Raw genomic sequence first — 226,888 nt, 5'->3', positions numbered from 1 at the left:
GGATGGAGGGACAGTTGGCGGGCCGGGCCACGGGCTGGATGTCCGAGGGCCGGTTGCTCTCGTTGCCCGCGGCGGCGACGATCACCGTCCCGCGCTCGAGCGCGCGCTTGGCCAGTTCCTCGTAGGTCTGCGGGAAGAGCTCGCCCGTCTGGACCGGCCAGCCGAGCGACATGGAGATCACCCGTGCGCCACGGGCGACGGCCCAGGCCATGCCCGCGAGGATCTGGCCGTCGGTGCCGAAGCCCGCGTTGTCGAGCACCTTCGCCGCGAGGATCCGGGCCTCGGGGGCCACGCCGTAGCGGGGGCCCTGCTGGGGGTTGGCCGGGCCGGCGGCGGTGCCGATGCAGTGCGTGCCGTGGCCATTGCCGTCCTCGACGGTCTCACCGGGGATGAAGGAGGCCTTCGCCTCGATGCGGCCTGCGAAGTCCGGGTGGTCGGTGTCCACACCGGTGTCGAGGACGGCGATCTTGACATCGCGTCCGGTCAGGCTCGACAGGTGGGCCCGGATGGCCTGCAGGCCCCAGGTCTGCTTCTGCTCGTCCCAGCCCGGGCCATGGGCAGCGGCGATCTCGGCCCTGGTGTGGCGGGCGACCACGTCCTCGTCGCTGCGGAAGGCCGGGAAGAACTCGGTCGGCGCCTGCGTCGGGGCGGTGATCGGGAACGCGCGCACCAGGCGCTCCGGCTCCGCCGCGATGATCGAGGGCTCCGCCTCGGCAGCGGTCACCAGCGCGTGGCGTTGCTCGGGCCGTACCTCGACGACGGCGGCGCCGAGGTCCTCGAAGAGTACCGAGACGTCAGGGCGCTCGAGGAGCTCGGCGACGTTCCCGGGCTCGGATCCCCGGACACGTTCGACGGACGCTATGCCGACGGAGGAACGCAGCGCGTTCAGCCCGCTCTCCTGATTGTTCGGGTCGAGCAGGACCACATACCGGCCGGTGTACTCGCTGCCGTGGCCCGGGACGTGGCCATTGGGGCGATCGGGCTGCCCGCCGAAGGCGTTCCTGTCCATGGGGTCGTTCGCCATTGAATTCCCGCTTTCTGTGTGCTTCCCCCCCCGTACGAGGACGCACGCCGATCGACAGCGCGGCAAGCGCCGAGGATGGTGGGCGTGATGCGGTGGTGGATCGACGTGTAACGCCGTGACCTGCAAGGACGTCCCTCACCGAGGCCTCGGCGTAACCCCCTCGAATACGGTCGCATCGGACATGGTGGTACGCAACAGAACTAAATGGGCCCATCGATGGCCGTGGGAGGCTCGTCGGGCGGGGGTCTGGACTCGCCACCGGAAGGAGCTCGTCATGCCCGGCTGGAACGCGCACGACATCCCCGACCAGAGCGGCCGCGTCGCCGTCGTCACCGGGGCCAACAGTGGGCTCGGGTACGTCACGGCGCGGGAGCTGGCGAGGAAGGGTGCCCGGGTGGTGCTCGCGTGCCGGAGTGAGGCGCGGGGTGCGGCGGCCGTCGAGCGGCTGGGCTCCGAAGTGCGGCAGGCGCAGGTCGAGTTGAGGCTGTTGGACCTCGGAGACCTCGGCTCCGTACGGGACTTCGCCGCGACGTTCCCGTACGAACGTCTCGACCTGCTCGTGAACAACGCCGGGGTGATGGCGTTGCCGTACGGCACGACGGTGGACGGCTTCGAGACGCAGTTCGGCGTCAACCACCTCGGGCACTTCGCGCTCACCGGTCTGCTGCTGCCCGCGCTGCTCGGGACGCCGGGCGCGCGGGTGGTGACCGTGTCCAGTCCGATGCACGCGGTGGCCAACATCGACATCGGTGAGCTGAACAGTGAGCGGCGGTACCGGCGTTGGATCGCCTACGCCCGGTCCAAGACCGCCAACCTGCTCTTCACACACGAGCTCGCACGCAGGCTGGCGGCCCGGGGCTCGGGGGTGGTGGCCGCCGCGGCGCACCCCGGGTACGCGGCCACCAACCTGCAGACGGCGGGGCCGCGCATGTCGGGTCGCCGGGTCGGTGAGTGGTTCATGCGGGTCGGCAACCGCGTCTTCGCCCAGTCCGCCGAGGCCGGCGCCCTGCCCATCCTGTACGCCGCCACCGCCCCCGGCGTCCGTCCCGACTCCTTCACCGGCCCGTCCTTCGCCGGCTGGCGCGGCTCACCCGCCCCGTCCTGGCGGGCACCGTGGACGATCGACGACCGGGCGGGCGAGCGCCTTTGGGAGGAGTCGGAGCGGCTGACCGGGGTGACGTACGACCTGCTCAAGGCGTGAGCGGCGGGTGTGCGCTCAGGCCGTCGCCCCGCTGTCCACCACCAGGTCGGTGCCCACCACCGACGTGGCGTCGTCCGAGGCCAGGTAGAGCACCGCCGCGGCCACCTCCTGCGTGGTCGAGATACGGCCGAGGGGCAGGGTGGCCCGGGCGCGTTCGGCGCGGTCCGCGTCCTGCTCGCCCGGGCGCAGGGACATCGGTGTGTCCACGGCGCCGGGGCTGACGGCGTTGATGCGGATGCCGTCGCCGATGTGGTCGAGGGCGGCGCCCCTGGTGAGGACGGAGACGGCGGCCTTGGTGGCGGCGTAGGCGGCGGCGCCGGGGTGGCGGGCGTGGACGCCGAAGGTGGAGGCGATGTTGACGATCGCTCCGCCGGCCGGCTGGGTGCGCATCTGCCGGATCTCGGCCTGGAGGGCCAGGAAGACGCCCGTGACGTTGATGGCGAGCTGGGTGTGCCAGTCCTCCTCGGGGAGGTCGGCCAGCGGCGCGCCGCCGCGGAAGACGCCCGCGTTGTTCACGGCCACGTCCAAGGAGCCGAAGTGGTCGACCGTCGCGTCCACGGCCGCCTGGACGTCGGCCGCCGCGGAGACGTCCGCCGTGACCGCCAGAGCCTTCCCTCCGGCCGCCTCGATCAGCGTCACCGTCTCGTCCAGCGCGTTCCGCCTGCGGCCGGCCACGACGACGTTCGCGCCCTCGGCGGCGAGCGCGAGCGCGATGGTCCGGCCGATGCCGGAGCCGGCGCCGGTGACGAGGGCGGTCCTGGCGGTGAAGCGGGTGCGTGTGGTGGCGGTGGTCATGATCTCCCCTTTTCTTGACCGATCGGTTCATTATGAAGGCCTGAAAAAAGCCCCTCGAAACGAAGGGCGGCGTTTCAGTCGAGCAGCGCCAATGCCTGTTCCGCCGCGTCCCGCACCCGTGCCGGGTCCGGCGACGCCTTGCCCACGACCCGGAGGCCCTGCAGCAGCACCAGCAGCATGCGGGCGAGGGTGAGCGGGTCGCGGTCGGCGGGCAGTTCGCCCTGGGCCTGGGCGCGGACCAGTGCCGAGTGCAGCACGGTCTCCAGCTGGTCCCAGTTGCGCTCCACCTGCCGTGCGGCGGCCGGGTCGTGCGGGGCGAGTTCCGCCGCCGTGTTGGTGACCAGGCAGCCGTTGAGGCGCAGTCGGTCGTCGGCGGCCTCGGTCGCGTACCGCCGGACGACGGATCGTACGGCCGGCAGCGCGGGCCCCGGCTGGGACAGCTCCCGCACGATCGGCGGGAGCCCGGCCCGGTCGTAGCGCTCCAGCGCCTTCAGGTACAGCTCGTGCTTGCTGCCGAAGGTCGCATAGAGGCTCGCGCGTCCGATGCCGAGGTGCTCGACGAGGTCGGACATCGACGTCGCCTCGTAGCCGCGCCGCCAGAACAGCTCAAGGGCTGCCTGGAGCGCGGCCTCGGGATCGAACTCCTTGGTCCTGGCCACGCGGGCCAGCCTAGGTTCGATCAGAACGATCGGTCAAGAAAGTTCGGTGCTACGACGCCCGTACCTCGTACGTCGCGATCCGCACCGCCTCATCGTCCAGGCACTGCCCGGTCTCCAGGTCGAACCGCTGCTTCAGCAGCGGCGAGGCCACGAACGGGCGGCCCTGGTGCGTGCCGGTCAGGCCGCGGGAGAGGACCGCCGCCCCGCTGAACGGGTCGCGGTTGTCGATGGCGTACAGCTGTCCGGCGCGGTCGCGGAACAGGGCCACCTGGTCGCCGTTCGGCAGCAGGGCCGCCACACCGCGGCCGGGGAGCAGCCGGGTCAGATCGCAGACCGTCAACCAGTCCTCGTCCAGGCGTACTTGGACCTTCAGGTCGGTTGTCTCGGGTGCCAGGGTCATCGCTGGGCGCTTCCTTCCAGGGGACGGTGGCCGATGGTCAGCAGCGGCAGGTCGGGCTTGATCTGGTCGCGCTCGGGGACGAAGCCGACGACCGGGTCGGGCGTGTCGGGGGCGTTGATGAAGGAGACGAAGCGGGCCAGCTTCTCGGGGTCGTTGATGGTCTCCGCCCACTCGTCGCGGTAGTTCGCGACATGGGCCGCCATCAGCGACTCCAGCTCCTCGCAGATGCCGAGGGAGTCCTCGACGACCACGTCGCGCACGTGGTCCAGGCCGCCGGGGATCCGCTCCAGCCAGGTCGACGTGCGCTCCAGGCGGTCCGCCGTACGGATGTAGAACATCAGGAAGCGGTCGATCAGGCGGATCAGCTCGGCGTCGGACAGGTCCTGCGCGAGCAGGTCCGCGTGGCGCGGGGTCGCGCCGCCGTTGCCGCCTACGTACAAGTTCCAGCCGTTGGCGGTGGCGATGACGCCGAAGTCCTTCGACTGGGCCTCCGCGCACTCGCGCTGGCAGCCGGACACCGCCGACTTCAGCTTGTGCGGGGAGCGCAGGCCGCGGTAGCGCAGCTCCAGGTCGATCGCCATGCGGACGGAGTCCTGCACGCCGTAGCGGCACCAGGTGGAGCCCACACAGGACTTCACCGTGCGCAGCGCCTTGCCGTAGGCGTGCCCGGACTCGAAGCCCGCGTCCACCAACCGGGCCCAGATCAGCGGCAGTTGCTCGACGCGCGCACCGAAGAGGTCGATGCGCTGTCCACCCGTGATCTTCGTGTAGAGGCCGAAGTCGCGGGCGACCTCGCCGATCACGATGAGCTTCTCGGGGGTGATCTCGCCGCCGGGGATGCGCGGCACGATCGAGTACGAGCCGTTCTTCTGGATGTTGGCGAGGAAGTGGTCGTTGGAGTCCTGCAGGGCCGCCTGCTCACCGTCCAGGACGTAGCCGCTCGCGCCGATCGTCGGGGCGAGGGAGGCGATGATCGAGCCGACCGCCGGCTTGCAGATCTCGCAGCCGTCGGTGCCGCGGGCGTTCTCCCGGCCGTAGCGGTCGAGCAGGTCCTGGTAGGTGTTGATGCGCAGGGCGAGGACAATCTCGTACAGCTCCTCGCGGGTCTGCGAGAAGCAGCCGCACAGGCCCTTGTCGACCTCGACGCCGGACGCCTCCAGCTCGGCGTTGACCAGCTGGCCGAGCACCTTGACGCAGCTGCCGCAGGTCGTACCGGCCTTGGTGCACTTCTTCACCTCGGGCACGGTGGTGCACTGATGGTCGGTGACCGCGCCGCGGATCGTGCCCTTGGTGACGTTGTTGCAGGAGCAGATGATCGCGTCGTCCGGCAGCGCGGTCGGGCCGAGCTGGGCCGACTCCCCGGCGCCGGCGGGCAGCACCAGCGACTCGGGCGAGACCGGCGGGACCGAGCCGGTGAAGGCCTTCAGCGTGCCGTACGCCTCCGCGTCGCCGACCAGGATGCCGCCGAGCAGCGTGCCGTCGCGGCCGATGACCAGCTTCTTGTACAGGCCCGCACGGGAGTCGGAGTAGACGACGTCCAGGCAGTCCTCGGTGGTGCCGTGCGCGTCACCGAAGGACGCCACGTCCACGCCGAGCAGCTTCAGCTTGGTGGACAGGTCGGCGCCGGTGAAGGCGGCCTCCTCGTCGGCGGCGATGGTCGCCGCGGCCGTCTCGGCCTGCTCGTAACCGGGGGCCACCAGGCCGTACACCCGGCCGTCCGCCGCAAGCGCGCACTCGCCGATCGCGAACACGTGCGGGTCGGAGACCGTACGGCACTGCTCGTCGACCGTGATGCCGCCGCGCTCGCCGACCGTCAGGCCGCAGTCGCGGGCCAGCTGGTCGCGGGGGCGGACACCGGCGGAGAAGATCACCATGTCGGTGGCGAGCTCGGAACCGTCGGACAGCTTCATACCGGTGACGACACCGTCGGCGTCCGTCACGATCTCCTGCGTGCCCACACCGGTGTGGACCGTCAGGCCCATGTTCTCGATGGTGCGCAGCAGCGCGGCGCCGCCGCCCTCGTCGACCTGCACCGGCATCAGCCGCGGCGCGAACTCCACGATGTGCGACTCGACGCCCAGGCCCTTCAGAGCACCCGCGGCTTCCAGGCCGAGCAGACCACCGCCGACCACGGCACCGGTCGTGGCCTTCGTCTTCGCGTACTCCTCGATCGCGAGCAGGTCCTCGATCGTGCGGTAGACGAAACAGCCGGTGGCGTCCTTGTTCGGGACCGGCGGCACGAAGGGGTACGAGCCGGTGGCGAGGACGAGGGTGTCGTAGTCGAAGACCTCGCCGGACTTGGCGGTGACCTTCTTCGCCTCGCGGTCGACGGAGACCGCCGGGTCACCGATGTACAACTCGATGCCGTGGTCCTTGATGAACTCCATGTCGGTCATCGACAGGTCCTCGGGCGTCTTGCCCGAGAAGTACGAGGTGAGCGCCACGCGGTCGTACGCGGGACGCGGCTCCTCACAGAGCACGACCACGCGGTGCGTGGCGGTCAGGCCGCGCGCGGCGAGCGCTTCGAGGAAGCGCTGGCCGACCATGCCATGGCCGACGAGCACGATCGTGGGGGTGTCCGCGGACATCAGGAGCCTCCATCGTTGGTGAGCAGGTGGAGCAGAGGGCCGTCGTCGGGGAGCGGCTCTGCTCCCTCCCAGGCGCGGGCGAGCGCGCCGACGGTGCCGAGTTCGCCGACGAGAACCCCGCCGACCAGGCGGTCGTCGCGGACGACGACCTTGCGGTACGTGCCGCGGGTGGCGTCGGCGAGCTGCACGACGTCGTCGCCGGGCCGGGCCTCCGTCTCGCCGAACGCGGCGAGGTCGAAGGAGCCGAGGGGCGATTCCGGCCCGGTGAGGGTGAGCCGGGTCAGGGAACGGGTGCCGGTGTAGCGGGCGCCCGTGTTCCCGGCCAGCAGCTCGGCCAGCGCATCGGCCTGTTCGAGCGCCGGAGCGGCCAGCCCGTACACCGTGCCGTCGTGCTGGGCGCAGTCGCCGATGGCCCGGATGTGCGGGTCGGACGTACGGAGCTCGTCGTCGACGACGATCCCCTTGCCCACGTCCAGCCCCGCCGCCTGCGCGAGGCCCGCACGCGGGTGGACCCCGCAGGCCAGGACGACGAGGTCGGCGTCGAGCGCGTATCCGTCGGCCATCTCCACCGAGCGGACCGCGCCGCCGACGCAGCGCACGTCGCGTACCCGGCACTCGGTGTGGATCTCGACGCCGAGATCGGTGAGGTGACGCTTGACCAGTTTCGAGGCGGCCGGGTCGAGCTGGCGCTCCATCAGCCGCTCGGACTGCTGGGCGAGCACGACCTGCGCGCCGCGCAGCGCGAGCGCGCGGGCCGCGGAGACCCCGAGGAGCCCGCCGCCGATCACGACGGCCCGCACACCCGGCCGGACCGCCTTGGACAGGCCCAGGCAGTCGTCCATCGTCCGGAAGGCGTGGACGCCCTCCGGCAGCACATGGTCCGGGGTGAACAGGCCGCGCAGCGGCGGGAGCACCGGGTTGGAGCCGGTGGCCAGGACGAGGGTGTCGTATGCGATCTCCGTGCCGTCCGCGAGATGTACGGCTCGCATCTCGCGGTCGATGCCGGTGACCCGGCCACGCGTCAGCTCCGCGGGCGCCGGGAGGGCGATCACATCGGGGCTGTAGCGGCCGGCCAGCACCTCGGCGAGCAGCACCCGGTTGTACGGGCGGTGCTCCTCGTCGCCGACGAGCGTCACGGGCACGCCGAGCTCGCCGAGCCGCCGGGCGAGTCGTACGCCCGCGAGGCCGGCGCCGATCACCACCACACGCGTATTCGAGGTCATGCCTAGGAGCGTGCGGGGTGGGTGTTACCCGACCGCATCACATCTGTTTCCCGCGAGGAACGCTGCCCTCAGCAGGGGCCGGGAGTCGGTGTGAGGGTTCGGAGGGGGCAGCGGGGGCGGGCTGTGAGGTCGGTCCCGGACGGGCGGGGTGGGGCGGCCCGACCTCGGGGTTCCGTGCAGCGGCCATCGTCTACGACCGGGGTGACGGGCGGTGATCTCTTTTCTCGGCGTGACCTGCGCGACTCGGTACGAGCTGTGCCTCGCCGTACCTTCAGCGGCTGCCCGTGAGGTGCGCGAAGACGACGACATTGCCCTGATACCCGGTCGTCCGTGAGTACCCGCCGCCGCAGGTGATCACCCGCAGCTCGGGGCGCGGAGCCGGGCCGTACACCTTCTCGTCGGGGAAGGCCTTCGCGTCGTACACCTCGACGGCGTCGACCGAGAAGAGCGCCGTCCCGCCGTCCCGTCGGTCCACCTCGATCGTGCTGCCCTTCTTCAGGGCGCCGAGGCGGTAGAAGACGGCGGGCCCGTCGGCGTTGTCGACATGCCCGGCGACGATCGCGGTGCCCGACTCACCGGGCGTGGTGCCCGCCTCGTACCAGCCGGCGAGGTTCTTCCGCTCGGCGGGCGGGACGTCGAGGCTGCCCGTCTTCGTCAGGCCCAGGCCCATGAGGGGCGCGTCGACGCGGATCGAGGGGATGCGGATGCGGTCGGGAGGGGAGGGCGGGAGCGCGGGGGTGAGGGAGCGGGGGGAGTGGGGAGTGCGCGGGGGGTGAGGAGAGCTCGGGGCGGCGGGCGAACCGCTCGGCTTTCCGGCCCGGCCCGCCTGCGCGGCCGACGGCTGCGGTGGGGCGTGGGTCTCGGCGCCGTTGCTCAGCAGCCAGGCGCCGGAGCAGAGGGCGAGGACGGTGACGGCGGCTATGACGGCGTTGCCGACGCCGCGGTGACTGCGCACGGGAGCCTCCTGGGACTCTCCTCGGCCGCCCGGTCCCCCTCCGGGCCGCGAGGGGCGTCGGACCCGGAGGGGGAGGGGACGTGCGGTACCGGTGGACGGACAGCGGAGGGTGTCCGTCAGATCCCGTCGCCTCTCGCCCGGCGATGCAGGAGCCAGGTACCGCCCGCGGCGGCGACGGCGAGAGCCGCCACGCCGGCCGCGGTCTGCACGGGGTCACCGCCGCCAAGAGCGCCGCCGACCCCCGTCTTCACACTTCCTCTCGGATGCACCTGTTCGCGCGGGGCGGTCAGCGTGACCACTAGGTCCCCGCTCACCCGCCGACCGCCCTCGGCGCAGGTCGCGACGATCTCGTACGTCCCCGGCTGCGCGCTCGGCGGCACCCGGAACCGCCCGGTCGCGTCCTGCTCGTCGCCGGCCGGCGCCAGCGTGAAATCGCCGGCGCCCACGGCGCTCGCGTCGCCCGCCGCCGTACCGCCGTCCTTGCAGGCGGCCGTGTGCACCGTCACGTCCCCGCCCGGCACGACCGAGGACGGGGACACCTCCAGGTCACCACCACCGTCGCCGCCGTACGCGGGCGTGACGACGAGTCCGGCGGCGCCGACGGCCAGCGCGGTCCCGGTCAGCAGACGGGCGGTACGTCGCATCGATGCTCCTCCGCACTCGACGGGCCACGGCCCGCGACACCCCCATGTGCCGCCGCCTCGGTCGTGCCCCTGCCCTTCCGAGGTAAGGGGCAGAGGGGCCGGGGCGCTTCCTGAGAGAGCGTCAAAAATGGGGTGAACGGGTGGCAGGAAGGCGGGGCGGGGTCGCTGATGCGGTGGTGTTTCAGCAGGTCATGGCCGGGTGCGCGGCATGGTGTGGAGGAGAACCCGATGGGCGGAGGGGCAGGGGTGTGAACGGGTGACCGTCAGGGTGAGCCTCAAGCCGCGGGTCGCAGCCTCCCCGCATTCTCAGGTGGCGTGGAGGACCCGGAAGCGGTCGGGTTGTGCCGGATCCCGATCCACGACTTGGATCGGCGCGCCGGCCCATTGCCACACGCTGATGCCGGGGGTGCGGGAGAACCGGATCTGCCCGCGGGTTCCTTCGACGGCAACGTGCGGCCAGGATGCGGCGATGCGCGCCCGGTCCGAGCCGTGGGAACGCAGCATGTCGGCGAGGATCGCGACCGTGTCGTAGCCCTCGAACGCGACGAACGAGGGCACTTCGGGCAGCCGCTCAAGGAGGGCCTTCTCGACTCGTTCACCGAGGGGGCTGAGACGCTCGGGCAGGTAGCGCAGGAACGGGACCGCGGCACTGTCGTCGCCCAGCGACGCCGACCATTCGGCGAACTCCGGTTGCCCGGCCGGAGCACCGATCATGATCTCGGCGAGGCGCTGGTCGTGGCGGACGGACCTGACGATCGACACGGCCGGCTCCGGGAAGCCGACCAGCAGAAGGAGGGCTGTCGCACGGCTGTCGGCGAGTGCGTCGCACACGGCCGTGGGGGCGAGTGCGCGCGCATCGAGTTCGATGACGGTGCCGCCGCGTGGAGCGAGGCGGTCCCGAAGGATGCGGACCCCTGACGCCCAGTACACGCTCGGTTCGGTTGCGACGGCGATTCGCGTGTGGCCCGCGCCGAGGAGGAAGTCCGCGTAGAGCTGCCAGCCATGCGACTGCGGCGGGGAAAGGCGCGCGACCCATTCCGTCGGCTCCTCGGTGAGCGCGTCGAGAACCGCCGACGAGCACAGGAACGGCACGCCGAGCGCGTCGGCCCTGGTGGTGGCGGCGCGAGCGACCACGCTGTGATACTCCCCGGCCAAGGCGGCCACGCCCAGGCGAGCCAGTTCGTCCACGGCCGCCGTGGCCCTCTGTGGATCGGCGGCAGTGTCCCGGACCACCACCTCGAGCGGCCTTCCGCCGATCCCGCCGCCGTCATTGACTTCGCCGACGGCCAGTTCGAGGCCGGCGAGCAGGTGCCGGCCGGCCTGGACCCAGCCGGGACGGGTCAGCGGAGCGAGAACACCGATCCGGATGGCTGATCTGTCCGTCATCGCCCGCCGCCTCCACACTCCGCCAGCACTTCGCCCACAGCCCGCCGCCCCACCGCCGCCAGCACCGGATTCGTCCCGTTCCCGCAGGTGTCGCCGTAGTAGTGCTCCGCCATCAAGCCGAAGCACAGCGCCCACCCCCGCCCCCGCGCCCACGTCGCATCGTCTACGTCGGCCGCCGCGCGGAACACCTCGCGGGTCTCGGCGTCGAAGACCGTCCATGCCGCGATGGTGTCGGCGGCCGGGTCCCCGACTCCGAGGCCGCCGAAGTCGATGACGGCGGTGAGGCGGCCGGAGGAGGTCAGCAGGTTGCCGGGGAGGAGGTCGCCGTGGAGCCAGACGGGGGCCGCGTCCCACTGGGGGAGGCGGAGAGTGTCCTCCCAGGTCGCTGTCGCCGCCGTGGCGTCCAGCGTTCCGGCGGTGCTCAGGTCCTGGATCGCGGTGCGGAGGTACGCGTCGTGCTTGCGCACCGGGTCGCCGCGCCAGGACGGCGGACCGCCTACCGCGTCCACCTTCCGCAGCGCCGCCACGAAGCGGCCCAACTCCTCGGCGGCGTCCCGTAGTTCGGTGAGCGGCGCTTCGTAGGCGTTCTCGCCCTCCAGCCAGTGGTACACGCCCCAGGGGAGTTCATAGCCGACGGCCGGTTCGCCCTTCGCGATCGGTGTCGGGACGGTGAGGGGGAGGTGCGGGGCCAGGCGCGGCAGCCAGCGGTGTTCCTTGTCGATCTGGCGGGCCCCGCCGGGGACCCGCGGCAGCCGTACGACCATGTCGGCGCCCAGCCGGTACATGGCGTTGTCCGTGCCGGCGGAGGCGACTCGGGTCACCGGCAGCTCGGCCCACTGCGGGAACTGCTCCGCGACCAGCCGGGCGACCAGCGTCTCGTCGATGTCCAGTTCGTCGGCGTGCATCTTGCGTGTCTTCGTGGGCGACGGCATACGGCTCCGTGGTGGCTCGGGGCGGGCGGTTGCGTGGCCGCACGGTCAGGCGGGGCGGGCAGCCGGCTCGGACAGGAGGCGCGGAGCGTATCCGGACCCGTACTGCCGCTGCCACCGCTTTTACGCCCCGAGGCCCCACCCCCGCAGGGCAGTTCAGTCAGCCGCCGGCAAAGTACAGCTCTTCCATCGTGAGCGTGGCGAACTCGGTGTGCTGCACGCGGAAAGCCGTGGTCCGGAGCTGCTCCCAGCACCAGGGGTCGGCCTCGCCCAGGGCCAGCGCGGCGAAGCCGGCCCATTCGACGTCGGCGGGGTCCTCCTCGTCCAGGCCGAGGTCTTTGAGCGTCCGGGCGGGGATGCCGAGGGCGGAGGCGATGGCGTCCGGGTCGCCGGTCACCTCGAACGGCACGTCACCGGGCCAGCCGGAGGCGTGGAACATGGCCCCGTCCGGCAGCCAGACGATGTCCTCGGTGTGGTCCGCCCCGCCGTGGAAGTGAACGCGGCCGACGATACGGGCGTCCGGGTAGCGCTCGCGCAGCCTGCCGGCCTCGGTCAGGAGCGGGGTGTCGTTGCCGTTGTCGGCCAGGGCCGGGTCACTGAAACCGAGGGCGTGCCCCCATGCGGCGGCCTGGACGATGTCCAGGTCGGTCCGGGTTTCCGGGTACGGCACGTCCAGGGCCGACCGGGACCCGATCTCTTCCAGGACCTCCTCCACGGTTCCGAACGACGCGGCGAACTCCGCGGCCCGAGCGGGGTCGTTGGCGGGCAGTGCGCGAGCTTCCACGCCGAACGGTGGGAGGAGGACGGTGATGTTGCAGTGGCCCAGGGAACCACGCACCATGCGGTCGGGCGGGAGGGTCCAGAAACTGTCGCCGGTCATGCGGGTCACCGTAGCCAGCCGGGATCGGCCCCGGCGGGCTTGGCCGATAAACGCTCAGGTGGCTTGAGCCGTCCGCGCGGCAGTCTCACAGCTACCGCACAGGTGAGCGCTTGCTGTGGCCTGTGAGGTGCGTAGCGTCGGCCGTGATCTGTGTGGCTTTTTCTTGCCATCCTTGCTTCGCACTCTTGTGCGACCCATTCGCGCTCCGCCTACAGTGACCCCGCGCCCGGCGGAGCGGAGCCGACCACTCTGCGGACCGCCGGTGAAGCGCGCGATCCACAGTGGGGGAACGGGGGGTCCAGTGCGTCCCATCGGCGCGGCGTCGGCATGAGGAATGAGCGGCGCCCAGTTCTGATTCCGTGACTGCGGTCCCGTCGACGGAAGTTCACCAGTGCGTGTCCTGAAGGGCGCGCCTTCACGTTCGGCCCGTCATGACGCATATCGCCGTACGGGCACTCTCTCCGTTCTCCCGACCCACCGGATCGGAAATGTACGCGCTCGCGCCATAACCCCCGAAAAAGGAGAGCTGTTGAGATTCCGCAGACGAGTGCGAGCGCCGCTCGCCGTGCTGGCGTCCGGAGTTGTGCTTGCGGGACTGGTGCCGGCCGTGGCCTGGGCCGATGAGCCGGCACCCGCGAGCAGTACGGCCGAGGCGCAGCCGAAAGCCGCCCCCGACGCCGTCCCGCCGGCCAGGCGTGCCGCGGTCCTGGGCAAGGAGTGGCGGGAGTCGGGTGACCTGGCGTGGACCACGTCGGGTGACGCGGAGGGCTTCCACCTCCTCACCGCGCACAAGAAGGACGGCTACACCTGGCGCAGTACGGCGACGCTGTCCGAGCCGGGTCTGGAAGCGGACGCCTGGATAGGCAACGTGTGTGTGACCGGCTCGGGCAAGCGGGCCGTCGTGGTCTACGCGCCGCGTACGTTCACCAACAAGCCGCAGCTGATGGCCCGGGGCGCCTTCACCGCGATCGTCGACCTGACGTCGGGCCGGGTGACGAAGCTGAAACTCAAGGCGTCGCTGTCGTACTACAACCCGGGCTGCGGCACGGGGGAGACGGCCGTCCTGACCCAGTCCGGCGGCGAGGACCTGCCCGGCGAAACACGTCGACGGGCAAGCTGGGCAAGCCGGTTGAGCTGAAGGGGCAGATCACCTCGGCCGTCCCGGTCGCGGGCGGCTCCATCGCCGCGGCCTCCGGCGCCGAAGTCGTCCGCATCGACTCCGCGGGCGCCCGCAAGGCCGTCGTCCGCACCGACGGCGTGCCCTACCGGCTCACCCCGGACAGCGCGGGCGGGCTCGCCTTCCTGGACAAGCGCGGCGCGACCACCAAGGTCAAGCACGTCACCGCCGCCGCGGTGACCCGCCCGAGCGCGCGGACGACCCGCGCGGCCGTGCTGGCCCAGGGCCCCGCGACCGAGACGGGACTGACCCGCAGCGCCGGGACCGTGTACGTGACCGGCAGGACGGCGCCGGTGGCGAAGCGGCTCCCCGCCGAGGTGCGCAGGCTCGCGGGCACCGCCAAGGACGTGACCGTCTCCACCCGGGGTGAGGCCGTCCTGAGCCACACCACCTGGGCCGACGGCAAGGGCACGCTCCTGCTGCCGGGCGAGGCCACCTCGGCCCGTCCCGTAAAGCTGTCCATGACGGTCCGGGGCTCCGGGCACAGGGTCTCCTTCACCGTGGACCCCACGCGGCGCGTCTCGCCGTACGCGGCCCAGGGCCGGGACCTGTCACCGGGGATATCCTCCGGCTCCGGCAAGAAGACCTCCGCGAATAAGACCTCCGCGAACGAGATCTCCGGGAACAAAGCCAGGTCCGCTCGCGCCGGCGGCGACCCCAGCAACCCCGTGGAAGAGGAGCGCACCTGCTCCGTACCGCGCAACGACCCGCGCAACCAGGCGATGCAGCCCAAGCCCCGCCAGGTGGAGTGGGCCGTGAACATGGCGGTCAAGGGCCTGCTGAACACCCACATCTCGCGGCCGGCGAACTGGAAGAACCTCGGCATGCCCGCCTACCAGCCGCAGACGCTCTTCCTGAACCCGGCGCTGAACGGCGGCGGCCGTGCCATCGCGCAGGTCATGCTCGGCGTGACCACACAGGAATCCAACATGTGGCAGGCCGCCCGATCGGCGGTGCCCGGCGTCACCGCCAACCCGCTGATCGGCAACTACTACGGCATCGACCTCTACGACGCCGATACCGGCAACGACTGGGACGTCAACTTCGCCGAGGCGGACTGCGGTTACGGCATCACGCAGATCACGGACCACATGCGGATGGCCGGCCGGGAGGACGGACACGGCGGCGAGGCCTGGCCGTACCAGAAGCAGCGCGCCGCGGCCCTCGACTACACCGCGAACATCGCGGCGGGTCTGCAGACCCTCATCGCCAAGTGGAACGAGACCCGCGCCGCGGGCCTGATCGCCAACCACGGCGCCAACGGCCGGCCCGAGAACTGGTACTTCGCCCTGTGGGCCTACAACTCCGGCTTCCACCCCAAGAGCGGGTCCGAGCCCTGGGGCCTGGGCTGGTTCAACAACCCGGCGAACCCGGAGTGGGACGCGGGACGGCTGCCGTTCATGGAGAACGCCGCCGGCGACGACGACGCGAGCGCCGCGGCCCGCCCGCAGAACTGGCCCTACCAGGAGAAGGTCCTCGGCTTCGCCGCACACCCGCCGTCCTTCCTGGAGTCCCCGGGCGTGATGGTCCCCGCCTTCCGCCAGTCCACCTGGAACGGCACCAACGAGGGCGTGGGCGTCAAGGGCAGCGCGAAGTACAACCGGTCCCGCGTCAAGGCGCCCGAGGGCGCGTTCTGCGACTCCTCCAACTCCTGCACCCCCGGCCGGATCTCCGACGGGGCCTCCAACGACACCACGACCAGCGGGCCCTGTGGCCGGTCGGACTTCAAGTGCTGGTGGAACAAGCCGGTGACCTGGAAGAGCGACTGCGTCGACACCTGCGGCTTCGAGTTCATCCGCTTCGGCGAGAGCACGCCGGAGGAGGCCGACGGCACCGCCTACCCGCCGACCTGCTCCAGGAACGGCCTGCCGGGCAGTGCCCTCATCGTCGACGACGTCCCCGCCGGAACCCCGGTGGTCCGGCCGAACTGCTCCAACTCCTGGACCAACTCGGGCAGTTTCTCCTTCAACTTCGCCAACAACGCGGTCGAGACCGTCTACCCGGCCAAGGTCGACCTCCACCAGCTGGGCGCGGGCTTCGGCGGCCACTTCTACTTCGGCCACACCCGGCAGAACGACGCCAAGGGCCAGCGGCTGAAGATCACCGGCACCTGGAAGCTGAACCGGGAACTCGACAAGGACGCCCGGGTCTGGGTCCACCTCCCCGACCACGGCGCGCACACCAAGTTCGCCAGGTACGAGGTCAAGACCCGCAACGGCTGGCGCAGCAAGACCCTGTCCCAGCCCGGCGACAGCAACCGCTGGGTGAAGCTCGGCATCTTCCGTACCAAGGGCATCGTGCCCGAGGTCAGGCTCAGCACCCTCACCAAGGACGGCACCGGGGACGAGGACATCGCCTTCGACGCGGTGGCCTTCGAGCCCGGCGACTGGGACTTCGTGCCCGACATCATCATCCCGGAGGCCGACCCCGACGCCCCGGACCCGGAGTTCAAGGACACGGACCGGCAGAAGCAGCCGAACCCCGACGGTGTGATCGGCGTGTCGAGGAAGAACGAGCACTGCTACGACACGGACCGCGAGGGCGTGCGCCAGTGCATCTCGCGCGACTACGACATCAAGAAGTACGGCGCCGACGCCTGGAAGCAGCCGCGCAGCAGAGCCGCGGACGCCGACGCCCCCTTGGTGCCCTGGTGCGACGACCCGACGGTCTCCGGCTACACCATCACGCGCCGTGAGGGCTGCCACAAGCTGGCCGTCCTGATCAGGTGGACGGTCGACAACAAGACGGTGGGCACGGCCACCTTCATGGTCCGCGAGGAGTTCCTGCTGGAGAACAAGAAGGAGTGGCGGGAGCGGCTGTTCATGAGCCCGCTGTCCATCGACGCGGCGCTGGGCACCGTCTCCCTGGAGTACTGGGACGCGATCTGCACGCCCGACTGCGACGAAGGGTACGTCGGCACCTGGAACGGCCTGACCACCTGGGCCCCCATCACGGACAAGCACTGGGCGTCGGCCACCAAGAAGTTCACCTGGACCACGCCGACGGCCGGCACGTCCCGGGACTTCGACCGCGGAACGTTCCTCAGCTTCAAGGCCAGCTCTCCGGAGGCGACCGGCGCGGTCCAGGCCGTCAAGCCGGAGTGGACCTTCTGGGACCAGGTCACGTGTGACAACTCCGTCGCCGTGAACAACTCGACCGGCTGTGTGCTCGGCAAGCACATACCGACGTTCGAGACCAACACCAAGCGGTATCCGGCCGCGGCCGCCTACTACTGGGTGCTGCGCGAGAAACTGGCCGACCATCCGGGCAGCAAGAAGCACGGCAAGCCGATGCACCGCCTGATGGACAAGGACCAGCAGAAGCACAACCGCGACACGATCTGCAACAAGACCGGCACCGGCAAATGGACGGCCCACCCGGACGCCACCCCGGACACCCAGGGCGTGCAGTGCGACGAGTTCCCCTTCGCGGCCACCCGGGAGAGCGGAGGCGTCCCCACGCCGGTCGTCAACGGAGGCATCTGCGTCCAGCTGTACGCCGAGAAGCAGGACGACGGCACCTGGCGGCTCTTCGACGACGAGCGGTACGACCCGCCCACGTGGAAGGAGATCTGCGGGCGGGCCTCGATGCCGGGCAAACAGAACGGCGACGCGGGCCGCGGACCCGGCCTGTCGGGCTTCTACACCAAGGCACGGGTGCTGGACGGGGAGGAGTTCTACATCGAGGTACCGGGCTACGAGGGCTGCAACACGGAGGACGTGTGCGTGGTGCGCCCCTGATGTGACAGCGCCTGTGACATCACTTGCGACATGGCCTGTGACATCACCGGCGTGACAGGGGGGACCGGCACGACCGCCGGTCCCCCCTCTTCCACGTCAGCGCCAGACCAGTTGCCAGGTGTCGTCGTCCTCATGGACGTACTCGGCGCGGATCTCCTCGCCCGTCGCGGTCACCACAGGGCGTCCGGTCTCCAGGGACTCGACCGTCTCCTCGAACATCGCCGCCACGCTCTTCCAGCGCACCACGCCCCACAGCTCCAGGTCCTGGTCGATCTCCAGGACCGCTCCTTCGGTCGGCCCCTCCCGGTGGTCGACGACGAGCTGTGTCCCCACGATCGTCCTGCCCAGCGGCACCCACCGGACATGCGCCGTGGCACCGACGACGAACTCCTCGTTCTCGTCCTCCAGGCTCCAGGCCACCTCCTGCTCCATGTCCCGCTGCCCGAGCCTCATCCCCTCCGCGTCCAGCGGATAGTGCCCCCCGGGCAGCAGCCCTCCCGGCCCGCCGGGCCGCGCCCAGGTGGACACCCCGTTGTGCCGGGAGAGCCAGAGCCGCAGCTCCGGATGGAGATCGAACCGGTTCTCGGCGATCTCGCCGATCTGCGCCGGGGTCGCGGGCGGGTTGAGGACGCGCAGTTCGTCCGGCGCGTTGGCCTCCAGCCACCGGTCGAGGCGGTCGAGTACATCGTCGAAGGGCACGGTTCGTCCTCACGTGTGGATGCGGAACGTCTGGATGGTGTCTCTTCAGAACCCCTTCCTACCGGACCCCGGTGACAAGAGCATGGCGATCGGCCACACCTGTTTCCGCCCTCAGCCGACGCCGACCGCACTCCAGACGGCCGCCACCGCGCCGTACTCCGCGCTGCCGGACCCGTACAGGTCCTTCGCCGCGTTCAGCGTCGCCGTACGGGCGCCCGCGTAGTTCGTCGAGGACGTCATGTAGACCGTCAGCGCGCGGTACCAGATCTTGCCGAGCTTGTCCCGGCCGATCCCGGTAACCGAAGAGCCGTTGCAGGTGGGCGAGTTGTAGCTGACACCGTTCACCGTCTTCGCGCCGCTGCCCTCGGCGAGGAGGTAGGCGAAGTGGTTGGCGACGCCGGACGAGTAGTGGACGTCGAGCGTCCCGGTCGTGGCGCTCCAGCAGTCGGCCGAGTCGCCGTCCTTCGACGGCTTGTCCATGTAGCGCAGGGCTTCCCGCCCGAAGCCCGACCGGACGATCTTCTCGCCGATCAAATAGTCGCCCGGGTCCGAGGCGTTGCCCGCGTGGAACTCCACCAGCGTGCCGAAGATGTCCGAGGTCGCCTCGTTCAGGCCGCCGGACTCGCCCGAGTACGTCAGTGCCGCGGTCTTCGAGGTCACGCCGTGCGTCATCTCGTGGCCGGCCACGTCCAGCGACACCAGCGGCCCGAGCTGGGTGCCGTCACCGTCGCCGTACGTCATGCAGAAGCAACTGTCGTCCCAGAAGGCGTTGTTGTACTTGTTCCCGTAGTGAACGCGGTTGAAGGAGCCCTTGCCGTCGCCGCCGATGCCCTTGCGGCCGTGGACGTCCTCGTAGTAGTCCCACGTCATGTCCGTGCCGTACTGGGCGTCCACCGCGGCCGTCGAGCGGTCGGCCGTCGTACCCGTGCCCCAGTGGTTGTCGGCGTCCGTGAAGACCGTCGCCGGGGCGCGGTTGAGGCACACGGTCAGGAGGCACAGGTCCGTCTTGTTCGCGGCGTCACCGGTGTACGTGCCGCCGCGCGTCGGGTCCTTCAACTGGTACGTCGATCCGGACGCCGTCGTCTCCAACGGCACCGTGCCGCCGTACAGCGACTTCCCGTCGCCCGACGCCGTCTCGATGCTGTCCCACGCGTCGATCTGCGCGCCGGTGCGGGCGTCCGTCAGCACCGTGCGGGCGACCGGGTTGCCGAGGGAGTCCTGGGCGACGGCATTGGTCCGCCAGGCCAGCCTCGGGGCGCCGTGCAGGGCGTCGACGACCAGCTCGGGCTTGGCCGTCAGCCGCTTCAGCGTCTCGCCGAGGTTGACGGCACGCAGCGCGTTCGCCGCGAGGTCGGCTGCCTTCGGCGCGGAGACCTCCGGTGTGATGCCCGACAGGGAGATCGCGCCCTTGGTGGCGCGGGAGGCGCCGCGGTACGTGCCGTCCTTGGCCAGGTGGACGACGAAGTCACCGCCGAGGACGGGGAGTTGGCGGTACGTCCGGTCGTAGCGGACGTGCTGCGAGCCGTCGGCGTCGATGACGACGTCCCGTACGGACGTGTCCTGCGCGGCGGTCAGCCCCAGGGCCGCGGCACGCTCCAGCAGGACCGACGCCGCGTTCTCGAGCGCGCTCGCCCTGGTCGGCCTGTCGTCCGCGCCGGCGGCGGGGGAGAGCGCGGTGGCCAGCAGGGCCGTGGCGGCGGCGGCCACCCCGGCGGTGGTGAGACGGGAACCTCGGACATACAGCCGTATCCGACTCATCGGTCTCCTTGAACTGGGCGGTAACTGAAGATGACCCAGATTCAAGGGGGCGTGCACATGCCATGACCAGGGTGAATCCGTGGAGGTGTGTGAGGGGAGAGAATCGTTTCCGTGACCCTCTCTCCTCGACTCCCGTTCTTCGTCTACGGCACCCTGCGCCCCGGCGAGCCCAACCACGACCACTTCCTGCGCGGACGCACGCTCGTGGAGGAACCGGCGCGCCTGGTCGGGGCGGCGCTGTACGACGGTCCGGGCTATCCGTACGCCGTCGAGGAACCGGACGGAAGCGGCACGGTGTACGGCGACCTGGTCACCGCGCGCCCCGAGGAGTATCCGGCGCTGCTCGGCGCCCTCGACCGCCTGGAGGAGTACGCCCCGGACGACCCGCGCAACCTCTACGACCGCATCGCCCGCCAGGTGATCCGCGACTCCGACGGAACGGCCGTACAGGCCTGGGTGTACGTCGCCGCCCCGTCCGTCGCCGCTCGCCTGCGCGCGCACGGCAAGCTCATCGAGGGCGGCGACTGGGCGACCCGGCCGCGCGGCTGAGTCACGCAGTCACGCGCCCCGCTTGCCCGACCGGACGCGGACGGCTACGGCTTCACCGCCTCCACCCGCACCGCGCACGCCTTGAACTCCGGCATCCGCGACGTCGGGTCCAGCGCCGGGTTGGTCAGGGTGTTGGCGCGGCCCTCGCCCGGCCAGTGGAACGGCATGAAGACGGTGTCGGGGCGGATGCCGGTCGTGATGCGGGCGGGGGCCACCGCCCTGCCCCGGCGCGAGACCACGGCCACCGGGTCGCCCTCGGCCGCCCCGAGCCGCGCCGCCAGCCGGGGGTGCAGTTCCACGAACGGGCCCGGCGCGGCGGCGTTCAGCTCGTCGACGCGGCGGGTCTGGGCGCCGGACTGGTACTGCGCCACGACCCGCCCGGTCGTCAGCAGCACCGGGTACTCGTCGTCGGGTTCCTCGGCGATCGAGCGGTGCGAGACGGGGGCGAAACGGGCTTTGCCGTCCGGAGTCGCGAACCGGTCGAGGAAGAGGCGGGGCGTGCCGGGGTGCACACCGGCGGCCAGGTCGTCGCCCTGCCCCGGGTCGTCGTCGCCGGGCGCGTCCAGCGAGGCATCCTCGGAGTCCTCCGTGGCGTCCGAATCATCCGAATCGTCCGAGGCGGTCGAGCCGTCAACGGCCGCCGGGCACGGCCAGAACACCCCGTTCTCCTCGATCAGCCGCCGGTACGTGATCCCGGAGTAGTCGGCGGGGCCGCCCGCGCTCGCCCGGCGCAGCTCCTCGAAGACCTCCTCGGGGTCGGTCGGGAACTTCTTCTCCATCCCCGGTTCCGCCCCCAGCCGAGCGGCCAGCTCGTGCATGACCTCCAGGTCGCTGCGGATCCCCTCCGGAGGAGTGATCGCGCGCCGCCGCAGCAGCACCCGGCCCTCCAGGTTGGTCGTGGTCCCCGTCTCCTCCGCCCACTGCGTGACCGGCAGGACGACATCCGCGAGCGCTGCCGTCTCCGACAGCACGACATCGCAGACGGCCAGGAAGTCGAGGGACTTGATGCGCTCCTCGATGTGTGCCGCGCGCGGCGCCGACACCACCGGGTTGGACGCCATCAGCAACAGTGCCCGGATGTCCGTACCGAGCGCGTCCAGCAGCTCGTAGGCGCTGCGCCCCGGCCCGGGCAGACTGTCCGGGTCCACGCCCCACACCTCGGCCACGTGCCGCCGCGCCGCCGGGTCGTCCAGCTTGCGGTAGCCGGGCAACTGGTCGGCCTTCTGGCCGTGTTCGCGCCCGCCCTGCCCGTTGCCCTGCCCGGTCAGACAGCCGTACCCGGACAGCGGCCGGCCCGCCCGTCCCGTCGCCAGGCACAGGTTGATCCACGCGCCGACCGTGTCCGTGCCCTTGGACTGCTGCTCGGGTCCGCGTGCCGTCAGCACCATCGCGTGCTCAGGCTCGCAGAACAGCCGTACGGCTTCCCGCAGTTGCGGAACGGACACCCCCGTGATCCGCTCCACGTACTCCGGCCAGTGCGCCATCGCGGCGGCCCGGGCGTCCTCCCAGCCGACCGTGCGCTCCTGGACGTACTCCTCGTCCACCCGCCCCTCGGCGACGACCAGGTGCAGCAGGCCGAGGGCCAGCGCGAGGTCGGTGCCCGGCCGGGGCATCAGGTGCAGGTCGGCCTGCTCGGCGGTCTTGGTGCGGCGCGGGTCGATGACGATGAGTGTGCCGCCGTTCTCCTTCAACTCGGTGAAGAAGCGCAGCGACGGCGGCATCGTCTCCGCCAGGTTCGAGCCGACGAGGATCACGCAGCCCGTCCTCGGGATGTCCTCCAGCGGGAACGGCAGCCCTCGGTCGAGCCCGAACGCCTTCATCCCGGCCGCGGCCGCCGACGACATGCAGAAGCGGCCGTTGTAGTCGATCTGCGAGGTGCCGAGCACGATCCGCGCGAACTTGCCCAGGCTGTACGCCTTCTCGTTCGTCAGACCGCCTCCGCCGAAGACCCCGCACGCGTCCGGGCCATGTTCCGTACGCGTGCGGTTCAGGCCCTCGGCGATGCGGTCCAGCGCCTCGTCCCAGGTGGCGGGCACGAGCCTGCCACCGGAGCGCACCAACGGGGAGGTCAGGCGGACCCGGGACGAGAGCACCGCCGGTGCCGTACGGCCCTTGCTGCACAGGGCTCCCCGGTTCACCGGGAAGTCCGGGCGCTCGACCACCGCGACACCCCCGTCCTGCAAGGGCGTGAGGTTCATTCCGCACTGCAGGGCGCAGTACGGGCAGTGCGTGGGCGTCGCGGAGTTCGGCATACCGTCCAGCGTGAGTCGAGCGTGTTACGTCCGGGACGGATCCCTGTTACACGGCCGGGACGGTGACCTCCCCGTCGCCTGGCGGCCGCGGTGAGGCTCCGCCGGGAGCGCGGCCCCTGGGGTGCTTCAGCGGCCGCCGGCCAGTGCGCGAGCCACCCCCGGTTCCCTCGGCCCGAGGAACCGCGGATCCGGTTCGAAGACGGCGTCCAGGGCCGCCTTGCCCGCCGCGAGCACCTCCCGGGTGCCGCCGTAGTACCACGTGGCGTCGTGCCTCTCGTCGACCCCCACGCCGTACGACGCCACCCCCGCCTCCTCGCACAGCGCGACCGCGCGCCGGATGTGGAAGCCCTGGCTGATGAGCACCGCCTCGTCGACGCCGAAGATCTTCTTGGCGCGGACGCAGGAGTCCCAGGTGTCGAAGCCGGCGTAGTCGCTGACGATGCGCGAGTCGGGCACGCCGTGCCGGGTCAGATACGTGCGCATGGCGTCCGGCTCGTCGTAGTCCTCCCGGCTGTTGTCACCGGTGACGAGGACGACCTTGATCCGGCCCGCGCGGTAGAGCTCGGCCGCCGCGTCGAGCCGGTGCGCGAGGTACGGGGACGGCTCCCCCGCCCACAGCCCGGCACCGAAGACGACGGCGACGTCGGTGCGCGGCACGTCGGCCGTGGTCCGCAGCCGGTCGCCGGTCACGACGTGCATCCAGGTGGCCGGAAGCAGCGCCAGCACGCACCCGAGCACGACGGCCTGCACCAGCCGCCGCTGCCCGGTGCGGGTGCGCGGCAGTCGTGGTCGGCGCAGCTCGGGTCGGCGCATCGGAACGGTCCCCTCCCGGTCGGCTCACGGCCTGTTCTCGACACTCAGGGACGTTCTGTAGGCCTCCGCGGTTCGCCGCCCGCCATGTGACCAGCTTCACTCCGCCTGCCGAACCCGCAGGTCAAGCCACCTCACACAGCCTGGGAGTCCCGCGGTGAACCCGGTGTAAACACCCGTTATTCACGCGCAACGGGGAGGCAACGTCCCGCCCTCACCATCGATCCATGACGGCGTCGAACCCTCCTCGCGACGAGTCCACGACCCTCCCCGGCCCGGGGGCCCACCTCGACAGTACGGCGCACATCATGAACCGGATCAGCAGCCAGCTCGCCAGCCAGCTCAGCCTCGTCTCGCTCGACGGCAGGCGCCGCCCCGAACCGCCCGCGCTCGTCGTCGTGGCCCACGGCAGCCGCGACCCGCGCGCCCTGAGCACCGTGAGCGCGCTCCTCGACAAGGTCCGTGAGCTGCGCCCCACCCTGCCGGTCCGCCTCGGCCACATCGAGCTGAACGACCCCCTGCTCCCGGACACCCTCGCCGCCCTCGGCGACCGCGAGGCGATCCTCGTCCCGCTCCTCCTCAGCCGCGGCTACCACATCAAGCGGGACATCCCCGAGATGGCCGCCGAGTCAGGGGTACGCGCCCGCGTGGCCGGCGCGCTCGGCCCTCACCCCCTGCTGGTGGAGGCCTTGTACGCCCGCCTGGTCGAGGCCGGCTGGCGCACCGGGATGGACGACGCCACGCGCCGCGCGAGCGCGGTGGTCCTGGCGGCGGCGGGCTCCCGCGACCCGGAGTCCAAGGTCGACACCGGCCGTACGGCCCAGCTCCTCGCCGACCGCCTGGGCGTGCCGGTGGTCCCGGCCTATGCGACGACGGCGGCCCCGACGGTCCCGGACGCCCTCCGCGCCCTGGCGGCCAGGGGCCGCACGAGAGTGGCGATCGCCTCCTACTTCACGGCCCCGGGCCGCTTCGCGACGGAGTGCGCGGAGGCTGCCCCGTGGCTGGCGTCGGCCCCCCTCGGCACCCACCCCGCGATGGCGAAGCTGCTCCTCCACCGCTACGACCAGACCCTGGCGACCCCGGCCACCACGGCACCCGAACTGGCATCGGCTTAGCGCGCCGGGCGCCGAGCCCCCGCTCCCCGGCCTGGTCCGGACGGCGTAACGACGGCGAGTCCCGGTCCGTCGGCCGACTTACGTTCGTAAGGAGGCCGAGGGAGGCATGACATGCCCGATCATCCGAATGCCGCCGTTTTCCACCGCGTCATGACCGCCTTCTCGGCGGGGGACATGGACGCCCTGGCCGAGGTCTTCCATCCGGACGTGGTGTGGCACATCGGCGGCAGGAACCTCCTGGCGGGCGACCACCGGGGGCGCGACGACACGTTCGCCCTGTTCGGCCGCGAGTTCCAGCTGACGGGCGGTACCTACCGCCCCGAGCTGCACGACGTCCTCGCCGACGACGACCACACGATCGCCCTGCTCCACGTCACGGCGACACGCGAGGGCAGACGGCTCGATCTGGACTACGCCCTGGTCCTCCACATCGACGCCGGCCGGATCACCGAGGGCTGGATGGTGACGACCGATCCGGTGGCGTACGACGAGTTCTGGGCATAGGCGAATCGGCTCACCTCCATTTGTCAGACCCTGCCCTTACTGTCGAGGCATGGAAGGAACCGCGGCACACCCCTACGAAAACCACATCCCACCCCCTGGCTACGACCCCACGTCAGTGGAACGCTGGGCACCGGAGCCGGACAAGCGCCCAGGCCGCACCGCCTTCCAACGCGACCGCGCCCGCGTCCTGCACTCCGCGGCCCTGCGCCGCCTGGCCGGCAAGACCCAGGTGGTGACGCCCGGCACCCACAGCCAGGCCTGGGACCCCAGCCCCCGCACCCGTCTCACCCACTCCCTGGAGTGCGCCCAGGTCGGCCGGGAGCTGGGCGCGGCCCTCGGCTGCGACCCCGATCTGGTCGAAGCCGCCTGCCTCTCCCACGACCTCGGCCATCCCCCCTTCGGCCACAACGGCGAAGTCGCGCTGAACGAATTCGCCGAGGACTGCGGCGGCTTCGAGGGCAACGCCCAGTCCCTGAGGCTCCTCACCCGCATCGAACCCAAACGGTTCACCCCGGAGGGCTCCGTCGGCCTCAACCTCACCCGAGCCGCCCTCGACGCCGCCACCAAGTACCCCTGGCCCCGCGGCGCCCACCCCACCGACCCGGCCTCCCCGAAGTTCGGTGTCTACGAGGACGACCGCCCCGTCTTCGACTGGGTCCGCAAGGACGCCCCCGGCGCCCGCACCACCTTCGAGGCCCAGGTCATGGACTGGTCCGACGACGTGGCGTACTCGGTGCACGACGTCGAGGACGGCCTGCACGCCGGCCATATCGACCCCAACCTCCTGCACGCCGAGCCCGAACGCCAGGCGGTCTTCGCGGTGGCCGTCGGACGGTACGTCCCGCAGGAAACCGACCCCGCCGAACTCGCCGCCGCCCTCGACCGGCTCCAGGAAGAACCGTGGTGGCCGCACGGCTATGACGGCTCGGCCGTCGCCCAGGCCCGCCTCAAGGACGCCACCAGCCAGCTCATCGGCCGGTTCTGCCTGGCCGCCGAGAGCGCCACGCGCGCGGCGTACGGCGCCGGGCGGCTCACCCGCTACGGCGCCGAGCTCGTCGTACCGCACGAGACCCGTCTGGAGTGCGCGGTGCTCAAGGCGGTCGCCGACCGGTACGTCATGCAGCGCGCCGAGCAGGAGCGGCTCCGTGCCGACCAGCGGATCGTGGTCGCCGAACTCGCCGAGGCGCTCACGGCCCGGGCGCCCGACGGGCTGGACCCCCAGTTCCGGGCCCTGTTCGACGCGGCTCCCGACGACCGCGCCCGCAAGCGCGTGATCGTCGACCAGATCGCGTCCCTGACGGACGCGTCGGCACGCGCACTGCACGCACGGCTCACCCAGAGGGCGTAGAGAGCACCCTTCCCGAGGGCGTCACGGACGCGGCCGGTGAGACACCAGAGGCGAACGGGCACTCGAAAGTGACCCTGCGTGGCCTGATCGGGTCACCCCCTCTTCCCGCATCACGCTGCGTGCGGGACGCTCGCATGTGGCGGCACCCTTACGAGGAGGCATCAAGTGGTCGACGCGGATCAGACATTCGTCATCGTCGGAGGAGGACTCGCCGGCGCGAAGGCGGCCGAGACGCTCCGCGCGGAGGGCTTCACCGGGCGGGTGATACTGATCTGCGACGAGCGCGACCACCCGTACGAGCGCCCGCCCCTCTCCAAGGGCTATCTCCTCGGCAAGGAGGAGCGCGACAGCGTCTTCGTGCACGAGCCCGCCTGGTACGCGCGCAACGACATCGAGCTGCACCTCGGTCAGACCGTCGACGCCGTCGATCGAGGGGCGAAGACGGTGCGGTTCGGCGAGGACGGCACGCTCGTCCACTACGACAAGCTCCTGCTGGCCACCGGCGCCGAGCCCCGCCGCCTGGACATCCCCGGCACGGACCTGGCCGGCGTCCACCACCTGCGCCGCCTCGCGCACGCCGAGCGCCTCAAGGGTGTGCTGGCCTCGCTCGGCCGTGACAACGGGCACATCGTGATCGCCGGTGCCGGCTGGATCGGCCTGGAGGTCGCGGCGGCGGCCCGCGAGTACGGCGCGGAGGTCACCGTCGTCGAGCACAACCCGACCCCGCTGCACCGCGTCCTCGGCCCCGAGCTCGGGGCGCTCTTCGCCGAGCTGCACCGCGAGCACGGGGTGCGCTTCCACTTCGGCAGGCGGCTGACGGAGATCGTCGGCCAGGACGGCATGGTGCTGGCGGCCCGGACGGACGACGGTGAGGAGCACCCGGCGCACGACGTCCTCGCGGCGATCGGAGCGGCGCCGCGGGTCGCTCTCGCGGAGGCGGCCGGGCTGGAGATCGCCGACCGTACGTACGGCGGCGGCGTCGTGGTCGACGAGCACCTGCGCACCTCCGACCCCGACATCTACGCCGCCGGCGACGTGGCCTCCTTCCCGCACGCCCTCTTCGACACCCGGGTGCGCGTCGAGCACTGGGCCAACGCGCTGAACGGCGGCCCGGCCGCGGCGCGGGCGATGCTGGGGCAGGACGTGACCTACGACCGGGTGCCCTATTTCTTCTCCGACCAGTACGACTTGGGGATGGAGTACAGCGGGTGGGCGCCGCCGGGGACGTACGACGAAGTGGTGATCCGCGGGGACGCCGGGAAGCGGGAGTTCATCGCGTTCTGGGTGAAGGAGAACGTGGTGCTCGCCGGGATGAACGTAAATGTGTGGGACGTCACAGAGCCGATCCAGCAGCTGATTCGTGCCAGGACGCGGGTGAACACGGAGGCGCTGGCGGACCCGCACGTCGCTCTTGAGGGCCTGATCGCCTAGTCCCCAGATGTGTCAGTCCGCCCCCGTAGAATTCACGCGTGGCAGGACGGATCAATGACGAGGACGTGAAGGCGGTTCGGGACGCGGTCCCGATCGACGCCGTGGTGTCCGAGTACCTCCAGCTGCGCGGCGCGGGCGGGGGCAACCTCAAGGGCCTGTGCCCGTTCCATGACGAGAAGTCGCCGTCCTTCCAGGTCAGCCCGAGCAAGGGGCTCTTCCACTGCTTCGGCTGCCAGGAGGGCGGCGACACCATCACGTTCGTGATGAAGGTCGACCACCTCTCCTTCTCGGAGGCGGTCGAGCGGCTCGCCGCCCAGGCCGGCATCACCCTGCGCTACGAGGAGGGCGGGTACAACCCCTCCCACCAGCGCGGCGAACGCATCCGCCTGGTCGAGGCCCACAAGATCGCCGCCGAGTGGTACGCCGAGCAGCTGGCGACCAGCCCGGAGGCGGACACCGGCCGCATCTTCCTCGCCGAGCGCGGCTTCGACCAGGCCGCCGCGGTCCACTTCGGCGTCGGCTACAGCCCCCAGGGCTGGGACCACCTCACCCGCTATCTGCGCGGCAAGGGCTTCAGCGACAAGGAACTGATCCTCTCCGGGCTTGCCCAGGAGGGGCGCCGCGGCCCCATCGACCGCTTCCGGGGCCGGCTCATGTGGCCCATCCGGGACATCGCCGGGGACGTCGTCGGCTTCGGCGCCCGCAAGCTGTACGAGGCGGACAACGGCCCGAAGTACCTGAACACGCCCGACACGACGATCTACAAGAAGTCCCAGGTCCTCTATGGCATCGACCTGGCGAAGCAGCACATCGCCAAGACCAGCCGAGCCGTCGTCGTCGAGGGCTACACCGACGTCATGGCCTGCCACCTCGCCGGCGTCACCACCGCCATCGCCACCTGCGGTACGGCCTTCGGCGGCGACCACATCAAGATCCTCCGCCGGCTGCTGATGGACAACGGCTCGGCCCGCGTCATCTTCACCTTCGACGGCGACGCTGCCGGCCAGAAGGCGGCCCTGCGCGCCTTCGAGGACGACCAGAAGTTCGCGGCGGAGACCTACATCGCGATCGCGCCGGACGGCATGGACCCCTGCGAGCTGCGCCTCGCCAAGGGCGACGAGGCGGTCGCCGACCTCGTCGAACCGCGCACCCCGCTCTTCGAGTTCGCCCTGCGCCAGATCGTCGTCCGCTACGACCTCGACACCCCGGCGGGCCGCGCGGCGGCGCTGGACGAGGCGGCGCCGATCGTCGCCCGCATCAAGAACAGCGGCGCCCAGCACGAGGTGGCCGTCCAGCTCGCGGGCATGCTCGGCATCCTGGACACGCAGTTCGTGGTCAAGCGGGTGGCGCAGCTGGCGCGTTGGTCGCGGGAGCGGGGCGGCCGGGGCCAGGCGCCGACCGCCCGGGGCCCGCAACAGCACTACGACGCGGCCCCCGCGTCCCGGCCGTCGGGCCCGGCCCTGACCCTGCGCAACCCGGTGTACGCCACCGAACGCGAGCTGCTGAAACTCGCCCTCCAGCGGCCCGAGTTGGTCTCCCCGGCGTTCGACGCGTACGGCGTCGACGAGTTCACCGCCGCGCCCTACGCCGCCGTACGCCAGGCGATCATGGACGCGGGCGGCGCCGAGTACGGCATCCAGGACCCGCAGGAGTACCTGGTCCGCGTCCGTGACGCGGCCCCCGACGACCAGGTCCGCGCGATGGTCACGGAACTGGCGGTCGAGGCGATCATGCGCAAGACCGTCGACGAGAACTACGCCGGCGAACAACTCGTCACCGTCCGCCGCCGCGCCGTGGAACGCCGCATCCGCGACATCCAGAGCCAGCTGACCCGTCTGGGCGCGGGCGGCGATCCGGCCCAACTGGCCGCCGTGCAGAACGAACTGTGGGTGCTCCAGCGGTACGACCAGGCGCTACGCGTCCAGGGCGCCGCCGCCCTCTGACCGCCCCGCGAAGGTCGGCGTCACCGCCCGGATCAGCCGGTCCACGAAGGCCTGCTCGTCGTCGGCGTACTGCGGGTACTCGACGACGAAGTGGTTCCACTCGACGTACTGCAGCAGCTCCACGACGTTGTCGAGGGTGACGTACCGCTGTTGGGGGTAGGGCCACTCGCCCGAGAGCCGGAAGACCTCGTGCAGCAGCTCGTAGGGCAGGGGGTGCCGCTCGGCGAGCAGAACCGCGTCGTACAGGTCCTTGCCCTGCGCATAGGCGTCGTTGATCAGCCACATCATCTTCCAGGCCAGCGACAGCGCGGGCGTGGCCGCCTGCACGATCGCACCGCCGGGCAGCTCCACGAGCTCGGGCGGCTCGGGCAGCTTCTCGTTGAAGACGAAGTCGAGCTGGACGTGCCCGTCGGGCAGTCCGGGCGCGCTCCACGGCAGCACCATGCGGCGGCCGGGCACCCGCTCATAGGTCCAGATGTCCTCCACGACAGCGCCCTTCGCCGAGACGCGGACGTCGTCCCCGGACGCCTCCTGCGCGGCGTGCGCGATCCCGTCGAGCATCCGGGCGGTGCGCTCGTCGTCCATCTTCCAGGTGTGCGGTACGACCACGAAGTCCAGGTCGCCGGGCTCGCGGGCGGCCTCGCCGAACCAGGTGGCCATCAGCACGCTGCCGCGCAGCACCAGGGCGTCGACCCACTCCGACCGCGCGATCGCGGCGACGACCAGGTCCAGCGCCCGGCGCCGGGCCACCCGCCAGGCATCCGTGCGAGCGGGGTCGCTGAAGGCCGGGTCGGTCGCGCGGTAGGCGTTCTGGTGCTGCTTCATGGCCGGGTCGAAGACCAGCCGCTGGGTGACGTCCGCGCCGGGCACCGTGCGCAGGGTGAGGGGCAGCTCACGGTCCCGCCGGGCGGCGTCGTCCAACTCCTCCCGGGGCATGTCACGCCACAGGTTCCAGTTCCGCCAGGACCCGCTCATCCCCGTACCCCCTCCGTCAGGTCGTCGTCGATCCACCCGTCGTCCACGGACAGATCGCTGTCGTACAGCACGAACTCCCGCTCCACGTCCACCACTTCGAGCCCCGCCAGCTCGGCCAGCAGCGCATCGAGCGCGTGTCCGGCGCCCTCGGCGTCCACCCCGCGGCACCGCTGGGTCACGAACCGCTCGTGCCGGCCGGCGCCGACGACCCGCCGCGCGTTCCACGACAGATGCGCGCCGTGCGGCACCACCCGGGCGGCCAGGGCGCCGAGGTCCGTGTCCGCGGGCAGCCGCAGCTTCACATGGTGCTCGAAGTACTGCCCGCCGCCGCACGGCCCGGCCGGCACCTCCGGCGCCCAGGGCGCCGACTCGGTCTTGACCCGTACCGGGGCGAAACCGTCCGCCCGCAGCCGCGCCGCGACCTCCTCGGCACCGGCCGTCGCCGCGGCCCGGGAGGGGGAACCGGTCAGGGTGAGCATCGGCTGCGACGGCATCCGGCCGCGGGCCAGTTCGATACAGGTGAGCTTCAGACCCGCGGTGGCCGCCCAGCGGCGCAGCCGCTCGGACTCGGCCGCGCTGTCGCAGCGGACCGTCACATGGGTTTCGTACAAGGATCCGGACACTGCGGAATCGTGCCAGACCAGCCCGGCGACGGCACCCGGGTTTCCCGGGCGGCGGTAACCACGCGGTCACGGACCGGACTCAAAAAGTCACCGCACGCCCCTCGTGGCGGCGATGTGTCGTACTCCACACTGGGTTCCGGTGCCTGAGTCCTCGGAGCGCGGCCGATCCGTTCCCAACGGGTCCCACACCCCCGCGGTTCCGCTCATCGCGTACGGGACGGACAGCGGCGAGGCCGCCGACTCCGCCCTCGAAGCAGCGCTGCCGTATGCCTCGGCAGCGATCATCCTGGAGGTCGCCCCCGTGCAGACCCAGACCCTCAGCCAGACCGACAGCACTACGGCCGGCACGGCTGCGGACGCCGACGTTCTTGTCGCGGTGCCGCCGCAGAGCCGTGTCGCGCACCACCCCGAGGCGGAACCGGAGGCGCCGGCCGAGTCGGCGGAACCGCCCGCCGAGGCGCTGGACGGCGCCGACGCCACCGAGCCGGTGGAAGCACCGCTGCCGCCGCGCGCCCGCGCCGACACCAGCGGGCCGTCCTCGGACCTCTTCCGCCAGTACCTGCGGGAGATCGGCCGCATCCCCCTCCTCACCGCGGCCGAGGAGGTCGAACTCGCCCGCCGCGTGGAGGCCGGCCTGTTCGCCGAGGAGAAGCTGAGCAACACCCCCGACCTGGACAGCCAGCTCGCCCTCGACCTGGACCGCCTGGTCGTCATGGGCCGTATGGCCAAGCGACGCCTGATCGAGGCGAACCTGCGCCTCGTCGTCTCGGTCGCGAAACGCTACGTCGGCCGCGGCCTGACCATGCTCGACCTGGTCCAGGAGGGAAATCTCGGACTCATCAGGGCAGTCGAGAAGTTCGACTACGCCCGCGGCTACAAGTTCTCGACGTACGCCACCTGGTGGATCCGCCAGGCCATGTCCCGCGCCCTCGCCGACCAGGCCCGCACCATCCGGGTGCCGGTCCACGTCGTCGAGCTGATCAACCGGGTCGTCCGCGTCCAGCGCCGCATGCTGCAGGAACGCGGCTACGAACCCACGCCGGAAGAGGTCGCCGCCCACCTCGACCTCCCACCCGAGCGCGTCAGCGAGGTCCTGCGCCTGGCCCAGGAACCGGTGTCGCTGCACGCCCCGGTGGGCGAGGAGGACGACGTGGCGCTCGGCGACCTCATCGAGGACGGCGACGCGACATCTCCGGTCGAGTCGGCGGCGTTCCTGCTCCTGCGGGAACACCTGGAAGCGGTCCTGTCGACCCTGGGGGAGCGGGAGCGGAAGGTCGTCCAACTGAGGTACGGCCTGGCGGACGGCCGCCCCCGCACGCTGGAGGAGATAGGCCGCATCTTCGGCGTTACGCGGGAGCGCATCCGCCAGATCGAGTCGAAGACCCTCAACAAGCTGCGGGACCATGCCTTTGCGGATCAGCTGAGGGGTTATCTGGACTGACGCCGGCTGCGGGCGGTGGGGGCTGGTCGCGCCCACGCGGCGGAGCCGCAAATCGATACAGCCCCGCGCCCCCAAAAGGGGCGTCAGCTGCACGTACCCAAGGGGCGCGGGGAACTGCGCGACCGGCCCCCACCGGCCCCCACCGGCCCGCAGCCGCCCCACGACACCACATGGCACCCTCGAACGCGCTCAGTCCACCTCAGCCACCGCCTGAGCGAACTGCGCCTTGTACAACCGCGCATACGCCCCGTCGGCCGCCAGCAGTTCACCGTGCGCGCCCTGTTCCACGATCGACCCGTTCTCCATGACGAGGATCGTGTCCGCGTCCCGGATCGTCGACAGCCGGTGCGCGATGACGAACGACGTACGCCCGTGCGCCAGTTTCGCCATCGCCTTCTGGATCAGCACCTCGGTGCGGGTGTCGACCGACGACGTCGCCTCGTCCAGCACCAGAATCACCGGGTCGGACAGGAACGCCCGCGCGATGGTGATGAGCTGCTTCTCACCGGCGCTGACCCCGGAGCCCTCGTCGTCGATCACCGTGTCGTACCCGTCGGGGAGCGTACGGATGAAGCGATCCGCGTGCGCCGCCCGCGCCGCCTCCTCGATCTCCCCCCGGGTGACGTCCCTGGCCGCCCCGTACGCGATGTTCTCCGCGATCGTGCCGCCGAACAGCCAGGTGTCCTGCAGCACCATCCCGATCCCGGCCCGCAGTTCGTCCCGGGACATCCGGGCGATGTCGACGCCGTCGAGGGTGATACGCCCGGACGAGACGTCGTAGAACCGCATCAGCAGGTTCACGAGCGTCGTCTTGCCCGCGCCCGTCGGCCCGACGATCGCGACCGTGTGCCCGGGCTCCACCGTCAGCGACAGGTCCTCGATCAGCGGCTTCTCCGGGTCGTACCGGAAGGACACCCCCTCCAGCGCCACCCGCCCCCGCAACTCCTCCGGCCGGACACCCGGCACCGGATCGGCCTCCTGCTCGTCCGCGTCCAGCAGTTCGAAGACCCGCTCCGCCGAGGCGACACCCGACTGCACGAGGTTCGCCATCGACGCGACCTGCGTCAGCGGCATCGAGAACTGCCGCGAGTACTGGATGAAGGCCTGCACGTCACCGATGGACAAGGAACCGGACGCGACCCGCAGACCGCCGACGACCGCCACCAGCACATAGTTGATGTTCGACACGAACAGCATCAGCGGCTGCATGATCCCGCTGTTGAACTGCGCCTTGAACCCGGCCTCGTACAGCGCCTCGTTCTGCTCGGCGAACTGCTGCGCCGACTCCTCCTGCCGCCCGAACACCTTCACCAGGTTGTGCCCGGTGTACATCTCCTCGACGTGCGCGTTGAGCTTGCCGGTCGAGCGCCACTGCTGCACGAAGTGCGGCTGCGACCGCTTGCCCACTCGCGTGGCGACGAAGAAGGACAGCGGCACGGTCACCAGCGCGACCAGCGCCAGCAGCCACGACACCCAGAACATCATCACCAGCACACCGATGATGGTGAGCACCGAGTTGATGAGCTGACCCATCGACTGCTGGAGCGTCTGCCCGATGTTGTCGATGTCGTTCGTCGCCCGGGACAGCACCTCACCGCGCTGGCGCTTGTCGAAGTACGACAGCGGCAGCCGCGAAAGCTTCGCCTGCACGTCCTCGCGCATCCGGAACATGGTCCGGTTCACGGCCCGGTTCACCAGCCGCGTCGCCACCGCCATCAGCAGACCGGCGACGAGGAACACGGCGAGCGCGAGCAGCAGGACGTTCCCCACGGCGCCGAAGTCGATGCCCTGGCCCGGTGTGAAGTCGGTGCTGCGGAGCATGTCGGCGATCTCGCTGTCGCCGCGCTCCCGCATGCCCGCGAGGATCTGCTCCTTGCTCATCCCGGCGTCGAACTGCCGCCCGACGATGCCCGCGAAGACCAGGTCGGTCGCCTCACCGAGGATCTTCGGTCCGGCCACCGACAGGCCCACGCTCACGACCACGCAGAACAGCAGCGCGTAGATGGTGAGCCGCTCGGGCTTGAACCGGGTGACGAGCCGCCTGCCCGACCCCTTGAAGTCCAGCGAGCGCTGGTCCGGGCCGCCGCCGGCCATCATCCGCCCCATCGGCCCGGCCATCAGGCAGCCTCCGCTTCCGTCAGCTGGGAGAGCACGATCTCCCGGTACGTCTCGTTGTCCGCCATCAGCTCGTGGTGCCGGCCCGTGCCGACGACCCGTCCCTCGTCGAGCACGACGATCCGGTCGGCGTCCCGGATGGTCGCCACACGCTGGGCGACGATGACGACGGTCGCTTCGGCGGTCTCCCGGGCCAGCGCCGCACGCAGCGCGGCGTCCGTCGCGTAGTCGAGGGCGGAGAAGGAGTCGTCGAAGAGATAGATCTCCGGGCGCTGGACCAGGGTGCGAGCGATCGCGAGTCGCTGCCGCTGACCACCGGAGACATTGGTCCCGCCCTGTGCGATGGGCGCGCCGAGCCCGCCCTCCAGCCGCTCCACGAACTCCTTGGCCTGCGCCACCTCCAGCGCGTGCCACAGCTCCTCGTCCGTCGCGTCCGGATTGCCGTAGCGGAGGTTGGTCGCCACCGTCCCCGCGAACAGATACGGCTTCTGCGGCACCAGCCCGACCGTCTTCGCCAGCAGCCGGGGGTCGATGGCCGCCACGTCCTCCCCGTCCACCAGCACCCGGCCGTCGGTCGCGTCGAACAGCCGGGGCACGAGCCCCAGCAGGGTCGACTTGCCGCTGCCGGTCGACCCGATCACGGCGGTCACCTCACCGGGCCTGGCCACCAGGTCGATCGACTTCAGCACCGGCTCCTCGGCACCCGGGTAGCGGAAGCCCGCGCCCCGGATCTCCAGATGGCCGTGCCGGCGCAGCTCCCGCACCGGCGCCTTCGGCGGTACCACACTCGACTCCGTCTCCAGGACCTCCTGGATGCGCTCGGCGCACACCTCGGCGCGCGGCACCATCATGAACATGAAGGTGGCCATCATCACGGACATCACGATCTGCATCAGATAGGCGAGGAACGCGGTCAGGTCACCGATCTGCATCCCGCCGCTGTCGATCCGATGGGCCCCGAACCACACCACCGCGATCGACGACAGGTTCACCACCGTCATGACGATCGGGAACATCAGCGCGAGCAGGTTGCCGGTGCCCATCGCCATGTCGGTGAGCTCGGCGTTGGCCTTCTTGAAGCGGTGCTGCTCGTACTCGTCGCGCACGAAGGCGCGGATGACGCGGTTGCCGGTGATCTGCTCGCGCAGCACCCGGTTCACCGTGTCGAGGCGCTCCTGCATGGTCCGGAACAGCGGCCGCAGCCGCCGTACGATCAAGGTCACGCTGATGCCCAGCACCGGTACGACCGCGACCAGCACCCCGGACAGCGGCACATCCAGACCGAGGGCCAGCACGATGCCGCCCACGCACATGATGGGCGCCGACACCATCAGCGTGAACGTCATCAGGGCCAGCATCTGCACCTGCTGCACGTCATTCGTCGTACGCGTGATCAGCGAGGGCGCCCCGAAGTGCCCGACCTCCCGTGCCGAGAAGGACTGCACCCGGTCGAAGACGGCCGCCCGGATGTCCCGGCCCACCGCAGCGGCGGTCCGTGCGCCGTAGTACACGGCCCCGATGTTGCACACGACCTGCGCCAGCGAGATGCCGATCATCAGGGCGCCGTAGCCGAGGATGTAGCCGGTGTCGCCGTTGACGACGCCGGTGTCGATGATGTCCGCGTTCAGCGTGGGCAGGTAGAGGGTGGCGCAGGTCTGCAGGAACTGCAGCAGCACCAGCCAGCCGATGGGCTTTCGGTAGGGCCTGAGGTAGGTCCGCAGGAGTCGTATGAGCACGCTGCTTCTCTCGGAGTCGGCGGAGTCGTCGATGGGGGCGGTTGGTTGCCCCTGGCCCCTATCGTCGAACACTCCACCCGCGTTACCTCAACCGATTAAGCCGTCAGCGGGGCTCCGTACGGCCTTATGGGTACGGCTCCTACCGGTCTCTTACCTTCCGCTACGACCGGACGCCCTCCGACGGCTACGACCGGAACCCCTCTGACCCCTACGGCCGGAACGCCCCGGGATGCGTCTGCTCCCGCACCGACACGAACTGCTGCCGCACCGCCTGCCCCACGGCCAGTTCCTCGCCGGGCTCCAGGACCTGCGCGGCCGCGCCCTGCCAGACCGGCGGGGTGCGCGGGTCGAGTGTGCCCTGCGACACACCGAGCGCCCAGGCTGCCTGGCGGGCGGCGCCGATCGCCGCGTAGTCCGCGGGCTGCGGCACGATGACCTGCGTCCCGAACAGCGCGGGCGCCGCCGCCTGCACGGCGGGCAGTTCGGCGGCCGCCCCGAGCAGGAAGACCCGCCGCACCTCCACACCCCGGCCGCGCAGCACGTCCAGCGCGTCCGCGAGCCCGCACAGCATCCCCTCGAAGGCGGCCCGCGCCAGATGCTCCGGCTTCATCGACTCCCGCCTCAGGCCCGCCAGCGTCCCGGCGGTGTGCGGCAGGTTCGGCGTCCGCTCGCCCTCCAGATAAGGCAGGAGTACGAGGCCGTGGGCCCCCGGCGTCGACTTCATCGCCAGGTCGGACAGGCTCTCCAGGTCGGGCATGCCGAGGAGTTCGGCGGTGCCGCGCAGGGTGCGTACGGCGTTGAGGGTGGTGACGACCGGCAGGTGCATGCCGGTCGCGTCGGCCAGGGAGGTGATCATCCCGCTGCTGTCGACGAGCGCCTCGGGGTGGACGGCCATCACGGACCCGGAGGCGCCGAGCGACACGACGGCGTCCCCGAGCCCGATGCCGAGCCCGAACGCGGCGGCCATGGTCTCGCCGGTCCCAGCGGAGATGAGCAGCCCTTCCGGGGTCGTACCGGCCGCCTCCGCCGGCCCGATCACCTCGGGCAGCATGGCCCGGTGGCCGAGCGCCAGCTCGACGAGATCGCTGCGGTAGGCGCCGGTGGCCGCCGACCAGTAGCCGGTGCCGGAGGCCCCGCCCCGGTCAGTGGTCCTGCGCACGGGCCGGCCGAGCAGCTGCCACACCAGCCAGTCGTGCGCCTGCATGAGGACGGCGGCACGCAGCGCGTTCTCCGGCTCGGTCTTGGCGAGCCAGCGCAGCTTGGTCACCGGCTGCGCGGCCTGCGGCACACACCCCACGGCCTGCGCCCACGCCTCGCGTCCGCCCAGCGCGTCGATCAGGTCGGCCGCCGCGACCTGCGCGCGCTTGTCGCCGCCGACCATCGCGGGGCGCACCGTGTTGCCCTGGGCGTCCAGCGGGACCACCGCGTTCTGCTGCGCCGACACGCCGATGGCCTGCACGCCTTCGAGCAGCCCGCCGCCGGCCGCCTCACCGAGGGAGAGCAGCCAGGCCTGCGGATCGACGTCGGAGGGGCGTGCGCCGCCGCCGTCCGGCGATTCCACCGGGTGCGGGGCATACCCCTGCCTGAGCACGGCGCCTGTGTCCGTGTCGCAGACGACGATGCGAGTGAAATCGGGCGAACTGTCCAGCCCGGCGACTATCCCCATGGCCCAATTGTGCCGTGGCGCTGCGCTGGCTTGGGCCATGGGCGCCTACTCATCGTGGGGTGCCTGTCGGTCGGCGGGTGCGGGTTGTGTGTGGCTGAGCGCGCCCCCGCGGCGGAGCCGCATATTGATACAGCCCCGCGCCCCTAAGGGCGTCGCAGTGGCGCGACGCCCCAAAGGGTCCCCTCACGATCCAAGATCTACGTATTGCTGGTTCCCCAGTCGTCCTCCGCGCCGCCGTTGTGGGCGCTGCGTTCTCGTAGGGAGCGGACCCGGTCGGCCACCGAGGCGGGGACTCGGTCGCTGACCTTCTCGCTGACCGTGTGGTAGGCCTTGCCCGCGAAGTGGCGGCCCTGTTGTGCGGCCGACTCCGCGGTGTTGCGGACGGCGGGGTTCTGGGAGATCTCCCGAGCTGTCTTCTTCAGCTGCTCGTAGCGTTCGCGTCCGGCGCGTGTCCCGAGGACGTAACCGACGGCGAGTCCGATCACGAACGTGACCCGGTAGCGCATGGCGGCCACCCTTCCCTTGCGTAGGTCCCTGGTGCGGCGTCGGCGCCGGGGGGAACCGATTGGCGGAGCACCCCCCTGCTTGCGCTAATGTATGTGTCGCAGCGAGCGCACGCCCCCTGGCGAATACCCAGGTAGGTACGTTCGATGCAACGAGGCATTCCTCCGTAGCTCAATTGGCAGAGCAGCCGGCTGTTAACCGGCAGGTTACTGGTTCGAGTCCAGTCGGGGGAGCTCGGTCCTCCGTAGCTCAATTGGCAGAGCAGCCGGCTGTTAACCGGCAGGTTACTGGTTCGAGTCCAGTCGGGGGAGCATGCTGAACGAGGACCCCGTAGGGGTCCTTTTTCATGTCGGGGTCCCTGTGACGGGAACCGTGCAGGTCGTGGGGGAGTCCTTCAGGGCATGCGAAGTCGACCATACGAAGCAGGAGATCGTATGAGCGGCTATGCTGCGGCAGACGGCGCGCACACTTGTACGCGACACGCCGCTATGGGGCGGTAGCTCAGCCGGTTAGAGCAGCGGACTCATAATCCGTCGGCCGTGGGTTCGAGTCCCACCCGCCCCACCCATCACCATCGGTGCAGAACCGTTTCGACCGGTGGAGAACCGGATCAGGCGCTGCTGAGCCGTGTGCCGATGGTGAAGGACAGCGGGGCGCCGGTATCGAGCGTCGTCCGGAACGGGAAGAAGCCGAGCCGTCTGCGGGTCAGGGTGGCACGCAGGTCCACGGCGCCCGTGACGGCGGTCTCCCGGGGGGTACGGGCGACCAGCGCGAGCCGTTGCGAGCCACGGACCTCGTCCGTCGACGTCGGGGTGAACTCCCAGGTGCAGGTCGGCTCCTGCAGCCCGTACCCCTCCACGAACACCTCGGTGCGCCTGCCGGTCGTGGACACCTCGATCGATGCCTCGAAGAGAAGCCTGGCGCCGAGCGTGAAGGACAGGGGCCGCTCGACCGGCTGGGCGGCTCGCTGGGGGGTCAGCGACCAGACGATGGGAGGCTCCGCTTCGGCACCGTCGTCGCGGCGGAGCTGCACGGTCAGCCAGGCCTGGCCGAAGCGGGCGTCCTCGCTCGGGGTGAAGGTGGCTCCCAGGTGCACCAGGTGGAAGCTCCACTCCCGGTCGCCGAGCAGGGTGCGCAGTGCCGCATCGTCACCGGCCAGGTCCTCGGTGATCGGCTGGACGACAGGGAGGCCGAGCGAGACCGCGCCGCGTACCGGGTCCGGTCGCTCGCCGCCCCGGGTGACCCGGTCGTCCGGCTGGAGCACCGTGGCCACCTCGGTCAGCTCCGGTACCTCGATCTCCATGCGCACTCCTCAACGCCAGTCGCCGATGTAGTAGAAGGCTCCCCAGTCCCGGTACTGCGGATGGCCGGCCCTGGTCCGCCGCTGCGCCTCGGTGAACGCGTCCAGCCTCGAGCTGCCCTGGCGCAGTTCCCCGTAGAGCGTGGTGAAGAAGTCCCGGGACGTGAGGGTTTCCACCGGCCACAGCGTGCCGACGAGCGCGGACGCGCCGCGCAGCAGCAGGCTGGCCGGGATGCCCCGCAGGTTGTCGGCCGCGTCGAACCGGCCGAGCGCGGTCTCGCAGGCGGACAGGGTAACCAGGTCCAGCCCGCTCAGATCGAGGCGGAGCAGTTCGTGCGCGCTGACCCGCTCGTCGGCGACGTACAGGCTCTGGAAGGCCGGCGCTGTGACGTTGTGCATGCCATGAGTGGCGATGTGGAACAGCCGAGTCGAGCCCAGCGCGGCCAACACCGCCTCCTCGGTGGCGCGTTCGTCGAGCAGCGCGGTGGTGCGGAAGCACTCGGCGACGGCGGTGGCCTCCTCGACGGCTTCCGGCAGAGGCGGCAGCGGCCCGTCGGTGAATCCGAGGCCGACCGAGGTGAGGGTGCGCGCGCCGTCGTGGGTCTTCGTCGCCCGCTCGAGCAGGGCGATGGTGGGGAGATAGGTGACGGTCCAGGTGTCGGCGAGCGGTTTGCCGTCCAGATGGAGCAGGTGCAGGGGAGCGTGGTGCAGTGCGCCGTGCGGAACGATGACCAGGTGACGCTTGCCGAGCGCGTACGCCTTCCGCAGCTCGTCCGTGACCGGACCGAACAGGGCCGGCAGACCCTGGTCCAGCTCCTCCTCGCCCCAGCGCGTGACGGGACGCACCGGCCCCGGCTCGGCGAGCACCGCGCGGCGCAGCTGGAAGGTGGCGGCGCCCAGGACGTCGTGGACCCTGACTCGGCCGTCGATGGTGATCTGGGTCCGCAGGCCCGCATGTTCGGCGTCGAGCAGCGGCTGAGTCACCACGGTCAGCCGGTCGTTCGTGGCGACCAGTGACAGCAGCGACCGGCCCCCGTCCTCGTCGTGGGACAGATAGGTGTACAGAAGTACGGTGTCGGCCGGCAGCAGATCGAGCACCGTGTCCATGCTCAGCGGCAGGGGCGTCTGCTCGCCCGTGAGCAGGCGCTGCACATGGGCGTCGAAGGTGCGCTCGAGGTTTTCGCGCTGTCGGGCGGGGCTCAGGTTTCCGGCGTCCAGTTGCTCGGTGTAGGGAGTCGACAGAGTGACCGCGTCGAGGGTCAGGTCACGCTCGGGCTCGTCGCCGATCTGGCCGATCAGCGCGAGCAGGTGCTGAGACGACTCGTCGGCCCGGGCGTCGAACCGAACGTCCGCGTGCAGGGCGTCGACGAACCGCGCGCCCTTGGCCAGTTGCAGACACGCGAACAAGGCGGCCACGTCATCCCGGTCTCGGACCGCGCCGATCACCCGTGCCCAGATCGTCTGCAGCACCTCGGTCGCGGCCGCCCCGATGAGGTTCTCGGCCCGGACCGCAAGCGGGCCGAGGGTATTCACGGTCACGGTGGCGAGGCCGACCCCCCTCGCCTCCGCGACGGCTTTGGCGATGAGGGTGAGCGACTCCATCGCGGCGTCCGGCGCCGGCAGTGCGAGGTACTCGGCGCAGGCGGCGCCCTGGGTACGGATCGCGTGCTCCCAGTCGCCGCGCTCGTGGGCGCGGTAGGAAGCCACGGTGCACCAGGCCGCGGTGAGGGTCGCCAGCGCGTCGTGGTGGCCGGCGAGGTCGTCGGAGAAGACGCGCCGGGTCGTCCTCAGGCCGGCCAGCCAGGCCAGCTCGTCCTCCGGGTCGGTGGCCAGCGCTACGCCTCGAACCGAGAGGGTCAGGAGGGCGACGGCGGCGCGGGCTTGCGGCCAACTCCGGATCTTCGCGCGTTCCAGCAGTGCGACGGCGGCGTCCCCCGGGTCGGTGCCGGGGTCGGGGTCGTGGCCGTCGAGGTCGGATGGCTCGAACGGGTGGGACAACAGATCGTGCTGCACGAGCAGTACCTTCATGCGATCCCGCTCGGGCAGTGCGCGGACGAAACCCTCGGCGTCGGCGAATATCCGCAAGGCCCGCGCCCGATCGGTGGCCCCCAGAAGGTGCCCGGCGCTGATGAGCACGCTGGTCGCGGGGCCGCCGCCGACCTGCGCGGCGATCTCGTCGATCGAGCGGGACAGCAGCCGGTCCACCGTGGTCGGGTCCGGCCGTACACCGGCCGCCAGCTGGGCGACCAGGGCTTGCGCCATCAAGTGCGGGTAGGCCTCGGCGTCGACACTGGTGACCGCGCGGTCGGCCAGCTGGGCCAGGTGCCCTTGGGGCGGCTCGTGCCCCAGCGCGGTGCGGATCTTGTGGAGGTTCAACATCATGCTCAGGGCAAAGCCCTGCTGGGCGCCCTCGGCCACCGCCAGCGCACGGCGGAGGTACTCTTCGCCCGCCCGGAGCATGTCGGTGGTGTCGGGTATCTCCTCGCTGACCTCGTCCGGCACCTCGACCGGGTCGAGAACGTATTCCCCGCGGCGTTCCATCCAGCGGCGGAACTCGCCCGCGATGATCGCTTCATCGCTGCCGATGTACAGGTCGACATGCGGGTCGAGGTGGAGCGCGGCCAGCGCGATGAGCACGTCGGCGGGGTTACCGGGTTCCTCCTCGCCGTCCGCCGCGTACGCGCACAGCACCCGTTCTCCGGCGTCCCGTGCGCTGTGCAGCACCCTGCCGTCCGGCACCATGATCAGCACCTGGCGGGCGACTCCGATCCAGCTGAACCGGGCCATCGTCACGATCGCCCGGCCCTCGTCGCTGTTGGGCAGCCGCTCCGCCGCGGCCAGCACGAGCAACTGCAGGCGTTGCGCCCGCTGCCACTGCCCGTCGTCGTGCAGCCTCCCTACGCCTTCTTCGACCAGCGCTCTGGCGTAGGGGAGGGACAAGGCGCCGACCATACCGACGGAGCGTGCGTACTCCAGCGCGTCCGGCATGCTGATCGACGCGTCCACCGCGTTGAACAGCGTCTCGAACGGGCCCGCCCTGAGGGGGTAGGCGGCCGGCCTCTCATAGAGGTGGTGAAAGACGGAACCGAGCCGCTCCAGCCCGCGTTCTATGCGGTCACGGTCCTCGTCGCTCTCCGCGCCCGGGATCTGACCGTCCTTCACCGCGGTGATCATCTGCAGGGCGGCGAAGGAGAGCAGCGTGGGATGCGGTTCGACCAGTTCCACCAGGTTCTCCGGAGCGGCGTCGGCCAGCTCGCGCACCACGTCGAGGCTTTCGTCGAGGTGCTCCAGCAGCGGCACGACCAGCGACTCCCGGTCCCTCGCGAAGCGGGGCGTGACGTCGTCGACGGCGACCGGTGACTCCTCCATGGCCTCCAGCAGCCCGAGCACCTGCTCGACGGCAGGCTGCAGCACCGCGCGCAGCCGGGCCCGCGACTTCTGCGCCTGCTCGGTTCGGCCGACGCCCTCCAGCAACTCGGCCTCCAGCCGCAGGGCGATCCGCAACCGCCGTTCCAGCCACGGATGGTCGTGGCCCGCGACGTGCTCACGGAGCCGGTCCACCAGTGGGGGCACCTGCTCGGCAGCCACCGGATCACCGCTGGACTCGAGGACGAGCGTGACGGTGTTGAAGAGGGCGACTCCCACCCACAGGGCCACATCCGGGTCGGGGTGCGAGGCGAAATCCTCGACGACCGTCCGGTAAGCGGCCTCGGCTTCCTCGGGACGGCCCAGGGCGCGCAGCGCCGCGGCCCGGTTGTAGCCGAGGTAGGCGACGGTCTTGGCGAGTGCGGGGATGCCTGTGCAGAGATCCAGTGTTTCCTCGATGCGCGTCAGGCCGCGTTCGGCGTCCTCGGTGGCGAACTGCACGGCACCGGAGGCCCATGCGTGGATCCGCTCGGCCAGTTCCTCGGTCGCGTCGACTCCGGTGTGCCGCAGGCGCACCAGCAGGGTGCCGTCCAGGTTCGCCTGACACGCGGAACGGCCGGGGTCGTCGGCGGGCAGGTGGTCGAGGGCCCGTTGACCGGCCTCGACAGCGGCGTCCAGGTCGGCGAGGTCACCCGTGCCTTCGAACCGGCTGCGCAGCGCGAGTCCGAGGCTGGACCAGGCCATGACATGGCTGGGGTGCCCGACGGGCGCCAGGTCGACGGCCCGCCGCAGATGTGCCATCGCCGCCTGGAGGTCTTCCGGTGCACGGCGGTGTACGTAGCGGATGTGGTGGGCGGCACCGAGGTTGAACACAGCAGTGGCGGCGTCGGGATCGTCCGCCGGGAACGTGTCGACCGCCTGCCGCCCGATCTCGATGGCGGCGTCGAGATCGGCCGGTTCGCCGGTGTGCTCGAAGCGGTTGCGCAGCGCGGTGGAGAGGTTGGCCGGCACACCGGCGCGGTCCTCGTCGGCGACCCCGAGCGCGAGTGCCTCACGGCCGGCGGCGACAGAGAGGTCCAGCGCATGGAGATCACGGCTGGACTGGTAGCTCATGAACGCGAGAGCGGCGACGCCGCTCAACAGGCCCGGTCGTTCGGGTGACCCGGCGGGCGTCGCCTCGGCAGCCTGCCTGAGCGAGTCGACCGCCGTATCGATGTCCGCGCGGTCACCGGTCGTATGGAACCGCAGATAAAGGTTCTCGGCATGCTGGGCGAGCCAGTGGCCACGGGACGGGTCGTCCGGCGCCTGCTCGTCGACGATCCGCCCGCTCACCCGGCTCAGCAGATCGAGGTCCGCCGACAGGTCCCCGGACCAGGGAAGGCGGGGCTTGAGGTCCGCAGCGAGTGCCTGCAGCCACAGGAGGAGCTGCGGGTCCCCGTCGTCCGCCGGCGGGCGTGCGGAGACCACCTGATGGAGGGCTTCGACGGCGGCGTCCAGGTCACCGGGCTCCTGGCCGTGGTCGAACCTGGTCAGCAGCATCACCGCCAGGGACGAGCGGTAGACGGGCAGGTTCGGGTGGTCGGTGTCCGCGACGGCTGCGACCGCCTTCGCGGCCGCGTCGACGGCCGCGTCCAGGTCGTCGACGGACAAGGTGCACGCGAACGCGATGCGCAGGACCTGGCTCAGCGCCATCAGACGGTGCGGCAGGGCGGGATCGTCGTCGGCGGTGGCGGCCACGATGTGCCGCCACCCCGCCACGGCAGTCGCGGCGGCGTCCGGCTCCGGTTCCTCGGAGACGGCCGTCAGGAGGCGTTGAGCAGCTTCGACATCGTGCTCGGTGAGGTCTCCGGACCGGCCGAGAAATGCTCGCACGGCCGTGATCGGCTCGTCGTCCATGGCCCTCTCACCTTCCCCCGGCGCGCAAGAGCGGGTGGAGACGCTCATTGCCGAGATGCCCGGCTGGTCCCGGCGGACAGGTGTGCAACACGGCCCATGCTCCCACGCGGAGGCGCCCTGCCGGGGCCAAATCATGGGATATCACTCGGAGTTGTGCTTCGTCCGTATGTGGATCGGCGACTGCGGTCGCAGGGATCTGCCGTCACCTGCCGGGACGTCACTCGCAGACGATCTCGTCCCGCGGCGTGTAGTGGGTGCGGAACGGCTCCCGCTTCACCTCTTCGCCGTCGGCGTAGAAGACCCGCTGCACGGTGACGTCGAAGCCCTCCAGCGGAGTCTGCGGCACGCACTTCTCGTCCGTGCTGACCTTCCGCTCCGGCTCCTTCACGTTCGTGCGCGGCCCCGTGACCGACTCGATCTCGTCGTACTTCTTTGTGCCGAGGAAGGTGATGGTCACCGAGGAGTCGGTGGACTCGGCCTGGATGTACAGGGCGTTGCCGGAGTCGTTCCTGAACCTCAGGTCCAGGCTGCCCCAGGCGACCGTGGCCTCGCGGCCCTCCGGGTAGCGCTCGATGTAGAAGGAGTGGGCGCCGTACTCGACGGGCTTCACCCCGGCGAAGAACATGGCGTTGAAGACCGTCGTGGCCACGGCGGACACGCCGCCGCCGGGGGCCTTCGTGAACTCGTCGTTGAGGATCATGACGCCCTCGACGAAGCCGTTGGCCTCGGTGCGCTCGCCGACGGTCTTGTTGAAGCTCCACGTCTTGCCCGGCATGACGAGGGAGCCGTTGATCAGCTCCACGGCCCGGCCGATGTTCTTCGTGCGGTACGGCGCCGGCTCGAAGTTGACGGTGAACGAGGACATCTCCTCCCTCAGGCCCAGCCGCGCGGCGTTCTCCGAGGTCACCTGGGGTCGCGTCACGCGCGCGGCCACCTCGCCGGTGCGGGCGGCGCCCGACTTGGTGAGCAGCGGCAGCACGGCCTTGCCCAGCGCCTTGTCGGTGACCTGGACGCCGGACCTGGCGTCGTCGGACGCCACGACCTCGTCGCCGTCGAGGCTCAGGGTGGCGTTCCGGGGCGTGGCGGGCAGGTCGGACAGGGGCTCGGCCACCGCGGCATCGGCGCGCAGGCCCTTGGCGTCCAGGGCGGGGGTGAGCTTGCCGGCGTCGTTCGGCCGCATCGTCAGGTACTCGCCGAGCACCGCCGGGCCGATCGTGAACCGTTCGCCGGCCGCGGTGAGCATGACCGGCCCCGACATGGCGGGCCGGCCGAACTCGCGCACGGCGCGCCGCACCTCCGCCGCCGTGACCTTCGGCTTGGTCTCGCGGGCGGGCAGGTCGGTGACGGAGCCGGGCTCGCCGCGCAGGAAGGCGGCGCGGAGGGGAGCGACGGCGGCGTCCGTGTCCAGCGCGTAGCCGTCGCGCGGGGCGACCTGGCGGACCTGGCCGTCGTCGAAGGAGACGGCGCCGTCGCGGACCTTCTCGTCGAGCGACTTCGCCAGTTTGCCGAGGGCGGAGTGGGCCTTGTCCTCGTCGACGCGTACGACCGGCTCGACGGCACCGCCCGAGCGGAAGAGCCCGCCGATCACCGTGAGCGGGTTGGCGTCGTCGGTGCGCGACGCGCGGTCCACGGTCTTCTCGTAGTCGAAGGTGATGCCGGTCTGCCGGGGGTCGACGGTGCCCTTGCGGTCGCCCACCGTCACGGCCAGCTCCCGGGAGCCGGCGGGATCCAGTCGCTTCTCCAGCTTCCGGATGGCCTCCGCGCGGCTCAGCCCCCCGATGTCGACGCCGCGCACCGTCGTACCCGCGTCTATGTCGCCGCCCGCGATCAGCAGGCCGGCGAGATAGAGGCCGCCGACGCCGACGGTGAGTGCGCCGCCGGCGAGGGCGAGGGGTGGAATGGAGGCGATGCGGGGTGCTGAGGTGTTTCGCAGGGCGGAGGGGGCGCGCAGGCGCATGGGTCTCCCGGGCGGACGTTTCGACAGGGACGGCGCGTCCGGTGACGAGCCGCTGTGCGCGAGGCAAGCACATCCAGCTAGCCATAATCGGACGAAAACGCCTATGTCGTAGAACACGTATGTTCCCGGTCACGCGCCTGCCGCACGTCCCTGCCCTACGCCCCTGCCCGCTCCCAGGGCCCGTCACGCCCCGGACGGCACCTCCGTCCTCTCGGCCGGTGTGACCTTGTCCGCTTCGGACGCCGCCAGTGCCTTGTTGCGGCGGACGGAGGCGAGGAAGGACGCGGCGATCAGGACGACGCCGATCAGGCCGGTGATGATCTCGCTGATCTGATGCTGGATGGTGACCAGCAGGATCGCGGCGAGGGCGCCGATGGCGTAGTGGGCGCCGTGCTCCAGGTAGACGTAGTCGTCGAGGGTGCCCTGGCGGACCAGGTAGACCGTGAGGGACCGGACGTACATCGCGCCGATGCCGAGTCCGAGCGCCATCCAGAAGATGTGGTTGGTGATGGCGAAGGCGCCGATCACGCCGTCGAAGGAGAAGGACGCGTCCAGGACCTCCAGATAAAGGAAGAGGAAGAACGCGGCTTTCCCGGCGAGGGCGACCGCCGAGGCCGGTCTGCCCTCGGCCCTGGCCTTCACCGCCTCCTCGTGCTCGTGTTCCTCCTCCTCTTCCAGCCGGTCCTCGAAGTAGCCGGAGAGGCCGCCGACGACGAGATAGGTGATCAGACCGGCGACTCCGGAGAGCAGGACGCTGGCCGTCTTGTCCGCGTGCCCGGTGCTGACGTGGGCGTGGGTGGCGAAGGTCAGCGCCGTGGCCAGCAGGGCGATGAGCGCGAGGCAGACCGCCAGCATGTCGATCTTGCCGAGCTTCGCCAGCGGGCGCTCCAACCAGGCCAGCCACTTGATGTCGCGGTCCTCGAGGATGAAGTCGAGGAAGATCATCAGCAGGAACATGCCGCCGAAGGCCGCGATCGCCGGGTGGGCGTCGGTGACCAGGTCCTCGTAGCGCTCCGGTTCGTCGAGGGCGAGCTGGACCGCCTCGACGGGGCCGACCTTGGCGCTGATGGCGACGATCACCACGGGGAAGACCAGGCGCATGCCGAACACGGCGATCAGGATGCCGAGGGTGAGGAAGAGGCGCTGCCAGAAGGCGTTCATCTTCTTCAGGATCCCGGCGTTGACGACCGCGTTGTCGAAGGACAGCGAGATCTCCAGGATCGAGAGGATCAGGACGATCCCGAAGGCCTCCCAGCCCCACTGCCACGCGGCGAAGGCCAGGCCGAGCGCCGTGACGGCGAACGACCAGCCGAAGGTTCGCAGCACCATCACTGGCCCTCCGCCTTCACGGCCAGCACCGGGCAGCCCACACCCAGCAGGATCTGCTGGGCCGCCGAGCCCATGATCAGCTTGCCGACCGCGCTGCGCCGCCGCAGACCGATCACGACCAGGGAGGCGTCCGTCTGCTCCGCGAGGTCGATGATCTCCTCGGCGGCGTCGCGGGCGCCGAGGACCTGACGGATGTCGAAGTCGATGCCCAGGGCCGCGAGGTCCTGGCGCACGTGGGTCAGGTCGGGTTCCTGGGCGAAGCGCGGGTCCACGATCGCGTCGCCCCGGGAGGTGTTCACCACCAGCAGCTTCTCGCCGCGCCGACGGGCCTCGTCGATCCCCGCGCGCAGGGCCGCCTCACCCTCGGGGGACGGGACGTAGCCGACCAGGATGGTCATCTCGTTTCTCCAGTTGTCTCAGACGGCGCTTCGCGCGCGCAGGGGACGGACGACGAACCGGCCGATCAGCGGCCACACCAGGACCAGCGCGATCACCGCATAGACCGTGTACGACACCGGGCCGCCCAGCAGCCCCGACAGCTCGCCGCCGGACAGCTGGAGGGAGCGCCGGCCCTGCAGCTCCGCGCGCGGGCCGAGGATCACGCCGACGATCAGCGGCAGGACCGGCAGTCCGAAGCGGCGCATCGCGAAGCCGAGCAGGCCCAGGACGAGCAGGATGAACAGGTCCAGGGGCTGGGCGTTGACGGCGTAGGCGCCCATCGAGGCGAAGAACAGGATGCCCGCGTAGAGATAGGGGCGCGGGATCTGCAGCAGCTTCGCCCAGGCCGGGGCCAGCGGGAGGTTCAGCAGCAACAGCAGCAGGTTGCCGACGAACAGGCTCGCGATCAGGACCCAGACCAGGCTCGACTCGCGCTCGAACAGCAGCGGCCCGGGCTGGATGCCGTACGACTGGAAGGCCGCCAGCATCACCGCCGCCGTGGCGTTCGTGGGCAGGCCGATCGCCAGCATCGGCACCAGGGTGCCCGCCGCCGACGCGTTGTTCGCGGCCTCCGGGCCCGCCACGCCCTCGATCGCGCCCTTGCCGAACTCCTCGGGGTGCTTGGTCAGCCGCTTCTCCGTGGCGTACGACAGGAACGTCGGGATCTCCGCACCGCCGGCCGGCAGCGCGCCGAACGGGAAGCCGTACGCCGTGCCCCGCAGCCAGGGCTTCCAGGAGCGCCGCCAGTCCTTCCCGCCCATCCACGGGCGGCCGACCGGGATCACCTCGGCGGGCTTGCGCCGCAGATGCGCGGCCACCCACAGCGCCTCGCCGACGGCGAAGATGCCGACCGCGACCACGACGACGTCGATGCCGTCGGCCAGCTGCGGTATGCCCAGGGTCAGCCGCTGCTGGCCCGACACCGTGTCGATGCCGACCAGGCCGATCGTCAGGCCGAGGAGCAGGGAGATGAAGCCGCGGATGCGGGAGGAGCCCAGGACCGACGTCACCGCGATGAACGCCAGCAGCATCAGCGCGAAGTAGTCGGGGGCGCCCAGGCTGACCGCGAAGTCCACCACGAACGGGGTGATCAGGACCAGCAGCAGGGTGCCGATCGTGCCCGCCACGAAGGAGCCGATCGCCGCCGTGGCCAGGGCCTGGGCCGCGCGGCCCGCCTTCGCCATCTTGTTGCCCTCGATGGCGGTGACCACGGACGAGGACTCGCCAGGGGTGTTGAGGAGGATCGACGTCGTCGAGCCGCCGTACATGCCGCCGTAGAAGATGCCGGCGAACATGATGAATGCCTGCACCGGCTCCATGCCGTACGTCACCGGCAGCAGCAGGGCCACCGTCATCGCCGGGCCGATGCCCGGCAGGACGCCCACCGCGGTGCCGATGACGACGCCTATGAGGGCGAGCAGCAGGTTCATCGGGGCCATGACGTCCGCGAAGCCCTGCATGAGGTTGTTCAGGTTGTCCATCAGGGCCTCACAGGATTCCTTGCAGGACACCGGCGGGGAGGTTCACGCCGAGGCCGATCGCGAACGCGTAGAACGTCGTCAGGGAGAGCGTCGCCGAGATCAGCAGGTTGCGGACGTAGTGGCGGTTGCCCAGCGCGAAGGCCGCGCCAAAGAAGAGCAGGCCGCCGCTGATCACCCAGCCGAGGCGCTCGATGAGCAGCGCGTTCGCCAGGAACACGCCGACCAGCAGCAGCACGGTGCGCCAGTCGCTGCCCGCCGACAGGTCGACGTCCTCGCCGGCCTCCGGTTCACCGCGGCCGCCCCGGGCCACGTCGACGGCGTACAGCACAGCGAGGAGCACGAGCAGGCCGCCCAGGATCAGGGGCACCGCGCGCGGCCCGACCGGGTCGGTGCCGCTGGTGAGGTGCGGGATGCCCAGGGCGTCCACGATGACGGCGGTGCCCAGCAGGGCGAGGAACGCGCACACGCCGTACTGTGCGCGGTCCCCGCCCTCCCGGGGTGGACGGGAGTCCTCCACGGTCCGTTCCTCTGTCTGCGAGCTCATGCCAGCCCGAGCTCGGTCAGCAGGTCGGCGACCGCCTTGTCCTGCTCGGTCAGGTAGCCGGCGAACTCGTCACCGGTGGCGAAGGCGTCGACCCAGCCGTTCTTCTCCAGCTGCGCCTTCCAGTCGTCGGAGTCGTGCATCTTGGTCAGCGCGTCGATCCAGGTCTGCTTCTGGTCGTCGGTGATGCCGGGAGGGGCGACGATGCCGCGCCAGTTGGTGAAGACGAGGTCGATGCCCTGGTCCTTGAGCGTGGGGGCGTCCTTCAGCGCCTCGACCGGCTTCTCGCTGCTGACCGCGAGGACGCGCACCTGGCCCGCCTCGACCTGGTCGAGGAACTCACCGAAGCCACTCGCACCGAAGGCGAGCTTGTTGCCGAGGATGGCCGGGAGCAGCTCGCCGCCGCCGTCGTACGAGACGTAGTTGACGTCCTTGGGCTTGATGCCGACGGCCTTCGCCAGCTGCATCGGCAGCAGGTGGTCGGGGCCGCCCGGCGACGAGCCACCGCCGACCGCGAGCTTCTTCGGGTCCTTCTTCCACGCGGTGACGAGGTCGTCCATCGTCTTGTACGGGGAGTCCTTCGGCACGACGATCGCACCGGCCTCCTCGATCAGCTTGGCGATCGGCGTGGTGTCGGTCAGCGTCGCCTTGGACTTGGAGGTGTACGAGGCTCCGACGACACCGAGGCCCATCTGCATGGCCATCTTGCCGTTGCCCTTCTCGTTCACCAGGCGCTGCAGGCCCACGGTGCCGCTGGCGCCGGGCAGGTTGAACACCTGGACGCCGGAGGCGACCTTGGTGTCCTGCATGACCTGGGTGACGGTGCGGGCGGTGAGGTCGTAACCGCTGCCCGGGGTGTTGGGGACCATGAGGCGCAGGCCCGTCACGGGCTTGTCGGACCCGCCTCCGCTTCCGGACTCCTCCTTGTCGGCGGTGGCACCACAGGCACTGACCGCGAGCATGGACGCGGCAGCAAGAGCTCCGACAAGTGCGGCTCGTCGAGTTCTCATGGCTCATCTCTTTCGCTTGGGCCGATCCGGCGCCATGATTGTGCGGTTCCTGAGACACCCCGTCTCGGTTGTGTGACCATTGAAGGTTGAGTTCATAGTGGTCATAGCGTCACGGCATCAACGGCGCCAACGGCGTCACACGCTCGCCGGTGAGCTGCTGAGATGGCAGCTCGCCATTGTCGTGATCGTGCTGGCCGCCGTCGCCGCGGTCTCGCTGGCGCAGTCCAAGGCGACGTTCGACCGGGTCGAGGGGCGCCGGGTGACCGCGCTCGCCGAGGAGATGGCGGGCAACCCCCTCGTCCGCACCCAGCTGGTCCGGCCCGCCGTGGCCGAGATGCTCGCCCCTCTGCTCCAGTCGACGCTGACCAGGTCCGGCGTCACCTCCGCCACGGTCGCCGACGCCGACGGCGAGATCGTCGCCTCCACCAACCCCACCCTCCTCGGTACGCGGCTGCCGGTCTCCGGCATCGACGCCGCCGAGGGCCGCGGCTGGTCCGGCGAGCTGCCGGTGAACGGCGTCACCGAGCTGGTGGCGCAGGCGCCGGTGCTCCAGGCGGAGAACGACAGGGACCGCCGCCTGAAGGCCGGGGACCACCTCGGCACGGTGATGATCGGGCGGGCCTCGCCGTCGGTCTGGCAGCGGCTGGTCGGCGCCTCGTCCTATCTGCTCGTCTACCTCGGCGTCGCCAGCGTCCTCGGAGTGGCCGGCTCCTGGCTGCTGGCCCGGCGGATCAAACGGCAGACCTTCGGCATGGAACCGCGCGAGATCGCCGGGCTCGCCGAACACCGGGAGGCGATGCTGTTCGGGATCGCCGAGGGCGTGGTGGCCCTCGACCCGCAGCAGCGGCTCACCCTCGTGAACGCCGTCGGCCGGCGGCTGCTGGACCTGCCCGATACTTGCGTCGGGATGAGCCTGGCCGACCTGGGGATCGAGGGGCGGCTGTACGACGTCCTGGCCGGGACCGCCGATGCGGATGAGGACGAGCCCGGCGCCGAACGACGGGACGAGGTGGTCGTACGCCGCGGCCGCGTCCTCGTCATGAACCGCATGGACGTCACCAAGGACGGCCGCCGCCTCGGCTCGGTGACGACCCTGCGCGACCGCACCGAACTCGCCCAGTTGGAACGGGAGTTGGGCTCCTTCCGCAGCACCACCGAGCTGCTGCGCGCCCAGGCCCACGAGTTCTCCAACCAGCTGCACACCATCTCCGGGCTCATCCAGATCGGCGAGCACGACGAGGTCGTACGGTACGTCCGCGCCCTGCGCAAACACCGCGAGTCGCTCGACCTGCACCTCACCAGCCGCGTCCGCGACCGGGCCGTCGCCGCGCTGCTCATGGCCAAGTCGGCGCTCGCCGCGGAACGCAAGGTGCGGCTGAAGATCTCCGAGCGCACGGCACTGGAGCGGCTGGAGCCGACCGACTCGGCGGACGTGGCGACCGTGCTCGGCAACCTCGTGGACAACGCGGTCGACGCGGCCGCGGCGGGCGACGACGACCACGACGCCTGGGTGGAGGTGGAGCTCCGCCAGGACGCCTCCAGCGTGGAGATCGTCGTACGGGACTCGGGGCCGGGCGTGGCGCCGGAGCTCGCGCAGGAGGTGTTCCTGCACGGGTTCACCACCAAGGCCGCGCAGGGCGGTGACCGGGGGATCGGCCTGGCGTTGACCCGGCTGGTGTGCAAACGCCGGGGCGGTGAGGTGTCGGTGGCCAACACGCAGGCGGGCGCCATGTTCACCGCCCGGATGTCCGTCGGCCGTCCGGCCGACCGAGCGACGGAGGGAGTCCGATGATCGACGTGCTGATCGTGGAGGACGACTTCATGGTGGCGCGGATCCACCGCGGATTCGTCAATGACGTCGACGGCTTCCGGGTGGTCGGCACGGCGAACTGCGGGGAGCAGGCGCTCACCGCCGTCGCCGAGCTGCAACCCGACCTGGTGCTGCTCGACCTCTACCTGCCCGACATGTTCGGCCTGGAGATCATCCCCCGGCTGCGGACCGCCGGGCACGACTGCGACGTCATGGTGATCAGCGCGGCGCGCGAGTCGGAGGCGGTGCGGGGCGCCGTACGGCAGGGGGTCGTCGACTATCTGCTCAAGCCGTTCGACGCCGAGGAACTTCGGGCGCGGCTGGAGCAGTACGCGGCCCGGCGCAGCAACCTGTACGCGGCGGTGGTCAGCGGCCAGTCCGACGTGGACCGGGCGCTGGCGCGGGGCGCGGCGCCGGCCGCCACGGCGGCCTCCTTGCCCAAGGGCATGAGCGTGGAGACCGCCGAGCTGATCGAGCGGGAGCTGCGGGCGGCCGAGGGCAGCCTCTCCGCCGCCGAGTGCGCGGCCCGGCTCGGGGTGTCACGGGTCAGCGCCCGGCGGTACCTGGAGCACTTCACCGTCACGGGGCGGGCGGAGGTGTCGCTGCGCTATGGGCAGGCGGGGCGGCCCGAACGGCGGTACAGCTGGCTGGACGGTTAGGGCGTCTCCCACGCCCGGCTGCCTTCCTGGTCGGCCGGGCCGGTCAGCTGGACGATGTCGTCGGACGCGATGTCGTGCAGTCTGATGGCCAGATCCTCCAGGGCGCGGCTGGCGGCGAGTTCGTCGCCGATCTCGGGGATGGGCCGGTCGATCGGGTTGCGGTGGGCCACGCCCCGGCCGGTGACGGTCGAGGTGCTCTCAGCCGTGCCCTGAGTGGTCAGCACGGCTTCGGCGCGGGTGTCGTCGCCGTCCTCGGTGATGTGGATCTGGACGGTCCAGTCCTTGTCTTCCATCGAGATCACTTCCGTACGGGATCGGGAAGAACCCCCCACTGATGAGCCTGCGCCTGTTCCCCGGCCGGGTCCAGCGCGCACCGGCATCTGCCACCCGCTCCTGCCGCGGAGGCATGACAAGTCTCTGGGTGGGCACGATCTGCCGAAAGGTTGCGCAGAGCAGGCCGGTCGCAACGGACCCCAGGTACGAGGAGGGCGCCATGAACCGCCAGACACCCGTCCGTGTTCGTGTCACCCGCCGGCCCGCCGCTCCGCGCGACACCAGGGGCGAGATCGACCGGCGCACCCCCTCGGGCCGGATCCTGCCGTACTGACACCGGGCCTGCCCGCCCTCCCCGACGTAGCGTGAGGGCATGCGGGTGCTGGTCGTCGAGGACGAGGAGCGATTCGCGGCGGGGCTCAGGGACGGGCTGGAGGCCGAGGGCTTCGCCGTCGACGTCGCGCTCGACGGCGTGGACGGGCTCTGGCTGGCCCGCGAGAACAGCTACGACGCGATCGTCCTCGACATCATGCTGCCGGGGCTCAACGGCTACCGCCTCTGCCGGGCCCTGCGGGCCGAGCGCGACTGGACGCCGATCCTCATGCTCACCGCCAAGGAGGGCGAGTGGGACGAGATCGAGGGCCTCGACACCGGCGCCGACGACTACCTCACCAAGCCCGTCTCCTACGCCGTACTCCTCGCCCGGCTGCGGGCGCTGCTGCGGCGCGGGGCACGGCAGCGGCCCGCCGTGCTCGCCGCGGGTGATCTGCGGCTCGATCCGGCGGCCCGGACCGTCAGCCGGGCCGGGCGGGACATCGAGGTCACCGCGCGGGAGTTCGCGGTGCTGGAGTTCCTGCTGCGGCGGGCCGGGGAGGCGGTGTCCAAGCGGACCATCCTCGACCACGTCTGGGGCGACGACTTCGAGGGCGACCCGAACATCGTCGAGGTGTACGTACGGCGGCTGCGCAACAAGGTCGACCGGCCCTTCGGGAGGGAGTCGCTGCTGACGTCGCGGGGGCACGGGTACCGGCTCGTGCCGGACGACGGGTGAGTGGTGCCCCATGACCGGTGAGCGGTACGAGCGCCGGCTGCGGGCCGTACGGGTCCGGGCCACGGTCGTCGCCGTGCTCGCCGTCGCCCTCGCCCTGATCGCCGCCGCCGTCGGGCTCGTCGTCGGGCTGCGCACCGAGCTCAGCAACGACGTGCGGGACGCCGCCCGGGCACGCGCCTCGGACGTGGCCCGGGTCATCGAGGCGGGTCGCGGGGTGCCCGCGCCGACCGTGTCCGCGCCCGACGAGGAGTTCCTCCAGGTGATCGCCGCGGACGGCACGGTCGTCGCGGCCAGCGAGAACGTCGAGGGGCAGCCCGCGCTGGCCCGGCTGGGCCCCGGCGAGAGCGCCTCCGTCGACACCCCGCTCGACGACGACCCCTTCCTGGTGGTCGCGGTCGCCGCCCGGGACGAGGGCCGCGACCTGGTCGTCCTCGACGGACGGGACGCCTCCGGAGTCTCCGAGGCCACGGACACGGTCACCTGGCTGCTGCTCATCGGCCTGCCCGTGCTGCTCGTCCTCGCGGCCGCCGCGACCTGGACGGCCGTCGGCCGGGCCCTGCGCCGCGTGGCCCGCGCCGAGGCCGCGCAGCGCCGGTTCGTCTCCGACGCCTCCCACGAACTGCGCTCACCCGTCGCCACCGTCCGCCAGCACGCCGAGGTCGCCCTCGCCCACCCCGGGCGGACCGACACCGGTGCCCTGGCCGGGACCGTGCTCGACGAGGCCGTCCGCATGCAGCGCCTCGTCGACGACCTGCTGCTGCTCGCCCGCGCCGACGAAAGCGCCCTGCTGCGGGGCGGGCGGCGGCCCGTCGACCTCGACGACCTGGTCCTGGAGGAGGTGGGGCGGCTGCGCGCGGCCGCACCCGGTCTGCGCGTCGACAGCACGGCGGTGGGCGCGGCCCGGGTGACCGGCGACACGGAGGCGCTCCGGCGCCTGGTCCGCAACCTGTGCGAGAACGCGGCGCGGCACGCCCGCACGCGGGTGGCGTTCACGCTGAGGGACGCCGGGGACGGGTGGGTGCGGCTGGTGGTGGAGGACGACGGGTCCGGCATTCCGGCCGCCGAACGGGCGCGGGTCTTCGACCGTTTCGTACGGCTGGACGAGTCCCGTGCGCGGGGGGAGGGCGGTGCGGGGCTGGGTCTCGCGATCGTCGCGGAGGTGGCGGGGGCGCATCGGGGGCGGGTGGAGGTGGGGGTGAGCGAGGGGCTGGGTGGGGCGCGGTTCGTGGTGATGATGCCGTCGGCGGGGGAGTGACGGGGTCGTTTTCGCCCAGTAGCTCGGGATCACTTGTTTACGGCGGCTGCGGGTGGTTCGTGGCTGATCGCGCAGTTCCCCGCGCCCCTAGAGGTACGTGCCGTGGACGTACTTCAGGGGCGCGGGGAACTGCGCGACCAGCCCACGACTACCCGCAGCCGCCCGTGAAGCCGAAACCCGCCCCTGCATTCGGCGTTTTCTGACACCGCGTTCAGGGTCGTTCAGGGGATGTTCAGCGGCTGAGAGGGACCCTCGGCGTATCGGCGAAGCCAAGCGGCATCGAGGAGGGCGCCATGAACAGGCATCGCAGGAACCTGTGGCCGGGGGCCGTCGTGGGTGCCGTCGTGCTGATGGCCGGCGCCTGTTCCGGGAGCGCGGGCGGATCGGAGAGCACCCGCTCCGGCGACTGTGTGCACGTCGTCGACGAGGAAACCGGCAGGACGGGCAAGGACTGCCTGCCGCTCGCCCCCGAGAGCGACCGCGTCGATCTGACCGAGCCGGCGTTCTCCCACCCGACCCGGATCACCAACCCCCTGTACCCGACCGGCGAGGTCGACCAGGTCGTCATGGGCGGCCAGGCGGACGACGAGGTGTTCCGCACGGAGGTCAGCACGCTGCCCGGCACCAAGACGATCACCCTCGACGACCGGAAGGTCCAGGCCCTGACCCAGCAGTACGTCGCCTTCGCCGGCGGCCGGATCCACGAGGTCGCACTCGACTGGTACGCCCAGGCCGACGACGGCTCGGTCTGGTACCTCGGCGAGGACGTCTTCAACTACGAGGACGGCGTGGTCGCGGACACGGAGGGCACCTGGCAGGCGGGCCGGGACGGGGCGCCCGCCGCCATGATCATGCCCGCGCATCCGGAGAAGGGGGACGTGTACCGGCCGGAGAACCTGCCCGGCGTCGTCTTCGAGGAGGTCACGGTCAAGGAGGTGAACCGGACGGTCGAGGGGCCGTACGGGAAGGTCAAGGGCGCGATGACCGTGCGAGAACTGCACATGGACGGCTCGACCGAGGACAAGACCTTCGCCCCGGGCTACGGCGAGTTCTCCACCGGGAACGCGAACGGTGACCTGGAGGCGGTGTCGCTCGCGGTGCCCACGGACGCCGAACCGGGGACGCTGCCAAGGGAGTTGACAGCACTCGACCGGTCGGCACGGGCCGTGCAGGACGGCGAGGTCACCGACGCCGACCTGGGCGCGGTGCGGGACGCGTGGACGGCGTACCGCGGCTCCGACGCCGTACCGAAGCTGCTGGAGCGGCAGATGACGCGCGACCTCGACACGCTCGACGAGGCCGTCGGCGCGAAGGACGAGGAGGAGACGCTCGGCTCCGCACTGCGGGTGGCTCAGAACACGTCGGATCTGCGGCTGCGTTACGAGCCGGTGCGGACGGTGGACGTCACCCGGTTCGACATGTGGGCACGGCAGTTGGGGATCGACGCGGCAGCCGGGGCCGAGGGGGCGGTCGCCGGTGACGTCACCAGCCTCGAACTCGTCTGGGAGCGGCTGAAGGCCGAGGTGCCCGAGGCCCGGGCGGCCGCGGTCACGGCCGACCTGCGCGAGGCCCGCGAGGCCGCCGACCGCGGGGACATGGCGGCGGCGGAGCGGGTGGCGCAGGGCCTGGCGGAGGCGATCGCGGGGGTGAGGAGCTGAGGGGCTCAGCCGGTCGGGTCCAGCTCCATCGGTGCGATCTTGCCCTCCAGCATGGTGCCCAGGCCCTGTACGGCGCAGACGTCGGGCCGCTCGGCGATGTGCACGGGCATGCTGGTGGCCTGCCGCAGCATCTCGTCGAAGCCGGGCAGCAGCGCACTGCCGCCGACCATCATGATCCCGCGGTCGGCGAGGTCGGCGACCAGGTCGGGCGGGCAGTCGCGCAGCACCTTGCCGATGCTGTCGAGGACGGCGGTGAGCGGGGTCTGGATGGCGTCCCGTACGGCCGCGGTGTCGACCTGGACGCTGCGGGCGAGACCGGTGCAGACATCCCGGCCGTGGATCTCGGTGGAGGCGGGCCCGTGGGGCGTGAGCCCGTTGCCGGAGAGCGCGAGCTGCAGCGGCCGTACGCTCTGGCTGGGCAGCATGAGTTCGTGCTCGTGCCGCAGGTGCTGCACGATGGCGTGGTCGACGGCCTCACCGCCGACCCGGACGCGTTCGGCGGTGACGATGTTGCCGAGGGAGAGCACGGCGACCTCCGTCGCGGCCGCCCCGCACACCATGATCATGCTGGCCTCGGGCTGCTCCACGGGCAGCCCGCAGCCCACGGCGGCGGCGATCAGCGTGTCCACCAGCTCCACACGCCGCGCGCCCAGCCCGACGAGCGTCTCCATGGCGGCGCGCCGGGCGAGCGGGTCGGGATTGTGCGGCGTGCACACCGCGGCGCGCAGGAAGGGCTTGCGGCGCAGGGAGCGGCGCATCTTGTCGCCGAGGAGGTGCCGCAGCATCCGCTGCGCCATCTCGATGTCGACGACGGTGCCGCCGGAGACGGGCCGTACGACGCGGATGTAGTCCGGGGTGCGCCCGGTCATCCGCTCCGCGAACTCGCCGACCGCGATCAGGGCGCCGGTACGCGTGTTGACGGCGGCGGCGGAGGGCTGGTCGACGACGAGCCCGGCGCCCTTCACATAGACGCGGGTCCTGGCCGCCCCCAGGTCGACGGCGAAATGGCAGCGGCGCAGCTGCTCCAGCGTGGCGGTCATGGGGGGTCCTCCCGAGAACGCAGACCATGGGTCCGCCGGGTGGGTGGCGGGCCTCGCTTGGGTGTTTCGTGTGTGCGGGGCCGCCGTGTGGGGGCCTCTTACCGCATGGTGCGGGCCGCCGGGAGGGGGGCGCCTTCTGGAGGGGGCCGGGTGGGGTGCGGCTGAATGGGGGGTTCTGGTTCTGATGGGGAGTCAGGTGGGTGTGTCGGGTCACGGAGAACGGGCGGCTTCGAGTATGGGCCGCGGGGAGCCGGCGTAGCCGAAGGCGTTCCGGTTCGGGCATCAGCAGCCGGCGGCGGGGCCGGCACCTTTCAGGCCCGTGATGACGTGCCCGCCACCTGTCGTCTCCACCGGGCATGCCCATGGTTTCGGACGGCCGTCGAGGTCGTCCCGGTTTCCGTTCCGCTGCGTAGGGCGGCGGCCTGGAAGATCCCTCAGCCCCCGACGACGCCCCGGATCACCCCCAGCTCCACCAGGTCCTGCGGCCGGATCCGCAGCTGGTCCGCCGTCGCCTCCACCTCCCCCGGCCCCCGCTTGAGGATCGCCGCGGCCAACTCCGGCGCTATCACCGAGAAGTAACTGTCCGGCGTGGCCCAGGTGTTGCCCGGCGCCGCCAGCGCCAGCGCTCCTCCCGAGCCGCCCTCGCCGATGACCAGCGTGGTGATCGGCGTACGCGCGGCGGCCACCGCGCCGAACAGGTCGGCGATCGCGCCTCCGACCCCCTGCCGCTCCGCCTCTGCGTCGTTCGCGGCACCCGGCGTGTCCACCAGCGTCAGCACCGGGATGCCGAGCCGGTCCGCGAGGCGGATCAGACGGGCGGCGGTGCGGTAGCCGGCGGGGCGGGTCGCGGTGCCGGTCTGGGCGGCGTAGGCAACCGTGCGGCCCTCGTGCTCGCCGAAGCCGCAGAGCATGCCGTCGGGGTCGGCGCCGCCGCAGCGGTCGCCGCTGATCGTGATGCGGTGGGTGAGGTAGGCGTCCAAGTAGCGTGCGGCGCGGGGGCGTTGTGAGGAGCGGGCGCGCCGGACGGCGTCCCAGCCGGTGGCGGGCAGGTCGGCGGCGCCGAGGGGGTGTGGCGGGGGAGCCGGTTCGGTGGAGGGTGCCGTGAGGAGCCGTAGCCACCGCCCCAGCGTCTCCCGCAGCCCCTCCGGCCGTACGACCCCGTCCACGGCCCCCGACCCCACCTGCGCCTCCGCCGTGTACGCCGCCGGATCCGCGTCCGCCGGCCGGACCCGGGAGCCCGCGAAGCCGACCTGGGCGCCGGGCAGGGCCAGGGTCACGTCGGCGCCGGCGCCGAGGGTGGCCCAGCCACCGCCGGTGGTCGGGTCCCGCAGCACGGCGATCTGGGGCAGCCCGGCCCCCCTGGTGAGCGCCGACTGGCGGGCGACGCGCTGGAGTTGGGTCAGCGCGAGCATGCCCTCCTGCATACGGCTGCCGCCCGTCGCCACCAGGGGGACCACGGGGAGACGGCGGGCGCGGGCATAGGTGTACGCCGCCTCCAGCCGGTCACCGGTGCGTTCGCCCAGCGAGCCGCCCAGGAAGCCGAACTCGAACGCGATCAGGACCGCGCGCGTGCCCTCGACGGTGCCGGTGCCGCAGATCACCGACTCCTCCTCGCCCGTCTGCTCGGCGGCGCGGGCGCGCGAGGCGTCGTAGCCGTGCCAGGCGAGTGGGCCGTCGGGGGTGGAGTCCTTTGCCGCGTACGGGAGTTCGGTGAAGTCGTCGGTGACCAGGGCGACGGCCTCCCGGGCGGAGAGGCGGTTCTGGGCGAAGGGGCGGTCCTGGGCGGGCTGCTCAGTCATGGGCCAGCGCCCGCTTCATGATCTTCCCCATGTCGTTGCGGGGGAGCGCCGTGAGGTAGTGGACGGTGCGCGGTCGCTTGTGCGGGGCGAGGCGGTGGGCGACGTGGTCGGCCAACTCCGCGGCAGAGGGCGGGGATTGGGGGTCCGCCGGGACCACCCAGGCCACGATGCGCTCGCCCAGGTCCGCGTCCGGCTCCCCGGTGACCGCCGCCTCCCGCACCCCGGGATGTTCGAGGAGCGCGTTCTCGATCTCCCCGGCCCCGATCTTGTAACCCCCGCTCTTGATCAGGTCGGTGGCCTTGCGGCCGACGATGCGGACGTACCCGTCGGGATCGCGCACCGCCATGTCGCCGGTGCGGAACCAGCCGTCCGCGGTGAAGGCGGCGGCCGTCGCGTCGGGGCGGTTGAGGTACTCGGTGAAGAGGTTCGGGCCGCGCACCTGGATCTCGCCCACGGTCTCGCCGTCGTACGACGTGATCGGCGTCCCGTCCTCCTCCACCAGCCGCAGCTCCACGCCCGGCAGCGGGACACCGACGGTTCCGGCGCGCGGCTCGCCGTCCGACCGCACGCTCGTGTTCATCAGCGTCTCCGTCATGCCGTACCGCTCGACGACCCGCTGCCCGGTCGCGGCCGTGATCCGCTCGTGGTCGTGCACGGGGAGCGCGGCCGAGCCGGAGACCAGGAGACGGGCCCTGCCCAGCGCCTTCGCCAGCTCCGGCTCCTCGGGGAGCGCCTGGGCGATGCGGTGGTACATCGTCGGCACGCCGAACACCATGGTCGCGCCGTCGTTCAGCTCGCGCGCGACGCCCTCCGTGGTGAACCTGCCCAGGTGGCGTACCGATCCGCCGCGGCGCAGCGGGCCGAGGATGCCGAGGACCAGGCCGTGCACATGGAACAGGGGCAGGCCGTGCACGAGGACGTCGTCGCCGGTCCACTGCCAGGCGTCCGCGAGCGCGTCCAGGGTGGCGGTGATCGCCCGGCGGGGGATGACCGCGCCCTTGGGCGGGCCGGTGGTGCCGGAGGTGTAGACGATCAGGGCGGGGTCGGCCTCGGTGGCCTGCGCGTCCGGGCGATGGACGGTGGGCGCGGCGGATGTGGCGGGTGCGGCGGATCGTACGTCTACGTCCACGCGGGCCAAGTCGCTGACGGGAGCCGGTAGTTCATCACCCGGCGCCGCGAGTACGAGACTCGGCGCACTGTCGGACAGGATGTGCCCCAGCTCCTTCTCCCCCGACTTCGGGTTGAGCGGCACGGCGGCGATCCCGGCCTCCAGCGCCGCCACCACGGCGACGGCGGTCTCCAGCGCCGGCGTCGCCCAGACGGCCACCCGGCCCTTGTCCGCGATCCGGGCCGCCAGGGCGCCGGTCGCGGCGGCGAGCTCCGCGTAGGTCAGGGCCCGGTCGCCGAAGCGCAGGGCAACTCGCCCCGCCGGAGCGGCCGTCAGGGCCGGGAAGAGAGAGGACACGCGTCGTACTCCTTAACTGTTCAACGGACACCGACTGCTCTGTCGTCTGCCGGCCTACCCCCAGCCGGGCACGACCAGCGCGAGCCACACCACCGCGGGAACCGCCGCGACCACGATCCCTCCGTACACCATCAGCTGCCGGAAGAAACGCTCACGGTCGACATCCGGTGCCGCGGCCAGCACCAGCGCGCCGTTCGTCGAGAACGGGCTCACGTCCACGACCGTCGCCGACACCGCGAACGCCGCCACCATCCCGACCGCGCCGATCTCGCCCTGTGCCAGGAACGGCACGGCGAGCGGGATGAGCGCACCCATGATCCCGACGGACGAGGCGAAGGCCGACACGATCGCGCCGATGTAGCAGAGCAGGACGGCGGACAGCAGCGGCACGCCGATGTCGCTCACGCTCTCACCGGCCCAGGTGATGGTGCCCATCTCCTCCAGTACGCCCACGTACGTCAGCACACCGCAGATCACCAGCACCGTCGGCCACGCGATCTCGCCGACCGCCTTGCGGCTGTCATCGGGCCAGACGGCGCTCAGGACGACGGCCAGGGTGATCGCGGTCAGACCGGCGTCCAGGTCGAGGAGGAGGACGGCTACGACGAGGGCGACCAGGGCGACGAGGGTGGTGACGCGGGCGGGGGTGAGGCGGATGCCGGTTTCGGCGGGCTGTGTGGCAACGGCGGTGGCGGTGCCGGAGGGGGATACGGCGGAGGCGGAGGGGGATCCGGACGTACCGCCTTCTGCCGTGTGGCCGCCGGGGCCGCCGGGACCGTCGGGGCCGGCTCCCTGTCCGCCGCTGTCGGGGCCCGTGGGCACCGACCCCTGCGCCCACAGCTTGAGCCCCCCGAACAGCACGAACACCACGGCCGCGATGACGAGATTGACGATCAGCGACGCCAGGAAGAGCGCGATCTCGTTCCCCGGCAGCTTCTCCCGCTCGACGATGCCGTTGACGATCGAGCCGTAGATGCTGATCGGCGAGAACCCGCCGCCCTGCGCACCGTGCACCACCATGGCGCCCATCAGCAGCGGGCTGATCCGGTACCGGGCGGCGAAGCTCAGCGCGACGGGCGCGACGATCGCGACGGCGGCCGGACTCACGGCGCCGATCGCGGTCAGGGCGCCGGTGAGGGCGAACATCACCCAGGGGATGAGCGCCACCCGGCCCCGGACGAGCCGGATGGCGGCGTGCACCAGCCAGTCGGTGGTGCCGTTGGCGCGGGCGATCGCGAAGAGGTACGTGACGCCGACGAGGACGACGAACAGGTCGCCGGGGAAGCCGGCGAAGATGCCGTCCGCGTCGAGGTCCGCGACGACGGTGCCGACGGCGAAGGCGGCGGCGAAGGCGAGCGCGCCCATGTTGATCGAGCGGGTCGTGGCGATGACGAACACCACGGCGAGAACGAGGATCGAGATGAGTTCGGGGGACATACGGGCTCCCGTCTTTGGGTCCCGGAGCGGTTGCGGGTTTCCACACCCGCTTGGTGGCTGAGTGGCTGAGCCACTTCGGGGTGATGGCTGGATAGCGTGGGCGCGCGAGGAGCGGACGTCAAGGGGTGACGCAAGAATTGGCTCAGCCACTCGTCCACCCGACCGCCCTACCACCCGCCCCGCCCGGTGTTACGCTCCCGGCGAGAGGGGGACCCCGTGACCGACGACGCCCTGCGCCCCATGACCAAGCAGCGCCTCTACGAGCAGGTGCTCGACCGGCTGCGCGCGTACGTCGCCGAGGGCGGCCTCGGCGCCGGGGACCGGCTGCCCACCGAGCGGGATCTGGCCCAACGGCTCGGAGTCAGCAGGGCGTCGGTGAAGCAGGCGATCGTGGTCCTGGAGGTGCAGGGCCTGGTGGAGGTACGGCACGGGGGCGGCACGTACCTCGTCCGGGACAGCCTCGACGTGGAGCCGGTGGACCGCATGGTCGAGCGCCGCCGGCGCCTGCCCGACGTCCTGGAGGCCCGCGAGGCCCTGGAGACCAAACTCGCCGAACTGGCCGCCGAGCGCCGCACGGGGGAGGACCTCGAGGCGATGCGGTCGGCGCTCGCGCACATGGCGCAGGAGATCGAGGAGAACCGCCCCGGCGTGGAGGGCGACCGCCTCTTCCACGCCGCGGTCACCACCGCCGCCCACAGCAGCATCCTCGCCGAGTTCATGCGCTCCATCGCCGACCAGATCGCCGAGAGCCGCACCGAGTCCCTCCGCCAGCCCCACCGCCCCACCCGCTCCCTCGCCCAGCACCAGGCCATCCTCGACGCGATCGAGTCCGCCCACCCCGGCCGGGCGGCCGCCGCCATGCGGCGCCATGTCCGTACGGTGGCGAAGGTGCGGTTGCTGGACTGGGAGCCGGAGGGCGAGGACCGGTAGGGCCGCTTGTTAGCCTGCGCATCGCACAGCTGTCCCGTCTGCTCGCGCAACCGCCCTCCCTGGAGGAACCGACGTGCCCCGCATAGCCCTCGTCACCTGCCGCCCCGGCCCCGAGGTCGCCGTCGACCGCGACCTTCCGCTGCTGGTGCAGGCGCTGCGGGAAGCCGGGGCCGACGCCGACGCCGTGTATTGGGACGACGACGCGGCCGACTGGGGCGGGTACGACCTCGCGGTGATCCGCTCCACCTGGGACTACAGCTGGCGTGCGGCGGAGTTTCTGGCGTGGGCGGAGCGGTGCGGTAAGGCGACGCGGCTGGCGAACCCGGCCGGCGTGGTGCGGTGGAACGCCGACAAGCGGTACCTCGGGGACCTCGCCGCCGCCGGGGTGCCGGTCGTGCCGACCCGGTACATAGGTCCCGGCGAGGCCGTCGACGGCTTTCCGCTCGACCACGAATACGTCGTCAAGCCCACCTCCGGCGCGGGCGCGCGGTTCGCCGCCCGCTACACGCCCGACGACCACGACACGGCCGTACGGCAGCTCGCACGCATGCACGCGGAGGGGTTCACCGCGATGGTGCAGCCCTACCTCAAGAACATCGACGTCAGCGGGGAGCGGGCGCTGCAGTTCTACGGCGGCCGCCTGCTGCACGCCAGCCGCAAGGGCGCCGTGCTCACCCCCGGGACGCCCTACGACGAGCGCAAGGTCGCCCACCCCGGCCTCGAAGCCTGGGCCCCCACCCCGGCCGAACTCGCCGTCGCCGAACGCGCCCTGGCCGCCGTACCGGAGGCCGCCGAGCTGCTGTACGCGCGCGTGGACCTCGTCGACGGGGAGGACGGGCAGCCGCGGGTCATGGAACTGGAGCTGGTCGAGCCGAACCTGTTTGGCGCTGCACCCCGGGTCGGTGCCGCGGGTGGTAGAGGCGATCCTGGCGGCGGCGGAGCGGCAGTGACCTTTCCGGTCAGCCGCCTTTCCGGTCAGCCGCCTTTCCGGTCAGCCGCCTTTCCGGTCAGCCGCCTTTTCGGTCAGTCGCCGGACTGCTGCTCGTGCCGGTGGGTGCCGCGGGCCAGCTCCTGAAGGATCTCGTGCTCGGTCTTCCCGGTCTCCCGGGCCATCTTGTGCAGCAGTAGCGCGCACAACGCCGAGGCGCCGTCCATAAGGGTCTCGGCCGCCCTCGGGTCCTCGTGGCGCCGCTCCGCCACGTAGGCGGCCAGTAGGTCGTTCCCGGACACGTAGGCGGTCATGAACTCGATGCCGGTACGGATGCGGTCGTAGTCGCTACTCATGGGCCGAACGATGGCACATGCCCACAGCACCACGTGATTCAGCCACCGACCGCCACCCGCTGCAACAGCCCCCACGTGAACTCGGCCACCACCTCCCGCCGCACGCCCTCCCCGTCCGGCGCGGTGAACGCCAGCCCCCAGCGCGTCGGGGCCGTGCCCTCCAGGGGGCGGGCGGGGGCGAAGGCGCGGGCCGCCTCGTCGACGGTGCAGGACCAGGGGGTGAGGTCGTCGAGGGTGCGCAGGACCGGCCCCTCGGCTCCCGGGGCGCGGACCAGCCACTCGTTCCAGACCGAGCCGTTCGGGGCCAGCAGCACCTCGAAGCGCAGATCGGGCCAGAGCGGGACCGGCCACAGCCAGGCCTCGCACTCCAGGTCGCCGACCTTGCGGGAGATCACCGACTCGGGCTTGCCGAACACCGAGCGGTACCGGGAGGCGGCGGCGCGGGAACGGGGAGAGCGGACCATCGCCTGCCACCGCTTGTTCGCCTCGCGCATCTCGGCGAGGGACACGCCCAGTGCGCGGCGGGCGTCCTCCACCAGGTCCGGGTTGTGGTCGGCCATGCGGCGCAGCAGCACCAGCTGGAAGTGGAGCGGGGTGAAGGGGCCGGCGGGGTTCGTTCCGCCGCTAGCGGCGTGCTTTGCGGAGGGCATGCGTTCCATCGTCGCCGATCGGACGGCGGCCGTCGGGGAGAAAGAGGACCGAATTGACGTACCGGGGCCCCCGGAAGGGCAGGACCCGGCGCAGGAGGCCCTGGGTGACGACGTACGAGGTCTCCGCCTGGTGGGTCTCCAGCGGGAAGCGGCTCAGGGGCACCCAGTCGCGGCCCGGCAGGACCCAGCCGTCGTAGCCGAGCAGGGAGAGGTACGTCACCACCGGGCCGATCGGCTGGATACGGGACTCCAGCTCGATGAACAGGGCGGGCCGGTCGCGGGCCAGGATGCCGGTCGCGCCGCGCAGCACCGCGAGCTCGCTGCCGTCCACGTCGACCTTGACGAACCCGACGTCCTTGAGACCGAGTTCGTCGAGGGTGACACAGCTGACCGGCAGGGCCGTGGCGTGGATGTTCCGGCGGACCAGGGAGGACACGCCCCGGTCGCCCGCGTCGTGCGGCGGCAGCCAGAGCCGGGCCGCGCCGGGGCGCTCGGCGGCCGCGGCCTGCACGACCCGGACGTTGGGCGGAGCCGTCGCCGCCAGGAGCCGCGCCAGATGAGGGACCGGTTCCACGGTCACCACCCGGCGTGCCCGCCGCGACAGCCGCCGCGTCCACGGGCCGTACCACCCGCCGACGTCCACGGCCGTGCCGCACTCGGCGGGACACAGTTCCGCCAGCCGGGCCAGCTCCGGCTCGAAACGCGGGTACACGGCCCGGGCGACGGCGGCGACCAGGCGGGTGGGCAGCAGAGGGGCGATGTGCGCGGCCAGGGTCATGGGGCCATCCGTTTGAGGAGTTCCTCGTGCTCGTCGTCGGAGACCTGCTCCCCGGAGGCCGGCAGCAGCTGCGGGATGCCGTCGACGATCGGGTAGCGGCGGTGCAGACGCGGGTTGTACAGCGCCTCGGCCGTCTCGGCCGCATCCTCCGCATCGCCCGGGCCGTCCGGTACGACGAGGTGCAGCGGGCCCTTGTCGAGCGGGCACGCCAGGATCCGCAGGAGCGGGTCGTCGGGTTTCATGGTGGGGTCAACTCCTTGGCCGCTATGGGGGGTTGGGGAGGCTGGGGAGACTGCGCGGCTGGGTCGTGCCGCGGCATCGACAGCAGTACGGCGACGGCGAGCGCCGTGCCCGCGACCCGCAGCGCCAGCCGCAGCGGGTCCTCGGGCAGCGCCTCGCCGAACGACAGCGTGCCGAGCACGGCCGTGTAGAGGCAGGTCACGGTCGTGCACACCGGCACGATCAGCGAGGCCCGGCAGCGCTGCAGCGCCGCCTGCGACATGACCAGCCCGAACGCGCCGGTGAAGAGGAGGAGGTACGGGTACGGGGAGCGGAGAAGATCGAGGAGCGCGCCGCCGATTCCGCTCGTCGTCAGATAGCTCGACACCCCCTTGATGGCCAGCGAGCTCACCCCGTACAGCAGCCCCACCGCCACGCCGTACTCCACGCCGGTCGTCGGCAGCCGGTGCCGGTGCCGGGCCCTGCGCTCGGCGGAGTTGTACAGCCACACGCCCGCCGCCAGCGACGGCACGCACACGAGCAGGATCAGCGGATACGGGGCGGCGTGGCTGACGGTCTCCGACCCCTCCCGCAGCGACAGCACGACCATCAGCAGCGCGGCGAGGATCGCGCTGAGCGCGTACCGCTCCCGCCCGCTGGTCTCCTCGCCCAGCAGCCGAGCGGAGAGCAGGACGAGGAGGACCAGCCCGGAGACGAAGATGCCCTGAGCCGCGGCGATCGGCAGGGTGCGGTAGACGACGAGCTGGGCGCCGAAACCGGCGGCGAGGGAGAGCGAGCCGCCGATCCACAGCGGGCTGCCGAGCACCAGCCGCAGCAGCCGGGCCGGTTGGCGGATACTCACCTGCGGCAGTGCGGTGAGCGCCCGTTTCTCCAGGACGAAACCGAGGCTGTAGAGGGTGTTCGCCATCAGGGCCGCGGCCACTCCCCACCACATGCTCACGCCCCCTACGTCCGTCGTGCGTGCAGCAGCAGGATCGACGCGAGGGGTGGTCTGGCGCAGGCCAGCCGGTCGAGGGGGCGGAGGGGACGCGGTACGCCGTGGAAGGGCGCGCCCGCCAGGCATACGACCTCGAAGCCGGACGCGGCCACGAACTCCCGCAGCGCACGGGCGGTGTAGAGCCGCAGATGGCCCACGACCTCCCGCCCCGGCCGCCCGTGGACGGCCCGCAGGCTGACCTCCGAGAACACCGGCTGTACCCCGGCCAGCAGCAGGGCGCGGTTGTACCAGGCGGCCAGGTTCGGGGTGGAGAGCATGAGGTGACCGCCTGGGCGCAGCACACGGCGGATCTCGTCCAGCGCGGCGTCCGGGTCGACGAGGTGCTCGATCACCTCGCTGAACAGCACGGCGTCGGCGGAACCGGTCCTGAACGGCAGCCCGCCGCCCGTGAGTTCACCGCGGACGGCGTACGGGATCCGGGTGCGGGCCCGTCGTAGGGCGTCCTGGGACCAGTCGATGCCGATGAGGCGGTGGCCGGGGAGGAAGGGGGCGGCGGTGGCGGCCGCGGTTCCGTCGCCGCAGCCGATGTCGAGGATCGTGGCCGTCCGTTCGGCGGACGCCGGTCCCAGGGCCTCCGCGAGCATGCGGGCCTGGCGGCGGCTGCGGGGGGTGCCGGAGGCGACGGGGACGGCGGGGTTCTCGTAGAAGTCGCGCAGTTCTGGGGGTTTCACGGGGGAGGTCGTGGTCACGGGGCCACCTCCGTGGTGTGCAGGTAGTGCTCGAAGAGGTCCCGGAGGTGGGCGCCGTCTCCGTGGCTGAGCAGGGCGCGCGACCAGCGCAGGGCGAGGTGGAGGCGGCCCGCGGTGGAGGCGGTGGTGACGGTCAGGCCGCGGGGCATCCGGGCGGGCGCCGAGAACCACACGGCGTGCGCGCGGCCGGCCTCCTCGCCGAAGTCCAGGGGGTACGGGATACGGCCGATGTTGCTGAGGAGGGTGGTCGAGGTCCAGGGCGCGGCGGCTCTGCGCAGGCCGCGGGTGAGGGCGGCGCGGACGGCGACGGGGGCCCACGGGGCGGTGAGGAGGGAGGCGCCGTGGCCGAGTTGGGGGCGGGGGAGGGACTTGAGGGCGCGGGTGCGCAGTGCCGTGCGGTGCAGCAGGCCGGGCATGTCGTCGTCGGCGCGCTTCAACTCGTCGGGGCAGAAAGGTACTTCGACCAGTCTGGTGCCGTTGCCGATGGGCATGGTGGTGTCTCGGGGGCGGTCGTCCACGGGCATGGTGATGCGGAGGGGGCGGGGGCGGGCGCCGTGTTCTCTGTTCCAGTGGGCGATGGTCAGGGCGGTGGTGACCATGAGCTGGTCGTTGACCGTGTAGGGGGAGCCCTTGGGGCGGTGGGGGAGGGGGAGTTCGGTGACGAGCATGCCGTTGCCGGGGGAGGGTTCGGGGGTGCCGGGGGCTACTCGTGCGGGGTGGGACCAGTTGGAAGGGGTCTCTTCGGAGGGCGGTGGGGTTTCCGTCGTACGGATGGGTGAGGCTGCCGGTGAGTTGTCCCGGCCGCCGTACAACTCTGCGGCTGTGGCGAGGACGCGGAGGCAGGCGGGGCCGTCGAGGGCGGTGTGGTTGATGGTCAGGAACAGCACCGTTCCTTTGCCATGACCGTGATTGCCGCTCGCGGGTTGGGTCGCTCGCCCGCGCCGGCGGGGTGCCGCTCTGTGTGGGTCGGGAGCCGCCCCAGCGGCACGACTGCCCGCAGCGGCGGAGGGTGCGCCGACAGCGTCTGTTGCCTCGCTGCCCTCAACAGGCCCCGCCCCCTCCACCACCTCCAACCTGATCGGCGGCGACAGAGACAGCGGCGGCGCCTGCGTCAGCGCCCGCGTCCGCGCATCCCGCAACGCATCCCTCCCCGGCGCCGGAAAGCTCACCACCTCCACGTCCGGCTCCGCCGTCAGCTCCCACTCGTACCGGCGCCGGTACCACCGCCCCGGCGCCTCCCGCATGAGGATCCGCGGATGCCGGCGCAGTGCCTCGGCGAAGGCCGTACGCAAGCGATCGGGATCCAGCGGCCCCGGCAGATGGACCTCGATGTGGACCGTCTCCGGCTCCTCCTCCTGGAGGCAGTGCCGGGCGACCTCGTCCACGACGGGGAACGGGACGCGTACCGGCGGCCGCAGGGGACCCTCGGCGCGTGCGGGCTGCTGCAGTGCGGTCATGTGGCTTCGCCCTTCCCCGTGTCCTCCGGTCCCGGCGCGTCCTCGGAGCGGCTCGCCCGGAACCTCGGCTTGCTGAACCTGATGCGTGCGGTCGGCGGATCGGGCTCCGGTCCGCCGGGGCCGCGCGCGGAGACGGTCGGGCCGGAGTCGGCGCGGGGGGCCGGGGGACGGGACGAATCGGCCCCCCTCGCCCCGAAGGACTCGGCGCCGGCAGAACTGGCGGACGCGGCTCCCCTCGGGCTGGAGGGCTCGGCTCCCGGCGGCCCAGGTGTCGCGGCGCGCGTAGGACTGGGGGACGCGGCTCCCGACGGCCCGGAGGGCGCGGCGCCCGTCGGACCGGGGGGCGCGGCTCCTGCAGGACCGGAAGACGCCGCTCCTGGCGGCCCGGAGGACGCGGTTCCCGCCGGACCGGAAGACGCGGCTCCCGGCGGCCCGGAAGGCGCGGCCCCCGTCGGACCCAAGGCCTCGCTCCCCTGCGCACTCCGCCCCCGCTCTCGCTGCGGCAGCCCCGGCAGCGGCCGTGTCGGCGGTTCCGGAGGGACCGCCGGAGTACCGCCGCCGTCCGGCGCGGCGGCCGCCCCTTCCCGCTCCCGCACACTCACCACACCCGCGAACAACCCGACCAGCGCGAGGAGTTGAGCCGCAGGGCCGAACGCTCCCTCTCCGGCCCCCACGGGCTCCGCTGCCCCGGCCGCCGCGGCGACCCCCGCCCCCGCGAGCGCCACGACCGCGATCGGCACCAGCAGCGCATGCCTCCGCCACGCCACCACCGCCAGCGCCGGCACCAGCAGGGCGAACCACCCGGCGATGACCACGCCCACCACCGTCACCGCCACCGTGCCGAGCCACAGCCCGGGCAGCGGCGGAGCGGGCTGCGGCTCGTCGGGATTCGGGGCCCGCCGGCGCCACAGCACCAGCCCGGCCAGCAGCGCGATCGCCACCGCACTGCCGATCAGCCCGGCCTCGTACGTCACCGCCGGTTCGTACGACAGCTCGACCGTGCCGCCGGCGCCCGCCGGGATCCGCCAGCCCTGCTGCCAGCCGTCCAGCCGTACCGGCGTCAGTTCCTCGCCGTTCAGCGTGGCGTGCCAGCCGTCGTTGAAGTTCTCGTACGTCGTCAGGTAGCTCGCCGCGCCCGACCCGACGGTCACCGCGCGCCGGTCGCCGAGCCAGTCCCGTATCCCCAGCTCACGCGCCGCCGTCGCGGTGTCGGCGACCGTGCCGCGGGTCAGCGTCACGTCGGTCAGTGCCAGGGGCCCGGCGTCCCCGCCCTCCACCTGGTGCTCTCCGGCCGTCAGCTGCAACTCGGCGTCGTCACGGCCCCGCTGGCAGAGGGTCACGTCCACCTGCCGTCGCTCCACCAGATCCCGTACGGTCCCCCGCACGCTCGTCCGGTACAGCTCACCGTCCACCGAGACCAGCGGCCCCTCCCCGCACGGCAGCGAGAACGACCGGGCGGCCCTCGGCTGCGGGGTCCGGTACTGGTCGAGGGCCGGGATGTAGGCCTCGGTCAGGCCCACCGGCAGGCGGAGATCCTCGCCGACCATCGGGTTGTAGAGGGTCAGCGGGGCCGTCTGGGTGATCGTGATGTCCAGTCGGTCGGTGGTGATCGGCGGGAAGCGTACGTTGCCGTTCTCGTCGACGCCCGCGATGGCCGCGCCGTCCGGGGAGCTGATGTGGACCTCGGTCGGGCGGGTGGACAGCCCCCCGGCCGGCGCCAGCACGACCTCACCCACGGCCTGCTTCCCGGGCCAGCGGAGGTGGATCGTCGGCCGGTCGCCCGCGATCCAGGCCGTGGTCAGGTCGCCGTCGGTGAGGTTGCGCGGCGACAGGCCCGCCCCCAGCCGTGCCGTGGAGTCGGCGGTCGCGACGATCCGGTTCTGCTGGTCCGGCGCCACCTTGTACAGCAGCTTGTCCAGCTCCTCGCCCGCCACCGGCACCGCGCTCGCCCGCACCTCGTACGTCCCCGCGGTGGACGTCGTGAAGCGCCGGTGCAGCCCGGCCTCCGTGCCCGTCGGCGACAGCCCGGTGGGGTCGGCCGTACGGGACAGGGAGACGATCTCGGCGGCGGCACCGGAGTCCTCGGCGTCGGTGGGCAGCCGCAGCAGCCGGGTCACCTGGACCTCCGGCAGATCGATCTCGGAGAAGCCCGCGCCGGTGAGACCGGCCCGCCGGGACACGGAGTCCGTGATCGTCAGCTTCATCCAACTCGTCGCGCCAGCCCGCGCCTTGACGGTCTGCGTCGATCCGTCCGGCCGGAGGAAGGAGCTCACGGCCCCCTTCTCCGTCTCCACCCGCACTCGCGTGGGCGCCTCCCGCACGCCCTCCTGCGGCAGCGGCGTGACCTTGAACGACGACGGCATGTCGTACGCCCCGCCCGCGAACGCGATCCGCAGCCACTCCCCGTCCGGCGAGCCCTCCGCGCCCTCGGTCCACGCCGTGTCCGGGTTCCCGTCGAAGGCGTTGACCGGGTCGAACTGCGGCAGGTGGAAGAGCCAGCTGCCGTACGACGACGCCGTCACCGACCGGGCGCCGCGCAGCTCGGCCACCGTCTGGTGGTCGAGCCCGGTCGTGGGCAGGATCTGGTGCGGTTTCTCCCCCGCGTCCTGGGCGGCGTCGGGCGCGTTGCGCTCGCCGCGGGTGTACGTGTACGACGTGTTGGCGTTGACCAGCCCGAACCGCGTGTCAGCGCGCCGCATCCCGTCGCCGACCACCTGCACCGGCGGTGAGCCGAGCCCGGGATGGTTGTCGCCGGTCAGCACACTGGCCCGCCCCCGCAGTTCGGACGCCAGCGGCAGCAGTGCCTCCGGACCGCCGGACACGACGGCCGTGTCGGCGACCGGCTGCAGCCCGGCCTGGTGCGGGCGCGGCACGTCCTCGCCGACCGGCTTGTAGATCTCCACCGCCCGCTGCCGCGGATACAGCCCCTCCACCTGGAGCGGGGTGTCCGGGGCGATCGTCCCCCCGGTCATGACCGGCCCGAGGCCGGTCACCCGCTCGTACCCGGACTCTTCGAGGGTCCGCTTGACGGTCGTGGTCGGGACGGAGCCGATCTGGTCGGGGTCGAGGTCGTTGCGGACGACGACGTAATGGATACCGGCCCGGCTCAAGTAGTCCGCCAGCCCCGGTACTTGTCCGCCGCTCGTCAGCGCCTGCTCCACGGCGTCCATGGCGCGCCGGTTGCCGGGGGTGCCGAAGGGAACGTAGTCCCGCTGTGCCCAGCGCGAGTCGGCCACGACGTCCAGGGGCTGGTCGATGGTCGAGCCCCAGGTGTAGATGCCGTGCGCGGTCGCCGGGACGACGAGGACACGGGCGTCGGGGGAGTACTTCTCCATCCAGTCGGCCGTGGCCTGCCAGTACTTGGGGATCTCCTTGAAGGAACCCGGGTTGAGGATCGAGCCGTTGAGATACGGCCACATGAGCCCCGGCAGCACCAGCACCGCCGCGATCAGCGGCGAGAACCTCCGCCCCCGCACCGGCCGCGCCCCGCGCGCCTGCGAGGCCACCCCCACCAGATGGGCGAGCCCCAGCACCAACGCGAGCGCGAGCCCCGTCTGGAACTTGTAGATGTTCCGGAAGGGCACGAGCCCGCCGTCCAGCCAGTCCTGCACGACCCCGTGGAAGGGCGCGCCGAACGCCCCGTCGTACCCAGCGAGCAGGATCAGCGCGACCGTCACCACGGTCAGCACCAGCCACCGCCGCTCCGGCATGTCCCGCCGGGCCAGCCCCGCGAGCCCCAGCCCGGCCGCGAGCGCCGAGCACACGATCACGACGACGGACGAGGCGACGGTCCACCCGGCCGGCAGCCAGGCGTCACCGAAGTGCAGATAGGCGACCCAGTTCCCGGCACCGCGCAGGGCCTCGGTCGCCGACATGGTCTCGGTCGTCGTCTGCGAACTCTCCACGTAGGGAAGGAAGTTCTCCCCATAGGCACCGAGCAGCAGCAACGGCACGACCCACCAGGCGGTCGCCAGGACGACACCCGGCACCCACCACGCGATCAGCTTCCGCTGCCGTGGCCCGGGCGGACGGGACAGGAGATACAGCCCGACGGGAAGCAGCGAGGCCAGCGTGGAGGCCGCGTTGACCCCGCCCATGAACGGAACGACCAGCGCCGAGCGCAGAGCGGCGACCCGGGCGGCGTACCGCTCGTTCGTCAACGGCAGCAGCACCCACGGCAGAAACGCACCCGGCAGCGCGGCAGCCGACGTGGACCCGACGACGATGGTGAAGACGGGCCACAGCGCATACACGACGGCACCTAGGAGCCGTGACCCCCCGCTGCCCACCCGCAGCCGCTCGGCCAGCCGCAAGGCGCCCCAGAACGCCACCGACACGATCAGCGACAGCCACAACCGCTCCGCCAGCCACACCGGCAGCCGTACGGCCTCGGCCAGCCAGTAGAACGGCAGCATCGGCCACAGATAGCCCGCGTACTGGTCCTGGATCCCGCCGAAACCGCCCTCGTCGTGCCACAACTGCCCCAGATCGGCGAGGAACTGCCCCGGATCGACGGTCACACCCAGCTTGGTGTCGAAGGTCTGCCGCCCCGGCTGCACCACCAGCAACAGCACGAACACCACGGCCCAGAACCCCAGCAGCCAGCGCCGCGACCGCGGCCCCTCCGGCGGCCCCGAGGCGGGGGCGGGGGTGGGCACGGCTGCCGGGGGAGGAGCCTGGACCGTGGTCGTCGTCATGGTGGACACCGCCTGAGGATGAGGAGGAGGTTCCAGGTGGCGAACTCGCGGATGCCCGGCGCCTTCACGACGGTTTCCGCGAGGAACGGCCAGTAGCGGGAGCGTGCCGAGACGATCTCCACGTCGTCGCGGGCACGGACCTGCCGCAGGGTGGTGCCGATGTGCACGGCGAAGAGGTTCTCGCCGAGGGTGTGCTTGGCGGCCCGCCCGGTACGCCGCCGGTAACGGGCACGGGCCCGCTCGGCGCCGAAGTAGTGCCAGGGGGCCCACTCATGACCGCCCCAAGGGGACAGCCAGTTGGTGAACGACACATAGATGAGCCCACCGGGCCGGGTCACCCGCGCCAGCTCACTGAGGAACGTCTGCGGGTCGGCCACATGCTCGAGCACATTGGAGGAGAAGGCGACGTCCGCGACGCCGTCCTGCAGGGGCAGCAGATACCCATCGGCGACGACGGCCGCCTCGGGCGGCTTCTCGCCCAGTTCCCGCAGGTCCGGCTCGAACAGAAAGGCTTGCGCGCCGCGGCGCCGGAACTCCTCGGTGAAGTACCCGCTGCCACCACCGACATCGACGACGACCCGCCCGGCGACGGAACCGTCGTAGGCCTCGACCTGGTCGACGGCGTCGCGGGCGAGGAGGGAGTAGCAGGATTCCGGGTCGTCCTGTTCATGAAGGAAGGCCCGAAAGAGGGCGAGGGAGCGCCGTAGGGAGGGATCTTTGAAGCGCCGGTCGAGTGCGGCGCCCTTCAAGGGGCGCGGGGCTGTTATCGATTTGCGGCTACCGCCGCGTGGGCGCGACCAGCCACGAACGACCGGCACTCGCGAGACGGCCTTGCCGCCACGGCGAACAGGCGTCATATCGCGCCCCTCACCGCCTCAGAGGCCACCGCCCGGAACTGCCGCACCGTCCGATCCCACCGATACCGTGCCGCCCGATCCCGCGCGGCCTTCCCCATCAGCTCCCGCCGATGCCCGGACAACGCGAGCGTGCACCACGCAGCGGCGAACGACGACTCCCCGGGCGCAAGCACCCCGGTCTCCCCATCCACGACGGAATCCCGAAGCCCAGGCACATCGAAGGCGATGGTCGGCGTCTCCCGCGTCGCGGCCTCGGTGACGACGAGCCCCCACCCTTCGACCGCGGACGGATGCAACAGCAACCAGGCCTCGCACAGCAGCCGATGCTTCTCCGCCTCGGAGACATGACCGGTGAACTCCACACCCGGTCCGGCCAGCGCAGTGAGCCGTGCCCGCTCGGGCCCGTCCCCGACGATGACGAGCCGCCCCCCGGTGACGGGTCGCACCCGCTCCCAGAGCCGCAGCAGCAGATCGATCCGCTTGTACTCGACAAGCCGTCCGACGGCGACGAACAGCGGCTCGGGCGAGCGGTCACCCAGAGGCCCCGGCTCCTCGACCCCGTTGTGCACCACCCGAATACGGTCCCGCTCGACCCCGATCGCCCGCAGCGCATGCGCCGTGGACGAAGACACGGCAACCAGCAGACTCCGATGCTGCGCACCGGTCAGCGCCCAGTGCTCAAGTCTTCGGCCCAGCCGAGCCGCAGGCGCCAACGCCCCGCCGAAGCGCATGTTCCACAGATCGGTATGCACATGGTTGACCAGGCACAACGTCGGCCCGCGATGCCAGAGGGGCGCGAAGTACGGCATCCCGTTGCAGACCTCGACCAGCAGATCGCAGTCGCCGACCTGACGGGCAAAGGCGGATCTGGCGCGCAGGTAGTGGCCGTAGGAGCCGCCGGCCGACACGACCCGGTAGTCGCGGTACGCCGCCGGCCCCCCGCACAGCAGGGTGACCTGGTGGCCGAGCCGGGTGAGCCCGTCAGCGAGGCGGTCGACCAGCAGCTCGGAGCCGCCGGCGGCCTTGTTTCCCAGGTCACGGTGGGCGAGAAAAACGATTCGGCGCGGATGTGGGGGGAGCGCCGAGGGGTGCTGCTGCGTCGCCCAGGGGAGGGTGGCGGGCAGCGGGGAAGGCACGTGCTGGGGCATGGGTGCTCCAACTCGTCTCAGGGTGCGGAACTCAGCGTGGGGGAGGGGAGGTTTTGGGTTCCTGTGGGGGGATTCGCTACTTCTTGGTGTTACTTGGTCGTTTACGGTCGTTGTGCGAGGGGTGTGGACAGGCTGTGTCCGGGTGGGGTTGGACAGTTTTCGCCCGGACCATCGCCAGGGCTACTCACCGGCGTGACAATTTCCGGCTTTATTAGAGCTGACGTCACGTCATATTGTGAGCGTGGGCTGGGGCATCTCGACCGTGCTGGGAGATTCCGGCTGCTTACGCCCACGTACCACCAAAACGGCCCCTACCACCGCAAGCGCGAATCCCACCCCAGCCGCCCCGATCGGCAGCGTCTCCCCCACCATGCGCAGCAGACCGCTGTCCCGCTTCGCCTGCCGTACGGCCTCCTTCTGCGTGGCCTCGGTGAACGCGATCTTCTCGCTGTCCAGCAGCACCGCCGCGTCCTTGTCGCCGCCGGGCGCCCGCAGGGTGCGGCGCGGGCCGGTCTGGGCGTAGATCACCCGGCCGGTGCGCTGGTCGACGACGAGTTTGAAGCCGTGATTGGAGTACCACTCCTCGGCCAGCACCTGCGGGCGGTTCGGCTGGTCGACGATGCTGCCGGGGACGAGCCGGGTGCCGACCTTGCGGGGCGCGACGGTGGCGGTGAACCGGTAACCCGTGTAGCCCTGGATCTTCTCCGTGCCGTCGTAGCGCATGGTGATCGTCGCGTTGCCGGTGTTGTCCCACCACTGGTAGGAGCGTTTCTGCACGTCGAACGGGAACTTCAGATAGGCCTCGCCCTCGATGTACGGGCTCTCCTTGCAGCAGTGCACCGGCCGGGTGGTCTTCCGGTCCATCACCCAGCGGTGCGGGACGTAGTCCAGCGCGTCGTGCGGGTCGGCGGCCGGCAGCGTCTTGTCCGTGTCGACGGTGGTGATCACGTCCCAGACGGCGTTGCCGCTGCGCTCACTTTCCGCCACATTGCCGCGGACCCGCTGGGTGACGGTGATGCGCTGATCCGGCACGGTCTCGATCTTGTCGGTGTCGAAGACACTGCCGGTGCCCTTGTAGACGGCGGTGGTGTCGATGTCGATGGGGTTCACGGCGGCACGCGGGGTCACGTACCAGGCCAGCATGGGCGCCAGTACCAGCAGAAACGTGCCGAGGCCCAGCAGGATCAGCGAGAGAGGTGAGGCTGTACGGCGCATCCGGCACTCCTGGGGGGTTGACGCATGGGCGATGCACGGTCGGTGCACGGTCGTTGCCTGGCCGTTCTTGGGCCGGGAACCGTAGGCGTCCGTTGACGGAGTGTCAATGTCTTGACGGGCTGAGCGGGCTTGTCGAGACTGAACTCGACAGGGTCGGGATCAGGCTGGCGCCACCGGGGTGGGGAACCTCCGGACAGAGAGGCTGACCCTGCGATGTCCAGACTGCTCGCCGCCGCGCTGACCGTCGCGCTCGCCGCCGTACTCGCGGTGGGCGCCGCCCTCGGCGTCGTCGCGCTGCTGGAAGCGACGCCCGACCAGCCGAACACGCCCTTGATCACGTACGAGCAAGCGGGCCAGGGGAGTTGACGGTGGCCGCGACCCGCTCCACGACCTCCACCTCCGCCTCCACCGTCAGCACCCGCTCGGCCTGGCGTGACGTACCCCGCTTCCAGGTCCGCCGTTTCGCGGAGCTGGCCATGGCGGACGCGCCGGCCCTGGCCGAGGAGATCCTGCGCGAGATCCGCCGCGAGTACCCGCATCTGCCCGTCGTCCTCGACGAGTCGGGCGAGCCGATGGCCCTGGTCGGCATCCGGCGCGCGATCGAGGTCTTCGTCCAGCACCTGGAGACGTCGGAGGGCCGCCCGACGGTCCCGCCGGGCGTCTTCCAGGAGTTCGGCAGGGGCGAGGGCCTGCACGGCCGCTCCCTCGACTCCCTCCAGGCGATCTACCGCATGGGCGTACGGCTGGCCTGGCGCCGTTTCGCCGAGATCGGCCAGCGCGTCGACATCCCGCCGCCCGCGATGTACGAGCTGGTGGACGCCGGTTACGAGTATCTGGACGGTCTGGTCGACCAGTCGGTGCGCGGTTACGCGGAGGCGGCGGCGCGCCAGGCGGGCGAGCGGCTGCGCCTCCAACGCCGCCTGATGGAACTCCTGCTGGCCGAACACCACCGGGGCGATCCGGCGGACGCCCTGACCGAGCGGGCGGCCCGCATCGGCTGGCCCCTGCCGGAGAAGGTCGCCGTCGGAGTCCTGCTGCGCCCGGCGCGGGAGGCGGTGGCGCCGGCCGTCGGGCAGGGGGTGCTGCTCGACATGGAGTACGAGCAGCCGCGCATGGTCGTCCCCGAACCGGACGCCGCGGGCCGACCCGAACTGTTGCACCGGGCCCTGACCGGCTGGTCGGGCGCGATCGGCCCCCCGGTCCCGCTCCCCGACGCGGCGAAGTCGCTGCGCTGGGCCGAGGCCGCCGTACGCCTGATGGAACGGCGGCTGCTGCCGGCCGGCGACGTCCTGTACTGCACCGAGCACACCGAGGCGCTCGTCCTCCTGCAGCCCGAGGAGCTGATCGACGACCTGGCGGTGCGGTGCCTGGCCCCGCTGGAGCACTGCGGCCCCACGCACGGCCGACGACTGGCGGAGACGTTACTGGCCTGGCTGGAGACCAGGGGCGGGGCACCGGAGGTGGCGGCCCGCCTGGGCGTCCACCCCCAGACGGTCCGCTATCGGCTGCGGCAGATCCGGGAGTTGTGGGGCGACGAGATGAACGACCCGGACCGGCGGTTCGAGTTGGAGCTGGTGTTGCGGGCGCAGCGGTTGAGGGGGGTGCTGGGCGAGACGCGCCGGTAGGCCGGTAGACGGGCGTAGCGGTCGTAGCCGGTAGACGGGCGTAGCGGTCGTAGCCGGTTGCCGCGCGGCTCAGAGGCCGTAACGGCCCTTCAGATGGCGCCAGAAGTCCCGGAGCATCCACTTGTCGAACTCCGTGATCTGCGCCGCGGATCCCGCCTTCATGAGGAAGCAGCACTGGCCGGTCGGGGTCCAGTCGTAGAAGTCGTCGAGGCCGAAGGTGTGGCCGACTTCGTGCAGATAGACCTGGATGCCCTCCTGGCCCAGCGCGGAGGTGAAGTACTCCTGCCCGACCCACTGCCCCCAGTCGCCGCCGGCACCGCCCTGGAAGCCCTTGGTCAGCCAGAGCGACTGGTCGTAGTGACGGGCCGCGCCGCCCCCGTCGAGGTTGCCGGTGTAGATGTCGACGGAGTTGTCGGTCCACTGGAGAGTGGAGCGGTTCTTCACGGCCCAACCGACGACGTTGACGGGCACGTGGGTGTACGGCCAGGCGTTGTGCCCGGTGCCGTCGGCCTCGACCATGGCGGCCGTCCACTTCCCGAACTGCTTCTTCAGCGCGGCGTGGATCTGGTCACGCAGGGCGGCGCTGACCGGGGCGTCGGACTCCCAGCGGACGCAGTAGTTGACGCTGCCACGGTTGGCCATGACCTGGTCCCAGCCGTAGTTGCGGAAGCCGTAGAGGTCGGGGTAGGTCGACTCGACGTGGTTCCAGACCTCGTTGAGGGGCTGGACGAGGTGGGCGGGCGGATTCCACTGGGCGGCGGCGTGAGCGGGGCCCGCGGTGACGGCGGGCGCAGCGACGAATGCCACCAACGCGGCGAGTGCGGTGCCGAGACGTGCGAGGCGGGTGCGCATCGTGAACTCCCTTGGTGGGGGACGGGACTGCGGCGGGGCCGCTGATGGATGCAGCACGTATGGGTCGCCGCGGGGGCGCGGGGGGTTGCCCGGTGTGGGGTACTTGTGTGTGACGGGCGGGTCGCGCATCGTAGCCGTATGCCCGAGAACCCGGAGTTGCACCTCTGGCTCCAGCCCGTCAAAGGGGAGCCGCTGACCGTGCGGACCGCCGACTTCGCGACCCTGGACTCGGCGGTCGTAGCCCTGAACGAGGCCTTCGACGAGGGCCGCACCCTGCGTTTCGCACTGACCGCCCCGGACGACGCCGAGAACGGGTTCGCGCTGGTCAACTTCGCCCATGTGGTGGCGGTGAAGGTGTGGTCGGCGTCGGCGAAGGGAGCGGATGACGGGCAGTACCTCTGATCGGTGCCGAGACGGGGGCTACGGCTGTGCCATGCCGGCTCTCGCACTCAAGACGCCCCCGTTCTCCCTGCGCGGGAACCTGCCAGAGCTGACGAGGATCGGCTCAGACGGTCTGCCGGGCGGGCCCGGCGGTGCGGGCCGGGGTGCGGGCGGACGTGGCGCGCAGGCGGCGGCCGCGGCGGGTCGGGCCCCAGGGCTTGAGGATCGAGATCACCGTCATGAAGACGTACGCGGACAGGGACACGATCGGCCCGAACAGGACGTCACCGGCATCGGGCAGCGGCCCGCCCGCGGCGACGGCCGCGACCGCGGAGTCCACACCGGGACGCAGGGCGAAGACCGTGGCGGTGGTCGTGGCCAGGGTCATCCAGAACTTGACGTAGACCCACCGGTGCCGCGCCAGCCCCCACGGCGTGCCCAGGGACAGCACGAGCCCGCTGACCAGCGTGAGGAACGCGACCGGCAGCAGGAGCCAGTCGGCGAACAGCTTCATGGCCCGCACGGACGCCTCCACGGTCACCGCGGACCCGGTGGTGGCCGCGGTGACCCCGAGCGCGAGCAGCCCGAGCGTGAGCCCGAGCCAGCTCGCGGAGGCGATGACATGGACGACGAGGAGGGCCCGGCGTGCGGGACGGCTCAGTTTCATGTGCCCCACCGTGCCCGGCGGGGGCGGCGAGGACGTCTGACGGCGGGAGTAACCGCGTGTACTGGCATCGGCGTACCCGGCGAGACTTCGCCTGCTCCACCCTGACGTCGGAACGCCATTCCACGGAGCAGAAGAGCCCCGATGCGGCAACCGACACCCCACACCGCCCTGCGTCGGCTGGACGTCTTCGCGGGCGCCAGGTTTCGAGCCTGTTCGGCGCAGGCCCATTGCCGGGGCAAACGCACTTTGAGTAACCTGTGTTCGTTATCCCGATCGGCTGTTGAAATTTCGAACGCAGCCTCACCGACACCAAGGGAGGGGGCCGGACGTGGGACGCCTTGTACCAGCCGTGACCCGGGCTCTCGACATTCTCGAGCTCTTCCTCGACGGGGACGGTACGCTCTCCGCCCCCGACATCGTGCGCAAGCTCCAGCTGCCGCGCACCACCGTGCACGAGCTGGTCACCACTCTCGCCGCCCGGTCGTACATCGTCCAGGTCCCGGGTCAGCCGGGACGGTACCGGCTGGGTGTACGGCCGTACCAGCTCGGCAGCCGGTACGCCGAGCAGCTCGACCTCGCGGCCGAGGGGCAGCAGGTCGCCCGGTCCGTCGCCGAGACCTGCGACGAGACCGTGCACGTGGCGATCCTCGAGGGCACCGACGTCATCTACATCGCCAAGGTCGACTCGACGCACGCCGTGCGGATGGTGTCCGCGGCCGGGCGCCGACTGCCCGCCCACTGCACCTCCGTCGGCAAGATGCTGCTGGCCTCCCTTCCCGAGCAGGAGCTCACTGCACGGATCCCCGACAGTGCCGAGCTCGTCGCGATGACTCCGAACAGCATCACCGACCCCGGCGCCCTGCGCGAGGCCCTCGCCGGGATCCGTGAGCGGGGGATCGCCGTCGAGAGCCGGGAGTCCAACCCGGACGTGTCGTGTGTCGCCGCGCCGGTGCGGGACCGTACCGGGCAGGTCGTCGCCGCCCTCTCCATCTCCGTCCCCATGATCCGCTGGAGCGAGGAGCGGCGCGCCGAGCTCGAGCAGCTCGCCGCCAAGGGCGCCGCCGAGCTGTCCGAGCGTCTCGGGCACCGGAGCGTGGCATGACGGCGGCGCAGTACGAGGTCGCGGTGCGGGCGGAGGCGGAACTCGGTGAGGGGCCGACCTGGGACCCGGACACGGGGCGGCTCCTCTGGATCGACATCCTGCGGTCCCGGATCCACACGTACGACCCCGTCTCCGGGCGGCGCACGGTCCGTACGACGCCGCAGCACATCGGCGCCGTCAAGCCGCGGGCCGGTGGCGGCCTCGTCCTGAACCTCCGGGACGGCGTGGGCCTGCTCGATCCGGACGACACCTTCCGCTGGCTGCACCACGAGCCCGTTCCCGGCCGCCGCGCCAACGACGCCGCCGTCGCTCCCGACGGCTCCCTGTGGGCCGGCACCATGCGGTACGACGAGGCGCCGGGCGGTGGCACCCTGTCCCGGCTCACCGGTGACGGCTCCGTCGACGTGATCCTCGACGACGTGGCGGTGAGCAACGGCACGGGCTGGAGCCCGGACGGCAGCCTCATGTACTACATCGACTCGCCGACCCGCCGCGTCGACGTCTTCGACTTCGCGGACGGGCGCGCCGTGAACCGGCGCCCGCTCGTCGAGATCGAGGACGGCGCCGGGTTCCCCGACGGTCTCACGGTCGACGCCGAGGGCTGCGTATGGGTGGCCCTGTGGGAGGGCGCGGCGGTACGCCGCTACACGCCGTCCGGCGACCTGGACCGGGTCGTCCCGCTCCCTGTGCCCCGGGTGACGGCCTGTGCCTTCGCCGGCCCCGACCTGACCGACCTGTACATCACGACGGCCCGCGTCGGCCTGACGTCACCGCCCCCGCTGGCAGGGTCGGTGTTCGTGGTGCCGGGGGCGGGGAAGGGCCTGGCGCAGCCGGCGTTCGAGGGCTGAGCCCTCCTGGCGCTCGGGGGTGGGTCGCGCGGCCCGGCGCGGCGTGACTGCGTCTGCTGAGTCGGACCACCGCGCGCCGCGAGCTTCCGGCGGCCCGGCGTTGGTGTGGGCCGGGGGTGGGTGCGCGGCACCCCGTCAGCGCCGGGCTGCGCGACCCACCCCCAGCCCAGCCCAGCCCACCCCGCCTACCGCAACCCCGCCGCCTTCAGCTCCTCCACCGTCAGCGGCGGTCCGCTCAACGGTGGCTTGAGCGGGCCGGCGATCGCGGCGAGCAGCATCGAGGGGGCCAGCAATACCTCCGCCCCCCGCTCCAGTGACGTCACGTCCGTGACCCGACGGGCGATCCGCCCGTTCCCGGTGGCGGTGTGCAGCAGGCGGCCCACGTACGCCGCCAGCAGGCGGTCGCGGAGAGTGGGGCCGCTCTCCGTCGCTCCCGGATAGAACACGTCCATCCCCAGGGCCAGGTCCCACGCCGCCGACGCCGGTCGGGCCACCGCCTGCTGGATCCGCCGGGACAGGCGGGGCGAACCCCAGCCGTGCCGTCGTACCGCGTCCCGCAGGGCCACCGCGGACTGGGCGGCTACGGACATCCCGTGCCCGTAGATCGGGTTGAGCGCGCACAGGGCGTCTCCGAGCACGGCGAAGTTCTCGGGCCAAGCCGGCATCCGCTCGTAGTAGTGGCGCCGGTTGGCGGTCGTCCGCGTGTAGGCCACGTCGGTCAACGGCTCGGCGTGCGCGAGCAGGTCGGCGATGACGGGGTGCCGCAGGTCCTCACGTGCGTACCGGACGAATGCCTCGGCCTCGGTGGGGGGCTCGCCGCCCCGGGAGCCGAAGAGCGTGACGATCCACCGGCCGTCCTCGATGGGCAGCAGCACGCCCCCGCACCCGGGCTTCCCGGCCCGCGGATCCGGCTGGACGTTGACGACCGGGAACCCCTCCCGCGCCGCCTCGGGCGCCCGGAACACCCGACTCGCGTACGCCACCCCGGAGTTGACCTCACGCCGCTCCACCGCCGGCAGCCCGAGCTCCGTCAGCCAGCGCGCCGTACGCGAACCACGCCCCGTGGCGTCGACGACCAGGTCGGCAGACAGGGTCCGTTCGGCAGCGGGCTCCGCCTTCCCGTGCGGCCGGATCCGTACGCCCGTCACCGCCGCGCCCGTGCCGACCGGCCCGAGCACCTCGGCGCCCTCGACCAGCTCGATCCGTTCGTCGGCCAGGACCGCCGCCCGCACGGTCGCGTCCAGCAGGTCCCGGCTGCACAGCAGCATGTGGTGCGACTCGGCCCACCGCCGGTACCAGCCGTACGGCGACAGCGCCACCATGTCCGTGGTCACCGGCAGCCGGTGCGCCCCGGCCTCCCGAAGCCCGGCGACCACGCCCGGGAGCAGTTCCTCCAGCGCACGCACCCCGCCCGACCACAGTTGGTGGACGTGCCGGGCCTGCGGCAGGCCCTTGCGCGGCTCGGGGCCGTCCGGCAGCACGTCGCGTTCCACGACGGTGACGTGGTCGGCGACGTCGGCCAGCGCGCGGGCGGCGAGCAGGCCGGCGAGGGAGCCGCCGAGGACGACGGCGGTGGTGGGGCGTTCAGTCATGTACGGGCACGTTCTCTGCTGGGGCGGCCGGGGCTGCCGTATGGGCACGGACCGCCTCGATCTCGTCGGGGTGGCGGAGGGCTCGGGAGACGGCCCCGATCTCCTGGAGGAGATCCGTGGTGTCACGGGTGTCGGGGCCGCCGGTGCCGCTCCCGTCCGGGGCCCGGCTCCTGCGGTCGGCGACGTCCTGGATGGTCACGGCGGCGGCTAGCGCCTTCGCCCGGCCGGGCGGGAAGCCGAGGGCCAGCGCGGCGTCGTACGACCGCCTGCGCAGGTCCTCGTCGATGTGCCGGGCCAGCGGCAGCAGGACGTCACGGATGAAGGTCTCGCGCCGGATCAGCCGCAGTTCCGGCGAGGCGCGCAGGACGAACGGCACACCGGAACCGTTGACGGACCGCATCAGCCGGTACAGGGGCCGCAGTTCGTGGTGGGCGAGCCGGACCCGCCAGCGGTCGTGGGCGTACTGGCCGGCGTGCGGGAGGATGAAGCCGACCGCGATCAGGATGGCGGACAGACAGGCGACCGGCGGCGCGAGGTCGGTGCTGAGCCAGTCCAGGTCGTTGCCCGTCCAGCGGGCGGCGACGGCGGTCAGCTTGGCCGCGTCGAAGATGAGGTTGAGGGCGTAGCCGACCCCCAGGCACACCAGTCCCCAGCGCAGCCAGGCGTCCAGGCCGTCGGTGCGCACCCAGTTCCAGATCAGCCGGGACGTGATGAGGACGGCCGTGCAGTGCGCGAGCAGATAGAGCAGCGTCTCCTCGCGCATGAACGGCGTGTTGGCGTAGTACGTGTCGAGGTCCCGCACCCGCTCCACGGGCGCGTCGGCGAGGGCGAACAGCACCCACAGCGCGACGATCACGCCCGAGTACGCGCAGAAGACGAGGCGCATGGCGCGGCGGGTCTCGGCGCTGCGGTCGGACAGGCCGTTGCGCCAGGCGATGATCAGCAGTAGACAGGAGCCGCAGAAGGCGGTGAGCAGGGAGTAGACCAGGGGCGCCGCGAAGTTCGGTACGCCCGTGACGCGGTTGACCCAGGCGATCGTCGCCGGAGCCGCGAAGACGAACACGGCACAGGCGAGCAGCAGCAGGCCGCCCACCGCGCGCAGCAGCGGGTCCCGCCAGAGCCGGATGATGGTGGGCAGCTTGATCGCCAGCGCGGCGGTCAGGACGACGGTGGGGATCCAGAACGAGATGTACACCTCGCCCAGAACATGGGAGGGATCCAGCGCCAGGCCGTGAGAGGGAGCGGTCACCGCGCCGCCCTCCCGCTTCCCCGGTAGCCCAGCGAACGCTGCACGGGCCCGAGCGGCGCGTCCGACGCCTGCCCCGACAGCAGCGGCCGGAAGGCGGCGGCCAGCCGGTGCCCGAAGTCGTCGGCCTCGGCCTCGTCCCGCTCCCGGGAACCGTCGCGGGCGGCCACCGTCAGGGCGACGTCCTTCCACCCGGGCCGGTCGGCGAGCGCGTGCACGGCTGCCGTACCGGCGGTGTGGTGGTGGCCGTGCCCGGCGTGCAGATGCCACAACTCATGGCCGAGTATGACCAGTTGCTGCATCGGCTCGGCCCGTTCCTCGACGATGACCAGGTCGAAGTCCTGGAACTCCACCCACAGCCCGGTCACTTCGATCTCGTCGGGGAAGCGCTCGAAGCGCAGCTCGACGGGGCGTCCGCCGCGCAGCGCGCTCATCTCCGCGCACAGTGCCTGGCACAGCTCGCGTGTGTCGGCCGGGGGATGGGGTCTCGCCCGCAGGGCCGCGCTCAGATCGGAGGCCAGGTCGCGCATGGCCGAGCCGGCGTGAGAGCGTCGCAGCGGCAGCCGTAGTCGTAGCGCCGAAGCGACCCGGGCCGCCCTCCTGCGCGCGCCCGCGATGTTCATCGCACCCCCTGTTCCTCCGCCCTTCGGCGGGCTGTTCGAGCCTACGCGGCCCGAAGTGCCCGCGTCATGTGATCGGGCGACCGTTGTTCAACCGGTAACGACCGAGCGGTGTCCATCCGCCGCGGAGTCCTCGCGAAGTCGGCGACGGTTCGGCAGCGCCCTCAGGGGCGCGGGGCTGTACCGGTATGCGGCTCCGCCGCGTGGGCGCGACCAACCACGACGGACCCGCAGACGCCCAACGACCAGTCCCGGCCCCACCCGCGGAGCGAACTCGTGCACAAGGCATTGACTGGAAAGCGCTTGCCGCCTACGGTCTCGTTCGAAGTTGCGGGCGTGATCCGATATATCGAACAGATAGGGCAGGGATGGGACGACCTGACCTGAATCGCAGACAACTCCTTGCCGCAGCCGGCGGTTTGGCCGTGGCGGGCAGCTTCGGCTTCGCGGCGCTCGGGACCGGGGCCGACGCGCTCGCCTCCAGCGCGGACACTCGCGTGCGCTACTGGAACCTCTTCAGCGGCGGCGACGGCGCCAACATGATCGCGATGCTGGACGCCTTCCGGAAGGACAACCCGGACATCGACGTGAAGGACTCCACCCTCCAGTGGGGCAACCCCTTCTACACCAAGCTCGCCATGGCGGCCGCCGGCGACCGCGCGCCCGACCTTGGCGTCATGCACATGGGCCGGGTCACCGGCTTCTCACCGGGCCGCCTCCTCGACCCCTGGGACGTCGGCCTGCTCGCCAAGTACGGCATACGGCAACAGGACTTCAACCCCAGGCTGTGGAACCGCGGCGTCATCGACGGCAAGCTCTACGCCCTGCCGCTCGACATCCACGTCCAGCTCTGCTTCTACCGCAAGGACGTGCTGAAGAAGGCCGGCCTGCTCGGCGACGACGGCAGGATGATCCCGGTCACCTCCACCGACGAATGGTTCGACGTCCTGAAGAAGGCCAAGGCCGCCCAGAAGAAGGGCCTGCAGACGATCGGCCTGTGGACCAACGACCAGAACTTCCAGTGGTGGTTCTTCGTCGCCTTCTACACCCAGCTCGGCGGCCAGTGGTTCGACGACGCCGACACCGAGGTCCTCTTCGACACCGACAAGGCCATCCAGGTCCTGGAGTTCCTCCGCCGGCACGTCACCGACGGGTACGTCATCCCCGGCGCCCCCACCGGCGAACAGTTCGTCAACGGTGCCCCCTTCACCTGGGAGGGCAACTGGTCCGTGCCGGTCTTCTCCGGCGCCGAGCTGGACTACGGCGCGACCCCGCTGCCGCCCGTCTTCGGGAAGCAGGCCACCCACGCCGAGTCGCACGCCTTCGTGCTGCCGCACCAGGCGGGCCGCGGCGGCGCCACCAACGAGGGCGCGCACGAACTCGCCGCGTATGTCGTCAAGCACGCCCTCCAGTGGGCGGCCGGCGGTCACATCCCCGCGTACACGCCGACGCTCTCCACGGACGCGTACAAGAAGCTCACCCCGCAGAACGAGTACGTGAGCGCCATGGACCACCAGGCCACCGAGCCGAAGGTGTGGTTCGCGGGCTCCACCGGCGTCCTCGCCCAGGACCTCGGCCCGGTCGTCGTCTCCTCGACCATGGGCTCCGCCAAGCCGGCCGCCGTGGCGAACCGCATGAAGAGCCGGCTCACCAAGCTCCTCGCCTCGAAGAACCCGATGGACGGCAGGACCGCCGCGCAGGGAGGTGCGGTCGCATGACGACCAGCGCGCACATGACGACCAGCGCTCAGACCGTCGTCGCACCGGCACGTGCCGGGACCGCGACCGCGACCCTCCGCCGCAAGCAGGGCTTCCAGCACGGGGGCTGGTTCGTCGCCCCGTTCCTGCTGCTCTTCGTGCTGTTCGTGATCTGGCCGCTGCTGCGCGGCGTCTACCTCAGCTTCACGGACGCCAACATCTCCGGCGAGGGCGCGAGCTTCGTCGGACTCGACAACTACCGCGAGGCCCTGAACGACTCGGCGATGTGGGACGCGCTCGGCCACAGCGCGTACTTCACGCTGCTGGTCGTCCCGTGCATCACGGTCCTCGCCTTCCTGCTCGCGATGCTCGCCCACAACATCGAGCGCGGCCCATGGCTGTGGCGGCTGTGCTTCTTCTTGCCGTTCCTGCTGCCGTCGACGGTCGCGGGCAACATGTGGGAGTGGCTGTTCAAACAGGGCATCGGCCTGTTCAACGACACCCTCGGGATCGAGACGCCCTGGCTGACCGACAAGTCGTACGCCATGCTCGCCATCGTCATCATGACCCTGTGGTGGACGGTCGGCTTCAGCTTCCTGCTCTACCTCGCCGCCCTCCAGGGCATCCCGGACCACCTGTACGAGGCCGCCAAGCTGGACGGCGCCAACGCCTGGCACCGCATGGTCCACATCACGCTGCCGATGCTGCGCAACATCACCGGCCTGGTGATCGCACTCCAGATCCTCGCCTCGCTCCAGCTCTTCGACCAGGCCGTCGTGATGATGGACTTCGGGCCGGGACCGGAGCTCAGCACCCGCTCCTTCGTCCAGTACACCCTCGAACAGGGCTTCACCAGCTACCGCGTGGGCTACGCCTCCGCGATGTCCATCATCTTCTTCGTGATCATCGCAGTCGTCGCCCTCGCGCGGATGTGGCTGCTGCGCAACCGTGAGGAGGGCGGCCGATGAGCGCCACTCAGATACGGGTCAAGTCCCGCAAGCCCTGGACGCCCAGCCAGATCGTGCTCACGCTGATCGGCGTCGCCGTCTCCGCCGTCTTCGTGGCGCCGATCGCCGCGGCCCTGCTCACCTCGTTCAAGTCCGAGGCGGACGCGGCCGCGATCCCGCCGCACTGGCTGCCGGAGGTCTGGACGGGCCAGGCGTGGAAGGGGCTGTGGGAGACCGGCAACATCAGCAACTGGTTCGTCAACTCCCTGGTGGTGTCGGTCTGCGTCACCTCCGTCGTGCTGACGGTCAGCGCCCTCGCCGGATACGGCTTCGCCCGCACCGAGTTCCGCGGCAAGAACGTCCTGATGGGCATCGTCATGGCGGGCCTGATGATCTCCCCGGCGGTCCTCGGCGTGCCGCTCTTCACCACGGTCCAGCAGATGGGGATGGTCGATACCTACTGGGGGATGATCCTGCCGCAGTGCGCGCCCGCCGCGATGGTCTACATCCTCTACAAGTTCTTCCAGGGCGTCCCGCGCGAGCTGGAGGAGGCGGCCTTCATCGACGGCGCGGGCCGCTGGCGGGTCTTCTTCACGATCGTCGTCCCGCTGGCCCGCCCCTCCCTCGCCGCGGTCGGCATCTTCACCTTCATCGCGTCGTGGAACAACTTCCTCTGGCCCTACATGGTCACCAACAACCCCGACCTGATGACCATGCCGAACGGCATCGCGACCGTCATGAACTCCTACGGCATCCAGTGGGCCCAGCTCATGGCCGGCGGCCTCATGGCGGGCCTGCCCCTGATCGTCGTCTTCGTCTTCTTCCAGCGGCAGATCGTGGCGGGCGTCGCCCACACGGGCCTGGCCGGTCAGTGAACCCCTTGAGGAGGGCCTGAGTTGAAGAGCATCGGACAGAGCTTCAGACTCGCCGCGCTGCTCGCCGCGGCCATGGTCGCCCTGTTGCCGAGCACGGCCCGGGCGGAGGTGACGTACCCGGACCCGAAGGCGATCACCGGCCAGCAGATCATCCACGACCCGACGGTCATCCGCCTCAAGGCCGGCGGCTACGTCGCCTACTCCACCGGCGGCGTGATCGGCGCCCGCCTGTCGAAGGACCTGAAGCACTGGGAGGACGCGGGCAACGCCTTCGCCGAGCCGCCGAGTTGGTGGTACGAGTACAACGACACGGGCGATCCCTGGGCGCCGGACATCTCCTACCGGTCCGGCAAGTACTGGCTGTACTACTCCGTCTCGTCCTGGGGCAGCAACCACTCGGCGATCGGCGTCGCCACGTCCCCGACCGGCCGCCCCGGCACCTGGACGGACCACGGCAAGGTCTTCACCTCCGAGAGGACCGACTCCTGGAACGCCATCGACCCGGCGATCATCAGGACGGACGGCCGGCTGTGGATGGCGTTCGGCTCGTACTGGACGGGCATCCGCATGGTGGAGCTGGACCCGCTCACGGGGAAGGCCCTGCCCGGCGCCACGGTCCACCACCTGGCAACGCGCGCGGACGCCCCGTACGCGGTCGAAGGCCCGTACATCGTCAAGCACGGCCGCTACTACTACCTCTTCGCCTCCTACGACGCCTGCTGCGCGGGCGTGAACTCGACGTACAAAATCAGGGTCGGCAGGTCGACGTCCGTGACCGGCCCGTACGTGGACAGCACGGGCAAGCCGCTGCTGGAGGGCGGCGGCGACCTGCTGCTGGCAGGGCATGGACGTTTTGTCGGCACGGGAGGCGAGTCGGTGTTCCGGGCCAAGGGCCACGACTGGTTGGCGTACCACTACTACGACGCAGAGGACCAAGGCATCCCCAAACTGGGCCTGAACCAACTGCACTGGAAAGCCGACGGCTGGCCGATCGCCCTGTAGGGGCGCGGGGAACTGCGCGACCAGCCCACGACGACCCGCACTCGCCCACGAACGAAGTACCCTCCACCCCGAAAGGCGCACATGAGCACCGCCCGCTTCACCCTGGACCCCGCTTTCACCGTCGGCGAAGTAAACCCCCGCATCTTCGGATCCTTCGTCGAACACCTCGGCCGCTGCGTCTACACCGGCATCTTCGAACCGGACCACCCCACCGCCGACGACAAGGGCCTGCGCCAGGACGTCCTCGACCTCGTCCGCGAACTCGGCGTCACCGCCATCCGCTACCCCGGCGGCAACTTCGTCTCCGGCTACAAGTGGGAGGACTCGGTCGGCCCCGCTGAATCACGCCCCCGCCGGCTGGACCTCGCCTGGCACTCGACGGAGTCCAACCGCTTCGGCCTCTCCGAGTACATCGACTTCCTCCGCAAGGTCGGCCCCCAGGCCGAGCCCATGATGGCCGTCAACCTCGGCACGCGCGGCGTCGCCGAAGCCCTCGAACTCCAGGAATACGCCAACCACCCCGAAGGCACGGCCCTCTCCGACCTCCGCGTCACCCACGGCGACAAGGACCCCTTCGGCATCCGCCTGTGGTGTCTCGGCAACGAGATGGACGGCCCCTGGCAGACCGGCCACAAGACGGCCGAGGAGTACGGCCGGATCGCCGCCGAGACGGCCCGCGCGATGCGCCAGCAGGACCCGAAGGTCGAACTCGTCGCCTGCGGCTCCTCCGGCCAGTCCATGGAGACCTTCGCCGAGTGGGAGGCGACGGTCCTCAAGGAGACGTACGACCTCGTCGACTACATCTCGCTGCACGCCTACTACTGGCCGGAGGACGGCGACGTCGACTCCTTCCTCGCCTCCGCCGTCGACATGGAGTCCTTCATCGAGAACGTCGTCGCGACCTGCGACCACGTCGGGGCTCGCCTCAAGTCCAAGAAGAAGATCAACCTCTCCTTCGACGAGTGGAACGTCTGGTACCTGCGCGAGTGGGAGGAGCACGCGCAGGCGATCGAGCAGAGCGACTGGCCCGAGGCTCCGCGCCTGCTGGAGGACAACTACAGCGTCATGGACGCGGTCGTCTTCGGCTCCCTCCTCATCGCTCTCCTCCGCCACGTCGACCGCGTCACCGTCGCTTGCCTCGCCCAACTGGTCAACGTCATCGCCCCGATCATGACCGAGCCGGGCGGCCCGGCCTGGCGCCAGACGACGTTCTTCCCCTTCGCCCAGGCCTCCGAGTACGGCCGCGGCCAGGTCCTGGACGTCCGCGTGGACTCCCCGACGTACGAGACGAAGAAGTACGGCGAGGCCGACCTGCTGCACGCCACCGCCGTGCGCGCCGAGGACGGCACGGTCACCGTCTTCGCGGTCAACCGCAGCCGCACCGACGCCCTCCCGCTCGAAGTCGCCCTGAACGGCATGGACTTGACTTCGGTCGTCGAGCACAGCGCCCTCGCCGACGCCGACCCGGACGCCCGCAACACCCTCACCGACCCCGAGCGGGTCACCCCGCACCCGGTCGAGGGCACGGAACTGAAGGACGGCCGCCTCACCGCCGTACTGGAACCGCTGTCCTGGAACGTGATCCGGCTGAGCTGACCGATGCCCTCATAGCCGGGAAACGCTCATGGGCCCCAAGGCTGCGCTCAGCTTGGGGCCCTACGGCTGCCCCCCACGCGCACGCTGGTCCGGGCACCGTGAAGGTGACGGAAGCCCTAGCCTTGGAGGCTCGCCGCATCTGATCGAGGGGGGCACATGGCTGACGACGGCATCGAACTGGCCGACGCCGTACAAGCGGTGCGGGACGAACCGATCACCGCGGCGGGTCGCTCGACGGGGCAGGACCTCGTCTTCGAACCGGGCGACATCCAGCCGGAGTTCCCCGTCGAACTGCGCAAGGAGGCCGCAGGCAGCCTGTGGGGCAAGGCCTACGCCTTCGAAGCGGGCATGGACGGGCGGGGCGCCCGCACCCACACGCATCGGGTCGCGGTCACGCTCAAGGCGCTGGACGCACGCACCGGGGAGCCGTGGAAGGTGTCGAACGGGAGCAGGGGCACCACGGCCCGCTTCGGAAGGAGCGGTCGCGCGTAGTGGTCGGGGACAGGACGCTGGGACGCGTTGTCGCGGTGCTGACCGAGCGGCAGGGGACCGGTGTGCTCCTCGACAGCCGTTTCGTGCTGACGGCCGCGCATGTCGTGGAGAACCACGATCTCGTCGAGGTGGTCCACCCCTCGGGCCTGACGGTGGAATGCCAGGTCGAGTGGGTGGACGAGCACTTCGACATGGCACTGCTGTACGCCAGGAGGACCGTCATCCTTCCCGGGTCTGGAGCACCTCTCGGCCGCGTCAGGACCGGCAAGGTCGTCATCGAACAGCCGTTGCCGCACTGCCAGATCGTCGGTTTCCCGCAGAATCAGCGCTACGGCCAGCGCGGTGAGGACCTGGAGTACGACCAGTACCGCGCGACCGTACTCCCGATGGCCGGCCGCATGCGCGACCTCCTCGTCTGCGAACTCGACCTGCCCGCCGCCGACGGCCGGAACCGCAGGACGTCGCCGTTGGCGGGGTTGTCGGGGGCACCGGTCTTCGCCGGGAAGGTCCTGCTCGGCATCGTGACCCAGGTGCCACAGGACCGCCATCACCTGAGGATCGAGGCGGCTCCGGTCGCGTCCGCGCTGAACGTCTCGCGAGGGGCGGAATTCTTAAGTCCCTGGTTCGAGGACGTCACCGACGTCCATCCCCAGGACGAGCTCTTCGAGAGCCACTACGCGGCCGACCTGAGCTCCCAGTACCGCAAGACGGAGATCTTCGGGATCGACGAACTCGGCAGAAGCGAATCACGCTGGGACCTCGATACCGCCTATCTGAGCTTGCAGGCCGCGGAGTCCCTGGCAAGGCGGCGCGGGGTGTCCGACACCGCGCCGCAGCGCATCGACACCCTGCTGAGCGACCGCCCGCGCGTCCTGCTGCGAGGTGAGGCCGGAGCGGGTAAGACGACGCTCGTCTGGTGGCTCGCGGCGCACGCGGCCAGTGGCACCCTCGGACCGAACCTCGACGACCTCAACGGTCTCGTTCCCTTCGTCGTCCCCATGCGGGAGATGTACGCGCGAGGAGGACGTTTCCCCACGGTGTCGGAGCTGCCGTCCGCCGGGCCGGGCATCACAGACGGTGCACCCGACGGCTGGGCCCGCCGTGTCCTGGAGGCTCGTCGAGCACTGCTCCTGGTGGACGGCCTGGACGAAGTCCCGGACCGGGAGCGCGAGGAAGCCCGCCGCTGGCTCTCCGCCCTCCTCGACCGTTATCCGCACACCCGCTGTCTGGCCACCGTCCGTCCCAACGCCGTCGACAAGGACTGGCTGGCCCAGGACGGCTTCGCGGAGCTGACGCTGCTGCCCATGAGCGACGAGGACATCACCGCCTTCGTCGGAGCGTGGCACGACGCCGCCCGCGTCGAGTGCGAACACTTCTACGACATCCGGCGTGGCAACAACGAGCGGGATCTGCTGACCGGTCTGGAGCAGGCTCTGGTCCACCAGCTGGGCCAGAACGCCCCACTGCGCGACATGGCCCGCACACCCCTTTTGTGCGCGGTGATCTGCGCCCTGCACCGCCGTCGGCGGGGCCTGCTTCCCACCACCCGCTGGTCGCTCTACCGGGCCGCCCTCGCCATGCTTCTGGGCGGCCGTGACGCCGGCCGGGGCGTCCACCCCACCGACCACGTCACCCTGGACTCCGACGAGCAGCACGCGCTGCTCCAACGGCTTGCCGTCTGGCTGGTGCGCACCGGCCAGCAGCAGATGACCCGCGATCAGGCCATTCACCAACTCCAGCTGGCGATACGGGACATGCGGCAGATCCGGGAGCAGGGGACACCGGAACGCGTCCTGCTCTTCTTGCTGCACCGCAGCGGCCTGCTCCGGGAACGCGGGGACGATGCCATCGAGTTCATCCACCGCACGTTCCAGGACTTCCTCGCCGCGAAGGAGTTCCACGAGAGCGGATACGTCCTCGAACTCCTCAAACACGCGGAGGAGAAGACGTGGAGCGACGTGATCGTCCTGGCCGTCGGCCACGCCACACGCAAGGACACCCACGATCTCATCGAGGCACTGGTGCTGCGCGGGGACGACGCCCCGACGCGGGCGAAGCGGTGGCACTTCCATCTGCTGGCCGCCCGGTGCGCGACGAGTCTGCTGGCGCTGGACGAGACGCTGATGGACAGGGTGCGTGATCGGGGCCGCGCCCTGATGCCGCCGCAGACCGTCGGCGAGGTGAGCGAGGTCGCGGAGCTGGGTGACTGGGCCGTGGACATGCTGCCGGGCCCGGACGGCCTGAGCGCGGAGACAGCCGGGAAGCTCGTCACCGTGCTCGTCCGCATCCGCAGTGCGCGATCACGGCAGGCGCTCAAGCGGTTCGCGACGCATCCCTCGGACAGTGTCCGGCATGGTGTGGTGATCGGCTGGGCCCTGCAACCCACGGAGGAGTACGCCCGTGACGTACTGGCGGGAATGCACTGCCCGTCGCTTCGAGTCAGCCGCCCTTTGGAACTGGCCTGCCTCACTCGGTTCGGCACCATCCAGCAGCTCGTCGTCTCCGGGCCCCACTCGGCGGAGGAGCTCGATGCCCGGGTTCCGGTGCGGGACATCGAGAGGATCGAGATTCGGGACAACAGCAGAGTCGACAACCTGGAGTTCCTGCGGAAGCGAAAGGATGTGCGGGATCTCGTGCTGGACGCCTGTCCGCAGGTCCGGGACCTTCATGTCCTGTCCGACCTGGCCCTGATCTCGCTCTCGCTCAGCGTGCGGGGGTTCTCGCAGGAGCAACTCCGGTTCCTGCATGAGTTGCGCGGACTCCGGCGGCTCAGTCTCACGGGAGATCCCCGAGACGGCTGGGCGGCCATACGGCCGCACACCGGTGTGCGCGAGCTGAGGGTGACGTCGGAGCGCGACGAGTGGCTCCTGGACCTGGACCGTTGGGCGAGCCTGAGGAGGCTTGACGCCAACATCGGTGGTCGCGACGTTCCGGAGATCGTGCACGGGGTGTCCCGGGCTCCCGAGATCGAAGAACTCGCCCTGGTCATCCGCTCGTTCCAGGAGTTGGTGTCTGCCGTGCCGCTGCCCCAGATCCGTCGTCTGCGGCTCCTCGGCCTGATCGAATACAGCCATGTGTCCCAGGTGCGCCGGACATTTCCCGGTGTGAGTGAACTGGCGCTCTCCTTCGATCCCCCCTCGGGTGTTCCTCAACCGCTGGACCTCCGGAGCCTGCTGGAACTTCCCGGTCTGGCCGTCACCCTCATGGGCGCTGTCCCCGAAGAGCCGCTCATCCTGGGAGCGGAGGAGTTCGGGACCCGGCTCACGATCGAGGCCGCCACCCGCTGACCCCGCTCCCGGCGCGGCGGCAGACGGATCCGATGGTGGTGTGAACGGGCCGGGGTGAATGGCCGGAGTTCGCCCTGGCCGTGCCACGCGCGGCTCCCTACGATTCCAACGCTTCCAGCCTTCACAGAAACCTCACTGTTTATTCAGATGTTCGATGAGGTTGAAACGGGGCCGGGGCGCAGCCACCCCCCATTCCCCAAGGAGAGATCCATGGCACGTGGACTCCTGAGATGTCTGCTGAGCGGCGGCGCGCTGGCCGCTCTGCTCACCACGGCGTTGCCCGCGCACGCGGCGTCGTCCCCGTCCGGCGGGTTCGACGACCCGCCGCCGGACAAGATCATCATCAAGGTTGCCACGGTGAACGGCTCCGGCTGCCCGCAGGGCACCACCGCCGTCGCCGTCTCCGAGGACAACACCGCCTTCACCGTGACCTACAGCGACTACCTCGCCCAGGTCGGCGGCAACTCCGACCCCACGGCGTTCCGCAAGAACTGCCAGCTCAACCTGGTCGTGCACGTCCCCCAGGGCTTCACCTACGCCATCGCCAGCGCCGACTACCGCGGCTTCGCCTCCCTCCAGCCCGGCGCGAGCGCCATACAGCGGGCCTCGTACTACTTCCAGGGCTCCCCGAACACGGCGTACCGCAACCACCCCTACAGCGGCCCCCTCAACGACAACTGGCAGGCCACCGACAGCACCGACTGGGCCCAACTGGTCTGGGCGCCCTGTGGAGTTCAGCGCAACTTCAACATCAACACGGAGCTGCGGGTCAGCGCCGGCACGTCCTCGCCGGACAAGGTCAGCTTCATGACGATGGACTCGACGGACGGCGACATCAGCACGGTGTACCACCTGGCGTGGAAGGAGTGCCCGGGTAAGTGAGAAGGGGGCCGCCCGCTCGGCGGGCGGCCCTTTCCGCTCAGTTCTGCTCGACGCCCAGCGTCAGCGTCCCCGCGTAGCCGGCCGACGGTGAACTGCCCAGCGCCGTGAGCGTCAGCAGGCCGGACGCGGCGCCTCCGTCGTCGTAGATGGAGTCCTGGGCGAGGGTGGTGCGGGGGGGACCGTGTTCGTCGAGTACGGCGACAGCGCGGCGACTCTCGTGGGGTCAGGGTGACGTTCGTGTGCACCTTGACGTGGATGTGGATGCAGCGGCCTCGGTACCACCCCGGTAGACCGAGGTGATCTCGGCTACGCCACGGGAGTTCGTGAGGACTCCGCCGCGCAGGAAGGTGCCGTTGTCGGGCTCGTTGTGGCCGTTGTTGCCGACGAAGCCGGAGTACTCGCCGAGGGCGTCGGCGTGCCAGATCTCGACGAGGGCGTTGCCGAGGGGAGCGCAGGTGTCGTCGTCGACGACGGTGAGGGTGAGCTGGAGCGGGATGCCCGCCTTGTCCTCGCTGATGTCTGCGCGGACGAGCTGCCCGTCCAGGTAGTAGGGGCCTTCGGTCATCTCCTTCGTGAGGGTGCAGACGGCCGCGGTGGCGATCAGTACGGCGCGGCGGCCGATCGGGGTGGGGGATGCCTCGGTGGTGCTTTTCGAAGGCGCATCTTCTGTCATGGACACGGCACCGTAGGAAGGCAAGCTGTTGATGAGCTGCCAGTTGGGCAAGGTGACGGTTCGTCAAGTTCGTTGTCGGTCAGCGCGGACGGTGTCGGGCTCGAACCTCCGGCAAATGTCCACACCGGCGCACCAGGAGTTCATGCCGGGCCTCGCCCTCCACCACATCCATGGCATCGCGCGCCGCCTTGCCGCCGAAGTGTCCGTCTTGGGAATCGGGCCGCAACCGCCGTGTACGCAGCAAGGCGACAGGTCCCGTGAAGAAGTTGGCGTATTCGGTGACCCGACGGTCATAGCGGTGAAGCCCGTCACCGGAATACGGCGTGCACCGCCATAGCGCGGCTGGCCGTCTTCTCTTGGGCGTGCTTTGATCCTGTCGCAATCTGTTCAATCGAAGGGAACCGCAGGTCATGAGCTTCACGCCTCAGATTGAAACGGCTGAGATAGCCGACGCCGTCCTGGACAACGTCTCCGGTGGTCAGGCGGGCGGCGCCGCTGCCTCCGGCGGCATCGCGGGCGCCCTCTCCGGCGGTCTTGCCGGCGGTCTCTCCGAGTCCGTCTCCGCCGTCGCCTGCGCCGATGTCTTTGCCGCGATCTCGCCCGAGGGTGTCGCGCTGGGCGTGCACGGGCACGCTGCCGCCGCTCACTGACGAAAAGTCTGCGACGGGCCCCGGAATTGATTCCCGGGGCCCGTCGGCTTGTATTTGTTTGCATTTCCTGCACTGGTTTCCGAGCAGAAATTCCTCCAGTCGGGACTGGGCGTGCTCGACTCGGTGCCCGTGCCTACGGCGTGCAGGGAAGCCGGACCGTGACGCCGAGGCCGCCGACGGGGCGGGGGACGAGGTCGAGGGTTCCGTCGTGGGCGCGGACGACGCTGTGCACGATGGCCAGGCCGAGGCCGACGCCCGCGTGCTCGTCGGTGCGTACGCGTTCCGTTCCGCGCCGGAAGGGTTCCGTGAGGGTCGGTACCAGTTCCGGTGGCACTGGATGGCCCGTGTTCTCGACCCGCAGCACGCTCACATCGTGCTGCGCTTCGGTGTGGACCGTCACGGTGCCGCCGGCGGGGAGGTTGTGGACGATGGCGTTCTGGACGAGGTTCGTCACCATCCGCAGCAGGAGCTCCGCGGAGCCGCTGGTCCGGGCCGGCCCGCCGGTGACGTCGAGCGTGAGCCCGCGCTGTTCGGCGAGGGGAAGCAGGGTTTCGGCGGCCTCTTCCGCGACGAGGGCGAGGTCGACGCTCTCGCGGGTGAAGTTCCCGCGGTCGCTGCGGCTGAGCAGCAGGAGGGCCTCGGTGAGGTCGATCGCGCGTGTATTGACGGCCTGCAGGCGTTCGAAGAGTTCGCCCTGGTCCCGGGTGGGGTCCTTGCGGGCGACGTCGAGCAGCGTCCGCGAGATGGCCAGCGGGGTGCGCAGTTCGTGGGAGGCGTTCGCGGCGAACCTCTGCTGCTCGGCGACGTGCGACTCGAGTTGTTCGAGCATGGCGTCGAACGTGTCGGCGAGTTCACGGAATTCGTCCTGGCGGCCCTTCATGCGGATCCGGTGGGACAGCGACCCGTTCCCGGCCGTCCGTGTCGCGGCGGTGATCTGTGTGAGCGGTGCGAGCATCCGGCCGGCGAGGATCCATCCCCCGACGAGACCGAACACGAGCAGGAAGGCCATCGCCACGGCCGCGGCGGGGGCGAACGTGCGCACCAGAAGGTAGCGGTTGGGTGAGATCCCGAGCAGGCCCTGGCTGTTGTCGGGCACGTAGCGCAGCAGGAACCCCCACACCACGGCCAGCAGGAGAGCACCGGCGACGGCGAGGAACCCGGCGTAGCTGAGGGTGAGTTTCAGTCGGACGCTGAGCCCTGGGCGTCTAGGCATGCGTACTGCCGGGGCGGGTGGTGCCAGGGCCGGCGACGGAGCCGGTGTCGATGCGGTAGCCGACACCCGGCACCGTGGCGATGATCCCTGGTTCGCCGAGCCGTTTGCGCAGTGCGGAGACGGTGATGCGTACGGCGTTGGTGAAGGGGTCGGCGTTCTCGTCCCAGGCCCGTTCCAGCAGCTCTTCGGTGCTGACGACCCCGCCCTCGGCGGCGACGAGGACTTCCAGCACGGCGAACTGTTTGCGGGTGAGCGCGACGTAGCGTCCGTCGCGGAAGACCTCCCGGCGAAAGGGGTCGAGGCGCAGGCCCGCGATCTCACGGACCGGGGGCCGGGCGTACGCGCGTCTGCGGTCGAGCGCCCTCAGCCGCAGGACGAGCTCCCGCAGCTCGAACGGCTTGGTGAGGTAGTCGTCGGCACCGAGCTCGAACCCGGACGCCTTGTCGTCGATCCGGTCGGCGGCCGTGAGCATGAGGATCGGGATGCCGCTGCCGGAGGCGACGATGCGCCGGGCGACCTCGTCGCCGGAGGGGCCGGGGATGTCGCGGTCGAGGACCGCGAGGTCGTAGGAGTTGACGCTGAGCAGTTCCAGGGCGGAGTCGCCGTCGCCGGCGATGTCGGCGGCGATCGCCTCCAGCCGCAGACCGTCACGGACGGCTTCGGCCAGGTAGGGCTCGTCCTCCACGATCAGTACGCGCATGTCCGAAGCCTAGGCAGCGGAACATATCGCCGACGTATGCAACGACCTGTGCAAAGACGTGTCCAGGACGCCTGGAGGACGTGTGCAGGACGTGTGCACACCGGACACGCGGCTCAGCCTGCCCGCGCCGACGCCGGGCGAGGCCGGTCCTTCGGCGCCTGCGCCGTGGTACGCCACCAGCGGCGCGACGCCAGCGCGGCCAGCACGGCGCCGGCGGCGTTGACCAGGACGTCGTCCACGGAGGACACCCGGTCCAGCCGCAGGACGTACTGTGCGGTTTCCACCAGGACCGAGCAGCCCGCCCCGAGCGCCAGGATCCGCGGCACGGACGCCAGCGCCGCGAACCGCATCGGGGCGAAGAACCCCAGCGCCGCGAAGATCAGCAGGTTGCCGACGATCCCGAGCGCCCCCATCGTGGCCAGGTCCCGCAGCGGTACCAGGCTCACCCGGGCGGGCACGGTGCCGGCCCCGGCGCCCGGCATCAGGGTCAGCCAGAGGAACGGCACCGTCCCGTGGACCATGCCCACCTCGGCCAGCGAGATCCGCCACGCCGTCGGGACGCCGGCGGCACGACGACGGCGGGCCAGAGCCCACACCACCAGCGCGGCCAACGGCAGCGCGACCAAGGTCATGAGCACCACGCCGTTGAACGTGTCGAAGCAGCCGTGCCATCGCCCGGCCATGCACCTCGGAGCGGACATCATGAGCGGCCGCCGCACGACGAACACGGCGCTCGCGATGCCGAGGATCGCCAGGCCGGGGAACACGATCCTGCGCGTGCGGCGGGGCGGTGCCGGCAGGGATGCGTTGTCTTTCATGCCCTTATTGGAGGGGGAGGGCCGTTGCGGGGGCGTATGCGATTTTCGATACGCCCGCGATACGCCCCCATGCCCAACCAGTGTCACAACAGGCCCACCCCAGTCATGGGACAACCTCTAGCGTGGGGACATGAACGACAACCGAATCGAGCTGGCCGACGCCGTGCAGGCGGTGCGGGACCAACTGATCACTGCGGCGGCTCGTTCGGCCGGGCAGGACGTGACGTTCGAAGTGGGCGACATCGAGCTGGAGTTCGGTGTCGAGCTGCGCAAGGAGGTCACGGGCGGGGTGAAGGTGAAGGCGTGGGTGGTCGAGGCCGGGGTCGACGGGGGAGGAGGCACGACCCGGACTCATCGGGTGGCGGTCACGCTGAGGGCGCTCGACGCCCGGACCGGTCAGCCGTGGAAGGTGCGCAACGAGAGCCGAGGGAGCATCGGGCGGTTCGGCGGAGGTGCTGACGCGCGGTGACCGGCGGAAAGGCCCTGAACCGGGCTGTCGTGGTGTGGGGCAACGGCCAGGGAAGCGGGGTGCTGCTCAATCGGCGGAACGTACTCACGGCGTGGCACGTCGTGGAGGACCTCGAGTCCGTCGAGGTGATCCATCCTTCGTCGGGCGAGCTGGTGACGTGTCAGCTCGGCTGGGCGGACGCGACACTCGACGTAGCGGTGCTGACCGCGCCGACGGACGTGATCAGCGCCGAGCGCGCCGCACCGCTGGGAAAGCTCAGGCTGGGCCGAGTCGCCACCGACGCCCCGCTGCCGCACTGCGAGATCGTGGGCTTCCCGCAGATCCAGCGCTACGGGGAGCACGGCGAGGACCTGGAGTACGACCAGTACCGCGTGAGCGTGCTGCCGATGGCCGGCCGGGTGAGGGGCGCCCTCACCTGCGAACTCGACCGGCCGGCAGCCGAGGACGGGGGAAACGGGACCTCGCCCCTGGCCGGGCTGTCGGGTGCTCCGGTCTTCGCCGGGCCCACGCTGCTCGGCGTGGTGACACAGGTGCCTCAGGGGCGTCAGCACCTCAGGATCGAAGCGGTACCGATGTCGGAGGTCGTCGATCGACACGGTCTGGCGTTCCCGCGCACCTGGTTGGAGGACATCTCCGAAGTCCACCCCCAGGACGAGCACTTCGAGGCACGGTACGCGAAGGACCTGGGCTCCCAGTACCGCAAGACGGAGATCTTCGGCATCGACGAACTCGGCCGCAGCGAATCCCGTTGGGACCTCGACACCGCCTATCTGAGCCTGCGAGCCGAGGCCGCCGCGGACCCGTTGTTCGGGTACCTGCCCGGCGAGTTCACGGACTCGCGCAGACCGACATGGGATGGCGCCCAGCGCATCGAGACCCTGCTGACCGATCGGCCCCGCGCCCTGCTGCGCGGCGAGGCGGGCGCCGGCAAGACGACCCTCGTCTGGTGGCTCGCCGCCCATGCCGCCGGCGGTACCCTGGGCAACGAGCTCGCCGAACTGAACGGCCTCGTCCCCTTCGTCATCCCGCTGCGCGAGGTGCACGCACGTGGCGGACGCTTCCCCTCGGTGTCAGAACTCCTCACCGCCGGGCGCGGCATCACGGACGGTCAGCCCGACGGCTGGGCGCACCGAGTGCTGGCAGCTCGTCGCGGCATCCTCCTGGTCGACGGCCTGGACGAGGTACCGGCCGAGCAGCGGGAGAAGGCCCGGCAATGGCTGTGCGCCCTCCTCGACCGCTATCCGGGCACGCGGTGCCTGGCGACCGTGCGCCCCAACGCGGTCGACAGGCAGTGGCTCAGCGACGACGGCTTCGCCGAGCTGACCCTCCTGCCCATGGACGACGACGACATCCGCGCCTTCGTGCACGCCTGGCACAACGCCGCCCGCCTCGAAAGCGACCACCTCTACGACGCCAGGCGCGGCAGCGAGGAACGCGACCTCCTCACCTCCCTGGAGCAGGATCTGGTGCACCAGCTGGAGCGGAACGCCGCGCTGCGCGACCTCGCCCGCACCCCGCTGCTGTGCGCCGTGATCTGCGCCCTGCACCGGCGCCGCCGCGGTCTGCTGCCCACCACCCGCTGGCAGCTCTACCGGGCCGCGCTCGCCATGCTCCTCGGCGGGCGGGACGCGGGCCGCGGCGTCCTCAACGCCGATCACATCAGGCTGGACTCCGACGAGCAGCACGCGCTGCTCCAGCGGCTGGCCGTCTGGCTGGTCCGCACCGGACAGCAACAGATGACGCACGCGCAGGCCGCCCGGCAACTCGACCTCGCCATGCGGGACATGCCCCCCATCCAGGAACAGGGGTCGCCCCAGCGTGTCCTGCGCTTCCTGCTCGATCGCAGCGGGCTGCTCCAGGAGCGGGCGGACGACGCGATCCAGTTCATTCACCGTACGTTCCAGGACTTCCTGGCGGCCAAGGAGTTCCACGAGAGCGGCTATCTCCCGGAGCTGCTCGAAAACGCCCGCAGCGAGGCCTGGCAGGACGTGATCGTGCTGGCCGCCGGGCATGCGGCACGCCCCGACGCCCGCCGTCTCATCGCCTCGCTGATCGATCTCGGGGACGCCGCCGAGCAGCGGAGTGAGCGTCACGTCCTCCACGTGCTGGCGGCTCGGTGCGCGATCAACGTCCAGGCGCTGAACCACGCACTGATGGAGACGGTGAAGGACCGGGTGGACTTCCTCATGCCGCCACAGGACCGTGAGGAGGTCGAGAACCTCGCGAGCCTGGGCGACTGGATCGTGGCGGTGCTGCCGGACGCCGAGGAACTGCGCCGGCGCGTGGCCCTGAACACGGTGCGCCTCCTTGCCCGGGTACGCAGCGCGAAGGCGCGGAGGAAGCTGCGACAGTGCGCATCCCATCCGGACCCGCTCATCCGCAGCGAGGTCGCGAACGCCTGGGACCTGCACCCTTTGCAGGAATACGTCAACGAAGTCCTGGACGGGGCCGACCTGCCGGATCTACTGGTCGACAAACGGGCTCAACTCGTACGACTGGCCCGCCTGGGGTCCGTCGCCAAGCTGACGGTGAGGGGTTCGTATCCATCGGCGGAACTGGACGCCTACCTCCCGGTGCGGCACCTCGAATCGCTCACGATCTGGAACAACGAGACGATCGAGAGTCTCGAGTTCCTGCGGAGCCGAGCGGATCTGAGAAGACTCGAACTGCAGGAGTGCATCTCCCTGCGGGACCTGTCCGCACTCCCCACCCTCGAGCTGACGGCCCTCCGGCTGACCGGCCACATCGAGGGAAGTCTCGCACCGCATCCGGGCGTACGGCACCTGGAGGTGGACATCGAGAGCCTCGCGTGCTTCTACCACCTGGACGTATGGCCGAACCTGCGGGCACTGTCGGTCGAGGGGTACCTCCGCGAACCGTCCTGGTTTCTCCAGGCCGTGCTCGGCGCCCCCGGGCTCACCCGGATCGCGCTGAGCGTCGAGTCACTGCACGAGCTGAACCCCGTGGATCCGCTCCCCCGCATCGAGCGACTGATGATCAACGGCTTGCGGAAACCCGACGACATCGGGCAACTGCGCCGCGTCTTTCCCCACCTGAGAAAGCTGGCCCTGGGCCTGGCGACCGGTGGTTCCGTACTCGATCTGCGGGAACTCCAGGGCATGCCCGATCTGCAACTCGACATCTGGGGCGATGTCCCGGAGGAAGCCGACATCAAGGGAGCGGAGGCCTTCGGCGACCGGCTGCGATGCCACAGAGGCGCGGTGTACTAGCGAACGCCCCCGCATGCGTGGGTGAGGAAGTCGGCCCAGGCGGTGGGGGAGAGGGCGAGGTGTGGGCCCTGGTTGTCCTTGGAGTCGCGTACGTGGATGGTGGCGGGGGTGAGGGCGACCTCGACGCAGTCGCCGTCGCCGCCGCTGCTGTAGCTGCTCTTGAACCAGGCCAGTTCGCTCGTGCTCATAGCTCTCCTCGCATGCGCTGCAACAGGCCCACGGAGTCTTCAGGGGTGAGAGCCTGCGAACGCATACTGGCATACCGCCTCTGGAGGACGCTGACCTCTTTCGCGTCGGAGATGAGCAGGCCGCCTCGCTGCCCCTCGCAATAGGCGAACCACTTGTTCTCCGGTGTCTCCAGGAGCTGCATCGGGCCGTCGAGCCCCGAGTGGGTCTCCCGTTCCGTCGGCATGATCTGGATCTCGATGTTCCGCAGTTCGGCGATGTCCAGTGCGTGGTCGATGAGCTCTCGCGTGGTCGCCACACCGCCCGTTCGCCGCCGGAACAAGTGCTCCTCCAGGACGAAGGCGAACGCCGTGTTCGGTCGTTCTCGCAGCAGTCGTTGCCGTTCGGCCCGCGCTGCCCACTGCGCCTCGATCTGCTCGTCATCCAGGGGCGGGAGCTGGGTTGTGAACAAGGTTCGCGCGTACGCCTCGGTCTGCAACAGCCCCGGGATCAACCGGCATTCGTACGTGTACAGCGTGATTGCCGTTGCCTCCAGCCGCGCCCACCGCCGAAACCACGCCGCCAACCCCGGCTGCCGAGCCAGATGCTGCGCGGCCCGCCGCAAGGCCCCCGTATTCCCCAGCACCGCCTCCGCCCGCTCCGCGAACGTCGGATCCGGCATCCGCCGCCCCAACTCCACCGAAGCCACGGTGTGTTTGGACAGCCCCACCCGATCCCCGAACTCCTCCCGGCTCAGCCCGGCGTGCTCCCGCAAAGCCTGGACGACCGCCCCGAACGTCCGCAGACTGTCCGATGACTCCGGCTCACCACTCGTACCCAGCACATCCACCACCGTCGGCCACCTCCGCGGCAATGGTCACGGCCAGTGATGAGTACTGTCCAGTCCGTAACCGCGTACGCTCCCGCACCGTACGCGCCCCCCACCTGGTGAACTGCCCCCCAAAACCGCCAGATTGGCCCCATGCCCCGTACGTTCACCCAGCGCCTCAGCGCCACCCCCCGAGGCGCCCGCCTGGCCCGCCACCTGACCCTCACGCAGCTCCACACCTGGGGCATCCCCCACGGCACCCCCACCTCCGAAACCGTCGCAGTGATCGTCGCCGAACTGGCCGCCAACGCCGTGACCCACGGCCGAGTCCCCGGACGCGACTTCGAGCTGCGCGTCTCGCTCCCCACGGGCAGCGTCCGTATCGAGGTCAGCGACACCCGTACCGACCCCCGCCCCCCGAAGCCGGGTGACGTACGACCACCGCACCCCCTCGACGAACACGGCCGCGGACTCGTCCTGGTCGACGCCCTGGCCGACCGGTGGGAGGTGCTGGACCGCGACCCGGCGCCCGGCAAGACCGTCCGTGCCGAGGTCGACCTCTGGCGAGGCCGAGGTCAGGGAGCGAAGTGAGCCAACGCCACCCGGAGGATGTCCTGCTGTCGCGGCCAGTCGCCCTCAGGTCCCGCCACCAGCACCGCGTACTGCGTGCCGTTCTCGGCCACGAAGGCGCGGTCGACGACCTTGCGCCGCGTGCCGTCCGGGCGGTCGTACGCGTACACCAGCTCGGCCGCCTGGTCGCCGGGTCCGTCCGGGGTGTCCTGGAGGCTGAGTTCGCGGTAGTTCTTGTTGGTGCTCCCCAGCGTCTGTGACGTCTGGCGCAGTGAGTCGTACGGAGTCAGGCTCCCTTCCGTGTCCGTGTAGATCTGCACCAGGCTCTTGCCGTCGGGGGAGGTGTAGAAGACCCCGTTGCTCTTCTCCTCGCGCTCCCAGCCCTCGGGTACGGCGATGGTGAAGCCGGCCGTGTCCCGCTGAAGCGTGTACCCCGAGGGCACCTCGGTCGGGGACGGCGTGTCCGTGGACCAGGTGCCCACGGTGTCCGTCGGGTCGCCGCCCGGGCCGGCGTCCGAGGTCGCGGTCGGCGAAGGGCTGATCAGGGACGCCGCGTCGGTCCCGGCATCGCCGCCCGCCCCGTCGTCCTGCAGCGCCAGCACGCCGAAGGCCACGCCGCCCGCGACGACCGCGACGGTCGCGCCCGCGATCAGGGCCGTCGTGCGGCGGGACCGCGGCAGCGGGGCGGGCGGCGGCGTCACCGTATAGGTCACGTCGCCGTCGTCGCCCTGTCCGTCGGCCGGGCCCGGCGGGGCGTACGCGGGTAGCGGCGGTGGCGGTGCCGTCGGCGGTACGGCCGCCGCGGACTCGCCGTCCGTCTCCCAGCGCTGTGTCTCGTCGTTCCAGCGCATGCCACCGTCCCCCGATATGCCGCTCATCCCGCCGTCATCCTCCCAACAGTGCCGCCACCGCCTGTGTCACCGCCGCGCCCGAGGCCGCCAGGCCCACCGCCGTGGCCGCGTCCTGGAGGGCCTGGCGCAGGCGGGTCAGCCGTCCCGGGGTCGCCTCACCGGTGTTCTGGATCTCGTCCTCCGTCTCGCCGAGCTGTCGCGTCAGCTCGTCGGTCTCGGGGGTCCTGGCGAAGGCCCTCAGCTGCTCGCGCAACTGCCGTACCGCCTGGAGCAGTTCCTCCTGCTCGGCGGAGAGGGTCGGGCGCGGGGCCTCGTAGTTGTTCGCCACGCTGTGGGCGCCGAAGGCGAAGGCGCCTTTCGCCGTGCCGATGTGGATGTTCTGCGCGCCTGTCGGGGCCCCGCCGCCCGACGCCTGCTCATCCGTTGCCACTGTCCGTCCCTCCCGAGGTTCCGCTTCCGGCTTCCTGGTTGTTGGCCACGCTGCGCTCGCCGAGGGCGAAGGCACCGCTGGCCTGCTCGATCAGCACTCCGCCGTTGCTGACGTTGATGATCTTCTGTTCGAACTCCTCGGTGCGGTAGCCGGCCTCGCGCAGGGCGCGGCGTACGCCGTTGGCCACGCGGTCCTGGATCGTCTTCAGATAGCGCTGGTGGTCCATCTCCTGGAACAGCGACGCCATGTCGTCCGAGCCCAGTTCGCGGACCGAGACGGCCGGGCCGTCCGGCATCGCCCGGCCGGAGCCGCGGGAGGCGAGCCGGCCCAGCAGGGTGAGCGTCCGCCACACGGTGACCACGGACTGGCCGGCGGAGTGCGGGACGCGGGACAGCGCCCAGACCGCCTTGCCGAGCGGGTTGGCGTGCAGGAAGTCGTGGGCCAGCCGGTCGGCCTCCCGGAACCGCGGCCGTACCGGGCGCAGGACGTGCGGGGCGACCTCCAGCATCAGCATGCCGCCCTGCGTGTGCACCCGGACGAAGACCGTGGTGACCAGCTCCTCCTCCCAGCCGCCGACCTGCACCCGCAGGAAGTGGCGCCGCGTCTCCCCGCCCTCCTCGACGGCGCGGTTCCGGTGCTGCTCGAACTGCCCGGGGCCGTAGGGGGCGTGCTGCCTGCTGGGCAGTCCGTCCACCGGGAGGAAGACGCACTCGTCGACGTCCAGCTGCCGCAGCCGGTCCCGGACCGCCGCCGCGCCCTGCGGGGTGCGGGCGGTGGCGGGCTCGCGCAGGGCCTCCAGCAGGGGCTTGACCCGGTCGAGGACGGTCTGGTTGTCGAGCGGCAGCGGCTTCGAAAGGTCCTCGCGGGGCCGCAGCTCGACGGACAGGGACCAGGTGTCGTACGGGGAGCCCGCGCCGCAGAACGGCCGGTCCGCCCGGTACATCACCAGCCGCGCGTGCTGCTCGACCCGGATGCGGTCCCGCAGGTGGTGGAAGCGGCTGCCCTCGGTGGTCCGCTCGGCCGGGTCGGCGGCGGCGTCGGGGAACTTCGGCCGGGACAGCTCACCGGCCAGCGCGCGGGCGACCTGGTGGCGCTCGAAGCCGACGCCCAGCGCCACCACCAGCGGAAGCGCCAGGGCGATCCAGGCGTTCAGGCGCGAGGTGTCGTAGAGAAGCGTCTCGAACGCCAGGCCGGGGAGCAGCAGGAAGTCCCAGAACTCCCTGATGCTGTCGAAGAGTTCGTAGTCGTCGGTGCCGAACGCGTACAGCGTCAGCACGGTGTAGAGCACGGAGAGCCGCGCGTACAGACGCAGGATCCAGGCCGGATAGCGGCGGTACCAGGCGGGCCGTGGGGCCGGTCCGCGCATCCGGGTGGCCAGGTACATCAGCGCGACCGGCATCAGGAACATCAGGCTGAGCCAGTTGGTGAGCGGCACGCTGACGATCCACAGGAACAACACCGCCGCCGCCCAGGCCAGTTGGAGGCGCTGCGCGCGCAGGGCGTGGGCCAGGACGCGGGCCGCGTCGAAGCCGAACGACGGCGCGACGACGCGTTCGTCGTGGACGTAGAGCTCCTCGATGACCGTGTGGCGGTATGTCTCGTCGAGATAGGTGCCGGCGCACAACAAGCGCGTCGCCTCGCTGGCGTGCGGGGCGGTCCGGGGCGGCGCGGACTGTCCGTCCGACCGCTCCGGTTGCGGTGGCACCAGGGTCTGCTGCGTCACTGTCTCGTCCCCCGAGGCGTTTGGCCTTGTGCAGTAGGTGAGTTGACGGGCCAACACTTCAGCATAGGGAGTGACGGACCGGCTACCGAGTGAATAAACGGTGGAGGAAAACGCGGGCGGGGCGCGTGTGCCGTGACCGCTGTTGTGACGGTCCGGGCCATTGACGCGCAAGTGATTCGATTCTACGTTCCCGTCCGAAGTGGCGATCGTTGTTCGAGATACAGAACAGGAGCGTCCCCCCACATGAGCCGCAAGCGCACCCCCCTCCTCGCCCTCCCCGCCGCCGCCCTCCTCGCTCTCGTCCCGTCCTCGGCGTCGGCCTACCCCAACCCCGGCCGGGTCACCGGCTCCGTCGTCACGCACGACCCGTCGATGATCCGTACCTCGTCGGGCCAGTACCTGCTGTACGCCACCGGCGGCGGCATCGCCCACAAGACGTCGTCCGACCGCACCGCGTTCAGCGCGGGCGCCGACGCCTTCTCCTCCCGGCCGAGTTGGTGGCGGAACTACTCCTCCGTCCCCGAGGCCTGGGCGCCGGACATCTCGTTCCAGGGCGGCAAGTACCTGATGTACTACTCGGTCTCGTCGTTCGGCTCGAACACGTCCGCCATCGGCCTCGCCACCTCCACCACCGGCCGGCCGGGCAGCTGGACCGACCAGGGCACCGTCTACACCTCCAGCTCCGCCGGCGACTACAACGCCATCGACCCGAACCTCTTCGTCGACACCGACGGCAAGTGGTGGCTGTCCTTCGGCAGTTGGTGGACCGGCATCAAGATGATCCAGATCAACCCGTCCACCGGGAAGCAGCTGTCGAGCAACACCAGGCGCTACTCGCTCGCCTCCCGCCCGACCGGGACAAAGGCCCTGGAGGCGCCCTTCATCGTCAAGCGGGGCGGTTACTACTACCTGTTCGCCTCGTACGACACCTGCTGCGCCGGCACCAGCTCCACCTACAAGGTCAAGGCCGGGCGGGCCACCAACGTCACCGGGCCGTACGTCGACAAGAACGGCGTCTCGATGATGAACAACGGCGGGACCCCGGTCCTGGAGTCGCACGGCAGCGTCATCGGGCCCGGCGGACAGTCGATCATGAACGACGTCGACGGGGACCTGATCGTCTACCACTACTACGACGGCAACGACAACGGCACGCCCAAGCTGGGCATCAACCTTCTGAACTGGAGCACCGGATGGCCCGTCGCCTACTGACCCTGCTGGCGGCGCTGCTGCTGGCCCTGTCGCTCGGCCAGCCGTCCGCGAGCGCGGCGTCCTTCAGCAACCCGATCAAGACACGGAAGGGCGCCGACCCCTGGATCTCCTAGTACAACGGCAACTACTACATGTCCGCCACCCTCGCCGGCCTCGCCACCGCGCCCAGTGTGCTCGTCCGCCGACGGGGCCGACCTGCGCCAGTGGTCCTGGCTGAACAACACCTGCCAGCGCTTCCGGTTCGTGGCCACCGACGGCGGTCACGTGCGGATCGTCAACGAGGCCACCGGCAAGGTCGCCGACGTCGCCAACTGCTCCACCGCGGACTCCGCCGACGTACGGCAGTGGACGTGGCTGAACAACGCCTGCCAGCAGTGGCGGCTGAACCCCGTGTGAACGGACGGAACCGCCTCTCGCTGCGCGGTCGGCGACGCACGCCCATGTCACCGGTTGCGCACGCGAGGTGATTTCCCGTCACCTCTTTGCCGTACCCCCGGACCGGTGACAGGCTGATCCCTCGGTCCGGGCGGCGTATTTCCCGTCGGAACAGGGTCCGGGCGTGCGTCCCGCTGCACCAGGATGCACACGGGCCGGGCGGAACGGGGGACTCCCGGGGTGTCGGCCTGCAATGGCCGCACCACTGGGGGGAACCGTGAACCACGCGTCCTTCGACATCCAAGACATTCTCCATCCCCTTGATCTCGCCGCCCGGCAGCAGCTGGAGAAGATCCCGGGGCTCCAGACGGCGGTGAAGAAATACCGCAGTCTGGTCGCGGACCGCCGCGACCGTGCCATGTTGCTGTCCAATGCGATCCGTCTGGGCCCGCGCCAGGTGCCGGACGTCCACAAACTGCTGCCGCCGATCTGCGCGTCCTTCGGCATCGAGGAACCCGAGCTCTATCTCATGCCCGGACCGGCCAACGCGATGACGATGGGGCACTCCAGGACCTGTGTCGTGATCCACAACGAGCTGCTCCTGGACCTTCCCGAGGACGAGATCCAGGCGGTGCTGGCCCATGAATGCGGTCACATCCTCGCCGAGCACGTGCTCTACCGGCAGATGTCGATCGCGCTGTTCAGCGGCATGGGATCGCTGGGCGGCAAGGCCGGGATGGTGGCCGCGCTGTTCTCGGAACCGCTGAAGGTGGCGCTGCTGGACTGGTACCGCAAGAGCGAACTCACCGCGGACCGGGCTGCGGTGATGTTCATGGGAGGCCCCGAGGAGCTTCAGCGAGCCCTCTTCCACCTCCAGGGGATCCCCAAGTGGCTGCCGAAGGAGCAGATCGACTACGCGGCGTTCGCCGCCCAGGCCGACGAGTTCGAGGCGGCGATGAACGAGTCGAAGCTGGACCGCTTCCTGCTGCGCCAGCTGGACAAGGAGATGACCCATCCCAACCCGGCACTGCGGCTGCGGGAGATAGGACGCTGGGCGCAGTCGGAGACGTACCGGCAGGTCCGGGCGATCGCGCAGGCCGCAGGCGACCCGGGGACCGGCGGGGGAGACATGGACGACTGTGGCGGATGCGGCCGTCCGGTCCGGACCGACTGGCTGTTCTGCCAGGGCTGCGGAAATGACCTCAGGACCACGGCGGGGGCAGGCTCATGAGCGCGTTCAGCAGCGAGAAGCTCATCCCCGTCGTGGTTCCCGACCTCGCACCGGTGGCCGACGACGTGGTCGCCCACTTCAAGGAACGGGGTTACGACACCGCCTGTGCCGCGGTGCCGGCCGGCGGACACGAGGTCAGCATCACCAAGGGCGGCGTGTTCAAGAAGGCGCTCGGTCTGCGCACCGCGCTCAAGATCGAGATCCTGCCGCAGCCGACAGGGACACTGGTCCGGGCGGGAGTCGGGATCTTCGGCAAGCAGGCGGTTCCCTTCGCGATCGCCATGCTCGTCACCTGGCCGGTCCTGCTGACGCAGATCTGGGGGCTCATCAACCAGGCCGGGCTGGACGACGAGGCGATCAAGGTGGCCGAGCTGAGTCTGAACCGCCTGTCCCGGCTGGCGGGCCGGCCGGAGACCGCGGGCGCGCCCGCCCAGCCCCCGGACGGAGCGCCGGGGTTCTGCCATCGGTGCGGCCAAGCACGCTCCACCGGCGCCGACTTCTGCACGCAGTGCGGTGCTCCGCGCCTGGAACACACGGTGGCCACGTAACGTCGGTCACCGCGCCACTGCCGCATTCGAACCCGGCCGACCCGTCGGCCGGGTCGGTGTCCAGCAGGGTCGTCGTACGGTCGGGATCCTGGCCCGCGTTGCGCACGAGCTGCCGCAGCGGTGCGGCGAGCGCGGCACGGAACAGCCCGGCGTCCGCGCCGAGCGCCTGCCCGACGCGGTGCAGCCCGTGTCCAGCTCCACCGACCCCGCGCCGGGCTCACCCGGCCTGCCCCATCCCCGCCGGGTTCGGCCAGCTCTGACTGTTGGGCCACCCGGTCGCCGCGGCCGGCGTCAGCCCCGGCCCGGTCGTACCCCGCACCTGCGCGGCCGTAAGCCCACCCCGGGCCGGCACTCCGGGCGGCGTAGGCCCGGGCATCGCCGCCGCGGCCGGCGCCACGGGCGACGGGAAGGGCATCGGCGCGGGCGGGGCGGGTGCGGGGACCGGTGCCGGGGCAGGGGCCACAGGAGCCGGCGCCGGCATGGGCATGCCGGTGCCCTGCGGCATCGCCTGCGGCTGAGCGGCCGCGGGCATCCCGGCACTCATGGCCTGAGCGGCGAGGCCCTGCATCCCCGAACCGTTAGTGGAGCTGACCAGCCGATCCACGGCCGCCGTACCCGAGCTGTAGTTGGTCCCTGTACCCAGCTCGGGTACGGCGGCTCCCCTCCTGGACCCGTAGAGCACCTGCTCCAGGCCGGACACCAGGCGACGCACGTCCGTCTGGGGGCGCACCACGAGTCGCAGGAAGCGGCTGGACGAACCGATCTTGTTGCCGCACTCGCGGACCAGGATCCGGTGCTCGGTGAGCAGCCGGTCCCGGACCACGGTGCCTTCGGCGCCCACGGGGAGGCGCACGAAGAGGAAGTTGCCCTGGGACGGGTAGACCGTCAGGCCGGGCAGCGCGGCGAGCTGGCCGGCCATGTCCAGGCGGTCCCGGCGCACCTGCTGGAGGCTCTGCGCGTACTCGGGGCCGTGTTCCTTCAGCATGAACACCACGTGCTCGGCGAAGGCGTTGAGGTTCCACTTCGGCAGCATCGAGCGGACCATGCCCGCGAGCGCCGGGTTGGCGACGAGGTAGCCGAAGCGGATGCCGTGCAGACCGAAGTTCTTGCCGAGGCTGCGCAGGACGATGACGTTCGGCCGCAGCATCGCCTCCTGGACCACCGACGGCTCCTGCTCGGCGTCGGCGAACTCCAGGAAGGACTCGTCGATGACGACCAGGTCCAGGTCGGCCATCGCGTCCATGAACTGCACGAGCGCGTGCTTGTGGAGGTAGCCGCCGTCGGGGTTGTTCGGGTTGCAGATCACCGCGACCCGGGTGCCCCTGGCCCGGATGAACTCGGCGTACTGCGCGAGGTCCAGGGCGAATCCGCTGGACTCCTGGAGCGGGAACATGTCGACCCGCTTGCCGGTCTCCATCGGCTGGTCGGTCCAGCGGCCGAAGGTGGGGACGGGGATGGCGAGGGACTCACGGACCATCAGATGGTCGATCCAGGTGATGAGCTCGGTCGATCCGTTGCCCATCGCCACGCACTGCGGCGGGAGCTGGAGCAGGCTGCACAGCTCGGCGGTGATCGTGTCGGCGCTGCTCGGGTAGAAGGTGATGATGTCCCGCAACCGGCCCGCCATCTCGTCGAACATCTCAGGCGTGGGGAAGTACGGGTTGCAGGGAATGCAGAAGTCGATCGGACCGGCCCCGTCGCCGCCCTCCCGCGTCAGCGCCGCCATCGACGGACTGTGCGCCGCGGTGCTGCGGAACAGCGAGGTGACGTTGTCGGCCATGGAACCTCCGTATGGGGCGGGCCCGGCGGGGACGACCGGGCCCGTCGTCTTTGGGTGGCCCGCGCGGGGGAGCACGGGCCGCCCTTACATACGGAGGCTGAGGTGGCGCTGTTCAACTACTGAGAAACCGGTGAGAACTTGTGTGCCACCTGTGAAGAGCCGTCAGGAGAGCCGTCCGAAGAGCCGTGAGAAGCCGCCGGAAGGGCCCCGGTACGGTCTCAGCGGCTGAACGAGTGGATCGTCGTCGACCGGTACGTCTGTCCCGGCCGCAGCACCGTCGACGGGAACGACGGCTTGTTCGGCGAGTCCGGGAAGTGCTGCGTCTCCAGGCACAGTGCGTCGCCCTGCCGGTAGGTGCGGCCGGAGGGGCCGACCAGGGTGCCGTCGAGGAAATTGCCGGAGTAGAACTGCAGGCCCGGCTCCGTGGTCGCCATCCGCAGGATGCGGCCGGAGGAGGGGTCCTTCAGCGTCGCGCACCACTCGGGCTTCGGCGAGATGCCCTTGTCGAGCACCCAGTTGTGGTCGATGCCCTTGCCGTACAGCAGCTGCTGGTGTGCCTCGCGGAGGTCCTCGCCGATCGCCTTGGTGCGGCGGAAGTCGAACGGGGTGCCCGCGACGGGGGCCAGCTCGCCGGTGGGGATGAGGCCCGAGTCGACGGGGGTGTAGCGGGACCCGGCGATCTTCAGCTCGTGGTTCTCGATCGTGCCGCTGCCCTCGCCGGCGAGGTTCCAGTACACGTGGCTGGTGAGGTTGACGACGGTGGCCTTGTCGGTGGTGGCCGCGTAGTCGATGCGCCAGTCGCCGTGCTTGGTGAGGGTGTACGTCACCTTCACCTTCAGGGTGCCCGGGTAGCCCATCTCGCCGTCGACCGACGTGTAGTACAGGTACAGGCCGACGTCCGAGCCCTTGGTGAACGGCTCGATGTCCCACACGTGCTTGTCGAAGCCCTTGGCGCCGCCGTGCAGGCTGTTCTCGCCGTCGTTGACGGACAGCTGGTAGGTCTTGCCGTCCAGGGTGAACTTGCCCTTGCCGATGCGGTTGCCGTACCGGCCGATCAGGGCGCCGAAGTACGGGCTCTTGGCGACGTAGTCCTCGATGTTGTCGAAGCCCAGGGAGACGTTGGCGTAGTGGCCCTTGCGGTTCGGGATCTCCAGGGACTGCACGATGCCGCCGTAGGAGAGGACCTTCATGCGGGTGCCGCCGTTGGCCAGCGACCAGCTGTAGATCTTCGTGCCGTCGGCGAGCTTGCCGAAGAGGGACTTCACCGGGGGCCTGCCTCCCGTGGCGTGTGCCGTGCCGCCGAGCGTCGTCGCGGCTATGCCCGCGGCCGCGGCTCCTGCGATGACCGTGCGTCTGTTCAGTTCCATGTGCGGCTCCACTTCGTTGGGAAAACGCTGGGAAAGGAACCGGGCCCCGCCTTCCGGCGGGGCCCGTGCTCACTTACGAACCGGACTTGCGCTTGTTCCACACGTCGAATCCGACCGCGGCCAGCAGGGCGAGGCCCTTGATGACCTGCTGCCAGTCGGTGCCGACGCTGAGGAGGTTCATGCCGTTGTTCAGCACGCCGAGGACGAGACCACCGATGATCGCGCCGAGGACGGTACCGACACCGCCGCTCATGGACGCGCCACCGATGAACGACGAGGCGATCGCCTCGAGTTCGAAGTTCAGGCCCGCCTTCGGCGAGGCCGCGTTCAGACGGGCGGCGACCACCAGACCCGCCAGGGCCGCGAGCACGCCCATGTTCAGGAAGACGTAGAAGGTGACCTTCTTGTCCTTGACGCCGGACAGCTTCGCCGCCGGCAGGTTGCCGCCGATCGCGTAGATGTGGCGGCCGAAGACCGCGTTGCGCATGACGTAGCCGTAGCCGACCACCAGCACACCGAGGACGATCAGGATGATCGGCGCGCCCTTGTAGCTGGCGAGCAGCATGGTGACGGCGGCGATCGCCGCGATGATGGCGACGAGCTTGAGCAGGAAGGCGTTCCGCGGCAGCACGTCCAGCGCGAACTCCTGCTGGCGCTTGCGGTCCCGGATCTCCTGGGCGACCACGAAGGCGGCCAGGACGAGGCCCAGCAGCAGCGTGATGTTGTGGTAGTTGGTGGTCGGGCCGACCTCAGGCAGGAAGCCGTTGCCGAGCTTCTGCAGGCCGTCCGGGAACGGGCCGAGGGTCTGGCCCTCCAGGAAGATCTCCGTCAGACCGCGGAAGAGCAGCATTCCCGCGAGGGTGACGATGAACGACGGTATGCCGAGATACGCGATCAGGTATCCCTGCACCGAGCCCGCCACCGCGCCCACCACCAGGCACAGCACCAGGGCCAGTGGCCACGCCACATCGTGCTGAACCGTCAGCACGGCCGCGAACGCGCCGACGAACGCCGTCAGCGAGCCGACCGACAGGTCGATATGGCCCGCGATGATCACCAGCATCATGCCGATCGCGAGGATCAGGATGTAGCTGTTCTGCAGCACCAGGTTGGAGACGTTGCGGGGCAGCAGCAGGTCGCCGTCGGTCCACACCGCGAACAGGACCACGAGCAGGCCGAGCGCGATCAGCATGCCGTACTGGCGCATGTTGCGGCGCAGGCCGTCCAGCATCAGCTGCAGCAGGCCGCCGCCTGCGGCTGATCCGCCGGACTTCCCGGGCGGCGCCGGGGCCGGGGTCTTGGCGGTCACATCCGTGCTCATCGGGATACCTCTTTGTCCTTCGTCATCTGGCGCATCAGCACTTCCTGCGTGGCCTCGGCCCGCGAGAACTCACCCGTCAGCCGCCCCGCGGCCATGGTGTAGATGCGGTCGCACATACCGAGCAGCTCCGGCAGCTCGGAGGAGATGAAGACGACCGCCTTGCCCTGGGCGGCCAGCTGGTCGATGACCGTGTAGATCTCGTACTTGGCGCCCACGTCGATACCGCGGGTGGGCTCGTCCAGGATCAGCACGTCCGGACCGGCGAAGATCCACTTGCTGAGGACGACCTTCTGCTGGTTGCCGCCGGACAGCCTGCCCACGGTCTCGAAGACCGTCGGCGCCTTGATGTTCATGGACTTGCGGAAGCCCTCGGCGACCTGCCGCTCCTCGTGCTCGTCGACCACACCGCGCCTCGCGACCTTGCCCAGGGCACTCAGCGAGATGTTCCGGTTGATGTTGTCGATGAGGTTGAGGCCGTAGTGCTTGCGGTCCTCGGTGACGTACGCGATGCCGTGCGAGATCGCCTCCGCTACGGTCTTCGTACGGATCTCCTTGCCGTCCTTGAGGACCGTGCCGCCCGCGTACCGGCCGTAGGTGCGCCCGAACACGCTCATCGCGAGCTCGGTGCGGCCGGCCCCCATCAGGCCCGCGATGCCGACGATCTCCCCGCGCCGCACCTGGATCGACACGTCGTCGACCACCTTGCGCTGCTGGTCGATCGGGTGGTGCACGGTCCAGTCGCGGATCTCCAGCGCCGGGGCCGCGCCCACCTCCGGCTCGTGCGGGGTGCGCTCGGGGAAGCGGTGGTCGAGGTCGCGGCCGACCATGCCGCTGATGATCCGGTCCTCGGTGGTCTCCGGGGCCTTCACGTCGAGCGTCTCGATGGACCGCCCGTCGCGGATGATCGTCACCGAGTCGGCGACCCTGCGGATCTCGTTGAGCTTGTGGGAGATGATGATCGAGGTGATGCCCTGCTTCTTCAACTCCAGGATCAGATCCAGGAGTTTGCCGCTGTCCTCGTCGTTCAGCGCCGCGGTGGGCTCATCCAGGATGAGCAGCTTCACCTTCTTCGACAGCGCCTTCGCGATCTCCACCAGCTGCTGCTTGCCCACGCCGATGTCGGCGACGCGGGTCTCCGGGTGGTCGTCGAGACCGACCCGGCGCAGCAGCTGGGTGGCGTGCCGCAGGGTCTCCCGCCAGTCGATGAACCCGCCCTTGGCGTGCTCGTTGCCGAGGAAGATGTTCTCCGCCAGCGAGAGGTACGGCGACAGCGCCAGCTCCTGGTGGATGATGACGATGCCGCGCTCCTCGCTCGCGCGGATGTCCTTGAACTCGCAGACCTCACCCTCGAAGAGGATGTCGCCCTCGTACGTGCCGTGCGCGTGGACGCCGGAGAGCACCTTCATCAAGGTGGACTTGCCGGCGCCGTTCTCACCGCAGATGGCGTGGACCTCGCCCTGACGGACGGTCAGCGTGACGTCCGACAGCGCCTTGACACCGGGAAAGGTCTTGACGATCGAGCGCATTTCCAGGACGGGTCCCGCCATGGTCGTGCCTTCCAATCAGTAGGTGCCGACGGTTACTTGAGCTCGTCCGCGGTGTAGTAGCCGCCGCCCACCAGGACCTTCTCGTAGTTGCTCTTGTCGACGCTGACCGGCTGCAGCAGGTAGGCCGGCACGACCTTGGCGCCGTTGTCGTAGGTCTTGGTGTCGTTGACCTCGGGCTTCTTGCCGTTGAGGACCGCGTCGACCATGTTTCCGGCGACCTTGGCCAGCTCACGGGTGTCCTTGTAGACGGTCTGCGTCTGCTGGCCGGCGATGATCGACTTCACCGAGGCGAGCTCGGCGTCCTGGCCGCTGATGACCGGCAGCGGCTTGCTCTTGGAGCCGTAGCCGTCCGACTTCAGCGCGGCGAGGATGCCGATGGAGATGCCGTCGTAGGGCGAGAGGACCGCGTCGACCCGGCCGCTGGTGTAGGTGGAGGTGAGGATGTCCTCCATGCGCTTCTGGGCGGTCGCGCCGTCCCAGCGCAGGGTGGTGACCTGGGTCAGCTTGGTCTGGCCGGACTTGACGACGAGCTGCTTCTTGTCGATGTACGGCTGCAGGACCTTCATCGCGCCGCCGAAGAAGTACTTCGTGTTGTTGTCGTCGTTGGAGCCGGCGAACAGCTCGATGTTGAACGGGCCCTTCTTGGAGCCGTCCTTCAGACCGAGCTTCTCGACGAGGTAGCCGGCCTGGAGCTCGCCGACCTTCTCGTTGTCGAACGACGCGTAGTAGTCGACGTTCGGCGTGCCGAGGATCAGCCGGTCGTAGGCGATGACGGGGATGTTCGCGTCCTTCGCCTGCTGGAGCACGTTGTTCAGGGACTTGTTGTCGATGGCCGCGATGATCAGGCCCTTGACACCCTGCGTGATCAGGTTCTCGATCTGCGAGACCTGCTGGTCCGGGTCGTCCTCGCCGTAGACCAGCTTGGTCTTGTAGCCCTTGGCCTCCAGGTCCTTGACGACGTTCTTGCCGTCGGCGATCCAGCGCTCGGACGACTTGGTCGGCATCGCGATGCCGATGGTCCCGCCCTTGGCGTCGCCCGCCTCCTCCTTGCTGCCGCCCTCACCGGACTGGCCACAGGCGGACAGGGTCAGGGCGAGGGAGGCGGCTCCGGCTATGGCGGCGAGTGCGGCTCTGCGAGTACGCATGATCATCATCCTTGATGTGGGTGGGGCGGGACTCGGTCTGGCGGTGCGAAGACGCCGGACGAAGGGCGATGTGCGGGTCGACCGAGGGTGTGTGGGATTGTGTTCGACTGCGTCTTCTTTTGTGAAGGGGGTTTGTCCGGAACGTTATGCGGGAATTTCGAAGCGCTTCAGCGTTCCGGGTAGCCGTGAACCGAGAGGCGCCATGTCGCCGCCGGCTCCGTGCCGTGCGAGGAGGTCCAGGGCCAGCCGGCCGCGCCGGACGCGTTCCTTGGCGGTGGCCAGCGTCAGGTCCCGCATGTGGTTGCCGTACGGGTAGATGCCGGGGGTCTTGGACAGCCCGAACTTCAGGTAGAGCGGTGCGCCGCGCCGGATCAGCTCGGCGACCTCGTACATCCGGACATATCCGCCGAGATCGTCGGGGGCCTCGATGTACATGTCCATGGGGGCGGCCGACACCCGGCGGATCTCGGTGAGGTGATCCAGTGTCAGATCGCTGGGCACGTTGATCGAGTCGGCGCCCAGCTGCTCGTACACCGCGTACGCGGCCGGGTTGACCGGGCCGATCAGCGCGCTCACCTTGAGCGTCGTGTCGGCCGGGATGATCCCGGCAGCCCGTGCCCGGTGCAGCGTCCACAGCACGCCCTCGTCGGCGACGAGCAGGCACTTGACGCCCAACTCCGTTGCCCGTACGGCGTCTTCGACGCATCCGGCGACCGCGTCGTGGCCGCGGGCGCGCAGTCCGGCCCCCCGCGAGTCGGTGCGCGTGGATCCGCCGATGTCCCAGGTGCCGCGCGGGCCGGTGAACAGGCAGAGCTCGATGTCACGCTCGCCGGTCGCCTCGACCATCTCGGTGATCTCGGCATCGGTCAGCATCCACACGCCGCTGCCCTGGCTGATCCGGTGGATCGGCACGTCCAGCCGCGAGGCTTCCTTCAGGACGACGGCCAGCGCTTCGGGACCCTCGCACGAGGGGATCTCGGTGCGCCATCTGCCGCCGCCCGGGAAGGTATGGGGCGAGGCGTCGGCGGGGGAGAGGTCGGGCGCGCCCAGGCCGAGAGCGGCGAGCGCCTGCTCACCGGGTCGGCGGGCTGCGGAAGCGTCGGTCACAAGCTGTCCTTCGTGTTCGATATTTCGGACGAGGTTCGCGGCTCAGGGCGCGGGTGGCTTGGGTGTACGCCGGTACGGGAGCCGTCAGGTTGCCCCCGTACCGGCGTACGGCTAGGGGCGAAGGAGGACCTTGCCCACCTTCGGATCACCGGACCCGACGAGCTCGATCGCCTGCGGGAACTCCTCCAGCGGCAGCTCGTGCGTGACCAGCGGCAGCGGATCGAGCAGCCCGGCCCCGAACACGCGCACCGTGTGCGCCCACGCATCCGGCGGCGCCCCGAAGACGGTGTGCACCTCCAGCTGCCGTACGACGAGATCGGTCGGGTCGAGTCCGTGCGCACCCGGCGCCGGGATCCCGGTGAGGACCAGCCGCCCGCCGCGCCTGAGCAGGGCGGCCGAGGTGCGCGCGGCGTCGGCGGATCCGGCGGTCTCGATGACGACGTCGAAGTCGTCCGGGAGCTCCTGGTCCTTCGTACGGAAGTCGGTCGCCCCGTACTGCCGCGACAGCTGCTCCCGGTCGCCCCGGGTGCCGACGACGAGCAACTCGGCAGGCGAGCCCGCCTTCAGGAACTGAACGGCGAACATGCCCAGCGTCCCCGTGCCGACCACCGCCACCCGCTCGCCCGGCAGCGCGTTCGCCTTGATCGCGGCGGCCGCGATACAGGCGGCCGGCTCCAGCAGGGCGGCGGCGGTGAGGTCGCAGTCGTCCGGCAGGACGTGCAGCAGGCGGGCCGGGAGCGTGAGCGTGGTGGCCATGGCGCCGGGCTGGGTGAACCCGGTCTCCTCGTACCCGGCGGTGCACAGCGTGGTCTCACCGGCGTGGCAGCGGTCGCAGACCTGGCAGTTGCGGAAGCCCTCACCGACGACCTTGCGGCCGACGAGTGAGTCCGGCACCCCGGCGCCGACCGCCTGCACGGTCCCGGACCACTCGTGGCCGGGCGTGAGCGGGTAGCGGACGTACCCCTCGGGCCGGTTGCCCTGGTACACCTCGCGGTCGCTGCCGCAGATGCCGACCGCGTGGACGCGGACGAGCGCCTCGCCGGCGGCGGGTTCACGAGGCGTGTGCTCGGTGAGCCGGTGCTCGCCGGGCGCCTCGATGACGACGGCGCCGCTCACTTCGTGCCCTTGGGCTTGCGCTGCTCCCAGCCCTCGGCCCACAGGTCGAAGCGGGCCTGCTGCTGCGGGAACTCGGCGGCGGCGTCGGCGTCGAACTCGACACCGAGGCCGGGGGCGTCGGAGAGGTGGAAGCAGCCGTCTTCCGGATTCACCTGCGGCGCGCCCTTCACGACCTTCTTGATCTCCGCGTCGGCGAAGTCGTTGAAGTGCTCCAGGATCTTGAAGTTCGGGGAGGTGAAGCCGACCTGGAGGGAGGCGGCGGTGAGGACGGAGCCACCGACATTGTGGGGAGCGACCAGCATGTAGTGGGTCTCGGCGGTCGCGGCCAGCTTGCGCGTCTCCCAGATGCCGCCGATGTGGCCGACATCGGGCTGGATGATGTCGACGGCCTGGCTCTCGAAGAGCTCACGGAACTCGATGCGATCGTGAATCCGCTCGCCGGTCGCCACCGGGATGTCGACCTTGGCGGCGACCTTCTCCAGCGCCTTCAGGTTCTCCGGCGGGCAGGGCTCCTCCAGCCAGGCGGGCTTGAAGGGGGCGAGTTCGCGTGCCAGCCGCACGGCGGTCGCGGGGGAGAAGCGGCCGTGCATCTCCAGCATCAGCTCGGCGTCCGGGCCGATGGCGTCGCGGACGGCCTCGATGAGGGAGACGGCGTACAGGGTCTGCTCGTGGTCGAGCTCGAAGTGCCCGGTGCCGAAGGGGTCGATCTTGAGCGCCTTGTAGCCGCGCTCCATGACCCCCTGGGCGGCCTTGTGGTACGCCTCCGGAGTCCGCTCCGTCGTGTACCACCCGTTGGCGTACGCCTTGACCTTGTCGGTGACCTTGCCGCCGAGCAGCTGCCAGACCGGCACGCCGAGGGCCTTGCCCTTGATGTCCCAGCAGGCCGTCTCGATCACGGCGATCCCGGACATGACGATCTCGCCGGCCCGCCCGTAGTCGCCGTACTTCATACGGCGGACGAGGTCCTCGACGGCGAACGCGTCGGAACCGAGAATGTGGTTGGCCTCGGCCTCCCGCAGGTAGCCGATCAGCGCGTCGGTGTGGCCCAGCATCCGGGTCTCGCCGACTCCGGTGATGCCCTCGTCGGTGTGCACCTGGACGTATGTCAGGTTGCGCCACGGCGTCCCGACCACGTGTGTGCTGATTCCGGTGATGCGCACGGCAGTTGCCCCTTGCTGCGTCGTCGGCTCAATTCTGGCGCATTCCGATGTGTTCGAGATTTCGTCACACGTTCGAAATGCTGACGTGACAGTAGGGAGGCGGTGGCGGGAGTGTCAATGGGTCGAACACATAACGGTTTCGACACTGCTTTCGATACGGATTTCGGGCGGTCGGTCGCAGAGCGTGGGGGGCGTGTCTGGCGTGTCCTGGCATATCCCTCAACTCGGCATGCCGGAACAGTTAGTTCCCTACAGAACTTTCACAGCTGTGACTATCAACCGTCCCCGCGCGGAACCTAGTCTTCCCGCGTCATGGACTACTGCCACCCGTGCCGACGGCACCTGAACGGCGCCCTCGCCTGCCCGGGGTGCGGCGCCACGGTCGAACATGTCCGCGCGCACGCGGGAGCGCCCAGCGAGGCGTACCCGCAGATGGCCGAGCGGTCTGTGGGGGCGGCTACGGGCACGGTGGGGGCTCAGGGCTCCTACGGCGGGTACGACGGGCAGTACGCGGGCGACGGGCAGTACGCCGGTGGCGGGCAGTACGCGGGCGGCGAGTACGGCGGCGGCTACGAGGGGCAGTACGGGAGCGGCGGCTACGAGGGCGGCTACGACGGCGACGGTTACGGCGTCGGGGGCTCCGAAGAGCCGGCGGACGCCGGGGGCGGAGCAGCCGCCGCGGAGGCCGCGGAGGCCGAAACCGCGTCGGCCGCGCCGGTCGGCGGGCGGGCCGCGCGCAGGGCCGCGCAGCGGCGTGGCCGAGGGCGGGGGCGTGGTGCCGGCGAGCGCGCCGAGTACGCCGAAGACGCCGAGTACGACGACTATGCCGACTACGACGACGAAGACGACGGTGACCTGGACGAGGAGTCCGGGGTGGGCACGAGCCGTCGCGATCGCAAGGCCGCCGCGCACCGCCGTCGCCGTCGCCGGGCCCTGCTGGTCGCCGCGGGGTTCGTCCTGGCCGCGGGCGGTCTGAGCCTCGCCGAGCTCGGTATGGACGCCCCGGGCGCGGACCCGAAACCGGCGGCGGCCGGGGACGAGTCGGCGGAGGGCGCGGCGGCGGACGAGGTGTCCGCGTCCCCGGAGGCGACGGACGGGACGACGGGCACGGACGCGGACTCGCCGTCACCGGGTCCCTCGACGTCTCCGTCGACCTCGAAGTCACCGAAGGACGAGGACGACAAGAAGAAGGACGAGGACAAGACCCCGGACAAGGACGCCCCGTCGCCGACGACGGGCAGCGGCGGCTCCGGCACGTCCACCTCGGACCCCGCCCCCACGTCCGAGCCGGAGAACCCGCCACCTACTGAGGAACCGACCACGGCGGTCCCGACACCGGACCCGTCGCCGTCGGAGACGTGCGAGCGGTTCCTGTGGTGGTGCACGTGAGACGTTCACCTTCGCGAATATCGATGCTTGAGGCTGTTTGAGGGGCGACCCCTCACCTGTCCCGGGTGATCCCCCCCCCGGGGCGCCGGGCTGTGACCGACGCCGTTGCTGAGGGACGCGTCACCGCCCGGGCCGATCTGACGCCGTGACACCCGCCCCCTCCGACGCGGGCGACTCCGGCACGGACGCGCCCTCCCGCAGCCCGCGCCCGCCGGCGGCGGCAGAGGCGCGTGCGTACCAGCGGCCGTACCGCTCGGCTAGCGCCAGGGCGGTGACGCCCTGAAGCAGGATGCTCAGGCCCACGGTGACGGCGGCCACCCGCCCCAGCGTCTGCGCCCCCGGCACCTGCTCCTCGACCACGAGCAGCGCCAGGACGACGGAGGCCAGACCGCGCGGCCCGAACCAGCCGATGAACACGACCGTCGGCATCCGCAGCCCGCTGCCGAGCAGTGCGACAGCCACCGGCAGCATCCGTACGACCGGCAGGCTGAGCGCGGCGTAGAGGGCGATCTCCCAGGTCAGGTGCTGCAGCGCCGGGCCGAGGAGCACCGCCCCGAAGACCATCAGGCTGATCGACGCCAACAGCGCGCCCAGGTTCTCGGCGAACTCGGCCGTGTGGTCCGGGCGTTCGGGCGTGGCGCCGGTGCGTTGCCGCCGCAGGCCGTGCCCGAAGGCGAATCCGGCGGCCCAGGCCGCGATGAACCCGCTGCCGTGGGTGAGGACGGCCGACTCGTACGCGGCCACGGCGACCCCGAGCGGGTAGACCTGCCCCCACTGCCGTGCGACCCAGCCGCGGGCCCGGGCCGCGCGCAGCAGCCGCGCGCCGATGCCGCCGGCCAGCAGGCCCAGGGCGGTGCTGAGCAGCAGGGAGCGCCAGAAGGTGCCCGCGATGCCTTCCTGCGCGTAGGACGTGCCGGGGACGGCGGCGGCGAAGACCACGAAGAACGGCAGCACCAGGCCGTCGTTCAGCCCGCTCTCCGCGTTGAGACCGTGACGGACGAGTGGCGGCACGGCGGGATGGGAGATGGCGGTCCTGCCCACGGCGGCGTCGGTCGGCGCGAGGATCGCACCCACCAGAGCCAGCTCCCAGACCGTCAGCGCGGGCAGCAGCGGCCAGGCCAGCAGCCAGCCCGCGGCGATGTACAGCGGGAGGCCGACGACGAGCAGCCGGACGGGCAGGAACCCGCCCGTGACCAGGTCGCGCCGCCGGACGGCCATGGCGTCGGTGAACAGCACCAGGGTCAGCGCGGCCTCCACCAGAGCCGTGACGGGGGCGGCATAGTGCTCGATGTCGATGACGTCGAGGACTGCGGGACCGATGAGGACGCCGCTCCCCGTGAACACGATCGCCGCCGTCACCGGCGTCGCCGACAGACGGCGTGAGCCGAGGGCATAGGCGGCGGTGACGCCCGCCACCGCCAGCCCCGCCCAGGCACCATCGCTCATCGCGCCGCCCTCCTCAGGCCTGGCGCCGGTCCCCGTGTTCGATGACAGCAGGGCGGCAGCCGACGCGTCCTCACCCGGCGGGGGTGACGACGGGCGCGGCCCTCGGGGATCAGGCTCGGTGGTGTACGGCTGCGCGCCGCAGCCCGGTGAGAAAAAGGAGGCCGCACATGGCCACCACCTCTCGTCCCCAGCACCGTGAGAGGGCGCAGGCAGCCGCCACCGGCCTGACGCTGTTCGCCGGAGTGATGCTGTTCATCTCCGGGATCCTCGACGTCTTCCGGGGAATCATGGCGGTCGCCGAGGACGACGTGTACGTCTCCACGCCCAACTACGTCTTCAAGTTCGACCTGACCAGCTGGGGCTGGATCCACCTGCTGTTCGGGGCGATCGCCGTGGTCGTGAGCTTCGGCCTGTTCGCGGCGAAGACGTGGGCGAGGGTCGTCGGCGTCGGCATCGCGGCACTGCTGATCATCGCCAACTTCCTGTCCATCCCGTACTACCCGGTCTGGTCGCTCACCCTGATCGCCATGTACGCGTTCATCGTGTGGGCCCTGTGCGTGGTGAAGCGGGACACCTTCGCCGATTAGCCGAGGGCTCGAGGGCTGCTCGCCCGTATGGGCCCGCTCGGCGTGCCCGCACGGCGGGGCGCGGACGCAATGGAGGGAAGGGAGGGGCCCCTGGACGACCTGGAGTCCGCATGAGCGCCGCGCACCAGCCCTCCGTGCCCGGGCGCATCGCCCGAGCCACGGCCTCCACGGTGCTGATCGTGGTCACCTGCGTCCTGGTGCCCGTCGCACTGATCACGGTCTGGGTCCACGACATCGCCCTCGACACGGACCGGTATGTGAAAACGGTCGCCCCGCTGGCCACCGAGCCGGCCGTCCAGGACGCGGCCGTCCACCGGATCTCGGAGGCCGTGGCCGTCCGTATCGACGGCGACCGGGCCGCCGCGGAGCTCGCCGACTGGCTGCGCTCCCAGGGCCTGCCGCCTCGGGCCACCGCCGCCGTACGGGGGCTCGGGCCGCAGATCGACTCGGCCGTGGACGGCGCCGTGACGAGGGTCGTCACGCGGATCGTGCACAGCGACGGCTTCGCCACCGCGTGGAAGAACGCCAACGAACGAGCCCACAACGCCGTCGTGCAGGCCCTCACCGGCGAGGGCCGGGGCGCCGTGGGGGTCGCGGGCGGCACGGTCACCCTCGACGTCGGCACGGTCGTCGAGCAGGTGAAACAGGAACTCGTCGACGCGGGTCTGTCGCCCGCGGAGAAGATTCCCCAGGTCGACAAGCAGCTCGTGCTGTTCCAGGCCGAGGAACTCGAGAAGATCCGCGACGGCGCGCACCTGCTGGACGTGATCGGCTACTGGCTGCCCGTCCTCACCGTGCTGACCGGCGCGTCCGGGGTGCTGCTGGCCCGCCGACGGCGGCGTGCGCTCGCCCGTACCGCGCTGGGCGCCGCCTTCGCCTGCCTGGTGGTGGCCATCGCCCTGGTCGTCGTACGCCGCTACTACCTGGACCATCTCCCGGCCGCCGTGCAGTCGGACGCCGCCGCGGCGGCCGTCTTCGACACCCTGCTGCGCTTCCTGCGGTCCGCCCTGCGCACGACGATCGTGCTCGGCGTCGTGGTCGCCCTCGGCGCCTGGCTGATCGGGCCCGGCCGTCTGCCGGTGGCGATCCGCCGCGCCTGTGACCGCACCGCGGACTCCGTGGCCGCCTGGGCCGACGGGCACGAGATCCGGGCCGGGCGGGTGGGCGGGTGGGCGCAGACCCACCGGCGGTCGATCGCCCTGTCCGCGCTGGTGATTCTGGCCTTCGTCTTCGCGGTGTGGAACCGCCCCACCGCGCTCAGCATCCTGGTGTTCGCGCTCGTCCTGCTCGCCGTCCTGGCGGTCCTGGCACTCCTGGCGGCCGGCGGCCGGGTCGAGCGGCGGGCACAGCCCACCCGTCAGGGGTGATGCCGCACGGCCCGCTCCGGCGCACCGTGTAGGCGTCGAGTCCTCAGGCGCCGCACGGCCGTCGCGGCAGCCGTCCAGCGGAGGCGATCATGGACTACCCGCTGCTCAACGTGTTCCTGACCATGCTCTGGTTCTTCCTGTGGATCATGTGGTTCATGCTGTTGTTCCGCGTGGTCGCCGACATCTTCCGGGACGACGCGCTCAGCGGCTGGGGCAAGGCGGGCTGGACGCTGACGGTGTGCGTGCTGCCGTTCCTCGGCGTCTTCGCCTATCTGATCGTCCGAGGGCGGGGGATGGGCGAGCGGGAGCTGCGCCGGGCACAGGACCGGGAGCAGGCGTTCCGCACGTACGTCCAGCAGGCAGCCGCCGAGGGGCCCAAGGCGCCGGGCGCCAAGGCGGACGAGCTGGGCAGGCTGGCCGCGCTGCACGACCGGGGCGCCATCACCGACGCCGAGTACGAACAGGCCAAATCCAAGGTCCTGACGACCTGACGCGGGCGGCGACGTGGACGGGCTGAATGTGCTGCCGCTGGCCGTGACCATGATGGTCGGCCCGCAGATCATGTCGGCGATCATCTTCGTCACGACACCCCGGCCCGTGCGGGTGTCGCTGGGCTTCCTCGCCGGGGTCGCCGCCGCCGCCACCGTCGGCACCGCGATCGCCCTGGGTCTCGCCTCACTGTTCGACCTGGGCGATCCCGGCGACTCCGGATCGAGCGGCAAGATCATCCAGTACGTGCTGGTCGGCCTGCTTGCCGCGGCCGCGCTCAAGAACTGGGTGCGGCGGGAGACCATCCAGCCACCGAAATGGCTGGGCACCCTCATGTCGGCGGACACCAAGCGGGCCCTCAAGGTCGGGCTGCTCGTCATTCTGCTGATGCCGTCGGACATCGTCGTCATGCTGACCGTGGGCACGCACCTGGGACAGACGGACGCGAACTTCGCGGAGGCGTTGCCGTTCATCGCGGCGACCGTGCTCATCGCCGCGCTTCCGCTGCTGTTCCTGCTGGTGTTCCACCACAGGGCGACCGCCGCCATGCCGCATGTCCGCGAGTGGATGAACACGCACAGCTGGCTGATCAACATCCTGGCGTGCGTGATCTTCATCGTGCTGATCCTCGCCTGACGGCGTCACGGCGGCCGGCATGCGGCACGTCCGGGTCAGCCGCCCGCGTCGCCTCCGGCCGCCGACCGGACGGGCACGTTGAAGCCGAAGCCCTGGAGCGTGGCGTGCCGGTCGTCGCCGCGTGCCGGATGCTCCTGAGCCTGGCTGAGTTGCTCGTCCAGAGCCATGGCCGCGGTGATCAGGGCGAGGTGGGTGAACGCCTGGGGGAAGTTGCCGAGTTGTTCGCCCGAGGGGCCGATCTCCTCCGCGAAGAGGCCGACGTGGTTGGCGTAGGTGAGCATCTTGTCGAAGGCGTACCGGGCCCGCCCGAGCCGGCCGCTGCGGGCCAGGGCCTCGACGTAGAAGAAGCTGCACAGGTTGAAGGTGCCCTCGGAGCCCCGTAGCCCGTCGGGGGAGGCCTGGGGGTCGTAGCGGTAGACCAGACTGTCGCTGACCAGCTCCTCGTCCATGGCGTCGAGGGTGGCGAGCCAGTCCGGGTCGTGCGGTGAGACGAAGCCGACCCGGGGCATCAGCAGGAGCGAGGCGTCCAGGACGTCCGTGCCGTAGTGCTGGACGAAGGCCTGGCGCTTGTCGTGCCAGCCTTGTTCGACGATCTGCCGGAAGACCGTGTCGCGGGTGTCGGCCCAGCGGCCGATGTGCCCCGGACGGGCCGCGGCGGTGGACAGGCGGATGCCGCGGTCCAAGGCGACCCAGGTCATCAGCCGGCTGTAGGTGAAGTTCTGCCGGCCGCCGCGGGTCTCCCAGATCCCCTCGTCGGGTTGGTCCCAGTGGTCGCAGAGCCAGTCCAGTACGTCGCTCAGGGCATGCCAGCCGCGGATCGCCCCGATGTCGCCCCCCACGGCCAGCGCGTCGGCCGCCTCGCCGTAGATGTCGAGTTGCAGCTGATCGGCGGCCGCGTTGCCGACCCGTACCGGCCGCGAGCCCTGGTAGCCCTCCAAGTGGTCGAGGATCTCCTCGGTCAGGTGGGGGTCGCCGTCCACCCGGTACATGATCTGCAGGGGGTCGCCCGTGGCCGTGCCGCCGGCCTCGACGCGTCCGCGCAGCCAGCGGCGGAACGCGTGCGCCTCCTCCTCGAACCCCAGATCGATCAGGGCCCGGACGGTCAGCGCGGCGTCGCGGATCCAGGTGTAGCGGTAGTCCCAGTTCCGCTCCCCGCCGATCTGCTCGGGCAGTCCCATGGTGGCCGCGGCGACGGGCGCGCCCGTGGGGGCGTAGGTGAGCAGCTTGAGGGTGATCGCCGAGCGGTTCACGATGTCCTGCCAGCGCCCTCCGTAGGTGCAGGAGCGAAGCCAGGACAGCCAGAAGGTGCGGCACGACATCATCTCGTCGACCACGTCGCCCAGGGAAGGAGAAGGCGCGGGGGTGGCTCCGCTCGCGGTAGCGGTCAGCACGACGGCCGCCGCCTGCCCGGCGGAGAGGGTGAAGCGGCCGACGACGTCGTCGGCCTCGGCGCGCAGGGCGACGCCGGCGGTGGACTGGAGACGCAGGTCGGTTCCCGGGCCGTGGAAAACCGCGGAGCGGTCGCCGTCCCGCGTGAGGGTGTGCGGCGCCCGCGCGTAGTCGAAGCGGGGGCGGCAGGCGAAGGTGAAGGGCAGGGTGCCCCGGACGACACGCGCGACGCGGATGAGACGGTGCCGGTCCGTCGGCGTCGAGGAGTCGACGGGCGGCATGAAGTCGGCGACCTCGCCGACACCGCCGGGCGCCATGTACCGCGTGATCAGGATCGCCGTGTCGGACAGGTACAGCTGCCGTACCGTCATGCCCTCGCTCTCCGGGAGATCCACGGCGAGGCGGCAGTGGCCGCCGCGCCCGCTGTCCAGCAGCGAGGCGAAGACGCTCGGCGCGTCGAAGCGCGGCGTACACCACCAGTCGACGACTCCGGCGGACGAGACCAGGGCGGCGGTCTGCAGGTCGCCGACCATGCCATGCTCGGCGATGGGCGGATAACGGTCCACTGTCTCGCTCCCTCCACCACTGGGTACGCCGAAGCGCCCCGGATCCGGCTCACCTCCATCGTTCGAGCGCGCCCAGGGCAGGGCTTCACCCCTGGCAGGTGAACCTGCGCCGGGTGAGCTCACACGGGCCCGGCGATGCGCACGACGGCCGCGCCGCCACCGACGGCCGCACTCCACCCGCTCCGGGTGATGCCGTTCCGGGCCGGTGGGCGCAGCGTGGAGGACGTGAGGCTCCGAGTGCCGCTGTGGCGTCACGGCGGCCGGAAGGGTGGAGGCGATCGTGGACTATCCGCTGCTCGACGCGTTCCTGACCATGCTCTGGTTCTTCCTGTGGGTCATGTGGTTCGTCCTGCTCTTCCGGGTCATCGGGGACATCTTCCGGGACGACGGCATGGGCGGATGGGCCAAGGCGGGCTGGACGGTCTTCGTCTGCGTGCTGCCGTACCTCGGCGTGTTCGTCTACCTGATCGCCCGCGGACGCGGCATGGGCGAACGCGATGTGCGCCAGATGCAGCGGCAGGAGCAGGCGTTCCGCTCCTACGTCCAGGAGGCGGCCGCCGGCGCCCCGGCCACCGCGGCGCCCGCGGCGACGCGCGTGGACGAGCTGACCAAGCTCGCCGGGCTGCACGAGCACGGCGACATCACCGACGCCGAGTACGAGCGGGCCAAGGCGAAGGTGCTCGCGGGCTGAGCGCGAAGCTGAGCCGTACCGCGCCGCGCGAGCGGCACATCACTCCGGTAGCAGACGGAACTCCAGTACGCGCAGGCCCAGTGACTGGAACCGCACCAACAGGCCGTACAGGTGGGCCTCGTCGTGGACCTGGCCGTACAGCACGGTCTGGCAGGGGACGACGAAGCTGTCCAACTCGGGGAACGCCGTGGTCAGTTCGTCCGACATCTGCCCGTCGACGCGGATCTCGTAGCGCATGAGCGTGCTTCTCTCGCCGACTACCCCTCATGCTGGGCCGACCGGGCGACGGGTGGCATCACCCGGGCGAGGTGACACGTCAGAGCAGCCCGACCTCGCGGGCCCGGCGGACCGCCTCGCCGCGCCGGGTGGCGGCGAGCTTGCGGTAGATGCTCTTCAGGTGGGTCTTCACCGTGTTGACCGACAGATGCAGATCGGCGGCGATCTCCTGGGTGGACATGAGCTGGGCCAACCGCTCCAGCACGTCCTGTTCCCGTGCGCTGAGCGGCTCGGGGTGAGAGGTCGCGGAATCTTCCCGCTGCCGCGACGCGGCGGGGTGCGGCGAGAGCGGGCCGGTCAGCCAGGCATGTCCCCGGGCGAGCGCGGGCCGGTCGAGCAGCAACCGCCTGAACCACGGTCCGGCTTCCGCGAACGGCCGCCTCAGGTGATGCGGACGGGCGGCCGCCAGGGCCCGCAGGACCAGGCTCTCCGCGGCGGCGGAGTCACCGAGCACGTCGACGGCCTGCGCACGCGTCAGCAGCACCCACACGTCGATGACCGGTCCCCGGTTCCGGCGGTCGGGGAGGTCGTCGAGGATGCGCAGAGCCCGTGCGCTCTCGCCCGCCGCCACCCGGGCCCGGGCCTCGGCCACCAGGCTCTCCGCGCCGTGCGCCGGCTGGTCCTCGAACACCTTCACCGCAGCCTTCGGATCGCCGTCGGCCAGATGCGCCGCGGCCGTGGCCATCGCGATGCGGTCGCTCACCCACGGGGACGGCTCGGCGGAGACCGGCGGCTGCTTCGCCACGCCGTCGAGGGCCAGCAGCGCCGCCCGGGAATCCCCCCTCGCGCACAGCATCCGGGAACACAGGATCGCCCGCTCCACCGCCACGACGGGATCGCGGGAGGCGTCGGACGTGGCGGCCGCCCGGTCGAGATGGGCCTGCGCGGCAGCCAGATCGTTCCGGTCGATGGCTACGGCGGCCAGCACGAGCTGGGCCATCCCGATCCGGTCGGACTCCGGCAGCCCCGAGTGCTCCGCCTCGGCGATCACCCCCCGGGCATGCGCCTCGGCCCGGCCGGGCCGGCCGTGCAGGAAGTCGATCAGCGCCAGCCGGCTGAGGGCCTCATGCCGGGGGAAGGCCGTCGAGGGCCCGTGGGCGGCTTCGACGGCGGCGGTCAGCGTGGCGCGCGCGGCAGTGAAGCGGCCTGCCCACAACTGGGCCGATCCGAGATCGGTGAGCATGAGGGCCGTCAGCTCCGGACGCTGTTCCAGCCGGTCGGCCGGGAGGGCGTGCTCCGCCTCCGCGGCCGCCCGGGCCGCCGTCTCGGCCATGTCCGCGGAGCCCGCCACCCGGGCTGCCAGCACCCGCAGCAGTGCACAGCTCAACCGCACCGCCGCGGCGTCACCGTCGTCGATGTCGCCGCCCGGCAGGTTCTCCTCCGCACGACGCAGATAGGTGACACCCCGGTCGACGTCGTGATGGGCCAGCTCGCGCGCCGCGCGCACCAGGTCGGGGGCAGGCCCGGACACCTCCGGCGCCATCCTGGCGAAGAGGCCGTCCAGCCGCTCGGCCGCCAGCCCCGTCAGCAGTCGGCCGATCGCCAGATGGTCGATGAACTCGGCGGCCGCCAGCTCCCAGTCACCCGCGTCCGCCGCATGCAGCAGGGCCTCGTCGAGCAGGCCGGCCCGGATCAGCCACTTGGCGGCCGTACGGTGCAGCTCCGGCTTCAGGCCGGGGTGGCGGACGCTCAGATGCACCCGGAGGATCTCGGCGAACAGCGGGTGCAGCCGGTACCACGAGTGCCCGAGGGGATCGACGAACGCGTTCGCCCGTTGCAGTTCCTCCAGGACGGCTTCCGCGTCGTCCCGCCCGGTGAGGGCATTGGCCAGATCGGGGTGGGTCTCCTTCAGGATGCTGGTGCGCAGCAGCAGGTCCTGGGTCTCGGCGGGGTGGGCGCGGAGCACCTCGCCCAACAGGAAGTCGGCGACCGTGCTGTGCCCCGGCTCGAAGTCCTCCAGGAAGCTCTCCGGGTCACCGGCCCGCTGTGCGGCCAGGGTGCACAGCCGCAGCCCCGCGGCCCAGCCGCCGGTGCGCTCGGTCAGCACCCGCGCGGTCTCGGCGGACAGCGCCAGCCCGTGCCGGTCGACCAGGGCCGCCGTCTCCTCGGCGCGGAAGGCCAGGTCGGCGCCCCGGATGTCGACGAGTTCACCGGCGGCCCGGTAGCGGTGCAGCGGCAACAGCGGCTCCGTACGGCTGGCGATCACCAGGCGCAGGCCGTCGCCGGCGTGGCGCAGCACGAACTGGAGGCCGTCGGCTATGTCGGCACAGCCCGCCACCCGGTCGAACTCGTCCAGGACGAGGGTCACCCGGGTGTCCCGACCGTTCAGCCAGGCGGCGAGCCGGGCGAGCATCGAGTGATCGACCTCGCCGGAGCGGGCCGGGGTGCCGATGTACTCGGGCGGGGCGATGCCGTGGTGCCGGAAGGCATGCAGGACGTAGGACCAGAAGACGCCGGGAGCGCTGTCCTCCGGCTCCACGGTCAGCCAGGCGACGGCACCCGGCGCGCAGCCCGAGATCCAGTCGGCGACCAGCAGCGTCTTGCCCGCCCCGGCGGGCCCGCTGACCAGGGTCAGCGGAGTGCTCAGGCCCTCTGCCAGGTGCTCGACGAGCCGGGCCCGGCGCACGAAGGTCCGAGGCACCGCCGGCACGGCGAACCGTGCGGCGAGAACCGGGTCCCCGCCGGGAGTCACCGCCGTCATGGCCGTATCACCGTGGCGCCCTCCACCGGAGGGTGACATCGTGCCCATCACCCGCCTCATGGAGGCCCGAGCGGTACTACATCCACAGTCCGATCGTCACCCCGGACCAGGGCGCCCGCAAACGGCCCCTAGGCGCCCACGTCCAGCATCCGCCGCAGCAGATCCCGCAAGGACAGCCGCTCCTCCTCCGACAGCCCCGCCAGCGGCTCCCGCGCGAATCGGAGGGAGTCCCGCAGGCTCCGGGCCACCTGCCGGCCCTCCTGCGTCGCCGCCGCCAGCTTCACGCGGCGGTCCGCCGGGTCCGGGCGGCGCTCCACCAGGCCGCGGGACTCCAGCCGGTCCACGATCCCGGTCACGTTCGACGGCTCGCACCGCAGTCGCTGCGCCAGCTTGCGCATCGGCAGCGGCTCCAGCGACAGCAGGCTCAGCAGCCGCGCCTGCGCACCGGTCAGCGCGTGCTCGGCGGCGGCCTCCTCGTACTCCTCGTGATAGCGGGCCACGACCGAGCCGATGAGGTCGACGACTTCGAGGGTCAGCTCATCGGGGCGGCGGGACGTGTGTGGGGTGGCCATGCGCTCAGGATACCCCGGTTACTTGACATCCTGAAATATTCAGGAGCATGGTTGTTTCAGGTACTGAAGTAAAAGCCGCGCGCGAAGCGTGAACCGGAAAGGCACCCCCCATGATCAACCGCGAATGGCACCTCCTCTCCCGCCCCGTCGGCTGGCCCGAGCCCGAGGACTTCGCCCTGGTCGAGGTGGAGGTCCCGACGCCGGGTGAGGGTCAGGTCCTGGTGCGGAACAAGTACCTCTCCGTCGACCCGTACATGCGCGGCCGGATGAGCGCCGCCAAGTCCTACGTCGCCCCCTTCGAGCTGGGCAAGGTCATGCAGGGCGGCGCCGTCGGCGAGGTCGTCGCCTCCAACGTCGAGGGCATCGCCGTCGGCGACCACGTCCTGCACTTCTTCGGCTGGCGTGAGTACGCCGCGGTGGACGCCAAGAACGCCGTCAAGGTCGACCCGGAGGCGGCGCCCCTGTCCACGTACCTCGGCGTCCTCGGCATGACCGGCCTCACCGCCTACGCCGGCCTGCTGCGCACCGCCGCCTTCAAGGAGGGTGACGCCGTGTTCGTGTCCGGCGCGGCCGGTGCCGTCGGCAGCCAGGTCGGGCAGATCGCCAAGCTCAAGGGCGCCTCCCGCGTCATCGGCTCCGCCGGGTCCGACGAGAAGGTCAAGCTCCTGGTGGAGGAGTACGGCTTCGACGCCGCCTTCAACTATAAGAACGGCCCGGTCGGCGAGCAGCTGCGCGCCGCCGCGCCCGACGGTGTCGACGTCTACTTCGACAACGTGGGCGGCGACCACCTGGAGGCCGCCATCGGCTCCCTCAACCAGGGCGGCCGTATCGCCGTCTGCGGCATGATCTCCGTCTACAACAACACCGAGCCCGCCCCCGGCCCGCGCAACCTCGCCCGCCTCATCCAGACCCGCGGCCGCATCGAGGGTTTCCTGGTCGGCGACCACTACGACCTTCAGCCGCAGTTCGTGGCCGAGGTGGGCCCGTGGGTGGCCTTCGGGCAGCTGAAGTATCGCGAGACCGTCGTCGAGGGCATCGAGAACAACCTGGAGGCGTTCCTCGGGGTGCTGCGGGGCGACAACACCGGGAAGATGATCGTCAAGCTGTAGCCTTCTCTGATTTTCCGGCATGCGGTAACTTCTTTCCGAATTCCATCGCGATCGTGGGCGCGAGTCGCGGTGGACCGAGGAGGAAGACAACCGCATGTCGATTCAGCAGTCCGACGTCCTGTACACCGCCGTCGCCACCGCCGAGAACGGCCGCGACGGCCGGGTCGCCACCGACGACGGCAAGCTCGACGTCGTCGTCAACCCGCCCAAGGAGATGGGCGGCAGCGGCGCCGGCACCAACCCGGAGCAGCTGTTCGCGGCCGGCTACAGCGCCTGCTTCCAGGGCGCCCTGGGCGTCGTCGCCCGCCAGGAGAAGGCCGACATCTCCGGCTCGACCGTCACCGCGAAGGTCGGCATCGGCAAGAACGACGACGGTTTCGGGATCATCGTCGAGATCACGGCGGAGATCCCGAAGGTCGACGCCCAGACCGCGCGGGCCCTGCTCGAGAAGGCCCACCAGGTCTGCCCCTACTCGAAGGCGACCCGCGGCAACATCACCGTGACGCTGCTCTGACGCCATTCGTTGCATACGACGAGGCCGCCCCCTTGGACGTAGGGAGCGGCCTCGCCCAGGTTTTTCAGGGGCGCGGGGCTGTGTCAATATGCGGCTCCGCCGCGTGAGCGCGATCAACCCCCGCAAGCCCGCACTCGCGAGACAACCGATCCACCCGAGCTACTGGGCGAAACTGACCAGCATCAGCTCGCCAGCGCCGCCGAATGAACCGCCCTCACCAACCGCTCATTCTCCGGCGCCGCCCCGCCAGGGAAGGCACAACGCCGCCGAACGTAGCCGTAAGCGACCCCGCTGCGAGGATCCGCGAAGGCCTGCGAACCGCCCGCCCCGCTGTGCCCGAAGGCCCCCGCGCCCAGGAACGGGTACCACGTGTCGGCGACCGCCTGGAAGCCGAGCCCGAAGGACTTGTGCGTACGGGCCACCAGGTCGTAGCCGGTCGAATGGATCTGCCCGACCTCGCCGATGGTGTCCGGCTTCAGCAGCGGCGGCCGCTCGTCCAGCTCGCTGATCGCCGCCGCGTACATCCCGGCGAGCCCGCGCGCCGCCGCGACCCCGCCCGCCGACGCGGGCCCCTTGGCGCGCACCCTACGGGAGTTGGCGTGGTCCACCAGCTCGCCCGGCTCCGGCACATGGGTGTTGAAGGCGATCGACGCCAGCGTGTGCGGGCCCGTCGGTACCGAGTCCAGCACCGCCTGCTGCTCCGGCGTGGGGGCCATCGGCTGCACGGAGCGGAAGCGGGGCTCCAGCTCCTCGGGCAGCCCGAGGTAGAAGTCCAGGCCGTAAGGCGCCCGCACCCGCTCCTCGTACACCTCCTGGAGCGTGCGTCCGGTGGCCCGGCGGACGACCTCACCCGCCAGCGCGCCGATGACGAGCGCGTGGTAGCCGAAGGCCGTGCCGGGGCGCCAGAACGGCCGCTGGTCCGCGAGGCGTTCGGCGATGGCCTGGTCGTCGGCCAGTTCCTCCTCGGTGAACCCGGCGTCGACGCCGACCAGCCCCGCACGGTGCGCGAGCAGCTCGCGCAGCGTCAGCGCACCCTTGCCCTCGGCCGCGAACTCCGGCCAGTAGTAGGTCACTTTGCGGTCCAGCTCCAGCGTGCCCTCCTGCACGAGGAGCGCGACCACGAGATGAGCGGCGCCCTTGGTCGAGGAGAACACCCCGTAGAGCGAGTCGGCCTCGCAGCCGTCGCCGGCCCACAGGTCGACGACCTTCCGGCCGTGCACGTAGGCGCACAACTGGCCTTCGTAGTCCGGCCGTTCACCCGCCACGAACGCGGCGAACTCCTCACGTACCGCCTCGAAGCCGTCCGCGACCGTGCCGTGGATCCCTTGCGTCATCCGCTCTCCTTACCTGAGCCGCTTGCGAGTGCCATGGTGAACAATGCCCGTCCCACCTGGGCGAATTCCCCCTTCGGATGGTCCCGGAAGAGTGGTTCCGTGCCGAACAGGACCGCCCGTGGCCCGCTGATCACCGAGGCCTGTCCCGCCGCGTCCACCGGCCCGCCGGAGCCGTCCTGCGACGGCCGCCAGTGCCCGGAGACGAGCGGGTTCCCGGTCGCGTACGACTGCTCCACCCGGACCCGCGGCCCGAGGTCCGTGAACCATACGGGCGCGTACACGAAGCCATGGTCAGGCGCGCCGGACATCAGGGCGTCGGCCGAGTTCACCACGCGCACCACGCCGTTGGCGTCCGCGTTGCCCTCGACCGGCTTCGCGGCCAGCAGTCCGGTCGCCGAGCCGATCGCGGCACCGGTGGCGCCGCGGCCGACGAGGCCGTGGCCGTCGAGGAAGGCGTCGAGAGCCGTGCGGGCCCCGGTGGTCAGGTCGCCGTACTCCAGTCCCGCCGACACGAACAGCACGTCCACCGACGACCAGTCGAACCCGGCGTTGAGCACACCCGTCGAGACCGGTGTGACCTCGAAGTTCATCTCCCGCAGCGCGAACAGCTCGCCGGGCGTGACGGCGGCGGCGACGCGGGTGCGGTGCAGTGGCGTGGTGCCGGTGATCTTGGTGGCGTGGAAGGAGACGTCGTAGGTGCGGGCGGCTTCCGTGGCCTGCCGGCGTGCCGAGCCCGACACGATCGCGCTGCCGTCGGCGGCGCGGCGCGCCTGGACGCCCTTGCGCAGCAGGGAGTTGAGGGCGGCGATCTCGCTCGGGTCCGCCAGCCGCAGCCGCAGGTCGCCGCGCGGGGCGACGTACGCGACGGGGGCAGCCGCGCGCACGGGGCGCAGGACGCCGTACGGCAGACCCGGCAGGGTTTCGACGGCCGCGCCCCACAGCCGGCCGAGGCTCCAGCCCGAGATGTCGTACATCACCGAGACCTTGTCGCTGATGTCCCGCCCGTCCGCGAGGAGCGCGTTCGCGAGGCCGCGCTTGGGCTGGTGCATGTCGACGACGTACGAGCCCTTCGCGTACGACTTCCCGCCGAGCTGGAAGGCGTGCGATGCGCGTGCCACCCGTACGTCATTGGCCAGCAGGTGGTCGACGAGCCGCGCGGTGGCCGTGCCCGAGGGCGGGAGGACATATGCGCGGGGGAACTTGGTCGTGTAGACGTCTTCCGGGCCTGTGCCGGGCACGCCCGGGACGGTCTCCGGCGACACCGGCACCTGTGCCGCTCCCGCCGCGCCCCGCCGGAAGACCTCGATCTGGTCGGCGACGAGTGACGTGCGCCGGGACCGTACGAAGTCGAGGGTGGCGCGCAGGGCCGCCCCGGCGACGTCGACGTTGATCGCGGAGCGGCGGCGCAGCTCGGTGACCGGCAGGGTGTCGTAGGCGCGGTTGTTCACCTGCAGCGGGATCTCGACCGTGTGCGCGGCGACCGTGCCGTGGAAGGCCGCGTACTGCGGGGTGAAGATCGGCGGCCAGTCGTCCCAGCCCTCCTCCTGGTCCCGGAACGGGATCTGCGCGGGCTCGACGCCGTCCTTCGCGGGCGTGTAGCCGAGGCCGTTGACGGCGGCTTCCATCCCGAGGGCGTTGGCGTAGGAGTTCTTCAGGAACAGGTCGTACTCGTAGTTCTCGCCGTGCGGGGGAGTGGTGGGCTCGATGAGGGTGCCGTTGACGTAGCCGTGCAGGTCGAGCATGACGGCCGGCTGCTTGGTGGTCATGATCTGCCGCATCGCCCGCACCTCGGGCTGCGAGGCGGTGACGAAGTCCCGGTTCATGTCGAAGCCGTTGGCGTTCGCGCGCGTGCCGGCGATACGGCCGTCCGGGTTCGCGGTGATGTTGAAGTACAGGCGGCTGTGGGCGAGCAGGTCACGCGTCTTGTCGTCCTTGGCGGTGGCCAGGCGCTCGATGAGCTTCAGGGAGGCGTCGGTGCCCTCCCACTCGTTGCCGTGGATGTTGTTGTTGACGAAGACGGGGGCCTTGTACGCCTTCTTCACCTCGGGGGACTTGGCGGCGAGGGCGGGCGCGTTCTCGATGAGCTCGCGCATGCGCGCCTGGGCGCGGCCCTGGCGGGTGGTCTCGGGGGAGGTGACGGTGACGAGGTAGAGCCGGTGCCCGCCCGCCGAGCGGCCCGCGATCTCGACGCTCACGCGGTCGCCGAGGGCTTGGAGGGCGTTCAGCCGGGGCGCGATGGCGTGGTACGGGGTGAGGCCGAGCTTTATCGATTTGTCGGCCGGGTTCTCCGGGTCCGGGGTGAGGACCTGACGGCGGGGGTAGCCGCGGCTGTCGTCACCGACCGCACGGGAGGCGTCCTCGGTGGAGCCGAGGGCGCGCTGGGCGGCGCTCGCGGGTGTCCGTGCCGCGTGCCGGTCGAGCGCGGCCTCGCGGTGGACGGGGGGTTCGGGGTCGGCGACGGCGGTCTGCGGGGTGAGGAGCAGGGAGCCCGCCGTGGTGACGGCGAGGGCGGTGAACAGAACAGGTCTCGCAGGAACGGTTCTCGTGGTGCGCACGCGTACCTCCTCCGGAAGTTCCTGAGATCGGTACGGCGAGGTGTACCTGTTCGACTCAACGGCAACAAGAGGGAGTTGATGTCACGGATGCCCCGGACGGCCCATGCCGGGGCCTTCGGAGCGGGCATGCTGAGGGCGCCGGGTGTGACGGACGACCACGAGGGAAGAGGGCCCATGGCGACGATCCCTTCGCTCCCCAGCAGGGACGACGTACTTCGCATGGCACGCAGCACCACGGACATCACCGGCCAACTCCTGGACACGGCCGGGAACATCACCCGTATCGCGATCAACACCTTCGACCCCAGAGACGGTTCGGGCGCCGAGGTCCTGCGCGTGCTGCGTCAGACCACCGCCGAACTGGCCGAGGCGAGCGCCTCACCGCAGGCCCAGGAGGCCTTCTACCGCATCGTCGAGACCCTCACCCGGCTCGGCACCAGCGGGGCGCCCCTCGCGGTCCACCCGGTGAGCGAACCGGCGCAGGCCCTGCTGACGAAGCTGGGCGACAGCCTGCTGCCGGTGCTGGACGCGGTGGAGCCGGCGGTCGAGGAGTTCGCGGACGCGCTGGGCGAGCTGGTCGAGACGACGTCACCTCTGCTGCCGGCCACGGCGGGCGTAGCCGCGGGCGCGCTGCTCGCGGTGACCCCCCTCCTCCGCTCCGCGGCAGAGGTCCTGCGCGAGTCGTCCCCCGAACTCCACCGCATCGCCGACGCCTTGACGGCCGCGCTGGCCCCCCTGATGCCGCTCCAGGTGGCCCTGGCGGAACGCGCTGCCGCCGCCGGCGCGAACGTCGTCCGGGCCGCGCTCCCGCCCCTCGCCGACCTCACGGAGGCAGCGGCGGCGACGACGAAGGCGGCGCGGCCGGTGCTGATCGCCGGCGAGGAACTGCTGGTCTCCGCCCTGGAACAGGTCCAGCCCCTGCTCCTCGCCACCGCGGCCCGGGCCGGGCGGGTGGCCAGGGCGGCGGCGGTACGCGTCTCGGCGGCGGTGTCGCCGGCGGCGGAGCCGGGGGTGGTGGTGGCGGTGGCGCCGGTCTGACCAGCCAGTCTGTCAAGCCGTACTGATCAGCCGTACCTCAGCGGTCGTACTGATCAGCCGTACCTCAGCAGTCGTTCTGACCAGTCGTTCTGACCAGCCGTTCTGGTCCGCGGCTTCAGCAGCCGTTGGTCAGAACGGCGGATCGGCGGAGTATCCGGAAGCGTCAACGGCGCCCCAGGGGTTCCGGGGGCCGGCGACGGCGCGGCGCTCGGAGAGCAGCGCCACGGCTTCCTTCGCCCGGCCCTGGCGGATCATCAGCTGCGCAAGGGAGTTGTGGTGGCTTCCGGTGGCCCGGCAGACCGGCTCCATGACCGCGACGGCCTCGTCGAGCCGTCCGGCGTCGGCCAGGAGGTCGGCCAGTTCCGAGACCATGTACCAGGCGTCGGCCTCGGGATGGGCGCGGAGTTCGTCGATCGCCTGTTCGTGTCGGCCGCAGTAGGCCAGCAGCCGGATGCGTTGCAGGAACAGCTCCTCCGACATGCCGCCCACCTGCCCGGCGATGTCGTCGATGGCCGCGAGCGCCTGGTCCGCCCGGCCCTGGTCGGCCAGCAGCGTCCACAACTCGTGGACGATCCAGTCGAGATCACCGCCCATCACCGCCGGTACCGGCAGCAGCACCTCGATCGCCTCGTCGACTCTGCCATGCCGCTTCAGCAGGTCCGCGGTCGTCCACGCGGCGTTCGGCGACCCTCTCGTCACGAACGGCCGGAGCGCATCGACGGCCTCATCCACCAGTCCGCGCTTCTCCAGCAGCGCGGCGAGGCGGTAGGCGGCGTGGTCGTCACCCCGCCCGGCGACGAGCTCCCGCAGCTCCGTCTCCCGGCCGTGCCGGGCCAGCACGTCGGCGACTTGCTTGACGAGGTTCACGTGCACGACGTTGCCGCGCCACGCGAACGCGGACAGCAGCGTCACCGCCTCGTCCACGCGCCCCTGCCGTTCCAGGACCCTCGCCCGCAGACCTGCCGTGCCCACCTCGTCCTGACAGCGTCCGGAGCACTCGAGCCCTGCGCCGACGCCGGGCAGCAGCGCCAGAACCTCAGCGTCCCGCCCGTACCCCTCGGTCAGCTGGACGAGCGCCTCGGCGAGGAACCAGTCGTCGGTGTGCGGCCCCAGCAGCGTGATCACCTCGTCGACCCGCCCCTGGCCGGCCAGCAGCTGGGCCAGCCGGTGCACCGCGAGCCGCTCCCCGTCCTCCGCGTACGGACGCACCAGGGCCACCGCCTCGTCCGTACGCCCCCACTCGTCGAGCAACCCGGCGACGACATCCGCGGCCCCCCACCAGCCGCTGTCCACGAACGAGCGGAGCACCTCCAGACCGTCCTCCCGCCGCCCCTCCTCGATCAGCAGCTCCGCCACCCGCCGCGCGCAGTACCAGTCCCCGCGCCCCGCCTGCACCCGCACCTCCTCCAGGTGCCCGTGCTCGACCAGCAGCGAGACCACCCAGGGCGGTATCCAGCCGTCGTAGGTGCGAGAGCGTCGGTCGAGTTCAGCAGCGTCCACGAGGCCGGACCCTATCGGCCCACCCGCCACGACCCGGCCGATAGAGTTCGGCCATGCGTGATCTCGGGGCCGGTTTCAGGTATCTCCTCCAGGGCCAGCGATGGGTGGCCCGCCACGGAAAGCAGTACGAGTTCGGGCTGATCCCCGGCCTCCTCACCCTCGTCCTGTACGCGGCCGCACTTGTCGCCCTCGCCATCTGGGGCGAGGCCTTCGTGACCTGGTCGACACCGTTCGCCGACGACTGGTCGAGCCCCTGGCAGCGCCTGTTCCGCGGCTTCCTCACCGCCGTCCTGTTCGCCCTGAGCCTGCTCCTGGCCGTCCTCACCTTCACCGCCGTCACCCTGCTGATCGGCCAGCCCTTCTACGAGAAACTCTCCGAGAAGGTCGACCAGGACGTCTCCCCGGACGGCACGGCCCCCGAGTCCGGACTGCCGCTCTGGCGCGAGCTGTGGATCTCGGGCCGCGACAGCCTGTGGATCGTGGTGCGGGCCGCCGGCTGGGGCGTGCTGCTCTTCGCCCTCGGCTTCATCCCGGTCGTCGGCCAGACGGTCGTACCGGTGATCGGTGTCGTCGTCACCGGCTTCTTCCTCACCGAGGAGCTCACGGCCGTCGCCCTCCAGCGCCGCCGCGTGGAACTCCGCGACCGCCTCGCCGTGCTCCGCGCCCGCAAGACCCTGGTCTGGGGCTTCGGCACGCCTCTCGCCGCGGCCTTCCTGGTGCCGTTCGTCGCGGTGTTCCTGATGCCGGGGGCGGTCGCCGGGGCCACGCTGATGGCGCGGGAGCTGATGGGTGAGGAGACCGGGGAGGAGCAGGCGGCGGCGACCGCCCCCGACGGAGAGTCCGTCAGCTGGTGACCGGGCTGTCGGCCGCCACCTTCAGGATCGTCCGGACCTGGGCGATGATGTCCAGCCGGTTCCGCACGAACTCCGGGTCCGTCACCGAGCCGGTCGCCGGGTCCGTGTTGCCCGCCCCGAACTGCAGCACCGGCGTGTGCACATGCCCGCCCGGCAGTACGTGGTGCAGCCCCAGCCGGTCCCGCAGGAGCGTCGCCCGGTAGGCGATCTCGTTGGACAGGTAGTTCCCGCCGCCCCCGGCCCGCGCGGTCGAGCCGGGCGTCGGCCCGTCCGGCCGTACGACGGCCTCGGTGCCGCCCGCCGGGATCTCGGTCACGCTCGTGTTGTCGTACACCGGGAACCGCCCGGTGTTCGCGGCGACGATCTCCTGGTACGGCAGCGTGGTCGTCGTCCACTGCGGCTGCGAGGCCGGGTCGGTGACGGGGATGGTCTCGGTGCGCGAGAGGTTCTCGTTGTCGGGGAAACCGCCCCGCCAGGCCCCGTTGGTCCGCTCGATGTCGAACCGCCCGACGCGCCCCTGGCTCACGGTCGTGAACAGGTCCACCTTCCTCAGATACGGCCGCAGCGTCCGCTCCACCGTCCCGGCCGCGAAGTCCTGCCAGCGCACCGGGAACACGGCGGTCTCCACCCGCGCCGGCCCCTGGGCCGTCTCGATCACCGTGCCGTCGAGGGCGAGCGCGGTCGCGCCGGACGGGTTGGAGATACGGATGTCACGGTCGAGGGTGAAGGGGTCGAAGCCGGTGACCAAGATCCGCTTCATCCCCTTGCCGTGCGGATGGCCGATGTCGGTCTGACCCCGCGAGGTCCGCTCCAACGCATCGAGCAGCGCCGCCCGTCGGGTCTCGCTCAGCCCGAACTCCGGCTCCCACGTCCGCACGTCCCGCGTCATCGACAACCGCGCCCAGTACAGCGGCCGATCGTCGTCCCGGCTCAGATCACCGCCCGCCGGACCCCGGCCCTGCGCCCGGTCGACGGCCCTGCGCCACAGCGCCGACCCTTCGCGTACGACAACCTGCCGGGCCTGCGCGTAGGAGTGCGCGGCACCGAGATCGCGGGCGAACTCCTCTGCGGCGGCGTCGAATCCGGACCGGCGCAGGATCTCCTGGGGGACCGCCTTGCCGAGGCGCTGCTCCTCGACGGTCGGCGCGGGGGCCGTGGGTTCGGCGGCGGCAGCCCCGGTTGCGGGGGCCGACAGTCCGGCCAGCAGGGCGACTCCGAGGATGCCGATCCGAACGCGTATGGAATTCAAGGAAGTTCCGGTCCTTCCGTCACGGTGGGGGGGGCGTGCGTGGTGCGGGACGCCGGAAGTATTTCGTGACGGGAGTGGTCTACGCCATGGCGCGGGACGAGGAGACGGTCAGTCCGTCCTCTCGCTGTTCTCGCCGAGCAGCCCGAGGAAGTCCCGGAACGCGGCCGGCATGTCCACCGACTCCGGGTCCAGCAGCCACTGGTACTGGAGACCGTCCATGATCGCCACCAGCAGGGGAGCGGCCCGCTCCGGCGTGAGGCCGCTGGGCAGGCGCTCGCCGTACTCGGTGCGCAGCACGTCCGCCAGGTTGGCGCGTACGCGTGTGTACCGCTCGGTGAAGTACTCGCGCGCCGGATGGCCCTCGGTCACGCTCTCACCGAGCAGCGCCGAGAAGGTCTGGATGATGGCGGGCCGCATGGCGTTGTACTCGACGATCGAAGCGATCAGCTCGACCCGCAACCGGGTGTTGGGCATCGCGTCCCACCGGTCCCGGTCCTCGAGTACCGCGACGAGCAGCGCGTCCTTGGTCGGGAAGTAGTGCAGCAACCCCTGCTGGGTGAGGCCCACGCGCTCCGCGACCGCGGCCAGGCTCGCGCCCCGGTAGCCGCGCTCGGCGATCACCTCCAGGGCGGCCTGCACGATCTCCGCGCGACGCTCCTCGTTCCTGACCCTCGCGTTCATGGCGCCACCGTACGGCATCGTCCTGACACAAACATAACAGCAAGATAACGAAACCTACCGATCTACAGGTACCCGATGCACGATGGAGGCGCACCTGGCACACCCCGGACTCAACGAGGAGGCACCGTCATGGCGGGAACCCGCACCCAGGCCGATGCAGCACGCGAGGCGGTCGTCGAGGCGGCTCTCGCCCGGCTCGACCTCGATGCGAAGGCGCGGCTGCTCTCCGGCCAGGACATGTGGTCCCTGCCCGCGCTCCCCGAGATCGGCCTCAAGTCCCTCGTCATGTCCGACGGCCCGATCGGCGTCCGGGGCGTGCGCTGGACCGCCGACGACCCGTCCGTCGCGCTGCCCTCGCCCACCGCCCTCGCCGCCACCTGGGACCCCGAACTCGCCCGCCGGGCCGGGGTGCTGCTCGCCCAGGAGTCCCGCCGCAAGGGCGTCCATGTGCTCCTCGCCCCCACCGTGAACCTCCATCGCTCCCCGCTCGGCGGCCGTCACTTCGAGGCGTACAGCGAGGACCCGTACCTGACGGGCACGATCGGCGCGGGCTACGTGAACGGCGTCCAGTCCGGCGGCGTCGGCACCACCGTCAAGCACTTCGTCGCCAACGACGCCGAGACCGACCGCTTCACGGTGAACAACACCGTCGGCGAACGCGCCCTGCGCGAGCTGTACCTGGCGCCCTTCGAGATCATCGTCGAGAACGCCCACCCCTGGGGCATCATGACCGCCTACAACACGGTCAACGGCACGACGATGACCGAGCACCACTATCTCGTGAACGAGGTCCTGCGCGGCGAATGGGGCTTCGACGGCTTCAACGTCTCCGACTGGCTGGCCGCCCGGTCGACCGTCGGCGCGATCGAGGGCGGTCTCGACGTCGCCATGCCGGGCCCGCAGACCGTGTACGGCCCGGCCCTCGCCCAGGCCGTACGGGACGGCAAGGTGGCCGAGGCCAAGGTCGACGACGCCGTAGGCAACGTCCTGCGGCTCGCCGCCCGCGTCGGCATCCTGGAGGGCGCCGAGCCCGTCGTCACCCAGGTGCCCGAGACCGTCGACGGCGGCGCACTGGCCCGCGAGATCGCCCGCCGCTCCTTCGTCCTGGTCCGCAACCAGGGCGCCCTCCCGCTGCGGCCGAACGGCACGGTCGCGCTCATCGGCGCCGCCGCCCGCGACGCCCGCGTCCTCGGCGGCGGCTCCGCCACCGTCTTCCCCGCCCGGATCGTCTCCCCCCTCGACGGCCTCACCGCCGCCCTCCCCGAAGGCACCCTCACCTACGCCGTCGGCGCCGACCCGAACACCGAACTCTCCGTCTTCGACACCCGGTTCGAACTGCGTGCCGTGTGCCGGGACGCCGACGGCGACGTCATCGGATCCGACTCCGCGCCGGGCGGCCAGCTCAAGTGGATGGGCCCCTCGGGCCTGCCGGAGGGCGTCACCCACGAGCGGCTGCACACCGTGGAGCTGACCGGCACCTTCACCCCGCGCGAGAGCGGCACGCACACCTTCGGCATCCAGGGCATCGGCACCTTCAAGCTCACCATCGGCGGCACGACGTACTTCGACGCCGTCCAGAGCCCCGCGAAGGACGACCCCTTCATCACCTTCTTCGGCGAACCCACGCCCCGCGCCCAGGTCGAACTGACCGCCGGCGAACCGGTCGAGGTCTCCCTCACCCATGTCGTCGAAGGCACCGACGACATCCCGATGCAGGCGGTCATCTTCGCCCTCGCCCACCAGGACCCGCAGCGCGACCCCGACGAGCTCATCGCCGAAGCCGTCGAAGCGGCGCGGAACGCCGACACGGCCGTCGTCGTGGTCGCCACCACCGAGCGCGTCGAGTCCGAAGGCTTCGACCGGCGGGACCTGACGCTGCCCGGCCGCCAGGACGAACTGGTCCGCGCCGTCGCCGCCGCCAACCCCCACACCGTCGTGGTCGTCAACTCCGGCTCCCCGGTGGAGCTGCCGTGGCGCGAGGACGTCGCCGCCGTCCTGCTCAGCTGGTTCCCCGGCCAGGAGGGCGGCGCGGCCCTGGCGGACGTCCTCACGGGCACCCACGAGCCGGGCGGCCGGCTGCCCACCACCTGGGGTTCCCTGACCGACGCCCCGGTCAGCCAGGTCGTCCCGGCCGACGGCGAACTCCCGTACGGTGAGGGCGTCTTCATCGGCTACCGCGCCTGGGAGAAGGAGGGCCGCGTCCCGTCGTACCCCTTCGGGCACGGCCTCGGCTACACCGACTGGACCTACGAGTCCGCCGAGGTCGAGGGCACGACGGTCAGGGTCCGCGTCCGCAACTCCGGCGAGCGTGCGGGACGGGAGGTCGTGCAGGTCTATCTGGCGCCGAGCGAGCCCGACGCCGACCGTCCCGCGCGGTGGCTGGCCGGGTTCGCGGGCGTGGCGGCTGGGCCGGGGGAGACCGCTGAAGCGGTGATCGAGATCCCGCGTCGTGCGTTCGAGACGTGGGACGAGAAGACCAATGCGTGGACCTTTGTGAAGGGTTCGTACGAGATCCAGGTGGGGCGCTCGATCGCGGACCGTCGGGTGACGGCGACGATTAACGTCTGATCCGGGAGAAGTACCCAGGAACAGCTCCGGCCCGGGTCCTGACGCCCGGGCCGGAGCTTGGGTCCTCGCTGGCTTGGGTTCTCGCTAACGGACGGAGAATCCGTACACCGTCTCCGACCGGAACACCTCGCCCGGCCGCAGCACCGTGCTCGGGAACTCCGGCCGGTTCGGGGAGTCGGGGAAGTGCTGCGTCTCCAGCGCGATGCCGTCGCCCTGGGCGAAGGGCTCGGTCAGATGGTCGGCGGTGTACAGCTGGAGGCCGGGCTCGGTGGTCGCCACCGTCAGCGCCCGTCCGGTCGACGGGTCGTACAGCTCGGCTACCTCCTCCGCGCGCTCCGTCACCCCCTTGTCCAGCACGAAGTTGTGGTCGTACCCGGCGCCCACCTTCCGTGCCTGACGGAAGTCGAAGCGGGTGCCCGCGACCTCGTCCAGGGAGCCGGTCGGAATCAGGTCCGCGTCGACCGGGGTGAACCGGGAGGCGGCCAGCTGCAGTTCATGACCCCCGGCGTTGCCGGACTGCGATCCGGCGAGGTTGAAGTAGCTGTGGTTGGTCAGGTTCACCACGGTCGGCGCGTCCGTCACCGCCTCGTAGGCGATCCGCAGCGCGCCGTCCGCCTCCAGCGTGTAGGCCGCTGCCACCTCCAGCCGCCCCGGGAACCCTTCCTCGCCATGCGGGCTGACCCGGCTGAGCCGCACACCGTGCTCCACCGGCGTCACCTCCCACACCCGCTTGTCGAAGCCGTGCTCACCACCGTGCAGGGAGTTGGGCGCGTTGTTGGGCGCGAGGGCGTACGTCAGGCCGTCCAGCGGGAAGCGGCCGCCCGCGATCCGGTTGGCGTACCGCCCGATGAGGGCACCGAAATAGGGCCCCGGGTGGGCGAGATAGCCGGCCGGATCGGCGAACCCCAGCACCACGTTCGCCGCGCGCCCGTGCCGGTCCGGCACCTGGAGCGACTGCACGATCCCGCCGTACGACAGCACCCGTACCCGGACGCCCGCGCGCTCCATGGTCCAGCGGTGGACCGGCGTGCCGTCGGAAAGTGTGCCGAAGTGTTCGCTCATGAGCGGAACACTAGTTCGTGACCGTCCGGTAGGCGATCTCGGCCAGCCGTGCCTGCCCGTTCACACTCGGGTGGAACCAGTCCCACTGGCTGAGCTGCTCGGTGCCGAAGCGGAAGTCGTACACCGCGCCGTCGTCGAAGCGGCAGCGCCGGTCCTTCGCACAGACCTGCTCCAGCACCTCGTTGTACGCCTCGACCCGCTCCTGCACCGTCTCGCGCCGCTGGTTCGCCGCCGTGGTGAGGGAGTCGGGCTCGCTCAGCATCGACGGGCAGATGCCGAGCCCCCACACCTGCTTGGTCATCGGGTTCGTACGGCCCTGCTCCCACAGCCGCTTCAGGTTCGGCACGCTCGCGACATACACCTGGGCCTTCGGCAGGGCGTCCCGCAGCGTGCCCATGGCGTCCTCGAACTGGGAACGGAATTCGGCCACCGGGGTCATCGCGTCGGTCGTGTCCCGGCAGGCGTCGTTCGCCCCCGCCATCACCGTCACCAGCTCCGGCTCGCGCGCCACGGCCCGGCTCATCTGACCGGCCAGGTCCGCCATCCGCGCCCCGGTCACGGCGTAGTTCCAGCTCCGCTCGGCAGCCTTCGCCTTCCCCAACAGCCGTACGGCGAGACTGTCGACCCGGGGACTGCTGCCGGTCGCCCAGGAGACCGAGGGGCAGTCCGACAGGACCGAACAGGCGTCGAAGCCGGTCGTGATGGAGTCGCCGACGGCCGCGATCGAGGCCGGGCTGCGGTCCCAAGTCGGGGTCGGCTTCGGGGACGGCCGCGCACTCTGCGCCTCGGTGCCCGACGGGCCCGGGGAGTTGCCGCCGACCGCGTCACAGCCGGCGACGCCCAGGACGGCCGCGGTCACGGCGGCGAAGACAGCGCGCGAGAGGTGCCGTCGCTTCCGCATGCAGTGATCCATCCCCTCGTTCGGCCCCGTCATGGTGTCCAACCAATAACAACGCACAAGGGTTCCCGCCCGGCTCATGCAACGGCTCACACCCGTACAAGCGTCCTGCCGGGTGAATGGCGGGCGTTTCACGGCACCGGGAGCGACGGTACGTCACACTCCTTGCGCCGCCGCACGGTAGCCTCGCCATCAACGTGGCTGCCCGGCCACGATCGTCCGCCAGTTCGCAACATGTCCGCTCTGCCCGGAGGTACCGGTGACGACACGTGGAGTTCTGTACGTGCACTCCGCGCCGCGCGCGCTGTGCCCGCACGTCGAGTGGGCCGTCGCCGGGGTGCTCGGCACACGCGTCAACCTCGACTGGATCCGGCAGCCGGCCGCGCCCGGCACCTGGCGCTCGGAGTTCTCCTGGCAGGGCGAGGCGGGCACCGCGTCGAAGCTGGCGTCGGCCCTGCGAGGCTGGCACTTGCTGCGCTTCGAGGTGACGGCCGAGCCCTGCCCCACCGCCGAGGGCGAGCGCTACAGCTGCACCCCCGACCTGGGCATCTTCCACGCGGTGACGGGCATTCACGGCGACATCCTGATCCCGGAGGACCGCCTGCGCGCGGCGCTGGCCCGCTCGCAGCGCGGCGAGACGGACCTGGAGGCGGAGATCGCCAAGCTCCTGGGGAAGCCGTGGGACGACGAACTGGAGCCCTTCAGGTACGCAGGCGAGGGCGCCCCGGTCCGCTGGCTCCACCAGGTCGTCTAGAGAAACTCGGCCGGCAACGCCAGTTGTTCAGGGGCGCGGGGAACTGCGCGACCAGCCCCCACCGACCGTGATCCGGCCGACAACAGACACCACCCACGGCGAATGGCCCGAACTCTTCCCAGAGTCCGGGCCATTTTCAACTAGCGCCTGTTTCAGATCGTCCTGAACGCCAGCACCACGTTGTGCCCGCCGAACCCGAACGAGTCGTTCAGCGCGGCGATCCGGCCCTCTACGGGCAGCTTGCGCGCCTCACCACGGACGACGTCGGCGTTCGCCTCGGCCTCCGGGTCCAGGTTCTCGATGTTGATCGTCGGCGGGGCGACCCGGTTGTACAGCGCGAGCACGGTCGCCACCGTCTCCACGCCACCGGCACCACCCAGCAGATGCCCGGTCATCGACTTCGTCGCCGACACGGCCATGTGGTCGGCGTCGTCACCGAACACCTTCCGCAGCGCCTTCAGCTCGGCGATGTCACCGGCCGGCGTCGACGTCGCGTGCGCGTTGACGTGCACGATCTCCGCCGGGTCCAGGTCGGTCCGCTCCAGCAGGTTCTGCAGGGCGTGCGAGATACCGCGCCCCTCGGGCTCCGGCTGCACGATGTCGTGGCTGTCGGCGGAGATGCCCTGCCCGACCGCCTCGGCGTACACGCGGGCCCCGCGCTTGGCGGCGTGCTCGGCGGACTCCAGGACGATGACACCGGCGCCCTCACCGAGGACGAAACCGTCACGGGCGACGTCGTAGGGACGCGAGGCACCCTGCGGGTTCTCGTTGTTCTTGGACATCGCCATCATGTTGCCGAACGCGGCGATGGGCAGCGGGTGGATCGCCGCCTCCGTGCCACCCGCGACGACGACGTCGGCGCGGCCGGTACGGATCATCTCGATGGCGTAGCCGATGGCCTCGGCACCCGACGCGCACGCCGAGACCGGCGTGTGCACGCCCGCGCGGGCGCCCACGGCCAGACCCACGTTCGCGGAGGGGCTGTTCGGCATCAGCATGGGCACGGTGTGCGGGGAGACGCGGCGAACGCCCTTCTCCTTCAGCACGTCGTACTGGTCGAGCAGCGTCGTCACGCCACCGATGCCGGAGGCGATGACCGCACCGAGGCGGTCGGGGTCGACGTTGGGGTCCTCGCCGGCCTTCGCCTCGAAGCCGGCGTCCTTCCAGGCCTCCTGCGCGGCGATCAGCGCGAACTGCGCCGAGCGGTCGAGGCGGCGGGCCTGCGGCCGCGGGATGACCTCGGTCGGCTCCACCGCGACCGGCGCGGCGATACGGACCGCCTGCTCGGCGGCCCACTCCTGCTCCAGGGGCTTGACGCCGGACTTGCCGGCGATGAGGCCCTCCCAGGTAGAGGCTGCGTCGCCACCCAGCGGTGTGGTTGCGCCGATACCGGTGACGACCACGGTGCGATTGGTCGAGCTCACGGGAATTCTTTCTCCAAGGAATGGGGATTCAGCGGCGCCACCGCCGGGTGGCGGGGCAGTCAGCCTCAAGGCCTGATCGGTGGATCAGCCCTGGTGCTTGAGGATGTAGTCGGTCGCGTCGCCCACGGTCTTGAGGTTCTTGACGTCCTCGTCCGGGATCTTGACGTCGAAGCGCTCCTCGGCGGCGACGACGACCTCGACCATGGACAGCGAGTCGACGTCCAGGTCGTCGGTGAAGGACTTGTCCAGCTGGACGTCCTCAACCGGGATGCCGGCGATCTCGTTCACGATGTCGGCGAGACCGGCGACGATCTCTTCCTGAGTGGCGGCCATCTTGGCGCTCCTTCGTTGTTTGTTCAGGGTTGTTCGGAGGGTTTTGGCGCCCGCCGCGGCAGCGGCAGGTGGTGCGGTTTCCCGTGCCGGTTCGCATGATCCGGCACGGAGTGCCTAGGGGAGAGTAACGACCGTGGCGGCGTACACGAGACCCGCCCCGAATCCGATGACGAGCGCGGTGTCGCCGCTCTTCGCCTCGCCGGTCGCCAGAAGCCGCTCCATCGCGAGCGGAATCGAGGCGGCCGAGGTGTTGCCGGTGGTGCGCACGTCGCGGGCGACGGTGACATGCTCCGGCAGCTTGAGAGTCTTCACCATCGAGTCGATGATCCGCTCGTTGGCCTGGTGCGGAATGAAGACGTCCAGTTCGTCCGAGGTGATCCCGGCCGCGTCCAGCGCCTGCTGGGCGACCTTCGCCATCTCGAACACGGCCCAGCGGAACACCGCTTGGCCCTCCTGCGTGATCGCAGGGAACTTCTCGACCTCGCCGGAGCGGTAGTCCGTCCACGGCACGGTCTGCTTGATCGTCTCGGACTTGTCGCCCTCCGAGCCCCAGACCGTCGGCCCGATGGCCGGCTCCTGGGACGGGCCCACGACGACCGCGCCGGCGCCGTCGCCGAACAGGAAGGCCGTCGCCCGGTCCTCCAGGTCGGTCAGGTCGGACAGCCGCTCGACGCCGATGACGAGGACGTACTCGGCGGAGCCCTCGACGATCATGCCCTTGGCCAGGGTGAGGGCGTAGCCGAAGCCCGCGCAGCCGGCCGAGATGTCGAAGGCGGCGGCCTTGTTCGTACCGAGCTTGTCGGCGATCTCGGTGGCGACGGCGGGCGTCTGCTTGAAGTGCGAGACGGTCGAGACGATCACGCCGCCGATCTGCTCGGCGGAGATCCCGGCGTCGGCGATCGCCTTGCCGGACGCCTCGATCGACATCGCGGCGACCGTCTCCTCGTCGTTCGCCCAGTGCCGCGTCTCGATGCCGGAGCGCGAACGGATCCACTCGTCGGACGAGTCGATCTTCTCGAGGATCACCTCGTTGGGCACGACCCGCGTCGGGCGGTAACCACCGACACCGAGGATGCGTGCGTACGGGGCGCCCTTGCTGGGCTTCAGCTTCGCCATGCTCCGGGGCTCCTTGTCAGGCGTGCTCGGCGATGAGCTCGCGAGCAGCGTCCAGGTCGTCGGGGGTCTTGAGCGCCAGGGTCTGCACACCCGGCAGTGCGCGCTTGGCCAGACCGGTCAGCGTGCCACCCGGGCACACCTCGATCAGGGCCGTGACGCCGAGCTCCTTGAAGGTCTCCATGCACAGGTCCCAGCGGACCGGGTTCGCGACCTGCCCGACGAGGCGCTCCAGCACCTCGGCGCCGGTGGCGACCGCCCGGCCGTCCTTGTTGGAGACGTAGGTGAGCTTCGGGTCGACGGGCACGAGCTCCTTGGCGGCCTCGGCCAGCTTCTCGACCGCGGGGCCCATGTGGCGCGTGTGGAAGGCGCCCGCGACCTTCAGCGGGACCACCTTGCGCACGCCCTCGGGCTTGTCCTCGTTCAGCGCGGCGAGCTGCTCCATCGTGCCCGCGGCCACGATCTGACCGGCGCCGTTGATGTTCGCCGGGGTCAGGCCGAGCTTCTCCAGGTGCGCGACCGAGGTCTCCGGGTCGCCGCCGAGCAGCGCCGACATACCGGTCTCGGTGATCGCGGCGGCCTCGGCCATGGCCAGGCCCCGCTTGCGCACGAGGCTCAGCGCGGCGGTGTCGTCGAGGACGCCCGCGAAGGCGGCGGCGGTGATCTCACCGACGCTGTGCCCCGCGACGGCGCCAGGGGTCGTGTCACCCAGTGCCGCGGCGGACAGGATGCCGGCCGCCACGAGCAGCGGCTGCGCCACCGCCGTGTCCCGGATCGCGTCCGCGTCGGCCTGCGTGCCGTAGTGGGCGAGGTCCAGTCCGATGGCGTCGGACCACGCGGCGACGCGGTCGGCGGCACCGGGGAGTTCGAGCCAAGGGGTCAGGAAGCCGGGCGTCTGGGCGCCCTGGCCGGGAGCGACGAGTACGAGCACTCTCACACTCTCTCTTGGGGACGGCCGACGCCGCCCGTGGGGACAAGGACGAAGAACGCGAGGGGGTTTTGTGGGCCCCCGACAAAACCCTAGAGCTGAAGATCTCCATCCACCAGACGCCCCAGGATCAGCGCGATGCGCAAAGTGAACGCAGAGCGTACATCGGACGGCGACCAGCCGGTGACGTCAGTCACACGTCGAAGCCGGTAGCGCACGGTGTTGGGATGCACGAACAGCATCCGTGCCGCGCCCTCCAGACTGCTCGCCTGCTCGAGATAGACGGCGAGCGTCTCCAGAAGAGCCGACCCGGCCTCCTCCAGCGGTCTGTAGATCTCCTCCACCAACTGCTCACGCGCACCGGGATCCCCCGCGATGGCACGTTCCGGAAGCAGATCGTCCGCGAGTACCGGCCGCGGGGCGTCCTGCCAGGCGGAACACGCCTTCAGCCCGGCGGCCGCGGCCTGCGCCGACCGCGTGGCGGCCAGCAGATCCGGCACGACGGGCCCCGCGACGACGGGCCCGGCGGCAAACGGCCCGATGAGCGACTTGGCAACGGCCAGCGGGTTGTCACTTCCCCCCGCGATGACCACGAGCCGGTCCCCGAGCACCCCGGTCAGCACCTGCAGCTTGGCATGCCGGGCGGCCCGCCGGATGGCCTCGACGGTCAGTTCGGAGTCCCCGTCGGGTGCGGTGCCGAGCACGACGCACACATGCTCGGGGGAGTTCCAGCCGAGCGCGGCGGCCCGTGACACGGCCCCCTCGTCCGCCTCGCCGCTGAGTACGGCGTTGACCACGAGCGACTCCAGCCGCGCGTCCCAGGCACCGCGTGCCTCGGCGGCCTGGGCGTAGACCTGCGCGGTGGCGAAGGCGATCTCCCGGGCGTACACGAGCAGCGCCTCCCGCAGCACGCTCTCGTCACCCGGTGCCGCCACCTCGTCGATGGCCGACTCCATGACCTCGATGGTCGTCCGCACCATCTCCACGGTCTGCCGCAGCGTGATGGCCCGGGTCAGCTCGCGGGGGGCGGTCCCGAAGACGTCGGTGGAGATGGCCTGGGGCGCGTCGGGATGCCTGAACCACTCGGTGAAGGCGGCGATACCGGCCTGGGCGACGAGACCGATCCAGGAACGGTTCTCCGGGGGCATGGCCCGGTACCACGGCAGCGTCTCGTCCATCCGCGCGATGGCCTGCGCGGCGAGAGAACCGGAGGACTTCTCGAGCCGCTTCAGCGTCGCGGAGTGGGGGTGGACGTCGTGCGCGGCGGCTTGGGACTTACGGGCTTCGGGTTCGGGCACGGGGACAAGACTGCCTTATCGGGACGGGTGTGCGTGTCGGAGGGGTGGTGATGTGCCTTGTCGCCCGATCGGCTGTGCAGTGCTTTTTACGGCCGGTGTGCCGAATGTCTGGCTCGGTCGCCTTCGGGGCGCCACATGTCGGTGTCGTCGGCCCGGTGCGGTTGGTGGGCTCTTGCCCGGCGTCGGTGTGGGCTGGTCGGCCGGGCTACCGTGGTGCCCGTGATGGACGTACGGCGCGCCGCGGAGCGGTATCGAGGGGGCGATCCGGAGGGCGGGATCGAGTCGTTCCACGCCTTCTCCTTCGGGTCCCACTACGAACCGGACAACCTCCGGTTCGGCGCGATGATCGCCTGCAACGAGGAGCGGCTCGCGCCCGGCGCCGGCTTCGACGAGCATCCGCACAGCCACACCGAGATCGTGACGTGGGTGGTCGAGGGCGAGCTGACCCACCGCGACTCGACGGGCCACGAGACCCGGGTCCGCCCCGGGGACGTGCAGCGGCTGAGTTCGGCGGGCGGCGTACGGCACGTGGAGCGCAACGACGCCGGCGCCCCCCTGACCTTCATCCAGACCTGGCTGGCCCCGCTGACGCCGGGCGGTGACCCGTCGTACGAGATCGTCCACGGCATCGCGGACTCGACGCCGTACGCCGTCCCGGAGGCGGGCGCCATGCTCCACGTACGGCGTCTGGGTGCGGGGGAGCGGACGGCGGTGCCGGACGGGGCGTATGTGTACGTCCATGTCGTGCGCGGTGAAGTGCGCCTGGGCGGCGAGGAGTTGTCCGCCGGTGACGCGGTTCGCATCACGGATGCCGAGGATGTGGAGGCGGTGGGGGTCAGCGGCGCGGCAGAGCTGCTGATCTGGGAGATCGCGGGCTGAGGTCACGACGGGGGTGTGGGGCTCGAGATGACGGAGTGGTCCGTGAGGCGTCCAATGGAGGTGTCCGACGCTCGCTCGGCAGGGAAGAGCCGAGGCCATGGCCAAACGGAAAGCCACAGGTGGGCTGCGGCGGCTCGGTGAGTGGTGTGCCCATCACTTCGTGATCGTGATCGTCGCCTGGGTGGTGGCCCTGGGGGCGCTGCAGGCGCTGAACCACATCCACGGCGGGACGTACTCCGACGACTTCGCCCTGTCCGATGTGCAGTCCCAGGAGGGCCTGGACGTCATCAAGCAGCACGATCCGCAGGCCGGGGGCTACAGCAGCCAGATCGTCCTGCACGACGACGACAAGGCACTGTCCTCGCTGGGCTCGCAGTTGTCGGCCACCGTCGCCGACCTGCAGAAACTGCCGCACGTCCTGGCCGTGCAGAACCCCTTGGACGCCACCTCCTCGAAGGTCGGGCCCGTGTCCTCCGACGGGAAGACCGGCTACCTCACCATCCGTTTCGACGAGCAGCCGTCCCTCCTCGGCGACGGTTACCTCGACGGGGTCGACGACGCCGTGCAGCCGCTGAAGGGCGCCGGCGCTGACGTCGAGTACGGCGGATCGCTCGGTGAGCTGGCGCGGCCCGCCGCCGACGACCGGGTGAGCGAGCTGATCGGGTTCGCGGTCGCCATCGTGGTGCTGCTGGTCGGGTTCGGCAGTGTGATCGCCGCCGGGCTGCCCCTGATCACCGCGCTGATCGGCGTGGTCGGCGGCCTCGCCTGCCTCGGGCTGCTCGCCATCGCGTTCACCTTCGCCACGGTCTCACCCACCCTCGCCACGATGATCGGCCTCGGGGTCGGCATCGACTACGCGCTCTTCCTGATCACCCGTCACCGGCAGAACCTCATGGACGGCGCCGATCCGGTGCGCGCCGCCGGCCATGCCGCCGCCACCAGCGGACGCGCGGTGCTCGTCTCCGGTACGACGGTGATCGTCGCCCTCATGGGCCTGTGGGTGTCCGGCGTGAGCTTCATCGGCAAACTGGGTGTCGCCGCGGCCGTCACGGTCGTCTCGGCCGTCCTCGGCGCGCTGACGCTGGTCCCGGCCCTGCTGGGGCTGATCGGCCGCCGTATCGACCGCTACCACGTGCGCCGCCCGGTCGCCGAGACCGACGCCGAACCGGGCGCCGAGGTCACGGGCACCTGGCACCGCTACGCCCAGCGCGTGGAGCGCAGACCGTGGCAGTTCCTGGCCGCGGGCCTCGCCACCGTCGCGGTGCTGGCCATCCCGCTCTTCTCGATCCAGCTCGGCCACATCGGCGACGGCGCCGATCCCACCTCCTTCACCGACCGGCGCGCCTACGACCTGATGACCGACGCGTTCGGCCCCGGCTCCAACGGGCCGCTCACCGTCGTCATCGACCAGAGCTCCGTACCGGACGCGCAGCGCTCGGATCTGGCCTCGAAAGCCCAGAAGGCTCTGGGCGACGCGTCCGGGACGTCCTTCGTCACGCCCCTGACGCCGACGCAGGACGGGGACGTCCTGCTCGGCACCGTCTACTCGGCACAGTCCCCGCAGAGCGCGGACACCACCGACCTCACCAACCGGCTCGTCGACGACACGCTGCCCGACGCGGTCTCCGGCACCGACGCCAAGGGCTATGTCACCGGCACGACGGCCGCGCAGGTCGACTTCCGCGACCTCGTCGCGAGCCGGCTGCCGCTGATCATCGGCGTCGTGGTCGCCCTGGCCTTCCTGATCGTCCTCGCGGTCTTCCGCGGCCTGCTGGTCGCCGTCAAGGCGGCCGTCCTCAACGTCCTGTCGATCGCCGCCTCGTACGGCGTGGTCGTCGCCGTCTTCCAGTGGGGCTGGGGCGGGCCCCTGCTGGGCGTCAACGGCAAGGTGCCCATCGAGAGCTATGTGCCGATGATGATGTTCGCCATCATCTTCGGGCTGAGCATGGACTACGAGATCTTCCTGCTCTCCCGCGTGCACGAGGCCTGGCTGCGCACCGGGGACGCGAAGGCGTCGGTCGCCCACGCGCTGGAGATCACCGCCCGGGTGATCACCTGCGCGGCACTGATCATGGTGAGCGTCTTCGCCGCCTTCATCGTCAGCGACAACATCGTGGTCAAGATGCTGGGGCTCGGCCTCGCCGTCAGCGTGCTCATCGACGCCACCGTGGTCCGCCTGCTCATGGTGCCCGCGGTGCTGACCCTGCTGGGCCGGCACGCATGGTGGACGCCGCGGTGGCTGGACCGGGTGCTGCCGCACATCGACACCGAGGGAGAGTCCGAGACCCTGGGGGCCCGCCCGGAGCCCGGGCCCAGGGCGGGAGAAGGGGACGCCGACCGGGCTACAGCTCGGCGAGCACGGCGTCGGTGAAGGCCGGCCACGTCTCGATCGCCCACGGGCCGAACGCCCGGTCCGTCAGCGCGACGCCGGCCGCGCCGGCGTCCGGGTCGATCCACAGGAACGTACCCGACTGCCCGAAATGCCCGAAGGTGCGCGGCGAGGAGGAAGAGCCCGTCCAGTGTGGCGACTTGCCGTTGCGGATCTCGAAGCCGAGCCCCCAGTCGTTCGGGTTCTGGTGCCCGTACCCCGGCAGCACGCCCTTCGTCCCCGGGTACTGCACGCTCATCGCCTCGGCGACCGTCCGCGGGTCCAGCAGCCGTGGGGCCTGCACCTCCGCCGCGAACCGCAGCAGGTCCTCGACCGTCGACACCCCGTCCTTCGCCGGAGAGCCCTCCAGCGACGTGGCCGTCATGCCCAGCGGCTCCAGCACCGCCTGCCGCAGATACTCCGCGAACGGGATGTCCGTCGCCTTGGCGATGTGGTCCCCGAGCTTCTCGAACCCGGCGTTGGAGTACAGCCGCCGCTCCCCGGGCGGGGCCGTCACCCGGTGCTCGTCGAAGGCCAGGCCGGAGGTGTGCGCGAGCAGATGCCGCACCGTCGACCCCTCAGGCCCGGCCGGCTCGTCGAGCTCGACGGCCCCCTCCTCGTACGCGACGAGGACGGCGTAGGCGGCCAGCGGCTTGGTGACCGAGGCCAGCGGGAAGCGCTGCCCGACGGGGCCGTGGGTCCCGAGGACGGTGCCGTCCGCCCGTACGACACCCGCGGCGGCGGTGGGGACCGGCCAGTTCTCGATCAGTGCGAGGCTCTGCAAGGACATGCCTGTGAGCCTAAGCCGCTCAGAGCTTCAGCATCATCGTGGGGTCCGGCCTGTGGACGAAGCCGAGGGAGGCGTAGAGCGGCTCGGCCTCCGGGGACGCGGTGAGCATGACCTGCCCGGCACCCCGCTCGCGGAACCACACCAGCAGCTCCTCCATGCACGCGCGCGCGTACCCCCGGCGCCGCGCCTGCGGATCGGTGGCCACGCTGAAGACGTACCCGGTCAGCCCGCGCGGATTGCCCGCCTTCCCGATCCGGTAGTCGACCGTCCCGACCACCAGCGCCGCCAGCGCCCCCGGCCGGTCCGGATGGTCGACGACGAACGCGGCGAAGTCCCCGTCCGCCTCACCCAGTTCCTCCCTCAGGGTCGGCAGGGACTCGGCGTGCCACCGGGTGGAACTGTCCCCGTCGGGCAGCGCGTCGATCATCACCTGGCGCAGACGCAGCACTTCCTCCGCGTCCTCGGTCGTGGCACGGCGTACGAGACTCATGTCCCGCACGCTAACCACGGCGATCACGCCATGTCCCGTGCTTTTCTTACCGTTTCCGCTTGCTTGGAGCGCACTCCAAGGTCATAGCGTGGAGCGCATGACGGTGATGGAGACCACGAGTACCAGGACCGACAGCTGCGCCGCCCCGCCGCACCCGCACCGGCGGCCGGAAGGCCAGGACAGCTACACGATCAGCGAGGTCGTCGCCTTCACCGGTCTGACGGCCCACACCCTGCGCTGGTACGAGCGGATCGGCCTCATGCCGCACATCGGCCGCTCGCACACCGGCCAGCGCCGCTACAGCAACCGCGACCTGGACTGGCTCGACCTCGTCGGCAAGCTGCGGCTCACCGGCATGCCGGTCGCCGACATGGTCCGGTACGCCGAGCTGGTGCGCGAGGGCGACCACACCTTCGGCGAGCGCTTCGAGCTGCTGGAGTCGACCCGCCGCGACGTCCTCGCCCGGATCGCCGAGCTCCAGGACACGCTGGCCGTCCTCGACCGGAAGATCAGTTTCTACGCGGACGCGGGGCGTCTGTACGAGCAGGAGAAGACGGAGAAGGCCGGATGACGGACAGCAGGATCGCAACGGTACGACTCGGCGCGACGGGACCCGAGGTGGGTGTCCAGGGCCTCGGCTGCATGGGCATGAGCTTCGCGTACGGCCCCTCGGACGCGGACGAGTCCAGGGCGACCCTGGAGCGGGCGCTGGACCTGGGCGTCACGCTGTACGACACGGCGGACGCGTACGGCGCGGGGGAGAACGAGAAGTTCCTGGCGCCGTTCTTCAAGGCACATCGTGACGAGGTCGTCATCGCCACGAAGTTCGCTCTGGCGATCCACCCGGACGACCCGACGAAGCGGATCATCCGCAACGACGCGCCCTACATACGCCAGTGCATCGAGGCGAGCCTGAAGCGCCTGGACGTCGACGCGATCGACCTCTACTACATGCACCGCCGGGACGTGAACGTCCCCATCGAGGAGACCGTCGGCGTCATGGCCGAGCTGGTCCGGGAGGGCAAGGTCAAGCAGCTGGGCCTGAGCGAGGTGACGGCGGGCGAGCTGCGCGCCGCGCACGCCGTTCACCCCATCGCGGCCGTCCAGTCCGAATGGTCGCTGTTCAGCCGCGACATCGAGCCGAAGGTGCTTCCCGCGGCCCGCGAGCTGGGTGTGACCCTGGTCCCCTACTCCCCGCTGGGTCGAGGCTTCCTCACCGGCTCCTTCGCCCGGGCCGAGGACCTCACGTCCGACGACTTCCGCCGCCAACAGCCCCGTTTCACAGGCGAGAACGCGGCCGCGAACGCCGCCCTGCTGGACCCGATCCGCGAGGTCGCCGACGCGCACGGGGCCTCCCTGGGCCAGACAGCCCTGGCGTGGGTCCAGCAACAGGCTGCGGTGCATGACCTGCCGGTGATCCCGATCCCGGGCACACGCAAGCCGGGCCGGGTGGAGGAGAACACGGCGGCCACCCGAATCGTGCTGACCGAGGAGGAGTTGGCGTTGCTGGAGCCGATCGCGGCGAAGGTGGCGGGCGACAGGTACGCGGATATGTCCTTCGCCTCTTCAGGCAGGGAGTAGAGCAGACGCTTGGTCCTAGAGCTCTGCCAACAACTCCGCCTTCTTCACCGAGAACTCCTCATCCGTCACCAACCCTGCCTCGTGCAGTTCTCCCAGGTGACGGATGCGCTCGGCGATATCGGCGGGGTCGCGCCGCGGTGCCGAGGCCGGCACCGCGGCGACCGGCCCGGACTTGCGTACCGCCTCCAGCACAGCGGCGGCGAACGGCAACGACTCGTGCACCGGCCCGTACCCGAGCCCGAAGACAACGGCCGCCGGATCCTGATCGGCCTGCGCGGGCTGGTCGTCGGCAGAGTCCCGTCGCAGCAGGCGCAGATGCCCTTCGAACACCTCCGGCGACCGCCACTCGACCCCGCTCAGCTCGGTCACCGGAAAGCGCTGATCCCCGGCCTTCCACTTCGCCGAGGACGCCCCCGTCCAGAACCACCGGAAACGCACCGTCTTGCCGTCGAAGGACGCCTTCCCGTCGTACGCCTTGAACGACAGCGGCACATCGGGCGCGTCCACCAGGAACTCCTCGGCATCCCCGTTCTCCGGCAACCGCGCCCGCAACTCGTCGGCGTAGTACTCGGCCAGCGTCTCCTTGTCCCCGGGCAGCACCAGCCGATACGGATCGCACCCTTCCTTCAGCTGCCCGGCCGCCGCCTCCATCAGCGGATCGGCACCGGGACGGGGCTCGACACGCAGCACCACAGTGCCCCGCTTCCCCGGAGTCAGCGTCACCCCGGCGATCGCCTCAAGAGGAACACGACGTTCCCCGAGCGCCTGAAAGAGCTTAGGTGTTCGAATCCCCCGTTCGTAACGGATGAGCACGGAGTCGGACTCGAACTCCCAGGCGGCATGAAATCCGGCCAGTACGTCACCCATGCGGCTCATCGTATGCGGCACGCGCTCCTCCGTCGCCACCCCGCGCAGACCGCAGTTCCTGCGCCTCTACGCGCGTCCGACCGACGCCGTGTCGGACAAACCCGCCCGACAGGCCTCGGCATCGTCGGCACACCGCACCGACCCGTACGCGCCAACTCCGATCTCGGCGAAGTTCGCCACGCTGTCCGTACCCGGCTCGAAGTAGCCGCCGTGCCCCTTGGCGTCCCGCGCCGACAGCACCCGGGCCCCGAACACCGCCGAGACCGGGTCCTCCCCGTGCCCCAGGCCGCCGAGCTCCAGATACGGCACGTCCTGCACCCAGTCGTCCGCGTCCCGCATCGCCCACACCTGCGCGGACGTACGCAGCTGGGATGCCTTCTCGACCCGCATGCCGGGGCTGCCGGCCACCGCTATGTCGGCCACCCGTTCCGGCAGGGTGTGCGCGGCCAGGCCGCACAGCACCGAGCCGTAGCTGTGGCAGAAGAGGGAGACCGGTGAGCTGCCGGGCAGCGCCCGCACCAGCGCGTTCAGACGTACGGCCCCGGACTGCGCCCGCATCGCCGTCGCCGAGTCGATGCCCAGACCGTCCGGCGCGGTGTAGTCGGCCCAGGCGATCACGGCCGTACGCGTCGAAGGGCTCGCCGCGCGCTCGGCGGCGTACAGGGACTGTGCCATGCCGACCGGCGCCGAGTACTTGCGCGTGGTGCGCTGGAAGGTCAGCACGTTGGTGTCGACGCCGGGGACGACGACCGAGATCCGCTCGGCCTTCGTCAGATCGCCGAAGACTTCCGCGGCGCGCCCCGAGCCCTCCGGATCGAAGGCGAGGATGTGCCGGTCCGCCTGCATCATCGCCTCGAAGCGATGCATACGGCGGCCCGCCTCACGCTGCCCGTCCGGCGTGAGTCTGTTGTCGTGCATGCGCTTGCGCTCGACCTTGCGCGCCTCGTCGAGCGCGATGCGGTTGGCGCGGTAGCGCAGCTGGACGGGGGCGCCGTTCATGTTGCCGACCGCGAGCGGATAGCGGCGTGCGAGGCTGCCGCGCTGCTGATCGGTGAGCGAGGCGAAGAAGCGGGCGAGCCGGGCGGGGGAGGAGGTCGCCGCCGGCAGCGGGTGTCCGGCGATGCTGCCGTGCTCCCAGGCGCTGAGTGATGCCTGGAGCGGCGGGGTGCTCCGGTGGTGGCGCAGGGCGGTCCAGCCGGTGGTCGCCAGCATCACGAACACCACGGCCAGCGCGAGCAGAGCGCGCCAGACGTTCAGTTGCGGGGACGTGTCGAAGGAAGTCACTGGGAGGACACACTAGGAGAACGAGAGGGTCTCGCGTTAACCAAGTGACGGGTATCACGTTTCGATCACGTCGGTGGGAACACGCCGATGACCTCAGCGTGTTCGCCAGCTCTCGCTGAGTGCGGGACCCACCTGTTCGAGATATGAGATGGTCAACGTCCGCATGGCGTCGAGGCTGAAGTCCTGCCCGCTGCTCCACTGACGCTCCATCAGCCGCATCACGCCACCGAAGACGGCCACCGCCACGCGCGGCCGCGGATCGGTGTCCACGTCGAGCCCCTCGCGTTCGGCGAGCACCCGCGCGATGGCCTCCTCGATCTCCACGGACTTGCGCAGATGGGCGGCGAGCAGCACGGGGGTCGACTCGACCACGCGGCACATGCGCAGATACAGCTCGACCGGTACGACGGCCTCGATCACGTCGTTGAGCGTGTCCCAGCCCTCCAGCACCGCCTGCCGCAGCGCCTCCATGGGGGCCTCCTGCGGCGGACGCCCGCGCACGGCCGCCACGAAGTGCGCCACCGTCATTTCCTCCAGTGCGAGGGCGGCCTCCTCCTTGCCGGCGAAGTAACGGAAGAAGGTCCGCTGCGAGACGTCGACGGCGTCCGCGATGTCGTCGACGGTGGTGTGCTCGTATCCCTGGGTGGTGAAGAGCTCCAGCGCGGTGCGCAGCAGTGCGTCCCGTGTGCGCTGCTTCTTGCGTTCGCGCAGTGTTTCCATAGCTGTCAGTTACCGACTTGTGAATTGGTTTGTCAATTGTCAGTGGCTGTCATTAGCCTCGCACGCATGACTAGTCAGACCACCATCGACACGACGGGGTCGGGGGCAAGGCACCGGCAGCTCCGTCGGACGCGACGCCGGCCAAGGGGTTGCGCGGCCACCCTTGGTTCACCCTCATCACCGTCGCAGTGGGGGTCATGATGGTGGCCCTCGACGGCACCATCGTGGCCATCGCCAACCCGGCCATCCAGAAGGACCTCGGCGCGACCTTCGCCCAGGTCCAGTGGATCACCAACGGTTACTTCCTGGCCCTCGCGGTCTCCCTGATCACCGCCGGCAAGCTCGGCGACCGCTTCGGGCACCGCCAGACCTTCCTCATAGGCGTGGTCGGCTTCGCCGCCGCCTCCGGTGCCATCGGCCTGTCCGACAGCATCGCGCTGGTCGTCACCTTCCGTGTCTTCCAGGGCCTGTTCGGCGCGCTGCTGATGCCGGCCGCGCTCGGCCTGCTGCGTGCGACCTTCCCGGCCGAGAAGCTGAACATGGCGATCGGCATCTGGGGCATGGTCATCGGCGCCTCCACCGCGGGCGGCCCGATCCTCGGCGGCGTCCTCGTCGAGCACGTCAACTGGCAGTCGGTGTTCTTCATCAACGTGCCGGTCGGCGTCATCGCCGTCGTCCTCGGCGTCATGATCCTGCTCGACCACCGCGCCGAGAACGCCCCGCGCTCCTTCGACATCCTGGGCATCGCCCTGCTGTCGGCCGCCATGTTCTGCCTGGTCTGGGCCTTGATCAAGGCCCCGGAGTGGGGCTGGGGCGACGGCAAGACGTGGACGTTCATAGCGGCGTCGGTCCTGGGCTTCGCGCTCTTCGCCTTCTGGGAGACCAAGGTCAAGGAGCCGCTGATCCCGCTCGCGCTCTTCCGCTCGGTCCCGCTCTCCGCGGGCGTCGTCCTGATGGTCCTGATGGCCATCGCCTTCATGGGCGGCCTGTTCTTCGTGACGTTCTACCTGCAGAACGTGCACGGCATGAGCCCCATCGACGCCGGCCTGCACCTCCTTCCCCTCACCGGCATGATGATCGTCGGCTCCCCGCTCGCGGGCGCGATGATCACCAAGCTCGGCCCGCGTGTCCCGCTCGCGGGCGGCATGGCGGCCACCGCGATCGCCATGTACGGCATGTCCACGCTGGACACGAACACCGGCAGCGGCATCATGTCGGTCTGGTTCGCCCTGCTCGGTCTCGGTCTCGCGCCGGTCATGGTCGGCGCCACCGAGGTCATCGTCGGCAACGCGCCCATGGAGCTGTCCGGCGTGGCGGGCGGTCTCCAGCAGGCGGCGATGCAGATCGGCGGCAGCCTCGGCACGGCAGTCCTGGGCGCCGTCATGGCCTCCAAGGTCGACAGCGACCTCGCCGGCAACTGGACGGACGCGGGGCTGCCGCCGCTCACGGCGGCCCAGGAGGCCCAGGCCTCCGAGGCGGTCCAGGTCGGCGTGGCACCGCTGGCGCCGGGCACCCCGGAGCAGATCGCCGCGAAGATCACGGACGTGGCGCACGACACATTCATCTCCGGCATGAGCCTGGCGTCCCTGGTCGCCGCGGGTGTGGCCGTCGTCGCGGTCTTCGTCGCCTTCCTCACCAAGCGGGGCGAGAACGCGGAGGCGGGCGCGGGCGCGGCGCACATCTGACGCGGATTCCGGCGGAGTTCGCCTATCAGGGTGACTCCGCCGGGGATTCCTCCCCTCCGGTACGCGCCGCAGGTCACATTGGGTCAAGCCGGGGCCTGCGCCGCGCTGCCGGAGGGGGACAGCGCGCCGACGGTCCGGAACGCGCAGGAATGACCGGCGCATCGTGGGTACTCGCCAAGTCGAACGCCGACTCAGGGAGTTGACGATGGCGGGCTTCGGACATGGAACGCGCAGGTACCCCCGCTCACGTGGCCGGACGTGGTCACGGACCGGGCCGGATCGCGCGACGCTCGGAATCGTCGGAACCATCTGCGCGGTCGCCGGATTCTTCGTCCTGGGCATCATCCTGGGCCCCGTGGCGATCGCCTGCGGCTGGCTGGCGATGGGCCGCAGCTGGACCGGGGCCCGCCCCGTTCCCGCCCTGATCGCGGTGGTGTTGGGCGCGATAGACACTCTGCTGGCGATCATCTGGCTGGCGGGGGTGGCAACACCGGGGAACGGCATGTTCTAGCGCCCAAGAGCTCGGGACTCCGGGTTCGAGGGCGGCTGCGGGTGGCGGGGGCTGATCGCGCAGCTCCCCGCGCCCCTCGGTGGGCCGCAGTGCCGCCTGCCGGCCAGTACCCGCTCACCCACCCAGCCTGCGGGCAGTCGTGCCGCTGGGGCGGCACGGGTGGGCGCAGGCGGCACCCCGCCAGCGCGGGCAAGCGTCCTCACCCCGCCCCAGCCGCCACGCCGGGCAACCAGCTAACGGACGTGTTCCTCGCCGACCTTCTGGTTGCCCGACAGTTCGGCAACCTCGGCCCGCAGCGCCCGGACTTCCTCCGTCAGCACCCGTATCGCCTCCGTCTGCCGCCGCTCCTCCACGTCGTCCATCTCGAACCGAGCTATGAACCACGCGGCGATGTTCGCGGTCACCACACCCAGCAAGGCGATCCCGGACAACATCAACCCCACCGCGATCATCCGCCCGAGCCCCGTGGTCGGCGCATGATCCCCGTACCCCACGGTCGTCATGGTCGTAAAGGACCACCACACCGCGTCACCCGGCGTCTTGATGTTCCCGCCCGGCGCATCCCGCTCCACGGACAACACGGCCAGCGAGCCGAACATCATCAGCCCGACCACCGACCCGGCGACGTATGTCGTCAGCCGGATCTGTGAGGCCATCCGCGCCCGCTGCCCCACGAGCAGCAACGTCGACACGAGCCGCAGCAGCCGCAACGGCTGCACCAGCGGCAGTACCACGGCGCACAGATCCAGCCAGTGGGTCCGCACGAACTCCCGGCGCCGCTCGGCAAGAGCGAGCCGCACGACGTAGTCCAGTGCGAACGCCCCCCACACCCCCCACTCCACCGCGAGGCACGCGGACTCGACCTCACGGCTCGCGTCCGGCTCGACGATCGGCACGGCATAGGCCACGGCGAACGCCAGAGCCAGACCGAACAGCGGCCGCTGGGTACGCCGTTCCCAACGGACTTGTGCGGGAGCTACCTTCATGGCCGCATCGTAGGAAATGTGAAGGGGTGGTGTATCCCGCAGGTCATCCACGGGCACACCACCCCGTCGAGCCGTTGACGCCACAACCCTGCGACGCCATGCCCCTTCGGACGCTACGCGTCGCCCCCGGCAGCCCCGGGATCAGCGGCCGACACATCGAGCAGCTGGTACCGGTCGATCGCCTGCTTCAGCACCGACCGGTCCACCTTCCCTTCCTTCGCCAGCTCCGTCAGCACGCCGACGACCACCGACTGCGCGTCGATGTGGAAGAAGCGGCGGGCCGCCCCGCGGGTGTCCGCGAACCCGAAGCCGTCCGCACCCAGCGACTGGTACGTCCCCGGCACCCACCGGGCGATCTGGTCCGGCACCGACCGCATCCAGTCGGAGACGGCCACGAACGGCCCCTGGGCCCCGGTCAGCTTCCGCGTCACATACGGCACCCGCTGCTCCTCCTCCGGATGCAGCAGGTTGTGCTCCTCGCACTCCACGGCCTCGCGCCGCAGCTCGTTCCAGGAGGTCGCCGACCAGACGTCGGCCTTGACGTTCCACTCCTCGGCGAGGATCTTCTGCGCCTCGATCGCCCACGGCAGCGCGACACCGGACGCCATGATCTGCGCGGGGATCGAGCCCGAAGTGCCCTCGCTGAAGCGGTAGATGCCCTTGAGGATGCCCTCGACGTCCACGTTCTCCGGCTCGGCCGGGTGCTGGATCGGCTCGTTGTAGACGGTGAGGTAGTAGAAGACGTCCTCGCCGTGCGGGTGCTCGGGCGAGCTGCCGTACATCCGGCGCAGGCCGTCCTTGACGATGTGCGCGATCTCGAACCCGAACGCCGGGTCGTACGCCACACAGCCCGGGTTGGTCGAGGCGAGCAACTGCGAATGGCCGTCGGCGTGCTGCAGGCCCTCGCCGGTCAGCGTCGTACGGCCGGCGGTCGCACCGAGCACGAAACCGCGGGCCAGCTGGTCCGACATCTGCCAGAACTGGTCGCCGGTGCGCTGGAAACCGAACATCGAGTAGAAGACGTACACCGGGATCAGCGGCTCGCCGTGCGTGGCGTACGCCGAGCCCGCCGCGATCAGCGAGGCGGTGCAGCCGGCCTCAGAGATGCCGTCGTGCAGCATCTGGCCGGTCGGCGACTCCTTGTAGGCGAGCAGCAGGTCGCGGTCGACGGCCTCGTACTGCTGGCCCAGCGGGTTGTAGATCTTCGCGCTCGGGAAGAACGAGTCCATGCCGAACGTGCGGTACTCGTCCGGCGCGATCAGCACGAACCGCTTGCCGAGCTCCTTGTCCCGCATGAGGTCCTTGAGGAGTCGGACAAAGGCCATGGTCGTCGCGATGGACTGCTGGCCCGTGCCCTTCTTCACGGTCGCGTACGTCTTGTCGTCCGGCAGCGCCAGCGGCTTGGAGCGCACCACGCGCGTGGGGACGTAACCGCCGAGCCCCTTGCGGCGGTCGTGCATGTACTGGATCTCTTCCGAGTCCCGCCCCGGGTGGTAGTACGGCGGGAGCCCGCTCTCCAGGTCCTTGTCGGAGATCGGCAGGTGCAGCCGGTCGCGGAAGCGCTTGAGGTCGTCGACCGTCAGCTTCTTCATCTGGTGCGTGGCGTTGCGGCCCTCGAAGTTGGGACCGAGCGTCCAGCCCTTGATCGTCTTGGCGAGGATCACGGTCGGCTGGCCCTTGTGGGCGCGGGCGGCCGAGTAGGCGGCGTAGATCTTCCGGTGGTCGTGACCGCCGCGGCCCAGGTGCAGGATCTGGTCGTCGGTCATGCCCTCGACCATGGCGCGCAGCCGGTGGTCGCCGCCGAAGAAGTGGTCGCGGATGTAGGCGCCGGTCTCGGTGGCGTACGTCTGGAACTGGCCGTCCGGCGTGGTGTTCATCTTGTTGACGAGGATGCCGTCGCGGTCCTGCGCGAGCAGCGGGTCCCAGGTGCGGTCCCAGATCAGCTTGATGACGTTCCAGCCGGCGCCGCGGAAGATCGACTCCAGCTCCTGGATGACCTTGCCGTTGCCCCGCACCGGGCCGTCGAGGCGCTGCAGGTTGCAGTTGACGACGAAGGTGAGGTTGTCCAGGCCCTCACGGGCGGCGATGGACAGCTGGCCCAGCGACTCCGGCTCGTCCATCTCGCCGTCGCCCAGGAACGCCCACACATGCGACTTGGAGGTGTCCGCGATGCCGCGCGCCTCCATGTAGCGGTTCATCCGCGCCTGGTAGATCGCGCCGATCGGGCCGAGGCCCATCGACACGGTCGGGAACTCCCAGAAGTCCGGCATCAGCCGCGGGTGCGGGTAGCTGGACAGCCCGTACGGCGCCTTCGACTTCTCCTGCCGGAACGCGTCGAGGTTCTGCTCGCTCAGCCGGTCGAGCAGGAAGGCGCGCGCGTAGATGCCCGGAGAGGCGTGCCCCTGGAAGAAGACCTGGTCGCCGCCGTCGCCCTCGTCCTTGCCGCGGAAGAAGTGGTTGAAGCCCACGTCGTAGAGCGAGGCCGAGGAGGCGAAGGTGGCGATGTGGCCGCCGACGCCGATCCCCGGGCGCTGGGCCCTGGACACCATGACGGCGGCGTTCCACCGGGTGGCGTTGAGGATCTTGCGCTCGATCTCCTCGTTGCCCGGGAAGAACGGCTCGTCCTTGGTGGCGATCGTGTTGACGTAGTCCGTGCTGCGCATCTCGGGCACGGCCACGCGCTTCTCGCGGGCCCGCTCGATCAGCCGCAGCATCAGATAGCGGGCCCGCTCCCGGCCACGCTGGTCGACGGCGGCGTCGAGGGAGTCGAGCCACTCCTGGGTTTCCTCGGGATCGAAGTCAGGAACCTGACTCGGAAGGCCGCCAATGATGATCGGGTTGCGATCGGATCCGGAAGCCACGCTGGTCCTTACCTGTCAGAGGGCTGTGTTTCTGGGGTTTCTGGGCGTCTGCACCGCTCCCCATCGTGTACCTCGGGGCGCAAAACGTCATCTCTACTGCGGGGTAACCGGTGCTTGGTAAACGGCTGAGTGCCCACGCATGGTTCCCAAACGTGCAAAGGGGGCACATTGGCGTGGTGTGCGTCACCTTGAGACGATGATGGTGTGCCTGGAGTTGCGGTGACACGTTCAGGATCGTCACCGTTTCGGCGGTCTGAACGGCCGGGTACTTGCGCGATCCGTCCCGCCCGTGTGGACTACGGCCAATGCTTCGCGCACGCGCGTGGCTGAGTTATTCCCAAGACATGATCAGGAGGCAACCCGTGAGCGCGACCGCGGACCACGCGGAGGAGCGGACGAACCCTGCCGTCAGGCTGGGGTTCCAGCCCGAGCAGGTGGTCCAGGAGATCGGCTACGACGAGGACGTAGACCAGGAACTCCGCGAGGCCATTGAGGAAGTCGTCGGCAACGAGCTCGTGGACGAGGACTACGACGACGTCGCCGATGCCGTGGTGCTGTGGTTCCGCGACGAGGACGGCGACCTGACGGATGCGCTGGTGGACGCCACCACGTACATCGAGGAGGGCGGCTCGATCCTCCTGCTCACGCCGAAGACCGGCCGTGACGGCTACGTGGAGCCCAGCGACATCTCGGAAGCCGCGACGACGGCGGGTCTGTCGGCGTCCAAGAGCGTCAGCGTCGGCAAGGACTGGAGCGGCAGCCGGCTGGTGACGCCCAAGGCCGCGAAGACCAAGAAGTGATCCGGTGACGGTGCCGGGCCGGGCCGAAAAGCCCGGCCCGGCCTCCTGCACGGGCCCCGGTGGCCGCTGCATAGGGTGGGTGCCACCCGAACAGCCCCACCGAAGGGACATCCACGACGATGGCGATCCAGGTCGGCGACAAGGCCCCCGACTTCGAGCTCAAGGACAACCACGGCGCGAGCGTGAAGCTCTCCGACTTCCGCGGTTCCAAGAACGTCGTCCTGCTCTTCTACCCCTTCGCCTTCACCGGCGTGTGCACCGGCGAGCTGTGCGAGGTCCGCGACAACCTCCCGAAATTCTCCGACCGCGACACCCAGGTGCTCGCCGTCTCCAACGACTCCATCCACACCCTGCGCGTCTTCGCCGAGCAGGAGGGCCTGGAGTACCCGCTGCTCAGCGACTTCTGGCCGCACGGCGAGGTCAGCCGCGCCTACGGCGTCTTCGCCGAGGACAAGGGCTGCGCCGTGCGCGGCACCTTCGTCATCGACAAGGAGGGCGTGGTGCGCTGGACCGTCGTCAACGCGCTGCCGGACGCGCGCGACCTGAACGAGTACGTCAAGGCGCTCGACACCCTCTGATCCCGGCCGTCACCGACACCTGTGATTCTTCGGCATCAAGGCCTGCGAGGTACGGGAACCCGTCACTAGGATCGACTCGTTGATCCGATATCAAACGCACGGCGGGGCTCCCCGCCCCTGGACACCAATGGAGGACTCGTGGGAGTCAGCCTCAGCAAGGGCGGCAACGTATCACTGACCAAGGAGGCCCCCGGGCTGACCGCGGTCATCGTCGGTCTGGGGTGGGACGTCCGCACCACGACCGGCACCGACTTCGACCTGGACGCAAGCGCGCTGCTGCTAAACAGCTCCGGCAAGGTCGGCAGCGACGCGAACTTCGTCTTCTTCAACAACCTCAAGAGCCCCGACGGCTCCGTCGAGCACACCGGCGACAACCTCACCGGTGAGGGCGAGGGCGACGACGAGCAGATCAAGGTCAACCTCGCGGGCGTCCCGGCCGACATCGAGAAGATCGTCTTCCCGGTGTCGATCTACGACGCCGAGAACCGCCAGCAGTCCTTCGGCCAGGTCCGCAACGCGTTCATCCGCGTCGTGAACCAGGCCGGCGGCGCCGAGATCGCGCGCTACGACCTCAGCGAGGACGCGTCCACCGAGACCGCGATGGTCTTCGGCGAGCTGTACCGGCACGGCGCGGAGTGGAAGTTCCGAGCCATCGGCCAGGGTTACGCCTCGGGCCTGCGCGGCATCGCGCAGGACTTCGGCGTGAACGTCTGAGCCGTCGAGCACCTGAGTTCGACGACCGGGGCGTGAGAGTCCAGGACGCCACTGGCTGACTCCGGCGCCGCATTCGTTTGGGTGCGGCGCCGGATGCGCAGGACAACCAAAGAAGCAGCACCCTGGGGAGGATCAGCATCATGGGCGTCACGCTCGCCAAGGGAGGAAACGTCTCCCTGTCCAAGGCCGCACCGAACCTCACTCAGGTGATGATCGGGCTCGGCTGGGACGCGCGCTCCACCACCGGAGCCCCCTTCGACCTCGACGCCAGCGCCCTGATGTGCAACGGCGGACGGGTTCTGGGCGATGAGTGGTTCGTCTTCTACAACCAGCTCAAGAGCCCGGACGGCTCGGTGGAGCACACCGGGGACAACCTCACCGGCGAGGGCGACGGCGACGACGAGTCGATCCTGGTCGACCTCCCCAAGGTGCCGGCCCACTGCGACAAGATCGTCTTCCCTGTCTCCATCCACATGGCCGACGAGCGCGGCCAGACTTTCGGCCAGGTCAGCAATGCCTTCATTCGCGTGGTGAACCAGGCCGACGGCCAGGAGCTCGCCCGCTACGACCTGAGCGAGGACGCCTCCACCGAGACCGCCATGATCTTCGGCGAGGTCTACCGTTACCAGGGGGAATGGAAGTTCCGGGCGGTGGGACAGGGGTACGCGTCCGGACTCCGCGGCATCGCACTGGACTTCGGGGTCAACGTCTCATAACGCGATATGAGCAAAAGCCGGGCCCGAGTGGGATGCGAAGACGGGCCGACTAGACTTCGGGTTCAAAAGTTCGTAAAGCCGAGTGCGGCGCGGGGGAGCCCCGTACATACAGGATTGGGTAGCCAGTGGTTCTGAAAACCTTCGGTTGGTCGTTCGCGGTCACCGCGCTCGGCCTGGTTGCAGCGGTCCTCTTCGGGGGGTGGACCGCCTTCGGCATCGTGGCGATCCTCTCCGTCCTCGAGATCTCGCTGTCCTTCGACAACGCGGTGGTCAACGCCGGAATCCTGAAGAAGATGAATGCCTTCTGGCAGAAGATCTTCCTCACCGTCGGCATCCTGATCGCCGTCTTCGGCATGCGACTGGTCTTCCCCGTGGTGATCGTCGCGATCAGCGCGTCGCTCGGACCGATCGAGGCCGTCGACCTCGCGCTCAGCGACAAGGACCGCTACCAGGAGCTCGTCACCGACGCCCACCCGGCGATCGCCGCGTTCGGTGGCATGTTCCTGCTGATGATCTTCCTGGACTTCATCTTCGAGGACCGGGACATCAAGTGGCTCGGCTGGCTGGAGCGCCCGCTGGCCAAGCTCGGCAAGGTCGACATGCTGTCGGTCTGCATCGCACTGGTCGTTCTGCTGATCTCGGCCCTGACCTTCGCGACCCACGCCCACCAGCACGGCGGTGCGCACGTCGACAAGGCGGAGACGGTTCTGCTCTCCGGTATCGCCGGTCTGATCACGTACATGATCGTGGGCGGTCTCTCCGGCTACTTCGAGGACAAGCTCGAAGAGGAGGAGGAACGCGAGCACGAGGCCGAGGAAGAGGCCGAGCGCACCGGCAAGCCCCGCTCGGCGGTCGCCATGGCCGGCAAGGCCGCGTTCTTCATGTTCCTCTACCTCGAGGTCCTGGACGCGTCCTTCTCCTTCGACGGCGTGATCGGCGCCTTCGCCATCACCAACGACATCGTCCTGATGGCGCTGGGTCTCGGTATCGGCGCGATGTACGTCCGGTCGCTGACCGTGTACCTCGTGCGTCAGGGCACCCTCGACGACTACGTCTACCTCGAGCACGGCGCGCACTACGCGATCGGCGCGCTCGCCATGATCCTGCTCGTCACCATCCAGTACGAGATCAACGAGATCATCACCGGCATGGTCGGTGTGATTCTGATCGGCTGGTCCTTCTGGTCCTCGGTCCGCCGCAACCGCGCGCTCGCCGCCGCGGAGGGAAAAGCGAAGGCCTCGGACGAGAAGACTGAGGTCTCGTCCGGGGTGTGACACCCCTGCAAGCGAGGAACGCTCTGTGCGGGGCGGCCGGGCTCCGGCCGCCCCGCCGGTTTTTCCAAGTGAACGCGGTTCTCTGGTGGGACGTGGGGGCGGAATGGGCTTCTTGGACGGGCTCTGGCGTGGTCGAGCCGCGGAGTTCGACTCGGGCAGTGCGTCGACGAATGCGATAGAGCTGACCAAGCGGCACGATCGGGTGTCGCTCACCAAGCAAGGTGCTGCCACGGGGCATTTGCGGATCAACCTCGCCTGGCGGATGCGGACGTCCGACATCGGGGGGTCGCAGCGGGAGAGCCTGTTGCGGCATCCGTTCAAGGCCCTCAAGCCGCCGGAGGTGCTCGGGCACAGCCAGAGCATGGTCAATGTCGACCTGGACCTCGGGTGCCTGTATGAACTGGCCGACGGGACGAAGGGGGTCGTCCAGCCGCTGGGCGGGTTCTTCGGGGACGTTAACTCGCCGCCATACGTCAAGCTCAGCGGGGACGACCGGTTCGGATCGGCGTCCGGGGAGACGATGTACGTCAACCTGGATCATCGGGAGAACATCAAGCGGTTGCTGGTCTTCGTGTACATCTATGACCAGACGCCGGCGTTCGACCGTACGCATGCGATCGTCACGTTGTACCCGAGCAATGGGCCCCGGATCGAGATAGGTCTCGATGAGCGGCACCCTCAGGCTCGGTCCTGTGCGGTGGTGATGATCGAGAACATCAAGGGTGAGCTGTGGGTTCGGCGTGAGGTGAAGTTCGTTTACGGGTTTCAGGCCGAGCTGGATCGGTTGTTCGGGTGGGGACTGCAATGGGGCCGCGGGTACAAAACCAAGGCGGAGCGCTGACGCTGGGTTTCGGCCGGTGCGCCTAAGAGTTCGGGGCCTTGCGCTGTATGGCGGCTGCGGGTCGTTTGTGGCTGGTCGCGCCCACGCGGCGGAGCCGCATATCGATACAGCCCCGCGCCCCTGACGGGGCGCTCCCGTCACCGTCCGATGAATTGGGGCCCTTGAGGAGGCAGGCGGAACTCCTGGTTCGGAGCTGTCGTCACCGGGGGCGGGTAGCCGTAGCCCGACTGGGCGTGGGCCGGCTGGCTCGTCGGCTGGGGATAGCCGTATGCCGGCTGGGTCGCCGGGGGCTGCTGAGGGTAGCCGTACGACGGCTGGGGCGGGACCGTCGTCGTCGGCTGTTCCGGGGGCAGGGGCTGGGAGACCTCCGGTACCGAGGTCGGCTGAGCTGCCGCAGGCTCCTGCGCTGCCTCGGCCTCGTCCACCGAGATGCCGAAGTCCGTGGCCAGGCCCTTCAGGCCGTCCGAGTAGCCCTCGCCCAGGGCGCGGAACTTCCAGCCCTCGCCGCGGCGGTACAGCTCGCCGCAGATCAGGGCGGTCTCCTGGCCCGTCTCCGGCTTGATGTCGAAGTACGCCAGCGGGTCGCCGTCGGCGGCCGTCGCGTCGTACAGCAGGATGCGTAGGTCCCGTACGCGGTCGAAGGTGACGCCGTCCGCCGAAGCGACCAGCTGAATTTGACCGACGTCGGGCTCGACACCGGCGAGATCTGTCTGGATGGTGTCGGTGAGGCCCTCGGCGAGCCGCTTCTTGCCGAGGCGCCACACCTTCCCGGAGGGGTGCCGGGGCTGGTTGTAGAAGACGAAGTCCTCGTCGGAGCGCACACGACCGTCGGGGCCGAGGAGCAGAGCCGAGGCGTCGACATCCGGGACCCCCTGCCCGGGCGTCCAGCGCAGCACGGCGCGCACCGTCGTGGCCTTGAGCGGGACGTTCGACCCCTTCAACATCGCGTGCGTCATGCCGTCATCCTGCCCTCTCCGTCCTGATCACGACAACGCGGGGGGTACGCAGACCGTGCGCGCTCGTGTTCGTCCGCGTTACCAGAAATTCATGCCCTGCGGGAACCCCTGACATGGGTATCTACGTACTATTACCGGCCACCTGTGAACAGCTCACAGGGGCCACTGAGACACCACGGGGGAGTTCTATGCGTCATTTCGGGCACATCGCCCCGGAGGTGCGGCAGCGCCTCTTCCACCAGGAGCCGTGCGAATTCACCGCCGGCTCCCCGGCCCGGCTGCTCTCCGCGGCCCTGGGCGCCACGCTCTACAGTCCGGCCACCCGGCCGCGGCTCGCCGACGACATCGTCAAGCAGGCGGGGAACGGCGTGGTTTCGATGGTGCTGTGCCTGGAGGACTCCATCGGCGACGAGGACGTCGCGGCGGGCGAGGAGAACCTCGTCCGGCAGTTCGCGGACCTCGCGGGGCGAGCGGGCGCCGCACTGCCGCTGCTCTTCGTCCGGGTGCGCACACCCGAGCAGATCCCCGACCTCGTCCGGCGCCTGGGCCCGGCCGTGCGGCTGCTGTCCGGGTTCGTGTTCCCCAAGTTCACCGAGGAGCGTGGCATCCCCTTCCTGGAGGCCCTCGCCGCCGCCGAGACCGCCCTCGGGCACCGGCTGTTCGGCATGCCCGTGCTGGAGACGCCCGAGCTCATGTACCGGGAGTCCCGCGTGGACGCCCTGGAGGGCATCGCCCGCGCCGTCGACAAGTACCGGGACCGGGTGCTCGCGCTGCGGCTCGGCGTCACCGACTTCTGCTCCTCGTACGGGCTGCGGCGCGCCCCCGACATGACCGCCTACGACGTGCAGATCGTCGCCTCCGTGATCGCCGACGTCGTGAACATGCTGGGGCGGGCCGACGGCACCGGGTACACGGTGACCGGACCGGTGTGGGAGTACTTCCGCGTGCCCGAGCGCATGTTCAAGCCGATGCTGCGCACCAGCCCGTTCCTGGAGGGACAGGCCGTCGAACTGCGCGAGAAACTGATTGAGCACGCGATGGACGGGTTGCTGCGGGAGATCTCCCTCGACCACGCCAACGGTCTGCTGGGCAAGACCTGCATCCACCCCTCCCATGTGCCGGCGGTGCACGCACTGTCCGTGGTCAGTCACGAGGAGTACGGCGACGCCGTCGACATCCTGCGGCCGGAGCGCGGCGGCGGGGGCGTGCTGAGGTCGGCGTACACGAACAAGATGAACGAGGTGAAGCCGCACCGAGCCTGGGCCGAGCGGACCATGCTGCGCGCGGAGGTCTTCGGCGTCGCGCGCGAGGACGTCAGCTTCGTGGATCTGCTGGCCGCCGGAATTCCCGGCTGAACCCACCTCTATCCAAGGGACGCATGAACAACGCAGTGAACAACGGGGTCTGGTCCGGCAGCTGGGTCGCCGAGCGGCTCGGAGTCCAGCTCGTGGGCGACGACGAGCTCACGGAGCTGCTGGGACTCGCCCTGCGCCGCAACCCCAAGCGGGCGCATCTGCTGGTCTCCAACGTGCTCGGCAAGCACGTACCGCAGTCACCGTCCGTGGTGTACGGCGCCGGCTTCGCCCTGGGCCGCCGGGTGCGGGAACTTCTGGGCGCCGACGAGGCCGCCCGGGCGGTCGTCCTCGGCTACGCGGAGACGGCGACCGGCCTCGGCCACTCCGTCGCCGACGGCATCGGCAGCGCCCCGTACCTGCACTCCACCCGCCGCCCGGTCGCCGGGGTCGCCCCGGCGGGCGGCTTCGAGGAGTCCCACTCGCACGCTACGTCGCATCTGCTGCTGCCGGAGGATCCGGGCCTGCTGGCGGGTGACGGGCCGCTGGTCCTGGTCGACGACGAGTTCTCGACGGGGAACACGGTCCTGAACACCATCCGGGATCTTCACGAACGGTATCCGCGGCGGCGGTACGTCGTGGTGGCGCTGGTCGACATGCGGTCGGCCGAGGACGCCGGGCGACTGGAGGAGTTCGCGCGGGAGATCGGCGCGAGGGTTGATCTGGTGGCGGCGGCTTCGGGGACGGTGCGGTTGCCGGAGGGGGTGCTGGAGAAGGGGCAGGAGCTGGTGGCGCGGTACGAGTCTGAGAGTGCCGCGAGCGGTAGTCGGTCGTCTGCGCGACCAGCCCCCACGGGCCCGCGCCCGGACGACAACCCCACCCACCCCCACATCACCCGCGTCGACCTGCACTGGCCCCCCGGCCTCCCCGACGGCGGCCGACACGGCTTCACCCCCCAGCATCGAATACGACTCGAAAGCGCCCTCCCCGCCATGGCAGCCCGCCTCGCAGAGGCACTGCCGGCTGACGCGCGCCGCGTCCACGTCCTCGGCTTCGAAGAGCTGATGTACGCCCCCCTGCGACTCGCCCGTGAGCTGGAGCAGGTCGTGGAGGCCGAGGTGCGGTACTCCACGACCACCCGTTCCCCGGTCCTCGCGGTCGACGACCCCGGCTACGCGATACGCAGCCGTATCGTCTTCCCCGCCCACGACAACCCCGCCGACGGCCCCGGCGAGCGCTACGCCTACAACGTCGCCGGTGCCGGCTTCGACGCGGTCATAGCCGTGGTCGACTCGGTCGCCGACACACCCGAACTGCACGCACCCGACGGTCTGTTGGACCGGCTCGCCGCCCACACCCCACACGCCGTCCTCGCGGTCGTCCCGTCGTACGTCCCCGAAAGGCCCTCCATGCTCCCCGAGCCCCTCCGCGGCCCCGCCTTCTCCTCGTACGCCCCCGAGGAGGTCGGCTGGCTGCTGCAGGACCTCTCGGACGTGACGCTGGAGGCGCCGACCGAGGAGCGCGAGGAGGCCATCCAGAGCGGCGGCGCGCACTACGCGGAATCGCTGCCGGTGGAGTACCAGCCGAGCGAGCAGTACCAGGCACTGTTCCACACGGCGCTGGAGGAGTCGGCGGCGCGGCTGGCGCAGGCGGTCGGCGCGGTCACCGAGATCGTGCTGGCGGAGCGCTCGCCGCGGCCGGTGCTCGTCTCCCTCGCCCGCGCCGGCACCCCCGTCGGCGTCCTCATGCGTCGCTGGGCCCAGTTCCGGCACGGCCTCGACCTGCCGCACTACGCCGTGTCGATCGTGCGCGGCCGCGGCATCGACGCCAACGCGCTGCGCTGGCTGGCCGAGCACCATGACCCGCGTGATGTCGTCTTCGTCGACGGCTGGACCGGCAAGGGCGCCATCACCCGCGAACTGGCCGCCGCCCTGGAGGAGTTCGAGCAGTCCGACGGCATCACCGGCTTCGACCCGGAGATCGCCGTACTGGCCGACCCGGGCTCCTGCGTGCGGACGTACGGCACCCGCGACGACTACCTCGTCCCGTCCGCGTGCCTCAACTCCACGGTCTCCGGCCTGATCTCGCGCACCGTCCTGCGCGCCGACCTGGTCGGCCCGAACGACTACCACGGCGCGAAGTTCTACCGTGAACTCGCCGGCGCCGACGTGTCCGTGGCCTTCCTGGACGCCGTCTCCGCCCGCTTCCCGGAGGTCATGGACGCCGTCGACGCGACCGCCAAGGAGCTGCTGTCCGCCGACCGCGCACCCACCTGGGAGGGCTGGAAGGCCGTCGAGCGCATCAGCGAGGAGTACGGCATCCACGACGTGAACCTCGTCAAGCCGGGCGTCGGCGAGACCACGCGGGTGCTGCTGCGCCGCGTGCCCTGGAAGATCCTCGCGCGGGCCGGAGCCGGCGCCGACCTGGACCACGTCCGTCTGCTGGCCGAACAGAGAGGGGTCCCGGTGGAAGAGGTCGCCGAACTGCCGTACACCTGCGTGGGGTTGATCCACCCCAGGTACACGCGGGGCGCGACGGGCGCCGACGGCAAGGCGGTGAACGTCTGATGCCGGTGCTGGTGGCGAGCGACCTCGACCGTACGCTCATCTACTCCTCGGCCGCGTTGGCGCTGACCATGCCGGACGCGCGGGCGCCCAGGCTGCTGTGCGTGGAGGTGCACGAGAGCAAGCCGCTGTCGTACATGACCGAGACTGCGGCCCAGCTGCTGACCGACCTCGGCGACGCGGCCGTCTTCGTACCGACCACGACCCGCACCCGCAAGCAGTACCAGCGCATCAACCTGCCCGGCCCCCCGCCGAAGTACGCGATCTGCGCCAACGGCGGCCACCTGCTGGTCGACGGCGTCTCCGACCTCGACTGGCACGCACAGGTCACGGCCCGGCTGGCCGAGCAGTGCGCACCGCTGGCGGAGGTGCAGGACCACCTGATGGCGACGGCGTCCCCGGCGTGGGTGCGCAAGCACCGGGTCGCCGAGGACCTCTTCGCCTACCTGGTCGTCGAGCGCGAACTGCTGCCCGAGGAGTGGGTGAAGGAACTCGCGGTCTGGGCGGAGAACCGCGGCTGGACGGTGTCACTGCAGGGCCGCAAGATCTACGCCGTCCCGAAGCCCCTCACCAAGAGCGCCGCCATGCACGAGGCCGCCCGGCGGGCGGGTGCGGACCTGACGCTGGCGGCGGGCGACTCCTTGCTGGACGCGGACCTGCTGCTGGCCGTGGACAGGGGCTGGCGGCCGGGGCACGGTGAGCTGGCGGACGCCGACTGGACGGCACCGCAGATCAGCGCGCTGCCGGAGCGGGGGGTGCTGGCGGGGGAGCGAATCCTGCGGGAGTTTTTGAAGGCAACTCGCCCGGCAACGCTCTGAAGGGCGCGTAGCGCCCTAAGGGGCACGGGGGCCATATCACTGTGCGGCTCCGCCGCGTGGGCGCGACCAGCCACAACGACGCCGCACTCGCATGACGACAGCGCGCGGCACCCCCGTAGGCGACTAACCGCAGCAGCCCCCGCCACAACACCCACCGCCCCCGCCGCCCGCCCTGGGCGCGGGGGCGGGAGCCGAGGCCGTGCCGCCCACAGCCACCGTCGACAGAAGCTTCACCGTGTCGTCATGCCCCGCAGGGCAGCTCGCGGGCGCGGACGACTCCGCCATCGGCCGGCTCAGTTCGAACGTGTCGCCGCAGCTGCGGCAGCGGTACTCGTAGCGAGGCATGCGCACAGATTAGCCCGGTCAGTGCGCGGCGCCCCGCTCCTCACGGATCTGCGCGACCACCCGGGCCACCGCCTGCCGTACCGCCTCCGCCTCGGTCAGGAAGTGCCAGTAGTCCGGATGGCGCCCCTCCAGCGTGCCGATCGCCCGCTCCAGCCGCGCGACGGAGTCGTCCAGGGGCCGCGCGTGCCGCGGATCGGGCGTGTTCCGCCCCGCCATGGCCAGCCGCTGGGCGTCCCGGATCGCGAACCGCGTCCGGTCGACCTCCTGCTGCGGGTCCTTCTGCACGGCGTTCAGCCGGCGCAGCCGGTCGCCCGCGGCGGACACCGACTCGTCGGTGCTGTTCAGCAGCGCCCGGACCGTCGACAGCAGCGCGATGGCGTCCGGCCAGCGCTGGGCGTCCCGCGCGGCCTGGGCCTCCTTCAGCTTCAGCTCGGCCTGCCGTACGTTCTCCGCGGCACGCTCCGGGACGCCCTGCAGGTCCTGCCAGCAGGCCGCGGTGAACCGCCGCCGCAGCTCGCTCAGCACCGGCTCGACCTGCCCGGCACGGGTCGTGAGCGCCTGCGCATGCGTACGCAGCGAGACCAGGCGGTGGTCGATCTCGGCGGCCTTGTCCGGCAGCCGCTCGGCCTCCACCCGGACGGCTTCCGCCTCCCGCGCCACCCGCTCGGCACGCTCCAGCGTCTGCGGGACGCCATGCTGCCCGGCGCCCTGGTTCAGCTTGGTCAGCTCGGGCGCGAGAGCGGCCAGCCGCGCCGCGAGGTCGTCCGCCGTCAGCCCCGATGCCCGTACGGCATCCAGCGCGTTCGAGGCGGCGAGCAGGCCCTGCCGGGCGCGCTCCACGGCCGGGGCGAGGCGGGCCAGCTGCGTCTCGGCCTTGCCGATCAGCGGCCCGAGCCCGTCCGTGAACCGGTCCAGCTCGCGCTTCACGTTGTCGAGCTCGTCCTTGGCCCTGGTCAGCTCGGTACGCGCGCGTGCGGCAGCCGAGGCCTCCAGGTCGTCGCGGTCGAGGTCGTGGGCGTCGACGGCCTGGATGTACTGGTGGCTGACCTCGTCGATGCGCCGCCCGAGCGCCTCGAAGTCGGCGGTCGCGCGACGGGCGGCGGGCGAGTCGTCGACGGCCGTGATCGTCTCGATGGAGATCCGCAGATCCCGCTGGGCGGTGTCCAGCTCATAGAACGCGGCCGCCGCCGCATCCTTCGCGGCCTGCGCCTCGGCCCGCTGACTCTCGGCCCGCCCCCCGAACCACCGCCGCGTACCGCCACCGGCGAAGGCAGCGGGCAGGGCCAGGACGGCCACGAGAGGGAGCGCGGCCAGGGTGAGGGTGTCGAGGAGGGCCTGCCCACCGGATCGGACCGCACGACGACCGGCCTCTACGGCGGGGTGAACGGCCTGCACGGCGGGACGGACGGCCTGCACGGCGGGACGGCTGGCCTCTACGGCGGGACGAATGGCCTCTACGGCGGGACGGCCGGCCCGCAGGGCTGCGGAGCGCGCGGGGCGGCGCTGTGCGCGCGGCGCTGACGGCGAGTTCGGCTGCGGAGGTGTCGCCGTCACATCCCTCTCCCGTGCTGTCATTCACCCTGCCCGGTGTCATTCTCCCACCGGTTTAGGACGAACACACGGGCCGGTCAGTTCGCCGTTCGCACCGTGACTTTTCCGTCCCCGGTGCGCGCGGAGACCACATGGGAGCTGGCGTCGTCCCGCGGCACGGACACGTCCACCGCCCCGTCGCCGGTCTCGGTCGTCACCCGGTACGTGGCCCGCGGCAGCTCGATCGTCACGGAGCCGTCGCCGCTGCGGGTCTCCACCAGGTTCGGCACGGTGCCGAGTTCGAGCCGGACCGAGCCGTCCTTGGTCTTCGCCTTCACCCGACGCGAGGAGACATCGGCGACCCGCACGGATCCATCACCGGTCTCCAGATCCAGCGGACCGCTGGAGTCGGTGACCTGCACGGACCCGTCCGCCGTACGAATACTCAGCGCATCCCGGAACCCCCGCGCCCGCACGCTGCCGTCCCCGTCCTCGACCTTCACGGTGACCCCGCGCGGCACCTCGATACGGTGCTTGGCCGAGCAGTCGGCGATCATGCCGGAGCACTTCTCCCGCAGCACCAGCCGGTCGTCCTCCATCGCCCAGGTCACCTTCGGGTCCGAACCGATCGCGACCGACCCCTGGAACCACCGGGTGACCTCGACGGTGCCGGCCTTGTTCCCCTCGGCGGCGACGATCTCCAGCGCCGAGTCGTCGGAGTCGACGGTCAGCGTCCGTCCCTCCAGCGCGAAGGACCGGTGCTCGGGATCCTTGTCGTCCCCGGCGGAGGCCCCACAGGCGGCGAGCCCCGCGACAAGCACCACGACGGCTCCGGTGACGGCGGCTGCGCGGACGGCAACGGTACGGGCCATGACGAACTCCCCCTGAGACTCCCCTGAGACCGACCATGACGGCCCAGGATTACGACGGTGCTTCGACCGTACGAATCTGGGGTTCTGCGCGGTATCCGGCGGCCTACCGGACTGACGGTGGGGCTAGCCCCAGGTGCGGGCGCGCTGCGGCGCACATGAGCCCTCGATGTGAGACACGAGTTCTCACATCGAATGAGTGACCCTTTCCCGGGACGGTCGTTGTGTGTGATGAAAGGATCTTCGGTGTCGGTAGGGGGTGGGTGGGCAGCGTGCGGGAGTTGGCGGCGTCATTTGTGGTGCCAGGTCCCGTCGGCGTGTCGATCCGGGCGCGGCTGCGGGTGTCATCGGCGGACGCGGTGGTCCTGACCGAGTTAGGCAGGTTCCTCGGCTCGCTGGCCTCAGGCGATCTCGCGGCGCGGTCCCGGCAGGGGGCTGGCCCACGACGCTGTCTCCTGGGCTACGCGGAAGCGGGCGCTGACAGCGTCCTCTTCCGCGCGATGGGCGGGCAGTGTCACCAGGGCGACGGACGACCAATGGGCGCTGGCGAGGCGTGGTCAGGCCGCCGAGATGGCGTGGCTGCGGGGGCAGATCACGCGGATAGAGGCCCGGCTGCCCCGGCCGCTGGGTGCCAAGGCCGACAAGCAGGCAAGGCTGCCGCGCGGCTACGCCACCCGGTGGGAGTGGCATGCCAAGTCCCGCCGCCTTCGCGTCCTTCAGGACCGGTTGGCTGCTCTTGAGGCCGACTGGGCGGCGGGCCGCGTGCATGTGGTGCGCGGTGGCAAGAAGCTGGCGCACCTGCGCCACCATCTGGACGAGGCCGGGCTGAGTCGCCAGGCATGGCGCGAACTGTCGATCAGGCTTCCGGCGGCCCTGGCTCACCTGGCGAACGCCCCGTACGGCCGGTACGGGCTGGATGCGACCGTCACGTTCACCCACCGGGCTGGGGAGTGGCGGGAGCGGATCGTCGCGAACCGGGCTGTCGCCTACCGCATCCACCACGACTCCCAGCGCGGCCGCTGGTCGCGGTGGACATGAACGACGATCACCTCGCCGCCTGGCACCTCGACGTGCACGGCAACCCGGTTGGCGAACCCAAGCGGTTCTTCTACGACCTGTCGGGCAGCGCGCATCACCGCGACGCCCAGATACGACACGCGCTCACCCGACTGCTGCACTACACCCGTAACTGCGGGGCCCTGGCGATCGCGATCGAGGACCTTCATTTCACCGACAGCACGTGCCGCGAGCGGCAAGGCCGGAACAAGCGTTTCCGATGCCTCGTCTCCCGCTTCCCCACCACCAAGCTCAGGGCCCGGCTGGTCTCAATGGCCGCCGAGCAGAATGTTGCGATCGTCGCGGTGGACCCGGCGTACACCTCCCGGGGGGGGTGCCCAGCACTGGCAGCAGCCCCTGACGACCCCCGCTCGTAAGATCACTCGCCACGATGCAGCAGCCGTGGCGATCGGACGGCGCGCCCTCGGGCATCCGATCCGGCGACGGACGGCACCGCCCCCGCACGACCAGAGAGATCGTGCGGGAAAGCGGGCGACCAGTGTGCCCAACACCGCTCGGGGCACGCGGCTGAGCATGCGCCCTGGCATCAGGATGCACTTCCGCTCAGTCTTCAGGAGGGAGCTCCTCCTCTCCGGACCGCGATACCGGTTTGCCGGACAGGGCCCGGGACAATGTAGGCTGTCGGCCTGCCCCGGGTGCGTAGCTCAGTGGTAGAGCGCCTGCCTTACAAGCAGGATGTCGGCGGTTCGAAACCGTCCGCGCCCACAGCAGCAGAGGGCCCCGCCGTTCGCGGCGGGGCCCTCTGTGTTTCAGTTCTCTTCCTCCGTGGGCGCCTCGTGGGCGTGCTTCAGTTTCATGCGGGCGTCGACCCGCTCCGCTCCGGACAGCTCCGACCAGAAGCGGTGGCCGCTGACGAACACCGCGAGCTCGTGCTCGCGCCGTCGGAGCTTTTCCACCTCGGCCTGCTCGTCCTCCGTCCAGCCGGGGGAGGCGGGGCGCTCGACCTTGCGCCAGCCGTTGTCGTCGCTGAACCCGTCCAGGGGTACGACCGACCAGGGAAGCCGCCTCAGCAGGGCCGACAGCTCGGCCCGGACCTGATGCAGCTCCTCCTGGCCGGCGAGGAGGTCACTCGGAAAGTCATAGGGCGTAGCCACGGCCCAATGCTACGCCTGTTCGATTTTGGGTTGCGAGCTCCTTTGGGGGGTTCATGCGAACGAGTGTGTGGGTGGCTGAGTGCGGGCCGTTCGTCAGGCTCGCGCCTTGGAAGTCCGGCGCCCGGGACCTAGTGACCGGCGTCCCTCAACTCGCGTACCAGTCGGGCCGTCACCGGCGTCGCCACCCCGTGCCGTTCCGCCGCCCGCAGCAACGCGCCGCCGATGGCGTCGAGTTCGAGGGGGCGGCCCGCCTCGGCGTCCCGCTGCATCGACGACTTCGTGCTCGGCGGGAAGGCGTCGTAGCGGGCGAGGGCCTGGGCCGGGTCGGCGGGGGCGCCGCAGGCTCGGCTGACGGCTGCCGTCTCCTCGACGAGGGACGTCAACTCCTCGCGGTGGTGCGTGCGTACGTCGCCGAGGGAGAGGGTGTGGCGGGTGGTGAGGAGGGCGAACGGGGCCAGGAAGGACATCTTCGCCCACAGGGCCGCCGTCTCGTCGGGGAGGACGCGGGTGGCGGGGCCGGCCGTGTCGAGGACCTGTGCGAGGGCGTCCAGCCGGTCGTGGGGGACCGTGTCGCCGGTGAGGTCGATCTCGGCGAAGGGGCTGGCGTGCTCGATCTCGCCCGGGGCCAGGCGCGTCGACTCGGCGCGGATGACGGCGGGGGCGACGCGGTCGGGGCCGTATCGGGCGCGGAGTGTCTGGGGGTGTTCCACGCCGTTCAGGAACGGTACGACGAGGGCGTCGCCCAGCGCGGTGGGCGGGACGCGGGTCAGAGCCGCGTCGAGGGTGGTGGCCTTGACCGTGAGCAGGCAGGCGTCGACCGGTTCACGCAGCTCGGTGTCTGCCTCGACGTCGGCCGTGAAGTCCCCGAACAGGCCGCTGCGGACGTGGATTCCGGTCGTACGCAGGGTCTTGGCCGTGTCGTCGCCGGCCAGGCAGATGACGCGGTGGCCCGCCCTGGACAGGAGCGCGGCCAGCAGGCCGCCTATGCCGCCCGGGCCCAGGACCGCCACGGTGAGGTGGCCATGCCCGGATGTGTGGTTCGCTGCCATGTGATTCCTCTCGTCGGTCGGCCCCATAGTGGTGGCCGCCTCTGAAGTGATCATGGCAGAGGAGCCCCTCTCCGGGGGAGACTTGTCTGCATGTGCCGCAGCATCAAGACACTCCGTCCGCCCGTGTTGCCCGAAGAGGCGACGGAGGAAGAAATTCGGGCCGCCGCCCTGCAGTACGTGCGCAAGGTCTCCGGCTTCCGGGCACCGGCCGCGCACAACCAGGAGGTGTTCGACCGTGCCGTGGATGCGATTGCCGAGGCTACGGCGGAGTTGCTGGATGGGTTGGAGGTGCGGGGTCTCGGGGCGGCCCGGAAGGCTGGGTAGCGCGGGGTAGCTCGATGCGTGCCCGGCCGCTGGGGCTGGGGCCGGGGTGGGACGCTCGCCGGCGCCGGCCGGGTGCCGCCTCGCATTGGGTCGGGAGCCGCCCCAGCGGCACGACTGCCCGCAGGCTAGGTGGGTGGGTGGGTGGGGCGCGGGAGGCGCAGGCCACGTGGGCGGGCGCGGGGCGGCGAAGGCTGGGATGGGCGCGGGGACCGCAAGCCGGGCGAGCGGGTGGGGGAACGCGGGCTCGTGGGCACTGACCAGCTGACGGTGCTGCGGCTGACCTAGGGGCGCGGGGAACTGCGCGACCAGCCGCACACCACCCGCAGTCGCCGACGACCCCGAAGTCCCGAGCTCCTGGGCGAGCCGCTGGCCACCCGCAGTCGCCGAACGACCCCGAAGCCCCGGCCTCCTAGGCGAGCGGCTGCCCCCCGGCAGGGCCACGGCGTCGCATCAGATACGTCGCCAACGCCCCCGCCCCGAACAACGCCGCCACCGACACCCCCGTCGCCAGCCACGTCGCCCCGAGCCACTGGGCGCCGAAATAGCCGAGGGCCACGCTGTAGACGGCCCAGGTGAGGCCCGCCAGGGCGGACCAGGGGAGGAAGTCGCGGGCGCTGCGGTGGGTCGCGCCGGCGCCCAGGGAGACCAGCGAGCGGCCCGCGGGGGCGAAGCGGGCCAGTACGACCAGGGCGCCGCCGCCCCGGGCCAGGGCCGTGCCGAGACGTTCCTGCGCCGAGGTCAGGCGGCGGGAGCGGGCGATCGCGCGGTCCAGTCGGGCGCCGCCGCGCCGGGCGAGGCGGTAGGCGACGAGGTCGCCCAGGACGGAGGCCGTCGCGGCACAGAGCGTCAGGGCCAGGATGTCCGGGACCTCGCCGGGGACCCGACCGGTCGCGGCTCCCGAGCCCGCGGCCGCCGCCGTCGCCGCCATGATCACCAGTACGCCGCTGGGCAGGACCGGCAGGAACACGTCCAGCAGGACCGACAGCCCCACTACGCCGTAGATCCAGGGAGCCGCCGTCAGCGAACCCACATCCTCGAAACCCTCGAGCACCGCAAACTCCCCGTTGTCCCCCGTGGCCGGACCACCGTGCCGCGACGTCGCGGGGGAGCGGCAGGGGCGGCCTATGACAGCCATACAGCGTACGCCTGGGGTGTGACAGGAGGTTCATCGGGGGCTCGTGTGTTCGGCACAGCATGTTCACCGGGCTGCCGGGAACGAGCGCGACAAAACGGCGCCCGCACCGCGTGGGACACGCGGACACGGGCGCCGTCGTACGGGGCAGGTCGCATCCCCGCCGGGGCCGGGGCCTGGCCGGAGCGGTCAGGCCGTCACCGGCGTCTGGTCGGCCGCCGTCCTGCCCCGCGCCGCAGAACGCTTGGTGAACAGCCGGTCCAGGCCGAACGCGCCGGAGCCGGTGAAGATCAGCAGGAACATGGCCCAGCAGTACATGGCGGCGCCTTCGCCCTGGTTCTCGATGGGCCACAGCGCCTGCGGCTGGTGGACCTTGAAGTACGCGTACGCCATAGCGCCGGAGGAGATGAACGCCGCGGCGCGGGTGCCGAGGCCGAGCAGGACCAGGCTGCCGCCGACGAGTTCGATCACGGCGGCGTACCAGCCGGGCCAGGTGCCCGCTTCCGGGGTCTGGCCGCCGAAGGTGCTGAAGAGCGAGTTGGCGCCGTGGCAGGCGAAGAGCAGGCCGACGACGATGCGGAACAGGCCGATGGCATAAGGCTGGGCGCTGTTCAGGCGTCCGGTCATGTGGGGGACTCCCTCGGTCTGGATGGTGTGCCGGTCACTGTGAAGGAACGGCGCGGGGACGGATACTGATCGGTAGCCCCACGTTAGGTAGCCCTAATCGACACTTGCAAGTTCAACATTCGGCCAGCGCTTCGCCTCGGAATCCCCGTCAGCCCCGGAAACAACCACGTGTAGCACCGCCCGTGCCACCGCATCCGCGTCCGAAAGAGTGACCGAATCCACACCCGGCCGTGCTCCCGCCGCCGTCACCCAGTGCACACCCTCCGTGGGCACCCCGAACGCGAACCTCCTGGCGTGTGCCCGGCCCTGACGGTCGATCAGACGGTACGGTCGCTGTGTTACGTCCAGCCCGCCGGTTTCGTAACCGTCGACGGTGTGCGGGCGGCACTGCCCGGTCTTCAGCAGCCGGGCCAGCAGGTCGTCGGCGCTGCGGCGCAGGTCGGGTTCCGGCAGCCGCGCCTCGATCAATGCCGTCACCCGGACCGCCGAACCCCGCACCTCCGGAGAGTGCGCCGCCCAGGCCCCCGCCTCCTCCCGCACCTCCAGCCGGGGCCCGAGCACCTCCACCACACCCGCCTCCATCAGTGCCACCAGCTCCTCCACGCGCCGCCGGGGCGGGCCGATGGACAGGAAGGCGTTGAGCGGGGTGTACCAGCGGTCCAGGTGGTCCCGGCGGGAGGCGCCGGCGATGCCGCCGTGGTCGACGATCAGCCGCAGTTCGTTGCGCAGGTCGCGCAGCACGTCGAGGGCCGACTTCAGCGGGCCGTCCACATTGCCCCGGGCGGCCTGCGCGGCGTCCTCCCGCAGATACGCCAGCAGCCACTCGCGCCACTGCCCGGGATCCGCGAAGTCCCGTCCCGTATACGGCCGCGAGACCCGGTCCCAGCTCCAGCGCTCGCTCTCCGGGACGCCGAACTCGTCGAGCAGGAGCGTCTCTTGAGGGTCCCGGTGGGGGACGGCGAGAAAGCGCTCGGTGAACTCGGCCCGCCGAGCCCCCGCCCCAGGCCCGGCCGCCGGTATCAGCGCTGTGTAGTACACCGTCTCCACCTCCTTCGCCACCAGCGGCCATATCTCCATGAGGAAGTCCGGCGCCTCCCCCGAGTCGGCCCGCTTGCGGAAACCGGCGATCACCTCGGGCGTCAGGACGAGCGGGAGATGGCGGCCGTACGGCCCCTTCGCGTTGTCACCGCGCGCCTGGTACGGGATGCCGCGGCGCGAACCGGCGTGCAGGCGTGGCTCGTTGCCGGACGGGACGTAGCGGAGTTCCTCGCCGGTGCGTACGAAGCGGCCGCCGCGGCCCGTCGTCAACAGGGCCATGTGGTCGAAGAAGTTGAGGCCCAGGCCGCGCAGCAGCACCGGTTCGCCGGGGGACACGGCGGTGAGGTCGACGTCGGCCGGGTTCGCTGGCGGCACGTATCGCAGACCGTTGCGCGCGGCGTACGCGGCGAGGCCGCGCTGTGTCGTGTCGGCGGCCGTCGGCAGATGCCCCTGGGCCAGGACCACGGCGGACAGGCCGGGCAGGGTGCGGCCGTCGTCGAGGGTGAGGACCTGGTGGCCGTCGGGCGCGTCGTCGAGCCGTACCGCACGGGCCGCGTGCGTCTCGACCCGTACCGCGGGCGGCGCCTCGCGCACGACCTTCGCGAACACCCACTCCAGGTAGCGGCCGTAGTGGGCGCGGGTCGGATACTCGTCCGGGCCGAGCGCGCCCGCCGCCCAGTCGTACAGGCTGGGGCCCGGCCGGATCGGGCCCGAGCAGTCCACGCTGTCGTCGGTGAACAGCGTGACCTGCGAGGACACCGTGTTCATCAGCAGCTCGGGCGACTGCGCGGTCCGCCACACGCGTCCGGGACCGGGCGGTGCCGGGTCGATCACATGGACCGTGAGGCGCGCCCCGGGCGGGAGGAGTTCGCCGGCGGAGGCGCAGAGGCGTTCCAGGACGCTGGTGCCTCGGGGGCCCGCGCCGACCAGGGCGACGGAGACCGTGGGGGACTCCGAGGGCGGTACGGAGGTCGGTGCAGTCAAAGGGGTGACTCCCGGGCGTGGGGGGCGCGGCGGAGCGAACCGCCGGTCGGAAGCGGACGGTCCGGCTCATCATGCCGTCGGGAGCGGGGTGAGCCGACCCCGGGGGTCGGTGAGTGTGGGATGCATCACGAGCATCACATGCCACGGGGGTGACAAGCGGGCAAGCAGGCGGAACAGGCTGATTACGGGGCGAGTTCGGACTCCATGACCGTTCGCAGCCGCGCCTGCGCACCCGTCTTCGCCCCTCGCGCCGCCCGCGCCTGCTCCAGCCGCAGCCGCGCCGAACGCCCGCGCAGGGTCAGCGTCATGAGCTGGTTGCCGAACCACGGCCCGCCCGTCCTGCGCCAGTCGATGGGCGGGCGCGGACAGCCCCCGTGCCCCGCGATCCGCCGCCCGAGCACCCGGGCGAACGCGCTCCACCCGAAGCGGAAGCCGAGCCGGATCGCCAGAGGGACGGCGTTGTGGACGGGGGAGCAGGTCAGCTGGAAGACCCCGGCGTCGGGCCCCTCGCCCCGCGGCCAGCTCGGCTCGGCCACGTACGCGTGATGCACGTCCCCCGACAGCACGCACACCGTCGCCGGCGCTCCCGCCCCCGACCCGGCCTCGGCGATCAGCGCCGCCAGCGCGTCGAAGGACGCCGGGAACGCCGCCCAGTGCTCCAGATCCGCCCGCCGCCGCAGACGCTCCCCGAACTGCGCCCAGCGCTCCCCGCGCTCGCCCCGGCACAGGGCGGCGTTCCACGCCTCGGCGTCGTGCACCAGGTGCGGCAGCAGCCACGGCAGGGACGTACCGATGAGGAGGTGGTCGTACGAACCACGCGCGTCGAGCACCTGCTCGCGCAGCCACCGCGCCTCACCCGGATCGAGCATGGAGCGCGCGTCCTCGTCGAGCACCCGGGCCGCCCGTGTGTCCACCATCAGCAGGCGTACGCGGCCGAAGTCGCGCCGGTAGCTCCAGCGCACGGAGGCGGGTTCGGCGTCGGCGCGGCAGGCGAAGTCGCGCACCAGGTCGGTGCCGTCGGGGACTTGGCGTACGGCGGCGTAGAGCGGGTCGGCGGCCAGCTCGTCCGGCGACAGATTGCCGAGGTGCTGGTGCACCCAGTACGACATCAGCCCGCTCAGCAGCCGTTCCCGCCACCAGGAGGTGGCCCGCATGTCGGCGAGCCAGGCGGCGGAGGTGTTCCAGTCGTCGATGACGTCGTGGTCGTCGAAGATCATGCAGCTGGGCACGGTGGACAGCAGCCAGCGCACCTCGGGATCGAGCCACGACTCGTAGTACAGCCGGGTGTACTCCTCATAGTCCGCGACCTCGCTGCCCGGCGGGTCGCTCAGATCACGCCGGGCGGCCAGCCAGCGCCGGGTCGCCGGGGAGGTCTCGTCGGCGTACACCTGGTCGCCCAGCAGCACCAGCACATCCGGCCGCTCACCCTCCGGGTCGGCCGCGATCCGGGCGGCCAGGGTGTCCAGGGCGTCCGGGCCGACCGTGTCCTTCTCGTCGGCCGGCGGCGCGGCCCAGCGGCAGGAGCCGAAGGCGAGACGGACGGGGTCGCCGTCGGCCGGGGTGCGGATGACGGAGGGCGGGAACTTCCGAGAGGAACCCGAGGACCCGGCGTCGTGAAGCGGCCACACGCGCGTGCCGTCGAGGAAGACCTCGTACGGCGTCGTCGTCCCCGGAGCGAGACCGGTCACCGGCACCAGGGCGTAGTGGTGCCCGGCGATCTGGAAGGTACGGGCCTCGCCGCCGGAACCGTCCGCTCCGCGTACCTCGGCGGTGCACGGACGGCTCGCCTCGACCCAGACGGTCGCGGACGAGCCGTCGGCGTACCTCAGCAGTGGTCCCAGGCGCAGTTCGGCCACGTCATCGCCCCTCTCCGTCGCCCCGTACGGTACGGAACGACGGAGGTGAGCGGGGAGGTTCCGCAGATCACGGTTTGCCGAACTCCGTCAGCGGTCCCTCGGTGCGGAGGGTCAGCAGCTCGCGAGGTGGTTCGTGAGGGCGGACTTCTCCGCCGAGTCGACCGAGAGGTCGTAGTAGTACTTCACCTGCACCCAGGCGCGGACGTACGTGCACCGGTATGCGGTCCGCGACGGCATCCAGGTGGCCGGGTCCTGGTCGCCCTTGGCCTGGTTGACGTTGTCGGTGACGGCGATCAGCTGCGGCCGGGTCAGGTCGTTGGCGAAGGCCTGGCGGCGGGAGGTGGTCCAGCTGTCGGCGCCGGAGTCCCAGGCCTCGGCCAGCGGGACGAGGTGGTCGATGTCGACGTCGGAGGCGGCGGTCCAGGTGGCGCCGTCGTACGGGGAGTACCAGCTGCCGCTGGTGGCTGCGCAGGAGGAGTCCTGGACGACGTTCGTGCCGTCGCGCTTGAGGACGACCTCGCGGGTGTTGCAGGCGCCGGACTGAGTGATCCAGTGCGGGAAGAGGTCGCGGCTGTAGCCGGTGCGGTCCTCGGTGGCCACGGTGAGCTGGGCGAGGTAGCTGCGGGCGGTGGCGCCGCTGACGGGGGTGGGGAGCGCGGCGGAGGCGGTCGGGGCGTTGAAAAGCGCGACGGAGGCTATGAGGCCGCTGAGGGCCGCGAGTATGCTGACCCGTCGACGCGCGTAGAACTTCGACATGCGAACTCCCTTGGGAGGCGGGGGTGTTGGCGTGCGAGCGAGGGAATGCTCGCGGCGCCGTGTTGCGGGGAGGTGTGCGTTGGGTTAGAAGCTAATGACGCGTGCATGACACGACAAGGTTTACGGCGAAACGATCACGTACCATGGGGGACGCAGAAGGGGAGTAGCTCTTCGCCGGACCGTCGACATACTGCTCAGCTCGTCTGAGCCGGCGCCCGGAGGCGGACCTCGTTTCGTGAGGTCGGCCAGCGAGACCTTCGGCAAGCAGTGCACGCCCGTGCCGTACGGCAGGGGTGCCGAGTGTGCTGCCGTGCCGAGGTGTCTTTGCAGGATGTACAGCACTCTCGGTGGGGCAGCCCCGACCGATTGAGGAACCTTGATCAGCTTCACCGTGACGGCGGTCGTCTTCGGCGTCGTCTTCCTCGCCGAACTGCCCGACAAGACCGCGCTCGCCGGGCTCGTCCTCGGCACGCGCTATCGCGCCTCCTACGTCTTCGCCGGTGTCGCCGCCGCGTTCGCCCTGCATGTCGCGCTGGCCGTGGCGGCCGGCAGCGTGCTGACGCTGCTGCCGCAGCAGATCGTGCAGGCGCTCACCGGTGTGCTCTTCCTGGGCGGTGCCGCCGTTCTCCTGATGAAGAAGGACGAGGACGAGGAGGAGATCCGCAAGCCGGAGAACCAGTCCTTCTGGAAGGTGTCCGGGGCCGGGTTCATGCTCATCCTCGTCGCCGAGTTCGGGGATCTGACGCAGATCATGACGGCGAATCTCGCGGCGCGGTACGACGATCCGCTGTCGGTCGGCATCGGTGCGGTGCTGGCGCTGTGGTCCGTGGCGGCGATCGGGATCCTCGGGGGGAAGGCGCTGATGCGGCGGGTGCCGCTGCGGTTGATCACCAAGGTGGCGGCGCTGGTGATGCTGGCGCTCGGGGTGTGGAGCCTGTGGGAGGCGGTTGCCGGGTGAGTCGGGGGCGGGGGTGTGGTGAGTGGCGTGGCGTGGTGACCCGGTGATCCGGTGATCCGGCTGAACTGTCGGTGAACGGTTTCTGTAGGTGGTGGCGCGATCGGGGATCAGTTTTGTACCGTGGAGGAACAAAGTGGCTCCCGCCCGTTTTCCCTGACCGGCGGGCGGGACCACCTTGTCCCTCCGGGGGTCATTCGTGTGCCCCCGTGCCCCTCGCCTTGGAGCTGCCGATGCCGGCCACCACCGTGCCTTCCGTGCCCACCGTGCTCACCGCCCGCGCCCTCCTGCTCGACATGGACGGCACGCTCGTCAACTCGGACGCCGTAGTGGAACGGATCTGGCGTCGCTGGGCCGAGCAGCACGGGCTGGACGGCGACGAGGTGATGAAGGTCGTGCACGGACGCCAGGGGTACGCCTCGATGGCCCTGTTGCTGCCCGACCGGCCGATGGAGCAGAACCACGCCGACAACGCCCGCATGCTCGCCGAGGAGACGGCGGATGTGGAGGGCGTGGTGCCGATTCCGGGGGCGCCGGAGTTGCTGGCCTCGCTGCGGGGGTTGCCGCATGCGCTGGTGACGTCGGCGGATGCGGCGCTCGCGGCGGCGCGGATGGCTGCCGCCGGGCTGGAGCTGCCTGATGTGCGGGTCACCGCGGAGTCCGTGGGGGCCAGCAAGCCGGATCCGGAGGGTTTCCTGAAGGGGGCCGCGGAACTGGGCGTCGAGCCGGCTGATTGCGTCGTCTTCGAGGATTCGGCCGCCGGGATCGAGGCGGGGCGCTCCGCGGGGATGCGGGTGGTGGGCGTCGGGCCGCGGGCGGGTTTCCATGCGCCGGACGTGTGTGTGGCGGATTTGCGGCAGGTACGGGTTGAGGTTGCGGCGGGTGGGGAGATCCGGGTGATCGTCGCCTGAGAGCTCGGGGCGGTCGGGTTGATGGCGAAGTCGAACCCCCGAGCTCCTGGGCGAACCGCGTCACGGCTCCGTCGTTTCCGACTCCAGCCTCTCCCTCGTCGCCAGGTCATACACCCCGTACTCCTCCGGCTGAATCCCCCGCGCCCACTGATACCTGCTGACCGCGTCCTCGACCCCCTCGTTGTAGGTGCCCCTGGCCTCCCGCGTGTAGAGGCCGAGCTGGGTCAGGCGGAGTTCGAGTTCGGTGACCTCGGGGCCGCGGTCGCCGCGGCGGAGGGTCGGGGGCGCGGGCTGCAGGGCCGCGGCGGAGTCGTCCTGGGGAGCCGTGGCTTCGGCGGACGAGGATGAGGGCGGCGCCGTCGGCTCCGCCGAGCGTGACGGCGTGGGGGACGCGCTGGAGGCGGAGGGGGAGGATGACGGCGACGTGCTCGGCGTGGGGGACGCCGGCGCGGCGGCCGGTGCCGATCGCGTCGGCGCCCCGGTCGGTGACGGCTCCTCCGAGGCTTCGCTGGTCGACGGTGCCGGAACGCTCGGCCGTACGTCGTTCGGGAGGGCCGTCTCCCGCGACGGTGCTTCGTAAGTGAACAGGCCACTGGCCAGACCCGCCGCCGCGAGCACGGCCACGAGCGCCCCGCCCACACCGAGCAGGACCGTACGGCGGTGCCGGCCCGCCCGGCGCGGGGCGTCTTCGCTGTCCTCCCCGCCGTAGTCCTCCCCGCCGTAGTCGGCCTCGTCGTGGTCGGCCTCGTCGTGGTCGGCCTCGTCGTGGTGGGCCGTGCCCGGCTCGAAGAGGCTCAGGTCCTCTGCGTTCGGTGTCGTCGCCGGTGGTGACAGAGGGGTGGGGAATGTCGGGGCCGTCGGTTCGGTGGCGGACGGTGCGGCGGGTGGGGCCGTCGTCGGCACCGCTCGCAGCGGCATCGTTTCGCCCTCGCGGCCGTCGCCGCCCTCCAGTTCCACGTATGGCCGTATCCGCAGCGGATCGAAGTCCTCCGCCGCGGCCGCCTCCGCCGTACGGGCATCTCTCAGGGCTTCGGACACGCGCGCGCCGCAGCCGCACGACGGGGTGTTGTCGACCGCTCTCGGTGCCCCGCACTCCGGGCACCGGCGACCGTGCGGGTGCCCCGGGTCGTCCGGACCCATCGCTCCCTCTGTTCCCCTCGGCTCGCTCACGCGTTCGCCCCTCCCCTCGCGAACTCCCCACATTACGCAGACGTTCCTCACGCGGTCTCCGCAAGCCCCCGGAATAACCGATTCCAAAGGGACTCGACAGGCCATAACCGCGTAAAGCGATCACGATGGGAGGTGCAGGGAGGTGTAACGACTGCCTCGGGAGGTCTTCATGGGCGGCGATGCGCACGGTATGACGGGAAATGTGCGTGACGCGCAGCCCCCGAAGCGGGGAGTCGAGACGCACGAGAACGTGCCCGGCGACGTCCTCGTCTCCATCGGCGCGCTGCTTCTCGGCATGCTGCTCGCCGCCCTCGATCAGACCATCGTCTCGACCGCGCTGCCGACCATCGTCAGCGACCTCGGCGGCCTGGAGCATCTGTCGTGGGTCGTGACCGCGTACCTGCTGGCGTCGACCGCCGCGACTCCCCTGTGGGGCAAGCTCGGTGACCAGTACGGGCGCAAGCGGCTCTTCCAGATCGCGATCGTGATCTTTCTCATCGGGTCCGCGCTGTGCGGCATGGCGCAGAACATGGCGCAGCTCATCGCCTTCCGGGCCGTTCAGGGACTCGGCGGCGGCGGGCTCATGGTGCTGTCCATGGCGATCGTCGGCGACATCGTCCCGCCGCGTGAACGGGGGCGGTACCAAGGGCTGTTCGGTGCCGTGTTCGGGGCGAGCAGTGTGCTCGGGCCGCTGCTCGGCGGGGTGTTCACGGAGCATCTGAGCTGGCGGTGGGTGTTCTACGTCAACCTTCCCGTCGGGGTCGTCGCGCTCGCCGTCATCGCTACCGTCCTGCGGATTCCGCGCAAGTCGACGCGGCATGTCATCGACTACCTCGGTACGTTCCTCATCGCGTCCGTCGCCACCTGTCTGGTGCTGGTCGCGTCCCTCGGCGGGACCACGTGGGGCTGGGGGTCGGCGCAGATCGTCGGGCTGGCCGTTCTCGGAGTGGTGCTCGCCGTCGCGTTCGTCGCCGTGGAGCGGCGGGCTGCCGAACCCGTGCTGCCGCTCAAGCTGTTCCGGGTGCGGACGTTCACGCTGTCGGCGGTCATCAGCTTCGTCGTCGGGTTCGCCATGTTCGGCGCGATGACCTATCTGCCGACGTTTCTCCAGGTCGTGCAGGGCGTCAGCCCGACCATGTCCGGTGTGCACATGCTGCCGATGGTCCTCGGCATGCTGCTGTCGTCCACCGGGTCCGGGCAGATCGTCAGCCACACCGGGCGCTGGAAGGTGTTCCCGATCGCCGGGACCGGGGTCACGACGCTGGGTCTGCTGCTGCTTCACCAGCTGGACAGGGACAGCTCGACTTGGGAGATGAGCCTGTTCTTCTTCGTGTTCGGGCTGGGGCTCGGGCTGGTCATGCAGGTGCTCGTGCTGATCGTGCAGAACGCCGTCTCGTACGAGGATCTCGGCGTCGCCACCTCCGGGGCGACCTTCTTCCGGTCCATCGGGGCCTCGTTCGGTGTCGCCGTCTTCGGCACGGTCTTCGCGGGGCGGCTCGACGACAAGCTCGTGGACGCGTTCCGGGGGGTGCAACTGCCGCCCGGTGTCTCGCTGGAGGGGCTGGAAGCGGATCCTCGGGGCATCGCCGAACTGCCGGAGGCGTTGCGGCCGGGGGCGCTGGAGGCGTACGCGTCCGCCATCACCGACGTGTTCCTGTACGCCGCTCCTGTCGCGCTGCTCGGGTTCGTGCTGGCCTGGTTCCTGCGGGAGGACAAGCTGCGGGGGTCCGTGACCGCGCCCGATGTCACCGAGACGCTGGCCAGCAATCCCGTCGAGCGGTCGTCGTACGACGAGGTGTGCCGGGCGTTGTCGGTGCTCGGGACGCGGGAGGGGCGGCGGGAGGTGTACCGGACGATCACCGCGCGGGCCGGGTACGACCTGCTGCCGGCGGCGAGTTGGCTGCTGCTGCGGATCAAGAAGTACGGCTGGGTGGAGCCGGCGCTGCTCGCCGAGCGCACCGCTGTGCCGCTGCCGGTCATCCTCGACGCCGCCCGGCAGGTCGAGGGGCGGCGGCTGGCCGTGCGCGAGGGGCTCGACCTTGTGCTCACCGCGGAGGGGCGGGAGGTTGCCGGGCGGTTGGCGCGGGTGCGGGAGGAGTCGTTGGCGGAGTTGCTGGGGGACTGGTGGGGGCCGGATCGGCCTACCGATCTGATTCAGCTGGTGAAGGAGCTGAACGAGGAGTTGTGCGGGTCGGACCGGGAACAGCCGCGTGCCTCCGGCGGCTGAGCCGGGTGCCTCCGGCGGTTGGGCCGGGGGCGTGCGGTTGTCCGTGCGGGGTCGGTGGGGGTGCGCGTTGATGCCTGCGGCGGCCTGTGCCGCTGAGTGGGGGTTCGCGTAGCGCCTGCGGTCGGTGGGTGGGTCGGTGCCGTGCCGGGGGGGGGTGTCCGTCCTCGGACCGGCGGCTGGACTTAGGCCAGGAGGGGCTGCGTGTTGACGCCGGCCACTGCGGGCGGACACCCCCCGACACGTCCCCTTCCCGCCGTACGCGACTGCGGGCCCGTGGGAGTGCGCGCCACCGCCTTTCGGCCGCAGCAGCCTGCGTTGCTGCGCGCCGCCACGCTGATTCAGCCGCAGGTCCGCGCCAGCCTGGGCGCAGCGGCACCCCGTCAGCGCCGGGCTGCGCGACCCACCCCAGCCCAGCCCCAACGCCGGGCAACCGTGCAATCCGCCCAGCCACAACGCCGTCGCGTCAGTGCAGGGCCTTGCTGAACCAGTGGTCGGCGTAGGGGTCGTCGTTGTGTGGGGCCGTTTCCTCGTAGCCGAGGTGGGTGTACAGGGCGCGGGCCTCGACCAGGTCGTGGCGGGTGTCCAGGATCAGGCGGGTGGCGCCCCATGCGCGTGCCGTGTTCTCGGCCGCCCGTACGAGCACCGCGCCGCCGCCCTTGCCGCGCATCTCCTCGTACACGAACACCCGCTTGAGCTCGGCGGTTTGCGCGTCCAGCAGTCGCACTCCGGCGCAGCCGGCCGGCTCGCGCGCGTACCGGGCCACCAGCAACGTGCCTTTCGGCGGCCGGAGTTCGTCCCACGTGGTGGCGGCGATCTCGCGTTCCAGTTCGGCCGGGTCGGTACGGCGCCCCTCGTGGAGGAGGTAGAAGCGGTCGCTGACCTCCGTGTAGTACGCCCGCCAGAGCGCGGCGGCGACGGGGGAGTCGGGGGGGTCCGGGGCGACGGTCCAGGTCATGGGCGTCATTGTGGGGGAGTGGATCAGTGGGCCCGCAAGCGAATATGGGTGGCTCCGGGTGCGTCCAGGGCCTGTGTCTTGCGCCATTCGACCTGCTTGTCCCCGACGTTGTCGAACAGGCGCCGCCCGCCCGCGCCGGTCAGGACGACGGGGACGATGTGGAGCAGGAGTTCGTCCAGCCATCCGGCGCGGATGAACTGCTGCACCAGATCCGCCCCGCCGGCCAGGGAGACGTCCTTGTCCCCTGCCGTGTCCCGGGCCACTCCTTCTCGCACTTGCCTGATCCCGGGTCCCTCACCTTGCGGCGGCCGTTTGAGGGGGGTCTTCCGGGCAACCCGGCACACATGTCCACAAGTGTGATCGTTCTGATCGTGATCGCGGCGGTCGTCGTCGTGCTCGGCGCGGCCGTCCTGGCCCTGCGCGCTCGGGGTACGCAGGGCAGCCGGGGTCTGAAGCGGCGCTTCGGGCCCGAGTACGAGCGAGCCGTGGCCCGGCACGACGGGGACGCCAAGGCCGCCGAGAGGGAGCTCGCCCAGCGGGTGGAGCGGCACGGCGGGCTGCGCGAGCGGCCGCTGGAGCCGGTCGAGCTCGAGCGGTTCGAGGCCCGTTGGACGGCGGCCCAGGAGCATTTCGTCGACTCGCCGAAGCAGGCCGTCGACGAGGCGGACCGGCTGCTCGCGGAGCTGGCGCAGGCACGGGGTTTCCCGGACGGTGCGCAGTACGAGGAGCAGCTGTCCGCCCTGTCCGTGCACCACGCGGACCATGTGCACGGCTACCGGCACGTCCACCGCGTCGCCCATGCGCACGTGGGCGGCGGACAGGAAGGCGGCGGGCCGGGTACGGAGGAGATGCGTGAGGCGATGATCGAGGCCCGGGCCCTGTTCGAGGATCTGACGGCCCCCGTCGGGCGTCACCACGGGGCTTCCCGGGAGCCTCACGAGTCCCGCAGGGACGGCGACGGGCGGGCGGCCGCCCGCACCGACGGCCACCGCGGCCATCTGCCCTGGACGTTCACAGGGCGTCACGCGAAGGGGAGTTGAGTGACATGACGGACGCGACGACCGGCAGGGGAATCGATCCCCAGGAGCCGGCGAGGAGCGGGCCCATAGTCGCGCCGACCGGCGGGACGGAGCGTGGTGGCACGGAGTCGCGCGAGTCGCGCGTCACCACGCCGGGCGGGATCGACACGGAGCGCGGGCGCGTGGCCACTCCGCTCTTCCCGCACGACGAGTCCGACAAGTTCGAGCTGCAACTGCAGCACGCGGTCTCCGGGTTCGTCGACGGCCCTCGGGCCGCCGTCGAGGAGGCCGACCACGTCCTGGAGGAGCTCACCGGCCGCCTGACCGAGGCGGTGGCGCAGCGCCGCCGTACCCTGCGCGGGTCCTGGCAGTCCATGGACGTCGCCGAGGACAAGCCCGGCTCGTCCACCGACACCGAGCAGCTTCGTCTCGCGTTGCGCGACTACCGTGAGCTGGCGGAGCGGCTCCTACACATCTGACGCATCCGACACATCTGCCTCGTCCGCCGCTCGGCGCCCCTCCTGGCGCTGCCGCCACTCCCGTACGACCTCTTCGACGTCGTACGGCTTGCGGCCCAGGGGCGGGCCGGGCGGCGGCTTCAGCAGCATGTCGCGGATCTTGACGTTCACGTCCGTGATGATCTTCCGGACGATGCGCTCCGTCGGCGCCGCGTAGGCCGCCGTCAGCGCGTCCTCCGCCTCCTTGCGCAGAGCCAGGCCCGGGGGCAGGACCGACAGGCCCTCGCGGGCCATTTTGCGTTTCACCCACCACAGTTCGTCGTACGGGGATTCAAGGTCCGGCGGTAGTGGTTTGCCCGCTCCGGGCAGCCGGTCGAATTCGCCGCGCGACTGCGCGTCGTGGATCTGCTTGTCGACCCAGGACTCGAACGGGACGCCGGGGGGCTTTCGCTCGGTCATGAGTTCATTGTGCCGGACGCGGTGGTGCCGGGCGATTTATCATGCGGGCGCGGTGGCCAAACGGCCGCCGTACAAGGACGTTTCAGGAGGAGCGCACGTGCTCGAACTCACCATGGCCGCCGTGTCCGCGGCGGACGAGGGTGCCACGGCCGGCATGCTCATGGCCGATGCGCCCAGCGAGCCGGGCGCCGTGCTGCGGGTGGGCCGGGACAAGTCGGTGTGCCGGCTGGCGACGCCGGACGACTGGCTGTTCGTGTCGCGGGTCCACCTGGAGTTCCTGTGCGGTCCGGACGGCGGCTGGCAGGTGACCTGGCTGCGCGGCTCGCAGGCGGATCCGTCCTCCGAGGTACGGCTGACCGTGGGGGAGTACGCCCAGCCGATCGCGTACGGCGGGACGGTGCCGCTGCCCAGGGGCGGCAGCGGCGAGATCGTCGTCCAGGACCGGACCGCGCCCCGCAGCGTCAACGTCGGCTTCTATCACGAGGCTTGAGCCGAGGAGAGCCCTGAGCGGCCAGGGGCTCACAGCACGCGGGCCAGGGCGAAGCCGTCGTAGCCCTTCGTGCCCACCGTCTGGATCGCCGTGCCGTTCAACCTCGGGTGGCTGCCGATCAGTTCGATCGCGGCGCGGCTGCCCTGGATGTCCGGCGCGGTGCTGTCCGCGTCGGCGACCCGGCCGCCGCGCACCACGTTGTCCACGACGATCAGGCTGCCGGTGCTCGTCAGCCTGAGGGCCCAGTCGATGTAGTGCGGGTTGTTGGCCTTGTCGGCGTCGATGAAGACCAGGTCGAAGGGGGCGGGGTTCTCGTCGGCCAGCTTGGGCAGTGACTCCAGGGCCGCGCCGACCCGCACCTCGACGATCTTGTCCAGCCCGGCGCGCGCGATGTTGCGGGTGGCGACCTCGGCGTGCTTGGGGTTGTACTCCAGTGAGATCAGCCGGCCGTCGGCGGGCAGGGCGCGGGCCAGCCAGATGGTGCTGTAGCCGGCGAGCGTTCCGATCTCCAGGATGTTCCGGGCGCCCTGGATCTCGGCGAGGAGCTGGAGGAACTTGCCCTGGGGTGCGGTGACGTTGATCATCGGCAGTTCCGCCGCCTCGCTGTCACGCAGGGCCGCCTGGAGGGCGTCGTCCTCGGGGGAGAGGTGCGCGGAGAAGTACTCGTCGACGTCGTCCCACCGCTGCGACTCGCTCATCGCCTTGCCTTTCGTATGCGTGTCCCGTCCGGGATTCCAGCATGCCCGGATTCAGGCGACCGGCGCAGGTGGCTGCGCCGGGGGCGGCGGCATTTCCGGCCGCCGGGAGCGTCGTACGGCGCACGCGGCCGCCGTCACCACGGCCAGGGTGAGCCCGCCGGCCACCGTCAGCAGCCACGCCGGGACGCCGGCCACCGTGCGCAGCCGGTCCTCGTGGATCACCTGCTGGAAGGTGTCGTCGACCGGTGCCCGGCGCAGCACGTGGTCGCCGGAGATGTGTTCGGGGTGCGGGAACTCCTGGCCGATCGCGGTCAGGAACGGAGTGCCGGACGCCAGCTCGGCCAGCGGGCCGGAAATCCCGGTCACCCGTCCGGCGTAGGTGACCCGGGGGCGTTCGCCGCCGATCCGGGAGCTCGGTTCCATGCGGTGCGCGGCCAGGACGTACAGGCCCAGGGACTGCGGGGTCTCGGCGAGGCGCGACAGGCGCATCGGGTAGACCGGCTCGTCCGCCCGGAAGGTGAGGTGCAGCGGGTCCAGCGTGCCGGTCAGCTGCTCACCGGCGCTCTGCGCGGCCAGCTTGACGGCGACGTACTCCCAGCGTTTCTGCACATACGGCCGAAGCGTCCCGGTCAGCCGGGGCGGCAGGGCGAAGCCGTTGCGGTCCAGCCAGCCGTCGAGGGCGCCGGGGTCGGTGGCCGTCAGCCGGGCCACGTCGAAGGGGCCGAGGCGCTGCCGGCCGACGACGCTCACGGGAGGGCCGCCGCGGGCCCAGGGCGGGCGGGGGCGGCCGGCGGTGCCGTCACCGGTCACCAGGGGCCAGTCGCCGTCCTGGGGCCAGAAGTGCCGGCGTTCGCGGTGCACGGGCGCGGTGACGTCGTGCAGCTCGTCGAAGAGCTGGGGGTCGCCGAGCCGGACCGTCGCCCGCCCCGGCACCGGCATGATCCACGCGACCCGCTCGGCGTCCCCGCCGACGGTCAGCCGCATCACGACCTGCTCGCGCGCCCCGTCCCACCGCACGACGGACTCCTCACGCCCGACGGTCACGCGCCGCGCGTCGCCGGGCACCATGGCCCCGCAGCCGCACGCCCACGCGGGCGCCACGAACTGGCCGAGCTGGAGGGCGAGCAACGCCAGACCGAGGGTGAGGACGCGGCCGTGAGGCCGACGCCGGCCCCGTGCCCGCAGTAATTCCGCCATTGCGCGCAGCGCCTCCATTCCCGCAAGCCTCTCCACGGTCGTGACGTCCGGCTCCGTCGCGTCGTCGGTTGCGAGGCCCGGCTCCCCCGTCCCGGCTCCCCCGTCCCGCCGCCCGGCCCGCCGGCGCCCGGGCTTCAGACGGTACGGCGGATGATCCCGTCGCGGGGCCCGCCTTCCGCGATGTGATCGATTCCGCCTCGCCGGAGGAGGCCCCACCGGAGGCGGGCGTGCCGGCCCCCGACTATCGTCATCGGGACAAAAGGAGAGCGGACGTCAGGTGAATCGGGGGTTGCCGGCGTCTCTCCCGGGGGCGATGCGGGCCCCATCGGGTTCGTAAGGATTCCTGACGCGTGTGCCGTGTGGGACGAGGCGGGGCGGGAGGCCGACGAGGCGTGGCGAAGGCGGAACACGGTGGGCGACCGGCCGAGGCGCTCGGAGCCACGGCTGTCGGCGCGGTCCAGGCACGCGTACGCCTGGCGCGGCTCGGCCTGTGGCTGATCGCCGCGATCCTCGCCGTACGGCAGGTGGCCGTCGTCCTCAGTACCCCGGACGGGGAGCGGCTGACGGATCTGGAGACCTGGGTCGGCCCGGACGGCGTCCTGCATGTGAAAGGTTCGCTGTACGACTCGACGCAGTTCACGGGTACGCCGTTCGGCGGACTCGTCCTCAAACCGCTGACCCGCGCCGCCGAGCAGGCCCTCGGCTGGGGCTGGACGTTCGGCACCCTCCTGCTCGTCGTCGCCCTGGGCCTGGTCGCCGCCCGCGCCCTGCCCCAGCCGGTCAGCCGGCGGACCTCGCTGCTCGCCGCGCCGGTCGCGATCAGCCTGCTCATGCTGTCGCTGCCCGTGCGCAACACCCTCTACCTCGGCCAGACCAGCATCATGCCGGTCCTGCTCGTCCTGCTCGGCTGCTTCGCCGTGCGCGGCGAGCGCACCAGCGGCGTGCTCATCGGCGTCGCGGCGGCCCTCCAGCCGACCCTGCTGCTGTTCACGCCGCTGCTGTGGTTCACCGGCCGCCGCCGGGCCGCGCTCTCCACGGGGGCCTCGTTCGCCGGGTGCACGGTGCTCGCCGCGGTGGCGATGCCGCACGACTCGTACACCTACTGGGTCCACCACTTGGCCGGCGTCGGCCTCGGCGGCCGCGCCGACGACCTCGGCAACCAGTCCCTGCACGGCGCCCTGCTCCGGCTGGGGCTGACCGGCTCCCTGGAGATCGCCCTCTTCCTGCTCATCGGCGCCGCCGTCGCCGTCCTCGCGCTGCGCCGCGCCGTGCGCTACGCCCACGACGGGCAGCTGCTCCTCGCCGTGGCGATCACCGGCTGCGCGGCGATCGTCGTGTCCCCCACCGCCTGGCAGCACCAGCTGCTGTGGGTGCTGCTCGCCGTGGTCGGCCAGGTCGGCAGGCGGGCCTCCGACCGGTATGTGTGGCCGATCGCGATCGTGCTGGTCATGACCTTGCCGGCCAGGATGATGGTGCCGGACAAGGCGCTCTTCCACCCCCTGCGCGCCGACCTCGTACTCCTGGCCGCGCTCGCCACGGCAGCGGTCGTGCCGTTCCTGTCGCGCACGTCGCCGTACTGGCAGACGCCGATCCCGACCCAGTACGCCGACCCGGCCCCGTCCCGCTTCCGGCGCGTCCCGCTGGTGTCGTTCCTGCGCCGGGTGATCACCCGCCCCAATCTGCTTTTCGAACTCCTCCTGATCCGGGTCACGTACTACGCCTACGCCCAGATCCGCCTCGCGGCCGCCGGAGGCTCCAACTCGGCCGGCCGGGTGACCGCCGAGGAGAACGGCGAGGAGATCCACTCCATCGAGCGCGCCCTGCACATCGACATCGAGCACTGGGCCAACCACGCCGTGGTGAAGGTCGACTGGCTGCGGGACTTCTTCGACTTCTACTACACGTCGTTCCACTTCGGCGTCCCGCTCGCGATCCTCGCCGTCCTCTACTGGCGCCGCCCCGTCGACTACCGCTGGGCCCGCACGGCGATCGGCTTCGCGACGGTCTTCGCCCTGATCGGCTTCTGGCTCTACCCACTCGCCCCGCCCCGCCTGATGCCCGGCCTCGGCATCATCGACACGGTCCACGGCCCGCAGGACTTCTCCAAGCCCGACTACGGCACGCTCACCGAACTCACCAACCAGTACGCGGCGATGCCGTCCCTGCACTTCGGCTGGTCCCTGTGGTGCGGCCTGGTGATCGTCATCCTCGCCCCCAGATGGCTGAAGCCGTTGGGCCTGCTGCACCCGCTCTTCACGGTCACCTCGATCGTCGCCACCGGCAACCACTGGGTGCTGGACGCGGCCGGCGGGGCGATGGTCGTGGGCGCGGGCTTCGCCATGACGTACCTCTTCCAGGGCCCGCGCGCCCGGACGGTCACGGCGCGGGCGGAGAAGGACGCGGTCAGCAGTGGCGCCCGGGGTCCGGTGAAGGACCGTACTCCGAGCTGATGCGGTATTCGCCGGGGGCGGAGACGGTCAGGCGAGTGAACTCGCCCTCGGGGGTGAGACAGCCGCCGCCGTCCACGTGGAGCCACGGTGAATGGGCGACGCGCACCGTGGCGGTCCCGGCCCGCGCCATGCGGACGACGACGTCGGCGCTGGACGTCGACACGACGCTCGCGGGCTCGGACACCAGAGGCACGGCGTCCCGCACCCGGTACACCCGCCAGTGCGCGTCCCGCCACACCGGCACCAGCCAGTCGGGCCGGTGATCACGTATCAGCCGGGCTTCGTCCTTGGCGTACCCGTCGGGCTTGCCCATCGGCAGCACGACGAACCCGACGGCCCAGCGATCCAGCCATGTGCGGTAGGTCGCCGCGTCGAACGACCCGTCGTAGAACAGCCGGGCCCGCTCCATGTCGAGCTGCCGGTTCCAGCCGCGGGCCATGTTGACGTGCGGGGCGAGCCCGCTGGCCTCGCGGTGGTTGCGGGCCGGGACGACCTCGACGCGGGTGCGGTCGGCGCCGAGGCGGTCGAGGGCGCGGACCACTCCCTGCGTCTCGGCGGCCCAGGCGGGCACCCTGGTGGAGACGTACAGATCGTCCCCGGTCTTCTTGCCGACCCAGCCGACGGAGAAGACCAGCGCGGCGATGAGCAGCCTCCGGCGGACCTTGGCGAGGCCGGGCCGGGCCAGCAGGACGGCCAAGAGGGCCGCGGGCGCGAAGAGTTCGGCGAAGCGCTCGACGTTCGTGCCGATGGGGGAGGGAATGAGGTACGTCAGGACGGCCCCGCCCGCGTAGACGGCACCGCTCCAGCGGGCGACGCGCCAGGTGCGGGGCGCGAACGCGGTGACGGCCAGGCCCAGGAAGAACGGCGGCCATATGCGGTCGGCGAACATCAACTGCTCGCCCTTGAAAGGGAAGAGGAGGGTTGTGGCGCCGACGGTGACGGCGGGTGGGAGGAGGAGGGCGAGGGCGCGGGGGAAGTCGCGGGTGAGGAGAAACGCGGCGCCTACGACGACCAGGAACAGGCCCGCCACCGGGCTGGCCATGGTCGCCAGGGCGGCGTAGGCGGCGGCGAGGACGATTCGTCTCCCGTGGGTGAGCATCAGGCACGCGCCGAGTCCGAAGGCGACGCCGAGCGCGAAGGTGGTGCGGCCGGAGGCCACGTTGCACCACAGGGCGAAGGACGCGAGGAGGGCGGGGCCGAGGGGTCTTCGCAGGCCGTCGACGCGGGTGATCAGGACGGCGGCGAGCCAGGTGGCGGTGATGCCGGAGATGACGGTGACGGCGCGGACGCCGACGGCGGCCATCAAGTACGGCGATATCAGGCTGTAGTTGGCGGTGTGCATACCGCCGTACCAGAAGAGGTTGTAGGCCGAGTCACCGTGCCGCGCCGTGAAGCCGGACCACGCGTACTGGGCTGCCAGGTCGCCGCCGCCGGTGGCGAGGAAGGCCCACCAGATCGCGTAGAGGGGGAGGGCCGGGAGGGTGGCCAGCAGCGGGATCCGGTGGCGGTGGTACAGCGTGCGGAGGGGGTGGTTCCGCGGGAGGGCCGTGTTTCGTCGCTCTGGGCGGGCTACGGTGAGTTCGGCTGGGACCACGTGTTCGAAGACGTGAAGTCGCAAGGAAACGTTCACTGTCCGCGGAAGAACGGCTATGTCGCTGCCGAAGGCGCGGGCCGGCCTCGCTCTAGACAGGAGGGACGGCAGGCGGGACGGGCAACGACCAAGCCGCCCTGACGCGTTGAAGCGTGGACCGGGCCAGCGTGTCGGCCGTGCCGATCTCGCGCTGGGCGCCTGCCAGGGCGGCGAAGGAACCGGAGTAGTGGCGATCGGATGCCTCGCGGAACTGCTCCAGTGTGAGGGCGTCCGTGAAGATTCCCTTCACCGTGTCCAGGTAGTAGGCACGGTTGGCCAGCGTGGCGCCCATCCGGGCGCGGTCGCCGATCGCTCCGGCCTGCTGGTGAATCAGGTTCCCCAGCTCGTCGAGTCGATCGTCGGCGACGACGTCCCGGCGGAAGAGCTGCGCGAGTTCGGCATGCTCGTCCGAACCGCCGGCGGCGTTGGCGATGCGGTCGACTTCGCGTTCCACGAGTTTGGCGGCCAAGTCGGTGAGCGAGCGGGGCTGGTCCGGTGAGACGTACGCGATGGCCGCGCGGGCCGTCCGCAGGAGGTCGCGCGGCATGCCGCCCGACAGGCAGTAGAACAGTGCGGCGAAGGGAACCGGCAGCCTCGTCACCCGACGGCCCAGCAGGAGTTCGGCCCTCTTCTGATCGAGGGGCTCGACCCGGACGACCTCGTCGATCGCGCTGTCGAAGGCATCCCGTCGGCCGACCGGCGCCAACTCGGCGTCCCGCAGCGCCTCGTCGGAGACCGACAGCACGAACAGGCAGTTCGGGACGTCGAACACGGCCTTGAGCTCGTTCAGGAAGGTGCGCGCGGCGGCAGCCGGCTCGATCCGGTCGAGTTCGTCGATGCCGATCACCAGGCGCCTCGGCCCCTCCTCCTCGCGCAGCTCCAGTGCCGTCGCGCCGAGGAACCTCTTCAGCGCATCCACGATCTCGGGGTACGTCTGCGGCTGCTCTGCGAGCGAGCTTGCCCTCTTCGCCGACAGATTCCAGCTTCGCCATCCGGCGCTGAGAGCCGCCTCGTCCGACTGGGTCTGCAGGTAACGGATCGAGCGCTTGTGCCGCTCGGCCTCCTGTGCCGTGCCGAGACCTTCCTTGATCACGAGGTCGCACAGCTTGTAGAAGAGGTGGAGCATGAACTCTCGCCGGTCGAAGAGGACCGGTACCGGCTCGACGAGGCTCAACTGCCCTGCCGGACTCGAAGGGTCCGCCTCGTCGACCCTGCAGAAATTCCGAAGCACCTGCGTCTTGCCCGCGCCGCGCGGGCCCGACAGAGCGATGCTGCCGCCCGCCATGCCCGCGCTGATCATGGCGAGTTGGCGGTCGGCTCGCGTCGGCACATGCTCATGACCGGCGTGCAGTTGCCTCAGGCCGGGGGCATCGGTGATGGTGAGTCGCGTGGAGAAGACGCGCTGGGTTTGTTCGCTGATGCGTTCCCGTACGAAGCTCAGCAGTTCCCGCTCCACGGCCTCCCGCCACACGGCCTCCGACTGCCGCACCGCTCGGCTCCATCCCCCCAGGGCGATCAAGTAGCCGAGGGACAGCGACTGCCTGGACACAGCCGGGGCGAGTCGTGCAAGCGCCAGCGGCGGAAGCGCGAACAACGCGAGAGAGCCCAGCGCGAACCAGACGCCCTCACCGTACCCGCCGACCTCGTCCACCGGCCGGTGGTGCGACAGCTGCCAGGCGACCTCCGTCGGGTAGATCCCCACGAAGATCGAGCACACCAGCGCCAGAAAGCCATACGCGAAGCCGCCGGCGATGAGCAGTTGACGCCCTTTGGAGGGCGGTGCGCCTGCCCGCACATCGCGCGACAGAAGGTAGTGGACACACCAGGGCACAAAGGCCACTGTGAAGGCGATCCCGACTGTGACCAGGATGAATCCGAAGGCCTTGCTTGCAAGGGACCCGAGCGAGACGGAACGGTCATGGGCCAGAGCGTCCTTGAGCGCCTCGCTCCAGCCGTACGACACCGCCACCGTGAGCAGTATCAGCAACACCAGTGCGCCGGCCGCCATCAACACCCTGCGGAGCCGCGCCTCCAGGCGAGCCCGGGATACAGCCTGCTGATACGTGTTCTCCGCATCCCGGGCACGACCCAGAACGACGTCCCGCTTCACTTCCGCGGCAGCTGCCAGGCTGTCCTCGCTCACGCCGCTGCTCTGGACTTCGGTTCCGCTCAGCACACGCGGCAGCAGTTGCGCGAACAGTTCTTCTCGACTCAGTACCGGCACTCTCAGGTACTTCCGCACCAGCACTCGAACCACACCGCCTTGCCACCCCCTGGCACCGGATCCACGCCCCACTTGTCAGCCACTGAATCGACAAGGACCAGCCCGCGCCCGCCCTCCGCCTCCGACGACAACTCCCGTGGCACCGTGGGAAGTTGAGGGGATCCGTCGGTGACCTCCACCCGGACCGCCCCCTCCTGCCGCAGCACCAGCACCTCACACCGCCGGTCCGGAACATGCCGTACGACATTGGCGACCAGCTCGGTCACACCCAGTTCCACGGCGTCGGTGAGTTCGGGCATCTCCCACTCGCCGAGCAGCGAGCGCGCGATGCTGCGGATGTGGCGGGCCGAGTGTGCGCCGACGGTGAGGCGCAGCCGGTACTGGGGGCGGAAGGGGGCCCGGTAGGTGGGGGGAATGTATCCGTTCACGGTACGAGCGTGACCTCGCACAACTACGCTGGGCTACCGAACGGACACAACAGGTCCCGAAGTGGGCCGAGTTGCGTGAGAGGGGCTCTGCGTGACCCACATCAACACCCTCGATCCCGGCGCCTCGCCACTGGACTACTACGGCTTCGAGCTGAGGCGTTACCGCGAGGCCGCCGGGCTGACGCAGAAGCAGCTCGGGGCCATCGTCTACTGCACGGGTTCGCTGGTAGGCCAGATCGAGACGGCCCGCAAGCTGCCGACGTTGCCGCTCAGCGAACGGGCCGATGCCGCGCTGGGGACGGACGGGGCGCTGTCCCGGCTGCATGAGCTGGTGATGCGTAGTCAACTTCCGGCGTGGTTTCAGCAGGTGGCGGAGTTGGAGGCGCGGGCGACAGAGATCGGCACTTTCCAGATGGGCATGGTGCACGGCCTCCTCCAGACAGGCGAGTACGCCCGCGCCACGCTGGGTGCGTTGGACGAGACGGACCTCGACGATCGCACCGCCGTACGGCTGGCCCGTCAGCGCATCTTCGACAAAGGGGAGCCGCCGGTCTTCTGGATGATCCTCAGCGAGGCCGCGCTGTACCAGGAGATCGGCGGGTCGGCGACCATGCGGGGCCAACTGGCTCACCTTTTGTCCTTCGAGAGCAACCCACGGATCAACATCCAGGTGCTGCCTTTCTCGGCGGGCGCGCACGCGGGGCTGACAGGCTCGTTCACCCTCTTCCGCTTCGCGAGCGACCCGGACATTGTCTACACCGAGGGCTACGGCAGCGGGCATCCGACCGCGAACCCGGACACCGTCAAGAACTGCTCGCTCCGTTACGATCATCTTCAAGCCGCCGCGCTCTCCCTCAGGGACTCGGCGGCGCTGATCCGGCGCGTAATGGAGGAACGCTATGGGGAGCAACGCGGTTCCGACGGTGATCCAGTGGCGTAAGTCCAGCTACAGCAGCGACCAGGGCGGCGAGTGCGTAGAAGTTGCCGAAGTCGTAAGCACTGTCGCCATCCGCGACTCCAAGAACCCGGCGGGCCCGATCCTCACCGTCGGACCCACCACCTTCACGGCGTTCTTGGATTGGGCTACAGCCGCTGAATGATCGTGCCGGTGGCCAACCCACCCCCCGCACACATCGTCACCAGCGCGAACTCCTTGTCCGCCCGCTCCAGTTCATGAAGTGCGGTCGTGATCAGCCGGGCCCCGGTGGCCCCCACCGGGTGCCCGAGAGCGATCGCACCGCCGTTGGCGTTGACCTTCTCCAGGTCCTGCTCGAAGACCTGCGCCCAGCTCAACACCACTGAAGCGAAGGCCTCGTTGATCTCCACCAGATCAATGTCCTTCAGGGACATCCCGGCCTTCCCCAACACCGCTTTCGTCGCGTCGATCGGCCCGTCGAGGTGGAAGTGCGGGTCGGCCCCCACCAAGGCCTGCGCCACGATCCGCGCCCTCGGCCGCAGCTTCAGCGCCCGCGCCATCCGCTTCGACGCCCACATGATCGCCGCCGCCCCGTCGCTGATCTGCGACGAGTTGCCCGCCGTATGCACGGCCGTCGGCATGACGGGTTTCAGCCCCGCCAGGGCCTCCATGGACGTGTCGCGCAGCCCCTCGTCCTTGTCGACGAGCCGCCACATGCCCTGCCCGGCACGCTGCTCGTCCTCCGTCGTCGGGACCTGGACCGCGAACGTCTCCCTCTTGAACCGCTCCTCCGCCCAGGCGGCCGCGGCCCGTTCCTGCGACATCAGACCCAGTGAGTCGACGTTCTCCCGGGTCAGCCCCCGATGGCGGGCGATCCGCTCCGCCGCCTCGAACTGATTGGGCAGATCGACGTTCCATTCGTCCGGGAACGGCTTCCCGGGCCCGTGCTTGGACCCCGACCCCAGCGGCACGCGCGACATCGCCTCGACGCCACAGCTGATTCCGACGTCGATGACGCCCGCGGCGATCATGTTGGCGGTCATGTGCGACGCCTGCTGCGAGGACCCGCACTGGCAGTCGACCGTCGTCGCCGCCGTCTCGTACGGCAGGCCCATGGTCAGCCAGGCCGTGCGCGCGGGATTCATGGACTGCTCGCCGGCATGGGTCACCGTTCCGCCGACGATCTGCTCGACGCAGTCCGCGGGAATGCCGGTGCGGCCCAGGAGTTCGCGGTAGGTCTCGCCCAAAAGATAGGCGGGGTGGAGGTTGGCGAGCGCGCCGCCGCGCTTGCCGATGGGGGTGCGGACGGCTTCGACGATCACGGGTTCGGCAGCCATGGGTGCGGATCCTCTCCGAGGCTCTGCGGAACTAGTACGTGTTCTAGTTCTGGGTGCAGTTTGCTGACGCCGACTGGCTGACCGCAAGGGCTGTGCAGGCAATTGGGGGGTCCATGGCTATTGCTAGTTGTAGAACCCGTTATTACCGTCGCGGTGATCCCTCTTAGCTGATGGACCGTCAGGAGCTGCTCATGCCCTGTCCCGCGCTTCCCGACGGGTTCGACTTCACCGACCCCGATGTGCTGCAACACCGCGTACCCCTCCCGGAGTTCGCCGAGCTGCGCCGGGCCGAACCGGTCCGCTGGATCCCGCAGTCGGGCAACGTGGCCGGGTTCCAGGACGAGGGCTACTGGGCGGTGACCCGGCACGCGGACGTCAAGTACGTGTCGACGCACCCGGAGTTGTTCTCGTCCACCCTCAACACCGCGATCATCCGCTTCAACGAGCACATCGAGCGCGACTCCATCGACGCGCAGCGGCTGATCCTGCTGAACATGGACCCGCCCGAGCACACCCGGGTCCGCCAGATCGTGCAGCGCGTCTTCACCCCGCGGGCCATCCGCGCCCTGGAGGAACGCCTGCGGTCGCGGGCGCTGGCGATCGCCGCGAACGCCAGGGACCGCTCCGGCCCCTTCGACTTCGTCACCGAGGTCGCCTGCGAACTGCCCCTCCAGGCCATCGCCGAGCTCATCGGCATCCCGCAGGACGACCGGGCCAAGATCTTCGACTGGTCCAACAAGATGATCGCGTACGACGATCCCGAGTACGCCATCACCGAGGAGGTCGGGCAGGAGTCGGCCACCGAACTGATCGCGTACGCGATGAACATGGCCGCCGACCGGAAGGAGTGCCCGGCGAAGGACATCGTCACGACGCTGGTGGCGGCGGAGGACGAAGGCAACCTGCGCTCGGACGAGTTCGGCTTCTTCGTGCTGATGCTGGCCGTCGCGGGCAACGAGACCACCCGCAACGCCATCACCCACGGCATGCACGCCTTCCTCACCCACCCCGAGCAGTGGGAACTCTACAAGAGGGAGCGCCCCGCGACGGCGGCGGAGGAGATCGTCCGCTGGGCGACCCCGGTGGTCTCCTTCCAGCGCACGGCGACGCAGGACACGGAGCTGGGCGGCAAGCAGATCAGGAAGGGCGACCGGGTAGGCATCTTCTACGCCTCCGCCAACCACGACCCCGACGTCTTCGCCGACCCCGACGCCTTCGACATCACCCGCGACCCCAACCCCCACCTGGGCTTCGGCGGAGGCGGTCCCCACTACTGCCTCGGCAAGTCCCTGGCCGTCCTCGAAATAGACCTCATCTTCAACGCCGTGGCCGACGCCATGCCCGGCCTGCGGCTGGCCGGCGACCCGCGCCGGCTGCGCTCCGCGTGGATCAACGGCGTGAAGGAACTCCGGGTCAGCACCGGCTGACCCGCCCCGAGGGAGGCAGGAGCACCCCCTATCCCTACGCCCCGTTCCTGCCTCCCCCGGGGCCCGTCACTCGGCTATCCTCACCGTCTGTGCGAAAGATCATGATCCGGTCCGTGCCGACCGGTGCGGCCGTGGCAGTCACCTGGGGCCTCGGCCCGGCGTTCACCGATCCGGGTACCACGCGGCATGTCGTGATGGTGCTGCTCTTCGTCGTCACGGTCCTGGCCGTCGGCTTCGTCGTCGACGCGGTGGCGGGTGACCGCGACTAGGGGGGCGGCGGGCAGGACGAGCGAAGGCGGCGACCCCGGGGATCATGGGGTCGCCGCCTTCAGTTCTGTGTGGCTGGGTCGGCTCAGTACCAGCCGTTCGCCTGCCAGAAGCTCCAGGCGCCGCACGGGCTGCCGTAGCGGTCCTTCATGTAGTCCAGGCCCCACTTGATCTGGGTGGCCGGGTTGGTCTTCCAGTCGGAGCCGGCCGAGGCCATCTTGTTGCCCGGGAGGGCCTGGACGAGGCCGTAGGCGCCGGACGAGGCGTTGGTGGCGTTGACGTTCCAGTCGCTCTCGTGGTCGACGATGTTCGAGAAGCACTGGTACTGGGCCGAGTCCGAGATCATCTTCTTCGCGATCGTCTGCGCCGAGGAGGACGAGGTCGTCGCGGCCTGCGCGGGAGCGGCGGCGAACAGCGTGCCGGCGGTGGCGGCGGCCAGGGCGGCACCGGCGAGGGCCTTCTTCGGGGCGGAGATGCGGCGGAAGGTGGAAACGACGGACACGGGGAGCCTTTCTTCGGGGACAGTGCGCCGCAGGCATGCCGGAACCACGCGATGCGAGGCGGGGGCATGCGTCGGCGCCGCGGCCCTGTGGGCACGTCGGCGCCGTGCGACGTCGTCCAGAGAAGCAGGCCGGGAAGGCGTCCGCAATGAGCCCTTTTGCTAGTTGTGGTCGTATGCGGGAGGAAGGTCGTTTGTGTGACGGGGCTCTCAATGTGCAGGTCAGGCAGCGAATTGCCGTGTTCATGGCCTCCGATTTGTCCGACTAAAGAGGATCGTAGGTGATGTGGGTCATGTGGGGTGGTTCACCGGGTGCGTAACGGCCCGCGTGCACCGCTTCACCCTGCGGGAGCGTCGAATGTGACGGGGCTCTCGAAGGCCGCCCGGCGCGTGGCCCGGCGCAGCGCCTTGAGGATCGCCGGGCCGAGCGTGAAGGTGAGGATCACGGTGACGACCGCCCGGCCGAGGTCCCAGCCGAGCGAGGTGGCCAGGCAGTACGCGACGAAGCGGGCCAGATTGGCCAGGGGCCCCGCCTCGGGGTCGGGGGCGATGTTCGAGCCGTCCGCGAGGAGGTACGGCCAGCCCTGCATGTTCATCACCGTGCCGTAGGCGAACGCGGCGAGTAAGCCGTAGCCGGCCAGCAGGACCAGCTCACCGCGCCCGCGCAGACGATCCGGGCCCGGCAATAGTCCGGCGCCCATCGTGAACCAGCCCATCGACAGCATCTGGAACGGCATCCACGGCCCCACCCCGCCCGTGAGCAGGGCGGACGCGAACATCGTCACCGCGCCGAGGACGAACCCGAAGCCCGGGCCGAGGACCCGGCCGCTGAGCACCATCAGGAAGAACATCGGCTCGATACCGGCCGTCCCGGCGCCGAGCGGGCGCAGGGCGGCCCCGGTCGCCGCCAGCACGCCCAGCATCGCCACCGCCTTCGGGCCGAGCCCGGACTCGGAGATCGTCGCGGCGACGACCGCGACCAGCAGGAGCAGCAGGCAGGTGAACAGCCACGGGGCGTCCTGCGCATGGGCGCTCACCTGCGCGGCGGGCGGGGCCAGGAAGGGCCAGCCGAGCGCGGCGACGCCGACCGCGCTGACGAGGACGAGGGCGGCGACCGAGCGGGGTCCCAGGCGGACGGCCCGGGCCTGCGGAGCATGGGGGGCCTGGGGGGTGGAGCGGCCGGTCATGCGAGGGCCTCCCTCACCTCGGCGACCGTGAGCCACTTCTGCGGGGCCAGGATCTTGGCCACCTGCGGGGCGAAGGAGGGCGAGGCGACCACGACGTCCGCTGCCGGGCCGTCCGCTATCACCTCACCGTCGGCGAGGAGCACGACACGGTCGGCGAGCTCGGCGGCCAGCTCCACGTCATGCGTCGCCAGCACGACGGCGTGCCCCTGGGCGGCCAGGCCGCGCAGCAAGGTGACGAGGCGGGCCTTCGCCGCGTAGTCCAGGCCGCGGGTCGGCTCGTCGAGGAGCAGCAGCCGAGGGCGGGCGGTCAGGACGATGGCCAGCGCGAGTGTCAGACGCTGGCCCTCGGAGAGGTCGCGGGGGTGCGTGTCGTCGGGGACGTCCGGGAGGAGCTCGGAGACGAGGGCGCGGCAGGTGCCGGGCGCTGCGCCGGCGTCGGCGTCGGCGGCCGTGCACTCGGCGGCGACCGTGTCCGCGTACAGGAGGTCGCGGGGTTCCTGGGGGACCAGGCCGGCTCCGCCTACGGTCACCGAGCCGGCGGCGGGTTTGATGAGGCCGACCAAGGTGTTGAGGAGAGTGGATTTACCGGCGCCGTTGCGGCCCATGACAGCGATTGTTTCGCCGGGGGTGACGGTGAGGTTGATGCTGTGCAGGGCTCGGGTGTGGTCGCGGGTCACGGTGAGGGCTTTTACCTCGGCTGTGTGGGGGGTCGGTGGGGCGGCGGGGGTGCGCCTGCGCTGGAACCATCGGCGGGGAGTGGGGTTTTCGCCCAATGGCTCGCGGGGATTTGATTGTTGGCGGCTGCCGGTTTGTTGTGGTTGATCGCGCCCACGCGGCGGTAGCCGCAAATCCAGTGCAGCCCCGCGCCCCTCCAGGGCGATGACCTCCCGCTTCTCAAGCCGCTGCCGTAGGTTCCCCGCCCGTCGCCGTGCGTCCCGGACCGTCAGTGGCAGCGGGGACCAGCCCGCCAGGCGGCCCAGGTCCACGACCGGCGGATACACCGGGGACATGGCCATCACCTCCGCCGGGGTGCCCAGGATCGGGGCCGCGCCCGGTGCGGGCAGCAGGACGACCTGGTCGGCGTACTGGATGACTCGCTCCAGGCGGTGTTCGGCCATCAGGACCGTGGTGCCCAGGTCGTGGACCAGGCGTTGGAGGACCGCGAGGACCTCTTCGGCGGCGGCGGGGTCCAGGGCCGAGGTCGGTTCGTCGAGGACCAGGACGCTGGGGTGCGGCGTGAGCACCGAGCCGATCGCGACACGCTGTTGCTGGCCGCCGGAGAGGGTGGCGATGGGGCGGTCGCGGAGGTCGGCGAGGCCGAGGAGGTCCAGGGTCTCCTCGACCCGGCGGCGCATGACGTCGGGGGCGAGGCCCAGTGACTCCATGCCGTAGGCCAGTTCGTCCTCGACGGTGTCGGTCACGAAGTGGGAGAGGGGGTCCTGGCCCACCGTGCCCACCACGTCCGCGAGTTCGCGGGGCTTGTGGGTGCGGGTGTCCCGGCCGGCCACCGTGACGCGGCCACGCAGGGTGCCGCCGGTGAAGTGTGGGACGAGTCCGCTCACGGCGCCCAGGACGGTGGACTTGCCGACGCCCGACGGGCCGACGAGGAGGACCAGTTCGCCTTCCGGGACCTCGAAGTCGACGCCCTGGACGGTGGGTTCGGGGGCGCCGTCGTAGGTCACCGACACGTTCTCGAAGCGGATCACGACGGCTCCTCGGGGGCGGCGGGACTGCTGGGTGCGGGGCTGACGAAGGCCGGGAGCAGGCCGAGGAGGACGGCCGCCGCGGGCCACAACGGGAGGGTGGGGGCGACGAGGGGGATCACGCCCGGGTGCAGGGCCGCCGGGTCGCGGGTCGAGGCGAGGGTCAGCAGGGCGGCGACCGCCGCGCCGGAACCGGCGACCAGCCAGGCGCGGGCGTCCCAGCGGTCCGGGCGGTAACGGGTGCGCAGGGTGCGGCGACCGCCGAGGCGGAGCCCTGCCAGGGCGGCGGCGAGTCCGGTGAGGAGGACCGGGAGGCCGTACGTGCCGCCTTCGGCGGTGAGGAGGCCGTACGTTCCCGCGCAGACGCCCAGCAGGCCGCCGAGGGTGAGAGCGGTGGTCGTACGGCGGACGCGGGGCGGGACGGCGGCGGTACGGCCGTAGCCGCGGGCGTCCATCGCGGCGGCGAGCGAGACGGACCGCTCCAACGCGCCTTCCAGGACCGGGAGCCCGACGTGCAGGAGGCCGCGGATGCCGGTGTGCGGGCGGCCGCGCAGGCGGCGGGCGGCGCGCAGGCGCTGGACGTCGGCGATCAGGTGGGGCGCGTAGGTGAGGGCGACCACCACCGCTACGCCCATTTCATAGAGGGCGCCGGGGAGGGACTTGAGGAGGCGGGTCGGGCTGGCTAGGGAGTTCGCCGCGCCCACGCAGATGAGGAGGGTGGCGAGTCTCAGGCCGTCGTAGAGGGCGTTGAGAAGGGTCTCGGCGGTGACCTTGCCGCCCAGGCGGATGCCCTGGGCCCAGTCGGGGAGGGGGAGTTCGGGGAGCGTGACGATCACGTGGGTGCCGGGGAGGGGAGAGCCCAGCGCTGCCGCGAAGAGGAGGCGGATGAGGAGGACGGCGAGGGCGAGTTTGACGAAGGCGGTGTAGGAGCGGGCGGTGGGGGTGTCGGGGCGGCAGGTCGCTACTACGTAAGCCGAGGTTGCTGTGAGGAGGGTGAGGAGGAGGGGATTGGTGGTGCGGGTGGCGGCTGTACCCAGGGCGAGGGACCAGAGCCACCAGGCGCCGGGGTGGAGCTGTGCGCGGGGGCGCGGGCGGGGAGCGGGGACGCTTGCCCGCGCTTGCGGGGTGCCGCCTCTCTTCGGGTCGGGAGCCGCCCCAGCGGCACGACTGCCCGCGGGCTGCGTGGCTCGACCGCTCGCGGGCTGCGTGCGTCGGCCTGCCATCAAGCTCGCCGCCGCCGTGCTTGCCAGGCCGCGGCTGCTCCCAGTACTGCCACTACGGCAATCCCGGCCACCAACCCCAGCGACGGGCCGTCGTCCGAGGTGTCCTTCTTCTCGGAAGTCGTCGGCTTCTCGGCGCTGGACACCTGCTCCCCGCACCCCTTCTCCGGGTACCCGGAGATCGCGCACAACAGGGCGTTCGTGTCGTAGCGGAGGGGCTTGGCCACCGCGGCCAGTGCTTCTGCCGTGGTCGCGTCCGGGGCCACCCGCGCGCATGCCGCGCGGCGCGCCGGTGGGGTCTCGCCCGACGGGGCGTCAGCTGTCGTACCGAAGTCGATGACGAGAGCCACCCGCTTCTTGCCGTCCTGCGGCGGAGTCCTCGCGCAGATCACCTCGAACACTGCCGTGCCCCTCGGGCGGGCCGCGTTCTTGGAGTCCTCGCTCACCGCGAAGCGGAAGCCCTGGACGTCGCCGTCGGACGGGCGGGCGGTGGAGGGGCCCTGGGTGGCGTAGGTCCAGGTGTCGCCGTCGTGGTCCCAGAAGGACCAGTAGCGGTAGCCGGTCGCCTGGGCGGCCTGGGCCGCGCCGGTCAGGAGGACCAGCGCGGCCAGGAGCGGAGCGAGCGCGCGGCGGATCACCGTCGCCCGCCCTTGTTGCGGCCGCTCAGCAGGAAGCCGATGCCGATGCCCGCGACCAGGCCGACGCCGACGATCCACCACACGCTGACGCCGTTGTCGTCGTCGGCCACCCGCTTGCCCTCGGGCTTCTCCGACGCGGTCCTCGCCGACTGCGGTGCGGGGCCCGTCGCGTTGAGCTGCTTCACCAGGTCGGTGCCGCCGAAGTCGCGGGGGTCGGTGCCGGCCGCGTGCGCGGCGAGGACGAGCTGGGCGTAGGCGGCGGGCCCGCTCTGCTCGGCCCAGCCGGCGTAGTGCTGCTCCAGCCAGACCAGGGACTCCCGGCCCTGCTCGGTCAGGCCCGCGGCGGCGAGCGCCACCACCGCGTCGGCGGTGTTGCCGTAGTCCGGCTGGTCCTTGGCGCCGGGCAGCGCGGACTTCAGGTAGCCGGTGCCGTTGAGGGAGCGGGCGAGGTGGACGGCGCCGTTGAGGGCAGCGTCGGCGGGCGTGCGGTTCTCGCCGCCGAGGCACTGCCGGGTGCTTGCCGGAGCCTTGCCCGCCGTCGTCACCAGCCCCTTGCCGAGGACGCCGAGGACGCCCGCGGCGGTCGCGTCCGCGTTGGGCGCCAGCGTGCCCTTCTTGTCGGGCTGGAACGCGAACGCGCCCGCGTCCTCGCTCCCGCACGGCAGGGACAGCTTCAGCAAGGCGTCGTACGGGGACTTGCCCCCCTTGCGCACCTCTCCCGGCTTCTCACCGACGGCCGTGAGGGCGCCGACCACGACCGAGGTGGAGTTGGCGTCGCTCGGGCCGCCCGCCGCGTACCCCCACCCCCCGTCCTTGTTCTGCACGGACTTCAGCCAGGCCACCGCCTTGCCGGTCGCGGCGTCGTGCCCGCCGAGCGCGGCGAGGGCCTGGACGGCGGCGGCCGTGTTGTTGGTGTCGACCAGGGTCTTCGCGTCGCAGGCCGTCGAGACGTCGGCGCGGAACGGGGCGAACGCGCCGTTGGCGCACTGCTGCCCGGTGAGCCAGTCCACGGCCTTCGCCGCCGGCTGCACGCCCACCGTGTCCTGGGCGAGCAGCGCGAGGGACTGGCGCCAGACACCGTCGTACGTCGGGTCGGCCGTGCCGTACAGGCCCGCGGGAATCGCCACCGACGGGGACGCGGACGGGGCGGAGTCGGCGGCGGCTGCGGGCGTGGCGGCGGCCGTACCGATCACGACGGTGGCGGCCAGGGCCGCGGCGCTGCGGCGGACGTACATGATCGGCGGGTGCCCTTCCCTGAGGGAACCGGGCAGCACAGGGGGAGACCCCCGGGCGGCTCGGCTCCGTACCTCGACGGTGCCGTGCGCCGGCCGGTTGCCGGTGCACGTGAGCCGGTCACAAAACCCGTGCGGGGCGATCCGGCTTGCCACGGGGTGGCTCACGGTTGCGGGTCAGCGCCGGATTTGCACCGGCTTCCCCCCGTACGGGTGTGATGACGACGCCGCCACTCTACCCGGCCGTAACCGAACCCCTGAGGGCCGCCTGTGCGGGCGGGTAGGTTCGGGCCATGGCTGAGGGGGCTGTGGGGAGACTGCTCGGGTCGGGGCGTACCGCGGACGTGTACGAGCTCGACGAGGCGTGGGTGGTGCGCCGCTTCCGGGACGGGTACGGGGACGCGTTGGCCGAGGGCGCGGTGATGGCGCACGTGCGTGAACACGGCTATCCGGCGCCGAGGGTACGGCTCGCCGACTCCTCGCGGACCGACCTGGTGATGCAGCGGCTGTCGGGGCCGACAATGCTGCGGGCACTGACCGAGGGGGCGCTGGGCGCGGACGAGGCGGGCGGCATGCTCGCCGGTCTGCTACGGCGGTTGCACCGGGTGCCCGCACGCCGATCGGACGGCAGTGTCCTCCACCTCGACCTGCATCCGGACAACGTCATCCTCACGCCCGACGGTCCGTACGTCATCGACTGGGACAACGCACGGGACGGCGACCCCGGCCTGGACTGGGGCTCCTCCGCGGTGGTCCTCGCCCAAGTGGCCGTGGACGACGGACCTCTTGCCGAACCCGCCCGAGCCCTCCTGGCCGCCCTGCTCGCCGACCCGTCCGACCTGACGGAGGACGGCCTGGCGGGGGCGCTGCGGCGCCGCGCGGCCAATCCGACGATGACTCGGCGGGAGGTCGAACTCCTCGGTGCTGCGGAGGAGTTGATCCGTACGTTCATGCGCGAGTAGCCGCGAGTAGACGCGAGTGGAGGGGCGCCGGCCTGCGGTGGAGCTCAGCTGTCGACCCTCGGCGTGGGCCCGCCGAACGGAAGGTGCAGGGTCCGCGAGGCCAGCAGCCACTGACCGTCGACGCGGCGGAAGGTGTCCGCGTAGTGGCCGACCTGGACGGGCGGGGCGGCCGGGACCATGCCGCCGGTCCGGCCTTCGACGCGGTAGGTCGTGAAGTACGACGTGGCCTCGGCCGTGTCCGGCGAGGTCACCGTGACGCGGATGTTGGACATGATCCGCCGCGAGAGCTTGTCCGCCGGCCGTGCGCCGAAGTACGCCCGCAGTGCCGCCCGTCCCTCGGAGCGGCGCCCGTCCCCGGGAGGGGGCCACTCCCACCGGCCGTCCTCGGTGAACAACTCGGCGACGGAGGCCGGTTCGCCGAGGTCGAGGCGGTGGACGAAGTCGAGGATCAGACGCTCGCAGGCGCGCTCGGCGAGGAGTTGCTCGAGGGGGCCCATGGGTCCGTTGGTACCAGCCGGGAGCACGGGGCACGATCGAATTGCCCAGCCACGTACGCCACCGCTCACACCGCCACGTACATCACCGGCTCACTCCCCGCCACCGCCTCCGCCCGCCCCAGCTTCACCAGCCGCCGCAGATGCGACTCGGCCTCCGCGATCGCGATGTTCCGTGAGCCGTAAGGGATCTGGTCCCAGGGCCGGTTCCACTCCATGCGCTCGGCGAGCTGCCAGGGGGTGAGGGGCTCGGACAGCAACGCCAGCAGTCCGGTGAGGCGTTCCTCGTGGTGGGTCAGCAACTGCCGTACGCGGACGGGCGCGTCGGTGAACGCGTGCTGGTGGGCCGGGAGGATCTCGGCGGGGGCGAGACGGCCGACGCGTTCGAGGGAGTCGAGGTAATCGCCGAGGGGGTCGGTGACGGTCGTGTCGTCGGGGTC

The 226,888-nt window shown here is 70.9% G+C and carries 196 protein-coding genes, 4 tRNA genes and 4 pseudogenes (2 of these 204 running past the window's edge); 84 read left to right on the top strand and 120 right to left on the bottom strand.

Going from position 1 to position 226,888, the window contains the following annotated elements; all coding sequences use genetic code 11:
- Window positions 1-1,024 carry the 5' portion of a S8 family peptidase gene (locus ACQEV2_RS13485; RefSeq protein WP_433039742.1) on the bottom strand. It extends 311 nt beyond the left edge of the window, so only the first 1,024 of its 1,335 coding nucleotides appear in the window; it begins with the start codon at window positions 1,022-1,024; its stop codon lies off the left edge, out of view.
- A 274-nt stretch (window positions 1,025-1,298) separates the two neighbouring features.
- Here ACQEV2_RS13485 and ACQEV2_RS13480 point away from each other — a divergent pair, with 274 nt between their 5' ends.
- Window positions 1,299-2,225, top strand: coding sequence for an oxidoreductase (locus ACQEV2_RS13480; RefSeq protein WP_433039740.1), 927 nt, complete (start codon window positions 1,299-1,301; stop codon window positions 2,223-2,225).
- A 15-nt stretch (window positions 2,226-2,240) separates the two neighbouring features.
- On the opposite strand, the gene ACQEV2_RS13475 is transcribed toward ACQEV2_RS13480, so the two are convergent.
- The 10 genes from ACQEV2_RS13475 to ACQEV2_RS13430 form a co-directional block, all read right to left on the bottom strand.
- Window positions 2,241-3,020 (bottom strand): SDR family NAD(P)-dependent oxidoreductase, encoded by a 780-nt coding sequence (locus ACQEV2_RS13475; protein ID WP_433039738.1) that lies wholly within the window; start codon window positions 3,018-3,020, stop codon window positions 2,241-2,243.
- Window positions 3,021-3,094: 74 nt separating this feature from the next.
- Window positions 3,095-3,679: a TetR/AcrR family transcriptional regulator gene (locus tag ACQEV2_RS13470; protein ID WP_433039736.1), complete on the bottom strand. Its 585-nt coding sequence runs from the start codon at window positions 3,677-3,679 to the stop codon at window positions 3,095-3,097.
- A gap of 49 nt (window positions 3,680-3,728) precedes the next feature.
- Window positions 3,729-4,079, bottom strand: a complete 351-nt coding sequence (gene nirD / locus ACQEV2_RS13465) for a nitrite reductase small subunit NirD (RefSeq protein ID WP_433039734.1) — start codon at window positions 4,077-4,079, stop codon at window positions 3,729-3,731.
- Window positions 4,076-6,667, bottom strand: a complete 2,592-nt coding sequence (gene nirB / locus ACQEV2_RS13460; protein WP_433039732.1) for a nitrite reductase large subunit NirB — start codon at window positions 6,665-6,667, stop codon at window positions 4,076-4,078. Before nirB ends, nirD begins: the two co-directional genes overlap by 4 nt.
- A complete protein-coding gene (locus ACQEV2_RS13455; protein ID WP_433039730.1) occupies window positions 6,667-7,890 on the bottom strand; it encodes an NAD(P)/FAD-dependent oxidoreductase in 1,224 nt (407 codons plus the stop codon). Before ACQEV2_RS13455 ends, nirB begins: the two co-directional genes overlap by 1 nt.
- Window positions 7,891-8,161: 271 nt before the next feature.
- Complete coding sequence (locus ACQEV2_RS13450; RefSeq protein WP_433039728.1) at window positions 8,162-8,845, bottom strand: class F sortase; 684 nt, start codon at window positions 8,843-8,845, stop codon at window positions 8,162-8,164.
- Window positions 8,846-8,961: 116 nt separating this feature from the next.
- The gene (locus ACQEV2_RS13445; protein ID WP_433039726.1) at window positions 8,962-9,489 is read right to left on the bottom strand and encodes a hypothetical protein; all 528 of its coding nucleotides are present in this window, start codon (window positions 9,487-9,489) and stop codon (window positions 8,962-8,964) included.
- 306 nt (window positions 9,490-9,795) lie between these two features.
- A complete protein-coding gene (locus ACQEV2_RS13440) occupies window positions 9,796-10,875 on the bottom strand; it encodes an ABC transporter substrate-binding protein (RefSeq protein WP_433039724.1) in 1,080 nt (359 codons plus the stop codon).
- Window positions 10,872-11,807, bottom strand: a complete 936-nt coding sequence (locus ACQEV2_RS13435; RefSeq protein ID WP_433039722.1) for an aminoglycoside phosphotransferase family protein — start codon at window positions 11,805-11,807, stop codon at window positions 10,872-10,874. Before ACQEV2_RS13435 ends, ACQEV2_RS13440 begins: the two co-directional genes overlap by 4 nt.
- Before the next feature lie 157 nt (window positions 11,808-11,964).
- A complete protein-coding gene (locus ACQEV2_RS13430) occupies window positions 11,965-12,684 on the bottom strand; it encodes a DUF6333 family protein (RefSeq protein WP_433039720.1) in 720 nt (239 codons plus the stop codon).
- 529 nt (window positions 12,685-13,213) lie between these two features.
- On the opposite strand from ACQEV2_RS13430, the gene ACQEV2_RS13425 reads away from it, so the two are divergent.
- Both ACQEV2_RS13425 and ACQEV2_RS13420 read left to right on the top strand, forming a co-directional pair.
- Window positions 13,214-13,822, top strand: coding sequence for a hypothetical protein (locus ACQEV2_RS13425; protein ID WP_433039718.1), 609 nt, complete (start codon window positions 13,214-13,216; stop codon window positions 13,820-13,822).
- Window positions 13,823-13,941: 119 nt separating this feature from the next.
- Complete coding sequence (locus ACQEV2_RS13420; RefSeq protein WP_433039716.1) at window positions 13,942-17,601, top strand: hypothetical protein; 3,660 nt, start codon at window positions 13,942-13,944, stop codon at window positions 17,599-17,601.
- Window positions 17,602-17,697: 96 nt separating this feature from the next.
- On the opposite strand, the gene ACQEV2_RS13415 is transcribed toward ACQEV2_RS13420, so the two are convergent.
- Window positions 17,698-18,300 (bottom strand): hypothetical protein, encoded by a 603-nt coding sequence (locus ACQEV2_RS13415; protein ID WP_433039714.1) that lies wholly within the window; start codon window positions 18,298-18,300, stop codon window positions 17,698-17,700.
- 111 nt (window positions 18,301-18,411) lie between these two features.
- Window positions 18,412-20,058, bottom strand: coding sequence for a M4 family metallopeptidase (locus ACQEV2_RS13410; RefSeq protein ID WP_433039712.1), 1,647 nt, complete (start codon window positions 20,056-20,058; stop codon window positions 18,412-18,414).
- A gap of 111 nt (window positions 20,059-20,169) precedes the next feature.
- On the opposite strand from ACQEV2_RS13410, the gene ACQEV2_RS13405 reads away from it, so the two are divergent.
- Window positions 20,170-20,607 (top strand): gamma-glutamylcyclotransferase family protein, encoded by a 438-nt coding sequence (locus tag ACQEV2_RS13405; protein ID WP_433039710.1) that lies wholly within the window; start codon window positions 20,170-20,172, stop codon window positions 20,605-20,607.
- Window positions 20,608-20,651: 44 nt separating this feature from the next.
- On the opposite strand, the gene ACQEV2_RS13400 is transcribed toward ACQEV2_RS13405, so the two are convergent.
- Together ACQEV2_RS13400 and ACQEV2_RS13395 are read right to left on the bottom strand one after the other, a co-directional pair.
- Window positions 20,652-22,859: a molybdopterin oxidoreductase family protein gene (locus tag ACQEV2_RS13400; protein WP_433039708.1), complete on the bottom strand. Its 2,208-nt coding sequence runs from the start codon at window positions 22,857-22,859 to the stop codon at window positions 20,652-20,654.
- Window positions 22,860-22,985: 126 nt separating this feature from the next.
- Window positions 22,986-23,672, bottom strand: a complete 687-nt coding sequence (locus ACQEV2_RS13395; protein WP_433039706.1) for a SanA/YdcF family protein — start codon at window positions 23,670-23,672, stop codon at window positions 22,986-22,988.
- A gap of 224 nt (window positions 23,673-23,896) precedes the next feature.
- Between ACQEV2_RS13395 and ACQEV2_RS13390 the strand changes: the two genes are divergently transcribed.
- The 5 genes from ACQEV2_RS13390 (at window position 23,897) to dnaG (ending at window position 30,010) form a co-directional block, all read left to right on the top strand.
- Window positions 23,897-24,784 (top strand): sirohydrochlorin chelatase, encoded by an 888-nt coding sequence (locus tag ACQEV2_RS13390; RefSeq protein ID WP_433039704.1) that lies wholly within the window; start codon window positions 23,897-23,899, stop codon window positions 24,782-24,784.
- Between the two features lie 111 nt (window positions 24,785-24,895).
- On the top strand, window positions 24,896-25,288 hold the full coding sequence (locus ACQEV2_RS13385) for a nuclear transport factor 2 family protein (RefSeq protein ID WP_433039702.1): 393 nt from the start codon (window positions 24,896-24,898) through the stop codon (window positions 25,286-25,288).
- 49 nt (window positions 25,289-25,337) lie between these two features.
- The gene (locus ACQEV2_RS13380) at window positions 25,338-26,636 is read left to right on the top strand and encodes a deoxyguanosinetriphosphate triphosphohydrolase (protein ID WP_433039700.1); all 1,299 of its coding nucleotides are present in this window, start codon (window positions 25,338-25,340) and stop codon (window positions 26,634-26,636) included.
- A gap of 165 nt (window positions 26,637-26,801) precedes the next feature.
- Window positions 26,802-28,067 (top strand): NAD(P)/FAD-dependent oxidoreductase, encoded by a 1,266-nt coding sequence (locus ACQEV2_RS13375; RefSeq protein ID WP_433039698.1) that lies wholly within the window; start codon window positions 26,802-26,804, stop codon window positions 28,065-28,067.
- Window positions 28,068-28,105: 38 nt separating this feature from the next.
- A complete protein-coding gene (gene dnaG / locus ACQEV2_RS13370; RefSeq protein ID WP_433039696.1) occupies window positions 28,106-30,010 on the top strand; it encodes a DNA primase in 1,905 nt (634 codons plus the stop codon).
- Here the strand turns inward: dnaG and ACQEV2_RS13365 are convergent.
- Together ACQEV2_RS13365 and ACQEV2_RS13360 are read right to left on the bottom strand one after the other, a co-directional pair.
- Window positions 29,981-30,985, bottom strand: coding sequence for a nucleotidyl transferase AbiEii/AbiGii toxin family protein (locus tag ACQEV2_RS13365; protein ID WP_433039694.1), 1,005 nt, complete (start codon window positions 30,983-30,985; stop codon window positions 29,981-29,983). The genes dnaG and ACQEV2_RS13365 overlap by 30 nt on opposite strands.
- Window positions 30,982-31,608, bottom strand: coding sequence for a hypothetical protein (locus tag ACQEV2_RS13360; RefSeq protein ID WP_433039692.1), 627 nt, complete (start codon window positions 31,606-31,608; stop codon window positions 30,982-30,984). The genes ACQEV2_RS13365 and ACQEV2_RS13360 overlap by 4 nt, the downstream gene beginning before the upstream one ends.
- A gap of 139 nt (window positions 31,609-31,747) precedes the next feature.
- Here ACQEV2_RS13360 and ACQEV2_RS13355 point away from each other — a divergent pair, with 139 nt between their 5' ends.
- The gene (locus tag ACQEV2_RS13355) at window positions 31,748-33,049 is read left to right on the top strand and encodes an RNA polymerase sigma factor (protein WP_433039690.1); all 1,302 of its coding nucleotides are present in this window, start codon (window positions 31,748-31,750) and stop codon (window positions 33,047-33,049) included.
- A gap of 189 nt (window positions 33,050-33,238) precedes the next feature.
- Here the strand turns inward: ACQEV2_RS13355 and ACQEV2_RS13350 are convergent, their stop codons facing one another.
- The 4 genes from ACQEV2_RS13350 to ACQEV2_RS13335 form a co-directional block, all read right to left on the bottom strand.
- Window positions 33,239-35,167: an ABC transporter ATP-binding protein gene (locus ACQEV2_RS13350; protein WP_433039688.1), complete on the bottom strand. Its 1,929-nt coding sequence runs from the start codon at window positions 35,165-35,167 to the stop codon at window positions 33,239-33,241.
- Window positions 35,167-36,900: an ABC transporter ATP-binding protein gene (locus ACQEV2_RS13345; protein ID WP_433039686.1), complete on the bottom strand. Its 1,734-nt coding sequence runs from the start codon at window positions 36,898-36,900 to the stop codon at window positions 35,167-35,169. Before ACQEV2_RS13345 ends, ACQEV2_RS13350 begins: the two co-directional genes overlap by 1 nt.
- Window positions 36,901-37,108: 208 nt before the next feature.
- Window positions 37,109-38,566, bottom strand: a complete 1,458-nt coding sequence (locus tag ACQEV2_RS13340; protein WP_433039684.1) for a xylulokinase — start codon at window positions 38,564-38,566, stop codon at window positions 37,109-37,111.
- A gap of 197 nt (window positions 38,567-38,763) precedes the next feature.
- Window positions 38,764-39,072: a YtxH domain-containing protein gene (locus tag ACQEV2_RS13335; protein WP_433039682.1), complete on the bottom strand. Its 309-nt coding sequence runs from the start codon at window positions 39,070-39,072 to the stop codon at window positions 38,764-38,766.
- A gap of 158 nt (window positions 39,073-39,230) precedes the next feature.
- On the opposite strand from ACQEV2_RS13335, the gene ACQEV2_RS13330 reads away from it, so the two are divergent.
- From ACQEV2_RS13330 to ACQEV2_RS13320, 3 genes are all read left to right on the top strand, one after another.
- Window positions 39,231-39,303, top strand: a tRNA-Asn gene (locus tag ACQEV2_RS13330).
- Between the two features lie 5 nt (window positions 39,304-39,308).
- Window positions 39,309-39,381 (top strand) — tRNA-Asn (locus ACQEV2_RS13325).
- 179 nt (window positions 39,382-39,560) lie between these two features.
- Window positions 39,561-39,634 (top strand) — tRNA-Ile (locus ACQEV2_RS13320).
- Between the two features lie 46 nt (window positions 39,635-39,680).
- Here ACQEV2_RS13320 and ACQEV2_RS13315 read toward each other — a convergent pair.
- The 8 genes from ACQEV2_RS13315 to ACQEV2_RS13280 all read right to left on the bottom strand — a co-directional run bounded on the left by ACQEV2_RS13315 (window position 39,681) and on the right by ACQEV2_RS13280 (window position 52,388).
- Window positions 39,681-40,373 carry a hypothetical protein gene (locus tag ACQEV2_RS13315; RefSeq protein WP_433039680.1) on the bottom strand — a complete coding sequence of 231 codons (693 nt, stop codon included), beginning with the start codon at window positions 40,371-40,373 and terminating at the stop codon, window positions 39,681-39,683.
- Between the two features lie 9 nt (window positions 40,374-40,382).
- Window positions 40,383-45,632, bottom strand: coding sequence for a CHAT domain-containing protein (locus tag ACQEV2_RS13310; protein ID WP_433039679.1), 5,250 nt, complete (start codon window positions 45,630-45,632; stop codon window positions 40,383-40,385).
- A gap of 217 nt (window positions 45,633-45,849) precedes the next feature.
- Window positions 45,850-47,589 carry a VanW family protein gene (locus ACQEV2_RS13305; protein WP_433039677.1) on the bottom strand — a complete coding sequence of 580 codons (1,740 nt, stop codon included), beginning with the start codon at window positions 47,587-47,589 and terminating at the stop codon, window positions 45,850-45,852.
- A gap of 183 nt (window positions 47,590-47,772) precedes the next feature.
- Window positions 47,773-48,918 (bottom strand): DUF475 domain-containing protein, encoded by a 1,146-nt coding sequence (locus ACQEV2_RS13300; protein WP_433039675.1) that lies wholly within the window; start codon window positions 48,916-48,918, stop codon window positions 47,773-47,775.
- Window positions 48,918-49,316 (bottom strand): universal stress protein, encoded by a 399-nt coding sequence (locus tag ACQEV2_RS13295; RefSeq protein WP_433039673.1) that lies wholly within the window; start codon window positions 49,314-49,316, stop codon window positions 48,918-48,920. The genes ACQEV2_RS13300 and ACQEV2_RS13295 overlap by 1 nt, the downstream gene beginning before the upstream one ends.
- Before the next feature lie 18 nt (window positions 49,317-49,334).
- The gene (locus tag ACQEV2_RS13290) at window positions 49,335-50,837 is read right to left on the bottom strand and encodes a tripartite tricarboxylate transporter permease (protein WP_433039671.1); all 1,503 of its coding nucleotides are present in this window, start codon (window positions 50,835-50,837) and stop codon (window positions 49,335-49,337) included.
- Between the two features lie 7 nt (window positions 50,838-50,844).
- Window positions 50,845-51,381: a tripartite tricarboxylate transporter TctB family protein gene (locus ACQEV2_RS13285; RefSeq protein ID WP_433039669.1), complete on the bottom strand. Its 537-nt coding sequence runs from the start codon at window positions 51,379-51,381 to the stop codon at window positions 50,845-50,847.
- Window positions 51,378-52,388 (bottom strand): Bug family tripartite tricarboxylate transporter substrate binding protein, encoded by a 1,011-nt coding sequence (locus ACQEV2_RS13280; protein ID WP_433039667.1) that lies wholly within the window; start codon window positions 52,386-52,388, stop codon window positions 51,378-51,380. Before ACQEV2_RS13280 ends, ACQEV2_RS13285 begins: the two co-directional genes overlap by 4 nt.
- A 97-nt stretch (window positions 52,389-52,485) precedes the next feature.
- Between ACQEV2_RS13280 and ACQEV2_RS13275 the strand changes: the two genes are divergently transcribed.
- Entirely contained in the window at window positions 52,486-54,180 is a 1,695-nt protein-coding gene (locus ACQEV2_RS13275) for an ATP-binding protein (RefSeq protein ID WP_433039665.1), read from the top strand.
- On the top strand, window positions 54,177-54,857 hold the full coding sequence (locus ACQEV2_RS13270) for a response regulator (RefSeq protein ID WP_433039663.1): 681 nt from the start codon (window positions 54,177-54,179) through the stop codon (window positions 54,855-54,857). The genes ACQEV2_RS13275 and ACQEV2_RS13270 overlap by 4 nt, the downstream gene beginning before the upstream one ends.
- On the opposite strand, the gene ACQEV2_RS13265 is transcribed toward ACQEV2_RS13270, so the two are convergent.
- The gene (locus ACQEV2_RS13265; protein WP_433054418.1) at window positions 54,854-55,150 is read right to left on the bottom strand and encodes a DUF1876 domain-containing protein; all 297 of its coding nucleotides are present in this window, start codon (window positions 55,148-55,150) and stop codon (window positions 54,854-54,856) included. The genes ACQEV2_RS13270 and ACQEV2_RS13265 overlap by 4 nt on opposite strands.
- Before the next feature lie 353 nt (window positions 55,151-55,503).
- Between ACQEV2_RS13265 and ACQEV2_RS13260 the strand changes: the two genes are divergently transcribed.
- The 3 genes from ACQEV2_RS13260 to ACQEV2_RS13250 all read left to right on the top strand — a co-directional run bounded on the left by ACQEV2_RS13260 (window position 55,504) and on the right by ACQEV2_RS13250 (window position 59,094).
- Complete coding sequence (locus ACQEV2_RS13260) at window positions 55,504-56,181, top strand: response regulator transcription factor (RefSeq protein ID WP_433039661.1); 678 nt, start codon at window positions 55,504-55,506, stop codon at window positions 56,179-56,181.
- A gap of 10 nt (window positions 56,182-56,191) precedes the next feature.
- Complete coding sequence (locus ACQEV2_RS13255; protein WP_433039659.1) at window positions 56,192-57,436, top strand: sensor histidine kinase; 1,245 nt, start codon at window positions 56,192-56,194, stop codon at window positions 57,434-57,436.
- Window positions 57,437-57,729: 293 nt separating this feature from the next.
- A complete protein-coding gene (locus tag ACQEV2_RS13250; RefSeq protein ID WP_433039658.1) occupies window positions 57,730-59,094 on the top strand; it encodes a hypothetical protein in 1,365 nt (454 codons plus the stop codon).
- Between the two features lie 5 nt (window positions 59,095-59,099).
- On the opposite strand, the gene ACQEV2_RS13245 is transcribed toward ACQEV2_RS13250, so the two are convergent.
- The 4 genes from ACQEV2_RS13245 to ACQEV2_RS13230 form a co-directional block, all read right to left on the bottom strand.
- A complete protein-coding gene (locus tag ACQEV2_RS13245; RefSeq protein WP_433039656.1) occupies window positions 59,100-60,134 on the bottom strand; it encodes a rod shape-determining protein in 1,035 nt (344 codons plus the stop codon).
- Window positions 60,135-60,568: 434 nt separating this feature from the next.
- Window positions 60,569-61,933, bottom strand: coding sequence for a carboxyl transferase domain-containing protein (locus ACQEV2_RS13240; RefSeq protein WP_433039654.1), 1,365 nt, complete (start codon window positions 61,931-61,933; stop codon window positions 60,569-60,571).
- Window positions 61,926-63,398, bottom strand: a complete 1,473-nt coding sequence (locus ACQEV2_RS13235; protein ID WP_433039652.1) for an acyl-CoA synthetase — start codon at window positions 63,396-63,398, stop codon at window positions 61,926-61,928. The genes ACQEV2_RS13240 and ACQEV2_RS13235 overlap by 8 nt, the downstream gene beginning before the upstream one ends.
- A 54-nt stretch (window positions 63,399-63,452) precedes the next feature.
- A complete protein-coding gene (locus ACQEV2_RS13230) occupies window positions 63,453-64,835 on the bottom strand; it encodes an SLC13 family permease (RefSeq protein WP_433039650.1) in 1,383 nt (460 codons plus the stop codon).
- 240 nt (window positions 64,836-65,075) lie between these two features.
- Between ACQEV2_RS13230 and ACQEV2_RS13225 the strand changes: the two genes are divergently transcribed.
- Together ACQEV2_RS13225 and ACQEV2_RS13220 are read left to right on the top strand one after the other, a co-directional pair.
- On the top strand, window positions 65,076-65,765 hold the full coding sequence (locus ACQEV2_RS13225; RefSeq protein ID WP_433054415.1) for a FadR/GntR family transcriptional regulator: 690 nt from the start codon (window positions 65,076-65,078) through the stop codon (window positions 65,763-65,765).
- A gap of 73 nt (window positions 65,766-65,838) precedes the next feature.
- Window positions 65,839-66,715, top strand: a pseudogene (locus tag ACQEV2_RS13220) (ATP-grasp domain-containing protein).
- Window positions 66,716-66,788: 73 nt separating this feature from the next.
- On the opposite strand, the gene ACQEV2_RS13215 reads toward ACQEV2_RS13220, so the two are convergent.
- The 11 genes from ACQEV2_RS13215 to ACQEV2_RS13165 form a co-directional block, all read right to left on the bottom strand.
- Complete coding sequence (locus ACQEV2_RS13215; protein ID WP_433039648.1) at window positions 66,789-67,049, bottom strand: hypothetical protein; 261 nt, start codon at window positions 67,047-67,049, stop codon at window positions 66,789-66,791.
- 38 nt (window positions 67,050-67,087) lie between these two features.
- A complete protein-coding gene (locus ACQEV2_RS13210; protein WP_433039646.1) occupies window positions 67,088-67,699 on the bottom strand; it encodes a hypothetical protein in 612 nt (203 codons plus the stop codon).
- The gene (locus ACQEV2_RS13205) at window positions 67,674-68,477 is read right to left on the bottom strand and encodes an FkbM family methyltransferase (RefSeq protein ID WP_433039644.1); all 804 of its coding nucleotides are present in this window, start codon (window positions 68,475-68,477) and stop codon (window positions 67,674-67,676) included. The genes ACQEV2_RS13210 and ACQEV2_RS13205 overlap by 26 nt, the downstream gene beginning before the upstream one ends.
- Entirely contained in the window at window positions 68,474-68,719 is a 246-nt protein-coding gene (locus ACQEV2_RS13200) for a Trm112 family protein (RefSeq protein ID WP_433039642.1), read from the bottom strand. Before ACQEV2_RS13200 ends, ACQEV2_RS13205 begins: the two co-directional genes overlap by 4 nt.
- Window positions 68,716-69,639: a hypothetical protein gene (locus ACQEV2_RS13195; RefSeq protein WP_433054412.1), complete on the bottom strand. Its 924-nt coding sequence runs from the start codon at window positions 69,637-69,639 to the stop codon at window positions 68,716-68,718. The genes ACQEV2_RS13200 and ACQEV2_RS13195 overlap by 4 nt, the downstream gene beginning before the upstream one ends.
- A gap of 23 nt (window positions 69,640-69,662) precedes the next feature.
- On the bottom strand, window positions 69,663-70,403 hold the full coding sequence (locus ACQEV2_RS13190; RefSeq protein ID WP_433039640.1) for a methyltransferase domain-containing protein: 741 nt from the start codon (window positions 70,401-70,403) through the stop codon (window positions 69,663-69,665).
- Complete coding sequence (locus ACQEV2_RS13185) at window positions 70,400-71,860, bottom strand: condensation protein (protein WP_433039638.1); 1,461 nt, start codon at window positions 71,858-71,860, stop codon at window positions 70,400-70,402. The genes ACQEV2_RS13190 and ACQEV2_RS13185 overlap by 4 nt, the downstream gene beginning before the upstream one ends.
- Window positions 71,857-76,557: an alpha-(1->3)-arabinofuranosyltransferase domain-containing protein gene (locus tag ACQEV2_RS13180; RefSeq protein ID WP_433039636.1), complete on the bottom strand. Its 4,701-nt coding sequence runs from the start codon at window positions 76,555-76,557 to the stop codon at window positions 71,857-71,859. The genes ACQEV2_RS13185 and ACQEV2_RS13180 overlap by 4 nt, the downstream gene beginning before the upstream one ends.
- Complete coding sequence (locus ACQEV2_RS13175; protein ID WP_433054409.1) at window positions 76,554-77,375, bottom strand: class I SAM-dependent methyltransferase; 822 nt, start codon at window positions 77,373-77,375, stop codon at window positions 76,554-76,556. Before ACQEV2_RS13175 ends, ACQEV2_RS13180 begins: the two co-directional genes overlap by 4 nt.
- Before the next feature lie 35 nt (window positions 77,376-77,410).
- On the bottom strand, window positions 77,411-78,562 hold the full coding sequence (locus ACQEV2_RS13170) for a glycosyltransferase family 4 protein (protein ID WP_433039634.1): 1,152 nt from the start codon (window positions 78,560-78,562) through the stop codon (window positions 77,411-77,413).
- Between the two features lie 228 nt (window positions 78,563-78,790).
- Window positions 78,791-79,777: a DUF3068 domain-containing protein gene (locus ACQEV2_RS13165; protein WP_433039632.1), complete on the bottom strand. Its 987-nt coding sequence runs from the start codon at window positions 79,775-79,777 to the stop codon at window positions 78,791-78,793.
- Window positions 79,778-79,990: 213 nt separating this feature from the next.
- On the opposite strand from ACQEV2_RS13165, the gene ACQEV2_RS13160 reads away from it, so the two are divergent.
- The gene (locus ACQEV2_RS13160; protein WP_167348315.1) at window positions 79,991-80,143 is read left to right on the top strand and encodes a hypothetical protein; all 153 of its coding nucleotides are present in this window, start codon (window positions 79,991-79,993) and stop codon (window positions 80,141-80,143) included.
- Between the two features lie 2 nt (window positions 80,144-80,145).
- The gene (locus ACQEV2_RS13155; protein WP_433039630.1) at window positions 80,146-81,402 is read left to right on the top strand and encodes a helix-turn-helix domain-containing protein; all 1,257 of its coding nucleotides are present in this window, start codon (window positions 80,146-80,148) and stop codon (window positions 81,400-81,402) included.
- Between the two features lie 69 nt (window positions 81,403-81,471).
- Here ACQEV2_RS13155 and ACQEV2_RS13150 read toward each other — a convergent pair whose 3' ends face one another.
- Window positions 81,472-82,254, bottom strand: coding sequence for a hypothetical protein (locus ACQEV2_RS13150; RefSeq protein ID WP_433039628.1), 783 nt, complete (start codon window positions 82,252-82,254; stop codon window positions 81,472-81,474).
- A 138-nt stretch (window positions 82,255-82,392) separates the two neighbouring features.
- Here ACQEV2_RS13150 and ACQEV2_RS13145 point away from each other — a divergent pair, with 138 nt between their 5' ends.
- The gene (locus ACQEV2_RS13145; protein WP_433039626.1) at window positions 82,393-82,656 is read left to right on the top strand and encodes a hypothetical protein; all 264 of its coding nucleotides are present in this window, start codon (window positions 82,393-82,395) and stop codon (window positions 82,654-82,656) included.
- A gap of 103 nt (window positions 82,657-82,759) precedes the next feature.
- Here ACQEV2_RS13145 and ACQEV2_RS13140 read toward each other — a convergent pair whose 3' ends face one another.
- Complete coding sequence (locus ACQEV2_RS13140) at window positions 82,760-83,302, bottom strand: DUF2269 family protein (RefSeq protein WP_433039624.1); 543 nt, start codon at window positions 83,300-83,302, stop codon at window positions 82,760-82,762.
- Window positions 83,303-83,630: 328 nt separating this feature from the next.
- Between ACQEV2_RS13140 and ACQEV2_RS13135 the strand changes: the two genes are divergently transcribed.
- Both ACQEV2_RS13135 and ACQEV2_RS13130 read left to right on the top strand, forming a co-directional pair.
- Window positions 83,631-84,404, top strand: a complete 774-nt coding sequence (locus ACQEV2_RS13135) for an IclR family transcriptional regulator (RefSeq protein ID WP_433039622.1) — start codon at window positions 83,631-83,633, stop codon at window positions 84,402-84,404.
- On the top strand, window positions 84,401-85,252 hold the full coding sequence (locus ACQEV2_RS13130; protein WP_433039620.1) for an SMP-30/gluconolactonase/LRE family protein: 852 nt from the start codon (window positions 84,401-84,403) through the stop codon (window positions 85,250-85,252). The genes ACQEV2_RS13135 and ACQEV2_RS13130 overlap by 4 nt, the downstream gene beginning before the upstream one ends.
- A 185-nt stretch (window positions 85,253-85,437) precedes the next feature.
- Here the strand turns inward: ACQEV2_RS13130 and ACQEV2_RS13125 are convergent, their stop codons facing one another.
- Genes ACQEV2_RS13125 through ACQEV2_RS13115 form a run of 3 tightly spaced genes read right to left on the bottom strand, consistent with a single transcriptional unit; the run spans window position 85,438 to window position 88,713 of the window.
- Window positions 85,438-86,844 (bottom strand): NAD(P)/FAD-dependent oxidoreductase, encoded by a 1,407-nt coding sequence (locus ACQEV2_RS13125; RefSeq protein WP_433039618.1) that lies wholly within the window; start codon window positions 86,842-86,844, stop codon window positions 85,438-85,440.
- A complete protein-coding gene (locus ACQEV2_RS13120; protein ID WP_433039616.1) occupies window positions 86,837-88,093 on the bottom strand; it encodes an MAB_1171c family putative transporter in 1,257 nt (418 codons plus the stop codon). The genes ACQEV2_RS13125 and ACQEV2_RS13120 overlap by 8 nt, the downstream gene beginning before the upstream one ends.
- Window positions 88,090-88,713: a toxin-antitoxin system, toxin component family protein gene (locus ACQEV2_RS13115; RefSeq protein WP_433039614.1), complete on the bottom strand. Its 624-nt coding sequence runs from the start codon at window positions 88,711-88,713 to the stop codon at window positions 88,090-88,092. Before ACQEV2_RS13115 ends, ACQEV2_RS13120 begins: the two co-directional genes overlap by 4 nt.
- Window positions 88,714-89,078: 365 nt before the next feature.
- Between ACQEV2_RS13115 and ACQEV2_RS13110 the strand changes: the two genes are divergently transcribed.
- From ACQEV2_RS13110 to ACQEV2_RS13075, 8 genes are all read left to right on the top strand, one after another.
- Window positions 89,079-90,428, top strand: coding sequence for an extracellular solute-binding protein (locus ACQEV2_RS13110; RefSeq protein WP_433039612.1), 1,350 nt, complete (start codon window positions 89,079-89,081; stop codon window positions 90,426-90,428).
- A 14-nt stretch (window positions 90,429-90,442) separates the two neighbouring features.
- Window positions 90,443-91,375 (top strand): carbohydrate ABC transporter permease, encoded by a 933-nt coding sequence (locus tag ACQEV2_RS13105; protein ID WP_433054406.1) that lies wholly within the window; start codon window positions 90,443-90,445, stop codon window positions 91,373-91,375.
- Complete coding sequence (locus ACQEV2_RS13100) at window positions 91,372-92,229, top strand: carbohydrate ABC transporter permease (RefSeq protein WP_433039610.1); 858 nt, start codon at window positions 91,372-91,374, stop codon at window positions 92,227-92,229. The genes ACQEV2_RS13105 and ACQEV2_RS13100 overlap by 4 nt, the downstream gene beginning before the upstream one ends.
- 72 nt (window positions 92,230-92,301) lie before the next feature.
- The gene (locus tag ACQEV2_RS13095) at window positions 92,302-93,231 is read left to right on the top strand and encodes an arabinan endo-1,5-alpha-L-arabinosidase (protein WP_433054403.1); all 930 of its coding nucleotides are present in this window, start codon (window positions 92,302-92,304) and stop codon (window positions 93,229-93,231) included.
- Window positions 93,232-93,312: 81 nt separating this feature from the next.
- Window positions 93,313-94,827, top strand: a complete 1,515-nt coding sequence (locus ACQEV2_RS13090) for an alpha-N-arabinofuranosidase (protein ID WP_433039608.1) — start codon at window positions 93,313-93,315, stop codon at window positions 94,825-94,827.
- Between the two features lie 156 nt (window positions 94,828-94,983).
- Window positions 94,984-95,319, top strand: a complete 336-nt coding sequence (locus ACQEV2_RS13085; RefSeq protein ID WP_433039606.1) for a trypco2 family protein — start codon at window positions 94,984-94,986, stop codon at window positions 95,317-95,319.
- A complete protein-coding gene (locus ACQEV2_RS13080) occupies window positions 95,319-98,606 on the top strand; it encodes an NACHT domain-containing protein (RefSeq protein WP_433039604.1) in 3,288 nt (1,095 codons plus the stop codon). The genes ACQEV2_RS13085 and ACQEV2_RS13080 overlap by 1 nt, the downstream gene beginning before the upstream one ends.
- 210 nt (window positions 98,607-98,816) lie before the next feature.
- On the top strand, window positions 98,817-99,488 hold the full coding sequence (locus tag ACQEV2_RS13075; protein WP_433039602.1) for a DUF4360 domain-containing protein: 672 nt from the start codon (window positions 98,817-98,819) through the stop codon (window positions 99,486-99,488).
- Between the two features lie 37 nt (window positions 99,489-99,525).
- Here ACQEV2_RS13075 and ACQEV2_RS13070 read toward each other — a convergent pair.
- Window positions 99,526-100,161, bottom strand: a pseudogene (locus ACQEV2_RS13070) (intradiol ring-cleavage dioxygenase).
- 410 nt (window positions 100,162-100,571) lie between these two features.
- Between ACQEV2_RS13070 and ACQEV2_RS13065 the strand changes: the two are divergent.
- Window positions 100,572-100,811, top strand: coding sequence for a hypothetical protein (locus tag ACQEV2_RS13065; RefSeq protein ID WP_433039600.1), 240 nt, complete (start codon window positions 100,572-100,574; stop codon window positions 100,809-100,811).
- Between the two features lie 133 nt (window positions 100,812-100,944).
- Here the strand turns inward: ACQEV2_RS13065 and ACQEV2_RS13060 are convergent, their stop codons facing one another.
- From ACQEV2_RS13060 to ACQEV2_RS13050, 3 genes are all read right to left on the bottom strand, one after another.
- On the bottom strand, window positions 100,945-102,024 hold the full coding sequence (locus ACQEV2_RS13060; RefSeq protein WP_433039598.1) for a sensor histidine kinase: 1,080 nt from the start codon (window positions 102,022-102,024) through the stop codon (window positions 100,945-100,947).
- A complete protein-coding gene (locus tag ACQEV2_RS13055; protein ID WP_433039596.1) occupies window positions 102,017-102,724 on the bottom strand; it encodes a response regulator transcription factor in 708 nt (235 codons plus the stop codon). The genes ACQEV2_RS13060 and ACQEV2_RS13055 overlap by 8 nt, the downstream gene beginning before the upstream one ends.
- 113 nt (window positions 102,725-102,837) lie before the next feature.
- Window positions 102,838-103,542, bottom strand: coding sequence for a VanZ family protein (locus ACQEV2_RS13050; protein WP_433039594.1), 705 nt, complete (start codon window positions 103,540-103,542; stop codon window positions 102,838-102,840).
- 130 nt (window positions 103,543-103,672) lie between these two features.
- On the opposite strand from ACQEV2_RS13050, the gene ACQEV2_RS13045 reads away from it, so the two are divergent.
- Entirely contained in the window at window positions 103,673-104,011 is a 339-nt protein-coding gene (locus ACQEV2_RS13045) for a trypco2 family protein (RefSeq protein ID WP_433039592.1), read from the top strand.
- On the top strand, window positions 104,008-107,241 hold the full coding sequence (locus ACQEV2_RS13040) for an NACHT domain-containing protein (RefSeq protein ID WP_433039590.1): 3,234 nt from the start codon (window positions 104,008-104,010) through the stop codon (window positions 107,239-107,241). Before ACQEV2_RS13045 ends, ACQEV2_RS13040 begins: the two co-directional genes overlap by 4 nt.
- Here ACQEV2_RS13040 and ACQEV2_RS13035 read toward each other — a convergent pair.
- Window positions 107,238-107,429, bottom strand: coding sequence for a DUF397 domain-containing protein (locus ACQEV2_RS13035; protein ID WP_433039588.1), 192 nt, complete (start codon window positions 107,427-107,429; stop codon window positions 107,238-107,240). The two genes, ACQEV2_RS13040 and ACQEV2_RS13035, sit on opposite strands and share 4 nt — an antisense overlap.
- The gene (locus tag ACQEV2_RS13030; protein WP_433039586.1) at window positions 107,426-108,259 is read right to left on the bottom strand and encodes a helix-turn-helix domain-containing protein; all 834 of its coding nucleotides are present in this window, start codon (window positions 108,257-108,259) and stop codon (window positions 107,426-107,428) included. The genes ACQEV2_RS13035 and ACQEV2_RS13030 overlap by 4 nt, the downstream gene beginning before the upstream one ends.
- A gap of 129 nt (window positions 108,260-108,388) precedes the next feature.
- On the opposite strand from ACQEV2_RS13030, the gene ACQEV2_RS13025 reads away from it, so the two are divergent.
- Complete coding sequence (locus tag ACQEV2_RS13025; RefSeq protein ID WP_433039584.1) at window positions 108,389-108,826, top strand: ATP-binding protein; 438 nt, start codon at window positions 108,389-108,391, stop codon at window positions 108,824-108,826.
- Here the strand turns inward: ACQEV2_RS13025 and ACQEV2_RS13020 are convergent.
- The 3 genes from ACQEV2_RS13020 to ACQEV2_RS13010 are packed head-to-tail and all read right to left on the bottom strand — an operon-like array spanning window position 108,811 to window position 111,809.
- Window positions 108,811-109,683, bottom strand: a complete 873-nt coding sequence (locus ACQEV2_RS13020) for a serine/arginine repetitive matrix protein 2 (RefSeq protein ID WP_433039582.1) — start codon at window positions 109,681-109,683, stop codon at window positions 108,811-108,813. The genes ACQEV2_RS13025 and ACQEV2_RS13020 overlap by 16 nt on opposite strands.
- Window positions 109,684-109,690: 7 nt before the next feature.
- Window positions 109,691-110,086, bottom strand: a complete 396-nt coding sequence (locus ACQEV2_RS13015; RefSeq protein ID WP_433039580.1) for a hypothetical protein — start codon at window positions 110,084-110,086, stop codon at window positions 109,691-109,693.
- The gene (locus ACQEV2_RS13010) at window positions 110,073-111,809 is read right to left on the bottom strand and encodes a hypothetical protein (protein WP_433039578.1); all 1,737 of its coding nucleotides are present in this window, start codon (window positions 111,807-111,809) and stop codon (window positions 110,073-110,075) included. Before ACQEV2_RS13010 ends, ACQEV2_RS13015 begins: the two co-directional genes overlap by 14 nt.
- A gap of 243 nt (window positions 111,810-112,052) precedes the next feature.
- Here ACQEV2_RS13010 and ACQEV2_RS13005 point away from each other — a divergent pair, with 243 nt between their 5' ends.
- From ACQEV2_RS13005 to ACQEV2_RS12985, 5 genes and pseudogenes are all read left to right on the top strand, one after another.
- Window positions 112,053-113,021, top strand: a complete 969-nt coding sequence (locus ACQEV2_RS13005) for an arabinan endo-1,5-alpha-L-arabinosidase (RefSeq protein ID WP_433039576.1) — start codon at window positions 112,053-112,055, stop codon at window positions 113,019-113,021.
- Complete coding sequence (locus ACQEV2_RS13000) at window positions 113,003-113,134, top strand: hypothetical protein (protein WP_433039574.1); 132 nt, start codon at window positions 113,003-113,005, stop codon at window positions 113,132-113,134. The genes ACQEV2_RS13005 and ACQEV2_RS13000 overlap by 19 nt, the downstream gene beginning before the upstream one ends.
- Window positions 113,135-113,192: 58 nt before the next feature.
- Window positions 113,193-113,417: pseudogene (locus ACQEV2_RS12995) on the top strand (RICIN domain-containing protein); the annotation flags it as partial.
- A gap of 232 nt (window positions 113,418-113,649) precedes the next feature.
- Window positions 113,650-114,627, top strand: coding sequence for a M48 family metallopeptidase (locus tag ACQEV2_RS12990; RefSeq protein ID WP_433039572.1), 978 nt, complete (start codon window positions 113,650-113,652; stop codon window positions 114,625-114,627).
- A complete protein-coding gene (locus tag ACQEV2_RS12985; RefSeq protein WP_433039570.1) occupies window positions 114,624-115,175 on the top strand; it encodes a zinc ribbon domain-containing protein in 552 nt (183 codons plus the stop codon). The genes ACQEV2_RS12990 and ACQEV2_RS12985 overlap by 4 nt, the downstream gene beginning before the upstream one ends.
- A 217-nt stretch (window positions 115,176-115,392) precedes the next feature.
- Here ACQEV2_RS12985 and ACQEV2_RS12980 read toward each other — a convergent pair whose 3' ends face one another.
- The 8 genes from ACQEV2_RS12980 to ACQEV2_RS12945 all read right to left on the bottom strand — a co-directional run bounded on the left by ACQEV2_RS12980 (window position 115,393) and on the right by ACQEV2_RS12945 (window position 125,718).
- Complete coding sequence (locus tag ACQEV2_RS12980; RefSeq protein ID WP_433039568.1) at window positions 115,393-116,955, bottom strand: pyridoxal phosphate-dependent aminotransferase; 1,563 nt, start codon at window positions 116,953-116,955, stop codon at window positions 115,393-115,395.
- Window positions 116,956-117,173: 218 nt separating this feature from the next.
- Complete coding sequence (locus ACQEV2_RS12975) at window positions 117,174-118,322, bottom strand: aldose epimerase family protein (protein WP_433039566.1); 1,149 nt, start codon at window positions 118,320-118,322, stop codon at window positions 117,174-117,176.
- Between the two features lie 73 nt (window positions 118,323-118,395).
- Window positions 118,396-119,643, bottom strand: coding sequence for a multiple monosaccharide ABC transporter permease (gene mmsB, locus ACQEV2_RS12970; RefSeq protein WP_433039564.1), 1,248 nt, complete (start codon window positions 119,641-119,643; stop codon window positions 118,396-118,398).
- Window positions 119,640-121,190, bottom strand: coding sequence for a multiple monosaccharide ABC transporter ATP-binding protein (mmsA, locus tag ACQEV2_RS12965; RefSeq protein ID WP_433039562.1), 1,551 nt, complete (start codon window positions 121,188-121,190; stop codon window positions 119,640-119,642). The genes mmsB and mmsA overlap by 4 nt, the downstream gene beginning before the upstream one ends.
- A gap of 32 nt (window positions 121,191-121,222) precedes the next feature.
- The gene (gene chvE, locus ACQEV2_RS12960) at window positions 121,223-122,335 is read right to left on the bottom strand and encodes a multiple monosaccharide ABC transporter substrate-binding protein (RefSeq protein WP_433039560.1); all 1,113 of its coding nucleotides are present in this window, start codon (window positions 122,333-122,335) and stop codon (window positions 121,223-121,225) included.
- 144 nt (window positions 122,336-122,479) lie between these two features.
- Window positions 122,480-123,442 (bottom strand): hypothetical protein, encoded by a 963-nt coding sequence (locus tag ACQEV2_RS12955; RefSeq protein WP_433039558.1) that lies wholly within the window; start codon window positions 123,440-123,442, stop codon window positions 122,480-122,482.
- A 111-nt stretch (window positions 123,443-123,553) separates the two neighbouring features.
- Window positions 123,554-124,558, bottom strand: coding sequence for a zinc-dependent alcohol dehydrogenase (locus tag ACQEV2_RS12950; protein WP_433039556.1), 1,005 nt, complete (start codon window positions 124,556-124,558; stop codon window positions 123,554-123,556).
- A complete protein-coding gene (locus ACQEV2_RS12945) occupies window positions 124,555-125,718 on the bottom strand; it encodes a mandelate racemase/muconate lactonizing enzyme family protein (RefSeq protein ID WP_433039554.1) in 1,164 nt (387 codons plus the stop codon). The genes ACQEV2_RS12950 and ACQEV2_RS12945 overlap by 4 nt, the downstream gene beginning before the upstream one ends.
- Window positions 125,719-126,030: 312 nt before the next feature.
- On the opposite strand from ACQEV2_RS12945, the gene ACQEV2_RS12940 reads away from it, so the two are divergent.
- Window positions 126,031-127,107 (top strand): SCO2400 family protein, encoded by a 1,077-nt coding sequence (locus ACQEV2_RS12940; RefSeq protein ID WP_433039552.1) that lies wholly within the window; start codon window positions 126,031-126,033, stop codon window positions 127,105-127,107.
- Between the two features lie 120 nt (window positions 127,108-127,227).
- On the opposite strand, the gene ACQEV2_RS12935 is transcribed toward ACQEV2_RS12940, so the two are convergent.
- Window positions 127,228-128,553, bottom strand: coding sequence for a cation:proton antiporter domain-containing protein (locus ACQEV2_RS12935; protein ID WP_433039550.1), 1,326 nt, complete (start codon window positions 128,551-128,553; stop codon window positions 127,228-127,230).
- A gap of 167 nt (window positions 128,554-128,720) precedes the next feature.
- Between ACQEV2_RS12935 and ACQEV2_RS12930 the strand changes: the two genes are divergently transcribed.
- From ACQEV2_RS12930 to ACQEV2_RS12915, 4 genes are all read left to right on the top strand, one after another.
- Window positions 128,721-129,140: a DUF7144 family membrane protein gene (locus tag ACQEV2_RS12930; protein ID WP_433039548.1), complete on the top strand. Its 420-nt coding sequence runs from the start codon at window positions 128,721-128,723 to the stop codon at window positions 129,138-129,140.
- Between the two features lie 110 nt (window positions 129,141-129,250).
- On the top strand, window positions 129,251-130,507 hold the full coding sequence (locus tag ACQEV2_RS12925; protein WP_433039546.1) for a hypothetical protein: 1,257 nt from the start codon (window positions 129,251-129,253) through the stop codon (window positions 130,505-130,507).
- An 89-nt stretch (window positions 130,508-130,596) separates the two neighbouring features.
- Window positions 130,597-130,998: an SHOCT domain-containing protein gene (locus tag ACQEV2_RS12920; protein ID WP_433039544.1), complete on the top strand. Its 402-nt coding sequence runs from the start codon at window positions 130,597-130,599 to the stop codon at window positions 130,996-130,998.
- A 13-nt stretch (window positions 130,999-131,011) separates the two neighbouring features.
- On the top strand, window positions 131,012-131,632 hold the full coding sequence (locus ACQEV2_RS12915; RefSeq protein WP_433039542.1) for a GAP family protein: 621 nt from the start codon (window positions 131,012-131,014) through the stop codon (window positions 131,630-131,632).
- Window positions 131,633-131,667: 35 nt separating this feature from the next.
- Here ACQEV2_RS12915 and ACQEV2_RS12910 read toward each other — a convergent pair whose 3' ends face one another.
- Window positions 131,668-133,587 carry a glycoside hydrolase family 15 protein gene (locus ACQEV2_RS12910; protein WP_433039540.1) on the bottom strand — a complete coding sequence of 640 codons (1,920 nt, stop codon included), beginning with the start codon at window positions 133,585-133,587 and terminating at the stop codon, window positions 131,668-131,670.
- A gap of 313 nt (window positions 133,588-133,900) precedes the next feature.
- Between ACQEV2_RS12910 and ACQEV2_RS12905 the strand changes: the two genes are divergently transcribed.
- On the top strand, window positions 133,901-134,278 hold the full coding sequence (locus ACQEV2_RS12905) for an SHOCT domain-containing protein (RefSeq protein WP_433054400.1): 378 nt from the start codon (window positions 133,901-133,903) through the stop codon (window positions 134,276-134,278).
- Between the two features lie 39 nt (window positions 134,279-134,317).
- Here the strand turns inward: ACQEV2_RS12905 and ACQEV2_RS12900 are convergent, their stop codons facing one another.
- From ACQEV2_RS12900 to ACQEV2_RS12890, 3 genes are all read right to left on the bottom strand, one after another.
- Entirely contained in the window at window positions 134,318-134,515 is a 198-nt protein-coding gene (locus ACQEV2_RS12900; protein ID WP_433039538.1) for a hypothetical protein, read from the bottom strand.
- Window positions 134,516-134,594: 79 nt separating this feature from the next.
- Window positions 134,595-137,255, bottom strand: coding sequence for a LuxR C-terminal-related transcriptional regulator (locus ACQEV2_RS12895; protein WP_433039536.1), 2,661 nt, complete (start codon window positions 137,253-137,255; stop codon window positions 134,595-134,597).
- A 128-nt stretch (window positions 137,256-137,383) separates the two neighbouring features.
- Complete coding sequence (locus ACQEV2_RS12890) at window positions 137,384-137,827, bottom strand: MarR family transcriptional regulator (protein WP_433039534.1); 444 nt, start codon at window positions 137,825-137,827, stop codon at window positions 137,384-137,386.
- Window positions 137,828-137,937: 110 nt separating this feature from the next.
- Between ACQEV2_RS12890 and ACQEV2_RS12885 the strand changes: the two genes are divergently transcribed.
- A complete protein-coding gene (locus ACQEV2_RS12885; RefSeq protein ID WP_433039532.1) occupies window positions 137,938-138,936 on the top strand; it encodes an NADP-dependent oxidoreductase in 999 nt (332 codons plus the stop codon).
- Between the two features lie 94 nt (window positions 138,937-139,030).
- Entirely contained in the window at window positions 139,031-139,450 is a 420-nt protein-coding gene (locus ACQEV2_RS12880) for an organic hydroperoxide resistance protein (RefSeq protein WP_433039530.1), read from the top strand.
- Window positions 139,451-139,632: 182 nt separating this feature from the next.
- On the opposite strand, the gene ACQEV2_RS12875 is transcribed toward ACQEV2_RS12880, so the two are convergent.
- The gene (locus tag ACQEV2_RS12875; RefSeq protein ID WP_433039528.1) at window positions 139,633-140,784 is read right to left on the bottom strand and encodes a serine hydrolase domain-containing protein; all 1,152 of its coding nucleotides are present in this window, start codon (window positions 140,782-140,784) and stop codon (window positions 139,633-139,635) included.
- Complete coding sequence (locus ACQEV2_RS12870; protein ID WP_433039526.1) at window positions 140,781-143,339, bottom strand: M14 family zinc carboxypeptidase; 2,559 nt, start codon at window positions 143,337-143,339, stop codon at window positions 140,781-140,783. Before ACQEV2_RS12870 ends, ACQEV2_RS12875 begins: the two co-directional genes overlap by 4 nt.
- 219 nt (window positions 143,340-143,558) lie before the next feature.
- Here ACQEV2_RS12870 and ACQEV2_RS12865 point away from each other — a divergent pair, with 219 nt between their 5' ends.
- On the top strand, window positions 143,559-144,377 hold the full coding sequence (locus ACQEV2_RS12865) for a hypothetical protein (RefSeq protein WP_433039524.1): 819 nt from the start codon (window positions 143,559-143,561) through the stop codon (window positions 144,375-144,377).
- A 129-nt stretch (window positions 144,378-144,506) separates the two neighbouring features.
- Here ACQEV2_RS12865 and ACQEV2_RS12860 read toward each other — a convergent pair whose 3' ends face one another.
- Window positions 144,507-145,877 carry a tetratricopeptide repeat protein gene (locus tag ACQEV2_RS12860; protein ID WP_433039522.1) on the bottom strand — a complete coding sequence of 457 codons (1,371 nt, stop codon included), beginning with the start codon at window positions 145,875-145,877 and terminating at the stop codon, window positions 144,507-144,509.
- Window positions 145,878-145,930: 53 nt separating this feature from the next.
- On the opposite strand from ACQEV2_RS12860, the gene ACQEV2_RS12855 reads away from it, so the two are divergent.
- Window positions 145,931-146,731, top strand: coding sequence for an EI24 domain-containing protein (locus ACQEV2_RS12855; RefSeq protein ID WP_433039520.1), 801 nt, complete (start codon window positions 145,931-145,933; stop codon window positions 146,729-146,731).
- Here ACQEV2_RS12855 and ACQEV2_RS12850 read toward each other — a convergent pair.
- A complete protein-coding gene (locus ACQEV2_RS12850) occupies window positions 146,721-147,980 on the bottom strand; it encodes a pyroglutamyl peptidase (RefSeq protein ID WP_433039518.1) in 1,260 nt (419 codons plus the stop codon). The two genes, ACQEV2_RS12855 and ACQEV2_RS12850, sit on opposite strands and share 11 nt — an antisense overlap.
- A 108-nt stretch (window positions 147,981-148,088) precedes the next feature.
- Window positions 148,089-148,679 (bottom strand): TetR/AcrR family transcriptional regulator, encoded by a 591-nt coding sequence (locus ACQEV2_RS12845; protein ID WP_433039516.1) that lies wholly within the window; start codon window positions 148,677-148,679, stop codon window positions 148,089-148,091.
- Window positions 148,680-148,790: 111 nt separating this feature from the next.
- Between ACQEV2_RS12845 and ACQEV2_RS12840 the strand changes: the two genes are divergently transcribed.
- A complete protein-coding gene (locus ACQEV2_RS12840) occupies window positions 148,791-151,229 on the top strand; it encodes a glycoside hydrolase family 3 protein (protein ID WP_433039514.1) in 2,439 nt (812 codons plus the stop codon).
- Between the two features lie 84 nt (window positions 151,230-151,313).
- Here ACQEV2_RS12840 and ACQEV2_RS12835 read toward each other — a convergent pair whose 3' ends face one another.
- Together ACQEV2_RS12835 and ACQEV2_RS12830 are read right to left on the bottom strand one after the other, a co-directional pair.
- Window positions 151,314-152,291 (bottom strand): aldose epimerase family protein, encoded by a 978-nt coding sequence (locus ACQEV2_RS12835; RefSeq protein WP_433039512.1) that lies wholly within the window; start codon window positions 152,289-152,291, stop codon window positions 151,314-151,316.
- Between the two features lie 10 nt (window positions 152,292-152,301).
- Window positions 152,302-153,192, bottom strand: a complete 891-nt coding sequence (locus ACQEV2_RS12830; RefSeq protein WP_433039510.1) for an SGNH/GDSL hydrolase family protein — start codon at window positions 153,190-153,192, stop codon at window positions 152,302-152,304.
- Between the two features lie 256 nt (window positions 153,193-153,448).
- Here ACQEV2_RS12830 and ACQEV2_RS12825 point away from each other — a divergent pair, with 256 nt between their 5' ends.
- Window positions 153,449-153,943, top strand: coding sequence for a DUF3145 domain-containing protein (locus tag ACQEV2_RS12825; RefSeq protein WP_194046559.1), 495 nt, complete (start codon window positions 153,449-153,451; stop codon window positions 153,941-153,943).
- Between the two features lie 152 nt (window positions 153,944-154,095).
- Here ACQEV2_RS12825 and fabF read toward each other — a convergent pair whose 3' ends face one another.
- The 5 genes from fabF to fasR form a co-directional block, all read right to left on the bottom strand.
- Window positions 154,096-155,367 (bottom strand): beta-ketoacyl-ACP synthase II, encoded by a 1,272-nt coding sequence (gene fabF, locus ACQEV2_RS12820; RefSeq protein ID WP_433039508.1) that lies wholly within the window; start codon window positions 155,365-155,367, stop codon window positions 154,096-154,098.
- An 84-nt stretch (window positions 155,368-155,451) separates the two neighbouring features.
- A complete protein-coding gene (locus ACQEV2_RS12815; RefSeq protein ID WP_004001566.1) occupies window positions 155,452-155,700 on the bottom strand; it encodes an acyl carrier protein in 249 nt (82 codons plus the stop codon).
- A 114-nt stretch (window positions 155,701-155,814) separates the two neighbouring features.
- The gene (locus ACQEV2_RS12810; RefSeq protein WP_433039505.1) at window positions 155,815-156,816 is read right to left on the bottom strand and encodes a ketoacyl-ACP synthase III; all 1,002 of its coding nucleotides are present in this window, start codon (window positions 156,814-156,816) and stop codon (window positions 155,815-155,817) included.
- Window positions 156,817-156,832: 16 nt separating this feature from the next.
- The gene (locus tag ACQEV2_RS12805; protein WP_433039503.1) at window positions 156,833-157,744 is read right to left on the bottom strand and encodes an ACP S-malonyltransferase; all 912 of its coding nucleotides are present in this window, start codon (window positions 157,742-157,744) and stop codon (window positions 156,833-156,835) included.
- A gap of 89 nt (window positions 157,745-157,833) precedes the next feature.
- Entirely contained in the window at window positions 157,834-159,039 is a 1,206-nt protein-coding gene (fasR, locus tag ACQEV2_RS12800) for a fatty acid biosynthesis transcriptional regulator FasR (protein ID WP_433039501.1), read from the bottom strand.
- Window positions 159,040-159,261: 222 nt separating this feature from the next.
- Between fasR and ACQEV2_RS12795 the strand changes: the two genes are divergently transcribed.
- Together ACQEV2_RS12795 and ACQEV2_RS12790 are read left to right on the top strand one after the other, a co-directional pair.
- Window positions 159,262-159,918 (top strand): pirin family protein, encoded by a 657-nt coding sequence (locus ACQEV2_RS12795; RefSeq protein ID WP_433054397.1) that lies wholly within the window; start codon window positions 159,262-159,264, stop codon window positions 159,916-159,918.
- Between the two features lie 97 nt (window positions 159,919-160,015).
- Window positions 160,016-162,289 carry an MMPL family transporter gene (locus ACQEV2_RS12790; protein WP_433039499.1) on the top strand — a complete coding sequence of 758 codons (2,274 nt, stop codon included), beginning with the start codon at window positions 160,016-160,018 and terminating at the stop codon, window positions 162,287-162,289.
- On the opposite strand, the gene ACQEV2_RS12785 is transcribed toward ACQEV2_RS12790, so the two are convergent.
- Both ACQEV2_RS12785 and ACQEV2_RS12780 read right to left on the bottom strand, forming a co-directional pair.
- Window positions 162,261-163,076, bottom strand: a complete 816-nt coding sequence (locus ACQEV2_RS12785; protein ID WP_433039497.1) for a serine hydrolase domain-containing protein — start codon at window positions 163,074-163,076, stop codon at window positions 162,261-162,263. The genes ACQEV2_RS12790 and ACQEV2_RS12785 overlap by 29 nt on opposite strands.
- A 19-nt stretch (window positions 163,077-163,095) precedes the next feature.
- Entirely contained in the window at window positions 163,096-163,566 is a 471-nt protein-coding gene (locus tag ACQEV2_RS12780; RefSeq protein ID WP_433039495.1) for a GNAT family N-acetyltransferase, read from the bottom strand.
- A gap of 97 nt (window positions 163,567-163,663) precedes the next feature.
- Here ACQEV2_RS12780 and ACQEV2_RS12775 point away from each other — a divergent pair, with 97 nt between their 5' ends.
- On the top strand, window positions 163,664-164,137 hold the full coding sequence (locus ACQEV2_RS12775; RefSeq protein ID WP_433039493.1) for a MerR family transcriptional regulator: 474 nt from the start codon (window positions 163,664-163,666) through the stop codon (window positions 164,135-164,137).
- Entirely contained in the window at window positions 164,134-165,147 is a 1,014-nt protein-coding gene (locus tag ACQEV2_RS12770; RefSeq protein WP_433039491.1) for an aldo/keto reductase, read from the top strand. The genes ACQEV2_RS12775 and ACQEV2_RS12770 overlap by 4 nt, the downstream gene beginning before the upstream one ends.
- A gap of 15 nt (window positions 165,148-165,162) precedes the next feature.
- Here ACQEV2_RS12770 and ACQEV2_RS12765 read toward each other — a convergent pair whose 3' ends face one another.
- From ACQEV2_RS12765 to ACQEV2_RS12755, 3 genes are all read right to left on the bottom strand, one after another.
- Window positions 165,163-166,023, bottom strand: a complete 861-nt coding sequence (locus ACQEV2_RS12765) for a DUF4429 domain-containing protein (protein WP_433054394.1) — start codon at window positions 166,021-166,023, stop codon at window positions 165,163-165,165.
- Between the two features lie 57 nt (window positions 166,024-166,080).
- Window positions 166,081-167,298, bottom strand: a complete 1,218-nt coding sequence (locus ACQEV2_RS12760; protein WP_433039489.1) for an alpha/beta hydrolase — start codon at window positions 167,296-167,298, stop codon at window positions 166,081-166,083.
- Between the two features lie 93 nt (window positions 167,299-167,391).
- Complete coding sequence (locus ACQEV2_RS12755; RefSeq protein ID WP_433039487.1) at window positions 167,392-168,018, bottom strand: TetR family transcriptional regulator; 627 nt, start codon at window positions 168,016-168,018, stop codon at window positions 167,392-167,394.
- Between the two features lie 149 nt (window positions 168,019-168,167).
- Between ACQEV2_RS12755 and ACQEV2_RS12750 the strand changes: the two genes are divergently transcribed.
- The gene (locus tag ACQEV2_RS12750; RefSeq protein ID WP_433039485.1) at window positions 168,168-169,703 is read left to right on the top strand and encodes an MFS transporter; all 1,536 of its coding nucleotides are present in this window, start codon (window positions 168,168-168,170) and stop codon (window positions 169,701-169,703) included.
- 205 nt (window positions 169,704-169,908) lie between these two features.
- Window positions 169,909-170,214: a small hydrophobic protein gene (locus ACQEV2_RS12745; protein WP_433039483.1), complete on the top strand. Its 306-nt coding sequence runs from the start codon at window positions 169,909-169,911 to the stop codon at window positions 170,212-170,214.
- A 233-nt stretch (window positions 170,215-170,447) separates the two neighbouring features.
- Here ACQEV2_RS12745 and ACQEV2_RS12740 read toward each other — a convergent pair whose 3' ends face one another.
- Window positions 170,448-171,200: a potassium channel family protein gene (locus tag ACQEV2_RS12740; protein ID WP_433039481.1), complete on the bottom strand. Its 753-nt coding sequence runs from the start codon at window positions 171,198-171,200 to the stop codon at window positions 170,448-170,450.
- Between the two features lie 113 nt (window positions 171,201-171,313).
- On the bottom strand, window positions 171,314-174,061 hold the full coding sequence (gene aceE / locus ACQEV2_RS12735; protein ID WP_433039479.1) for a pyruvate dehydrogenase (acetyl-transferring), homodimeric type: 2,748 nt from the start codon (window positions 174,059-174,061) through the stop codon (window positions 171,314-171,316).
- A 362-nt stretch (window positions 174,062-174,423) separates the two neighbouring features.
- Here aceE and ACQEV2_RS12730 point away from each other — a divergent pair, with 362 nt between their 5' ends.
- The 6 genes from ACQEV2_RS12730 (at window position 174,424) to ACQEV2_RS12705 (ending at window position 178,984) form a co-directional block, all read left to right on the top strand.
- Window positions 174,424-174,861 carry a DUF3052 domain-containing protein gene (locus tag ACQEV2_RS12730; protein WP_031476285.1) on the top strand — a complete coding sequence of 146 codons (438 nt, stop codon included), beginning with the start codon at window positions 174,424-174,426 and terminating at the stop codon, window positions 174,859-174,861.
- A 119-nt stretch (window positions 174,862-174,980) separates the two neighbouring features.
- Window positions 174,981-175,439 carry a peroxiredoxin gene (locus tag ACQEV2_RS12725; protein WP_433039477.1) on the top strand — a complete coding sequence of 153 codons (459 nt, stop codon included), beginning with the start codon at window positions 174,981-174,983 and terminating at the stop codon, window positions 175,437-175,439.
- A gap of 138 nt (window positions 175,440-175,577) precedes the next feature.
- Window positions 175,578-176,153: a calcium homeostasis/redox stress adaptation protein gene (locus ACQEV2_RS12720; protein WP_433039475.1), complete on the top strand. Its 576-nt coding sequence runs from the start codon at window positions 175,578-175,580 to the stop codon at window positions 176,151-176,153.
- A 140-nt stretch (window positions 176,154-176,293) separates the two neighbouring features.
- The gene (locus ACQEV2_RS12715) at window positions 176,294-176,869 is read left to right on the top strand and encodes a TerD family protein (RefSeq protein ID WP_433039473.1); all 576 of its coding nucleotides are present in this window, start codon (window positions 176,294-176,296) and stop codon (window positions 176,867-176,869) included.
- 125 nt (window positions 176,870-176,994) lie between these two features.
- Entirely contained in the window at window positions 176,995-178,143 is a 1,149-nt protein-coding gene (locus ACQEV2_RS12710) for a DUF475 domain-containing protein (protein ID WP_433039471.1), read from the top strand.
- A gap of 103 nt (window positions 178,144-178,246) precedes the next feature.
- Window positions 178,247-178,984, top strand: coding sequence for a TerD family protein (locus ACQEV2_RS12705; RefSeq protein WP_433039469.1), 738 nt, complete (start codon window positions 178,247-178,249; stop codon window positions 178,982-178,984).
- A 137-nt stretch (window positions 178,985-179,121) separates the two neighbouring features.
- On the opposite strand, the gene ACQEV2_RS12700 is transcribed toward ACQEV2_RS12705, so the two are convergent.
- Window positions 179,122-179,940, bottom strand: a complete 819-nt coding sequence (locus ACQEV2_RS12700; RefSeq protein WP_433039467.1) for a TerD family protein — start codon at window positions 179,938-179,940, stop codon at window positions 179,122-179,124.
- 188 nt (window positions 179,941-180,128) lie between these two features.
- Between ACQEV2_RS12700 and ACQEV2_RS12695 the strand changes: the two genes are divergently transcribed.
- The 3 genes from ACQEV2_RS12695 to ACQEV2_RS12685 are packed head-to-tail and all read left to right on the top strand — an operon-like array spanning window position 180,129 to window position 184,614.
- Window positions 180,129-181,295: an HpcH/HpaI aldolase/citrate lyase family protein gene (locus ACQEV2_RS12695; protein ID WP_433039465.1), complete on the top strand. Its 1,167-nt coding sequence runs from the start codon at window positions 180,129-180,131 to the stop codon at window positions 181,293-181,295.
- Between the two features lie 23 nt (window positions 181,296-181,318).
- Window positions 181,319-183,799, top strand: a complete 2,481-nt coding sequence (locus ACQEV2_RS12690; RefSeq protein ID WP_433039463.1) for a phosphoribosyltransferase — start codon at window positions 181,319-181,321, stop codon at window positions 183,797-183,799.
- Window positions 183,799-184,614 carry an HAD family hydrolase gene (locus tag ACQEV2_RS12685; protein WP_433039461.1) on the top strand — a complete coding sequence of 272 codons (816 nt, stop codon included), beginning with the start codon at window positions 183,799-183,801 and terminating at the stop codon, window positions 184,612-184,614. Before ACQEV2_RS12690 ends, ACQEV2_RS12685 begins: the two co-directional genes overlap by 1 nt.
- 123 nt (window positions 184,615-184,737) lie before the next feature.
- Here ACQEV2_RS12685 and ACQEV2_RS12680 read toward each other — a convergent pair whose 3' ends face one another.
- From ACQEV2_RS12680 to ACQEV2_RS12670, 3 genes are all read right to left on the bottom strand, one after another.
- Window positions 184,738-184,959 (bottom strand): FmdB family zinc ribbon protein, encoded by a 222-nt coding sequence (locus ACQEV2_RS12680; protein WP_037640570.1) that lies wholly within the window; start codon window positions 184,957-184,959, stop codon window positions 184,738-184,740.
- A gap of 18 nt (window positions 184,960-184,977) precedes the next feature.
- Window positions 184,978-186,513, bottom strand: coding sequence for a hypothetical protein (locus tag ACQEV2_RS12675; protein WP_433039458.1), 1,536 nt, complete (start codon window positions 186,511-186,513; stop codon window positions 184,978-184,980).
- 74 nt (window positions 186,514-186,587) lie between these two features.
- Window positions 186,588-187,361 carry a DUF4097 family beta strand repeat-containing protein gene (locus ACQEV2_RS12670; protein ID WP_433039456.1) on the bottom strand — a complete coding sequence of 258 codons (774 nt, stop codon included), beginning with the start codon at window positions 187,359-187,361 and terminating at the stop codon, window positions 186,588-186,590.
- 260 nt (window positions 187,362-187,621) lie between these two features.
- Between ACQEV2_RS12670 and ACQEV2_RS12665 the strand changes: the two are divergent.
- Window positions 187,622-189,089 (top strand): annotated as a pseudogene (locus ACQEV2_RS12665) (IS200/IS605 family accessory protein TnpB-related protein).
- Window positions 189,069-189,140: transfer RNA gene (locus ACQEV2_RS12660), tRNA-Val, on the top strand. The pseudogene ACQEV2_RS12665 and the gene ACQEV2_RS12660 overlap by 21 nt, the downstream one beginning before the upstream one ends.
- A gap of 44 nt (window positions 189,141-189,184) precedes the next feature.
- On the opposite strand, the gene ACQEV2_RS12655 is transcribed toward ACQEV2_RS12660, so the two are convergent.
- Together ACQEV2_RS12655 and ACQEV2_RS12650 are read right to left on the bottom strand one after the other, a co-directional pair.
- Complete coding sequence (locus ACQEV2_RS12655) at window positions 189,185-189,529, bottom strand: hypothetical protein (RefSeq protein WP_433039454.1); 345 nt, start codon at window positions 189,527-189,529, stop codon at window positions 189,185-189,187.
- A gap of 128 nt (window positions 189,530-189,657) precedes the next feature.
- Window positions 189,658-190,578, bottom strand: a complete 921-nt coding sequence (locus ACQEV2_RS12650) for a ketopantoate reductase family protein (RefSeq protein ID WP_433039452.1) — start codon at window positions 190,576-190,578, stop codon at window positions 189,658-189,660.
- Window positions 190,579-190,668: 90 nt separating this feature from the next.
- Here ACQEV2_RS12650 and ACQEV2_RS12645 point away from each other — a divergent pair, with 90 nt between their 5' ends.
- Window positions 190,669-190,902 carry a DUF2277 domain-containing protein gene (locus ACQEV2_RS12645; protein ID WP_433039450.1) on the top strand — a complete coding sequence of 78 codons (234 nt, stop codon included), beginning with the start codon at window positions 190,669-190,671 and terminating at the stop codon, window positions 190,900-190,902.
- 409 nt (window positions 190,903-191,311) lie between these two features.
- Here ACQEV2_RS12645 and ACQEV2_RS12640 read toward each other — a convergent pair whose 3' ends face one another.
- The 5 genes from ACQEV2_RS12640 to ACQEV2_RS12620 all read right to left on the bottom strand — a co-directional run bounded on the left by ACQEV2_RS12640 (window position 191,312) and on the right by ACQEV2_RS12620 (window position 197,295).
- A complete protein-coding gene (locus ACQEV2_RS12640; protein WP_433039449.1) occupies window positions 191,312-191,953 on the bottom strand; it encodes a DedA family protein in 642 nt (213 codons plus the stop codon).
- A gap of 270 nt (window positions 191,954-192,223) precedes the next feature.
- Entirely contained in the window at window positions 192,224-192,661 is a 438-nt protein-coding gene (locus ACQEV2_RS12635) for a DoxX family protein (protein ID WP_433039447.1), read from the bottom strand.
- A gap of 93 nt (window positions 192,662-192,754) precedes the next feature.
- Window positions 192,755-194,683, bottom strand: coding sequence for an FAD/NAD(P)-binding protein (locus tag ACQEV2_RS12630; protein ID WP_433039445.1), 1,929 nt, complete (start codon window positions 194,681-194,683; stop codon window positions 192,755-192,757).
- 182 nt (window positions 194,684-194,865) lie between these two features.
- Window positions 194,866-196,539, bottom strand: a complete 1,674-nt coding sequence (locus ACQEV2_RS12625) for an alkaline phosphatase D family protein (RefSeq protein WP_433039444.1) — start codon at window positions 196,537-196,539, stop codon at window positions 194,866-194,868.
- A gap of 111 nt (window positions 196,540-196,650) precedes the next feature.
- Window positions 196,651-197,295: an HNH endonuclease family protein gene (locus ACQEV2_RS12620; RefSeq protein WP_433039443.1), complete on the bottom strand. Its 645-nt coding sequence runs from the start codon at window positions 197,293-197,295 to the stop codon at window positions 196,651-196,653.
- A 376-nt stretch (window positions 197,296-197,671) separates the two neighbouring features.
- Here ACQEV2_RS12620 and ACQEV2_RS12615 point away from each other — a divergent pair, with 376 nt between their 5' ends.
- Together ACQEV2_RS12615 and ACQEV2_RS12610 are read left to right on the top strand one after the other, a co-directional pair.
- Window positions 197,672-198,253, top strand: a complete 582-nt coding sequence (locus ACQEV2_RS12615; RefSeq protein WP_433039442.1) for a TMEM165/GDT1 family protein — start codon at window positions 197,672-197,674, stop codon at window positions 198,251-198,253.
- Window positions 198,254-198,483: 230 nt separating this feature from the next.
- Window positions 198,484-199,161, top strand: coding sequence for an HAD-IA family hydrolase (locus ACQEV2_RS12610; protein ID WP_433039441.1), 678 nt, complete (start codon window positions 198,484-198,486; stop codon window positions 199,159-199,161).
- Window positions 199,162-199,221: 60 nt separating this feature from the next.
- On the opposite strand, the gene ACQEV2_RS12605 is transcribed toward ACQEV2_RS12610, so the two are convergent.
- Window positions 199,222-200,199: a peptidoglycan-binding domain-containing protein gene (locus tag ACQEV2_RS12605; protein WP_433039440.1), complete on the bottom strand. Its 978-nt coding sequence runs from the start codon at window positions 200,197-200,199 to the stop codon at window positions 199,222-199,224.
- A gap of 301 nt (window positions 200,200-200,500) precedes the next feature.
- On the opposite strand from ACQEV2_RS12605, the gene ACQEV2_RS12600 reads away from it, so the two are divergent.
- Complete coding sequence (locus tag ACQEV2_RS12600) at window positions 200,501-202,558, top strand: MDR family MFS transporter (RefSeq protein ID WP_433039439.1); 2,058 nt, start codon at window positions 200,501-200,503, stop codon at window positions 202,556-202,558.
- Window positions 202,559-203,021: 463 nt separating this feature from the next.
- Here ACQEV2_RS12600 and ACQEV2_RS12595 read toward each other — a convergent pair whose 3' ends face one another.
- Both ACQEV2_RS12595 and ACQEV2_RS12590 read right to left on the bottom strand, forming a co-directional pair.
- The gene (locus tag ACQEV2_RS12595; RefSeq protein ID WP_433039438.1) at window positions 203,022-203,513 is read right to left on the bottom strand and encodes a GNAT family N-acetyltransferase; all 492 of its coding nucleotides are present in this window, start codon (window positions 203,511-203,513) and stop codon (window positions 203,022-203,024) included.
- Window positions 203,514-203,536: 23 nt separating this feature from the next.
- A complete protein-coding gene (locus ACQEV2_RS12590; protein WP_433039437.1) occupies window positions 203,537-203,788 on the bottom strand; it encodes a dihydrofolate reductase family protein in 252 nt (83 codons plus the stop codon).
- A 69-nt stretch (window positions 203,789-203,857) separates the two neighbouring features.
- On the opposite strand from ACQEV2_RS12590, the gene ACQEV2_RS12585 reads away from it, so the two are divergent.
- Both ACQEV2_RS12585 and ACQEV2_RS12580 read left to right on the top strand, forming a co-directional pair.
- Window positions 203,858-204,553, top strand: coding sequence for a hypothetical protein (locus tag ACQEV2_RS12585; protein ID WP_433039436.1), 696 nt, complete (start codon window positions 203,858-203,860; stop codon window positions 204,551-204,553).
- Between the two features lie 5 nt (window positions 204,554-204,558).
- Window positions 204,559-205,011 carry a hypothetical protein gene (locus tag ACQEV2_RS12580; protein WP_433039435.1) on the top strand — a complete coding sequence of 151 codons (453 nt, stop codon included), beginning with the start codon at window positions 204,559-204,561 and terminating at the stop codon, window positions 205,009-205,011.
- Here the strand turns inward: ACQEV2_RS12580 and ACQEV2_RS12575 are convergent.
- Window positions 205,000-205,449: a DUF1992 domain-containing protein gene (locus ACQEV2_RS12575; RefSeq protein WP_433039434.1), complete on the bottom strand. Its 450-nt coding sequence runs from the start codon at window positions 205,447-205,449 to the stop codon at window positions 205,000-205,002. The genes ACQEV2_RS12580 and ACQEV2_RS12575 overlap by 12 nt on opposite strands.
- Window positions 205,450-205,546: 97 nt before the next feature.
- Between ACQEV2_RS12575 and ACQEV2_RS12570 the strand changes: the two genes are divergently transcribed.
- Window positions 205,547-205,939: a hypothetical protein gene (locus tag ACQEV2_RS12570; protein ID WP_433039433.1), complete on the top strand. Its 393-nt coding sequence runs from the start codon at window positions 205,547-205,549 to the stop codon at window positions 205,937-205,939.
- Window positions 205,940-205,968: 29 nt separating this feature from the next.
- Here ACQEV2_RS12570 and ACQEV2_RS12565 read toward each other — a convergent pair whose 3' ends face one another.
- Both ACQEV2_RS12565 and ACQEV2_RS12560 read right to left on the bottom strand, forming a co-directional pair.
- Complete coding sequence (locus ACQEV2_RS12565) at window positions 205,969-206,637, bottom strand: O-methyltransferase (protein WP_433039432.1); 669 nt, start codon at window positions 206,635-206,637, stop codon at window positions 205,969-205,971.
- A gap of 51 nt (window positions 206,638-206,688) precedes the next feature.
- Complete coding sequence (locus tag ACQEV2_RS12560; RefSeq protein ID WP_433039431.1) at window positions 206,689-207,834, bottom strand: DUF2330 domain-containing protein; 1,146 nt, start codon at window positions 207,832-207,834, stop codon at window positions 206,689-206,691.
- 392 nt (window positions 207,835-208,226) lie between these two features.
- Between ACQEV2_RS12560 and ACQEV2_RS12555 the strand changes: the two genes are divergently transcribed.
- Window positions 208,227-210,284 (top strand): bifunctional glycosyltransferase 87/phosphatase PAP2 family protein, encoded by a 2,058-nt coding sequence (locus ACQEV2_RS12555; protein ID WP_433039430.1) that lies wholly within the window; start codon window positions 208,227-208,229, stop codon window positions 210,282-210,284.
- Here the strand turns inward: ACQEV2_RS12555 and ACQEV2_RS12550 are convergent.
- The 3 genes from ACQEV2_RS12550 to ACQEV2_RS12540 all read right to left on the bottom strand — a co-directional run bounded on the left by ACQEV2_RS12550 (window position 210,238) and on the right by ACQEV2_RS12540 (window position 214,566).
- Window positions 210,238-211,878: a hypothetical protein gene (locus ACQEV2_RS12550; RefSeq protein ID WP_433039429.1), complete on the bottom strand. Its 1,641-nt coding sequence runs from the start codon at window positions 211,876-211,878 to the stop codon at window positions 210,238-210,240. The two genes, ACQEV2_RS12555 and ACQEV2_RS12550, sit on opposite strands and share 47 nt — an antisense overlap.
- An 88-nt stretch (window positions 211,879-211,966) precedes the next feature.
- Window positions 211,967-214,057: a P-loop NTPase fold protein gene (locus ACQEV2_RS12545; RefSeq protein WP_433039428.1), complete on the bottom strand. Its 2,091-nt coding sequence runs from the start codon at window positions 214,055-214,057 to the stop codon at window positions 211,967-211,969.
- A gap of 83 nt (window positions 214,058-214,140) precedes the next feature.
- Window positions 214,141-214,566 (bottom strand): ATP-binding protein, encoded by a 426-nt coding sequence (locus ACQEV2_RS12540; RefSeq protein ID WP_433039427.1) that lies wholly within the window; start codon window positions 214,564-214,566, stop codon window positions 214,141-214,143.
- Between the two features lie 91 nt (window positions 214,567-214,657).
- On the opposite strand from ACQEV2_RS12540, the gene ACQEV2_RS12535 reads away from it, so the two are divergent.
- Window positions 214,658-215,506 (top strand): helix-turn-helix domain-containing protein, encoded by an 849-nt coding sequence (locus ACQEV2_RS12535; protein ID WP_433039426.1) that lies wholly within the window; start codon window positions 214,658-214,660, stop codon window positions 215,504-215,506.
- Entirely contained in the window at window positions 215,466-215,666 is a 201-nt protein-coding gene (locus ACQEV2_RS12530) for a DUF397 domain-containing protein (protein ID WP_433039425.1), read from the top strand. The genes ACQEV2_RS12535 and ACQEV2_RS12530 overlap by 41 nt, the downstream gene beginning before the upstream one ends.
- On the opposite strand, the gene ACQEV2_RS12525 is transcribed toward ACQEV2_RS12530, so the two are convergent.
- Window positions 215,650-216,819, bottom strand: a complete 1,170-nt coding sequence (locus tag ACQEV2_RS12525; protein ID WP_433039424.1) for a steroid 3-ketoacyl-CoA thiolase — start codon at window positions 216,817-216,819, stop codon at window positions 215,650-215,652. The two genes, ACQEV2_RS12530 and ACQEV2_RS12525, sit on opposite strands and share 17 nt — an antisense overlap.
- Window positions 216,820-217,010: 191 nt before the next feature.
- Here ACQEV2_RS12525 and ACQEV2_RS12520 point away from each other — a divergent pair, with 191 nt between their 5' ends.
- Window positions 217,011-218,246 (top strand): cytochrome P450, encoded by a 1,236-nt coding sequence (locus tag ACQEV2_RS12520; protein ID WP_433039423.1) that lies wholly within the window; start codon window positions 217,011-217,013, stop codon window positions 218,244-218,246.
- Between the two features lie 89 nt (window positions 218,247-218,335).
- Window positions 218,336-218,515, top strand: a complete 180-nt coding sequence (locus tag ACQEV2_RS12515; protein ID WP_433039422.1) for a hypothetical protein — start codon at window positions 218,336-218,338, stop codon at window positions 218,513-218,515.
- 83 nt (window positions 218,516-218,598) lie between these two features.
- Here ACQEV2_RS12515 and ACQEV2_RS12510 read toward each other — a convergent pair whose 3' ends face one another.
- From ACQEV2_RS12510 to ACQEV2_RS12485, 6 genes are all read right to left on the bottom strand, one after another.
- On the bottom strand, window positions 218,599-219,015 hold the full coding sequence (locus ACQEV2_RS12510) for a transglycosylase SLT domain-containing protein (protein ID WP_433039421.1): 417 nt from the start codon (window positions 219,013-219,015) through the stop codon (window positions 218,599-218,601).
- 335 nt (window positions 219,016-219,350) lie between these two features.
- Window positions 219,351-220,199 carry an ECF transporter S component gene (locus tag ACQEV2_RS12505; protein WP_433039420.1) on the bottom strand — a complete coding sequence of 283 codons (849 nt, stop codon included), beginning with the start codon at window positions 220,197-220,199 and terminating at the stop codon, window positions 219,351-219,353.
- On the bottom strand, window positions 220,196-221,905 hold the full coding sequence (locus tag ACQEV2_RS12500; RefSeq protein ID WP_433039419.1) for an ABC transporter ATP-binding protein: 1,710 nt from the start codon (window positions 221,903-221,905) through the stop codon (window positions 220,196-220,198). The genes ACQEV2_RS12505 and ACQEV2_RS12500 overlap by 4 nt, the downstream gene beginning before the upstream one ends.
- Window positions 221,902-223,125, bottom strand: a complete 1,224-nt coding sequence (locus ACQEV2_RS12495; protein WP_433039418.1) for an energy-coupling factor transporter transmembrane component T — start codon at window positions 223,123-223,125, stop codon at window positions 221,902-221,904. The genes ACQEV2_RS12500 and ACQEV2_RS12495 overlap by 4 nt, the downstream gene beginning before the upstream one ends.
- On the bottom strand, window positions 223,125-223,760 hold the full coding sequence (locus tag ACQEV2_RS12490; protein WP_433039417.1) for an SCO2322 family protein: 636 nt from the start codon (window positions 223,758-223,760) through the stop codon (window positions 223,125-223,127). The genes ACQEV2_RS12495 and ACQEV2_RS12490 overlap by 1 nt, the downstream gene beginning before the upstream one ends.
- Window positions 223,757-224,995, bottom strand: coding sequence for a prenyltransferase/squalene oxidase repeat-containing protein (locus ACQEV2_RS12485; protein WP_433039416.1), 1,239 nt, complete (start codon window positions 224,993-224,995; stop codon window positions 223,757-223,759). Before ACQEV2_RS12485 ends, ACQEV2_RS12490 begins: the two co-directional genes overlap by 4 nt.
- 290 nt (window positions 224,996-225,285) lie before the next feature.
- Between ACQEV2_RS12485 and ACQEV2_RS12480 the strand changes: the two genes are divergently transcribed.
- Window positions 225,286-225,954 carry a phosphotransferase gene (locus ACQEV2_RS12480; protein WP_433039415.1) on the top strand — a complete coding sequence of 223 codons (669 nt, stop codon included), beginning with the start codon at window positions 225,286-225,288 and terminating at the stop codon, window positions 225,952-225,954.
- A gap of 44 nt (window positions 225,955-225,998) precedes the next feature.
- Here ACQEV2_RS12480 and ACQEV2_RS12475 read toward each other — a convergent pair whose 3' ends face one another.
- Both ACQEV2_RS12475 and ACQEV2_RS12470 read right to left on the bottom strand, forming a co-directional pair.
- Window positions 225,999-226,451 carry a nuclear transport factor 2 family protein gene (locus tag ACQEV2_RS12475; RefSeq protein WP_433039414.1) on the bottom strand — a complete coding sequence of 151 codons (453 nt, stop codon included), beginning with the start codon at window positions 226,449-226,451 and terminating at the stop codon, window positions 225,999-226,001.
- A 65-nt stretch (window positions 226,452-226,516) separates the two neighbouring features.
- Window positions 226,517-226,888 carry the final stretch of an MBL fold metallo-hydrolase gene (locus ACQEV2_RS12470; RefSeq protein WP_433039413.1) on the bottom strand. 657 nt of this gene lie beyond the right edge of the window, so the window shows 372 of its 1,029 coding nt (coding positions 658-1,029); its start codon lies off the right edge, out of view; its stop codon occupies window positions 226,517-226,519.

It is taken from the genome of Streptomyces sp. CA-251387 (assembly GCF_050936625.1).
In the GTDB taxonomy this organism is placed as follows: Bacteria; Actinomycetota; Actinomycetes; order Streptomycetales; family Streptomycetaceae; genus Streptomyces.
Note: the sequence above shows the minus strand (reverse complement) of the source record. Positions and strands in the feature narration are given on the sequence as shown.

What these genes read in the sequence shown, in the direction of transcription:
- ACQEV2_RS13250 (WP_433039658.1), top strand. Translation starts at nt 57,730, where the DNA reads ATGAACAGGCATCGCAGGAACCTGTGGCCGGGGGCCGTCGTGGGTGCC.
- ACQEV2_RS12700 (WP_433039467.1), bottom strand. Translation starts at nt 179,940, where the DNA reads ATGACGCACGCGATGTTGAAGGGGTCGAACGTCCCGCTCAAGGCCACG.
- ACQEV2_RS13280 (WP_433039667.1), bottom strand. Translation starts at nt 52,388, where the DNA reads ATGAGAACTCGACGAGCCGCACTTGTCGGAGCTCTTGCTGCCGCGTCC.
- ACQEV2_RS13050 (WP_433039594.1), bottom strand. Translation starts at nt 103,542, where the DNA reads ATGAAAGACAACGCATCCCTGCCGGCACCGCCCCGCCGCACGCGCAGG.
- ACQEV2_RS12670 (WP_433039456.1), bottom strand. Translation starts at nt 187,361, where the DNA reads ATGGCCCGTACCGTTGCCGTCCGCGCAGCCGCCGTCACCGGAGCCGTC.
- ACQEV2_RS12485 (WP_433039416.1), bottom strand. Translation starts at nt 224,995, where the DNA reads ATGTACGTCCGCCGCAGCGCCGCGGCCCTGGCCGCCACCGTCGTGATC.
- ACQEV2_RS13005 (WP_433039576.1), top strand. Translation starts at nt 112,053, where the DNA reads ATGAGCCGCAAGCGCACCCCCCTCCTCGCCCTCCCCGCCGCCGCCCTC.
- ACQEV2_RS12990 (WP_433039572.1), top strand. Translation starts at nt 113,650, where the DNA reads ATGGCCGCACCACTGGGGGGAACCGTGAACCACGCGTCCTTCGACATC.
- ACQEV2_RS13150 (WP_433039628.1), bottom strand. Translation starts at nt 82,254, where the DNA reads ATGCGCACCCGCCTCGCACGTCTCGGCACCGCACTCGCCGCGTTGGTG.
- ACQEV2_RS12595 (WP_433039438.1), bottom strand. Translation starts at nt 203,513, where the DNA reads ATGACCTGGACCGTCGCCCCGGACCCCCCCGACTCCCCCGTCGCCGCC.
- ACQEV2_RS12835 (WP_433039512.1), bottom strand. Translation starts at nt 152,291, where the DNA reads ATGAGCGAACACTTCGGCACACTTTCCGACGGCACGCCGGTCCACCGC.
- ACQEV2_RS12920 (WP_433039544.1), top strand. Translation starts at nt 130,597, where the DNA reads ATGGACTACCCGCTGCTCAACGTGTTCCTGACCATGCTCTGGTTCTTC.
- ACQEV2_RS13205 (WP_433039644.1), bottom strand. Translation starts at nt 68,477, where the DNA reads ATGACCCTGGCCGCGCACATCGCCCCTCTGCTGCCCACCCGCCTGGTC.
- ACQEV2_RS13430 (WP_433039720.1), bottom strand. Translation starts at nt 12,684, where the DNA reads ATGACCGGCGACAGTTTCTGGACCCTCCCGCCCGACCGCATGGTGCGT.
- ACQEV2_RS13265 (WP_433054418.1), bottom strand. Translation starts at nt 55,150, where the DNA reads ATGGAAGACAAGGACTGGACCGTCCAGATCCACATCACCGAGGACGGC.
- mmsB (WP_433039564.1), bottom strand. Translation starts at nt 119,643, where the DNA reads ATGAGCACGGATGTGACCGCCAAGACCCCGGCCCCGGCGCCGCCCGGG.
- ACQEV2_RS13245 (WP_433039656.1), bottom strand. Translation starts at nt 60,134, where the DNA reads ATGACCGCCACGCTGGAGCAGCTGCGCCGCTGCCATTTCGCCGTCGAC.
- ACQEV2_RS12880 (WP_433039530.1), top strand. Translation starts at nt 139,031, where the DNA reads ATGTCGATTCAGCAGTCCGACGTCCTGTACACCGCCGTCGCCACCGCC.
- ACQEV2_RS13140 (WP_433039624.1), bottom strand. Translation starts at nt 83,302, where the DNA reads ATGAAACTGAGCCGTCCCGCACGCCGGGCCCTCCTCGTCGTCCATGTC.
- ACQEV2_RS13125 (WP_433039618.1), bottom strand. Translation starts at nt 86,844, where the DNA reads ATGACTGAACGCCCCACCACCGCCGTCGTCCTCGGCGGCTCCCTCGCC.
- ACQEV2_RS13210 (WP_433039646.1), bottom strand. Translation starts at nt 67,699, where the DNA reads ATGCCCTCCGCAAAGCACGCCGCTAGCGGCGGAACGAACCCCGCCGGC.
- ACQEV2_RS12885 (WP_433039532.1), top strand. Translation starts at nt 137,938, where the DNA reads ATGATCAACCGCGAATGGCACCTCCTCTCCCGCCCCGTCGGCTGGCCC.
- ACQEV2_RS13395 (WP_433039706.1), bottom strand. Translation starts at nt 23,672, where the DNA reads ATGCGCCGACCCGAGCTGCGCCGACCACGACTGCCGCGCACCCGCACC.
- ACQEV2_RS13410 (WP_433039712.1), bottom strand. Translation starts at nt 20,058, where the DNA reads ATGAGTCGGATACGGCTGTATGTCCGAGGTTCCCGTCTCACCACCGCC.
- ACQEV2_RS13130 (WP_433039620.1), top strand. Translation starts at nt 84,401, where the DNA reads ATGACGGCGGCGCAGTACGAGGTCGCGGTGCGGGCGGAGGCGGAACTC.
- ACQEV2_RS12845 (WP_433039516.1), bottom strand. Translation starts at nt 148,679, where the DNA reads ATGCCGTACGGTGGCGCCATGAACGCGAGGGTCAGGAACGAGGAGCGT.
- ACQEV2_RS12695 (WP_433039465.1), top strand. Translation starts at nt 180,129, where the DNA reads ATGCGTCATTTCGGGCACATCGCCCCGGAGGTGCGGCAGCGCCTCTTC.
- ACQEV2_RS12930 (WP_433039548.1), top strand. Translation starts at nt 128,721, where the DNA reads ATGGCCACCACCTCTCGTCCCCAGCACCGTGAGAGGGCGCAGGCAGCC.
- ACQEV2_RS13390 (WP_433039704.1), top strand. Translation starts at nt 23,897, where the DNA reads ATGACGGCGTCGAACCCTCCTCGCGACGAGTCCACGACCCTCCCCGGC.
- ACQEV2_RS12650 (WP_433039452.1), bottom strand. Translation starts at nt 190,578, where the DNA reads ATGGCAGCGAACCACACATCCGGGCATGGCCACCTCACCGTGGCGGTC.
- ACQEV2_RS13475 (WP_433039738.1), bottom strand. Translation starts at nt 3,020, where the DNA reads ATGACCACCGCCACCACACGCACCCGCTTCACCGCCAGGACCGCCCTC.
- ACQEV2_RS13225 (WP_433054415.1), top strand. Translation starts at nt 65,076, where the DNA reads ATGACCAAGCAGCGCCTCTACGAGCAGGTGCTCGACCGGCTGCGCGCG.
- ACQEV2_RS12940 (WP_433039552.1), top strand. Translation starts at nt 126,031, where the DNA reads ATGGACTACTGCCACCCGTGCCGACGGCACCTGAACGGCGCCCTCGCC.
- ACQEV2_RS12890 (WP_433039534.1), bottom strand. Translation starts at nt 137,827, where the DNA reads ATGGCCACCCCACACACGTCCCGCCGCCCCGATGAGCTGACCCTCGAA.
- ACQEV2_RS12975 (WP_433039566.1), bottom strand. Translation starts at nt 118,322, where the DNA reads ATGGAACTGAACAGACGCACGGTCATCGCAGGAGCCGCGGCCGCGGGC.
- ACQEV2_RS13020 (WP_433039582.1), bottom strand. Translation starts at nt 109,683, where the DNA reads ATGAGCGGCATATCGGGGGACGGTGGCATGCGCTGGAACGACGAGACA.
- ACQEV2_RS12495 (WP_433039418.1), bottom strand. Translation starts at nt 223,125, where the DNA reads ATGGCAGGCCGACGCACGCAGCCCGCGAGCGGTCGAGCCACGCAGCCC.
- ACQEV2_RS13300 (WP_433039675.1), bottom strand. Translation starts at nt 48,918, where the DNA reads ATGGTGCTGCGAACCTTCGGCTGGTCGTTCGCCGTCACGGCGCTCGGC.
- ACQEV2_RS12875 (WP_433039528.1), bottom strand. Translation starts at nt 140,784, where the DNA reads ATGACGCAAGGGATCCACGGCACGGTCGCGGACGGCTTCGAGGCGGTA.
- ACQEV2_RS13315 (WP_433039680.1), bottom strand. Translation starts at nt 40,373, where the DNA reads ATGGAGATCGAGGTACCGGAGCTGACCGAGGTGGCCACGGTGCTCCAG.
- ACQEV2_RS13400 (WP_433039708.1), bottom strand. Translation starts at nt 22,859, where the DNA reads ATGCCGAACTCCGCGACGCCCACGCACTGCCCGTACTGCGCCCTGCAG.
- ACQEV2_RS13000 (WP_433039574.1), top strand. Translation starts at nt 113,003, where the DNA reads ATGGCCCGTCGCCTACTGACCCTGCTGGCGGCGCTGCTGCTGGCCCTG.
- ACQEV2_RS12775 (WP_433039493.1), top strand. Translation starts at nt 163,664, where the DNA reads ATGACGGTGATGGAGACCACGAGTACCAGGACCGACAGCTGCGCCGCC.
- ACQEV2_RS13100 (WP_433039610.1), top strand. Translation starts at nt 91,372, where the DNA reads ATGAGCGCCACTCAGATACGGGTCAAGTCCCGCAAGCCCTGGACGCCC.
- ACQEV2_RS12520 (WP_433039423.1), top strand. Translation starts at nt 217,011, where the DNA reads ATGCCCTGTCCCGCGCTTCCCGACGGGTTCGACTTCACCGACCCCGAT.
- ACQEV2_RS13240 (WP_433039654.1), bottom strand. Translation starts at nt 61,933, where the DNA reads ATGACTGAGCAGCCCGCCCAGGACCGCCCCTTCGCCCAGAACCGCCTC.
- ACQEV2_RS12525 (WP_433039424.1), bottom strand. Translation starts at nt 216,819, where the DNA reads ATGGCTGCCGAACCCGTGATCGTCGAAGCCGTCCGCACCCCCATCGGC.
- ACQEV2_RS13455 (WP_433039730.1), bottom strand. Translation starts at nt 7,890, where the DNA reads ATGACCTCGAATACGCGTGTGGTGGTGATCGGCGCCGGCCTCGCGGGC.
- ACQEV2_RS13025 (WP_433039584.1), top strand. Translation starts at nt 108,389, where the DNA reads ATGCCCCGTACGTTCACCCAGCGCCTCAGCGCCACCCCCCGAGGCGCC.
- ACQEV2_RS13215 (WP_433039648.1), bottom strand. Translation starts at nt 67,049, where the DNA reads ATGAGTAGCGACTACGACCGCATCCGTACCGGCATCGAGTTCATGACC.
- ACQEV2_RS13340 (WP_433039684.1), bottom strand. Translation starts at nt 38,566, where the DNA reads ATGGGGATAGTCGCCGGGCTGGACAGTTCGCCCGATTTCACTCGCATC.
- ACQEV2_RS12810 (WP_433039505.1), bottom strand. Translation starts at nt 156,816, where the DNA reads ATGGCGAAGCTGAAGCCCAGCAAGGGCGCCCCGTACGCACGCATCCTC.
- ACQEV2_RS12530 (WP_433039425.1), top strand. Translation starts at nt 215,466, where the DNA reads ATGGGGAGCAACGCGGTTCCGACGGTGATCCAGTGGCGTAAGTCCAGC.
- ACQEV2_RS13350 (WP_433039688.1), bottom strand. Translation starts at nt 35,167, where the DNA reads ATGGCCGGGCCGATGGGGCGGATGATGGCCGGCGGCGGCCCGGACCAG.
- ACQEV2_RS12985 (WP_433039570.1), top strand. Translation starts at nt 114,624, where the DNA reads ATGAGCGCGTTCAGCAGCGAGAAGCTCATCCCCGTCGTGGTTCCCGAC.
- ACQEV2_RS12610 (WP_433039441.1), top strand. Translation starts at nt 198,484, where the DNA reads ATGCCGGCCACCACCGTGCCTTCCGTGCCCACCGTGCTCACCGCCCGC.
- ACQEV2_RS12575 (WP_433039434.1), bottom strand. Translation starts at nt 205,449, where the DNA reads ATGACCGAGCGAAAGCCCCCCGGCGTCCCGTTCGAGTCCTGGGTCGAC.
- ACQEV2_RS13295 (WP_433039673.1), bottom strand. Translation starts at nt 49,316, where the DNA reads ATGACCATCCTGGTCGGCTACGTCCCGTCCCCCGAGGGTGAGGCGGCC.
- ACQEV2_RS12620 (WP_433039443.1), bottom strand. Translation starts at nt 197,295, where the DNA reads ATGTCGAAGTTCTACGCGCGTCGACGGGTCAGCATACTCGCGGCCCTC.
- ACQEV2_RS12645 (WP_433039450.1), top strand. Translation starts at nt 190,669, where the DNA reads ATGTGCCGCAGCATCAAGACACTCCGTCCGCCCGTGTTGCCCGAAGAG.
- ACQEV2_RS12690 (WP_433039463.1), top strand. Translation starts at nt 181,319, where the DNA reads ATGAACAACGCAGTGAACAACGGGGTCTGGTCCGGCAGCTGGGTCGCC.
- ACQEV2_RS12560 (WP_433039431.1), bottom strand. Translation starts at nt 207,834, where the DNA reads ATGGCGGAATTACTGCGGGCACGGGGCCGGCGTCGGCCTCACGGCCGC.
- ACQEV2_RS13230 (WP_433039650.1), bottom strand. Translation starts at nt 64,835, where the DNA reads ATGTCCCCCGAACTCATCTCGATCCTCGTTCTCGCCGTGGTGTTCGTC.
- ACQEV2_RS12925 (WP_433039546.1), top strand. Translation starts at nt 129,251, where the DNA reads ATGAGCGCCGCGCACCAGCCCTCCGTGCCCGGGCGCATCGCCCGAGCC.
- ACQEV2_RS13170 (WP_433039634.1), bottom strand. Translation starts at nt 78,562, where the DNA reads ATGCCCCAGCACGTGCCTTCCCCGCTGCCCGCCACCCTCCCCTGGGCG.
- ACQEV2_RS12740 (WP_433039481.1), bottom strand. Translation starts at nt 171,200, where the DNA reads ATGAAGGTAGCTCCCGCACAAGTCCGTTGGGAACGGCGTACCCAGCGG.
- ACQEV2_RS12895 (WP_433039536.1), bottom strand. Translation starts at nt 137,255, where the DNA reads ATGACGGCGGTGACTCCCGGCGGGGACCCGGTTCTCGCCGCACGGTTC.
- ACQEV2_RS12790 (WP_433039499.1), top strand. Translation starts at nt 160,016, where the DNA reads ATGGCCAAACGGAAAGCCACAGGTGGGCTGCGGCGGCTCGGTGAGTGG.
- ACQEV2_RS13085 (WP_433039606.1), top strand. Translation starts at nt 94,984, where the DNA reads ATGGCTGACGACGGCATCGAACTGGCCGACGCCGTACAAGCGGTGCGG.
- ACQEV2_RS13380 (WP_433039700.1), top strand. Translation starts at nt 25,338, where the DNA reads ATGGAAGGAACCGCGGCACACCCCTACGAAAACCACATCCCACCCCCT.
- ACQEV2_RS13160 (WP_167348315.1), top strand. Translation starts at nt 79,991, where the DNA reads ATGTCCAGACTGCTCGCCGCCGCGCTGACCGTCGCGCTCGCCGCCGTA.
- ACQEV2_RS13095 (WP_433054403.1), top strand. Translation starts at nt 92,302, where the DNA reads ATGGTCGCCCTGTTGCCGAGCACGGCCCGGGCGGAGGTGACGTACCCG.
- ACQEV2_RS12685 (WP_433039461.1), top strand. Translation starts at nt 183,799, where the DNA reads ATGCCGGTGCTGGTGGCGAGCGACCTCGACCGTACGCTCATCTACTCC.
- ACQEV2_RS13480 (WP_433039740.1), top strand. Translation starts at nt 1,299, where the DNA reads ATGCCCGGCTGGAACGCGCACGACATCCCCGACCAGAGCGGCCGCGTC.
- ACQEV2_RS13445 (WP_433039726.1), bottom strand. Translation starts at nt 9,489, where the DNA reads ATGCGACGTACCGCCCGTCTGCTGACCGGGACCGCGCTGGCCGTCGGC.
- ACQEV2_RS13065 (WP_433039600.1), top strand. Translation starts at nt 100,572, where the DNA reads ATGAGCTTCACGCCTCAGATTGAAACGGCTGAGATAGCCGACGCCGTC.
- ACQEV2_RS12785 (WP_433039497.1), bottom strand. Translation starts at nt 163,076, where the DNA reads ATGTCCTTGCAGAGCCTCGCACTGATCGAGAACTGGCCGGTCCCCACC.
- ACQEV2_RS12475 (WP_433039414.1), bottom strand. Translation starts at nt 226,451, where the DNA reads ATGGGCCCCCTCGAGCAACTCCTCGCCGAGCGCGCCTGCGAGCGTCTG.
- ACQEV2_RS12815 (WP_004001566.1), bottom strand. Translation starts at nt 155,700, where the DNA reads ATGGCCGCCACTCAGGAAGAGATCGTCGCCGGTCTCGCCGACATCGTG.
- ACQEV2_RS13075 (WP_433039602.1), top strand. Translation starts at nt 98,817, where the DNA reads ATGGCACGTGGACTCCTGAGATGTCTGCTGAGCGGCGGCGCGCTGGCC.
- ACQEV2_RS13045 (WP_433039592.1), top strand. Translation starts at nt 103,673, where the DNA reads ATGAACGACAACCGAATCGAGCTGGCCGACGCCGTGCAGGCGGTGCGG.
- ACQEV2_RS13115 (WP_433039614.1), bottom strand. Translation starts at nt 88,713, where the DNA reads ATGAACATCGCGGGCGCGCGCAGGAGGGCGGCCCGGGTCGCTTCGGCG.
- ACQEV2_RS12830 (WP_433039510.1), bottom strand. Translation starts at nt 153,192, where the DNA reads ATGCGGAAGCGACGGCACCTCTCGCGCGCTGTCTTCGCCGCCGTGACC.
- ACQEV2_RS13090 (WP_433039608.1), top strand. Translation starts at nt 93,313, where the DNA reads ATGAGCACCGCCCGCTTCACCCTGGACCCCGCTTTCACCGTCGGCGAA.
- chvE (WP_433039560.1), bottom strand. Translation starts at nt 122,335, where the DNA reads ATGCGTACTCGCAGAGCCGCACTCGCCGCCATAGCCGGAGCCGCCTCC.
- ACQEV2_RS12795 (WP_433054397.1), top strand. Translation starts at nt 159,262, where the DNA reads ATGGACGTACGGCGCGCCGCGGAGCGGTATCGAGGGGGCGATCCGGAG.
- ACQEV2_RS12980 (WP_433039568.1), bottom strand. Translation starts at nt 116,955, where the DNA reads ATGGCCGACAACGTCACCTCGCTGTTCCGCAGCACCGCGGCGCACAGT.
- ACQEV2_RS13285 (WP_433039669.1), bottom strand. Translation starts at nt 51,381, where the DNA reads ATGAGCTCGCAGACAGAGGAACGGACCGTGGAGGACTCCCGTCCACCC.
- ACQEV2_RS12580 (WP_433039435.1), top strand. Translation starts at nt 204,559, where the DNA reads ATGACGGACGCGACGACCGGCAGGGGAATCGATCCCCAGGAGCCGGCG.
- ACQEV2_RS12865 (WP_433039524.1), top strand. Translation starts at nt 143,559, where the DNA reads ATGGCACGCAGCACCACGGACATCACCGGCCAACTCCTGGACACGGCC.
- ACQEV2_RS13145 (WP_433039626.1), top strand. Translation starts at nt 82,393, where the DNA reads ATGCCCGAGAACCCGGAGTTGCACCTCTGGCTCCAGCCCGTCAAAGGG.
- ACQEV2_RS13290 (WP_433039671.1), bottom strand. Translation starts at nt 50,837, where the DNA reads ATGGACAACCTGAACAACCTCATGCAGGGCTTCGCGGACGTCATGGCC.
- ACQEV2_RS12715 (WP_433039473.1), top strand. Translation starts at nt 176,294, where the DNA reads ATGGGCGTCACGCTCGCCAAGGGAGGAAACGTCTCCCTGTCCAAGGCC.
- ACQEV2_RS12755 (WP_433039487.1), bottom strand. Translation starts at nt 168,018, where the DNA reads ATGGAAACACTGCGCGAACGCAAGAAGCAGCGCACACGGGACGCACTG.
- ACQEV2_RS13440 (WP_433039724.1), bottom strand. Translation starts at nt 10,875, where the DNA reads ATGACGGACAGATCAGCCATCCGGATCGGTGTTCTCGCTCCGCTGACC.
- ACQEV2_RS12680 (WP_037640570.1), bottom strand. Translation starts at nt 184,959, where the DNA reads ATGCCTCGCTACGAGTACCGCTGCCGCAGCTGCGGCGACACGTTCGAA.
- ACQEV2_RS13310 (WP_433039679.1), bottom strand. Translation starts at nt 45,632, where the DNA reads ATGGACGACGAGCCGATCACGGCCGTGCGAGCATTTCTCGGCCGGTCC.
- ACQEV2_RS13365 (WP_433039694.1), bottom strand. Translation starts at nt 30,985, where the DNA reads ATGAGCGGGTCCTGGCGGAACTGGAACCTGTGGCGTGACATGCCCCGG.
- mmsA (WP_433039562.1), bottom strand. Translation starts at nt 121,190, where the DNA reads ATGGCGGGACCCGTCCTGGAAATGCGCTCGATCGTCAAGACCTTTCCC.
- ACQEV2_RS13385 (WP_433039702.1), top strand. Translation starts at nt 24,896, where the DNA reads ATGCCCGATCATCCGAATGCCGCCGTTTTCCACCGCGTCATGACCGCC.
- ACQEV2_RS12725 (WP_433039477.1), top strand. Translation starts at nt 174,981, where the DNA reads ATGGCGATCCAGGTCGGCGACAAGGCCCCCGACTTCGAGCTCAAGGAC.
- nirB (WP_433039732.1), bottom strand. Translation starts at nt 6,667, where the DNA reads ATGTCCGCGGACACCCCCACGATCGTGCTCGTCGGCCATGGCATGGTC.
- ACQEV2_RS13260 (WP_433039661.1), top strand. Translation starts at nt 55,504, where the DNA reads ATGCGGGTGCTGGTCGTCGAGGACGAGGAGCGATTCGCGGCGGGGCTC.
- ACQEV2_RS13270 (WP_433039663.1), top strand. Translation starts at nt 54,177, where the DNA reads ATGATCGACGTGCTGATCGTGGAGGACGACTTCATGGTGGCGCGGATC.
- ACQEV2_RS12745 (WP_433039483.1), top strand. Translation starts at nt 169,909, where the DNA reads ATGGCGGGCTTCGGACATGGAACGCGCAGGTACCCCCGCTCACGTGGC.
- ACQEV2_RS12900 (WP_433039538.1), bottom strand. Translation starts at nt 134,515, where the DNA reads ATGCGCTACGAGATCCGCGTCGACGGGCAGATGTCGGACGAACTGACC.
- ACQEV2_RS12905 (WP_433054400.1), top strand. Translation starts at nt 133,901, where the DNA reads ATGCTCTGGTTCTTCCTGTGGGTCATGTGGTTCGTCCTGCTCTTCCGG.
- ACQEV2_RS13060 (WP_433039598.1), bottom strand. Translation starts at nt 102,024, where the DNA reads ATGCCTAGACGCCCAGGGCTCAGCGTCCGACTGAAACTCACCCTCAGC.
- ACQEV2_RS13335 (WP_433039682.1), bottom strand. Translation starts at nt 39,072, where the DNA reads ATGCGCTACCGGGTCACGTTCGTGATCGGACTCGCCGTCGGTTACGTC.
- ACQEV2_RS12855 (WP_433039520.1), top strand. Translation starts at nt 145,931, where the DNA reads ATGCGTGATCTCGGGGCCGGTTTCAGGTATCTCCTCCAGGGCCAGCGA.
- ACQEV2_RS13185 (WP_433039638.1), bottom strand. Translation starts at nt 71,860, where the DNA reads ATGACCGCACTGCAGCAGCCCGCACGCGCCGAGGGTCCCCTGCGGCCG.
- ACQEV2_RS13435 (WP_433039722.1), bottom strand. Translation starts at nt 11,807, where the DNA reads ATGCCGTCGCCCACGAAGACACGCAAGATGCACGCCGACGAACTGGAC.
- ACQEV2_RS13110 (WP_433039612.1), top strand. Translation starts at nt 89,079, where the DNA reads ATGGGACGACCTGACCTGAATCGCAGACAACTCCTTGCCGCAGCCGGC.
- ACQEV2_RS12770 (WP_433039491.1), top strand. Translation starts at nt 164,134, where the DNA reads ATGACGGACAGCAGGATCGCAACGGTACGACTCGGCGCGACGGGACCC.
- ACQEV2_RS13255 (WP_433039659.1), top strand. Translation starts at nt 56,192, where the DNA reads ATGACCGGTGAGCGGTACGAGCGCCGGCTGCGGGCCGTACGGGTCCGG.
- ACQEV2_RS13055 (WP_433039596.1), bottom strand. Translation starts at nt 102,724, where the DNA reads ATGCGCGTACTGATCGTGGAGGACGAGCCCTACCTGGCCGAAGCCGTC.
- ACQEV2_RS12765 (WP_433054394.1), bottom strand. Translation starts at nt 166,023, where the DNA reads ATGAGCCGCATGGGTGACGTACTGGCCGGATTTCATGCCGCCTGGGAG.
- ACQEV2_RS12705 (WP_433039469.1), top strand. Translation starts at nt 178,247, where the DNA reads ATGGGCTTCTTGGACGGGCTCTGGCGTGGTCGAGCCGCGGAGTTCGAC.
- ACQEV2_RS12565 (WP_433039432.1), bottom strand. Translation starts at nt 206,637, where the DNA reads ATGAGCGAGTCGCAGCGGTGGGACGACGTCGACGAGTACTTCTCCGCG.
- ACQEV2_RS13305 (WP_433039677.1), bottom strand. Translation starts at nt 47,589, where the DNA reads ATGCGCCTGCGCGCCCCCTCCGCCCTGCGAAACACCTCAGCACCCCGC.
- ACQEV2_RS12600 (WP_433039439.1), top strand. Translation starts at nt 200,501, where the DNA reads ATGGGCGGCGATGCGCACGGTATGACGGGAAATGTGCGTGACGCGCAG.
- nirD (WP_433039734.1), bottom strand. Translation starts at nt 4,079, where the DNA reads ATGACCCTGGCACCCGAGACAACCGACCTGAAGGTCCAAGTACGCCTG.
- ACQEV2_RS12840 (WP_433039514.1), top strand. Translation starts at nt 148,791, where the DNA reads ATGGCGGGAACCCGCACCCAGGCCGATGCAGCACGCGAGGCGGTCGTC.
- ACQEV2_RS12480 (WP_433039415.1), top strand. Translation starts at nt 225,286, where the DNA reads ATGGCTGAGGGGGCTGTGGGGAGACTGCTCGGGTCGGGGCGTACCGCG.
- ACQEV2_RS13200 (WP_433039642.1), bottom strand. Translation starts at nt 68,719, where the DNA reads ATGAAACCCGACGACCCGCTCCTGCGGATCCTGGCGTGCCCGCTCGAC.
- ACQEV2_RS13165 (WP_433039632.1), bottom strand. Translation starts at nt 79,777, where the DNA reads ATGCGCCGTACAGCCTCACCTCTCTCGCTGATCCTGCTGGGCCTCGGC.
- ACQEV2_RS13180 (WP_433039636.1), bottom strand. Translation starts at nt 76,557, where the DNA reads ATGACGACGACCACGGTCCAGGCTCCTCCCCCGGCAGCCGTGCCCACC.
- ACQEV2_RS13035 (WP_433039588.1), bottom strand. Translation starts at nt 107,429, where the DNA reads ATGAGCACGAGCGAACTGGCCTGGTTCAAGAGCAGCTACAGCAGCGGC.
- ACQEV2_RS12505 (WP_433039420.1), bottom strand. Translation starts at nt 220,199, where the DNA reads ATGACCGGCCGCTCCACCCCCCAGGCCCCCCATGCTCCGCAGGCCCGG.
- ACQEV2_RS12585 (WP_433039436.1), top strand. Translation starts at nt 203,858, where the DNA reads ATGTCCACAAGTGTGATCGTTCTGATCGTGATCGCGGCGGTCGTCGTC.
- ACQEV2_RS12635 (WP_433039447.1), bottom strand. Translation starts at nt 192,661, where the DNA reads ATGACCGGACGCCTGAACAGCGCCCAGCCTTATGCCATCGGCCTGTTC.
- ACQEV2_RS12780 (WP_433039495.1), bottom strand. Translation starts at nt 163,566, where the DNA reads ATGAGTCTCGTACGCCGTGCCACGACCGAGGACGCGGAGGAAGTGCTG.
- ACQEV2_RS12935 (WP_433039550.1), bottom strand. Translation starts at nt 128,553, where the DNA reads ATGAGCGATGGTGCCTGGGCGGGGCTGGCGGTGGCGGGCGTCACCGCC.
- ACQEV2_RS13105 (WP_433054406.1), top strand. Translation starts at nt 90,443, where the DNA reads ATGACGACCAGCGCTCAGACCGTCGTCGCACCGGCACGTGCCGGGACC.